Genomic DNA, 230,686 nt, shown 5'->3' on the forward strand with positions numbered 1-230,686 from the left:
CGCGCGCTCTAGCGCAAAATGGTCAGTTGGCACCAGCGGCGACGGCGGAGAGCCGGCGCCGCTTTTGCCAAGGCGATGGATGCAACATGCAGTTCGAGTTCTTGCTGGAACAGGTGGTGAATGGCCTCGTGCTCGGCGGCTATTACCTCCTCATCGCGCTCGGACTATCGCTGATCTTCTCCGTCGGCGGCATCGTCAATCTCGCGCATGGCGCTTTCTATGCGCTCGGCGCCTATGTCTTCGTCGAGCTGACGCACCATCTCGGCTTCGGCGCGTCGGTGGTGATCTCGCCGCTCGCCGTCGCGCTGCTCGGCATCGTCTTCGAGCGCTTCATCCTGCGCCGGTTCTATGCGTCCGACCCGATCCTCAGTCTTCTCGTGACCTTCGGCCTTGCGATGGTCGCCGAGCAGGCGATCCGCATGATCTGGGGCGCGGCGCCAGTGTCGGCCGAGATTCCGCAAAGCTTTCGCGGCTCGGTCATCCTCGGTGATTTCCTGTTCTCGCGCTATCGCCTGCTGATATTGGCGGTGGTGGCAGTGGTGCTCGTCGGCATCTGGCTGCTCCTGCACAAGACCTCGTTCGGACGCGTGGTGCGCGCCGGCATCCAGCGGCCGGACATGGTCGCTAGCCTCGGCATCCGCCTTCAGCCCTACATGACCGCAATCGTCATGCTCGGCGTCGGCATGGCTGCGCTCGGCGGCGCCTTCTTCGCGCCGATCACCACCGTGCATCCGGCGATGGGCGCCGAGATCATGACGGTCGCCTTCGTCGTCGTCGTGATCGGCGGCCTCGGCAGCTTTTGGGGCGTCGTCATCGCCGCCCTCCTCGTCGGCGTCGTGCGCGGCATCGCGATTCATTTCCAGCCGGCCGCGGGCGAAGCCTCGATCTACATCCTGATGTTCCTGGTGCTGCTGGTGCGCCCGCGCGGCCTGCTCGGCGAACGCATCGAGAAGTTCGAATGACATCCACCTTCGACAAGCTGAAGCCGCTGCTGGTCGCCGCCGCAGCCGTCATCGCACTGCCGTTCGTGCTCAGGGCCCTCGGCCTGTCGCTCAACACCGGCACCTGGGTGATCGCCCTTGCGATCGCCACCATGGGGCTCAACCTCTGCATCGGCTATACCGGCCTCGTCTCCTTCGGCCACAGCACCTGGTTCGGCGTCGGTGCGTACGCGGCCGGGTTGATCCAGCTTCGCTTCTTCCCCGGCGAGATCTGGCTGCCGTTGCTGCTCTCGACGCTCGTCGTCGCCGCGGCTTCAGTGGTGGTCGGCGCGTTGATCCTGCGCCGGCGCGGCGTCTATTTCTCACTTTTGACGCTGGCGCTCGCAGCGCTAGTCTATACGACCGCGTTCCGCTGGACGAGCCTCACCGGCGGCGAAGACGGCCTCGGCGGACTGAAGCGCGGCCACATCGGCCCGCTCGATCTCGACAATTCGCTCGCCTATTACGCCGTCGTCGCCGTCATCGGCCTTGTCGTGCTCTACGTCCTGTTGCGCCTGGTGCGCTCGCCCTTCGGCCATGTGCTGGTCGCGATCCGCGAGAACCAGCTGCGCGCGACGTTCCAGGGCTACCCGGTCGAACGCTACAAGCTCGCGGTCTTCGTGGTCTCGGCAGTCGTCACGGGCATTGCCGGCGCGCTGATCGCGTTCCTGAACTATCTCGTCTCGGCCGAGGCCGTCTCGGTGCCGTTCGCCGGCGAGCTGCTTGCGATGGTCGTGATCGGCGGAATGCGCAGCATGCTGGGCCCGGCGTTAGGCGCGCTGTTCTTCATCCTGTTCCGCGAGCTGTTCTCGATCTGGACGTCGGACTGGCTGTTCTGGTTCGGCATCACTTTCGTCGCCTTCGTGATGTATTCGCCTGGCGGCCTCGTCGGCATCGGCACCTTGATCATGCGTCGCGTCCACCCTCCCGGCGAAGAGTCGGCCGCGATGAGCCGGCGCAAGATCTATGACGGCCTGGAGCTGCCGGCCTTCCTGCGGCCGCAAGCGCTGACCGGGACGGTGCTAGAGGTGAGCGGCGTCTCGAAGAAGTTCGGCGGCATCCGCGCCGTGCACGATGCGAGCATCACCGTCGGGGCCGGCGAAATTCACGCACTGATCGGGCCGAACGGCGCCGGCAAGACCACGCTGTTCAACCTGGTCTCCGGCCTCTACGCGCCGGATCAGGGCAGCATCCGCCTCAACGGCCGCGACGTCGCAGGCGTGCCGTCGAACCTGATCTGCCATCAGGGGCTGGCGCGCTCGTTCCAGATTACCAACCTGTTCCGTGGCCTGACCATCTACGAGAATTTAAGGCTCTCGCTTCAGGCGCGACGGCCGATGCGCTTCAACATCTGGAACGACATCGACGCGTACGACGACATCCACGCCGAGACGGCGGAGCTGATCAAATTCCTCGGGCTCGAAGGCATCGAGGAGATCGAGGGCGGCGAGCTCTCCTATGGCGGACAGCGGCTTGTTGATTTGGGCATCGCGCTCGGCTCGAAGCCACAGGTGCTGCTGCTCGACGAGCCACTCGCGGGGCTTGCCGCCGCCGAGCGCGAGCGCGTCTCCAGCCTCGTCAAGAACATCGCCGCCAACATCCCGGTGCTGATCGTCGAGCACGACATCGATCGCGTGCTCGGCTTCTCAGCCGTCGTCACGGTGATGAACCAGGGCGAAGTCTTGATGTCGGACTGCCCCGAGGCGGTGCGCGCAGACCTCAGGGTGCAGGAGATCTACACCGGCACCGGCATTCCCGCCATCGCGCATCAGCGCAGCGACGATGCCGCAAGCGAGACGAAACCGATCCTGCGCTTCGAGCGCGTCAACACGTTCTACGGCAAGAGCCACATCCTGAGCGACGCCTCGCTCGACGTGCGCGAAGGCGAGATCGTCGCGCTCCTGGGCCGCAACGGCGCGGGCAAGTCGACGCTGCTGAAGACGCTGGCCGGCTTGGTCCCAGCGGCATCAGGCAGCATCGACTATCGTGGCGAGGACATCGCGCGCCTGGCGGCGCCCGACATCGCGCGCCGCGGCATCGGCTATGTGCCGCAGGGCCGCGGCCTGTTCGCCGGCATGACCGTGCGCGAGAACCTCGCGCTCGGCCGCCTCGCCCGCAAGACCGACGGCAGCGACGGCGTGGTGTGGGACGAGGCACAGATCCTGCACACCTTCCCGCGGCTGAAGGAGCGCATGAACGTCGCGGCCGACTATCTGTCCGGCGGCGAGCAGCAGATGGTGGCGGTGGCCCGTGCGATGTCCGGCAATGTCCGCCTGCTGCTGCTCGACGAACCCTTCGAGGGACTTGCGCCGGCGGTGACGCTCGAGCTGTTCAAAGTGTTCGACCAGCTCCGGCGGCACATGTCGATCGTGATCGTCGAGCACAATCTCGACCTCGTGCTCGCCCTCGCCGACCGCGTCTTCGCGCTGGAGCGCGGCACGGTGTTCCACCGGGGCCCGGCCAAGCCGCTGCTGACTGACCTCAGCTACCGCAAGCAGATCCTGTGGCTGTAGGCCAGCGGAGACGCGCAGGCAGCCGGTTGGACGACTTACGATTTTACGAAATAATTTGACACGTCGGGCAAATCACCGGCATAATGCCATCATTGCCAAATCCCTGAAGTGATCCACGCGGTGCGCGGCAACGGCGCGTCGCGATACCTTGCGCGCTACTCATCCTCATCGACATCAGCAACGGGTCCGGCGGGCCGCGGGCGACGATCGGCCCTGCGCGCATCCGCTCAACGCGCCTGCGCGGACCCAAAGGAAGCATCGACATGACGGCATCTTCAGACCACGACACGGCGGCAGCGCTCGCCGCGCCCGACCACCCCCAAACCGCAGCATTCCCGCGCATCAAGATCTCCAAGCGTGGCATTTCGATCGACCATCCGGATCCGGAGGCAGGCGAACGGCTGATGGCTGAAACGTTCGGGGTCGCCGACAGCGACGCCATGTACGGCATCCTCAAGCAATTGGTGAAGGCGAGCGTGAACGGCAACAAGCTCGACCACGCGAATCTCGCCTTCATGATCTCGATGATGCAGGCCATCAAGCCCAGGGACTCCATCGAGGCCATGCTGGCGGCGCAGATGGTCGCCGTGCACGTCACCGCGATGCGAAGTGCCCATCATCTCGCCCGCGCCGGCGACATCCAGAACCAGGATAGCGCCGCCCGTGCGCTCGGCAAGCTCGTGCGCATTTTTCCGGCCCAGATCGAGGCGCTCAACCGTTACCGGCACAACGGCGAGCCGGCCATCACCGTGCAAAACCTGTCGGTGCAGGACGGCGGCAAGGCCATCGTCGGCAACGTCACCCAGCACGCGCACATGATCGTGTCGCGGTCGGGCGCCGTTGCCGCGCTGGCGGAGGCGCGGACGGTCCCGATGCCAATTGTCGGCGAACGGGAGCACGTCGCCGCAAGGCAAGACGCGACTGCATGAGCGGCGGTCACGCCCGCAGTACGAGCGCGATGCTGGCGAGCCCGCGTTGCGGCGCCAGAACGCGCAGCGACCGGTCCTGCCGTGCGCCGGCGGTGCACGGCAAGCTGCGTTGCCGCATGCACGGCGGCGCGGCGGGATCGGGCGCGCCGAGGGGAAACAGGAATGCGCGGAAGCATGGGCTGTTCACGAAGAAGGGCATCGCCGAGAAAAAGCAAGTTCGGGACTTGTTGGATGAGGCGCGGAGACTGCTTAGGGAACTCACGTGATGCCGCCTCCTTCAACTCGGGCTGCCTCGCGTCAAGTCGATCACCCTTTCTTGTGTGACCTAGTTCATAGGCTGTCTCCGTTGAGCAGACTACGTTAGGTGACGGGTTGAGCGTTAGCTCGCCTTGCCGCCCGACGGGCGTTTCCTCCCTAGACTGGCCGATCGCTTCAAGCGATCGGCCCTTTCCTCGTGCATGAGGCCCTTGAGGTCGCGGCCCTACGCGGGAGCGACGGTCTTATTCATCGGCCCACCACCTTGGACGGCAGCGCGATCCCCGGGACAGGGAACGCGCGGCACATCTCGACGCTCTTCGCTCTGAGCCGTCTTACCACTGCCGCATCGCCCTTCGACCTGAGAGACTCTGCGATGAGTTCGGCGATAAGCCGCATTTCGGGCTCACCCATGCCACGCGTGGTCGCTGCCGGCGTACCGAGGCGAATGCCGCTTGGTTTGAGCGGCGGACGCGGATCATCGGGAATGATCTGTTTGTTTGCGGTCACTCCGACGGCGTCGAGAATGTCTTCGGCCGCACCGCCGTCCAACCCTGCGCTCGTCACCGTATCCACGACCATCATGTGATTGTCAGTCCCGCCTGTAATCAACTTCATACCGCGCTCCATCAGCGCTTCGGCAAGAACCTTCGCATTGCGCATGACCAGCCGTGCGTAGGCCTGATAGTCGGACGTTGTTGCCTTCTTCAGCGTTACGGCGGTTGCGGCCACGACGTTCATGTGCGGACCTCCTTGCAGTCCGGGGAACACAGACGCGTCGATCTTTCCGGCAAACTCCCGACGACAAAGAATGATTCCCCCGCGCGGCCCGCGAAGTGTCTTGTGTGAGGTCGTCGTCATGATGTCGAAACCCGCATCGAGCGGATTACGCAGAACGTTGCCGGCGATCAAGCCGCCGTAATGGCTCACGTCGGCCATGGTAAGTGCACCCACTTCATCGGCGATGCTCTTGAAGGAGGCGTAATCCAGGTCGCGCGGATAGGAGCTGTAGCCGCACAGCACCAACTTCGGGCGGGCGCGCCGGGCTGTTGCGCGGAGCTCATCGAAGTCAATGGCGCCGCCCTTTGAAGGGTGCGTCTTGTAGCGAGCGAAGTTGAACAGCCGCCCCATGTGGGACACGGGCGCGCCATGCGTGAGATGACCGCCGTGTGAGAGGTCCATTGCCAATATCGTATCTCCAGGCTTCAACAGGCCCAGATACACGGCCTGGTTCATTGGCGACCCCGACAGAGGCTGGACGTTGGCATGCTCGGCGCGGAAAAGCGCGCAGGCTCGCTGTCGAGCAAGGTTCTCTATCTGATCAGTAAATTCTTGCCCTCCATAATACCGGCGCCCCGGATATCCCTCGGAATATTTGTTGGTGAAGACTGATCCAAGCAGCTCGAGAACCTCCGGATAGGTGTAGTTCTCGGAAGGAATCAGCTCAACGCCGTCTTGTTGACGGCGCTCCTCGCCTTCGAGAGCAAGGGCAACTTCAGAATCATAGAGGTGGAGTTCGTTGCGGAATGAGGGCATGGTCCGGGCTCCTTAAGACGCTGAATGGTCAGCTGAAAGGTGCCCAGGCGAACGGCGTTAGAACCCTTCGCGCTTCACCGTGGTCAATTCCACGTAAGCTCGCCAGTCGCGCGAGGGACGAATGAGCCTTCAAGGCTCATCGCGAGCAGAAGGCTAATCAATCCTTGGAGAGCCCGCAAGGGTTCATAGCTGATATTTCGACGCTCAGACGTTGAGACCCAAATTCCGAGGACCGATGTCCGGTCCGCTGCGGACAACGGGCGTGGCAACGGCTTATGCGTCCTTCGGCTCTGAGCCAATCCCGGAAGTCGTCACGCGACCTCACAACAAGCAAAGTTCAATGCGGCTCCGGCAGCGGCGTTCCCGGAAAAGCGAACTCCGAATCGTTGGATGAGGGTGGGAATGCTGCTATGTCCATATCAAGCGCGTTGCTTGCGCAAAGCGCAACGAGCCGCTGCGGATCAGAAGCGCCGCTGAGTAGCTTCGCTCCCAGCTCGCGGAAATAATTCTCGGTCGCGTTTCGCGCCGGTCTATCCTCACTAGCCGACATGTTGAGCCGCCAGCACTTGCTGCGAGATCTGCTCGGAGTCATTTGGAGGCAACGGTCTCCTTGAACAGCTCAATCTTGCCGCGCGCGTTGTCGGTCACCGCAAAGACCTCGTATAGATCGATCTGCGGCTTCATGCCGTAGCGCTGGATGATGCCCTCGAGCCAGGGCCCGGTGTAGAATGCCTTGGCGTCCTCGATGCGCTCCCACTGGTACACGCCACCGGCCCAGCCGCTTTCGGACCAGATGAAGTGCTTGCTGATCAGCCCTGTCACTTCGCGGAAGTTTGGTGCGATCTTGTGAAAGTGCTCGTGACACGCGGCGCAGTCGATCTGCGGTGGCAGTTTGTATCGTACAACGGCGGTGATCATGCGACCTCCTTGCAAGGACGCCCCCGGCGCAACATTGATGGCATTCCCGCGATCAAGCAAGCGAAGCGGGAAGCCGACATGGGTTAAAGGCGCAAAGCCTAACCAGTCACTTCCGTTCTGCTGCGACGAGCCGACCATTCCAGAGCATGCTGGACTCGGCTTTAGATAGGCATCGCGCGCCGATCGCTATCAAATGCGACGGACGCTGCCGCGAGTAGGTCAACACGATTGACGAGAGCCTCAATCGCCGCGCAGCTATCTCCCTGCATTTTTTTGCGTTAATGTGAACCTCTTCATAGCTATGTAGCAGACGGGCTCGGATGATGCCCAACCAAAGAGAGGCGAGCTAAGGCCCCCGCAAAGCGCCACCCGGTTCCGATGGGTTTTTTCCATTCACACGCGAGTTTGGGAGCGACACATGGAAAAGCGCGAAATTGGCAACAGCTTGACGAAAGGTCTGTCCGAAACGAAGCGGGACGCTTTCTCCCGCCGCTCGGTGCTGACGTTGGTTTGTACCCTTGGCGCCGCGGCGCCATTTGGGATGTTCGGAGCGGCTCGCGCGCTGACGGTATCAGGGACTGGGTCGCTGAATTATATTCCTGGCGAGCCCTTTATTTGTCGTGCCGCCGCGAACGGTGAAGAGCTGCAGGGCCCGCCCCGCCAACTCAAGCTAGCCTGGAACGCCAACGCAGCCTGCACGGTCGCTGCGCCAGTCGCAAAGGAACGGGGTATCTTCGCCAAACACAACCTCGATGTCGATTTCGTCAATTTCGGCGGTTCGACCGACCAGTTGCTGGAGTCGATTGCAACTGGCAAGGCGGATGCCGGTTTGGGATTGGCCCTGCGCTGGCTCAAGCCGCTGGAGCAAGGCTTCGACGTTCGGATCACCGCTGGTGTGCACGGCGGCTGCATCCGGCTCCTCGGCTCCAAGGCTGCCAACATTGACAGCCTGGAGTCCCTGCGCGGCAAGGCTATCGCGATTAGCGATCAAGCGAGCCCTGCGAAGAACTTCTTTTCGATCTACCTCGCCAAGAAGGGCATCGATCCGGCCCAGGAGGTAGAGTGGCGTCAGTACCCGGCCAATCTGCTCGCGCTTGCCGTCGACAAGGGCGAAGTGCAGGCGCTGGCCGAGATCGATCCACTACCCTATCTGTGGCTCAAGGACGGCAAGCTCAACGAGATCGCAACGAACCTGACGGGTGAATTCGTCGATCGCACCTGCTGCGTTCTCGCGATACGTGGCAGCCTCACCCGAAACGAAATGCCGGTGGCGGCTGCTCTGACACGATCGATACTGGAGGCGGCAGACCGAGTTGCCAGCGATCCCGCCGATGCCGCGGCAATCTATTCAGGCTACGGCGGGAGAGGATCCGTAGAGGATCTCGCCGCGATGTATCGCAGCCATACTCACCACAATCATCCCGTCGGGGCGGAGCTCAAGAAGCAACTTCTGCTCTACACCGATGAACTCAAGGCAGTGAACGTCATCAAGCGAAGCACCGACCCGGCCAAGTTCGCCGACCGGATCTACCTTGACGTTCTAAGCTGAGCCGATTGGGAATATCCGCAGTGAGCTCGGTCATCAATGAAGTGCCGACGCCATCAGAGAAATCGGGTTTCGGCTTTTTTGAAAGTTCAACAACCCGGTCGTTGATTGGCGGACTGTCGGTGGCCGCCGCATGGTCCATGGTCGCCGCGCTCACTGCGTTCTGGCCGGACAAGCTCGAAAGCGATTGGGCCTACACGGGCGCCTTCGCCATTGCCTGCGGCGCATTCGCGCTTGCCCTTGCCTTGGCGACCCTTGCCGGCGTTCGTTTTGTTGCTTTCCAGCGTCTCCAGCGGCTTCTTCCGTGGCTGTTCGCGCTGGCGCTGTTTTTGGCGGCTTGGGAGGTCGTCACAGCAAAGCTCGGATTACTGCCGCTGCCGTTTTTTCCGCCGCCGCAGGCCATCGTCGAAGTCGCAATCGATGATTGGGGGCGGCTGGCTGAAGGTATCTTCGCTTCAGCTCGTCTGCTCGCGACCGGTTATTGTCTCGGTGCGGCAGTGGGGTTCGTGACCGGCGTGGCGATCGGCTGGTCGCGGCTCGCCGGTTATTGGATCCACCCAGTCTTGCGGTTCATCGGGCCACTCCCCGCGACGGCCTGGCTGCCGCTCGCATTTTTCGTTTTCCCGTCCAGCTTCAGCGCCAGCATTTTCCTGATTGCGCTCGCCACCGGGTTTCCGGTTACCGTGCTCACCTGGTCGGGCGTCGCCGGCGTGAAGAGCTCCTATTACGATATCGCGCGGACATTGGGAGCAACCCAGCGCTTCCTCGTGCTCAAGGTCGCCATTCCGGCGGCAATGCCGCACGTTTTCGTTGGCCTGTTCATGGGCCTTGGCAATTCGTTTGCGGTTCTTGTCGTAGCCGAAATGCTGGGCGTGAAGGCAGGGCTCGGCTGGTATCTGCAATGGGCGCAGGGTTGGGCGGCCTATGCCAATATGTACGCCGCGCTGCTGCTCATGGCGTTCTTGTGCTCCGGTCTGATTACGCTGCTGTTCCGCTTTCGGGACCGTCTGCTATCCTGGCAGAAGGGCCTGGTGCGATGGTAGCGGCGACCGCAAGCGATCATGCGGTCCGCGGATCGACGCTGACGCTCCGCGAGGTGAGCCATCGCTTCGATCTCGAGGGCCAGCCCCTGCCGGTATTGGACCGCATCAGCCTGCAGGTCGGCCGCGGCGAATTTGTCGCTCTCCTGGGACCGAGCGGGTGCGGAAAATCGACCTTGCTGCGGCTGGTCGCGGGGCTCGACACTCCTACGGCCGGCTCCCTGCTAACGGAGGGACGGGAGATCGAAGCACCCGATCCGTCGCGGGTCGTCGTTTTTCAAGACCCCACGCTTTATCCATGGCGGACGGTGTGGAGCAACGTTGCGCTCGGCCTGGAAGCCCGTGGGTTGCTGCGCACCCATCGCGGACGTGTCGAAAACGCCTTGCGCCTGGTGGGGCTCACGAACTTCGCCAATGCCTACCCGCACCAGCTTTCCGGCGGCATGGCGCAACGCGCGGCTCTGGCGCGTGCGCTTGTCAACGACCCGAAGCTGCTCATTCTCGACGAACCTTTGGGCCAGCTCGACTCGCTGACTCGCATCGCGATGCAGGCGGAACTTGTATCACTTTGGCAGCGCTCGAGCTTCACGGCGCTGCTGGTCACGCACGATGTCGAGGAGGCGCTCTTGCTCGCCGGCCGCGTCATCGTGCTGAGCGACCGACCTGCACGGATCAAAGCCGAAATAGTCAACAGCCAGCCCTATCCCCGCCACCGGGGCGATCCGCACTTCGTTGAGCTTCGTCGCGAAGTGTTCGAGCATCTCGGCCTCGATGAGGCATGGTAGCCGTCGCGTCGCGTGGGCCTGCCGTCTCGGCGGCAACACGCTTATGTCGTCTCCTCGATCGGCAACACTCGTGTTCCCAACAAGACTGACGCGAAGTTCCTTATTCCGAATTCGTTAGGAACGAAGGCGCGCGCCCGGCGTCACACGGTCGTTCATCCCTGTGAAGGACACGCGATCATGGTACGCGAAGGCCCAGCCGAACCATCCCAGCCCGACGTCGCCGAGACGACAGAGGGCAGACAGGCTCGTCCCTATGGCATGCTGTTCACGGCGCTGGTCGCAGCCGCGGCCATCGTCATAACGATCTATCTTGTCGCAACATAGGCCGAGCCCGTGGTGCCTTCAGCACACCATCACGCACCTGTCGTCACGCACTTGTCGTCACGCACTTGGCGCCCTTTCGTCATGCAGGTGCCCCTAGCGCTTCGGCCTGGGCAGCACGATCCTGCCCTGCGAAGCAATGCCACCCCATTTGGCGGTCCAACCGACTTTCGAGGCGGAAGGTCGCTCGGCGCCTTTTTGACCGCGAGCACCCTGCAGGGCAAACAGGGCGCCTTGAGGATCGGCACATCGCGCTATCCAGCAACCATCAGGCAATTCGATCGGACCCTGGAGAATCCGGCCTCCACCACTATTGACGCGCTGGGCCGCCGCGCCGATGTCGTCGACATTGAAGTAATAGAGCCAGCACGGCTGCGATACGCTCGGAAGCTTGGTGAGCATCCCGCCGATCATCTGCCCGGCCGCCGAAAACAATTCATACAGGTCTGCCGGATCGGTTTCGCCGTAGGCCTTCTGCCAGCCGAAGAGCTGGCCATAAAAGTCAAAGACCTTGTTTCGGTCTTCAGCCAGCAACTCATGCCAGCCCACGCGCCCAGGCTGGTCCAACCCGCCGGGTTGCCGCTGGCCATATGTCAGTCCGGTGACCAGCGCAAACGTCGCTCCTTGCGGATCGGCGACCACTGCAATTCGGCCGATATTGCTGTCGGTCGGCGATACCAGAATGGCGCCCCCAAGACGGCGGATCTGCGCGGCCTTCGTATCCATGTCATCGACGGAGACGTAGCCGACCCACCTCGGTGTCGCCCCCAATTGCCGTCCCTCTTCCGGCAGTTCCATGAGACCGCCGACCGGAGAGTCGCCGGCGGCAACCACGGTGTAAGCGAATCCTGCCGTCGAGGCGTCCTTCACGTCCCAGCCGACAACCTTGCCATAGAAGGCGCGGGCTGCCGCGACGTCGGTGGTCATGAGTTCGTACCAGGCGAAGTGTCCGGGTTGATCGACCAAGCCAGTTTCTCCGTTCAGGCAGGAGACAATTGCGGCACTGCATCAGTCGCGCACTGAAGCCCGCAGCGCAGGCGGGACGAGGGATCAAAGGCGACCCCGTTCATGAAGATGAATACAATCTGAACGAGCGCGCTACTGCATTTTGGTATGTTCGTGAATCTTGCCTGCCCTCTCCGCTCGGCGTAGACTTTCATCCCGTGGATATCCTTCCTGCAACATTCGGAGGATGCGACCATGCAGCGGGTGAAGCAAGCGTCGAAGAAGAAGCGCGTAGCCAAGGCCGCCGTGCCGGCGTTGGGAGCCGCCGGACTAACTTTTTCGCTCGCCGGCAGCGCATCAGCAGCGGCCGTACCAACAGGCGACATTCAGCAGAGATCGCACTTTTCACCAGGGCATGCGATCACCCTCGATGAAGAGGAAATGACTGACGTCAGCCTCGCCACCTTCCATCTCTTCGACAAGGAAGACGCTAGCAGTCGCATACAAGTCGCTTGGCGCGGATGCGGCGGTTGTCGCGGTTGCCGTGGTTGCAGAGGCTGCGGCTGCAGAGGTTGCCGATGCGGCGTCGGTTGTCGATGTGCCGGATGTGCCGTGGTAGGTTGCGCCGTAGTATCCTGCGCGGGCTGCTGTGCATCGTGGGGCCGCTGCCGCTGGTGCTAGGCGACGCGCTGTTCGATCGTGTATCGGCAAGCCTCTTGTTGGCCGGGCTCGGAAGCGACCCGGCCGCTTTCTCGTTTTGGTCGCAACGCTCGCAGTAATTGCGGTGGGCGGCTTGCCGGGGACGAGCGGGTGTGTTCCAAATCAATCGAAGATTTCCTGTGGGCGAGCAAACGGCTCGTTGCGCACTGGCGATCTGAGATGATGGACAACAAGATCCGCGTGCTGACCCGATGACAGCCAATCGCAAGAGCCGCGTTGCGAGGCAGACCCGCAAGGACATCTTGCGGTTCGCACCGAACTACACCGCCTACGCACTTCCTCCCGATGCGGTCTGCCTCTATTCCGAGGATCGCAAGTACTTCCTGCACGGCGAGCTCTATTGTGCGCTGGCCGCTGCAATCGGAAGCAACGGAAGAGCGGTTTCGGAAATCATCCGCCAGCTTTCAAGAAGCTTTCCGACGAACAAGATCGAGGAAGCGATCGGGCGGCTGGTCGAACGCCGCTATGCCACCACGGCAGCATCGCCCGCATTCACGGGCGCGGTCGCCGGCTATTGGGCGAGCCTCGGCCTGCCTCCTGAGGTCGCGGAACAGAATCTGCGCGATTGCCCCGTGCGGGTACAATCGATCGACGTCAAAGGCGCCAAGGATCTGAGCGCGGCCTTAAGCAAACTCGGCGTTCAAATGGCCAAGCGCTCGCCTGCGCTCACGATCACGCTGGTGAACGACTATCTTGACCGGCGGTTGGCTGAGATGAACCGCGAGCGCGTAGCGGGCAGGACGCCCTGGATCCTCGTGCAACCGTCCGGCGTATTTCCGCTGGTAGGCCCCTTCTTCAAACCGGGCGAGAGCGCCTGCTGGACCTGCCTGTTCGATCGCATGATACGCAATCGGGAAATCAAGGGATTTCTCGACCGCGGACTGGCGGAGCCGGTCGCCATATCGCCGCTGGTCCACGACACCGTTGGACAGACCGCTGTCCACTTTGCTGCCGTCGAGATCGCGAAAGCGATTGCCTCGGGTTTTCGCACCGACCTGCGCGATCACATTGCAAGCTTCGACCTGACTGGCGCGGTCATCGCCAAGCACTATGTCTCGCGTCGCCCGCAATGTCCAACCTGCGGCAGCAAGAGGCTGCAGAGTCCGCGCCGGGCGGCGACGTCGATCGAGATTGCCGAGGGCCGAAAGCTCATCATGACCAGCGGCGGATATCGCACCGTGACGTCTCGAGCCACCGTGGCGCGCTTCCGCAAACATGTAAGTCCGTTGACCGGCGTGGTCTCGCGGCTCGAGCGGATCGAGGCCGATCTGCCGATGAACACCAATTTTTTCGCTCACCACAATTTCTCTGCGCCGGCCTTGAGCGTCGACGAGCTGAGGTCGGGACTGAGCGGCGGCAGCTTCGGCAAGGGCTCCACAGTCGAGCAGGGCGAAGCCAGCGCGCTGATGGAGGCGATCGAGCGCTACTCAGGCATTTTCCAGGGTGACGAGATCAGGACGAAGCGCCGCTTTACCGATTTCGCTCCTGGTCAGGCCCTTCTTCCCAACGATGTTCAGCTTTTCAGCGACATGCAGTTTCAAAACAGGCATTCGCTGCAGCCGGACGATTCACACCCCGTTCCTGAGCCGCTCGATCCGTCGACCAGGACCGAGTGGTCGCCGGTCTGGTCGTTACGCGACAAGCGTTTCAAATATCTTCCGACCGGCTTGCTGTACTTCTTCTATGGCGGCTTCCACACGGATTCCAATGGATGCGCAGCCGGCAACACCCGCGAGGAAGCCATCGTGCAGGGCTTCCTCGAACTGGTCGAGCGCGATGCCTACGCTATCTGGTGGTACAACCGGCTGCAGCGTGCCGAGGTCGACCTCACTCAATTCGACGATTCCTATGTCCGGGATCTGCAAGCCCAGTTTGCCGATGCGGGACGCAGGCTTTGGGTGCTCGACATCACCAGCGATCTCGGCATTCCTTCTTACGTGGCGATCATGCACTGGATGCAGAACGGACACGAAAATATCGAGTTCGGCTCCGGCTCGCATTTCGATCGCCGCATAGCCCTGCTGCGTTCCCTGACCGAGCTGACCCAGTTCATGTCAATTGGCATGATGGGCGGCGGAAGTGGCGAGAAGCCGACGCTTGACGGTGTCACGCCGCTGCGGCTGGACGATTATCCGTTTCTTATCCCCAGCGACAATCCGATCGTCCCGCCGGCACCGAGCCTCAAGGTTCACGACAATACGAGCGACCAGGTCAATGCCTGTATCGATATCGCGACCGGCGCAGGATACGATTTCCTCGTGCTCGACCAGACGCGGCCCGACGTCGAGGTCCCCGTCGTCAGGGTGCTCGTTCCGGGCTTGCGGCATTTCTATCGCCGCTTCGCGCCCGGCCGGCTTTACGACGTTCCGGTGAAGCTTCGATTGCTGGATCGCCCGCGACTGGAAAGCGAACTTACTCCGTTCCTTCCACACACCTGAAGGTTGGCATCGTTGCGCAACTTGCGGAAAAAGCCGGCCAGGAAGATCGCACCAGTCATCACCGCCCGAGTGAACGGTCGTTTTTCCCTTCACATGCAGGCAGACGGAAGCATCGCCGCCGCCTTGAGCGGCTATTCGGTCAATCTGGGACAGTTCAGCGCGGCTGCGATCGACCGTGCGGGACACCTCGCCACCGGCCTGCCGCTGGCCTCCTTTGCCGGCAAAGGAGTCGTCGCGAGGCAGGTTCATGCCCTGGTGCAGCGACTGGCGCGGCACGGACTTCTCGAATACCGCCTATCCTCTCCGCGTGACGAGCAGGACCTCGTAATCATCGAGCCGCAGGTCCCCGAGTACTGGCCGCAACGCGCAAAGCTTGGGAACGATGATACCGTCGTGCTGTCGCGCTTTGCTTATCTGCGTCGGCACGGCAACGAGATGGTCCTGGAATCGCCGCGCGCCGGCGCGCTGTTTCGGATTTGCGATCCCGCCATTGCCGCCACCATCGCTGCCCTTTCACGGCCGCAAAAGATCAGCAAGTTTCGCCGCCATGTGGCCTTCCCAAACCTCGATCTGCTCGGATTGCTGCTCGACAGCCAGCTGCTGATCAAGCTCAGTGGGAAAGACGGCGACGGCCTTCGGGTGGGTGAAGGTGACGGCGATCTTGTTCTTTGGGATTTCCACGATCTCGTGTTTCACACGCGGAGCACGGAGGGCCGGCATGTCAATCCGGTTGGCGGCACGTTCGCCTATGCGGGCGTAGTTCCACCGCTGCCGGCAGTGCGTCCGCCTTGGCCCGGCAAGAAGATCGACCTCCGCAAATTTTCCACGCCGAAGCCGATCTCGCCCTTCGCGGAGCTGTTGCGCGAACGCCATTCGATGCGGGATTTCGATGACGAGCATCCGCTCACGCTCGCCGAGCTGGCGCAGTTTCTCGAAACCACAGCCCGCGTACTGTCGGAATGGAAGGGCGGCGCGAATTTGGACGGCGGTCCCGAAGTTACTTACAGCACAAGACCCTATCCCGCAGCGGGCAGCGCCTACGAGCTGGAATTGTACCTTGCGATTTCCAACTGTGAGGGGCTTGCACGCGGATTTTACCACTACGACGCGGGCGGCCATGCCTTGGCAGCGATCGATGCCTCCCCCCAAAAGCTCCAGGCGCTCTCTGCGGCGGCCAAGTTTGCCATGGACGCGCCCGGTCCGCCGCAGGTCCTGATCACCATTGCCGCGCGCTTTGGGCGAATCTCCTGGAAATACAGTTCAATCGCATACTCGCTGATCCTGAAGGACGTCGGCGCCCTGATTCAAACCTTCTATCTCGCCGCGACTGATATGGGCCTTGGCGGCTGCGCCATTGGCACCACCAATATCGATCTGTTTGCAAAAATGACGAAGCTTGACTTTCACGTCGAGAGTCCAGTCGGCCAATTCGCGCTCGGACGGGTGAAGAAGCCGCTGGCGGCGGCTTGAGCGTTGATAGTGTCCGCCGCCCACGATCCGCGTCCTCCGAAGCGCCTCATCAATTCCCCAACGAGTCACGGGAGAATCGTAGCAGCACCGCATTTTCACACCACCAGGGTCAGAAGCTGGCCTTAGCCTAGGCGTCGTCCATGTCCGCTTTGGGCCAGAGCAGACATGACGTTGCTTAGGCCACCCCGCTTCCGGATCTTCTTTGAAGACCCGGAAAGCCACCATCCGGAATAGCGGGGCTGTCTTTACCGCAGTTGGCACGGTCTCCCCAATCGTGTAACGCCACCGAAAACCCTTGCCGGGACGGGACGCTCATGACTGCGGTGGCCACGGAGGAAACGGGAGTTGGCACCCGCGCGCTGATCTTTGCGCTGATCGCACTCGCCTGCGGACACATGCTCTCGACCTTGCTGCGCACCATCCCGGCTGTCAGCCTCGATCTGATGGCGGCGGATTTCCGCGTCAACCCGCAGGCGCTGGCCAGTCTCACCTCGGTCTATCATTTCGCCTTTGCCGCAGCGCAAATCCCGGTCGGCGCGGCGATGGATCGCTTTGGCGTGCGCCCGGTGTCGCTCAGCCTGCTTGGTGGAACCGTGGTCGGTGCCACAGCTTCCGGCTTTGCGACAGGGCCGGAAAGTTTCGCGTTCGGGCAATTGCTGCTGGGCATTGCCACCTCCGGCATGCTGATGTGCCCGATGACGCTCGCTGCGAAGCAATTGTCGGCGGCACGGTTCGGCCTGTGGTCGGGCGCGATCCTCTCGATCGGCAATATCGGCATGCTGCTGTCGTCGAGCCCGCTCGCCTTCGTGGTCGATCATTACGGCTGGCGCGCCGGATTCTGGATCTCTGGGCTGGCCGGCATCCTGGTGGCGCTCGCCGTTTTCGCGCTGGTGCCGAACCAGCCGGCCGAGCACAAGGACGATTCCTCGCCCCTGTCGCAGATGATCGAGGTGCTGCGGCTCGGGTTCTCACGCCCCTTGCGTGGCCTGATCGCACTCGCGCTGGTGTCGCTTGCGACCTCGCTGGTGCTGCGGGGCCTGTGGGGTGGGCCGTGGCTGATGGAGATCAAGGGCTTGTCGCGGGTCGAGGCCGGAAACCAGCTCGGCGCGTTCACGATCGCCATGATCGTCGGCCCGCTTTGCATCGGCATCGTCGATCGCAGGCTCGGTCGCCGCCGCGAGCTGGTCGCCGGCGCACACCTCGTCGCGGCATTCCTGCTCGCGCTGATGGCGCTCGGCGCGCCGCACTACGCGGTCTCTCTGCTGCTCGGCGTTCGCGTCATGCCGCCGCAATACGACCTCGTACTGTTCGTGCTCATCGGCCTTGCAACCTCCGCGCAGCCGTTGCTGTTCGGCATGTCTCGGCAACTGGTCGACGCGCAAGTTGCGGGCAAGGCACTCGCCGCGGTGAACCTCGCCTTCTTCCTCGGCGCGGCCCTGATGCAGTCGACCACCGGCGCAGTGGCGGCGCTCGCGGGGCTGCCGGCGGTGCTGCTGTTCATGGCCGCGGCACTGCTGATCGGCACGCTGATTTTCCTGGCCTATACGTCGCCGAGCCCATCATCGCCGCGCATGAGTTGATGGGAACGCCGCGGCTTTCGCACCCAGATAGCATCGCGCCGGATTGCTCGCCAACCGTTTTCGAGCGTTGCGACGACCGCTGTCGGTTGAATAACTCTGGCGCACAACCCTTGCGCAGCGGGCTTGCATGTTTTGGGCGAGACGAATTGTCGCTGACGTTCGAAATTCGCTGCTGCATGTGAATTCGCTCACAATGAACCCCGCGGCAGCGAGCTAAAGTCGTTGACGGAGGTCGGCTTGCGAAATTTTCTGCGCGGGAGATTTCCATCACGAAGCTGTTCTGGATCGGAGCTATCGCGGTTGCCTTCGACGTAACCGTTGCAGCAGCTGCGCCTGCCTCCGCCAGACAGAAGTGTTGGCTGCGCGCTCTCAATTAATAGCGAAGCCAACCATGTTGCGGTCACAGCCGATTTTGAAGACTGCCCGCTAGCGATGCGGCGGCGATGATGCGCGTGCCGGCAGTTGGGTATCCGGAGATTGCGCCATGAGCACGACCTACAATACAGCACGGTTGGACAGGCGGCTCGCTTCTGCCCGGCGCGTCGTCCGCTTTCTCGAAAAATATTGGGAGGCGTTTCAAGAGCGGCGCAAACGTGCGCGACTGCAGGCCGCCTTGTCCGATCTGGGTGACAGGGAGTTGATCGACATCGGCATTTCGCGTGGGGAAATCGACTACGTCGCCTCGAACCCAAATATCGACCCGCGCGGTGTCCGGTCGATCCCGTCAACGATGGTCTGACGTCCGCAGCCTACGGGCGCGAGATCGCCCCCGTCTTGCGTAGCTGATGGAACATCGAACTCATCGCGCTGCTGCCTTTCGGGCTCCGGCGAATTCCTGCAACGACGGCATTGCCGGGCGGCGCCCGGCAGCCTAGCCTGCGAGGAAAAAGCCGGGATGGAAGCATGGCACGCATCGCAACGACCGAGACCGGACTCTACCGGATCCCCCTCCCCGTCATCCTTTCCGACAGCACGCATGGCGAGATCAGGGCGTTCGAGCTCATCACCTGCCGCGTGCGCGATGCCGATGGCGCGGAAGGAACGGGCTACACCTACACGGTCGGCCGCAATGGCGGCGCGATCACCGATATCCTGAAACGCGAAATCCCTGAGCTGATCGAAGGCTTTGAGGCCGACGATACCGAAGCGATCTGGCATCACGTCTGGTGGGGCCTGCATTATGGCGGACGCGGCGGCGCCGCGGTGCTCGCGCTTTCCGCGCTCGACATAGCGCTGTGGGACCTGAAGGCGCGCCGCGCGGACCTGCCGCTGTTCCGCCTGCTCGGCGGCTTCGATGCAAGCGTGCCCTGTTATGCCGGCGGCATCGACCTTGATCTTTCCGTCGAAGCGCTTCTCAAGCAGACCGACGATAATCTCGCCAAGGGCTATCGCGCCATCAAGATGAAGGTCGGCCGGCCCGATCTCAAATCCGACGTCGCGCGCGTCGCGGCGATGCGAGAACATCTCGGCGACGGCTTTCCCTTGATGGCAGATGCCAACATGAAATGGAGCGTCGAGGAGGCGATCCGCGCCGCCCGCGCATTGCAGCCGTTCGATCTCACCTGGCTCGAGGAGCCGATCATTCCCGACGACGTCGCCGGCCATGCCCGCATCCTTAAGTCCGGCGGCGTGCCGATCGCGGCCGGCGAAAATCTGCGCTCGCTGTGGGAGTTCAAGAACTACATCGCCGCGGGCGCGGTGTCCTATCCCGAACCCGACGTCACCAATTGCGGCGGCGTCACCGCCTTCATGAAGATCGCGCGGCTCGCCGAGGCGTTCAACCTGCCCGTCACCAGCCACGGTGCGCACGACATCACCGTGCACCTGCTCGCAGCCTGCCCGAACCGCTCCTATCTCGAGGCGCACGGTTTCGGGCTCGACCGCTATATCGAGCACCCGCTGGTGCTCGACCGCGGTATGGCGCTGGCGCCAGCGCGCCCCGGACACGGCATCGGCTTCGACTGGAAGGGGCTGGCACAGCTTTCGCCGTAGAGGAAAGCGTTTTGTTGCACGCGATGCATTCCGGCGTGCGGGGATGTGCAGATGAGAGATCCGGCTATGGTGGCGGTGCCGGCACCATCCGAAAGACACCTGCCTTGACACCTGAGCTTCACCAGAAACTGACCGCGTGGCGCCAGCATCTGCATGCCCATCCCGAGCTGTCCCTGCAGGAGAGAGCGACGTCGGCCTTCGTGCAGGACAGGCTTGCCGAGCTCGGCATTCCCTGCGAAGCCGGCATCGGCGGCCACGGCATCGTCGCGACGCTCATGCGCGGATCTGCGCGAGGCCGCGTCGGCTTGCGCGCCGACATGGATGCGCTGCCGATCCGTGAGGAGACGGGGCTTGCCTACGCCTCGCGCCATCAAGGCGTCATGCATGCCTGCGGACATGACGGCCACACCGCATCGCTACTTGGCGCGGCGGCGCTGCTCGCGGCCGATACAAGCTGGAGCGGCACGGTCGATTTCATCTTCCAGCCGGCCGAGGAGGGTTTTGGCGGCTCGCGCGCGATGGTCGCCGACGGTCTGTTCGAGCGCTTTCCGATGACGCGGATTTTCGGCTTCCACAACTGGCCGGGGCTGGACGCCGGCACCATCGCGGTCCACGACGGCGTTGTCATGGCGTCCGGCGGACGCGTCACGCTCACGATCGAGGGACACGCGGGCCACGCCGGCATGCCGCATCTGACGCGCGATCCAGTTGTTGCTGCCGGCCACCTGATCGTTGCGCTGCAATCGATCGTCGCGCGCAATGTCGACCCGCTCGACACCGCCGTGTTGTCGCTGTGCACGATCGAGGGCGGCACGGCGGCGAACCAGATCGCCGGACGCGTGGTGATCCGCGGCACGCTGCGCAATCATCGCGGCGCGGTGCGCGATGTCATCGTCAAAGGCATCGAGCGGACCTGCGCCGGCATCGCCACGAGCTTTGGCGTCAAGGTCACACCCGACATCAGCCTCGGCGTGGGCACGGTCGTCAATACGCCAGCGGAAGCTGGTCTTGCGCGGATCGCCGCGGAGAAGGCGCGGGCGCCGCTGCGCCACGACCTCGCCCCCAGCATGGCCGGCGAGGACTTCGCCTTCTACCTGCAACATTGCCCTGGCGCCTTCGTCTGGATCGGCAACGGGCCGTTGCGCGACGGCGCCGAGCTTCACGGCCCGCGATACGACTTCAACGACGCGATTTTGCCGGTGGCATCAAGCTGGATGGCCGAGGTCGCCAAGACGGCGCTGGCTTCGAATTAGCGATCGATCGCTGGCCGTATCCGCTAAATGATGCCGCCTTGCCGAAGCGCTGCAATCGCAGCCTCATCGTAGCCGAGTTCGGCCAGCACGAGATCGGTATGCTCGCCGAGCGTCGGCGGGCGCGCTGCAATTTCACCCGGCGTTTCCGACAACCGGACCGCAGCGCGTGTCACCGGTGCGGGCTTCGGCAAGCCTGGATAGTCGACATCCTGCATGAATCCGGCGGCCCGGATGTGCGGATGATCCAACGCCTGTTGCGGACTCAGGACGGGACCGGTCGGAATCATCGCACGTCCCAGCGTGTCGACGGCCTCCTGCGTGGTGCGCTCGGCGCACCAGCGCGCCATCCGCTCGCTGATGACAGGGCCGTTATTGCCGCGGCTGATATCATCGGCAAAGCGCGGATCGCCGAGCCATTGCTCCTCCTCACCCATCAGCTTGGCCCAGCGTTTGAATAGCGGATGACCCGTGACCTGGCACAGCACCCAGCCGTCCTTGGTGCGGTAGATGTCGGCTGGAGCTGCGGTCTGGCCGAGATTGCCGGTCGGAACGCGATTGACTGATATCACGGCCTGCTCGATCAGCGTCGCATTGGTGAAGGACAGCGCGGTTGCAAGCAACGCGCCCCCGACGATCTGCCCGCGTCCGGATTTGCCGCGCTCGATCAGCGCGGCAAGTGTCCCGAACGCGCAATGCAGCGCGGTTCCGAAATCAACCCAGTTCACCGCGGCCCGGTACGGCGGATCGCCGGTGCCCGTCATGTACACCGAACCCGACATGACCTGGCCGACACCGTCGAAGCCGACGCGGTCGGACCAGGGTCCCGGCCCGCCGAACGCAGTTGCTGTCGTCAGGATGATGTCGGGCTTGATCGCCTTCAACGAGTCATAGTCGAGCTTCATCGCGCGCAGAGTCTGTGGAGGCAGGTTGGCGACGACCACGTCCGCGCTCGCAACCAGGCGGCGCATCACCTCCTGCCCTTCCGGCTTCATCGGATCGAGCGTGATGCATTTCTTGTTGCGGTTGACCTGCAGAAACAGCGCGCCTTCACCGCCTTCGCCGACCGGAGCCACGAAGCGATCCTCGCTGCCGTCGCGCTTTTCCACACGGATGACCTCGGCGCCGAATTCGGCCAGCAGCGTTGCGCAATACGGCCCCGCGATATAGCGCCCGAAATCGAGAACGCGCACGCCCTCCAGAACTCTCCCCATCGATGCCTTCCCGTGTCGTTTTTTGCCCTATGTTTTTGCCAGATTACAGGGACTGGCTGCCGCGGCAAGGTGGCAACGGGCGTCGTGCTTTGCCCGCAGATGTGATCGGCTGACGGTTTCGGCTGACGGAAATTCTGTTCTAGTATGGTCAGTCCGTCATCGTACCCAGAGCCGCATCCATGCCTCAACAATTTGATCGATCCACTGAAGATCTCGGCAACGCGATCCATCTCGAGCACGTCAACGTCCAGGTCCCGGATCAGCGCCTCGCCACCTTGTTTTATGTCGCGGGGCTCGGGCTCACCCGCGATCCGTATCTGATGGTGTCCGACACCAACATGTGGATCAATGCCGGTCAGAGCCAGTTTCACCTGCCGAGCGGCAAGCCGCAGGTACTGCGCGGTCATATCGGGCTGGTCATCGCGGGCCGTGAAGCGCTGCTACAGCGCTTGTCATCGGTCGCCAAAAAGCTCGAGGGCACGGCGTTCGCGTTCACCGAGCACAATGATTATGTCGAGGCGACCTGTCCGTGGGGCAATCGCCTGCGCTGCCATGAACCGGACGCCGCGCGCTTCGGGCGCATCGCACTCGGCATTCCCTATGTCGAATTCGAGGTGCCGGCAGGATCTGGGCCTGGAATTTGCGCCTTCTATCCCGAGATCATGGGCATGCCCGCCGAGCTCAGGAACGGCGACGGCCAGGTCGCCGCCGTGAAGACGGGCCGCGGCCAGCATCTATTGTTCCGCGAGACCGATCGGCCCCAGCCGGACTATGACGGCCACCATGTGCAGATGTACATCACCGATTTCTCCGGCCCCTACCGTAGGCTATCGGCACGCAATCTGATCTCCCGCGAGGACAATCAATACCAGTATCGGTTTTGCGACATCGTCGATCTCGACAGCGGCAAGCATCTCTTCACGGTCGAGCACGAGGTGCGCAGCGCGACCCACCCGATGTTCATGCGGCCGATGGTCAATCGCAATCCGGCGCTGACCAACCGCAACTACGCGTTCGGCCACGATCAATCGCTCTGGACGATGGGACCGGACCAATACGAGGGTTAGGGCGCAACAGGCATTGCGCCTGGCAATGGCCGGCTCGTGCGCCGTTCCCTCGATTGCATCATCAGAAGGATGATGTCCGCGCGTGGAGGCTACCCGTAAATTTCCCAAGTGTTCGCCACTGGGCTCACTGGTTAACTGGTGCCGGTCGAGCGCAGCGCCATGAAAACACCGAAGCCAAAGCAATGGACCGAGCAGGAAGTCCGACGATTGGTCAGGCTCGCCCGGCAGGGAGTTGGCGCATCGAAGATTGCCGCCGAACTGGGCCGTCACGCCGGCTCGGTGAGGCGGATGGCGCGGACGGTGGGAATACTGTTGAAGAAGTAGCCGTCGTCGCCACGCGCCAAACATCTGGATGGCCGCGCCGCAACTTTGCGGTCGTCCGTCTAAGCCATTCGACACCCGAACGACATCCGATCTGTTGCAGCGCAATGCGCGGCGTCGGCCACGACTAACCCTTTATATCCATCGCTTTCTCACTCCAAAGGCTCAAAGTTCTCGACATCAAGCCAAGCCAAAATTTCCTGGCGGAGACCCCATGAGTCGCTCACCCTCTATCGTGCCGCACGCGCCGGTCAACCATGACGTCTATCTTGTGCTTGAAGACTTCGGCGGCCGGCTCGGGTGTGCCTGGTGTGAGACTGCCGAAGAGGACGCAAATCGCACCACGCTGATGCGGCACCTGGTCGAGGGCCAATACGAACATCCCGTCCGCATCGTTGCCTTCAATCCGATGGAGGGATGGTCGCGCGATGTGACTGCCGACATCGCTGATGAGATTCGCCGGCGATTCGTCGAACTCGACGACGTGGCGCCATCTCTGCTTGAGTTTCTCGACAGAGCAGCCGGCCACTGATTCCCACCTTCACGAGCTCGTCAAACAAGACTCCTGCTTGGGGACTTCCTCAAGAGCGATGGCACGCTATATTACCCCGATTGCAATATCATTTTCTTGTACGGGGACGACGATGTTGGACGATGAATTTAACAAGCAGCGTGCAAAGATATTGCGAGATCTCGCCGAGCGAGCTGATCCCTTTATCAAAAGGCGTCTTCTGCGGTTGGTGGAGCGCTACGAACCCAAGCGACGGGCCGCGCCAATTGACCAACAATTTCAAGGCAGGCTTCAGCGGGACATCGAAAATCGCGACATCACCTCTGACTGATTCTTGAGTCCATCTCTTTGAAGCCGGTCAAAAAAGAACTGGCGTTCGAGAGCGAGAGGGTAGAAACTCTCCTCAACCAGCATCACGTCAGCCGTAAATTGGAAAATCGCGATTTCGCCAACGCGGGAGCAGCGTCATGCGATACGCTTTTGGGCAGACAGTTTCTCTTCAGGATCAGCTCTCGAAAGTCGCGCAAGAGAGCCGTGAGCAGGCGAAGACGATGCCTGCCGGCAAGGAGAGAGAAGAGCTTCAGAGGAAGGCTAGCCAAGCCGACACGGCCGCCCACATCGATGAGTGGATCAATTCTCCCGGGCTCCGGCGCCCAACATAGTCAGATCAGATCGTAAATGTCTGCTCGTCGCTGTCGTCTGAGGCCCCGCCATCACCGGGCACTTTCACGCGATCAAGGACGTGAGCGGCTGTGCGCAGATCGCGCACAGTCGCCAATCCCAGGGGCGGAATCCCGCTTATGCTCTAACTATCGGATACAACAAAGAAATCTTTGCGCGATTTTTGAACTGTGCCAGCCCCCGTGCCGTCGGAACAGAGGTCCCCAAATCGCCTCCTCCATGGCGGCCAATATGGAGCTTGCCAGTTTCGCCGTCGTGCCCCTTGGCCCGGCGCTGAAGGATCCGTTCGAGCAGGCACAAATCGACGGCGCAAATCGGCTTCCCGTGTTTTGGTACGTAACGATTCCACCGCTGAAGCCGGCAATTCTCGCCACGGTCTTGATTCGGGTGATGGATGCGCTTCGCACCGGCGACGAGATGTAACGCGCCAGTAGAACCTGACCGATTTCCGTCCGTCTGCGAACCATACCTCGAGACTTCCGCAGTCATCGTCTACGCCACGGTGTGGGATGATGCGGATGGGATCGCAGCGAATCGCTACCATTTTGGCAGGCGCAACTTCCAGCCCGGCCGTAACTTTTACGAGCGAGGCACAAGCAGTCCCACGTTTTGATTCGTGTGATCCCCGAAATATCCGGGTGAACACGGAGCGAGGTCAGAAAAAAGTTATTCAATGTCAAGAAGCACTGCGCGCTACTTATCAACAACCTAAGACGTTACAGTCCTTGCAGAATTTGCGAGTCAAGGACGATGCGGCGAAAATCTGCGTCCAAAATCAGTGAGGGATAAGTCATCCGCTCATTCCGCCGCGCCCTTTTCGTCAAGGCATCCATCGGATAAGCGGGATGACGGGCAGCGCCTCCTACAGCGCCGCCCGCCGCCTGCGGGGAGTGCTAACTCTCCCGCCGTCAACGTCGAGCGTTGTCGCTTCCCACGGGCATTCTGTCAATCACCCGCGCGATGTCGTTTCGCGCCATGATGGAGCATGCCTTGAAGACTGTTTTGAAAGTCCGCCGTTTTGTCGCCCGCAACTGGAAGTTTTTGGTCCAGGTTGGCGTCAACATCCTAACTGTCATCATGCATCGTTGACGTGCTCAGAGCAGCGAGAGCTGGATGGCGGAGGCGGCGCAGCAACCGGTCGCCGTCGCGGCCGCGCGACTGCTGAATTCAAAGCCGCCTGGACCGCCTTCAAGGCCAGGCAGACGCCGGAGGCGCTGGCGCGAGCCTACCGGGCGATGAACTTGCGCGAGGATGAACAATGAGCAGAATTCTTCTTCACGTCGCGCCGCGCGGGCTTAAGGCTGGGAGCATCATTCGGCCCGGATCAAGGTCAGTTCGCCACACGCGGCTGACAATCCGTAGCATAGATGCCCTGCCCGCGTGTACTAGCATCGTTATCGATCCGGGCGGCCAAAGCCCCGGACAAGAGAAACGGCGTTGGAGAAGCGCCTATGGTGCTCGGTTTGCAGAGGCGCCCCGGGGACGACGAGAGAGTGCCTTAGAAGCCTCTCCGGGGATGAGGCGCTCAGAGCATCAATGCAACATCGAAGCACACCGATTGCCGTAACTTCAGCGGTATCCGCGACGTCCAGAGGCCGACCCAATGCGTTGGCAAGAAACTGAACGAAGTACGGATTTTTTATTAGGCCTCCATCCACGGCGATTCGGCTAACGCCGTCCAGCGCAACCGACATCGCATCCACAATTTGAGAGGCTCGAAGGGCGATACCTTCCAGCACGGCCTGATAGAGATCGGATCGTTGGGTTGCGAGATCCAAGCCGAACCACGCCCCGCGGGCGGACCTATCCCAAATCGGACTTCCGAGCCCCGCCAGAGCAGGGACGAAGACGAGCCCCCTCTCGATCGCCGGGGCGCTCGAACATTCAAATCCTTCGTCCGGGTTGGATAGCCCCACCTGGCCGAGCCATTCAACCGCCGCGCCCGCGGAGAGTACGCCGCCGTCCAAGGCATAACGAGCCCTTTCGCCCTTTTTAGCCCAGGCGCAAGTTGGCAAGAGACCTTGAGAGGCCGCCTGGAGGACGGGCCCTTCTGTCAGACCCAAAACGAAGGCGCCAGTCCCGAACGTCAGTTTGATGTCGCCGGGAGAATGGCAATCGTGCCCAAACAACGACGCTTGCTGGTCAACGATGCTGCAGACAACCGGCACTCCCTGATCGAGAACACCGAATTCCCCCGTGGTTGGCCGAATCTCGGGAAGACATTCGCGCGGCACTCCAAAAGCGTCACACAACGCCTCGTCCCACTCGAGCGATTGAATGTTCATGAGACTCGTGCGCGACGCCGTCGACGGGTCAGTGGCAAACACGCCGGTCAGCCGGTCGAGGAAGAATGCATCGGACGTTCCGAGCCTCAATCGGCCACTGCGCAGGAGATCGCGAGCCCCGTCTGCGTTGTCGAGCAGCCAGCGCAGTTTGGTTGCCGAAAAATACGCATCGAGAGGAAGGCCGGCGCGCTGGAGCGTCAATTCTTCGACGCCTGACCGCCGCAGCTCTTCTATCTGATTGGATGTCCTCTCGTCCTGCCAAACGAGCGCGTTGTAGAGGGGCCGCTTGGACAGCGCATCCCATGCGACAACGGTTTCCCCCTGGTTGGCCAGGCCTACGCCCTGGAGATCGTCTTCAGCGTCGACGAGCGCCCGAATGTTTTGCACGAGCTCTTCGGGATCATGTTCAACCCATCCTTGTTTCGGCCTGATCTGACGGTGATGCAGCCGGCGTCCTTCGCGCAGCCACTCGCCAGTCCAGGCGAAGGACTTTGTCGAGGTCGTCCCCTGGTCAATAGCGACAATGGTCAAGCTTCGATGCTCACATGCAGGTCTTCCGACGAATGGCGGACGGACGCAGGAAGATTCAGGGTCAGGCGGCGTTCGGGCAGCATTTTGATGTCCTGCCGCAGATAAACGTTGGTCCCCGACTTGACGACTAGTCGCCCTCGGCAGTTTTGGGAGACGCGGCCAAAGAGAGTGACCGGACCACCTTCAGGGGTGAGCCGTTGCGGATAGATATAGCGAAGGCCATTCCCGGCCTTGACCGCGATCTCGGGCGCCGAGAGCTTCGCCCCATCCAGCCCCTTCAGGATCGCGCGGGCGGCAAGAGCACCCTCTCCCGCTGCCCTGCCTGAATGTTCGACGGGACGGAGCACGTTTCCAGCGGCGTAGTAGGCTGGATCGGAGCATCGCCAATCCGAATTGACGCTTGGCCCTTCCGTCCCGGAATCAATTTCGATGGGCGATGCGCGCAGCATTCCCGTCTCCGGAACGAACATCCCACTGATAATAACACCATCGCACGCGATGGATTCTTGCCGCCCGGCACGGTTTATGACGACGCCCGTGACGCGTTCTCTTCCTTCGATGCTCACGATTGAGGTACGTGTGAGAACGGGAACCCCGAGGACCAGCCGCGCGATCCAGTCGCCCGGGCGGCGCGCAACGATACGTTCGCCGGCCTCTATCATAGCGGCAGGCCGGATCTTGGCGTGTCTCGCCGTGAGCAAGGCGGAAAAGGAAACCAGTTCCGTTCCAACCACAATAGGATAACGGAACGGCCTCATTCCTCCCTTATAGACCATCTCCTGGAACGCACCGGTTGTGACGACTCCCCACGGTCGTGGCCCGGATATCAGCCGTGCCGCGCGCGACGTCTCCCGAATGCCTGTCGTGATCAGGACCGCGCGGCTTTCGATCGTTTCCGTTCCGCGCGGCCCGTTGACCTGAACGACACCGCCCGGTTGAAGCCCGACGACCGAGTGATTGGTCAGGATCTCGACATCCCGGGCGGCCTGCACCAGCTTGCGCGCATAAGTCGGCCCATCCCACAGGCGGTGAAAATCCAGGATGCCCCATCCGCTGTGGCCACAAAAGCGAGGCAAGCCTCCCGGCTCTTCATTGCGCTCAACGACCAGCATATCTTTAAGGCCCGCATTGCGCAGCACACGGGCCGCCGTTAAGCCTGCAGGACCGGCCCCAATGATTGTGACCGTCCGCTTCACGTTCTACCCTCCAACGGCTCGACCAGTCCGGGAATAGCCGATCCCGTTAATTCCAGCGTTCGGCGCGTGCAATAGAAGCCCTGGCATCGCCCCATCATGACGCGCGTGCGCCGCTTGAGACCGCCGAGACTCCTGGCCGGAAATTCACCGTGCAGCGCCGCCTCGATCTCCGCCCTTGTGACCATCTCGCAATGGCAAATGATCTCGGATCGACCGGGGCACATCCAGGGACGCTCGAGCCCTTCAGTCAGGTTCGGCATCAAAACCCATTGCGGTTCCGCAATTTTCTTGAGAGGCCCGAAATGCTGCGCATAGAGCCCGGCGACGTACGCACCGATGCCCAACGCGCTGGTCAACCCCGTCGATCGGATACCGGCGACCGTGATCCAGCGCTCCGTTGGTAATGCCTCGATCTGATAGTCTTTGAATTGCGTCGCCGGGCGTAATCCGGCGTAGGAAGCCGTGATCGGTTCGGACGCGAGGGCGGGGATCATCCGGCGACCTTGATGCAGCAGGTCGGCGATGATGCGTCCATCCGTGGTCGGGAAATCACGCTCGCGTTGTTCTTCCGCTGTTGGCCCGACCAGCACATTGCCGAAGGCCGTCCGCGTCACGACAACGCCCTTGGTCCGTTCGTTCGGTACCGGGAGAAGGATCGAATTCAGCAGCCGGCTGGCGGATTTGTCGAGGACAACAAACTGCCCTTTGCGTGGACGCATCTCGAACGGCGACGGACGAGCAATCGCCTCGATCAGATCACCGAAATTGCCGGCACAGTTGACCACGATGCGCGCGCGTATTGGCTCGGCATTGGTTTGCAAGGTCCAGACATCGTTCTCGAGCCTGCCGCCCAGGACGGTTGTCGATCGCCGCATCTCGCCCCCGTTCAGCAGCCCCTGGAGGGCGTAGGATAGCGGTGCGGACCACGCATCGATGACGGACTCGCCCGGCACAATCACGCCCGCGACGAGATCTTTCGCGAGATGAGGTTCGCGACGGAGTATCTCATCGCGCGACGCCAGCCGCACATCCATGACGCCGTTGGCGTGCGCGCGATCGACGATACTCGGCAACGCAGCCGCTTCGGTTTCGGACCAGGCGACCAGGGTTGCCTCCGTCTCGAGGAGCGGAAGCCCTAGCTGTTCACGAACGCTCCGGTAGTATGCGTATCCTTCCCGGACGAGCTTGGCTTCGAGACTTCTGGGCGATGCATCAAAGCCGGTGTGAAGAAGCGCGCTGTTGGCTTTACTCGCTCCGTTGATAACGTCCGCGTCCTTCTCGATCAGGACCGTCCGAAGACCGCTCAGAACGAGTTCGCGAAAGACGGCGCAACCGACAACCCCGGCGCCAATAATGGCCACATCGAAAGGCTCATCAGCTTCCCGCATGACCGCCGCCCGCCATTGTGTATCGACAACAAAGAGCTGCTCTGGGAACTCCATGATGTGCGAGTTTACCAGCCAGCCGTCTTCTGGTGCTCAAGGTCACGTCTATCCCTGTTTCAACGATTCCCGCCGGTAAGCCATCAGCGTTGAGCTGCGCACTCCAACTTGCCTCGACAATGATCTTCCGACCGCCGGCCGTCCTCCGTTCTATGTCACCGGACCAGTTACCATTCTCATATACCGATGCTTCGGCTGCCTTCAAGTCGATGCCGGAGCCCTCGCCTCTTTTCAGTGAAATTACAGCAAGGCGTCACATATGATATGATGGCAGCAGTGGATGATTTGCCCCACAGGCGCGCATGATTTCCTGTTGGTATGACGTGATGTAAGGGGCGGACGGATTCCGAATCGAAGGCGGCTCGTGGTCGTGGCGAAGGCCGCAAGAGCCATGCTGAGCTGAATCCTGCTGCGGTGACTCTCGCGCGGTTGCTGCGGCAGTCGATGTCAGAATTTCTTTCCGACACCCCTTAGTGACATCGGCACGGTCGAAAAGTGAGGCGTCCCCCCCTGCTAGACTGTATGTCCCTTCACAAGTGAGGTCGAGCAAGCGCGCAGTGATCAGGCCCACTGTTTTTCCGTATCTCCCCTTGGGTCCACCGGCGGCTGTCGCGTGGCGGAATAGCCACCGCTGCCATCGCCCAGCCGCTTGAACAAAACACCGGGGCCCGGATGGCCCCCCGGCACAAACGCCCTTCACCGCAAACCCCTTGAGGTGTAGCCTTTCGCCACGCGCGCCAGCCGAGCCGAGAGGTCTCGGCACGGGCCGACCCTCGTTGCGTGAGCGCGGGGATCAATCATGAGGATCAAATATCTGGAGTTCATCCAGCGCTTTGCCGTGTTCGACGAGGCGGCGTTCCTGAACTACGCCCGAACGCTTGGTGGTATCGTGGACGAGGACGACCATGGTTACCGCTGTGATGTTGATTGCACCCAACGGCCCACATCCGCACAGCCGAGCCGAGAGTGAACACGGCTATTTTCTGGATGGCGCGGAAGGTTCGCTGGTTAGCCAACGGCCACCTAACTTTTAAAAACAATGCAGCCCTCAAGGCCGCCAAGGCCAAGCGCTATCCGTGGATCGTCGAGGCGGCGTTCCAGCGCGACGTACCACCCCTGTGTGTAGCGGCATAAATTTGCTATGCCCTTGGACCGAGGCGCAAGTCGCGCGCGTGCTTGAGCGGCTGTGATATCGGCGCGCCGGGATCAGGCCCGCTATTTTTCCTCCACCTCCCCTTGGGTCCACCTACCGCCGGAAAAAAATGCTGGCGCATCCCTCTGCGTAAGGTGGGTAAAAAAGAGCATGCCGACGGACTATGCGGCGATCTGCGAAGCTATCAAAAAAATTAAGGGGGTTCGCCTCCTCGAGTGCATTGATGTGCCGTGCATCACAGTCGAGGCGAGGCCGATATGTTGTCATCCGCCTGCAATGGGGAAGCGGAGAGCAACATGAAGATCTATCTGCTGGTGATGCTGACGAGCGCGCTTCTGATGGCGATTCGCTTCACCACCGCGCGGGAACAACAGTCGAATTCGCCCCAGGTGTCTCTTTCGCAAGCAAGCACCTGCGCCGGCTCTATCTTTGATGTGCCGTGCCGTCGCCCTTCTTGCTGCGCCGGTCCAATCAGCAAAGCGGGCGCGCGCAATGAGACACCCGACTCACCCCACTGACTGCCATACGACCCCAAAACGGAGAATCGGAATGCCCGTAGCAAGATCACGACGACCTGTTCTCGCTTTCGCAACATTGGCGCTCGGCACCGGCATTGTCGCCGACGGGCTTTTCATGTCCGGCCACGGGTAGGAAGGGGTAGGCTGAGGACTCCTCCCGCGCCCGCTTGAGGATGCTCCCCAATCATTGATGAACCATTGCCGAGATCCCGTTTTCGCGGCACCTGTGACGACGATTGCCGGCTCGAGCCGCGCTGGATGTATGGCCGGCGCGACCTTGGCGAGGTGCGGCGCGATCTGGCCAAATGGCGCGGCAAGTACCCCAAGCTCACCGGATCGGTCGAAGAGAACATCGAGGAGACACTGACCTACTTCCGCCTGCCGCTGCCGCACCGCAAACACATGAAGTCAACCGACATGTTGGAGCGCCTCAATGAGGAGATCAGACGGCGGACCTATGTGGTGCGCATCTTCCCCAGTGCCGAGAGCTGCTTAAGGCTCGTCCGTGCGTTGACCGTCGAGCGCCACAAGGCCTGGCTCGAGGACCACCGCTATCTCGACATGGATCTGTTGAAAGAGCACAAGGAGGCGCTAGGCCTGCGGCCTGACCGATGTTCAGGCCCACCAAAGGGATGGACGCCAGCCATCCTCTCCGCCGCCGTCGCTTGCCAACGCTTGCGCTCTGGGGTGAGCAAGCGACGGCGGCTCCGAGGGGATGGCTCGGCTGGACCCCATGATTAATTTTGCTGAACTTGACGCACATAACTCCAGTACAACCGCATGACCAGGTAGATCGGGCCGTTCGGAGCGGGCCAGTTGCCTTCATTCTCTTGGGACTAAACACCTAGTCGCTTACTCTTTCGTGTGATGCAAAGCCCCATTTCCCGATCGGTGGATCGATCGTGAGAGCATGGAACCTTAGAAATAATCGTGCGTCAAACAGATTTCGGATTTATGTAATATGTCAACACTCAATGTTGATTGTCGGCATTAGACCGCCATAGACGTCTGAAATGGAGGCATGTGCTACAATTGCCAGCTCGTAAATTCCGCCGATAGAGCACAGAGGGCGGATTAGGGACACACGTAGGCTCGGTTGGCGCGACACAAAACGAGGAGGCTGAAATGCGGAGGATGATGTTCTCACTTCTGGCGGCCACCTTGTTGGCGGGCGCACCAGTGGGCTTCGCATATGCCCAAGGCGTTGGCGGCATGGGCGGCGGAGGCACTGGCGGCTTGGGCGGAGGCTCGGACAGCATCAATCCGGGAGCCGGAGCCGGTGGCCCACCTAGGGCCGCCGAGCAACGAAGGCTTTCCATCCAGCAGAGCGGTCCAAGTCAAGTGCCAAATAGCTGGTGGAGTCATGATGCCGCACGACGCCAGCCGCCCCAGAGCTGGTGGAATAGTAACGCCTATCAACCGCCTAAGAGCGCGTGGAGCAGCAACGGCTATCAGCCGCCTAAGAGCGCGTGGAGCGGCAACGGCCATCAGCCGCCTATGAGCGCGTGGAGCGGCAACGGCTATCAGCCGCAGAAAAGCGCGTGGGGCAGCCAGTGAACTTCGAGCGCCTTGTCGCTTGCTCGCTCAGGTCACGGCGCTCCGCTCGCAACATTCGAGTATCTCCGATCAGAATTTGAAAGAACGCTGAAAAAGGTCACAGAGATTAGTGCACGGACAAAATCCGACTGGGCCACACCGGCACAGGACGTTGGCTCAGGTGCCGATGTCTCGCGTAACCGCCGCCTTCAAAGGACTAACGCTTTGAAACGGCGGTCCCGCCCAAACGCCAGCCGCTGTTCGAGCAGGTCAAGGCTTGTCTTCGGTCAGTCTTCCGCGCATGTGGTCGATAGCATCGATCGCCTGCGGGTTGAGGTTCATCAACGTTGGCGGGACGACCTAGCGAACCGGCCTGACATAGCGCCGCTGGAATGTGACGCCGTGGCCACTCGGGCGCGCTTGACTGATCTTCCCCCGAGAAAGCGGACGGGTTTAGGCGGCTCTTAGCTCCATCTTGATCGGAGGGATATATCCGATGACGGAATGGAGCCTGTCGATTGTAGAAGCCCTCGATGAAGGCGAAGATATCGCGCTGGGCCTCGGTGCGGGTCTGGTACTGACGATGATGTGCGAGCTCGGTCTTGAAGGTGTGGAAGAAGCTCTCCATCGGGGCAAGCAGTCGGCCCAGCGACTCATCGATGCGGTAAGGCCCGCAGCAGCTGCAAGGACAGCCGCTCTGACCCGCTGGACCACGTAGCGGATGGCATCGGCCAGGCCGCTGCGAGGCGGGATGTGGGCGAGTTGCGTCTCGAGTCAGGAAGCGGCAGCGATCGAATTTGGCGGGTGGTCACCGCGATGAAGGCCCACCCTTTGCCGCTTTCTGGATGATGGACGCATCGAGCTTGGTAGAGTCGACGACTCGCGCGGTGACCGTAGGTCGCGAGGCTTTACTGGTCCGGCTGCTTTCGCCAGTTGCCGGTGTCGCAGTTCGCACCATAGTTCCGTTTCCAGTTGCCGCTCGTCAAACCGGGCATGCAGATTTCCCGCACCCGGCTTTCACTTGTCTCATCAAGCCTTCGCACTCGATCGGTCGTTACGACGAGTCGGGATGCGGAAGAGTTTGAGCGTATCGTGCAGGTAATCCTGCGGATACTCTTTGAAGCCCCTGCCACGTTTTCCTGCTCGTTGTATCAACCAGTGCCGCAGACGCCGATCGACGTATTGCCTGATGAAGTCATAGGTCTTCATGACAGGACCTTGGTCGAAGTAGCCGCACCAGCCACGAAGAAAGCGACTGATGACGACGACAGTGTTCTCCGGTGTGTCCGGGTACCACTGCGGCGTCGTGCGTTCGTGGATTCGTCGGAGCAATCTCATGACCGCCTTCTTGGACGGACGCGTGCCGATGAAGGCTTGTCCATCCTTTCCGTAGAACCGCCCGATCGTGTAGCCTAGGAACGTGAATCGTTCCGTCGGCAATCGAGCGATGCGGGTCTTGGTCTCGTTCACCTCCAACCCGAGCTTGTTCATCAGTACCGTCATTCGCTTCATCGCCGCCTCGGCTTGGCCGGGGCGGCAACAGATCACGAGATCGTCGGCATAGTTGACGACGTAGGCGTCGAGTTGTTCTTGGTGTCCGTGGTCGCGCCAGGCCAGCAGAAAGCGTCGGAAGTAAATGTTCGCCAGCAATGGACTCAGAGGAGAGCCTTGCGGGGTCCCTTTCTTAAACTTGCGCGCATCTGCCGTCTGTATCGTCCGTCTTCCGCTCCGTTCAACTACCGGGACTGTCAACCAGCCTTTGATAGTCGAGAGGAGTCGTCCGTCGGCGATCCGTCGTGTCAGGCATCGCATCAGCGAACCGTGTGGAATCGACGTGAAATAGTCGCGTAAATCTGCATCGACTACCTCGCGGCGTCCCCGGTCCTTGATATGCCAAAACACGCGGCGCACGGCCATCTTGGCGTCCAGCTTCGGACGAAATCCATACTGGTTGTCCAGCAGGTCCACATCGAAGATGGGACCGATCACTAAGACCGTAGCCATCATGACGAGTCTGTCACGAATACACGGAATTCCGAGTGGTCGGCGTCCGCCATTGCTCTTTGGTATCCATACTCTCAGAAGGGGCTTGGGATGGTAGGTGCCATCCTTCAGCTCCTGTCTGATACTTTCCAGCCATCGCTCTTGTCCCTCGGTTTCAATCTGTTCGAATGTTATGCCGTCCACCCCGGGGGAGCCGTCGTTTTCACGACACCTTTGGTAAGCTTCTTCCATGACATCCGATCGGCAGATTTTGTCCCACAGGGAGTAGAAGCGGTATGCCGGTTCGGTCTTAGCTTTCGCCTGTAGCGAGCTCTGCAGCTTCTGAACGCTTAGTTCCGGTGTTGCTAGACTCATCGTCAATCGCCGTGCTCTCCGCTTCGTTCTCGCTTAATACAAGTCAGGGCCCCTTCCCTCTTCCGGCGTTACCCGGTGTCATAGGTAGTACGGACCCATCCGCCATCTGCCGCCGCCGACGCTGGCCCTCACGGGTTCGTCGTTGTCCGGACTCATCATCCTTCGTCGGCAGCAGACTTCCCTTGTTGCCCACTGTCCATGTCCCGCGCGTGCTGTCACCACTACTCCGGTGGGATCCTGGGGTGCTTTTCTCGCTCGCTTCCCCCCGGACGCCGGCCTTCCCCGTTAGTATGGCGGGTCGACTCCCACGATGACGCTTTCGGAGCCTGCTCAGTGTTCACTCGCAAGTTGCGGCCCGCGCGGACCGATGACCCCCAAAAGGGGCCTTTTTCTCAGAGTGCTTCAGGTCATTCGTCGCCTCCTGACCCGCTCCGAGTACTTCCGGCTGGAGCGAGAGTTTGCCGGCCTGGATTTTCACCAGGGAGAACAGTGCGCCTTGGCAAGGCACACATACCGACACCGTTGAGCGCGCGATCCGGCCCGTCACGCTCGGCCGCAAAACCCCTTGTTTGCCGGATCCGACCGCGGCGCCGACCGCGGGGCGACCGTCTGTTCTCTCATCACCACCGCAAAGCTCAACGACGTCGAGCCTTTCGCCTATTTCAAGGACGTGCTCGAGCGCATGTCCAACGGCCCCCCAAGAGCCGGCTCGACGAACTCCTGCCTCGTCAACTGACACCACGTGTCAGGAATGGACGCCTACGAAAATCGGAGAATCTAGGGCCTCCAATCTTCCAACTCTCACAGAACATCTCGGAGAGCCCCTCACGGCGGGCTGAGGGTCTCGACCTAGATTGGCAGCGGTGCGGGGAAGGACCGTGCTGGCCCGGACTTGCACAAGCCTCATGAGGCAAGCGATTCTGTTTGTTGCCAATCTGAAAACGTCATCCACGGTGGGGGGCCGAGCCGGTGCCTGGGCACGTCGAAGCAAAATGCGGCGGGACCGAAATGGTCCTCCTGCGCGGCTATGGACACGTGTACGATCCGAATGCCGGACCGGGCGATTGCTCCGAAGCGTGTCTGCTCAGCGACGACCAATTTACCGGTGTGATGAGCACCTTCCCTGGCCGGCTACGCGAGGGCTGCGAGGCAGAAATTCGCTCCCAACTGGAGTGGTTCCGCGAAGTCATGGTTCAGGCTGAACGACAGCGAGCGCAGCGAGCAACCCGAGCCCAGAGCCACCAGGCCTTGGGCCACGTCATCCAGCACGTTGGCCAATTCCTCAGCTGCGCAGCGCAGCTTGAGTTCGATTGGGTCGCCGAGCATGCGCCGACCGAAGCTGCGGGCGCCCTCGCCGTCTTCTACTCGTTTCCGGGACGATTACGAGCTCTTGCCAAAAGCGCCAGGCGGAAGGCCCGGCAGGGCGACGACGCGCCGCTCCGCAGGTTGGCGGATGCGGCCGATCATCTCGCGGACCAGCTGATGCGGCTGGATGAAGCTTCAGAGGACAAGATTCGTAGTCAGTTGCTCCAGAACGACGACTACGACGTGCGTCATCTGGCCGATGCGATCCGCATTGCGCAGTGGCTTGAGCTCGCGAGCCAAAACGCGCTCGCAATCAGCAAGAAACGGGGCGGCCCGCTTCGGCAGCTGACGCGGCTGCAGGTGGTGATTTGGCTGGCCGATCTGGTGGAGCGGTATGGCGGCACATTCACCCACAATCCTTACGAGCGACTACGCTATGATGGCAGCCCGCAGACGCCCGCCGGGCAGTTCGTCTTGAAATTCTTGCAAACCTGCACGTCCATCAGCCCGCAAACCGTGAGCAGCATGATGGCCGCGGCGATCAGATGCAGAAATCGCGCCGGGAAATCGGAGATGAGGACTTTCTAAGTGCGCCGGGCGGGCCTTCCACCAATATGCCGATAGGCATATTGCACATGGAGGCCCTCTTGAAGAACAACGCCAAACCAACCAATGGCGACGCACTCCGCCATGATCTAAAGCCCACTCTCGTTCCGATCGCCGAGCTCAAGACGCTCGGCCACCAAACCCGACGCCACACGCAAAGCCAGATCGGCAAGCTCGCGGAGAGCTTGCGGGACTTCGGTTTCGTTCTGCCGATCGTCGTCGATGCCATGCGCCGGGTAGTGGCGGGCTGGGCACTGGTCCTCGCGGCCCAGCTGCTTGGTCTGGATGTCGTGCCCGCCGTGACCCTTGTCGATCTCAGCGAGGTGCAGCTGCGCATGCTGAAGCTTGCGCTCAATCGCCTCGCCGAGGACGGCAGTTGGGATGTCCAGGCCTTGCGGCTTGAGCTTTCCGAACTCCTGACCATCGATCCTGAAGCCGACCTGCAACTGACCGGGTTTTCGACTGGAGAACTCGATGTCTCTATTTCGGATTCAGAGGATTTGGAGGATGAGTTGCCGCCACCTGAGGCAGGTCCGGCCGTAAGCCAACCGGGCGACATCTGGATACTACGGGAGCATCGTGCCATCTGCGCCGATGCCCGGCAGGCGGAAAGCTACGTCCGCCTGATGGCGGACGAGCGCGCCCGCATGAGCTTCGCCGATCCGCCATACAACGTGCCAATCGAGGGCCACGCGTCAGGGCTGGGCAGAACCCAGCACCCAAACTTTGCGATGGCCTCCGGGGAAATGTCTGACGCCGAGTTCGAGACGTTCTTGGCCGAAGTCTTTATGCGTGTCTGCGAGCACGCGGTCAATGGCTCAGTGCACTTCATTTGCATGGATTGGCGCGGCACCGGTCAGCTGCTCAACGCTACCCGCCCCATCTACGATCAACAGCTCAACTTATGCGTTTGGAACAAGCCACGTCCCGGCATGGGGAGTTTCTACCGGTCTAAACATGAGCTCATTTTCGTTTTCAAGAAGGGCTCGGCGCCCCATCTCAACAATGTTCAACTCGGGCGCAATGGTCGCAACCGCTGCAACGTGTGGGATTACCAAAACAGTTGGGCACGGTCTCCGAAATCCAAGCTCGCCCTGCACCCCACCGTCAAGCCGGTCGCGCTGATCGCCGACGCGATCCGCGATTGCACCAACGAGCACGACATCGTGCTCGATCCGTTCGGCGGCGCCGGAACGACGCTCATTGCTGCGGAGCGGACCCGGCGTCGGGCGCGGCTGATCGAAATCGACCCCCACTACGTGGATGTCGCCATCCGCCGCTGGCAGCACGTCACGGGCAAGGCGGCGGTCCACGCCGAGACCGGCGAACAATTTTCCCAACGGGAGCACCGCAGCCGTGGAGAGCGCTCGTGAGTCACAAATCCGATAAGGGCGGTGGCTACGGCAGACCGCCCCTGCACAGCCGCTTCAAACCGGGCCAATCCGGCAACCCCCGCGGGCGCCCGAAGGGTAGCTTGAATTTTGCAACCGACCTGAAAGACACGCTTCAAGCCCCCATCACCCTGAACGACGGCGGAAAATCACGACGCGTCACCACGCAAAAAGCAGCCTTGCTGCGCCTGCGCGAAAAAGCGCTCAGGGGCGATGTCAGAGCGCTGGATAAATTGCTCTCCTACGCGCTGGCGATGAGCGACGGTCCCCCGCAGCACGCCGACACGAGCATGTCGGTCGACGATCAGGCAATTCTCGACTCGTTCCGAGCGCAGGTTCTGGCCGACGCCGAAGCCAAGGACGGCGGAGACGACGGCTCATGAGGGATGTCTTAGATGCGCTACTCCGGCGGGATCTGCGTTCCTTCATCCACAAGGCCTTCTACACGGTCTTTCCGGGCACCGCCTATCTGCCCAACTGGCACATTGACGCAATCGTCTATCAGCTGCTCCGTTTGATGTCCGGTCGGGGCGGCCGTCTCCTCATCAACCAGCCTCCGCGTTCGCTCAAATCGCTGTCCGTGTCGGTCGCCTTCGTGGCCTGGCTTTTGGGTCACGATCCAAATCTCCGCGTCATCGTGGTCAGCTACTCCAACGACCTTGCCGCCGAGTTGCATCGACAGTTCAGAATGCTGATCGAGTCCCCGTGGTATCGGCTGCTGTTTCCTGCCTTGCGCATAGCAAAAGATACCGGCTCGGAACTGGTGACAACGGCGGGTGGCAGCCGATACGCCACATCCGTCGGCGGGACATTGACGGGCCGTGGGGCCGAGCTGATTATCGTCGATGATCCGCTGAAAGCGGAAGATGCAATGTCGGAGCTTGCACGCAAACGCGTCATCGATTGGTATAGCGGCACCCTCGTCTCTCGACTCAACGATAAAGAATCCGACCAAATCATCGTCGTGATGCAACGGTTACATGAGGATGATCTGGCCGGTCATCTTCTGCAAACGGGCGGCTGGCATCATCTCGATCTGCCCGCCATTGCGGTGGACGATGATGAAATTCCAGTTGCGGCGGGTCGGTTCGTGCGACGTCGTGTTGGCGATGTGCTGCACCCGGCGCGCGAAGACCGGGCAGTGCTTGAGCGGATCAAGGCCGAGATCGGCAGCCTCCAGTTCTCGGCGCAATACCAGCAACTCCCCGTTCCGATCGAGGGCAATCTGATCAAGCGGGAATGGTTTCGCGGCTACGAGACCTTGCCCAAGCCAGGCGCGCGCGATCGCGTCGTGCAGAGCTGGGACACTGCCATGACGACCGGCGAACACAACGACTATTCGGTGTGTACCACCTGGCGGGTCGTCAATAACAACTACTACCTGCTCGACGTTTTCAGGGGCCGACAACAATATCCTGACCTCAGAAGGACCGTGATCTCCCTCGCTGCAAAACATAAGGTGGACGCGGTTTTGATCGAGGACGCCGGCCCGGGGATGATGATGCTGCAGGACCTGCAACGTGATACGCCGAACGGCATGCCGCGCCCGATCGGCATCAAGCCCGAAGGCAGCAAGACCGATCGTATGGCGGCACAATCCTTCCGGATCGAGGCCGGGCAAGTGCATCTGCCGGCAAACGCAGCCTGGCTCGACCACTTTTTGCTGGAGCTGCTGGCGTTCCCGCACGGCAAACACGACGACCAGGTCGACAGCACATCGCAATTTCTGAAGTGGGCGAGCCACCATCCGATGTTCGATGATATCGAGCTGGACATCATTTCGGTCGGCCGCGGGGACTATGGTGAGGAGTATGGCTTTGGGTATCCATAACCACCGGTTAGCGGGGAGCTCTTTTGCACAACGAAGCCAATTGGTCGCGTTTCGAACCTTAGCCTTCCTTTGACCTGAGAGACCGAAGCGCGCGCTTCTGCAGCGCTAATGCGCTGCGCTCGTAGCGCTCAAGCCCGCTGAGCCGCTTGCCGATGGCGCCGGTCGGGCCATCGGGTAGATCGGCCAACATCGCTTGGCGGAGCATTCGGACACGGCATAGGTCGCGTTTGGCACGTGCGACGGCAGCTGCCGCTTCCGATCCGATCTCATGCCCGAGGCCGGAGCCAATAGCGTACATCAGGGGCGCTAGCTCCAGGTCATCCCGCGTGCCGCGGCCCGCGAGCCCGTGACGCAAGGCGTTTCGGCTCGACGTTGTTTTTCCAGCCGCCGTTCTCGGGCCGGTGCTGCGCTTGGCGTTGCTGCGATTGGCTTCGATTTGTCGGTGCGACGCCATCTCCGCGCGCCCTCCGTTGCGCTCATCCCAACACCCGAAAAGCTCCCTCCAAGCATCGGAAATATCAAGGCTTTTCACGCCAGAAGAACAACAATTCTGCTGCAGAAAGGACTGGATTTCCGGAGCAAAAGGAGCGTTACTGATGAGGCCGGGCGTGGACCGATAGCCCCGGTATTTCCCCCCGCGAGTGCGGGGCTTTTGGCGGTGCGGCGGCAAGCCGCGTTGCCAAACCAAGGGAGATACCGGTGACCACGATTGCAGCCAATGGCGCCGAGGGGCCCCATCCCATCATCAAGTTCAACCCGCACGACCGCCGGGCCTTCATCGGTGGCTCGGATGCACGCGTCATCATGGGCGATGACCAGGACGATCTCACTCGCCTATGGCGCGAAAAGCGCGGCGAGATCGCGCCGCAAGATTTTCGCGCAACCTGATCGTTCAGCTCGGCATCACCACCGAAGAGCTCAACCGCGGCTGGTATCAGGGCGCCACGGGTCAAGCGATCAAAGATATCCAGAAGCGCGTTCGGCATCCCGTGCACGGCTGGATGGCCGCCACCCTCGACGGCGTCGTCGCAGAGACCGGCGCGGTGTTCGAAGCCAAGTTCATGCTGCCCTGGGGCTTCACCGAGGAGGCTGCCGCCGAGAAGCACATGGCGCAGCTGCAGCACAACATGTGGGTGATTGCCGCCCGCTCGGCGGTGCTCTCAGTGATCACCGGCGGCGGCAAATGGGTGGAGATCACCGTGCATGCCGATCCACTGTACCAGCACCTGTTGCTGACCGCGGAAAAGAAGTTCTGGCGCTGCGTGCAGAGCGGCGAACCGCCGCTGCTGTTCGGCATCGAGCCGCCGCGTCCGCGGCTTGCCGCCGTCAAGGTCGTCGACATGACCGCGTCCAATCTGTGGGCCGAGTGCGCGGCAACCTACCTGCGCACCCGCGAGGCCTACGGCGACCATGAGCAGGCCAAGGCCGAGCTCAAGAAGCTGATGCCCGAGGATGCCAAGGAGGCCTTTGGCCATGGCATTCGCGCCAAACGCTCGAAAGCTGGCGCGGTCAGCTTTGATCCGGTTGAGATGGAGCGCGTCCATGCACCAGGCCAGTGAGCACATCGGTGCGATCGCGGCGGCGCTGGCCCGCGCGCAGGCCGAATTGACCAACCCGGAAAAGACCCTCACCGCTCAGATCCGCTCGCCGTTCCTGCGCGATGACGATCGAACCTTCCGCTACGCCTCGCTGGCGAGCGGCCTCGACATCGTGCGCAAGACCTTAAGCCAGCAGGAGATCGCCACCATCCAGACCACCCGGATCGAGGCGGCCACCGGACAGATCCACCTCACCACCCTGCTCGCCCACTCCTCGGGCGAGTGGATCTCCTCGGACTGGCCGGTCTGCGCCACCAGAGATGTCGAGGCGCCGCACCGGATGGGGGCGGCGCTGACCTATGCGCGGCGCTATGCTTTGTTCGCCCTGGTCGGGATCGCTGGCGAGGACGATCTGGACGCGCCTGATGCATTGGCAGCCGTGCCGGAGGCCGGGCCGCAAGGACCTCTTGGCGGCAAAGCCAAGCCCAAGGGCGTTCTCAACCGCGCGCCGGTGCTGGGGCCGCCGCAATCCGCCGAGCTGCGGGAGCAGCTCTTGAGCCAGCTCGCGGCCTTACCTTTCGGCAAGGACCTGCTCACCTGGGCCAAGGCCAGCATTCCGCTCAAAAATACCCTGCTGGAGGCCGACGCCCGGATGGTCGAAGCCGCCTATCGGACCAAGCTCGAGACCGCCGCTAGACCCCCATCCGATGTAGTCCAACAATCGCCCGTCTCTGACGGCGAGCAAACCCCGCGCCCAGAACCACTCGCGGCAGCTGCTGCGGCCGCCGAGGCGGCGCTGCAGCCGGCGGCGCCCGAGACAGGGCTCGCCCATCCCAAAGACCCGCCCCGCAAGCGCAGCAAGGCGCACCTGCTGTTCGTCCGCGACCAACCCTGCCTGGTGTGCCGGCGAACCCCGTGCGATGCGCACCACCTCAAATTCGCCCAGCCGCGCGCCCTGGGCCTGAAGGTTAGCGACGAGTTCACAGTGCCGCTGTGCCGCACCCACCACCACGAGCTGCACCGGCATGGCAATGAGCGGGGATGGTGGGCGAACCTGCAGATCGCGCCGTTGCCGGTGGCGCAGCAGCTGTGGACGGTGAGTCCCGTCCACGGCCCATCCAACGCGGCCGTCGGCGCCGCGGCGCTTGCCGCAAACCTGGAGGCCTCACCATGAACGGCCCCTGCCCAACGGCCCATCAGCTGGTCGCGACCGCGCTGCCCGCAGAGTTGGAGGTGTTGGCACCGCCGCCGCTGCTGCTCCCGGGCGAACAGCTTGAGCACTACCTGGCGCTGAAGCAGGCGATCTTCGCTGACCTCGCGCCGCGATCCGCCGTTGAGTGGCTGCTCGCGATCGATGTTGCTGAACTCTCCTGGGAGATCCAGCGCTACCGGGTGCTACGGCACAAGGTTCTGGAGACCTATCGCCAAAAGGCAATTGAAGCTGCGCTTCGCAGGATCGACATGATCGGGATCGCACCCGAATTCCAAGATGAGGCCGAGTACTACACCCTGCAAAACGCCCTGAGCTGGCGGATTGATACGGTGACCGCAACCGAGATCGACACACGTCTCGCTCGCTATGGCTTCGATCAACACGCCATCAACACGGAAGTCCACGTGCAGGCCCGCGAGATCTTCGTGCTGTTCGAGGGCCTGCTCAATGCCGCACAAACCAAGCGCATGCTGCTCCTGCGCGAGTTTCGCAACCAATGCCTCGCCGGTGTCCCGATGCGCCAGCGGCGCTGACGCACACTCAACGAAAGCATAGACCTGCGAGGCCAGTCCAGCGGACATGCTGCAACGGACGAACAATAGTCGTCTGCTTTCTAGGCGAACCGGTTGACTGCTGCTCACATCCACGATCGCGAAGAAGCCCAATCACTCACCGGGATTTCGCCCGCCGTTTGCGGCGTTGCGCGCGCGGGCGTTCGAACCCGAGAAGCTCTTCATGGCTTGGTTGAATCGATGGACCGTCTGGTTCGAATAATGTCACCAGTCGCCAAAGCTCTGCACCTCGGCCATCCAACACCTTTCGGACGCGCTCTCTGGCCGCCTCATCATCTGGACAGTCAAGGTCAACAGCGCCCACTAGATCGCCGCGTCGATCCAAAATGTGGACCCGGTAGTGCGGCATTTCACATTATCCCGTTCCAGAGCGGCGGCGGCCTTACCTGCCGTCGCCTGAAGGCCGATTAGTCACTCTCCTCGGCGCGCGCGGGCTGCGCGATCACGCACAGCCGCCATACGCGCCTTCACCAGGTTATGCGCTTCATCGCGCAGAAGCCAACGGTTGGCGGATCGGGACAGTCGGCTCGCGCCGGCAAGTCGTCGCGCATCTCCTTTCAAACGCGCAGCCACCGATTTGGCTCCCATGGGGGTCCCTGCGTTTTCCGGATTCGCTATTACAGAACCATTGGCTAGTCATTTTGTTGCACCGCAGCCGACATCCTGGCCGCGGGTTTTGGGCATGTTATGCTCGGCATCAAGGCGGTCAGCAAGGCGCAGGAGAAATTCGGCCAGAAGTCGCTGACCGGCGAGCAGGTCCGCTGGGGTCTTGAGAAACCTCAGAACTTGGCTTCGACGGGATGCTGAAGCTGATCAAGATTTCCTGCTTCGATCACGAGGGCACGCGCGACGGGCGCGTCCAGCAATGGGACGGCAAGAGCTGCCAAGGTAGAGTCGAGATGTGGCGCGGTGGCTTTAGGCTGCACATATCTGTTTCCGCCTCTTTCGTCTGGCGGTGCCTTAGTGGTGCAGCCGTGACTCCGTTTCCACATCCCGCTCGTCGAACCGGACAGGCAGATCTCCCGCATCCGGCTCTCGGACAAGACCTCACGCCTTCACCCACGGCAGGTCGCGCCCAAGCGCGGTTAGACGTACGAGCCCGAAGTGCCCGTAGAGGTGCGAGAGTGGATAGGTCCCGCCCCTGCGTCGCCTGACCTTGTGCTTGATGCGCAACCACCGGCGCAACCGCACAGCGGTGTAGTTGTCGATCGCCCGATACGCTTTGATGACGGTGCCCACATTGAAGTAGTTCGCCCATCCGCGCAGCGTGCGGTTCAACTTCGCCACCAGCTCTGTGGTGTCTTGCCCTAACCCGGTTCGAGCCGTCAGCGCATGAATGGTCTCCACCATGCGCTTGATGCTTTTCTTCGATGGCCGGTACCCCAGGCGCGCCTGGCCGGTTTTCGCTGAGTACATCCGTCCGAACGAGTATCCCAGGAAGTCAAACTCTCCTTCCGGAACCTTACAGATTCGTGTCTTCTCCTCGTTGACCGTCAGCTTCAGCTTTCCCATGATCTCGCGCAGTCGCGACAAGGCCTCTTCAGCTTTGCCCCGCCTGCACAGGATTACGAGGTCATCGGCATAGGTCACGATGCGAGAGCCGAGGCTTCGCTCCAACCCGAGCATCTTCCATCCCAGCACAAACCGGCGCATGTAGAGGTTCGCCAGCAGTGGTGAGATCGGTGAGCCTTGCGGGATGCCGCGCCGCTTGTCCCGTGCCTCGGTCGTGCGTGTCTTCCTGCCTCGATCATCGGTTTCTTCCACGGGACATTCCAGCCACATCTTGATCAGATGCAGCACGCGCCGATCAACAATCCGGCGCGCCACCGACTTGAGAAGGTCGGCATGCGGAATGCTCCCGAAGTAGTCCGCGAGGTCGGCGTCTACGACTTCCGGGTGGCCGCGAAACAGCTGCGCTTCCACCTCGACCACCGCCTGTTGGGCATTTCGCCCGGGGCGGTAGGCATATTGCTCTGGTGGAAGATCGGCCTCAAAGATCGGTTCCAGCACCAGCATTGCTGCTGTCATGCAGACTCGATCGCGCAAGGTTGAGATGCCCAATGGCCTGAGTTTGCCATTGGCCTTCGGTATGTACACTCGTCTGATAGGGTCCGGTCGATACGTCTCCTGCCTGAGCGCAAGCGCCAGTTCGCCAAGCCATCGCTGCACCCCGTACACTTCGATGTCCGCGAAGTCCTGGCCGTCCACGCCCGGTGCGCCCTTGTTGGAGCGGCATTGAGCATAGGCATGGGCCAAGATGTCTTCCCGGCTAATCTTGTCGTACAGAGCGTAAAAGCGGTAGCCGGCTTCTGCCTTCGCTTTCGCGTGCAACGCCGTCTGCAGTTTCTGAACACTCTTCGGAGTTGATAGGTTGCCCAATCCCCAGGTCCCTCACTACGTCTTGCGTTCGTCTTGAACTGAGGTCCCTTCCCTCCACCGGCGTTACCCGGCTTCACCGGTACTACGAACCCCTCCGCATCCCCACGGCGCCCGGCCTGTCCCTCGCGGGCCTCCGGTTTGTCATCCCTGACCACGTCGTGGGGCCTCCCGTGTTGCGTACGCTTTCCTTGTGTACATGCTGTCGCCACTACCCCGGCGCAGCGACTGGAGGTACTGCTTCGCTCACTTCCTCCAACCGTGTCAGCCTTCCCCGAAAGGGTCGTCGGGTCGGCCTGCGCATCGTCCTTTTCGAGGCTTGCTCGGCGTATCGCGGTAGGGACGGCCATTGCTGGCCGCCCCCCGCACAGATCCGGACTCGCCCAACTAAGGCATCCGGCTCCTACCTTGGGTGTTTGACGTCAAAGCGTGTGTCTGGCCAAGGATGAAGGATGCGTGGCGGGGGAAGCCAGTCATTGACCAACTTCGCCATGCGCTCCCATGTGAATCCGTCTCGCTGGCTGCGCCGCCGAAGCGTTCGTCGCCAGAGGTCGGTCACGCAACGTCGGAACGCCGAGAGCGCCCGGCTATTGGTTGGGACCGCATAGTAGGCGAAGTGGCCAGTCACTACCTGGCTCAACCACTTTCCCTGTTCGGGTATCGGCTGGTGCATTCGACGCTGCAATTCTACCTTGATGTCCTTCAACTTACGCCGCATGCGGTCGCGTCGGGTCTTTCGTTGAAGCACGAAAGTGCCGCGGCGCGATCGTCCACAGATGAAAGTGAAGCCCAAGAAGGTGAACGTTTCTGGCTTTCCAAGCCCGCGCCTCTTTCGATCGGTCGTTGCAAAGCGGCCGAACTCAATCAGGCGCGTTTTAGCCGGGTGAAGCGACAGCGCAAATTCCCCAAGCCTGTCACGCATCGCATCGAGGAAACGCTGTGCGTCGTCCTTATGCTCGAAACCGATCACTAGATCGTCGGCATAACGCACGACGATCATGTCGCCCCGGGCTTCTTGCCGTCTCCAGCGTTCGGCCCAGAGATCGTAGCAGTAATGCATGTAGACATTGGCGAGGAGCGGTGAAATTACCGAACCTTGACCCGTCCCCCTGTCATCGACTGTTACGACTCCGTCTTCAAGTATACCCGCCTTGAGCCACTTCTGGATGAGGCGGACGATGCGCTTGTCGCCGATCCTATGTTCTAGGAAGCGGATGAGCCATTCCTGGCTAACAGCTCCAAAGAAGTTCTGGATGTCGGCGTCAAGTATCCAGTTCACCTTCTTTATTTTTGATCGCTGCCGAAAGTGCATCCAACGCATCGTGCGGTCCCCGTCTGGGCCTGAACCCATAGGAGAAACCGACGAAGTCGACTTCGTAGATCGCGTTGAGCACCAAGACGGTTGCGCCCTGGACGATTTTGTCTTCCAAGGCGGCGATCGCTAATGGCCGCTGCTTTCCATCCGCCTTCGGGATATACGTCCGGCGAGACGGTTGCGGCCGGTAGGCTCCTCGGTGGACCCGTCCGTGCAGATCCTCGAGCCTGAGCTCAAGATCCGACTCGTAGTCCTGCCACGTGACGCCATCCACCCCGGGCGCGGCTTTGCGCTTCAGCGCGTAGAACGCCGTCTTCAGGGTATCGACATTGACGTGGTGGAGAAGCGCGGTGAACCGCTCCTTCTTTCTTTGCCTTCCTGCTTGTCGTACGCGGTCCAGCGCCTGGGTCACGCGATTCCGGCTCTGCGCCCGGTTCGTGCTTTGCTGGCCCACGTTCCCCTTGGTCCCCGGCCTTGGCTCCACCGGCTCCGCAGCCGGTTGCCCGGCCTTGTTCGTCGGCTTCGTTGCTACTATGCCGGAGTCAGACTTCTCTGGATCGTGCATCAGCGGCTACGGCTCCTCGCCTTCCCGCCACGGACCATTGGCCCGGAAAGCCTATGGCCGATCCAAAGATCTCCCGGTTCCCGTACAAGGAGCGTCCGTACATGCCAGGGTCTCAGACCACGCCGAGCTCGACGGGCACTCGCAATATCGCGCCTGCCGATTTTGCCTTCCGTCAAGTGAACAACGTCGGCACTCGGATTTATAACGGTTTCGCGGCTCAATGGCTGGCCTATACGCTCCCCCACCGACGCTTCGCCGACGTCCTCACGGACGCCTGCGCACGGATCAGGGGCGACGTGGATTGCTACTCCTTCATCGCAGTGGACTTTCACCACATACTCCTTGCCGGTTTCTCCCGGCGCACTCACTCGCGTTACGGCCTGCACACTCGCGCTGTCACCAATTCGTGACACGCTAATCGAAGGCTTCAGCCACTTCGTTACCTCCATGACTGCTCCGATTGCTTCCGGCTGGAGCGTTTGCCGGGTGGGGCTTGCACCCACCGGAAAGCGCCGCCTTGTCACGGCGCACACCCATCGCGGACGTTCCGAGGACAGTCGTAGAGCGAACGGCGACAAGGCTGCCCATCCGGGTCGAACCGCGCCTAGGAGGCCGACGGCGGAAGGCAGCATTGCCTCTATCGTTTGGACGGCCACCGCAAATGTTGGTCTTAGGCCGCCGAGGGGATCGCGACGGAGCTATTAGAGCGATCCGGCTCCTCTCATTTCTGCCGAAATGACTGATTGAATGACATCAGGAGCGGTCCAACAATGTACTCGAAGGCCGTTCGCTCGACGGTTGGAATCATCACTGTTGCGGGCATCCCGGGATAGAGCCGGATGTTGGGCATGGCCGCCAGCTCGGCCTGATCGATGCGGACGAAAGCCCGTGTAATAGGGGCTGTTGGTTTTCGGATCAGTCAGGCGATCCCGGCCTGGCCAAGGCGGCTTGCTCGGCCGGCGCAGCGCTCGCATAGCCGCGCCAAGAAGTTGGGTTCAGCCAATTCCCTGGTAACAGGGAATTCTACAGGGAGGAATGTGCCCACCGCAGGGGGGCTCTCGGCGAGGCAAGCGCGAAACACACAAGAGGTACTGCGAATCCTGCGCATCCACGGCCCGCTGCGTCAGCATCGGAACAGGGAAATTTTGCGCGCGAACAGGGAACGGGCGCGCGCCGAGCAGGGAAGCCCGTTGCGAGCGCGTCGTCGGCGTTAGACTAGACGTCCGGTTTTGGGTCGACCCACCGCTGAGCTCCGGGCCAGCCTCACCGCAAGGAATCCAATTGGTCGTTCGGTGGATCCTCCCGCTCGGAGCGGAACGACCGTCGCCATCGCAGCAGCAACGAGCGTGACGACCGTCGCCACGCCGTCGCCGCAACCGCGCGCACCTGTAAGCTCTCCAGCTCCCAATATCGCGCCTTACCTGGCAAGGCGGACTTTAGCGGACGGATCAAGCCCAACCGTAGCTGGCAAGAATTGATCGCTGTTCAACCTCGAAGTACGGAACGGCTTTCAGCCGCCACAAGGCGATCAATTCGGAAGAGCGGTGATCCGCTGATCGGCAGTAAAACATCGGCTTGGACCTCGAAATAGAGGCACGAACGAAGCTAACGGCGGCTCTCGGGGAGCTTCATCAAGAAAGCGTCCAAGGTAGAACGACCGTCCTCTTTCGGAAATTAAATGTGAACCAGTTCACATTCGTTTCGACTCAAACGTGATTAGCTGCATGGCGCTTATCGGGCTGCCTCCCCCGTCCTCGTTGGAGCTTGGGTCTTTGACTTGGGTCAAGCAGCCCCTTACCGATCAGTGACTTACTTGCAAAGATGTTAGCAGGGCGCGGCTGAAGAGGTAGCGCATTCACGCCTTCGCAGCCTGCCCCGGTTGCCGGCTTTCTTCCCGACCCATCGCGGAAGCAAATCATGCAGGGGCATTATCATCTCCTCGAAAGTTTTCTTCCGATCGGCTTGCTTGCACGACTCCACGGCACGGCTGGGGCTCGTCCCGCGGTTATCAAGTTTCCAGCGGCCGTAATATTTGTCGACGTTTCCCGATACACCGCTTTGGTCGAGCAGCTGGCGCGCCGCGGACAGGAGGGACTCGAACAGATTCCGCGGCTGCTGGGCCTTTCCTACACCCGCTGTGCGGAATGTGTCTCCAAGCATGGAGGCGAAGTGCTGTGTTTTGCGGGCGATTCACTGCTGGCCTATTGGCCGGCAGATCGTGAGAAGCTCAGCTCTGTCGTGCGAGCAGCAATCAATTGCGCAGAGATGATCTGCCGCACAGGCCATCGTGAAGGAGCCGGCATACCGAACGAACTTAGCCCAGCCCTCCACGTCGGTGTAGGTGCGGGACAGCTCTGCGCGGCCGCTTTGGGCGGCCAGCCAGTCTGGACCCTCCTCGCGATGGGCGAAGCGATCGTAGAGGCAGCTGCCGCACAAGGCATGGCCCGAGGCGGAACCTACGAGATCTCACCCGCTGCCGCTTTAGGACTGGCTGGCGAGAGTGAGCCCGAAAGCCTCCACCGTTGGGCAAGTGTCGGAGATTATCTTGCGTCTCCGCCGCTCGACTGGCTCACCGGATTTCTGCCACCGCAAGTGCGGGAGACCCTGCCAGCGCTTGTTCAGGGCCAAAGCATCACGAGCGGGTCGCTGGCAGTTGATCTCGATTCCGACCGCCATGTGGATGCTCGCCTCGCAGAGTTGACAGAGATCAGACCCGTTTCTGCACTTTTCGCGCGAATTACCGGCTTGGACCTGAATGATCCCGATGCGCTGCTTCAACATCATGAGCTCTGCGCATCGCTACAAGAGATCGTGCGGGTACACGGCGGGCCACCAGGAGATCTGTTTTGCGGCGATAAGGGTCTCATTTTTTCCACCACATTTGGCGCCCGCGGCAATTTCAACCGAGATGATCCCCGCCGCGCGGTGGATGCCGCTCGCGCGATCAATCACGCCATCGATCTGAGAGGATTATCGTCATCGATCGGCGTGGCCACGGGAGACGCACTCTTTGGAGTGGTGGGAAGCTCGCGCCGGCGACAACTAATGGTCCATGGCTCCTCCATGAACCGCGCCGCGCGTCTGATGACTGCGGCCGAAACCGGCATACTCTGCGACGCGCCCACGGAACGTGCGACCCGAACCGCCTTCAAATTCGAAGAGCGCGGCGCGTTACAGCTTGTCGGACTAGGCGACATGGCTGCGGTATTTCGTCCGGCTGAACATCACGAACTGCCCTCCTCTTCTCCGGTCCTCATTGGCAGGGAGCGTGAGCTCGAGTCCTTACGACGGACATTTGATGACGCTCGCCTCGGGGGAACGCGTCTGCTAGCCGTCATCGGGGAGTCAGGAATCGGCAAGTCGGCGCTGGTGACCGCATTTGCCGATGAGCTTCGTTCAATGGCCACAACAGTCGCCCTCGCCCGAGCCGAAAGGGACGATCGGCGAACATCGCTCCTACCTTGGCGCCGAGTACTCGCGTCTCTTCTGGGACTTTCTTCCGACTCCGAGGGAACTTCCATACTGCGTGCCATCACGTCGCGTGTCGCGATGCACCCTACGACCATGGATCGTCTCGCCCTTCTAAACGGAGTTCTGGGTGTCGAAATCCCGGAGAATGAAAGTACACGTCATTTGGAAGGCGCGCATCGTGGTGACGCAACCATGCGCCTGTTAGGTGACCTGCTTGCGATCATCGCACCGCGCCCCGTGGTGCTCGTGCTCGAGGATAGCCAATGGCTTGACTCTGCATCATGGCGTCTCCTGGAATGGATCATCGCTACCCATTCGTCAATTCTGATCTTGGCGTGTGTGCGCTTGGAAGAGATCCCCGAAGAGCTCAGAAGCCTGCAGCGTCGTGCCGAGGCGGCGCGAATGACCGCATCTGAAGTTGATTTGGATGATCCCGCACGATCTTTCCGAATCATGGAGGTGGAGGAACTTAGCGATCATTCGACGCGCGAGCTTGTCGCTCGAACAGTCGCGAGCTCTCCCCCGGAACCCGCGCTCGCTGACCGGATTTCTGCGTTAGCGTGTGGCAATCCGCTCTTTGCGGAGGAGATAGCCCTAAGTCTAAAGACGGAGGGGCTGATCGCGATCCGCGACGGCTGCTGGCGTTCGATCCGCCCACTCGATGAACTCAAGTATTTCGAAGGCGTCGAGCGAGTGATACGCGAACGGATCGATCGGGTCGAACCCAACCTGCTCGATGTATTGAAGGCATCTGCGGTAATCGGGCGATCGTTTACGGTTCGGTTGCTTGAGCAATTGCTTGAGCTAAACAGTCATCATCTTACGGCTCTTCTCGACTCCCTTGTGGCGACACATTTTCTGCGGCGAGGCCCAACTGAAGACGCTTATGAGTTTCGTCACGATCAAATTAGGGATGTCGTGTATGGATCAATAGCGGGAGATCGGCGGCAACAACTCCACGGGATCCTAGCCCAATGGCTTGAGCGCAGCGAGGCATCCACGACGGGGGCGGAATTTGCCGTCCTGGCGCGACATTTCGAGGCCGCGGGCAACAAGGAGAAGGCTGTCGAGTATGCGGAAATGGCTGCGTCGAAAGCTTTACAGGTCGGGGCGTTTCGTGAGGTCGAAGACTTTTTGAAGATCTGCTTTAGTCACGAAGTCCGACAGCAGAGATTGAGCGCGCAAGAACGACTTCGGGCCGTACATTGGAGAACTCAGCTAGCTGAGGCTCATTACAGCCGTGGCGACATTCACGCTGTAGGTGGTGCCGTCCGTCGCGCGCTCACCGTGGCAGGCGAATCGATTCCGAGTTCGCCAGCCAACGTCGCCGTTCGGCTCGCCGGAAGTGCGCTGCAGTTGCTATTTCAACAGCTACGTTCCCCATCACGCGGGTACAACAGCTCCGAAAAGGCTTGGGAGTGCGAGATAGCTCGTTGCCACAACCACGCAGCTGCGGTCGAATTCTTCGAGCTCCGGTTTTTGCCAACTATACTTCATCTCATTCAAGCTGTTGTTCATGCGGAACGTGCCGGCCTGTCGCCGGAATTGGCGGTGGCGTGCTCGCAAATGGCGTCGGGATTTGGAAATATGGGCCAAAAGCGTGCGGCCGAACACTTCGTGAGAAAGGCGGAACGCGTTGCGATCGCGCTAGCCGACCCTGCGATACATTCCCACGTCTGCTTTCTGGATGCCATGTGGCGCGTCGGACGCGGCGATTGGTCGGTGGTTGATTGTCGGACAAAGCAATCTCAAGAGCTTAGTTTGCAGGCCGGAGACCAATTGCGTTGGGGCAGCGCCCAAGTCATTCGCTTCTGGTCGCAATTCTACCGCGGTGACTGGGGGGCGCTCGAGCAAACCGCGCAGAGCCTGCTGTCGCGCGCTCAAAGTTGCGGAAACACACAACAGGAGATCTGGGCGCTGCGATGCAAGGCATTGTGCGCGCTTCATGCTGACAGACCGCGCGAAGCAGTCGAAGTGTTAAAGCTCATCACTTCCGCCATGCGCGGATCCGCCGACTTGGCGGCTCAAGTTTCCTCAAAGGGCTCCCTGGCATTAGCGCTCGCCCGCATTGGCCAGAACGATGAGAGCCTTGAGGCAGTTGACGAAACCCTCCGACTGCTCCGCCAAATGCGTCGTCCAACTTCACACAGCCCCCTCGTTGGCTTGTCCGGCCTATGTGAGGTTCTGTTGCGAGGTCGCGAGGCTTCACTGTCGCGCGAGTACGACCAGTGGAACGAGTGGGAATCGGAATCTCTGCAGGAACTCAAGCGGTATAGCCAGGTGTTTCCGATTGGTAGACCTCGATACGGCCTATGGGCGGGCGTGACGCTTTGGCTGGAGGGCCGTAAGGATCGTGCGTTCCGGACATGGAATCGGGCACTTTTGGAGTCCCAGCGACTTTCCTTGCGCCATGACGAGGCAATGATTGCAGCTGAGATCCGGCGTAGGCGAGATCGGTTTTAAAGGCCCTGCCATCGTAACTTGGCAGGCGATCGACAGGTGAGGCAGACCCACGGCCTTGGAGCCGCGGGCAATCTGGCTTGATTATTTGAGGCGATATTTGCGGACTGTGTTTGTTGCGATCATTTTCTCGCGGAAGAGAACATGCTGCTACACGAAGGCAACGGCCTCGGAGCCACCGACCAGACACCAAGGCAGGCGAATTGGCTGTCATGCGGTCTCGAGACTCTAATCGATGAGCGGTCGCGGAGCGATCGGCCCGCTGCCGCAAAAAGCGAGCATGATTTTGATGTCGTGATTGTCGGCAGCGGCTACGGGGGGGCTATTGCGGCTGCCGAACTGAGCGGTTGCACTGACGAGAGCGGCAAGTCGCTACGCATCTGTGTGCTCGAGCGCGGCAGGGAGTACCTACCCGGTGCGTTTCCCACCGGGCAGGCCGATCTTGCCGGACACGTGCGCTTCGCCACACCCAAAGTGTCACGCCAAAGCGGCGCCTACGACGGCCTCTATGACATCCGGTGGAGCGACGACGCGGTCGTCGTAGTTGCTTCCGGTCTTGGTGGTGGTTCCCTGATCAATGCGGGCGTGACAGAAATGCCGCACCCCGCCGTGTTTCAAGAGGCGCGATGGCCCAAGGCAATCCGCGAAGCCAAGGATCTGAAACGGTTGGCGGCTCGGCTCCTTCCGCTTTTAGGCGCAAATCGCCTCCCTCGCGCAAACGGGCTGAACAAGACAAAGCAGCTGAGAACGCTTGCCAATGGCCATAGGGCGGCACTAACTCGAATCACGGTTGCTGGTACCGCTCGCTCGAGCAGTGCTGCCGTCAAAATGAACCCGTGCCAAATGTGCGGTGACTGTGCGGTTGGCTGCAATCATGGCGCCAAGGAGTCTCTCGATACCAACCTGCTGGTTTCAGCTGCGCGTAAGGGAGCGCGCATTGTTACCGGTGCAACCGTCATTCGCGTTTCCGCAAATCACAGTGGCTCGAATGGATGGGTTGTGCATGTCAACCATACAGACGAGCATCTACGTGATCGCCAGCCTCATCCGTTCGCAATTCGAGCCAAGCGGGTCATACTCGCCGCCGGCACATTGGGCTCGACTGAGATCTTGTTGCGCTCGAAAGGGCCGCTCCGCTTCTCTGCCCAACTCGGTCGCAAGTTCTCCGCAAACGGCGACATGCTGGTCACCGCCTACGACGTAACCAAGCCTGTTAACGCCGTCGCAGATGAAGCGCAGCCGGTTTGTGCGCCGCCAACAGCGGATACCGAAGCGATCGGCCCGACCATCACCGGCATGATTGATCTAAGGAACGGCAATCCGCAAACCGATCTCGTGATCGAGGACCTGGCGGTGCCAGGGCCGCTTCGCCGCTTGTTTGCCGAGGCGACCACCACGTTCCAGGTCCTCAATCAACTCGCTGACCCGGACTTCAAATCCCATAAAGCGGGATGGCCACAGAAGGATACTGCCGCGGTCGATCAACGTGCGATCAAACACTCCCTTGTGCTCGCAATGATAGGCCGTGACGCTGCCGAGGGTGAACTGACCCTTGGGGACGGCCCGGTAAGCGACAATGTCGATGGGCTGCTGACGGTATGCTGGCCCGCTCTTCGATCGGATCCGCGGCTGCAGAAACATCATGAACGGCTCGCCAAGCTAATGGAGCAATCGAAGCTCGGTGGAACCGTTGTGAACAACCTGATGTGGCGGCCGTTCTCCGACGCGCTGGAACGGTTGTTCGAAGCTCAACGCGGGCCTTTGGTGACTGTTCACCCACTCGGTGGCTGCGCTATGGGCGACGACGTACGCCAAGGCGTTACGGACGATTGCGGGCGCGTGTTCGATGCCAATGGGCCTCACCGCCAGTCGGTGCACGAAGGACTAGTTGTTCTCGACGGCTCGATTGTACCGACTTCGCTTGGGATCAATCCGTCCCTGACCATCTCGGTCCTGGCGCTGCGCGCCATCATGCAGCTGAAGACGCAGTGGAAGCTGAGGGACACCCGGCCTGGCCTTCCCCCAGGCGAGCTCGAAAGGCCGATCTACGCGACCACGGATATCATCCGCAATCCCGCACCCACACGCATCGAACTTACTGAGCAGGTTCGCGGTCACGTGCGACTGCGCACTCCGACGGGAATGTCCAAGCCGCATCGCGTGCAGATTACGCTGACCACCGAGCCGACCGCGCTTAATAATCTCTTTGCCTGCGAGGGAAATGGACAGCGCAGCCTCAGCATCGCGCCTGGCAAGGGCACGCTTACAATTTTGAAAGCGGGGAGAGACTTCGATGCAGTCTCCGACCAAGCCCGACGGGAAGATGTCGCATTGGAAGCGAGCATCTCCGGGCAATTGCGCCTATTCGAATTTGCGCGGTCCAATTGGGTTCTTCGAACGGCGCGCGCGTTGTTGGCGTGGGTCGGCAACCGTGGCCTGCGCGACTTTGTGCAGGACCGGCTGCAGTGGTTCCAGGAGTTTCTGCATTTGCGGCCGCGCCCCGAACAGGTTGAACCAATGCCGTCCCGCGGTAGCCGAATATGGCAGTTTGTCAGTGGAATTGTATCGGTTTGTTCGCGCGCCGGCGCCGTCCGCCTGATCACATATGATCTGACCGTCGGCGCGGTTACCTTTAGCCCCGGGTTCGATGCCTCGCGGTTCGAGAACCAGTCCATTCGAGCAGTCAAGCGCCTTACCTACTATCGAGCCGCGAGCCCCTTTACGCAGCTCTTGGAAATGACCGTCGAGCGTTTTCCGGAGATGCGCCCGCCGGTCGTCCGCAAATTCCCCCTGCTCAAGTTGAACAAGCGCTATCTCGCGCGGCAAGAGATACCCCTCTTGCGTGTCGTGGATCAGCAGGACGGCATCGCGGCTTTAAGCGATATGCTCTCGTTCGTGCTGTATGCGTTTCGGGTCGTCTTGCAGGCTCACGCCCTAAGCTTCCGCCGGCCAGACGCGCCACTCGCTCGGATCCCGCAACGGCTGCCCGGAGCAGTGCATGGCCTGCCGGAGCCACAGATCGAGTGGCTGACGGTTGACGAGAAGGCCGAGCCGCCCGTCCAAATCCGACTGACACGCTACGATGGCTCGGCGCGGCGACCGGCTGCCGCCGCCGTTACGCGGCCTGTACTCCTGATTCACGGTTACAGCGCCAGCGGTACAACATTCGCGCACCCTGCGGTGAAGCGAAACCTGGCGCAAACGCTGTGTGAGTCCGGCCGCGACGTGTGGATCCTTGATATGCGCTGCAGTGCAGGTCTAACCACGGCAGCTAGCGACTGGCCATTCGAGAAGATGGCCAACCAGGACATTCCGATTGCAATCGAGCATGTGTCGGCGGCGCGCACCAAGGGCGGAGGCCAACCTTCAAGAGTTGACGTTGTAGCGCATTGCATGGGGGCGGCGATGTTCAGCATGGCCGTGCTGGCAGACGGGCCTCGCCATGAACGATTGCGTCAGAAGATCGGTAGAGTTGTGTTCTCGCAGGTCGGACCGGTCATGATCTTGAGCCGCACCAATGTGCTGGCCGCGTACATCATGCGTTACGCGCGGCGCTTCGTTTCCATGCGCGAGTACACCTTCAGCCCCCAAGGCGAAAGCACCCTCGCCGGCCAGTTGTACGATCGTGCCCTCGCGGCGATGTCAATGCCGCGCCACGAATTCAGGCGTGAGAATCCGTTCTTGCCTCCCAGGGCCACCCCATGGGCGGGGACTCGACACCGCATGGATGCTCTCTACGGCCGCACGTTCTCGCTGAGGAATCTCTCGACGGGAGTGCTCGATCAATTGGACGACTTCTTCGGACCGATCAGTGTCGAAACTGTATCGCAGGTTATCCACTTTGCCGGTTACAATACCGTAACAAACAAGCGCGGCGTCAACCGCTATGTAACCCCGCAACGGATCGCCGAGAGGCTGACATTTCCAATGATGTCAATTCATGGCGATAAGAACGGTCTCGTTGACGTAGCGACGCTCGCTCTCATGCGAAACACCCTCGAAACAGCCGGCGTGCCATACCTCAACGCGATACGCGGCTACGGTAAAACCGATCCTACAGCAACATCTCAGTCCCCTGATCAAATTGAGAAGCTAATCGCCGATAGCGCTGCCTCTTTGGCACCTGGGCAGGCGTCTTATCTCACCTGGCGAATAGAAGGGTATGGCCACCAGGATTGCCTGATTGGCAAACACGCAGGTCGTAACTGTCGCGTGATTGCCAAGTATCTGTGCGCTCCCGATCCACCTGCAGGTGCAGCACGCTCGGCTGCTCCTCAACCCAGCCGAAGCTGCGTCTCGACCTTCCAGGCGGTAGCTCCCGCGTATGGGGTGCGACTCCGGGTACTCAAATATCCCGGCAAGATCCGTATTCTCGCAAGCGACAGCCCCGGTCGCGGTCGCCCCCGTTGCGCGCTTGTAGTTCCGGTCGCGCAAAACGGCGACCGGCTGGTACCGCTACATCTCAGCGGTTCGAGGGCGATGCCGACGGACGTCAACGGCCTGAGGGCCGTTGGCGTTTGTATCGGTAAACCGGTCAGGATCCGCAAGCGACGACGCCGACGTCTTGGTCCTTACTTTTTCGACGTGCCGTTCAGTTCTTGGCCCCGCCACGCTCCCGAGGTTCTGGTGCTGCTGTTGTACAATCAACCCGATGGTATCGGCGGCAATCCGCGCCAGCCAGATCGAATGGTCCAGTCGAAATCGCGGCTGACCAACGCTTTGAGCGAGGCGCTTACGTATGACACAATCAGCGACTTACGTGGTGGCTTGATCCGAGGAGCTTCATCTGATCCCGCGTCTTTGGACGATGTTGCTACGCCACCGCGCGTCACTTTTGCATTGGGTAGCTGCCTGTATCCCAACGATATTCTGAACCACATGCCTGCTGCTGAGAGTGCGACTTCGGGCGTCGCTGATGCCGCGCTACTCAAGCTCGGCCAACGCCTAGGTGAGTCCGCGCCGCCGACCCTGCTGTTGCTGGCCGGAGACCAGATCTATGCGGATGCGACCGCGGGCCTTTTCGACCCAAAATTGAAGAACTCGCTGTACCGCATGTCGCAGGAGCGCCGCGGCGAAAGCCGAGGTGCAAAGGCGGTGTTGCAGCGCCTCGACCTCGACGTCCAAATGATGCTTGATGATCATGAAATCCGAGACAATTGGGCACCGAATGACCCGCATGCAGCCGAACGCCTGCGACGCGGAACGGCTGCGTACTGGCTGTACGAGCGTGCCTCTCCGGAGGCGCTCCCCGCGCTCTGGCATAAAGTAATGCACAAAGGCCTGCCGTTCTTTCTCGCGGACGCACGGACACAGCGGGAGCCGCGTGCTGCGGCAGACTGGCGCAACAGGGCGATCATGCACCCCGAGCAATTCCGCAAGCTTTGCAAATGGCTTGCGGTGCCCCGGTTCGCGAAATCGCCGAAATTTGTAATGACTGCTTCCGCGCTACTGCCGAGACGACTGACAGTTTCGCAAGAACCTGCCAGCGCACTCGCTTCTGATGCCTGGGAGGGATACCCGTACTCGTTGCATTCCCTGTTACGATTTGTTTGCGACAATCAGATCAAGGGCGTTGTGTTCCTCTCGGGCGACGAACACGTCAGCAGCGTGACAGTAGCGCACGTCAAATGCCTCGACACTGGAACCAGCTGCACCCTGCACTCCATACACAGTTCTGGGCTGTTTTCACCTTATCCATTCGCCAACGGCTCGCCCGGGGACTTTGTCGCCAAGGACACGTTTGGATTTAAGCAACTCGACGGAGCCGGCATACTCCACGAATATCGATGTGAGGTTGCAACGGAATTTTATCCCGGCGACGGTTTTGCGGTGGTCACAGCCCGCAACGCCTCACCAAGGTGGCTCTTGGATGTGGAGTTTTCCCGAAGCGACGGGCCCAAGTCGCACCCTAGCATACACCTAATCTAGACGCTCTCCGTAGGCGGAGTAGTCGAACGACATTGGATGAGTGTTTGCGATCATTACATTAGGGGCTCGAGACTTAAGGTTCGCTTTTTCCCGATCAAATGTGTACCAGTTCACATCGTCGCTTCGTTGCTCCGGCTACCCTCCTAAGTTGATCGGGGCTCGTAAGCGGAGGCAAGACGAGCGCTCCAAAGGGCCTCTTCGAACTGCGCCTTACTGAGGCGAGAGCGAAGCCAATAGCGCGAGCGTCGCTCTCTATGGAGGAGAGCGTACTATGGATATCATTCGAGAAATTGTTACGAAGAGCGAGTGGATTATTGCACTCTCGGCACTTTTTGTAGTCGCTTGGGCGCGATTCAACTCTCCGCCAACCAATCGGTCCGGCACTACCTTTGCCCTCTTCTTCTGGGGAGTTATTTTTTATTACGCGTTGATGATACCGCTTTGGCTCGTTGTCATGATCGGCCTTGTGCAGGGTAGCATCGGCTTCGACTTCATGGTCGGGAAGTTGATGCAGGTAGACCCCAAAGCGCAAGCGCAACTCGCTCAATATTCTCCGATTGTGGCCGTGCTAATAATCGTTGTCGCTTCGCTGTTCCGGGACGTAGCACGGATCGACAGGGCTGCCCGGGCATTTTGCGTCAAATTAGCCGCTATCCCGCGTGAAGCCGATCGGCTTGCAATTGAACTCGCGCAAACCGCCGGCTTTGCACCGCACGGAATGGTTCGAATGAAAGTTAGCAGGATCATTTCCGACAATATCAGTCCGCGGGCACTGAGCTTCAATAGCGATGGCACCCTCCCTGATCGGTTCACAAGAGCTATCGGGCTATACAACCTCTTTGTAGCACCAAGGAGAAGCGCTACCGCACTTGAATTCGCCGGAAATGGATATGGTCGCTCGGCCTACGCCAGGATAATGCAACTGGGTGACTCGTTGGCCACTCGCGCAGATGCTCGTTACGAAGAATTGATGCACTCCGGCCTGGCCTTTTTCGCCTCTCCGCTACCTACCCCAGAATTGAAAGAAACGCTGAACCGCAACATTGCGGAGGTCACCAATCTTACCTGCAGTCTCGTTTCGCGTTATGTGCTCTTTTGCGAAAGAACTCACAGCGCTCGGTTGCAGCGCCTTGCAAAAATGGGCTTCGCCTACAGTCCGGGGCCTACCTTCGGAATGGATCAATGGGCGACAACGATCTTCCTTGTAACAGGCTTGAGCATCGGCATGATGGTATTCATGCCAGGGACGCTCCCGCTCGAGGTGGGAAAAGTCCTGACGATTGCCATCACGTTTGGCATTTCAATCGGGTTTGCAGTCTCAGGTGCGATCATCGTGGCGCAACGTTTCATTGGACGACAAGAGGACGACACACCGGCATATCCGCCGATTGCCGAGCTGGTAGTCGCAGGTCTTATCGTTGTGGGTCTATCGATTGTGCTTCGTATCGGTATTCCGCTTGTGTCCGCCTTGATACAAGGTGACGGATATCAGCACGTTCTTAAGCAGTTTGTTGAACGGCTATATGGGGTCATTACGCCTTTTATCTGCACGGTTTCCCTCGGGCTAATTTGTTCGTACATGGGATCCTCGCGCTTAAACTGGTACCGGGTAGCCACGTTTGGGGCTTTCGCAAACGGTGTCGCATTGACGTGTGCGGGCTGGCTCGTCGCGCATCTGGTCGGCCAGCCCGTATTGGCCCAATTCTATGTGCATCCGGAGAACGCGACACATCTGGTGGCGCTCAGCAGCGGTTTAACGGGCTTTATCGTCGGCGGCATGGTTCTCGCCGTCTTCAACGAGTCCGAACGCATACGCAAGGTCACAGCCGAACAAACAATCGAGGTGCTGCACAAGGATAATAGCTGGCATGATGCGCCCCCGATCGCTGACGATCTTGAATCACCCGTGCCAACCAGATCCAATACCGCCTATGATCTCGGCTCCTACGCGCGCGCAAGCGTCGAGGCACTCGAAGGGGACTATGTATGCTTCAGGCCGGCCTTCTCGAACTCCGAGATCATTAATGCGTATGTCATGGCCGTTCATTGGGACGAAACCGAGTCCTGCCTCATGTTCGAGGAAAAAGAACGTGTCGACGCGGGCCACACGCAGAAGGGACGAGTCTACATCCCGGAGGGACGGCCGTTCGTAAACTTCGTGACATTGGAAAAGGGAGCTATTCGTCTGATCATGGTGTCGCGTCCTGAAACGAGTAACGAGCCGGCACGCGGCCTGATCACGACGTTATCAAATCCTGGTGGCGCACACTTTACCCCAGCCAGCGCTCCGATTGTTCTCAAACGAATGGTCGATCACAGCCCTCAACTTGGTTTCGTTCGGCCCGGTTCGCCCGACTACGACATGTATCGCCGAGAACTTGAGGTGGTGGCACCCGTCTTCGGCTTCTTTGCGCTGGCTCCGCAGCCGAATCCCAGCACAGAACTCCGCCCGGTCTTGGCACTGCAGGACGGCCAGCTATCCGTCGTGCCGTGATAGCCATTTCGAGCAGTTGCTGATTTATGTGCGTTCTCAGCCGCTACGGCGGCGCTCGACAAGCAAGCACCGGAACGGGTCGCCTAGGAGAACGCCTCCCAGTGGTGCGCATGATCACGCCAGCGCTCCCAATCTGTCTCGAACTCCTTCTCGACCGGCTCAGGAAGTTGTCAGATTCATTGGGGAATCGAACGCTTCCCGACATCGGAAGCCTGCAACCGAGAATTCTTGAGAGATCATCCGTGTTCCAAGCTCAGCTGATCGCGGCATCTGTAGCTATTTAGGCGATATCTGCAAGTCCTGCCAAAAAGCGAACTCGGCTCAAGCGATTAGGTTCGGTGTAGAGGAGCCTCATTCCGCCGATTATCCGTAAGCGGTTGGGATTGGTCGGCGCACGAGTCCGCCGCCGTTCCGCCAGAGTCGGCAGCGCGGAGCTTGGAGCATTCTGGCGCGCAACGCCCCGCCACATTCCGGCCCCGATAGCGGCGCCGACCGCGGGGCAACTGTCTGCGCCCTCGTCACCTTGGCCAGGCTTAACGGCGTCGAGCCCTTCGCCTATCTTGAGGACGTGCTCGAGCGCATGTCCAACGGGCACCACCCAAGCCGGCTCGACGAGCTCCTGCCCTGGAACTGTCGACCAGCGACAGCCATCAACTGACGCCACGTGTCAGGAATGGACGCTTACTGTAAGCGAGCGAGATGGTGGACGACAAAGCTAGAGCACGGCGAAGCTCAAACGCCGCCTGACCTCTGCTTGTCGGCGCTTCGCCGGCATACGACTGACGCTGGACGTCCGCTTGCGCTAAAAGCTTCCGATGCTCACCCGTTATGGGATCTTCGAACCCAATGCCCTAGTTCGTAGATTGATCGTCCCTGCAGTTGCTGGGCGATCTAGCCGCAGGGACGCTCCTACTCGATGAGGGCTTCGAGCTGGGCATTGGCTCGCTTCAGACGACGTGCGATTGCCACCTGCAAGCTAAGTGTCACCGGTTCCTCGCCGTCCGTGATGTGCCCCGTGGTCTTACGGGTACGACCAGAGCTTCTCATCGCAACGGCCTCCAGGCAGCCGCACACTTTGGCCTCCACGTTCTTGTTGGCCGTTTTGCAGCCGAGAGCCGCCGCACGGCAAAGGTCATTCGAGATGCGCGCTGGCGGAACTGCGCCTAAGTTATCCACAACCGCGCTCGGCGCGGCGACATCAGATTCATTTCCTGTAAAGCGCTTCAAGCTGAGATGTTCGCGCAATGCTTGACTCGGAGACCATCGATGCCGAGACGCGTAAAACCAGCATGCCGACTGACCAGCATGGTCCGACTGGATGGCTACGGACAAGAGGATGATCGTCCCCTCGACTTGATTTTCCGTTCTGTGGCCGGCTTGAAAGACCGCGGTCGCCAGGGTTGTTTACTCAGCGACGTTCAATACAACGATCTGATCGAGACTGCCGAACTGAAAGACCCGGACGATGAAGCGCGCCCTGACCTGAACTACTTTCGACTTCACGTCCTCAAGGACTGCTTGCACGCCGATCAGCAACCGTCGCGTCAGCAAATCCACAAGGAGGTGACCAAAACTTGCGATCTGGTCCGTGATTTCCTGCAGCGGCTCGCGTCCATCGGGCCGCTCCCGCATGAATTGACCAACATAGTCTGCATCGAACCGTTGGGCCCGGCAGACGTCTTCAGCGCATTTCCCAAGCGGCTGTATGACTTTGCCGCTCTGTCAAGATACCACGCCAAGACTAGTCCACGGCCTAGCAAGCTGGACGACGCTGCAGCATCGGCCGATCGGTTAGCCCGGCACTTGAAATATCTGGACGCTGCGGCGAGCGAGAAGATCTTGGATGCGCTGTGGCTGGAAAATGTCCGCGGTATGCGCGATTTGGCGGCTATCGCCGGTGTCGTGCTCGACGCCGCGATCTGTGCACTCAAGCGCAGCAAGAAGATCGGCGGCCCCCGACCGAAAACCATAATCAAAGAGGTCGTGATTTGGCTCGGCGATTGGTTCGAACGCTACGGCGGAGAATTCACCCACACGCCACGCGCGAAGGGCGAGTATGACGGTCGGCTGCATACCGCCGCCGCGCGGTTCGTTTTCCGCTTCCTCACGATGTGTGACTGCTCAATCACCGAGACAGCAGTCAGCCAGTTCATGGCGGAAGCCATCAAATTCAGGAGACAGCGCGGTCGGCAGGCCGGGGAGACGTCTTCCTGATTGCCAGGATACGAGTCTTGCCTCTCAATTGGCTCAGCGCAGTTAAGAGGAGACCGCCGATGCTCAATCAGCTGGGCAATAGATGTCCGCTTCGCCATGACCTCACGCCCATGCTCGTGCCGATTGCTGAGCTCAAGCAACTCGGACGTGAAACCCGGCGACACCCCAAGAGCCAGATCAAAAAACTCGCGGCCAGCCTGCAGGAATTCGGCTTCGTCCTCCCGGTCATCGCCGATCGTGACCGCCGCGTCGTGGCCGGGGCAGCGCTCGTCCGGGCGGCCGATGAACTTGATCTGCGCGAGGTCCCGGTCATCCACATCCACGATCTCACCGACGCACAGGTTCGTAGCCTCAGACTGGCGCTCAACCGCCTGACCGAGGATGCTGGCTGGGACGAGCAGGCGTTGCGGCTGGAGCTGTTGGAACTGAGCGAGCTCGATCCAGAGCACGACTTGCAGATCACCGGTTTTGCCATGGGACAAATCGACTCGCTACTGGCGGCTCCCGAGGTCGAGGAGGATGAACTGCCGCCACCCGAGGCTGGACCGCCGGTCGCCCAACCGGGCGATCTCTGGACGCTCGGTGAGCACCGGATCGTCTGCGCCGATGCAACGAATGCTGAGGGCTACCAACACCTCATGCCGGGTGAGCTGGCGCAAATGGTATTTGCTGATCCACCCTACAACGTCCCGATCGATGGCCACGTGTCGGGTCGCGGGAGAATCAGGCACGCCGAGTTTGCCATGGCCTCCGGCGAGTTGTCGGCGGCCGAATTCGAGGCGTTCTTGGCCAAAGCGCTGGCGCATCTGGCCGCCTTCACCACCGAGGGATCGCTGCACTTTCTCTGCATGGACTGGCGCGGCATGGGCTACCTGCTCGCCGCCGCCGGCCCGATCTATCCCGAGATGATCAACCTCTGCGTTTGGAACAAAGCCAACGCTGGGATGGGGTCGCTTTACCGCTCAAAGCATGAGCTGGTGTTTGTCTTTAAGAACGGTCAGGCGGCCCACGTCAACAATGTTCAACTCGGCAAGCACGGCAGAAACCGCTCGAACGTCTGGGACTATCCGAGCCAAAATACCTGGGCAAACTCTGCGAAGTCAAAACTGCGCGTTCATCCGACTCCTAAGCCGGTTGCGCTTGTCGCGGACGCGATCCGCGATTGCTCAAATGAGCACGACCTGATTCTCGATCCGTTCGGCGGCGCCGGAACGACTCTCATCGCGGCGGAGCGGACCCGGCGCCGGGCGCGGCTGATCGAAATCGAACCCCGCTACGTGGATGTCACGATCCGTCGCTGGCAGCATATGACCGGCAAGGTCGCGGTTCATGACGTCACCGGTGAGACGTTCGAGCAACGCAATTGCGCAACATGGGAGAGCACGCATGGCTAAGAAAAACGACAAGCCTGTCGGTTATGGCAGCCCCCCGGTCCACAGCCGGTTCAAGCCGGGACAGTCCGGCAATCCCAAGGGACGTCGGCCAGGCAGTTTGAATTTCGCGACTGACCTCAGACACACGCTGCAAGCGCCGGTCAGCCTGACAGAGGGCGGCAAATCGCGAAAGGTCAGTACGCAATTGGCCACGTTGCTCCGCCTCAGAGAAAAGGCGCTGAAGGGCGGCGACCGCGCGATCGACAAATACCTGTCGCTTGCGGAGGCCTTCTACGCCAAGACTGCAGAAACCGCATCCAAACCGCTATCCGCCGACGACGAGGCGATCCTCGAGAGGCATCGGCAGGAAATTCTTGCCGAGGCCGACGCTTCGCCGCGGGATAAGAACAAGGACACGGACACGGACGACACATGACCCCTGTACTCTCGGCGCTGCTTAGGCAGGATTTGCGCTACTTCATCCATAAAGCGTTTTGCACCGTCTTTCCTGGCGCCACCTATCTTCCGAACTGGCACATTGAGGCCATTGCCTTTCAGCTGCTGCGGATCGAATCCGGCGATTGCCACCGACTTTTGATCAATCAGCCGCCGCGATCGCTGAAATCCCTCTCGGTATCGGTCGCCTATGTGGCCTGGTTGCTCGGTCGCGACCCCAGCCGACGGATCATTGTGGTCAGCTATTCCAACGAGCTGGCAGCTGAGCTGCACCGGCAATTCCGCATGGTGATCGAGTCCGCCTGGTACCGCAGTCTGTTTCCAGCGATGCGCACCGCGCGGGACACCGGAAGCGAGCTGGTGACCACCGCCGGAGGCGGTCGCTATGCCACGTCGGTCGGCGGCACCTTAACCGGTCGGGGCGCCGACCTCATCATCATCGATGATCCGCTCAAGGCTGAGGAGGCGATGTCGGAGCTCGCGCGCAAGCGCGTCATCGATTGGTACGGTGGCACCCTGGTGTCCCGACTCAACGACAAAGAGAAGGGCGCCATCGTTGTCGTGATGCAGCGCCTGCACGAGGATGACCTCGCCGGCCACCTGCTCCAGGCCGGCGGCTGGCTCCATCTCAAGCTCCCGGCGATCGCAACCGAAGACAGCCAAATCCCGATCGGTCGGGGCAAGCACCACGCGCGCCGCGCCAGCGAGGTGCTGCACGCAGCGCGTGAAGACAAAACTGTTCTGGAGCAGATCAAAGCCGAAACCGGCAGCCTGCAATTTTCGGCGCAATACCAGCAACAGCCGATTCCCCTCGAAGGCAACCTGATCAAACGAGAGTGGTTTCGCCGCTACGGTCAATTGCCCAGCCCCGGCCCGCGCGACATCGTCGTGCAAAGCTGGGACACCGCGATGATGACCGGCGAGTTCAATGATTATTCGGTCTGCACCACGTGGCGCATCATCAACAAGGATTACTATCTGCTCGACGTTTACCGGGGCCGCCAGCAATATCCCGACCTCAGGCGGACCGTGATCGGGCTGGCTGCGCGATACAATGCTGCGACCATCTTGATCGAGAATGCAGGTTCGGGGATGATGATGTTGCAAGATCTGCAGCGCAATGCGCCAGATCGAATGCCGCGCCCGATCGGAGTCAAACCTGAGGGCAGCAAGGCGGACCGCATGGCCGCGCAATCCTTCAAGATCGAAGCCGGGCAGGTGCACCTGCCGGCCGACGCGCCATGGCTTGATGGCTATCTTTTGGAATTGCTCGCCTTCCCGCAAGGCAAGCATGACGACCAGCTTGACAGCACCTCCCAATTCCTGAAATGGGTAAGCACCCACGCAATGTTTGACGATTGTGTTCTTGGAGTGATTTCTGTGAAGGTGGAGCGTAACATCGACGGCTCATACACGTACTGAGCCAACACTTGTCGCTGCATCGCGGGCACACCTAGACTGATGCGCTTCGGTGTCGTTCACATCAGCCGCAACTCCAGCGGTTCGGCTCTTGAGCGCAATCATCGAGGTTCGATCAGAACAGGGACGTGCGAGCAGATCGGCTGACCAGTTCGATGAGACCAGGGGTCCAACGGAGCGGCAGGCCCTTGGCTTTGACGCACCCCGCATTCCGCAATCTCTGGCTGCATGCAGTCTGCCACGAGGCTCGATCCGCAGCGCCGACGCATCAAGGACCTAGAGGTCTTCGGGGCTCACGCTTCTGCAGAACGAAGCCAACTTGGTTCCGTGCTGCTTCAACCCGCCCCTCCCCGGAGGGATCGCAGCGCGCGCTTTTGTCGCGCGAGGGCGGCACGCTCATAGCGATCGAGGCCTTTCAGCCGCTTCAAACACCCCGATATCGGTGCATCCAGAAGATCGGCCAACATCGCATGGCGGACGGTGCGGACGCGTGACAGGTCACGTTTCGATCGCGCAACATCCAAGCTCAGCTCCAAAGTCATCTTCGGCCCCAACGCCGCGGCGAGCGCGCCCGCAAGCTCGCTCAGTTCGCGATCCTCGCCGTCGATGCAGCGCGCGAGCCCGTGGCGCAGCGCGTTATGGCTGGAGTTGGTCTTTCCGCTGGTCGTTCGTGGGCCCGTGCTGCGCGTGGCGTTACGGCGATTGGCTTCGATTTGTCGGTGTGACGCCATGTCCGCCGTCCTCGGCTGGCGCGCATCCCAGTGCTCATAAAACTCCCTCCAAGCGCCTGAAACATCAAGGTTTTTTAGGCCAAAAGAACAACGATCTTGCTGCAGAAAGGACTGGCATTTCCGCGCAAAAGGAGCGTTACTGATATGGCCGGGCGTGGACCAATAGCCCCGGTATCTCACCCCGCAGGAGCGGGGGTTTTGGCGGTGCGGCGGCAGGCCGCAAGTGCCAAACTCAAAGGAGATACCGGTGACCACGATTGCTGCCAATGGCGCCGAGGCGCCCCATCCCATCGTCAAATTCAACCCCAACGATCGCCGCGCCTTTATCGGCGGCTCGGATGCGCGCATCATCATGGGCGATGACCAGGACGATCTCATTCGCCTCTGGCGCGAAAAGCGCGGCGAGATTGCGCCGCAAGATTTTTCGCGCAACCTGATCGTTCAGCTCGGCATCACCACCGAAGAGCTCAACCGCGGCTGGTATCAGGGCGCCACGGGTCAAGCGATCAAAGATATCCAGAAGCGCGTTCGGCATCCGGTGCACGGCTGGATGGCCGCCACCCTCGACGGCGTCGTCGCAGAGACCGGCGCGGTGTTCGAAGCCAAGTTCATGCTGCCCTGGGGCTTCACCGAGGAGGCCGCCGCCGAGAAACACATGGCGCAACTGCAGCACAACATGTGGGTGATCGCCGCCCGCTCGGCGGTGCTCTCGGTGATCACCGGCGGCGGCAAATGGGTGGAGATCACCGTGCATGCCGATCCACTGTACCAGCACCTGTTGCTGACCGCGGAAAAGAAGTTCTGGCGCTGCGTGCAGAGCGGCGAGCCGCCGCTCCTGTTCGGCATCGAGCCGCCGCGTCCGCGCCTCACCGCCGTCAAGGTCGTCGACATGACCGCGTCCAATCTGTGGGCCGAGTGCGCGGCAACCTATCTCCGCACCCGGGAAGCCTATGGCGACCATGAGCAGGCGAAGGCGGAGCTCAAGAAGCTGATGCCCGAGGACGCCAAGGAGGCCTTTGGCCACGGCATTCGCGCCAAGCGCTCCAAAGCCAGCGCGATCAGCTTTGATCCGGTTGAGATGGAGAGCGTCCATGCACCAGGAGACCGCCTATAAGCATCGTGCAGATCATTCATGGCGCGGGCCTTTCAAAAAAGTCTCACTTGGAGACGGTAGCCGCTGCCCTCGGGGGCTATGCCACCCTTGGCACGCAAGCCAAGCTGCTCGAGGTCATCCCGAATCGCCGCCACTCGAAAATCTGAAGCGGTTTATTCTGACTTCTTGCCGACGACCCATCTCACGATTGGCCAGCCCACAACGAAAGATGACGCGATGGTGCCGATCATCCTTACAAAGGCGTCACCCAAATCCTGATCGAAAAAGTAGGGCCGCCTCTCATAGAAGATAAACACGAGGATGACGCTAAGCGCGCAGCAAAGGGCGACGAGCAATCGGGATACCTGTCCCTCTAGATGCGTGAGGCGATCATTGAGTTTGTCGTTATCCACGGTCCTTCCCTCCGTGCGGTTCTTCGCCAGCCTAGAGTTTCACGTTCCGCCCCGGAATTCACCTAGAGCGTGATGCCCAATGGAGCTATCGTTAAGGCACCCCATCTAACCGGGAAGGCCAAATTGATGCGCAAAGCAATCATCATGGCTGCGACGGCAATTGGCTTGGTTGCGCCATCCTACGCCCAAAAAACCAACTCATCGTTGGTAACACACAGCGCCAGACGACAGGGCAACAGAGGCTTTCCATCCAGCAGAGCCCTCCAAGTCGAGTGCCAAATAGCTGGTGGAGCAATGACGCCGCACGGCGCCAACCGCCGCAAACGGCTATCAACCGCCCAAAAGCGCGTGGAGCGACCAATGAAGCGGCAATGGACGCTAGCTTTTGATTAGATAAGGTCCATTGCGGCTTATTTGGAATACTTGCGATATGCTCGGCCTTTGTGTTCGGCTTTCGCTTTGTGGCCGGGATTTCCGTTGCTGTCCCAATTCATCCCTCAAGGAGGAAGTCAGCAGGCCCAATCAGACGAAGAGTGAGCGCGTCGCTTGTAACTCATACCGCTATTGAAGTCGACTGCTATGCACGAAGGCGGCGAGCTACTGCGAGTCGTGGGTATGCGAACAAGGGACGCCGGTTCACGCTGGCAAGCGTAGCGGCAAAGGCGTCCTCGTGACGGCCACCTTTCGTAAATTTCTATCCTATGTGAGGTCGGACTTAACATCATTTCGGTCGGCCGAGGGGAGTATGACTACGGGTTTCCATAGCCAGCCCTGATAGCACCCCGTCCGCGATCTTCTCCAGAACGAAGCCAATTGCGTTTCGCAAATCTAGCCTGCCTCTGACCTTGCAGACCGAAGCGCGCGCTTCTGCATCGCCAGCGCGCTGCGCTCGTAGCGCTCTAATCCCTGAAGCGGCCTCACGTTTTCTACGACCAGCAAATTTGATAAATCAGTCAACATCGCTTGGCGGACCATTCGTACGCACCACAGCTCGCGCTTGGCCTGTGCGACGGCAGCCGCCGCGTCCGATCCGACCTCATATTCAAGGCCGGAGCGAACAACCAACATTAGATTGGCTAGCTCCGGGTCATACCGTTTGCAGCGACTAGCGAGTCCGTGGCGTAAGGCGTTGCGGCTCGACCGGGCTTTTCCACCCGCCGTTTTCGGGCCGGTGCTGCGTGCGGCGTTACTGCGATTGGCTTCGATTTGTCGAATTGACGCCATGCCTGAAGTCCTTGGCTATCGCTCGTCGCGAGACTCGAAAAGATCACTCCAACGCCTTGTAAATTCAAGGCTTTTCTGACCAAAAAGAGCAACAAACTTGCTGCAAAAGGACTGGCATTCCCGCGCAAAAGGAGCGTTACTGAATAGACCCGGGCGCAACCGATGGCCCCGGTATCTCACCCCGCGAGTGCGGGGCTTTTGGCGGTGCGGCGGCAGGCCGCGTGTGCGAAACCGAGGAGATACCGGTGGATACGATTTCGACCAACGGCGCCGAGGCGCCCCGTTCCGTCATCAGCTTCAACCGCTACGACCGACGCGCCTTTATCGGCGGCTCGGACGCGCGCATCATCATGGGCGACGATCAGGACGAGCTCATTCGTCTGTGGCGGGAAAAGCGCGGCGAGATCGCGCCGCAAGATTTTTCTCGCAACCTGATCGTTCAACTCGGCATCGTCACCGAAGCGCTCAACCGCAGCTGGTACCAGGGCGCTACGGGGCAGGCGATCACTGACGTCCAGAAGCGCGTTCGGCATCCCGTGCACGCCTGGATGGCGGCAACCCTGGACGGCATGATCGCAAAGACCGGCGCGGTGTTCGAGGCCAAGTTCATGCTGCCCTGGGCCTTCGCCGAAGAGGCGGCAGCCGAGAAGCATATGGCGCAGCTGCAGCACAACATGTGGGTGGTCGCGGCGCGCTCGGCCGTACTCTCGATCGTCACCGGCGGCGGCAAATGGGTTGAGATCACCGTCCATGCCGACCCGCTCTACCAACACCTGCTGCTGACCGCGGAAAAGAAGTTCTGGCGCTGCGTACAGAGCGGTGAGCCGCCGCTCCTGTTCGCCATCGAGCCCCCGCGCCCGCGGCTCGCCGCCATCAAGGTGGTCGACATGACCTCGTCCAATCTGTGGGCCGAATGCGCGGCGACCTACCTGCGCACCCGGAACGCCCATGTCGAGCACGAGCTGGCCAAAGCGGAGCTCAAGAAGCTGCTGCCCGAGGACGCCAAGGAAGCGTTTGGCCACGGCATTCGCGCCAAGCGCTCCAAGGCCGGCGCGATCAGCTTTGATCCGGTTGAGATGGAGAGCGTCCATGCATCAGGCCAGTGAGCATATCGGGGCGATCGCGGCGGCGCTGGCCCGCGCCCAGGCCGACCTGACCAACCCGGAAAAGACCCTGACTGCTCAGATCCGCTCGCCGTTCCTGCGCGATGACGACCGGACCTTTCGCTACGCCTCGCTGGCGAGCGGCCTCGACATCGTGCGCAAGACCCTCAGCCAGCAGGAGATCGCCACCATCCAGACCACCCGGGTCGAGGAAAGCACCGGCCACATCCACCTTACCACCCTGCTCGCCCATTCCTCCGGCGAGTGGATCTCCTCGGACTGGCCGGTCTGCGCCACCAAGGACGTCGAGGCGCCGCATCGCATGGGCGCGGCGCTGACCTACGCCCGGCGCTATGCCCTGTTCGCTTTGGTCGGGATCGCCGGCGAAGATGATCTGGACGCGCCCGACGCGGCGGCCGGCCTGCCGGCCGCAGGGCCGCAAGCAGCTCCCAGCGCACGAGCCAGGCCCGCCAAGGGCGTTCTCAACCGTGCGCCGGTGCTGGGGCTGCCGCAGTCCACCGAACTCCGGGAGCAGCTGCTGAGCCAGCTCGCAGACCTGCACGGCAGCAACGACCTGCTCGCCTGGGCCAAGGCCAGCCTGCCGCTGAAGAACACCTTGCAGGAGGCGGATGCCCGGATCGTCGAGGCGGCCTATCAAAGCAGGCTTGAGGACGTCGCGCGTCCCGCAGCCGGCCTGGCCGACCAAGCGGCAGCCTCGGAACGAGAGCGAGGCCTGTGCGCAGCGTCGCCCCTGACGGCCGCTGCGGACGTCGAGGCCGCGTTGCAGCCGTCATTGCCGGTGGCCGAAGGAGACGGGCTCGCTTATCCCAAGGAGCCGCCCCGCAAGCGCAGCAAGGCGCACCTGCTGTTTGTCCGGGAGCAGCCCTGCCTCATCTGCCAGCAGACCCCGTGCGACGCCCATCATCTGAAATTCGCCCAACCCCGGGCGCTCGGCTGCAAGGTCAGCGACGAATTCACCGTCCCCTTGTGCCGCGCCCATCACCAGGAGCTGCACCGACACGGCAACGAACGGGCCTGGTGGGCGAACCTGCAGATCGCGCCGTTGCCGGTGGCGCAGGAGTTGTGGGCGGCGAGTCCCGTCCACGATCCGGCTAGCGCCACCTTCAGGTCCGCGGCTCTCTCCGCAAACCTTGGCTCGGAGGCCTCTCCCCAATGAACGGTCCCTTCCAAACGGAGCAGCAGCTCACCGCCGCCGTGCTGCCGGTCGAGTTTGAAGTGCTGTCACCGCCACCCTTGCTGCTGCCGGGCGAACACCTGGACCACTACCAGGCGCTGCGGCAGGCGATCTTCGCGGACCTTGCGCCGCGATCCGCCATCGAGTGGCTGCTCGCTATCGACGTCGCCGAACTGTCGTGGGAGATCCAACGCTACCGCGCGTTGCGCCACAAGCTGCTCGAGACCTATCGCCAAAAGGCGATTGAGGCATTGCTACGGCGCATCGACATGGTCGGGATCGCTCCCGAGTTCGAAGATCAGGCTGAGTACTACACGCTGCAAAATGCCCTGAGCTGGCGGATTGATCCAATGGCTGCAGGCGAAATCGACGCGCGCCTTGCGTCCTATGGCTTCGATGCGCACGCCATCACCACAGAAGTCTACGTCCAGGCGCGCGAGATCTTGGTCCTGTTCGAAAGCCTGCTCAATGGCGCACAAACCAAGCGGATGTTGCTCCTCCGCGAGATCAACAACCACCGTTTCGCTGCACCACTGCGCCGGCGTCAAGTGGAACATACCTGAACACACGTCCTCGCCGAATGGCGAACATCCTAAGCTTGACTTTGGCCAATTTTACACTTGTTCATCTTGTACGCGGAACCCTGAACATCGGATCGTTCTCGACGATTTCATGAGCGCTCGTGAGCATGAGTTTCATGCGCCCCATATTGCCAAAGGTTGTCCAGCGCCCCTTCACGTTCGACCAGTAGAAGAGCTCGAAGCGATCGGTATCTGGAATGGGGCGCAGCCGTGCGACCGGATTTGATGTCCGACGGTTGATAATTAAATAACCGCCACTGCTCTTTTCTATGTCGTGATGCGTGAACTGAGCAGCAATCTGGGCAAGCGTTGGGTCGGATTTTGCCATAGCGCTCAATGTGCTCGATGGGTGCCGCGCGGGCCAGGATGAATCGGTTTGCCGACTCAATTTGTCGCAGCTGGACGAGGTTGCTGCGATTCATCGTGCCGATTCTACCGATGGGATGCAACATGCCCGCCTTCTCCCCCGCTCTTGCGATCCGCTGCCGCCGCGTTTTGTGGCCCGGCTTGCCGTCTTCACCGATCTGTTCACACGCCCCACTTGGCTGAATGTTCTGACGCTGCTCGCCGGCGTTATCCTGGCGCCCGGCCGGCGCACTGTCACGGCGGCGCTGCGCATCTTAGGGCGGGAGCGCGATCGCGATTTCTGTACTTTCCATCGCGTCCTCAACCGAGTGGCGTGGTCGTCGCGGGCCGCGGCAGGCCACCTGCTGCTCCTGCTGATCAAGGTCTTCGTGCCGGCCGGCGAGGCGGTGGTGATCGGGCTCGATGACACCATTGAGCGGCGCTGGGGGCCCAAGATCAGCGCCCGCGGCATCTATCGCGATCCGGTGCGCTCCTCCAAGGGGCACTTCGTCAAAGCCAGCGGCCTGCGCTGGCTTTCTGCCATGTTGCTGGTGCGCGTGCCGTGGGCCGATCGCGTCATGGCGCTGCCTTTCCTCACGCTGCTCGCCCCCTCCAAACGCTTCTATGACGGCAAATCGCGCTCGCCCAAGACGCTGCTCGATTGGGCCCGCCAGGCCGCCCGGCAAATCCGCCGCTGGTTGCCCGATCGATATATCGTACTGGTCGCCGACAGCGCCTTTGCGGCCATCGAATTCCTTGCCGCAGTCCGCAAGCACGTCTGCGTCGTCACCCGCCTGCGCCTCGATGCCAACCTGTTCGAATTTCCCCGACCAAAGCGCAAAGCTCGTGGCCGCCCTCCAATTCGAGGCAAGCCCCACAAAAAACTCTCTGCCATCCTCAAGGATCGCAACGTGTCCTGGACGCGTTATCGGGTCAGTCTCTGGTACGGCCGAACCAATCGCACCGTCGAGATCGCAACCGGCACTGCGCTGTGGTATCGCGGCGGTGTTCCGCCGGTGCCGATCCGCTGGCTGCTCGTCCGCGACCCAACCGGCGAACTCGACCCACAGGCTTTCCTGGCGACCGATCTCAACGCTCATCCCCGCGACATCCTCGCTTGGTTCGTCAGTCGCTGGCAGGTCGAAGTCACCTTCGAGGAAGTTCGCGCTCACCTCGGTGTCGAGACCCAGCGCCAGTGGTCGGACAAAGCCATTCTGCGCTCCACCCCGATTTTGCTCGGCCTCTACTCCATCATCACTCTATGGACCCACGACCTCGCCAAGGCACGAAAGCTGAAGCCCAGAACCGCAGCTTGGTATCCAAAAGCCACCCTGACCTTTAGCGATGCGATCGCCGCCGTTCGACGCCAAATATGGGCTCATCAGATTTCTTTCATGTCCCGGCCGCGCCGTGACAGCATAGAAATTCCGCGCCATATCTGGCGCCGGATGGAGAACGCGCTCGCCTACGCCGCATAAATCGGCCAAAGTCGAGCTAAGTGACTTGCCTAAAATTCTGTGCAATCTGTCATCCTGTAGCTTTATGCGACCGTCAGCTGCCGGGCCCGCACCGGATTGCATTCGTCGATCTAACGACTGGCAAGGCAAAGTGAAACACCGTAATCACCCGGTGATGGATCGCAGCGATATCTTTTGAACGCGTTTCACTCACTCACCACCTCGTGTTGCCGCCGAAGTCGCAGCGGCATTCAACCAACCTCGATACATGAAGCCGGTCGGTGTCCCCTTTTTGCCGGAAGCCGTGGTATCCAAGGGGCTTAGCAGGCACGATCTGGTTGTGAACCGAGAAGTGCCTTCGGGCAACGTCAGGCAATTTTGGACCAAAGGAAATCGACCTCGCCTTGCTTGGAGACAGGCCCACCTAAACGGAAACGCTTACTTCTGCCGGAACGACTGGTTGAACGACATCACCAGCGGGCCAACGATGTATTCAAATGCGGTGCGTTGCACGGTCGGAATCATCACAGTTGCGGGCATGCCGGGATAAAGCCGGATGTTGGGCATGGCCGCCATTTCGGCCTGATCGATGCGGACGAACGCCGTGTAATAGGGGCTGTTGGTTTTCGGATCGGTCAAGCGATCTGCCGAGACCTGAATCACATCGCCATGAATGATCGGCACGATACGCTGCTTATAGGCTGTGAGATGGACCTCGGCGCGCGTGTCAGGGTGCACGTCGCTGATGTCGTCCACGGCGACCTGGGCCTCGATGGTGAGGGAATCCTCGTCGGGCACGATGTCCAGGATCTTGTCGCCGCGCTGGATCACGCCGCCGACCGAGAACACGTTCAGTCCCACAACCCGCCCGGTATAGGGCGCCCGGATCTCCATGCGGCCCAACACCGCCTTGGCGCTCACCGCCTTCGGGATAACCTCGAGCAGTTTGGCTTGCGTATCGCGCAAATCCTTGGTGACCTCGGTCATCCGGTCATTGTCGAGCTGGGCCATCTGCTGCTCCTGCTCGGCAATCGCCTGGCGGGCCTTGGCGATATTGGCGCTTGTATCAGCGATCTGGCCCTCCAGACCGTATGCGGTGCGCTCCAGTTGCAGAATTCGCGGCCGCGCGACCAGGCCGCGTTGAACGAGTGGCGCAATGTCCTTGGCTTCACTGCGAACGGATTCGATCTGATCCGTAAACGATTTGACCTGCGCCGTCCCACCGACGATTTGCGAGCCGAGCTGGTTGATTTTTTCCCGGATTACGCTGCGCTGTCCTTCAAGCGCTGCGCGACGGCTCTCGAACTGGCTGACCTGTCCATTCCAGACACTCTTCAAATATTGATCATCAGACCGCGCCTTCAGATCGTTCGGCATGGCGAGTTCGGATCGGTGATCGAGCTCGGTCAGGAGCCGCACCTCGGTCGCGCGAAGCACGACATATTGCTGCGTCAACACATCATACTCGGCCCGCGCCTGGGTCTCGTCGAGCACGATCAAGAGGTCACCGGCGAGCACCCGCTCGCCCTCCCGGACGTGCAGCTCCTTGATGATGCCGCCGTCAAGGTGCTGGACGCTCTTGCGGTTGCCGTCGACCTTGACGACCGCGTTGGCAACCACCGCGCCATTGAGCGGTGCGGTCACCGCCCAGGTGCCGATGCCGCCGAAAAAGATGGCGATGATCAGCCAGCCCGCGAAAGCTACGCGGCGGATCGAGTCGTCTGGCATGCCGTCCCTGGTCGCGCCGCTTGCCCGGTTCGGGAACGAATGCCTGGATCGATTTGCAGCATCCAACGTCGTCATCTGAGGTGTCCTAACTGGCCGCTCCCTGGACGGCATGGACCGGAACCGGCCGTGTGAGCCGCGCCAGGATCTCGCTTCGCGGTCCGAACATCTCGGCGACGCCTTCGCGCAACATCAGGATCTTATCGACCACGCTGATGGTGACGGGCCGATGAGAAATGATGATCACCGTCGTTCCGCGCTCCTTCAGCGCCATGATGCAGTCGGCGAGTGCAGCATCGCCCTCCGCATCAAGATTTGAGCTCGGCTCATCGAGCACAACCAGGCTGGGGTTGCCGTAGACCGCGCGGGCCAGGCCAATACGCTGGCGATAACCTCCAGACAGGATCGCACCGCCCTCTCCGACCTGGGTGTCATAGCCTTCCGGCAGGCGCACGATCATCTCGTGCACCTCGGCCATGCGCGCAGCCAGGATGATGTCCTTGTCCTCTCCGTCCTTGAAACGGCAGATGTTGGCGGCGACGCTGTCAGCGAACAGCTCGATGTCCTGCGGCAAATAGCCAAGATGCTGGCCGAGTGACGATCTGATCCAGGTCGACACATTGGATCCGTCGAGACGAACCGCCCCTGCCGATGGCGCGAGCACGCCAACGATATGGCGCGCCAGCGTGGATTTGCCGGCGCCGGACGGGCCGATGATACCCAGCACTTCACCCGGCTCGATCTGGAACGACACGCCGCGCAGGACTGGCCGTGAACTGCCTGGGGCGACGAAGGACAGGGCTTCAACCGAAACGCGCCCCTCCGGTCGCGGCAGCGTCAGTCCAGCCTGCCCCCGTGATTTGACCGACAACAAGTCGCGCACCCGCAAATAGGCGCCGCGCGCGGACACCAGGCTGCGCCATGATGCAACGATCTGCTCGACCGGCTGCAACGCGCGCCCCAGCAGGATGCTGGCGGCAAACATCGCGCCGGCGGTGGTCAGCCGCTCGATCACCAGATAAGCGCCAAGACCGAGGATCAAGGATTGCATCGACAGCCGCAAGAACCGGATCAGGCTCTGCATCGTGGCCGCACGGTCGCTAGCGGTGACCTGGCGCTCGAGCATCCTGCTGCGGTCCCTGCTCCAGCGTTGCAACAGACCAGAGGTCATCCCCATCGCGCGCACCACCTCGGTGTTGCGCAGGCTCATCTCGGTGAAGCTGTAGTTACGGCTGGCGGCCTCACTGGCCTCGGCAAGCGGCGGCTTGACGATCCATTCATTGAGAACGGCGGCTGCGACCAGAATGAGCGAGCAGGCCAGCGCGAATGCGCCCAGCAAGGGATGCAAGCCAAAGATCACGGCGACATAAATCGGCGCCCATGGCAGATCGAAAATGGCGTGAACGCCAGTTCCGGTGATGAACTGACGAAAGGTGTCGAAATCGCGCAACAGCTGGCTGCGCGCGCCGCCGAGCGCCGTCGCATGGGCGATGATGGCGGTCATCACCCGGGGAGCGACCTTTCGGTCGAGGGCAATGCTGGTGCGCGTCAGCACGCGCGCGCGCACAGCATCAAGCCCCGCGAGCGCGGAAAATCCGAGCAGCAGCGCGATCGTCAGCATCAGCAGTGTGATTTCGCTCGCGCTCGAGATCACACGGTCATAGACCTGCAACATATAAAGCGGGCCGGCCAGATAGAGCAGGTTGATCGCCAGGCTGAAGATGGCGGCGGTGACGAAGTGACCTTTGGTCTCGCGAAGCAGCTGCCCAAATTCGCTTGCTCTTTTGCTGACGCTATTCACTTTACGCGACCTCAGTGATGATGAAAGAAGTCCTGCCAATCAGATGGGAAGAGTGACACGCCAAGCAGATCGATCGGCTCATGGCTTATGCCAATGGGCTCACCTCCATGACCGAGCTCGGCCCCGAGCACCGCACTCAAGCGGCCTGCAACCTGGTCCATCCCAGGCACATCAACATGAGGCGGTGGCGACGACGGCGGGAACGCAAAACTGTCGTGCAGTCCGCCGAGCCCCCAAGGATCGAAGCCGCCGCGGATGGCGCCATTGGGATCCGCCGAGCTCAGCCGATCTGTGAGGGGGGATGGGATATCACAGTGCGCGTCATTCGGGTCCCTATCCTGTTCGATAAAAATTGGCATCATTGGACGCCTCCAGTGTCTGAACTCAGGTCCAGCGATCTTTGTCTGCCACGGGTCTCTTCCCCGGCCCTCAGCCGGTCATGCCGATCAGGCGATGTGATGCGGATCATAGGTGATCACCGTGCCATTCGTTGTGTCGGCCTTCTCGGCAAAGCCGGCGGGATCATATTGACCGAGCAGGACGATGCTCGCCGTGTGAGCGCCATCCGAGACTGTCACGGTGCCGCCGGTCCCCGCCTGGTTTTCCGTGAAGCTGACAACGGTGCCGGCTTCGAAACTGACACCCTTGATGTCGATCTCGTCATTCCCATCGAGGCCGCTCACCGTGCCGGAGAAGTGGAAGGCATCATCCAGGATCAGATGGCCGGCGGCGGTCGTGTCGAAGGTGACACCTGCCGCCGCGGCTGCCCCGAACTCGATGGTGCCGGCCCCGCTGATCAGGGCGCTGCCATTGCCGGTAATCTCACCCTCAGCAGTGACCGTGCCGCCATTGGCCCAGATCAGGCCGGCGTTGGCCACCGCACTGGCGAGGACGAGCCCACCCGCGCCGGTCGCCTCAAGCGTGCCAGCGTTGGCAATCACGTTGGCGCCGGTATCGATCACCAAGGCATGGGTGCCATTGGCATCGATGGTGCCCTCGTTGCTCAGCGTCAGGCTACCCTGCCCTAGCTGGCCCGCACCGGAGATCACGTTGTCGACGTTATCAAGCGTAACGTTCGAGGCCGTGCCGGCGATGACGTTGTGGTTATCGTCGGACAGGACCACATGACCGCCACCGTTGAGGGTGATCCCGGTTTGGATCAGCTGCAGCAACGTGTCGTCGCCGGAGGTCTGCAGGTCGATCTCGCCGGTGTTGTGGATGACGCCCGACAGCGGCAGCATCGCGCCGTCGCCGATCGTCATCGGCCCTGGATTTTCGGTTGTCGGCGTCACGTCGAACTCGAAATTCGCGGCGGTCAGGTCCGCGGTATGAACGCCGTCCAGCGTGATCGTCTGACCATCGGCCAGCGTGATCACGGCGTTTCCATTAGGGTCGTCGGCGGTGTGGGTCTGAACGTCGCTGAAACTCTGCCAGCCGTAGCTGATCAGGTCGATGACGTCGGCGGACACCTCGAAGCTATGTACGACATCGTTGCCGATCGGCTGCGAGAACACGAAGGTGTCGTGGCCGCTCGAGCCGGTCAGGGTGTCGTCGCCTGAAAGCGCAAAGATTGGGGAGCCCGGCGCATAGGCTTCGACGATGTTGGTGATGATTGCGCTTCCGATACTGCCGTCCGCGTTGGTCCAGTTTTCTATTGCCTGCAACGTCACCGCGCCGGCGTAGCCTAGAGGCGATGTGATCGTCAGCTTGCTAAGATCATATGTCTGTACGGTCCAGATACCATTGCCGTCATCGGTGCCCTCGCTCAAGCTCCAGCCGGCGAGAACGCCGGAGATGGTCATTGTGACGGAGCCGAGGTGATCCGCCGGATTGGTCAAGCCCAAGCTGATCGGAGAGCCGGCGACACCGGCGGGTCCGAGGGTACCGTCGTAGACAATGATATCCGAGGCGGCGATCGCTGTGACACCCGCCAACGTCGTTACGTTGTTGAGCGTTGCTACCTGCACGCGGCTGCTAGTAGTACTCCAGTCCGTATCAAACCAAATTTCGCCATGCCCCGTGGTCGAGTTGAACACGATGACATAGGTGTTGGTGGCGCTACCGCCATTATTGGTTGTAATGTTTGTGGTCGTTTGTGACGCAGAAATCACATCAACATGGTTGTCGTCCGCGGCATTAATGTTGGTGATCGCTGTACGGGAGCTAAAATCAGCGCTGTTAAGCATTGTGCCATTTGCGCTGGCGCTAGTGTTCGTGAAGCTAACGCCGCCCGAAACAGCACCGCCGAGGAAGCCGATCTTATCGGTACCCTGCGTGTAGTCAGTTATAGTGTCTGTACCCCCGTTGGTTTGCAGGCGGAACTGGTCGGCGCCGCTATTGCCGGTCAGTGAGTCATTTCCTCCCTTGCCAATGAGTACGTCGTTGCCAGAGCCGCCCGTGAAAGCGTCAGCTTGGGCGCTACCAACCATAACGAACGATCCCGACGTTACGATGCTCGCGTTGACCGTGAGACCCGCAGCGTTATTGCCAGCGAGTGTAGATCCGTCGATGGTTAGCGTGCCATTGTTGTTAAATGACGAATCGAAGGTCGCGGTTACGACCGGACCATTTCCGGTTGTGTCACTCCGGACGATTTGGAGGATCTCGAAGTTGGTGAGCCCAATATCCGTGTGCCCTCCGTCCCCGAAAGTGTAAGTTTTCGTGGTGTTCTTAGCGGTATCGATTGTCAACGTATCGGTGCCGCTACCGCCGGTGATAACGTCACCATTGGTGGCGGTCGTATTGGTCCCGTTCACCTGATTCGTCCCGGATGTATAGGAGACGGTATCGGGCCCGTTCGTAAGCGTGAACGGATTAGGACTGCTGAGATCTATGGTCGCAGTGGCCGTTCCGGTCGATACCCCGCCATCGCCGTCATTCACGCTATAGGTTACTGTGCGATCTGCAAGAGATGGGTTGCTCGACGAGTTCGAATAAAGGATATGGTCGAGGAGGGCCTGCACCGCCGTAGGCGTCGCAGCGTTATTATTGAATGTGATAACAAGATTTGTTCCATTGGTGCCGCCAGTAAACGTGCCGATCGTGGTTCCGCCAAAGGTCACATTGCTGCCGCTTACGCCGATTTGACCAACTCCTGCGCCTTGGTTTTGGATCGTCAATTGATCGGACGTGGTACCGTTTGCAGTAAATGAGACAGTTAGCGATCCGGTGTTGAAGTTGGCAGAATCGACGTCCGACACGGTCGCCGCTGGCGAGATGGCTGCTGCCGACCCACCCACTGTGTAGCTCAACGTGTTGCCTGCCGTTATCGCAGGCGCGTCGTTGCTGCCGTTGATGGTGATCGTCACCACCTGGGTGGTGCCGTCGGCCGTTGCCACCGTGATGTGGTCGGTCAGCGTACCGCCGGTGTTAAGGGCCTGCACCGCGGCGTTGTTGTTGTTGAGCGTGTAGGTCCAGACCCCGCCCGCCGTCATCGCGTAGGTGCCGTAGCCATCCGTGCTGGCCGTGCCCGCCGTCACCACCTGGAAGGTGTTGGCCGCATTGTCGACGTCGGTGTCGGCCAGCGTGCCGGTCGCGGTCGGCGTGCCCGGCGAGCCGTTGGCAACGCCGCCAGCCTCCGTGACCGCCCCGGTGATCGTGCCGGAGATCACCGCGGCGTCGTTGCTGCCGTTGATGGTGATCGTCACCACCTGGGTGGTGCCGTCGGCCGTTGCCACCGTGATGTGGTCGGTCAGCGTACCGCCGGTGTTAAGGGCCTGCACCGCGGCGTTGTTGTTGTTGAGCGTGTAGGTCCAGACCCCGCCCGCCGTCATCGCGTAGGTGCCGTAGCCATCCGTGCTGGCCGTGCCCGCCGTCACCACCTGGAAGGTGTTGGCCGCATTGTCGACGTCGGTGTCGGCCAGCGTGCCGGTCGCGGTCGGCGTGCCCGGCGAGCCGTTGGCAACGCCGCCAGCCTCCGTGACCGCCCCGGTGATCGTGCCGGAGATCACCGCGGCGTCGTTGCTGCCGTTGATGGTGATCGTCACCACCTGGGTGGTGCCGTCGGCCGTTGCCACCGTGATGTGGTCGGTCAGCGTACCGCCGGTGTTAAGGGCCTGCACCGCGGCGTTGTTGTTGTTGAGCGTGTAGGTCCAGGTGCCGGCCGCCGTCATTTCGTACGTGCCGTAGCCATGGTCGGTGGCCGAGCCGGCCGCCGCCGCCGTGAAGGTGTTGGCCGCATTGTCGACGTCGGTGTCGGTCAGCGTCCCGCTCGCCGTCGGAGTCCCGGCAATGGCGTTGGCAACGCCGCCGGCTTCCACCACGGTGCCGCTCGAGGTGCCGCTGATGATGGCGGCGTCGTTGGTGCCGTTGATGGTCACCGTGATCACCTGGGCAGTGCCGTCGATCGTCGTGACCGTGAAGGTGTCAGTCGTGCTGTCGCCGACGTTGAGCCCCTGCACCGTCGCGTTGCTGTTGTCCAGCGTGTAGGTCCAGGTGCCGGCCGCCGTCATTTCGTACGTGCCGTAGCCATGGTCGGTGGCCGAGCCGGCCGCCGCCGCCGTGAAGGTGTTGGCCGCATTGTCGACGTCGGTGTCGGTCAGCGTCCCGCTCGCCGTCGGAGTCCCGGCAATGGCGTTGGCAACGCCGCCGGCTTCCACCACGGTGCCGCTCGAGGTGCCGCTGATGATGGCGGCGTCGTTGGTGCCGTTGATGGTCACCGTGATCACCTGGGCAGTGCCGTCGATCGTCGTGACCGTGAAGGTGTCAGTCGTGCTGTCGCCGACGTTGAGCCCCTGCACCGTCGCGTTGCTGTTGTCCAGCGTGTAGGTCCAGGTGCCGGCCGCCGTCATTTCGTACGTGCCGTAGCCATGGTCGGTGGCCGAGCCGGCCGCCGCCGCCGTGAAGGTGTTGGCCGCATTGTCGACGTCGGTGTCGGTCAGCGTCCCGCTCGCCGTCGGAGTCCCGGCAATGGCGTTGGCAACGCCGCCGGCTTCCACCACGGTGCCGCTCGAGGTGCCGCTGATGATGGCGGCGTCGTTGGTGCCGTTGATGGTCACCGTGATCACCTGGGCAGTGCCGTCGATCGTCGTGACCGTGAAGGTGTCAGTCGTGCTGTCGCCGACGTTGAGCCCCTGCACCGTCGCGTTGCTGTTGTCCAGCGTGTAGGTCCAGGTGCCGGCCGCCGTCATTTCGTACGTGCCGTAGCCATGGTCGGTGGCCGAGCCGGCCGCCGCCGCCGTGAAGGTGTTGGCCGCATTGTCGACGTCGGTGTCGGTCAGCGTCCCGCTCGCCGTCGGAGTCCCGGCAATGGCGTTGGCAACGCCGCCGGCTTCCACCACGGTGCCGCTCGAGGTGCCGCTGATGATGGCGGCGTCGTTGGTGCCGTTGATGGTCACCGTGATCACCTGGGCAGTGCCGTCGATCGTCGTGACCGTGAAGGTGTCAGTCGTGCTGTCGCCGACGTTGAGCCCCTGCACCGTCGCGTTGCTGTTGTCCAGCGTGTAGGTCCAGGTGCCGGCCGCCGTCATTTCGTACGTGCCGTAGCCATGGTCGGTGGCCGAGCCGGCCGCCGCCGCCGTGAAGGTGTTGGCCGCATTGTCGACGTCGGTGTCGGTCAGCGTCCCGCTCGCCGTCGGAGTCCCGGCAATGGCGTTGGCAACGCCGCCGGCTTCCACCACGGTGCCGCTCGAGGTGCCGCTGATGATGGCGGCGTCGTTGGTGCCGTTGATGGTCACCGTGATCACCTGGGCAGTGCCGTCGATCGTCGTGACCGTGAAGGTGTCAGTCGTGCTGTCGCCGACGTTGAGCCCCTGCACCGTCGCGTTGCTGTTGTCCAGCGTGTAGGTCCAGGTGCCGGCCGCCGTCATTTCGTACGTGCCGTAGCCATGGTCGGTGGCCGAGCCGGCCGCCGCCGCCGTGAAGGTGTTGGCCGCATTGTCGACGTCGGTGTCGGTCAGCGTCCCGCTCGCCGTCGGAGTCCCGGCAATGGCGTTGGCAACGCCGCCGGCTTCCACCACGGTGCCGCTCGAGGTGCCGCTGATGATGGCGGCGTCGTTGGTGCCGTTGATGGTCACCGTGATCACCTGGGCAGTGCCGTCGATCGTCGTGACCGTGAAGGTGTCAGTCGTGCTGTCGCCGACGTTGAGCCCCTGCACCGTCGCGTTGCTGTTGTCCAGCGTGTAGGTCCAGGTGCCGGCCGCCGTCATTTCGTACGTGCCGTAGCCATGGTCGGTGGCCGAGCCGGCCGCCGCCGCCGTGAAGGTGTTGGCCGCATTGTCGACGTCGGTGTCGGTCAGCGTCCCGCTCGCCGTCGGAGTCCCGGCAATGGCGTTGGCAACGCCGCCGGCTTCCACCACGGTGCCGCTCGAGGTGCCGCTGATGATGGCGGCGTCGTTGGTGCCGTTGATGGTCACCGTGATCACCTGGGCAGTGCCGTCGATCGTCGTGACCGTGAAGGTGTCAGTCGTGCTGTCGCCGACGTTGAGCCCCTGCACCGTCGCGTTGCTGTTGTCCAGCGTGTAGGTCCAGGTGCCGGCCGCCGTCATTTCGTACGTGCCGTAGCCATGGTCGGTGGCCGAGCCGGCCGCCGCCGCCGTGAAGGTGTTGGCCGCATTGTCGACGTCGGTGTCGGTCAGCGTCCCGCTCGCCGTCGGAGTCCCGGCAATGGCGTTGGCAACGCCGCCGGCTTCCACCACGGTGCCGCTCGAGGTGCCGCTGATGATGGCGGCGTCGTTGGTGCCGTTGATGGTCACCGTGATCACCTGGGCAGTGCCGTCGATCGTCGTGACCGTGAAGGTGTCAGTCGTGCTGTCGCCGACGTTGAGCCCCTGCACCGTCGCGTTGCTGTTGTCCAGCGTGTAGGTCCAGGTGCCGGCCGCCGTCATTTCGTACGTGCCGTAGCCATGGTCGGTGGCCGAGCCGGCCGCCGCCGCCGTGAAGGTGTTGGCCGCATTGTCGACGTCGGTGTCGGTCAGCGTCCCGCTCGCCGTCGGAGTCCCGGCAATGGCGTTGGCAACGCCGCCGGCTTCCACCACGGTGCCGCTCGAGGTGCCGCTGATGATGGCGGCGTCGTTGGTGCCGTTGATGGTCACCGTGATCACCTGGGCAGTGCCGTCGATCGTCGTGACCGTGAAGGTGTCAGTCGTGCTGTCGCCGACGTTGAGCCCCTGCACCGTCGCGTTGCTGTTGTCCAGCGTGTAGGTCCAGGTGCCGGCCGCCGTCATTTCGTACGTGCCGTAGCCATGGTCGGTGGCCGAGCCGGCCGCCGCCGCCGTGAAGGTGTTGGCCGCATTGTCGACGTCGGTGTCGGTCAGCGTCCCGCTCGCCGTCGGAGTCCCGGCAATGGCGTTGGCAACGCCGCCGGCTTCCACCACGGTGCCGCTCGAGGTGCCGCTGATGATGGCGGCGTCGTTGGTGCCGTTGATGGTCACCGTGATCACCTGGGCAGTGCCGTCGATCGTCGTGACCGTGAAGGTGTCAGTCGTGCTGTCGCCGACGTTGAGCCCCTGCACCGTCGCGTTGCTGTTGTCCAGCGTGTAGGTCCAGGTGCCGGCCGCCGTCATTTCGTACGTGCCGTAGCCATGGTCGGTGGCCGAGCCGGCCGCCGCCGCCGTGAAGGTGTTGGCCGCATTGTCGACGTCGGTGTCGGTCAGCGTCCCGCTCGCCGTCGGAGTCCCGGCAATGGCGTTGGCAACGCCGCCGGCTTCCACCACGGTGCCGCTCGAGGTGCCGCTGATGATGGCGGCGTCGTTGGTGCCGTTGATGGTCACCGTGATCACCTGGGCAGTGCCGTCGATCGTCGTGACCGTGAAGGTGTCAGTCGTGCTGTCGCCGACGTTGAGCCCCTGCACCGTCGCGTTGCTGTTGTCCAGCGTGTAGGTCCAGGTGCCGGCCGCCGTCATTTCGTACGTGCCGTAGCCATGGTCGGTGGCCGAGCCGGCCGCCGCCGCCGTGAAGGTGTTGGCCGCATTGTCGACGTCGGTGTCGGTCAGCGTCCCGCTCGCCGTCGGAGTCCCGGCAATGGCGTTGGCAACGCCGCCGGCTTCCACCACGGTGCCGCTCGAGGTGCCGCTGATGATGGCGGCGTCGTTGGTGCCGTTGATGGTCACCGTGATCACCTGGGCAGTGCCGTCGATCGTCGTGACCGTGAAGGTGTCAGTCGTGCTGTCGCCGACGTTGAGCCCCTGCACCGTCGCGTTGCTGTTGTCCAGCGTGTAGGTCCAGGTGCCGGCCGCCGTCATTTCGTACGTGCCGTAGCCATGGTCGGTGGCCGAGCCGGCCGCCGCCGCCGTGAAGGTGTTGGCCGCATTGTCGACGTCGGTGTCGGTCAGCGTCCCGCTCGCCGTCGGAGTCCCGGCAATGGCGTTGGCAACGCCGCCGGCTTCCACCACGGTGCCGCTCGAGGTGCCGCTGATGATGGCGGCGTCGTTGGTGCCGTTGATGGTCACCGTGATCACCTGGGCAGTGCCGTCGATCGTCGTGACCGTGAAGGTGTCAGTCGTGCTGTCGCCGACGTTGAGCCCCTGCACCGTCGCGTTGCTGTTGTCCAGCGTGTAGGTCCAGGTGCCGGCCGCCGTCATTTCGTACGTGCCGTAGCCATGGTCGGTGGCCGAGCCGGCCGCCGCCGCCGTGAAGGTGTTGGCCGCATTGTCGACGTCGGTGTCGGTCAGCGTCCCGCTCGCCGTCGGAGTCCCGGCAATGGCGTTGGCAACGCCGCCGGCTTCCACCACGGTGCCGCTCGAGGTGCCGCTGATGATGGCGGCGTCGTTGGTGCCGTTGATGGTCACCGTGATCACCTGGGCAGTGCCGTCGATCGTCGTGACCGTGAAGGTGTCAGTCGTGCTGTCGCCGACGTTGAGCCCCTGCACCGTCGCGTTGCTGTTGTCCAGCGTGTAGGTCCAGGTGCCGGCCGCCGTCATTTCGTACGTGCCGTAGCCATGGTCGGTGGCCGAGCCGGCCGCCGCCGCCGTGAAGGTGTTGGCCGCATTGTCGACGTCGGTGTCGGTCAGCGTCCCGCTCGCCGTCGGAGTCCCGGCAATGGCGTTGGCAACGCCGCCGGCTTCCACCACGGTGCCGCTCGAGGTGCCGCTGATGATGGCGGCGTCGTTGGTGCCGTTGATGGTCACCGTGATCACCTGGGCAGTGCCGTCGATCGTCGTGACCGTGAAGGTGTCAGTCGTGCTGTCGCCGACGTTGAGCCCCTGCACCGTCGCGTTGCTGTTGTCCAGCGTGTAGGTCCAGGTGCCGGCCGCCGTCATTTCGTACGTGCCGTAGCCATGGTCGGTGGCCGAGCCGGCCGCCGCCGCCGTGAAGGTGTTGGCCGCATTGTCGACGTCGGTGTCGGTCAGCGTCCCGCTCGCCGTCGGAGTCCCGGCAATGGCGTTGGCAACGCCGCCGGCTTCCACCACGGTGCCGCTCGAGGTGCCGCTGATGATGGCGGCGTCGTTGGTGCCGTTGATGGTCACCGTGATCACCTGGGCAGTGCCGTCGATCGTCGTGACCGTGAAGGTGTCAGTCGTGCTGTCGCCGACGTTGAGCCCCTGCACCGTCGCGTTGCTGTTGTCCAGCGTGTAGGTCCAGGTGCCGGCCGCCGTCATTTCGTACGTGCCGTAGCCATGGTCGGTGGCCGAGCCGGCCGCCGCCGCCGTGAAGGTGTTGGCCGCATTGTCGACGTCGGTGTCGGTCAGCGTCCCGCTCGCCGTCGGAGTCCCGGCAATGGCGTTGGCAACGCCGCCGGCTTCCACCACGGTGCCGCTCGAGGTGCCGCTGATGATGGCGGCGTCGTTGGTGCCGTTGATGGTCACCGTGATCACCTGGGCAGTGCCGTCGATCGTCGTGACCGTGAAGGTGTCAGTCGTGCTGTCGCCGACGTTGAGCCCCTGCACCGTCGCGTTGCTGTTGTCCAGCGTGTAGGTCCAGGTGCCGGCCGCCGTCATTTCGTACGTGCCGTAGCCATGGTCGGTGGCCGAGCCGGCCGCCGCCGCCGTGAAGGTGTTGGCCGCATTGTCGACGTCGGTGTCGGTCAGCGTCCCGCTCGCCGTCGGAGTCCCGGCAATGGCGTTGGCAACGCCGCCGGCTTCCACCACGGTGCCGCTCGAGGTGCCGCTGATGATGGCGGCGTCGTTGGTGCCGTTGATGGTCACCGTGATCACCTGGGCAGTGCCGTCGATCGTCGTGACCGTGAAGGTGTCAGTCGTGCTGTCGCCGACGTTGAGCCCCTGCACCGTCGCGTTGCTGTTGTCCAGCGTGTAGGTCCAGGTGCCGGCCGCCGTCATTTCGTACGTGCCGTAGCCATGGTCGGTGGCCGAGCCGGCCGCCGCCGCCGTGAAGGTGTTGGCCGCATTGTCGACGTCGGTGTCGGTCAGCGTCCCGCTCGCCGTCGGAGTCCCGGCAATGGCGTTGGCAACGCCGCCGGCTTCCACCACGGTGCCGCTCGAGGTGCCGCTGATGATGGCGGCGTCGTTGGTGCCGTTGATGGTCACCGTGATCACCTGGGCAGTGCCGTCGATCGTCGTGACCGTGAAGGTGTCAGTCGTGCTGTCGCCGACGTTGAGCCCCTGCACCGTCGCGTTGCTGTTGTCCAGCGTGTAGGTCCAGGTGCCGGCCGCCGTCATTTCGTACGTGCCGTAGCCATGGTCGGTGGCCGAGCCGGCCGCCGCCGCCGTGAAGGTGTTGGCCGCATTGTCGACGTCGGTGTCGGTCAGCGTCCCGCTCGCCGTCGGAGTCCCGGCAATGGCGTTGGCAACGCCGCCGGCTTCCACCACGGTGCCGCTCGAGGTGCCGCTGATGATGGCGGCGTCGTTGGTGCCGTTGATGGTCACCGTGATCACCTGGGCAGTGCCGTCGATCGTCGTGACCGTGAAGGTGTCAGTCGTGCTGTCGCCGACGTTGAGCCCCTGCACCGTCGCGTTGCTGTTGTCCAGCGTGTAGGTCCAGGTGCCGGCCGCCGTCATTTCGTACGTGCCGTAGCCATGGTCGGTGGCCGAGCCGGCCGCCGCCGCCGTGAAGGTGTTGGCCGCATTGTCGACGTCGGTGTCGGTCAGCGTCCCGCTCGCCGTCGGAGTCCCGGCAATGGCGTTGGCAACGCCGCCGGCTTCCACCACGGTGCCGCTCGAGGTGCCGCTGATGATGGCGGCGTCGTTGGTGCCGTTGATGGTCACCGTGATCACCTGGGCAGTGCCGTCGATCGTCGTGACCGTGAAGGTGTCAGTCGTGCTGTCGCCGACGTTGAGCCCCTGCACCGTCGCGTTGCTGTTGTCCAGCGTGTAGGTCCAGGTGCCGGCCGCCGTCATTTCGTACGTGCCGTAGCCATGGTCGGTGGCCGAGCCGGCCGCCGCCGCCGTGAAGGTGTTGGCCGCATTGTCGACGTCGGTGTCGGTCAGCGTCCCGCTCGCCGTCGGAGTCCCGGCAATGGCGTTGGCAACGCCGCCGGCTTCCACCACGGTGCCGCTCGAGGTGCCGCTGATGATGGCGGCGTCGTTGGTGCCGTTGATGGTCACCGTGATCACCTGGGCAGTGCCGTCGATCGTCGTGACCGTGAAGGTGTCAGTCGTGCTGTCGCCGACGTTGAGCCCCTGCACCGTCGCGTTGCTGTTGTCCAGCGTGTAGGTCCAGGTGCCGGCCGCCGTCATTTCGTACGTGCCGTAGCCATGGTCGGTGGCCGAGCCGGCCGCCGCCGCCGTGAAGGTGTTGGCCGCATTGTCGACGTCGGTGTCGGTCAGCGTCCCGCTCGCCGTCGGAGTCCCGGCAATGGCGTTGGCAACGCCGCCGGCTTCCACCACGGTGCCGCTCGAGGTGCCGCTGATGATGGCGGCGTCGTTGGTGCCGTTGATGGTCACCGTGATCACCTGGGCAGTGCCGTCGATCGTCGTGACCGTGAAGGTGTCAGTCGTGCTGTCGCCGACGTTGAGCCCCTGCACCGTCGCGTTGCTGTTGTCCAGCGTGTAGGTCCAGGTGCCGGCCGCCGTCATTTCGTACGTGCCGTAGCCATGGTCGGTGGCCGAGCCGGCCGCCGCCGCCGTGAAGGTGTTGGCCGCATTGTCGACGTCGGTGTCGGTCAGCGTCCCGCTCGCCGTCGGAGTCCCGGCAATGGCGTTGGCAACGCCGCCGGCTTCCACCACGGTGCCGCTCGAGGTGCCGCTGATGATGGCGGCGTCGTTGGTGCCGTTGATGGTCACCGTGATCACCTGGGCAGTGCCGTCGATCGTCGTGACCGTGAAGGTGTCAGTCGTGCTGTCGCCGACGTTGAGCCCCTGCACCGTCGCGTTGCTGTTGTCCAGCGTGTAGGTCCAGGTGCCGGCCGCCGTCATTTCGTACGTGCCGTAGCCATGGTCGGTGGCCGAGCCGGCCGCCGCCGCCGTGAAGGTGTTGGCCGCATTGTCGACGTCGGTGTCGGTCAGCGTCCCGCTCGCCGTCGGAGTCCCGGCAATGGCGTTGGCAACGCCGCCGGCTTCCACCACGGTGCCGCTCGAGGTGCCGCTGATGATGGCGGCGTCGTTGGTGCCGTTGATGGTCACCGTGATCACCTTGTCGACCGTCGAGGTGCCGTCAAACAGATGGACCGTGAAGGTCTCGGTCTTGGTTTGGCCCTGCGCCAAATATTGGATCGAGCTGTCGGCAACCGAGTAGTTCCAGCTGATCACCCCGCCGGTGCCGGTGGCGTGCGAGTCGTCGGTGGTGACCGACGCCGTCAGCGTCCCGAGCACCCCGCCCGACGGGGTCACACTGGTGACGCTGTGGGTGTCGGAAAGGTCGATGTCGCTGAACGACAGCGTGCCGCTCGCGGTCTCGCTGGTCGTATGGGCGTCCTCGGTCACCGCGCCACTGGCGCTATTGCCGGCGCCAACCGTGATCACCGCATTGTCGTTGGTCCCGGTGACCGTAATTGTCAGGTTGGCCGAGCTCGAGCCACCATGGTTGTCGGAATTGGTGTAGCTGAACGTGTCGTAAGCTTTCTGACCTTCCGCGAGGGCCTGGACGTTGGCCTGCGCGTTGTTCAGCGTGTAGGTATAGGTACCATCGGCATTAAGGTGTAGCGTGCCGTAGGTGCCCACAACATCGGTGCCGACCTTGGTCGCGCTGCCGTTTACGGCCGTGACACTGTGGGTATCGTGGGTGTCGGCGTCAGTATCATTGCTCAGGACGTTGCCGGTGACCGGGCCCGGTGCAGTATCTTCTTTGACTGCATTGCTGTCAGCGACTGCGACTGGGCCATCATTAACGCCCGCAATCTTTACCGTGGCGGTGGCCCAGCTCAGGGTGCCGTTACCAAGGCGAATGGCGTAGATAAACGAGTCGGTGAAAAACTCGCCCGCCGAGAGGGCATTGATTTGCGCGCTCAACGCTGACGCGTCGTATCCGACTTTTCCGTCAGCCGTAATCCAGATCTTGGCGCCATTTAGACTGGTATCCGAACTGGTCGCTTCAGCCCGTGCAGTATCCTGGGTCAACAGATCAGCAGCACTGTAGCCGCTCATCGCCCCGCTATTATTGATGCCGTTGTCGATCGAAAATAGTGTCTTGGCATTGCCGCCAAGATCGTTGGCCATAACATCGAAAATGACCGGCTGAACATTATCTTCCGTCAGTGTAATCACAGCACCGGTAGTTGCCGATATCCCGGTAGTCACCAGATCGTCTTTGGCTTGTGGAGTATTGCAGAATGACGTGGTGCTGCCGCCGCCGGTTGTCTGGGTAGCCATGTCTTAGACCTCAGAATCGCAAATATGAATACTACTTGGAAGCAACCCGAGCCTGGTTGAGCAAGGTGCCGGATTCGGTCGATCTTGAAGCGAATGCCTTGCGGGCTATCCAGAATTCTGTGGTGCCGTCTTGATGATTGATGACGGTGCCGAGACCGGCCAGATCACCCCGATCTTGCTCAATCGTATCAAGCGACAGTGGGCCCGCCGAAACAGCTATCTCGCCCGGTTGTCCGTGAGAGACAATGTGGACTGCTTCGACTCCTTTCGTGCCCTCCACTACGCGTGCCATTTGGCGGAGGGCCGGCTCCTTGTTGGTAAGCAGGAAAGACTCTACATCGGGGCGAATGCCCTTGATCAGCACATCGAGGTCATCGATGCCCTGGTCGATGGCGATTTCACGCTTGTTAGTGGCGGTCATGGATTAACTCTCGACTAGAAATGAATTGCGGGAATGACCTCGCGCTCGCGTTTTGTAAATGCTGGGTCGACGGATCGAATGGCTGCGCGCGCGGGCATCTGAACGAATGAATTGCATTCGCCGGTTAGCAACCGTCGCCACCGGCTCGCGCGAAATCCGACCGATCGATTCTGGCAGGCGCGCGATTTGCGAGCTTGCTGAATGACTCGATCGAAAGATCGCACCGAGAAGCGTGAGACGAGTTCGAAACTTCCTGGAGACGCACGTTCAATATCGGACCAGTCGATTTGCAATCCGCCGCCGCGGGCAATATTAACCTTACTCAATTCACGTCCCCTCTAGCGGTGCCAACCGTTCCATGTGCGTCAAAAAACGGCGACACCGGAGCATCCTAGCAAATACGCTTGGCGCATCACTCGATCCAGCACGATCCAGAACTACCCCTTTAGGATGATCGGGAATTTGCGGGCTCCTGCGTGTTATGAGTCAGCCGGTTGACGCCGTTGGCCACAACGGCGATTTTTGTATCGTTGACCTGCAGGCACCACATTTGGTCCGATACGAAGTCCGCTAGCGTTTTCTGCGAGGGCAGAACCAACGCCAAAGCGCGTTATCCCCAAATGCGGGCAGACCGGAATGGCTCGTCTAGATGGTTTCGGACGCTGGATGACGCCGACGCCGCGCGCGATAGCGGTCATTCTTGGAGGCGACCGATCGATGATCTGATTTATTTGCCAGATTGCACCGGGTTGGGATGAAGACCTTGCGCGAGGTCGTCATCGCCGACTCTGCCAATGACGTCGATCACTTGCACGCGGTGTTCGAGGCCAAGTTCATTGCTGCCCTAGGTTTTTACGAAGCCACAGCCGAGAAGCAGTCATCTGCAACAGCGCAGCGGTTCGCAATTTGCACGGCGAATGCCTTCCCCCAAGACCTTCTGAACGGCGGGCCGCAACGCCGGGCCCGCTCATTTGGAGGCTCTTTTGGTGATTGAATCTGTGGCTATCCCCAAGTAACATCCTAGCATTGGAGCTTTATCGTAAATCGCCCCTCAGCAGAGGTAGAGCACAATGCGTATTTTGTTTCTCAGCGCGATCAGCGCTGCCCTACTCGTAGGAAGCTACAGCACTACGAACGCTCAGCCGCCGCAGGAGATTGTGGGGGCGGACACGATCCAGATTCAGACCGGGCAGACGCGGACCTTTATGTTCCAGCAGTCGGTGACCAAGTTTTCGGTCTCGGCCGACGGCGTTGTAGAAGTCAGACCTGAAACCGATCGCACCTTCACCATACGTGCGATAAGCCCCGGCCAGGTTTTGATGACGGCCTATGCCCCAAACGGCCAAGTCGTCCACCGCTCCAATGTTTCTGTGGCCGACCCGGGTCACCTGGTCAAAATCTATGGCTTTGGAGGGGATACGAAGGACTATATCGGCCTTATTTGCACGGAGGCCGGCTGCGGTCGCGCCGACCCGGATATCGCGCCGAAGCCTTCTCCGACATCGACATCGGAGGCGCAGAACAAGGGTGACAATAACAGCGTCACAACGGCGAAGGAGGACAGGTGAGGAGGACTGGCGGCGCGGGTGGGCAGTAGCCCGCGACAGTCCGCGCGGAGATGATATTCAAAACCGGCGACGGCAGCTGTTATTTAACGCCTCTGCTCCGCCTCGGCCAAAACTATTTAGCTCGGGTCAGCCCGAGCCAATCTATTAGAACTCTAATTTCCTGCCCCACGGCGCGGAAATAGAGCAGGTGCGTGACCACAAAGGACAGCACGCAAGTCCCTAAAATAGTCGCCAATACGTACAGGCCCGCACCGGATGGGACCGCGATGGGTACAAGCGATGCCTGCTTCGCGGTGGGTACGCCCGCCTGCCAGGAGAAGACCAAGAAGCCTGCATATGCCGCGCTCAAGTGGGTTGCCACCGTGAACGGGAGCCGGGACTTGGCCGCGAGCCCAAGGCAGGCAAGCAGAAAGATCGGAAGGGCAAGCCCGAACAACTGAAAGCCATCGGTCGCGACGAAGTCGCTCAACGTGGTGTGGCTTCGCTGAAAGATGCCGAAGATTCTGACATTGATGAACCAGAGAAGTTCGGAGCGGGGCGCGTATTCAAGTGCCCTTGCAGACAATTCGGCGCAAAGGGTGGTGGCAAAAAGTGCAGATGGTCCCAGGAATTGCAGCTTGAAGAGACGGTTCATGAGACGACATGCCATACGTCAGATAACGTGCAGCGTACCTTGCTTCAGCAATGTTTTGGATATGTTGAAGTTTCCCTGGCCCAAGGGGAGGCGTCCGGCCCTCGTAGGATATGAATCAAATCCGTGTCCGGGCTAGTTTGCTGATGGCTGGTTGTTCGGTGGCCTTTCGATGAACCTACGACTGCCGTTGAGAAGCTCGAGGTTGTTGGCAATGACCGGGTTACCCGGATCGAGCGAATAGGCCTTCTCAAACTTCCGTCGCGCCGCACTCAGATTGCCGCGCAGCATGTAGGAATATCCCTGATCATTCAGGATCTGAACGGTTTCGCCCCCAAGCTTGATCGCCTGGGCATACGCCTGGTCCGCAAGATCGAACCGGCGGATCCGATCATAGCTAGCGGCAAGCCCGATCCAGGCCGTCAAGTCCTTCGGCGATTTCTCGACGGCATCCCTGAAATAGCGCTGGGCGAGGCCGTAACTGCCGCGGTTGAAATGCTCCAGCCCCAGCCGCACGGGCTCGTCCGACGGATAGTATTTGACGTCGGTCGGCTCCTGTATGGGGTCGCCGCCCGGCGGATCCACGGGGGCTACGATGGCGGCTTCCCGCGTCGTGTAGTCGCAGCCCGCAAGGCCTATCCCCAGCCAGCAACAGGTCAGCATTAGAATGACACGTCGCATAATCTTTTGTCCCCCGACCGGCTCAGCGCTCTCACTGCGCCGTTCGTAACTGTCGTCGCTACAATTCACTTACAAAAAGCAGTTACCTGCCCCCTGCCCCGCCGACCGGCACCGATACTCCAGAAGACGTTCCAGGCGGCAATCCCTCGATGTTCACGTTCTGCGTCGGCGTCGTCCGCACGCCCATTTGCCTCGTCGGCTCGCTAATGTCGGGAAGCTGATCCACCGGCTGCTGCGTTTTGCTATAGCGTGTGACCGCGGCACCCACGCGCCGAGCGTCGTATGCGAGCCTGCGATCGCCGACATAACGCGGCCACGGATGGATGGTGTGGGTGACGGCGTTGACCTGCTTGGCATCGCCGGCGCTCATCGTGATGGTGTCGGAACGCTGGACGTAGCGGTCCATCTCGTCGTGACCGGCGAGCCCGTAACACCCCCCGAGCAGCAAGGGTGCGAACAGAGCCAGATACCTCATGGTCATCTCTCGCTTCCTCTAGTTGAGGGTTTTCACGACCGGCTGGTTCGCAGCGGCGGCCGGGGCCACAACGGGCGCTCTGACGTCAGGAGCGATGATGTGGCCGTAAGGCCCCTTCACGTCGCCACCCGAATTGACATAATCGTCGTAACGCTTGCGGACTTCCATCTGGCCATTGAGGAAGAAATCAACGTCGTTGGCCGGCAGGCGCGAGTCGAGCGGCGACGCCAGTTGCTGACCGGGTGCCGCCGGCGCGACCAGGCGCGGCGTGACGATGATGACGAGATCGGTTTCCTCCTGCTGGTAGGATGCGCTACGGAACAACGTCCCGAGCACAGGCACCGAGCCGATCCAAGGCAATTGCGAGACGTCCTGCCGGTTGCGGGTCTGCAGCAGGCCCGCAATGGCAAAGCTCTGGCCGTCGCGCAACTCGACCGTGGTGCGCGCGTCGCGGCGGGTCAGGGCTGGAACTGTCGTCCCCTGAATCGTCACTGCATTGGCGAAATCCAGCTCGCTAACCGACGGCTCGACGCGAAGGTTGATCACGCCCCGCGAGAGAACGGTTGGGACGAAGGCCAGCTCAACACCGAACTTCTTGTATTCGATGGTAACGGTGGGAAAACCGTTCGTCGTCGTGTTTGGTATCGGCACTGGAAATTCACCGCCGGCCAGGAAGCGAGCGGCATCGCCGGAAAGCGTGGTCAAGTTTGGCTCCGCTAATCGGCGAGCCAATCCTTTCGTTTCCAATGCAGTGATCAGCAGGTCCACTGAACTGCCGCTGGCGGTTCGAAGGATACTGGTCAACAAGCTTCCGAACGGAGTAGGTGCCACACCGCCCGCGGTGCCAATGAGCGTCCCCGCCGTCCCGAGCAATGGGATCGTGCCAGGCGGGGGACCGACGTTGGGCATGTCGACTCGGCCGCTTGCCGTGTTGATCGACGTAGGAACGAATCCCCCGCCACGCCCGGTGTTAGCGATATTCGACCCACTGGCGTTGGCTGCAAAAAGGTTCATGCCGAGGTTTCGGCCGGCCTCCCGACTGACTTCCAAGAAGCGTACCTCCAGCATCACCTGCTGCGGCGCCGCGACACTCATCGCGTTGACGACAACGCCCCCTTTCGCAACGGTGCTGGTGGCGATCGCCATGGCCCGCTCAGCCGCAACCGCGTCGGTGGCGGTTCCGCTGAGCACCACCTGCCCCTCGGAGGCCGAGACGCGAACCCCTTGCATGCCGGTGCTGGAACGTATGTTCTGCTGCAGATTACCGGTATCAATCACGACCTCGACGTCGAGGATCCCGATCTGCTTCATCGAGGAGTCGAACAGGATGACGTTGGTGGTGCCGGTCTGCTTGCCCTGGACGTAGATCAGGTGATCGCTCAGCGACTTCACGTCGACGATCTCAGGCGAGCCCGCGACAATCGTTGCAAAAGGCGTATCGACCTTGAAGGTACGTGACTTGTTGACGACCACCTTGACCCGCTGGACGTCGTTCATTTCGCTGACAAAGACGCCGCCGGACGAACCCCGCCGGTCTGCGGCCTCAGCGCGGTCAGCGGACCCGCACAAGGTGAGCGCCGCGCCAAGAGCCATCACGCTGAAGGCGAGAGACTTCCCTACCTTATTACCCGAAACGCGACTGCCACCCATTCGAGTTCCCCCCGCTGCGATCCACGGCAATCCGCGAACCACGCACTCGATGTCCCCTAGAGTTCCCCTCCGCGCAACCACGTCGGAGAGCTTACAATCTGTCTCACTACAAATCGTTACTTCGTATTTCGGACATCATCATCCCTCATGCTGCCTCATTGCAACAAGAGAAGCTTACCGCATTGCGGCAACCGCATAGAAACCTTCGCGATGTTGCCAGTGGGCACCACTTCTGAAGTGGAACCATGGGCGAGTTCCCGCCCTTGCTCGGGCCGCCTGGCAAGTTCCCTATCGATTTTCGGAAAGTCCGTTCGGACGATGGGAACCCGCTTCAACCGCTCACGACCATCCAAGCGTGTTTCAATACTGATTCCCGCTAGAACGGAATTTTGGTGGACGCACTCGGCCCATTGAGTGCTGTGCCCCAGATCGGCATCATCATGGTGAAGCCAGCTTGAGAGGCCGTCACCGTCAGTGCAGCGCCCCCCGCAGTGGTGCTGATCGTCGGCGCGGCAGCACCATTCCTGTACAGGAAAGGGGCAGCATTCTGCTTCTGCGTGGTAGAAAGGTAGTCGCCGGTGCAACCCGACGGAGACGTCTTGCTCACTGCGGCGTTCGTGTAACAGTTGATCATATTTGCCCGAGCGCCCGCATTCGCAAGATTCCGCAATGACTGCATCGTGATTGCATAGCGCCCGAGATCGAAGATGGCGAACACGAATGTGAAAAACGCCACGGAGACGAGGCAAAACTCCAGCGCCGCGACGCCGCGCTGATCGAGCTTTCTCATCAGTGCACCAGCTTCACGTAGTACGTGGGAGTAGGCTTTGCCGGGCACGAAGTGTCGTTGAAGGTGGCATTGCCGTTGAACGCGACCGACTTGGCTACCAACTCGCCACAACCGTTGCTGCCACCTAAGTTGAGCGTCGGATTGCCCTGAAACGTGACGTCTGCGGCCGGCGCGTAAATGCTTCCTGTCAGGTTGATGTTACTGTTTCCCCCGAAGGTGACCGCTGTCGCCGACGCATCGTAAATAGACATGTACTGGAACAAGGCGGAGCTAGATTGCAGCGCCGCGGGAAGTGACGAGGCACCGGGAGCGCTTGACAGCCCAGCGATGGTGAGGATCCCGCCCCCTTTTGTGTCGATTGTCGCACCTGGCAGCAGAATGAGGAGCGCTCCTCCTGCACCATTGGTGATCGAGGAGCCACCGACGAGTGTCAGAGTACCAGAGATGAAGTACACCCCCCCTCCAGTTAACGTCACTGCGGTATTGCCCTTTGTCTTTACGCTGTCATTCACGCATGGGGTGGCGGCGGTGTACGCCGTGAGCCCCGATCCCGTGCATTTTGCGAGACCGCATTTGGCAGGCAGACTTGGGTTTGCGCCACACATCGAGGTGAGCGCGCCATCCAGCGCAGAGAACGGATTGCTGACCGGCGGCATGTAAGTCAACGCGCTATCGCAGAACGATGAGCTACCCGTGCAGCCGCCGGCAGCGGCTAGCGCGCCGACATTCATCGTCATCCCGCCGCCAGTGAACTTTATTGCATCGGGGGCCCTATCGTTCGAGGCTACACTGCAACCAGGTGCATTGATATTCGGGCTGCCCTGGAACTGGAGAGAGCCTGTCAATGCCAAAACGCAGCCCGGGACGTTCGTACTCACAGCTCGGGCAACCGCATTCACGCTTATATTGACAGTGGAAAAACCAAGGACGGCTGCCAGGTATGTTCGCTGCTGCTGGCTAACGGTGGCTCGAACGTCAGTGCCGCCCGCCGAGCTAGCCCAGCTGTTGGCAGCAACGTCATACGTACCCCGGTCGATCTGGACAGTCTGCGATGTTCCCTTGCCAAGCGCAGTAGCACAGCGGGTGTCCGGGTAGGACGTGTCGCCTGCGTTGCAGAAGGTGTTCTGCGCTGCGAATTCCTTCCCGCGATAATCCAGCGATTGCGTTTCGGTGCACGTGGACGGCGCCTTAGAACACGCCACCCACAATCCGCCCGCGTAGGCTGCCGCATCAGCGGCATTCTGCGCGCGTTGCTTGGTGACGTACCACGATCCCGCCTCGCCGCCGAGCGCGACCACTCCGATCAGCGGCACCAGGGCGATGACGGTTGCGAATGCGACTGAACCTCGGCGGGAACGAAGCATGTTACGCATGGCACATCCTATTGAAACCGTTCCGTGTAAGGCAGGGTGAAGGCACAAGGATTGGCGTTTTTGCTGGTACACAACGCCGATCGCGGCACCACCATCGGCGCGAAGGTGACGGTGGTCGAGTATGAGTAGTACTTCACTGGCTCCGACACGTTGGCGGCGGAGCAGACAGCCTTCGCATCGCCGCAACGCACTTGAAGATTGCTGATGGGATAACGGGGATCGGCCTTGGCGCTTGCGGTTGACGCCCAACCCGACGCGTTCGTGACGTCAGGTGGGGGGTTGTACTGGATGTACTGTCCGAAGCCGCGCAATGCCTCCCACGCGGATATGTACTGGAATCCAATAATGGCAAGATCAGCCAGCGGCAAAAACAGGAAGAACATCAGCACGACGAACACGATGGGCATCTCGAGCGCGACGGCGCCGCGTTGATCCGCGATGAAGGATTTTCTCTGGCTCATAAGCCTACCTCGACACGCGCGAACCGTGGTCATGCCTCTTAGTGGATTTGCTTGAACGCACGAAGGAGGTGCAGAAACGGACTCGCACCCAGGATGACGAACATGGCCGGAAGCAGGAACAGCACCATCGGGACAGTCAGCTTGGCACCCAGCTTGTGCGCCCGTTCTTCCAGCTTGGTAATTCGCTCGCGCCGCAGATCGCCGGCGATCGAGCGCAGAGCCTGGCTCAGTGGCGTTCCGTATTGCAGGCTTTGGCTGATCATGGTCCCGAAGCGGCGAAGTCCCTCCGAGGTCGCGGCCAGCTTCTCGAATGCCTCGGCGCGATCCGGCAGCACCCGGAGATCGTCGAGAAGACTGAACAAGACCCGCGCCATCGCAGGATTGCTCTGGCTCATTTCCACCGTGACGCGTTCGAGCCCGCTCTCCAGACCCATTCCCGCTTCACTGCATACGACCAGCAAATCGATGGTATCGGGCGTACCGATCCGAATCGCGTTGTTGAAACGCCGTTTCATCACCGACAGAACCACGCGTGGTCCCATGATTCCGATCACTACGCCAAAAAGCGTGAAGACCAACAGATCGGTTGATACCCTCCCCGAAAGCTGCGCAAGCAGAAAGGCAGCGAGCGGGACCAAGATCATGCAGACAGTCTTGATACCGATCCAGATCGGCAAGGCTCGGTGATGATTGAAACCCGATGACTGGAGGACCGCGCGCAGCTGCTCGACATTTTCCTCGGCGTAGAAGCGCCTGTAACGCATGCCGATCGACGACAGCCAGCCGGTCACGCCTTCGGCGCGTGTTGACCGGTCCGGAATGCCCTTCACCGCGTTTGACACTCGCGTGTCCAACGTATGAAGGTGTATTTCGCGGATGATCAACACCGCGGCGATGGCCGCGGCTGCTATGGCGAGGGCCACCATACCGAGACCAGCGGTCATAGCGCTGTCTCCTTTCTGATCAGCCAGCGTATGACGAAGTGCCCAAGGATCACTGAGCTGACTGCGTAAGCCAGGAGCATGTTTCCGACCGGATCATAAAACAGCATGTCAACCGACTGCGGGCTGATCATGTACAGCAGACCACCTACGATGAGAGGCGCACATGACAGTGCACGGGAGGAGAAGATCACCTCCGCCGCGAGAGCCTTCGCGCGAGCTGCCAGCGCAACACGCTGCCTCACGGTCTCTCCCAGCGTCTGCAGGGTTTCGGCCAAACTGCCACCTGACTTCAGCTGGACTGCGAGGGTCACCGCAAACATCGCATATTCGGCGACCTGCGTTCGCCGATAGACGCCTTCGACGGCTTCCTCCGGAGCTCTGCCCAGATTCAATTCGCTGCATACGATGGCAAACTGTCCGGCTGTTGGTTGCGGCATCTCGCGGGCGATCGTGCGAAACGCTTCGTGCACGGGCAGCCCGGACCGAACCGTGCTCGTCACCAGCTGGATGGTGTCAGGCAGCTGCCGAAAAAGCTGGTCGGCGAAGCGATGTTTCTGCCATCCGAACAGACCCCGCACGACCAGGATGGCCACAATCGATGCCACAAGGGACACGGAGGTGTTGGAAAGCCCCACCAGGCGATTGGCGTAAACGATTGCTGCTGCTGCGACGACACCGGCGAGCAGCACATAGGCCGGGTGCCAGGCGTAAGGTATCTCGGCCTTGTAATTGGCCAACCGGTGGAGAAACAGCGAGCCGGATCCGGCCTCCAAACGACGGAGGGAGGGCAAGTTAGCCGCATGCGAGGGCGGCAGAGCGATCGTCAGTTGCCGATGGATGCGTAGTTCTCGTGCGTCGAGCAACAACGTCGTGACGGATGCGCACATCAAGAGCGCCAGAACAGTGCCGATCACAGAGTCCGGTATCATATTTGCCTCATGGCTTCGGCCCATGCGCGATCAAGCCCAAAATAGACAAGACGGCTCTTGAATTTCGGGACGGCGTTCGTCGACCTGTAGGTGCCCGAGATCCGCCCGTGCACATCCTCCTCCTTGTATTCGAACGCAGCGATGTCGTTGGTGGTTATCACCTCGCCTTCCAGGCCGATCACCTCACTGATCTGGACGATTCGACGCTGTCCATCCCGCATGCGCTCGACCTGCACGATGATGTCCAGCGCAGCAACGATCTGAGCTCGGATCGCCCGGGACGGCAGGTTGACCTGTCCCATTTGCACCATGTTTTCGATGCGGGTCAGGGCGTCGCGGGTGCTATTGGCATGCACCGTGGAGATCGAACCATCATGGCCGGTGTTCATGGCCTGCAGCATGTCGAACGCTTCAGCGCTACGCACCTCGCCCACAACGATCCGGTCCGGACGCATGCGCAGGGCGTTCACCAGCAGATCGCGTTGCGTCACCTGCCCCGTGCCTTCGAGGCTGGGAGGTCGGGTCTCCAGGCTGATCACGTGCGGCTGTCGCAACTGCAGCTCCGCCGCATCCTCGATGGTGACAATGCGTTCGCTGTGATCGATGAACGCGCTCATGGCGTTCAGCAGCGTCGTCTTGCCCGAGCCGGTACCGCCAGAAACCAGGACATTGAGCCGGGCCCGGGCGGCAATTTCCAGCAATTGTCCAATGGCCGGGGTCATCGAGCCGTTTTCGATCATGCCGGCGATATCCAGACGGTGGGCTGGAAATTTCCGGATCGAAATACAGGGGCTATGGATCGCGAGCGGCGGCAGGATGATGTTGACACGGCTGCCGTCCAGCAGGCGGCAATCCACCATCGGGCTCGATTCGTCGACGCGACGCCCTACCTGGGCGGCAATCTTCTGTGCAACGGCTGCGATGTGATCGTTGTCGCGGAATCGCACCGCGATCCGTTCCAGCTTGCCGTATCGCTCGATGTAGATATTACTCGGTCCGTTGACCATGATATCGTTGATCGACTGATCCAGCAGGAGCGGACGGAGCGGGCCATAGCCCGTCATGTCGTCGGCAATCTCGTCCGCCAGCAGAAGTTGCTCGCGACCCGACAGTTCGAGCCTTTCCTGGTTGGCGATTTCATGGATGATTTCCTCGATCTGCCGCCGAAGAACTTCCCGGGAAACGGTTGCGGCCACCGCGGGCTCAATCTGCTCGATGACTCGTTCACGCAGCGAAGCCGGCAGCACGGGATGATGGATTGCCGGTTCGTCGCGCCCTCGCGCAGATGCAGGTGGGGCCAATGCCGGCGCGCTTGGCGCGGATGCAGCGACAGTTGACGGACCCGTGGGCGAGCTTGTCTCAGACGAAAGCACGCCTGGCGTCAATGGAGGCAAACGAGTCGGCGTGTCGTCTTCGCGCCTACCAAACTTTTTCATAGCGCGAACATCCTCCGCCACCATGCCTTCCGCTCGGCGCCGACCCCGCTGATCTCCCGTACAATCGGCGCGAGGTGACGTCGCAAGCCCCTGACGTGCTTGAGAGCCGGAATTCCGAGATTGACCGCCTGGGTCATTCCCTTGCCGAGCTCGGGAACTACGAGGTCGGGCTCTGTGCCCAACGCCTTGACGATCGCCGCCCTGGGCAGGCCGCCGGGACGACCGGCACGGTTGAGCAAGGTAAAGACCCGGTCCTTACCTGCGATGTTGGTGACGGCGGCGCGAAGTGCATGGGCATTGCGAAGTCCCGTCACCTCTGCTTCCAGCAACACCAGCACATGACGGGAAAGGTTGATCACCGGATGCATGGACGGCGGAAACGGCACGGGCACATCGACCACGATGTAGTTGAACCGCTGGCGAAGCAGACCCAGCACGTGCCGCACACCCGCTTCCGTGATTTGGAGCTGCGCATCCAGTTCCTCATCAGCGGAAATCAGGGAGACCCGCTCGTTGACCTCGATTGCCGCGCGCTCGAGGAACAACGTGTCCGCGCGCATCGGGTTTTCCAGAGCGATACGCAGACCCGGCCCCGGCCGGACACCCAACATCACGGCGGCTTCGCCGCCCTGCAGGTGAAGGTCGAGCAGCGCAACCTTGGCCTTCGTGGTTTCGGCCAGCTGCAATGCGAGATTGATGGCGATACTCGTCGCTCCCGCGCCCCCCTGCGCACCGCAGATCGAGATCACATGTCCGCCACGATCGACCGAAGCAGGCGCGACGTCGCCAAGCAGCTTCGGGCGCAGCTGGTCCAGCACCATATCCCGCGTCAGCGGTCTCGGCAGGTATTCGGTTAAGCCGAGTTCCATGAGTTCGCGGTAAAGGGTGATCTCCCTGCTCTCACCAATCAAGGCCACCCGAACGTCCGGCGGGCAAACGCCGGCCAACCTCTCAAGCTCGGTGAAGGGATCATCAATCCCACTGATATCCGTCACCAAAGCGAACAGGTCAGTGTCGGTTTCGAGCATCTTTATCGCGCTACGGATCGTCCCACGCTTGATCGATACATTGCTCCCTTCGAGACCCTTGCGCAGCGCCGCGGCACTCAGCTCGTCGTTGACGAAGCAGACGATTCGGTTACGCGTTACGACAGACGTTGTTTCTTCAGGCTGGGTGACTACGGCCATGCTCATTAACGTTTCTCCGACTTGTCAGCGTAACCCATTGCAGTTGCTGTCTCGCGCGCGACGTGCGACGCTCCATCGCAACTCACGACAGCGTCGATGTCTTCGCCTTGTTTTCGGACTGTGAATTGCTTGACCTCGCCGCCGGAATGAACCACCACCGCCGTTCTCTGGCCGGCAAGTGCGTTCTGGCGGGCAAGTTCCGGCGACACATCGCAGCTTGACATAGCGCCAGTGTCCGCCTTGTCCCACTCATCGACCGCCGCCCGCACGGCCAGGGAGAGCGTTCCGAGCTGCTTTGCGACTGTGATCTTCTTGACCTGCTCCTGCGCAAGCTCCAACGATACAGTTTGCGCCATCTTACCCACCACCGCGGCGCCAGCGGCTCGCCCGCCCTGCGCGATCTCCTGATCAATCGCAATGACTCGCACATTGCGTAGAACCGTTTCGCTCAGGGCGCGACGGGCGGGATCTGCCTTCTCGAACACCTGGGTCAACACGATATCCACATGATCCCCTGGCCTGATCAGCCCAGAAACGCCAGACTCCTCGTCAACCTTGATGCTGATGGCACGGCTGTCCGGCGCCAGGACGCTGGCGAGGAAGCCTCGATCCCGGGGACGCAGGATGTCTTGCAATGTGACGGGACTGCCGGCCTCGACGAACTTGCGGACCAGCGAACCGGGAAGCCCGACCTTGGAGTCGGGCGTTTCAAGGATCGCTCCTGCCGGAACGCGTTCCTGCGGCACCGAGCGCACAGTGAAATCTTCTTCGCGGGCCAATGTCCCCTTCGGCAGCGGACGTGCGGCAACGAAATACCCGACTGTCGCAGGCGCCGCCGGTCCTTTCTCCGTGAACTCGAGCGGGGCGGGGGCCTGCGCTTTCGGCAGGTTCATGTTGTATGCGATCAGCCCAAGCGCCGTGGCCGCAAGCAACAGCACCGTGATGATTGAGAGACGCAATGCGGCTGACATATCAGAATCCTTTGCTGAGAATGGTCCAAATACCCGCGCACGCTATGGCCACTCCGTAAGGTAGCGGCGCGTTTCGCAAATGGCGCCAGCGCTCGACCACATAGACGCGGCGCACGAGCGACGATCCGGCGGGCGCTAGCCTGGGATATGGCAGGAGGCGCATCATCAGATGCACCAGGGCGAGAACGCCGCCGGCCAGCGCGGTGATGGCCAACAACTGAACCACGCCCGTCAGAGGAAGACCAACCGCCAGGGCAACCAGCAACTTGACATCGCCGCCGCCCATCCAACCCTGCCTGTAGATGACAAACAGCAGCAGAAAAAGGATCGCAGCCGATATCAGCGATTCGGCAAGCTGCATCGGGCTGGCCAATTGACTCGCGATCCCGAGGGCGGCCAGCGCCAGGCAAAGCTCATTTCTGATCAATCGCGTCGCAACGTCGATGGTCGCGACATATAGCAACAACAGGATTTCAAGAATCGAGACTATGGGAATAATCCAACTCATGAAACGTGCGCCTCAACTCATCAAATACAGTACTCAGAAATAAACCGCCGACAGATGCCTCACCGGTGGTCGCGAGAGTGGTGCCGATCGTGTTCAGCGCGTTCTTGATGGAATCAGCAGCACCGGTATTGAACGCCGCAGCCGCTTCGCCGATTTCATCAAATGCGCCATCCGGAAAGTGGGAGGGTACAGTCCGATCGATGCCCCCTCCCTTCCGGAGTCGGACGGCTGCGCTATGCGAGGGCAGCATTGACCTTGGCGATGATCGTGTTGATGGCGCCTTGAAGTGCCGTCCCGAGAGCCCCGCTGCCAGTCGGACCGAACGCAAAAATCACCGCGCCGACGACACAAGCGGCAACGATCACATACTCGAACGACACCACGCCCCTCGTGTCGGCGCGAAATTGCTTCAAAGCTTCCGTGCTCTTGATGTAGGTCTTCAACATAGGACAAATCCCTCTACTAAGATCAATTTTCCGATATCGTTGGCAGATAGATTTGAGCCAACTGCGCTCTTATAGTATTTTGTTCGACTCGCCGGTTCGGATTTCCAGAGGTAACCCAAATTCGCCAGCGGCCCTTCGATTTCAGGCGCGCGCCGCCCTTGGCCGCTCACCAAACGTCCTCTGCGACAGGAATGGTTACCGTACTTTTGCGGGTTTCTTCGCGAGAAGCGACTTCAATTCCTCGCCACACGCAGCACACTGCCGCCGACGAGTTGATGCTTGGCCAACTCTCGTTGTGCCAAACCGAAGACTGCGATGGCCGCTGGCACGACAGCCGCGCCCGCAATAACATCTACGAGGTAATGCCCGCCGGCCGTGAGAGTTGAAGCGATCATTAGGGCGTTGAATGCGAGCGATACGGGAAACAGGAAACGAATTCCCCGGGTCGCATAAATAAGAATGAGGCCGAGTGCAGTGTGGAAGGACGGGAATGTGACGAGCCCGTTCATACGGCCCAATGCAATCTCCGACATCTTGCCGGCCCTGAGCGCCGATAAATCCGCAAGATGGTAGGCAAATACTCGATCTGTAACTTCATAATGAACCCAGGCACTTTCGGCCGGAAATAGCCACGCAATTGGAATAGTGATCAGCAATGTCAGTATATAGAGCCAAACGAACTCCGCTGTGCGCTCCAGCATCCCGAGCACGTTCAGCAGCAGGAGAAGAACAGCGATCTGCCCTATTCCACTTCCATAGGCAAAACCGAGCACACGATTGATGCCAGGATGATCCTGGACCCAGTTAAAGAGCGCAAGCCAATCGAATCCGACGGCCGCATCTGCCGCTGAAAGATATCTGTCGGTGAGTGGAAAGTCGGATCCAACGGTGAGATAGATCAGAACGCAAGATACCGCTGTAAACGCCACGAGTTGCGCCGTGGAGCCGGCGAGAGTTGCGATCCTCGGGTTCGGCCTTACCGCGACATAGACATAGTTTGTCAGAACCAGTACAGCCAAACCCAGGGGGGTCATCAAATCGGGTTTGATCGCTATGCCGACCGACCACGCCCACAGCACGTCGATGCCCGCGAACGCGGCGATGATCCCCCAAACGAGCTTGTCGCGGGAGACCGGCTTCGCTCTTCCAGCACGATTTTCCATCAGCACATTTGCCCCGTAGGCCCGCGCTGCCGAGCAAGTCTCTACCGTGTCAAACTGCCTGCGTCCGGCATGATAGTCGATCGGCATAGCGCTTCATAGGCGCACGGCAACAAATTGGTTAACCCGCGGCCTGACGGACAAATCCGCCGCAGTTGCCGCCGTAACGCGATGCGAGAGAGGATCCGCCTAATTTAGTACACGCACTGACGGACATAGTAGCGTTCACCCGTATCCACTGGCACGGGCTCGGCAGAGGCTCCTTGATGATGAAGTAGCCGTGATAGTCGATGTCGGTCGGCGCCGTCAGGCCGCGTCAGAACACCGCAGTCGCGTTGGACGAGCCCAGAGTCATCGCTGCTGAGAAGCAGGCCAGGGCGGCACAGAGCGGAAGGAGCGCTCGCATCATCGTGTTCCGGTTTGGAATTGCCTGCAGTCGCGCGCTCGCCTGATGGGGAGAGCGGCTCGCAAGCCCCGTCGCACTGCACCATCAAGGTTAGCGGGAGCTCTCACGCCGCAAGCTTGACCCCGTGCGCGAAATCCCAATACAGCTTGCGTGCACGCGCATAAAAGCGCCCGGGCACGAGTTGCCGGTCGTCGATCCGGATCACCGGCGCGACCTTGGCGAAATTGCCGGTTGAAAAGATCTCGTCCGCAGTGACGAAATCGGCATAGCGTAGCGTTGCCTCTGTCACCGTGATCCCGTCACCGCGACCGGCGTCCTGCCACACGGCGTCCACAGGCGAAGCCTCTGCGCGTTCATGGCGCTTGCTCCGATCACTTCTCCCGCATGACGCCTCGCAGACGGTCTTTGAGCGGGCGGACCAAGTAATCAAGAACCGTTCGCTCGCCGGTGGGGAAAATCACATCCGCGGGCATTCCAGCTGACAACCGATCCTTTACGAACGAGGGTATGTCATCCACGACAACCTGAGCAAGGAAGTACGGTTGCTTGGTCTGTTCGTCGATGAGGCGATCGCGGGAGATACTCTCGACCTGCCCCACAATGATCGGAAGGATACGCGTTTGAAATGAGGTGAACCTGACTTCCGCGGGCATACCAGGCTGGAGATTTTCCGTATCCTGTGGTTGCACGTGCGCCTGCACAATGAGCGCGTCGTGCTCGGGGACCACGTCAACCATGGGCTCACCCGGTTTGACGACTCCGCCAGAGGTAAAGACCCGCAGATTTTGTGCAACGCCTGTGCTGGGAGACACGATGTCCACGCGAGACAGGACGTCCTGCGCGACTCTGACTTTCTCACGAAGATCATTGATCTTCTGTCGCGTTTCGAGCATCGAGCTAGCAACATCCTCCTGGAACTTTTGGCGAAGTTGCCGGATCTGCAGACGCGCTTCTTCGATGCCGTTGCGGGCCTTTGATTCATCCGCAGTTGAGCGCCCAAGCAAGCCTTCCAGGCGACTCCTTTCGCGCTCGAGCGCCATCAATCGACTTTTCTGGGTTAGCTGATTTTCAAACAAGTGACGGACGTCAACCAATTCTTCATTTACATACTTGAGCTGATTGGCCGTTCCGCTTCGCTCCTGCCTTAGGCCCTCGATCTCCGATCGATATTGATCGATCCTGGCGTCAAGTATTTGGACCTGACCCTTGAGAGAGCCGCACCTCTCGCGAGATTGAGCCACTTGGTCGGCAATTGCCCGCTTGACGTTTGGATCGTCGGCGCGATCAAGCAGCTCCTGGGGAAATGCTATTTCGTCCTGGCCATCCCGTTCGGCGATCAAACGCGCTTCCTGGGCGATCGCTGAATCCAGCTGGTTGCGCTGCAGCTCATATCCAGCCTTTGCCTGCGTAAGGTCCAGTTGGAATAAGACCTGCCCGGCTTGGACGTGTTGTCCCTCGCGAATGCGGATTTCGCGAACGATACCACCCTCCAGATGCTGGACGGTCTTGCGGTTGGTTTGCGCGGACACAACTCCGGTGGCGGTGATCGCACTGTCCAGCCGAGCAAAGGCAGACCATCCACCTAGAACGAGAAAAGTGCCGACGATGACGACGTAGCCGGCTATGGCTGGGACTCTCCAGTCCGGAACGAGGTTCTTCTGCATCGTCGCACCTATCGGACGGCTGTTGCAGCACCGGCGACCGCAGCGATTTTCGGACCGCCCATCAATCGAGAAAGCACCTCAACGCGACCGCCGAACGCCGACACCCGTCCGGCTGCAAGCACGAGCACTTTATCCACCGCCGCAAGCATCGCGGTCTTGTGCGATATAACGACAACGGTCGAGCGCGCTCGCTTCAGCGCCTCGATCGCCTCCATCAACGCAGCTTCGCCTTCCGAGTCCAGACTCGCATTTGGTTCATCGAGTATCACGATCGGTGGCTTTCCATAGAGCGCGCGAGCCAAGCCTATACGCTGCCGCTGCCCACCCGACAGGACAAGTCCGCCTTCGCCTACCTGGGTATTGTAACCATCGGGCAAGCCTTGCACCAACTCGTGAACTCCAGCCATTTCGGCCGCAGCAAACAGCTTCTCCTCGTCATGCTCGCCGAACCGGGAAATGTTTTCTGCAAGCGTACCGGAAAACAACTCAATGTCTTGCGGAAGATATCCGATATAGGGGCCAAGCTGATCGCGATTCCAATGAGCCAACTCAGATCCGTCAATTCTGACTTTCCCAACGGCGGGTCGCCACACCCCAACCAACGCTCGTGCCAAGCTGGACTTACCTGCTGCGCTCGGACCTATAATTCCCAGGATCTCACCAGGCTGCAGGGCGAAGGAGAGTTCCCGGATAACGGGCTCCTTTCCGCCGGGGGGGATGACGAGAATATTCTCGACAGAGATCAGGCCTTGGGGCGGACGAAGCGCGATTTTTTCGCCTTCCTCGGGGAGCATTTTCACGAGATTGCTTATCCGCTCGTATGCAGCGCGAGCTGCCAGGAATGTCTTCCATTGTCCGACGGCTATTTCGACCGGGGCAAGTGCGCGCCCCATGATGATCGAGGCTGCAACCATTGCGCCTGCCGAAGTCTCCTGGTTGACCGTCAAATACGCACCAACTCCGAGTATCGCAATCTGAAGAAACGCACGAACGAACTTGCTGAATGCTACAAGAAAACCGGCCCGATCACTGGCGCCCGCCTGCAATTGCAGGCCTTCACTATGTCGATCGGACCAACGGTCCCGCAAGCCCTTGAGCATGCCCATGGCATAGAGCACGTCTGCATTCCGGAACGTAGCTGCTGCGTACGAATGGGCCTGGACCGAATTGCGAGAGGCGTCCTTCAATTGATTACGCGTCAATAGCTCGTTGGCCAACGCTAACGCAAAAATGAGCAATGCCCCCACGCCGGCCACATAACCGAACCAGGGATGCATAATGAAACATCCAGCGACAAACACAGGAACCCAGGGCGCGTCGCAGAACGCGATGAGGCCTGTGCCAGTCAGGAACTCGCGAATAGTATCGAGGTCTCGTAAAGCCTGCGCCTGGTTTGCACCCGGCTGAACAATCGTGCCGCGCAGGACCGTATCAAACAACGGGCGCTTTGCCTTGTCGGCGAACAGAAGGCCAAGCCTGACAAGGACGGACGATCGGATTTTCTCCAGAGCCGCATACACGATCAGGAGAAAGCCCGCGATCATGGTCAGCGCAACCAGCGTGCCGATGTTTCGACTGCCCAGAACCCGATCGTACACCTGGAGCATGTAGAGGGGGCCCACAAACGCCAGCAGATTTATGAAGAAGCTAAAAACAATGGCCGTTGCGAAGCCAGGGCGAATAGCCTTGGACGCGTCGGCCAAAAAAGATGGACGTTTCGACATGGCGGGCAACTCATAACAACGACTGATAGGCTTGGTCGATTTCACGCCAGAGCAGTTGAGGCGTGGTGCACATCAATTCCGACGATGCTGACCGTCGAGCCATCCGATAGGTCGAGATCGTGTGTGTTGGCGCTCATATCATTTGCGGCGTAGTTCACCTGAGCGGTTGGGTTGCCGGTCGCCGCGACCTGGCTCACCTGGGCGTTCGGGTCGCAGGTCGCCGCGACCTGGTTCACCTGAGCAGTCGGGTCGACGGTCGCCGTGACCTGGCTCACCTGAGTGGTCGGGTCGGCGGTCGCCGCGACCTGGTTCACCTGAGCAGCCGGGTCGACGCTCGCCGCGAGCTGGTTCACCTGAGCGGTCGGGTCGACGGTCGCCGCGAGCTGGTTCAGCTGAGCAGCCGGGTCGACGCTCTCCGTGACCTGGTTCACCTGACCGGTCGGGTCGGCGGTCGCCGCGAGCTGGTTCACCTGAGCAGTCGGGTCAACGGTCGTCGCGAGCTGGTCCACCTGAGCGGTTGGATCGACGGTCGCTATGAGCTGGTTCACGTGCGCGGTTGGGTCGACGGTCGCTGTGGGCTGGTTCACCTGAGCGGACGGGCCGACGGTCGACGTGACTTCGGGCTGTAGATCCGACACCGGCGTCTGGGTCGCGTCAGCCAGACTTGTCACGTTAGGGATCAAAGGAGTGGTGGTGGTCGTATCCGCATGCGCAACCGCTGTGGTCGGCGCCGTCGAAACATGCTCAGGAGCAGGATGGTCCGGCGGCAGATTTGACGGGGCGGAGGAACTGACAGGATCGTGGGTGACGGTTCGTTCAGCCTGTTCCCCGGCGGCAATCGGGAAGCCGTCCCCCTGCTGCGGGTGAAAATCCGCCAGCTTCAAATCGAAATCATGCTCGGCACGGACTACGTCATGCGCCGAACAGGCCGCCACACTATCGTGATGAGATGGCTCGGGAAGGGGACCAAACGGCTTGGCCACCAAGCCGGCAATCGCCGGCTCATTGAAATGGTGAACGGCGTCCTGCCCGTCAAGATGAAGCGCCGCCGCAGCCAAGACGGACCGATCATCCGTGCCGTGAAACGCCTGAAAATTTTGCAGCAAGCTGTCGTCGGCGACAGCCTGTCCAATATGTGGACAGTGCTCACCGTGGGCGGGCTGTGCATGATCGAGTGACACGAGATCATCAGACGGCTTGCTAACCGAACCGCCTATCGCCAGGCTATCCCAAACTGAAGCGATTACGATTGCGGAATATGTCGCCGCAAGATCGTGACGATCGAGGAACCACCCGAACGACTTCTCCGGCCGGCTGCCGTCGTCGGCAGTCGCATTCAGTTCACTGCTCTTGACGTAGCCCGTGACCACCAGGGCGGCCAACAGTGTGGCGGGATGCAGAAAAACGGTCGATCGCGACGAATGCTGCTTCGGCAAAACGTACGGATGGGAATCCAGCAACTCCCGCACCAGCCTCTCGAAGTTTCGGCCGCGAAGTACTGCTTCGGTGAAATTCGAAGCGACAACGTATTCCCCGTCGATGCGGGCAAAGTGAACGATTACCTCTTCGTTGTCTTGCCGGAAGAAAACAAACCAGGGCTCGCCCTCGTCGGTGAGCCCACGATCTGTTGAAATCCCAACTCCGGATTTTGTCAGGGCATCTTCCACCCTGTAGAATTCCGCCAGCTCCGGCTGGCTCCAATCGCCTCGCTCGTAGGCCCGAAAAAAGGTAAGAACCTGATTACTCTGCAACATGAAAGTACTCAGCCCAATGGTGAACTCGCTGCGTAACAACCGCCCATCGTCGATGCGGCCAAGCTCCCCCAGGACCGGAAAGTACAATCGAAAGTGTTGATGCCCCTGGGGCCTACCTCTTGTCGCTCTTTCCGAACAATATCGAATGGGTGACCGGATCGTAGCACCTTAGGAGATTTCTGACGAAAACCTTCGGCTCTACGCCCAAAACCTCGGCCCACACCAAATATCGGTCGGGGGGGATCCGGCCGCGCCCTGACTCCAATTGAGAGATGAAGGTGTAATAATTCCCGCCCACCTTCTCAGCCATCTGGCGCTGCGACAACCCCCGCCTTTCCCTCAGCTCTTTGAGCCAGAGGCCCGCCTCTTTACGCAACTCAACAACCTCTGGCGATGAAATTTGCTGATGGCTTGAATACATCACTCCACCAATGACATTGCCCCAAATCACTGGCCGGCGGGGCGTGAAAAAATGGCAACCGTGTATAGTGTTTTTGCTACCAATTGTAAATATCCATGCCGCCAGGAATTTTTCTCCGTGAGAATACGGACGTGACCAAATACGGACGAGGGGCGGAAATCTACCCCGCACATTCAATACAAGGAAAAACACCAAGCGCCTCGATCAAGATCGGCGGTGGCAAAACCCGGCCCAAGGCGCAAGCCGGGCGTCCCAAGAAGGCCAACGGCTCAAGATGCGAGATCGTGCGCCGCGACTACCCGGACCGTGACCATCCGAAGCTGCTCGAGCACATCGTCGACCAGCCCGCAAACGCAGCAGCAACGGCGGTTCGTAAGTCGCACGCCGGCGGTGGCGGATGACCTTCTAGCCCAACGAATCGATACCCGGATTTGTGAGCAAGACGGAGGAGCCGCAACGCTGTCGCGCGGCTTCCACTCTCATTCGCCATTGTCGCGTCGAAGTCTGCGCACCACGGCCAACAGCGGCGTCAGAAAGTACGAGCCTGATCGCACCGGTTTCCGAGTTGAAATATAGACTACCCCCTATTTTGATTTTGTGATCGAGGGCGAAAGGGCACCGCAGATTCCGCTTGCGTCGATGGCTAAGCAGTATTAACTTTACTGTACACCAGACAGCCCGGGGTATTGCGTACCGGTCTCAGTGTCGGTCCCCGCTCCGGCTACTCCGGAGCGGGGTCTGCCTTCAAGGATGGAGGGAAAGAATGGAACGGTTGTACCTGGGCATCACTGTTACCAGCACGTTCACGCTGGTCACGATGGCGTTGATTCTAGTGTTCATGCGATAAGGCCGTCTCAAGTTGCTGGCATCTCGTCTTTATCCCTCAGGCGGCATGAGTGTTGCTCACATCAAGGCAAACAGGATGACGCGAGCAACCAGCACGATGGCGCCTTCCTTGGCGGCGTTCTACCTTAGACGACAGCATTGAACGAAAAGACTTCACCTCCGAGCCCATTTTTTTCGTGCAGTTCGCTATTTTGAATCGCCTGTCGAAGTGTCAGTCTTCGTCAGTTGGGAGAGTGATATGAGGCGTCAATCTTTTGCAACGGTTCTTATTGGGAAGAATATTTTAGTCAGGGAAGGTATTGCCCAAATCCTGCGTGCGGAACGTTTCCGGATCCTGGCTTCGGTATCAAGCGTGGATGAATTGCCGAGCACGCTTCAATCGCCCCAGCCGCTGTTTCTTATTGTCCATGCCGGAGATGATTTCGATCTCGCGGCAGAACACATCGGGCTGGTGAGGGATCAGCATCCGGGTGGACGCATAGCGATAGTGGCCAATCGCGATCGGCCCGCCGAACTGGCTTTGGCATTTCGGGCGGGCGCCAACGGCTATTTCGTGAACGTCAACTGCTGCGATGCATTCATCAAATCGATCGAACTGGTGGCGATGGGTGGGACAGTCTTCCCGCCGGCATTTCTATCGTTCGCTCTCGATACCAAAACTGACCACGGAAGCAAAGCAGCGATCCACGATGAAAACGAGGGGGCGATCTTCGTCACCACGGACGACACGGTCGCGCCGCAGCTCTCGCCGCGGGAGAAATCAATTCTGCGCTGCCTGATCGAAGGCGATTCCAACAAAACCATAGCCCGAAAGATCGATATCGCCGAGGCGACGGTGAAGGTCCACGTCAAGGCGATCTTGCGCAAGATCCGGGTCCAGAACCGGACACAAGCGGCAATTTGGGCAATGAACCATGGGGCGCTGGCACGTGCGGAAATGAGCGATGCGCCGCCCTCAGGCCGCGACATCGACCGACGAACGCCGGAGGTCATCGACGTCATCTCCAATGTCAAGCAAATTGAGGCGCCGGGCTCACGTGAATTGATCAACGGCCAGGGTAATCACGTTGGCGCACCTCGCATCGCCAGCTTCGAGGTTGACGTTCGAAGGTCAGAAGCACTGTTCCGCAAAAACCTCAGTTGAAAGACGTAACGGGCGGGGACGGTGCACCAACTGAGCCGTGCCGCCGACTTTGTCTGGCGATGGCGGCACGCGTTCATTGGGCAGGCACACCGATTTGGTGGGCCCGTCACTCTGCGCCTCCGACGCGTCGTGCTGCCACACAGGACCCAGCGCGGACTCGCCACCAGGCGGGTCCGCGTGCTGGCGGCGATACCCTCGACAAATTGATCCACTGTTTGCAGTTAAGTTGCCCGTCGCCATAACGCTGCTGACCCGGAGTAAGCGTTTAGCTGAAGCCGTTCAGGTTTTGAAGTTCCAGGGCATGAGCGCGTCGATCTGAGATCGGCCAGCCCTGAGCGACGATCCGTTCGAGAGTCTGTGTCAGCCAAGCGTGCGGATCGACGTCAGGAGCGATCATTCCCGGCACCTGCGCCTTGCGGCCAGGGCCCTGGGGTCGGAAGTGCCGGACGCATCCGTGTGGTCTCGGGCGTGACCTTTGTGCCGAGCGAATTGCGTGGGTGCGTGTTGGAGACGACAATGCTTTTCAGGAGGCCCCCATGCCGACGCTTACGTCCGGAGTACCCTTTTTTGCACACCGACGTCAGCGCCAAAGGCGATCGTGCCGCCCCATAGGGGGACGATAGGTTCGATGCGGGAGCGGATCGCATTAGTACACGCACTGTCGGACGTAGTAGCCGCCGCTCACCCGTATCCACTGGCACGGGCTCGGCGGAGGCTCCTTGATGATGAAGAATCCGTGATAGTCGATGTTGGTTGGCGCGGTCAGGCCGCGCCAGAACACCGCATTGGCGTCGGGCGGGCTCAGAGTCATCGCTGCCGAGAAACAGGCCAGGGCGGCACAGAGCGGAAAGAGTGTTCGCATCATCATTTTCCGGTTTTAAGTTGCTTGCCGTAGCGCGCTCATCCTGATTGGTCCCGAAGAGGGTCGCAAGTCCTATCTTGCCATCAAATGGCCCTGCGGGGAGCTCTCACGCCGCAAGCTTCGCCCCGTGTGCGAAATCCCAATAGAGCTTTCGCGCACGCGTAAAAAAGCGCCCGGGCATGAGTTGCCGGTCGTCGATCCGGATCACGGGCGCGACCTTGGCGAAATTGCCGGTCGAAAATATCTCGTCCGCAGTGACGAAATCGGAATAGCGTAGCGTTGCCTCGATCACCGTGATGCCGTCACCACGCAAAAGGTCGATCACGCGTTGCCGCGTGATTCCGTTCAGGAACGTGCCGTTCGGCGCCGGCGTATAGACAACGCCCGCTTTCGTCATGAACACGTTGGAATTGCCGAATTCCGCAACGTTACCGAGCATGTCCAGCATCAGGCAATTCTGGAAGCCGCGCGAGGCAGCCTCCCTGAGCGCACGGGAGCTGTTCGGGTACAGACAGGAGGCCTTGACGTCGGCCGGCGCGCATTCGGCGGTCGGTCTGCGAAACGGCGACAGCGTAATCGCGCTGCCGACGGGCGCCGGGATCGGCGATTCGTAGATGCAAAGGCACCAGTCGGTCGTTTCCGGATCGAACAGCACGCCGCCGCCGATGCCGTTCTGCGGCCAGTACATCGGGCGGATGTAGAGTTCGGCATTGGCCGCGAAACGGGCGATACCTTCACGCGCCAGTCCGAGCCATGTGCCGAGATCGACGATCGGCTTGAGCCCGAAGTTGAGAGCAGATTGATTGACGCGGGCGCAATGACGATCGAGGTCGGGCATGACGCCTTCAAAGGCGCGCGCGCCATCGAAGATGGTCGATGCGAGCCAGAGCCCATGGGTGCGTGGCCCCATGATCGGCAAATTGCCCTCGTGCCACTCGCCTCGGAAGAATGTCCATGTCCTCGAATGGCTGACGGGCTTGGCGTTGGGAACCATGACGAACCTCCATTCTGGGACGACTGAGTTATGGTCCGTAGATCACCAGCTCGGTATCCGACAGATCGGCAAGCCGGGGGCAATGCGGTCCCATGAAGTATTTGCGGCGTTCCCTATAGAGGCCGACGAGCTCCTTCATGCGACCGTTGGCGTCGAGAGCGACGGAGATTCGGCCGCGCCAGAGCAGGAAGCGGCCGATGGCACCGGCGCAGGCGACATAATCGGCCACGTCACGGCAGTAGATAAGCTGTATTACTGGAGGCGCGATCCGGCTTTTGATGCGCATCGACTGCAGGACGAAGGGATCGCAGCGGCCGTCGGCCGCGCGGCACACCAAGCTGAGGCAGCCGTAGGCTGCGTGACGTGCAAGCAGAGCGACGTCAGCTTCGGACAAGCCGTCGACCGCCTGCGCATCCTGCCGGACGACTTCGACGCGCATATCCCTGACCGGACGCGACAGCGCCGGAAAGGAGAAGAACAGGCCGCCGCAGTAGCTGCGGAATCCCTGTGCTTCGATAGCTCGCCAAGTCCATTGCGCCGGACTGATATTGACGTAGGTGACGTCCTTGTGGCGCTGCGCGACCTTGGTCAGCATCGGCGCATAGCTGCGAAAGGCAGGTTCCACATACCAGCTGGAAAGATTGCAGCGGATCGAGACACGGCCGTCATCGTTCCGTGCGGTGTGAATCAGCAGCAGGGCGCCGACGGGTGTCCGATCATGCTCCAGCATGTAGCCGAAGCGCGGGAAACTGTCGGGCGTCTCGCGCACGGACAGGCGCCGGAGTCCGTCGATCCAGTAGTCGCGCGAGCGGATCGGAAAGCCGCGTGTCAGAAGATCGGCAATGGCATCAAGATCGGCTATTTCTATCTCGCGGCACCGGATCATGGTCCGAACTCTCATTCACAATGGAGCCGCGTCTTGTTCTTGGTAAGGTTTGGCAACCGCGCCAGGCGAGCGGATCGAGCGGCAACCAACTTGCGTCCGTTGCGACGCGCCGGAACTCCGGCTGCGGAGAGAGCCGCTTCTCGCGCCCCCAACGGCTTTGAGCGTCCGGCCCGCTGCGACACCATGTACAATAGCCAGTTGCGGTAAATGCGCTTGGCCGGCAGGTGCCAGACGTTGTTCACGTCCTTCGTCACTTGATCGGCTGGAAAGTCGGCGAAATGCTCCGGGCGTCTATCTGAGAGGGCTTGCTGCCGGAAAGCGATCAGTATCTCTTCCGCGTCCGTGTTCAGATAACCCCTTGGTATCGTCGGACAGACTTCATTCTCTCCCCGGAGGAAGCGACCCATGTCCCTTCTATATTCGCCCAACAGGCTCAGGGATTCGTATTCCGGGTGGCCCTGGAAATGGACGAAAAGGCTCTTCTTCTGCTGCTTGACGAAGCAGTCGACCCCCGCCTCCGCCGACCCGGACAGAACCGAATATCCGCAGTTCAGGAGATCCACCTCCCGCACCTCGTTCCATCGAGCGTGCGGTATTCTGAAGGTCGTCGGAACATCCTGCATCAAGGAATGATGTCTCCTCTTTGTTTGAGCGAAGACACCGAAGCACTTGGCAGGCAGCTTGTGCCGCGCAACGCCGTCCAAGTGCAGGACGGCCCCATGGACGGCCAGACACGAAAACACCGACGACACGGTGTTCTCCCTCGCCCAGTCGGCGATCTCTACGAAGGTGCTCCAATATGGCTCTTCAGTCAGGCTGGCGGCTTTGGGTTCGGCGCCGGTCACGATCACCCCATCCAGCCTCCTGTTCAGGAGATCGTCGATGCCGCGGTAGTATCGACGCACGTAATCGCGCCCCCATTCCGAACGGGGGGTCGCTTCCATTGTATAGAAATGCAGCCTGACGAGAAGTCGTCCGGCCGCCGCATCGAGCAGATCGAACAGCTGACGCTCGGTCGACATCAAGGCAGCATCCGACATGTTGTTGATGAGCCCGATGTCGAGACACTCCACCCCCACCCGCTTTCCGGCTGACGCCTTTGCATAATCGCTTCCGCGCGAGCCTCTCGATAAGAGGTGGTGTTCGTACGAATCTACATCAATTAAAACAGCCATCCGAATACCTTCACGGTTGACGAAACATCAATTCGCAGCACAGAGGGCCTGATCGAGATCCGCGATGATGTCGTCGATGTGCTCGATTCCGACGCTGAGCCTGATCATCTCCGGCCGCACGCCGGCTTTGTCCTGCTCTTCGCGCGACATTTGCCGATGGGTGGTCGATGCGGGGTGGCAGGCGAGCGATTTCGCGTCGCCAATATTGACCAGCCGTTTGCAGAGCTTCAGCGCGTCGTAGAACCGCTTGCCCGCCTCGAAGCCGCCGGCCACGCCAAAAGTCAGCAGCGAACACGCCCGGCCGCCCAGATATTTCTGCGTCAGGGCGTAATAGGGGCTGTCGTGAAAGCCCGCATAATTCACCCACCCGACAGCGCGATTATTGCGCAGGAACTGCGCGACCTTCTCGCCATTATCGACGTGCCGCTCGATCCGCAGCGCGACGGTTTCGATGCCCTGGAGCAGCAGGAAAGCGTTCATCGGCGCCAGGACGGCGCCGGTGGTCCTCTGGGAGACGGCACGGCAACGCGCAATGTAGGCAGCGGCCCCGTAACGCTCGGTGAAGACCAGCCCGTGGTACGATTTCTCCGGCTCGTTCATCATCGGGAAGCGCCGGCGATGCTCCGCCCATGGGAACCTGCCGCTGTCGATGATAATTCCACCGAGCGTGGTGCCATGCCCGCCCATGAATTTCGTCAGCGACTCCACGACGATGTCTGCGCCATATTCGATCGGCCGGAGCAGGATCGGCGTCGGCACCGTGTTGTCGACGATCAGCGGGACGCCGTGCCGGTGCGCGACGTCGGCCATCACCTCGATGTCGCAGACATTTCCGGCCGGATTTCCGACGCTCTCGCAGAACACCGCCCTCGTATCGTCGTCGATCAGTCTTTCTACGCTCCCCGGCCGGTCGTCCTCTGAAAACCGGACCGTAATGCCCTGCCTCGGCAGGATGTGCGCGAACAGCGTATGCGTGGTTCCGTAGAGCTGCGGGACCGAGACGATGTTGGTGCCCATCTCCGCGATATTGACCACCGCATAGTTCACCGCGGCCTGACCACAGGCCACGCTGAGTGCCTCGATGCCTCCTTCCATGGCCGCGACGCGTCTCTCAAGCACCGCATTGGTCGGATTGCCGATTCGCGTATAGCGGAAGCCATCCACTTCAAGATTGAAGAGCGCGGCTCCATGGTCAGCGCTGTCGAATGCGTACGAGGCGGTCTGATAGATCGGCACGGCAACGGACTTGGTGACCGGATCGTCCTTGAAGCCGCCGTGGATGGCGATGGTCTCTCTCCTCATTGAGGAGGGTCCTTCGACTCTTCGATCCCGGGCGACCTCGGGATGTCCCTGGCGCATTGCACGTTCTCCAATTCCGACGCCGCCTACTGGTCGTTTCGCGGGAAACCGAGCAGGTCCCGCACTGCGGTCGGCCAGCGGGTGGTGTTTACGCCGTGCGTGTGGAACATGGCGACCGCGAGACGGTCCATTCCGAACGCCACGCAGGCGGTATGGGTCGGCTCGCCCGCCGCGTCCACGATGCCCCAGGCCGCACCGAAATGCTCGCGGTGATAGTTGAAGCTCATGCAGGCAGTCGGCTGCTCCTCGGAGCGCAGAGGCACCAGCAGTTCGAATTTCAGCGACATTTGCTTTTGGCTCAGGGCCATCATCTGGCCGACCCGGCCGAAGAACGGATCGCTGGCGTAGTCGATCCTGAAGGGCAGCCCGAGATCGCGAGCGATCTCCTGAGCCCGCTCGATCCAACGCTCCCGGAACGTGAAAGCCCGATCGGGGCTGCCGATGCAGACGAATTCGCGCATCCTGAAGGACTGCAGCCGGTCGAGATGGTGCGAGGGCTCGCGGCGGAAGCAATCGGCGGCCACGTCGAAACGCCAACCGCTTGCCGGTACGGGACCGCGGCTCGCTGCGATCGGATAGACCGGATAGCAGGCTGCCGGCGACAGCACGAGGTCGGCCGGTGAAAGCGACTGCGTCCAGTCGCCGCCGGCCTCGAAGCGGCTGACTGCGGCATGGATCTCGCTATCCGTGCCGTGCAAGCCGCAGACGCAACCCAGGAGGTTCGGAAAGCTCTTCAGATAGCCCGACCTCTCAAGCTGCGCGCGATTCATGACGGGGGGGAAGCGCATCACCTCGGTGTCCGCTTCGCGATGCCGCGAGATCAGCACCGCGAGCCGCTCTACGACGTCTTCATAGAGCGCGGTGCGACCATAGACCCCCGGAGAGCCCATCTCGTGGAACAGCAGATCGGTAAGATGGTCCAGCGGATCGGACGGACGAGAAGCGGCTTCCGGCGTTGCGGGATACATGGCCACGTTCATATCGAGACCCATTTCCTTTCGAGGACCAAATATCAATCGCGCAGGGATTCCGGGACGGCGCTCATCAGCGTAGCGGTACCCATGCTGGCGAGGATGCGATCGTTGTTGATCATGATCGGAGCTGAAAGCACGTCGCGCAAATGGCGGCCGATACTTACGTCGGTATCGTTGCGATAACCGGACAGACCGCAGGCGCGCATCGCGTGCATGACGGTCGCGACCGCGAGCTCGGAGGCCTCGACCTTGAGAAGATTGATCGAAGACTGGAAGTCGACGGACGACAGCGCGCGCTCGTCCCGTTCCCGAGCTTCATAGAACTGGAGATTCGCGGCAATGATGGCGCGCAGTTTCGTCAGCGTCATTTTGGCCGCGGTGAAATGCGCCGCGCCGGGAGGCATGTTGCCGCCCGCCCCGCGGGCGGCCTTGCGGATGAAGCGCTGCGCCCGGTCCGCCGCCGCAGCCGCGATTCCCGCCCAGACCGAGGACCAGCACAAATGGGCGACGGGCGTCATTGTCTGCGAATGGATCCTTTCGTATGGCACCGGGAATATCTGGTCCGCAGCGCCTCTGAAATTCAGCTTGAACCCGGCGCTGCAGGTCCCACGCATGCCAAGCGTCTCCCACGCGAGAGTGGGTTCCAGCGTATAGTCGTCGCGGGTGATGGCCAGTAGCACCTGATCGGATCCGGCGGCAGAGTCGGAACGCCGGGCGACAGTGACGATGCCGTCCGCTTCGGCGCCGTACGAAATCACCGTCGCGTCGCGCACCAGCGAAATCTCGGCACCAGCGCGCTCCACTGCGGCCGAACTGAACCGTATGTTGCCGCCGTTCTGGCCCTCCGTGGTCGATGATGCCAGCAGCAGCTGTTCGGCAGCCACGCGGCGCATGAGACTTTCGTGCCAGCCGCTGCTCCTGCCGTGGCGGACCAGACACGCGATCTTGGTCTGATGCATCGCGAAGATCATCCCGACCGAGGCGCAGGCGCGGCCGAGCGCGTAACACATATCGGTCACCTCGGAGATGGATGCACCGTCTCCGCCGAACTCGATCGGAATCTGGGCGCCAAGAAGTCTCTCCTTGCGCGCCGCGTCGATCGCCTTCCGGGGGAAGCGCGCCTCGCGATCGACCGCCTCGGCGTCCATCGCAGCGACCTCCGCGACATTTGCCGTCCGCTGCCGGAACGAGGAGCCGTCGGGAGAGGATGCTGCTCGGCCAATTTCCGTGGCGATGTCGCGGAACTGGACTTCCTGCACACTCATGGCCAAAGCCTCGGGTTCATGGTTGGACGACGCGCACCAAGCGAGATGATTCCGCTGAAAATCGACAACTAGCCCACTTCCCTGGTTGCGTCGTTGGCGCAAAAGTGGGTGTCAGGGAGCTTCTACCCCCGAGCGAGGTACCTCCGAAGCAGAGCTATTGACCGGAAGTGCAGTTGGGTATCGTCGGCCGATTGTGATCACGCCCCGGTCACGGCGAGGGACCGTTGAAATGCATGACATTACCGTCAACGTTCAGAACCGTGTTCTATCCGTCGTCAGGAGCGTCCTCGAGCAGAACGCGATCACCGCCGACGTCCACCCGGAGTCGCGGCTGGTGGATATCGGGCTGAGCTCGATGGGCATGGTCGAGCTGATGCTCAAGGTTGAGGCCGAGTTCGATCTCATTCTTCCTCAACTCGAGATCACGCCCGAAAATTTTCAATCGGTGAAGACGATGGAGCGGATGATCCTCAACCAGCTCGGACCCGGGTCGGGATGAAGCCGATTGAACAGAGATTCTGCTTCGACAACGAAGCAGGCCGCATCGACGATGATTGCACGGTGGCCCTGGCCGCGACCTCGCCTACTGGCGAGCAGGTGTGCGCAGATGTTGATCCAACCCAACTGCATTCAGCCGCGATCCAGCGGGCGACCGGACGCGACGCGCCGCAGCGCAGACGTTCCGCCGCCAAGACCTGGCTGCAAGCCTTCGCACTGACCGCGCGGGTCGAAGCGCAGCCGCATCGGTTGTTCGCCGACATCGTGGAAGAATGGGCACAGCGTCAGCCCAAGCGACCTGCCCTGCTCTCGGACGACCAATCCTTCACCTATGAAGAACTCACCGCCCGGATCAACCGGTATGCGCGCTGGGCGCGCAGCCTCGGCCTTCATGAAGGGCGCACCGTTTGTCTGCTGATGCCGAACCGACCGGACTACCTCGCCTGCTGGCTCGGCATCAGCAGGGTCGGCGGGACGGTGGCGCTGATCAATACCAGGCTGGTCGGCCGGTCGCTCGCCCACTGCATCGACGTCGCGCAGGCCGATCACGTCATCCTTGCGGCCGATTGCGTGGATGCGTTCGAGACCGCACGTCCGTACCTGCACCGCCTGCCGCAAAGCTGGAGCCTCGGCACCGGCGACCCAGGCCGCGATCTGGACGCGGCGCTCGCCGCCTTCGAGCCAGGCTCGCTGTCCTCCGCCGAGCGTGGCGACGTCACGATCGATGGACGCGCGCTCCTCATCTACACCTCGGGCACCACGGGGCTGCCGAAGGCCGCGAACGTCAGTCATCGCCGCATTCTCACCTGGGGCGGATGGTTTGCCGGACTGACGGACGCGTCCACCAACGATCGTCTCTACGATTGCTTGCCGCTCCACCACTCCGTGGGCGGCGTTGCTGCTCCCTGCAGCATGCTCTGCGCGGGCGGTTCGGTCGTGGTTGCGGAGAAATTCTCCGCTAGCAGCTTCTGGGACGACATCGTGCGTTTCGACTGCACCATCTTCCAGTATATTGGCGAGCTCTGCCGCTATTTGCTGAAGACGCCGGCGTCTGAACGAGAGGTGCGGCACGGGCTGCGGCTGGCTGTCGGCAACGGATTGCGCGGCGACATCTGGGAGATGTTCGCCAGCCGGTTCGCGATTCCGCAGATCCTCGAATTCTACGCCGCAACGGAAGGCAATTTCTCGCTGTTCAACGTCGAAGGAAAACCCGGCGCGATCGGCCGGATTCCGCCGGTGCTGGCGCATCGCTTTCCCGCCTCGATCATCAAGATCGATGCCGACAGCTGCAGCCCGGTGCGCAGCGACGCCGGGCTCTGCATCGCCTGCGCCCCCGGCGAGACGGGCGAGGCTGTCGGGTGCATCGGCGGCGCCGATCGCGCCGGCGTTCCTTTCGAGGGCTACACCGATCCTGCCGAGACGGAGAAGAAGATTCTGCGCGACGTCTTTACCCAGGGCGATGCCTGGTTCCGCACCGGTGACCTGATGCTGCGCGACCAGCAGGGCTACTTGCACTTCGTCGACCGCGTCGGCGACACCTTCCGATGGAAGGGCGAGAACGTCGCTACCAGCGAAGTGAACGACGCAATAAGGGACTGCCCCGGCGTTCTCGACGCCTCGACCTATGGAGTTGCCGTCGCCGGAGCCGACGGCCGCGCGGGCATGGCGGCTTTGGTGGTGGACCGAGGTTTCGATTTCGGGATGTTCACGAAATACCTTTCGCAACGGCTTCCGTCCTATGCAGTTCCAGCCTTCGTCAGGTTGTGCCGGGCGCTAGAGTCGACCGACACCTTTAAGCAGAAAAAGCAGGGGCTGATCCGCGAGGGATTCGATCCTTCGGTCGTGGACGATCCGCTGTTCCTGCGCGATCCAGCGACCGGCGACTATCGTTCGATCGACCGGGCCGTCTATGCGCGCATCGTTGAAGGCGAAATCAGGCTCTAACATCGGCCCGGAAAGCCGAAATGTGAGGTGTACCATGTCGGTCAAGTCGAAGATCTTTTCCGCGATGAAGCAGATCGCCGAGGAACAGAAGGTCACGCTTCCGCCGCTTGAGGACGATCTGCCGCTCAACGAAACCGGGTTCGATTCGCTGGCATTCGCAATCCTGGTTGCGCGACTTGAGGACGAGCTCGGTATTGATCCCTTCACTGTCGCCGAGGACGCGGCCTTCCCGTCAACGCTCGGTGAGTTCGTCAGAGCCTACGAGAATGTCCCCGCCTGACATCTTCGCACTGCGCCAATATCTTGGCCCGGAGCTGAAGGACCGCACGATTTCCGATGCCCGGCACAGCGTATCGCTGACCGACATTGTCCAGTACAGCTGCCTGACTGGCAGATCCTGCGAGCTGTCCGGCCGCTCGGTGCTGCTCGCGACGTCGGGACAGCTGCTGTCCGCGCTTGCAATGATCGAGCTCGATGGCGTCGCCCGCCGCATGCTTCTATGCCCGCCCGACCTCGATTGGAATCGCCTGCAGGTCCTGCTCGAGCAGGCCGAGATCGACACCATCGTCACCGATCGGCCGTTACAGCGATGTAGTGCCGGCAAGTACATCGTCATCGGCATCGACCTGCCCGAACTGAGGACCGTGGGATGGAAGGTCGACGGGGCGACCGAGTGGCTGATGCTGACCTCGGGGACGTCAGGGCTGCCGAAGATCGTTCGGCATACGCTCGATGGGCTCGCCGGTGCGATCATCGCCGACGGGCCTGCGCGCGACCGGAACGCAACCTGGGCGACGTTCTACGACATCCGTCGCTACGGTGGCCTGCAAATCTTCCTGCGCGCCTTGATCGGCGGCGGATCCATGGTGCTTTCGGAGCCCGGGGAAGCTATCGCAGCCCATGTGGCGCGGCTGCGCACGGGCGGCGTCACCCACATCTCCGGAACGCCGTCGCACTGGCGCAAGCTCCTGATGAGCGGCGCGGCCGCGGACTTCTCGCCGCGTTATGTCCGCCTTTCGGGCGAAATCGCTGACCAGGCAGTGCTCGACGGCCTGGCTCGGGCATTTCCGCATGCGTCGATCGGCCACGCCTATGCCTCGACCGAGGCTGGCGTCGGTTTCAGTGTGGACGACGGGCGCGAGGGTTTTCCTGCCCACCTGATCGGACCGAATCGCGGCGGCGTTGAGATGAAGGTGGTCGACGGCTCGCTGCGGATCCGTTCCAAGCGAACTGCGCGCGCTTATGTCGGCGCCGATGCGCCGCCGCTCACCGACGCCGACGGCTACGTCGATACCGGCGATATTGTTGAGCTGCGCGGCGAACGATACCATTTCGTCGGCCGGCGAGGTGGCATCATCAACATCGGCGGGCTGAAGGTGCATCCGGAGGAGGTGGAAGCGGTGATCAACCGGCACGCCTCCGTCCAGATGTCGCGCGCGCGATCGCGCAGGAGCCCGATCACCGGCGCCATTGTGGTCGCCGACGTCGTCCTCGCCGACGGCACCGATCGGGAACGCCACGAGACGATCCGCAAGGAAATTCTCAGCCAGTGCAAGGACTGCCTGATGGTATGGAAGGTGCCTGCAGTGATCCGCTTCGTCGAGCGGCTTGACGTTACGGCAGCAGGGAAACTGGCACGCACCGATGCGTAACGTCCTCGTCACCGGCGGCAGCCGCGGTATCGGTCTTGCCATTGCGCGCAGGCTCGCCGCATCGGGCGACTACAATGTGGTCGCGGTAGCGCGCCGCGAAAGCCGGGAGCTCGCGGCCGCAATCCGCCAGGCACAACGGCGCCTGCATTTCCGCGCCTGCGACCTTGCGGCGACTGATGCGATCCCAGTCTTCGCAAAATCGGTGCGCGACGAATTCGGCACGATCTACGGCCTCGTCAACAATGCCGGGATAGGCGCTGATGGGTTGCTGGCGACCATGCACAATTCCGAAATCGAGGCCTTGATTCGCATGAACGTATTGGCGCCGATCATCCTGACCAAATACGTGGCGCGCCATATGATGGCCGACGGTGCGGGGCGGATCGTCAACATTTCCTCTATCGTCGCCTCGACCGGCTACAGCGGCCTGTCCGTGTATGCCGCGTCCAAGGCCGCGGTCGCCGGCTTCACCCGTTCGCTGGCCCGAGAGGTCGGAAGGGTCGGCATCACCGTGAACGCGATCGCGCCCGGCTTCATCGACACCGAATTGACCAGATCCCTGAACGACGAAGGCCGTCGCCGCATTACTGGCCGCAGCGCATTGCGCCGCCTGCCCGAGGCCGACGACGTCGCTTCAATGGTCGAATATCTGCTCGGCGAAGGCGGCCGGAACATCACCGGGACCGTGGTGACGGTCGACGCCGGTAACACCGCCTGACCGCCGAAACTCAGGCATCGAAGTCGACGTCGCCTGACTGCAGGCCGTGCATTTCATTCCAGCGCGGCCCCTTCAGATGCTCAAGCATCGTGTTGCAGGCCTCCTCGGCTTCCGTGAAAGTTGCGAACGCCGAACCGCCGATCTTGATCGCGCTGTTACTCTGATAGAGCGGGCGACATGACGCCACATAGCCGGCACGTCCATGAAAGCCGGAACCAGCAGGGCTCTCATACGTGATCACAAAGGAAAAGCCGTCGCCGGTCGCGCTCCAAATTTCCATGTCCGCGACGGCCCGGTGAAACTGAAGGGACATCAAGATGCGCCCGCCCGCGTGCTTGCGGCTCGGCCACAGTGTTTAGTCACGTTGGCAGGTCATCTGTGGAGAAACGGCCCTGACCATAGGGGGCAGCAGGGAGGGCCAGGGCCGCCGCTCCAGATGTGCCCACGTCCGGTCGGCACATCTCTGCGATCGCATCTGGAGCCGCTCGCTATCGCCCGCGACTTCGTTTTACCAGACAACGGACAAACCGCGATGGACCAGTGCTGCAGATGACGAATAAATACACTTCCCTGCTGATACTTTGGTTGCGATTTTGGATCAGCCGCCTGCCCCGACGGACTACCTCACTAAGCTTCCCGGACATTGACCTCGCCAATCAAGCGGCGCCCGCACCAATCACCTCGGCGCACGGCGACACCTGGCGTCTCGTTCCCCGCCAGTCGAGCCCGATCGCGCAGATGATCAAGCAGACCTACCGGGTTCTTTCCGGCTGGGGCCGGCGCGCCCATAAGAGGCCGCCTGCCCATCGCTGTGGGAGCGTCGGCCCATAAAATGGTGGCGCGTGAATATCTTCTCAGCGCCCTCCACTTGCCGGACTCAATCCGGAATGCGGGCCTTCTCCCGCGGGATGGTCGCGCGCTCATGTTGCGAAATGACGAGCGCCGCGAGCACCGTCCGATTGCTGATTTCAAGCTTTTGAAAGATGTTGTGCAGGTGCACCTTGATGGTGCCGTCGGCTATGTTCAATCGCCGCCCGATCTCCTTGTTCGACAGCCCTTCGGAGACCAGACGCATGATCTGACGCTCGCGGTCCGTCAGCGCGGTCAGCGCGCTATCCGAATTCGTGCCCTGCGACACGATCGACTCGGATGGGGCGGCCGGTAGCAGGCTGTGATTATTGGCGACGTGCCGCAAGGACTGCACCAGCACTTCAGGCTCCGTGTCCTTCAGGATGATACTACAGGTCATGGGCGTCGCCGCGAGTATCAGTTCGCAATCTTCACTCGCGGCGAAAAATACCACGTGCGTTGAACGATTCTCTGAACTGACGGTCGAAAGAATTCTCAGCGCGCCGAGATCAGGCATTGCGGGATCGACAACCGCGATATCGGGCGCCAAGTTCCGGATCGCTTCGATGCAGCTCGTGGCGTCGCTACAAGATGCGACAATATTGAAATCGGCTACGGCACCGAGCACGTTGCTCAGTCCCTGCAAAACCACCGGATGCCGGTCTGCAATGACTACACTGGTACGTCGCATTGGGCGCTCCTCAGCGCGTCGCCCCCAAAAGATAAACTCTGTGTCCCCGTCACTATTTCACTGTTAGCGATAGAATCATTCGAAATTACCAATAACACAAGCAATACTTAAAGGTTAACAGGCGTACCGGTCTGCTCGCTTCCCGACTCTCACACGGCAATTCGGCGAGGCGAACGCCCCGTAAGAATCCGGTAATCAGCCCTCGCGCGCCCGCCTCCGTTGCGGACGAGCCTGGTTAACGGCGAAATCTTACGGCCGCACACCTTCGACATTTCCTCAACGTTCGATGTGCACCGCGCCGTTAACTCGCTTGGAGAATGTGTTCGCGCAGACGTGGCATCGACGAACAAAAACCCCGACAAGTTCTTCAACGTTGAATCAACATCGCGACCTTATTCGCGCAGAGACTGTGCCAGAAGGGGTTTTCACGCATCGTAATCGTACGGATATATGTAAGCCCGTTCCTATAACCAACGATATATAGGGCGATTGGAAATTCGCCTCTAACATTCATAAATACTTAAGCAATCTGGAGTGATCGCCGACAACGTTCGGCGAATGACAAAAGAGGAGGATCACGATCGAAGTAACTCGACATTTTTGAAGACTACACGCTGAGGGAGAACGACCAATTTAACAACAACGATTCGTTCGTCGAAAGACCAAATTGAGTTCAACCGTCCGTCGCTGTTGTGTCATTGCGTAGGCTGGAGGGTAAAATGAGGAGGCGGCAATCTTACGGAACGGTCCTTATTGGAAAGAACGTTCTGATTAGAGAAGGTATTGCTAAAATATTGCACGCGGCAAATTTTCGTATTGCCGCATCGGCGTCGAGCCCCGCGGAATTGCCAGGCTCACTTCAAGAAGAGCAACTGATGTTTCTCATCGTCCACACCGGCGATGATTTCGATCTCGCGAGAGAACAAATCGGATATGTGAAAAATCGATATCCGGACGCGCGCGTCGCGATCGTCTCGGACAACTATCGGCCGGCCGAACTTGCTTCTGCATTTCGTGCAGGCGCGAACGGCTACTTCGTTAACGTCATTTCGTGCGATGCTTTCATCAAGTCCGTTGAGCTCGTCACGATGGGCGAGACCGTCTTCCCGCCGGCATTTCTTTCGTTCGCTCTTGACGGCAATCGCGAATGCGAAACGGCGCCGCTCAGCGAGAACGAGCACGCGATCCTCGTCACGTCGGAGGACACGATCTCGCCGCAGCTCTCGCCGCGCGAGAAGGCAATTCTATCCTGCCTTATCGAGGGCGACTCCAACAAGTGCATTGCCCGAAAGATCGATATCGCCGAGGCTACCGTGAAGGTCCACGTCAAGGCGATCCTGCGCAAGATCCGGGTCCAGAACCGGACGCAAGCGGCGATTTGGGGAATGAACCATGGGTCGCTGGTACGAGCGGCAAGCGGTCGCGCGCTCGTCGATCCGGGCAGAGGGATCGCGAAGCCCCTCGAGGTGATCTCCGAAATGGAGCAGATCAACGAGCCGGCTCCCCTGGTCCCCCAGTCTAGTCACGTCGCGGTACCCCCTATCGACGGTCTACTCCGCAAGGGCGTGGACCGAGGGACTCGCGCGGCGGCACGGCTCTACAAGTAGGCGCAGGGCCCCGGAGACGACTTAAGTCGCGCGAACGATTCTTCGCGGAGCAATGCTGCGACACTTTCGTCGACGTCCAGGCGCTTGGCAGGACCTTACCTGCCCTTGCTGGCCGCCTGCACAACCCGTGCACGTGGAAGACCGACTTAGCGATACCCAGACCGATCGTCGAAATTGACGGCATCCGGATCGTGGGAGCCTCACACGGCGTCCTCTCCTTGGCGCTCTCGTGCCCGTGGAGGGGCCGTCCACGGCATCCAGAGTCGACATGCAAGTGGCCCCCAACTGACTGAGGCCGCTTGGGCGAGCATGACATCTCCAACTAGCAAAGCGCTGAGACATCGCAAGCGGTCTCCCGCGATTGCCTTGCGGAGTACCCACAATTCGCCGCCACTCAGCTCTCGATGAGCTCGATCGGCGATTTTTACCTCAATCCTTTCGTGTACACTTGCTCAAAGTGACGTCGGCAGTTCCAAGACTGCTGTAACAGAAGAGGAAGTCATGCGCGAAGTCATTCTTCCGGTGGCGGTCATCGGTGCGGGGCCATTTGGCGTCTCAACCGCGGCTTACTTGCGATCTCGCGGCGTGGAGTTCCGTATTTTTGGCTCGCCAATGCATCGCTGGCGGACGCAAATGCCGGCAGGCATGTTCCTCAAGTCTGAAGGATTCGCTTCGAACCTCGCGGATCCGATCGGGCGTTGCACTCTGCAGCAGTTCTGCAACGAGGAAGCGCTGCCCTATGAGGATGCACGCGTGTCACTCGAAACATTTACGCGATACGCCGTGTCATTTCAGCAGCGGCTCGTCCCCATGGTTGAAGATGTATTAGTCACCATGCTGGATCGACAAACCCACGGATTTCGATTGCGACTGGCCACGGGTGAAGAAGTAAGAGCCAAAAAGGTCGTCGTCGCAACTGGCTTGTCGCATGCCGAATATATCCCCGCTGAACTGGCGAAATTGCCTGCAGAATTGCTGTCGCACAGCAGCGACCACCACCATTTAGACAGATTCACGGGGCGCGAAGTCCTCGTCATTGGCAGCGGTCAATCCGCGCTCGAGACGGCGGCTCTCCTGAACGAGGCGCAAGCGAAGGTAACGTTGCTCGTGCGGCGCGGATCAATCGAGTGGCATGGTGTCCCAACACCCGGGCCACGATCGTTATGGCAACGGCTGCGCCGGCCAGCGTCGCCGATGGGAAATGGGCTTAAAGTATGGCTTTGCGCTGCTGCTCCGACGGCGTTCTATCATCTGCCCGAGCAAATACGCGTCGATGTGGTGCGGACCTACGGGGAACGTCGTGGGACGCGCCTAGAGGTGCTTGGCCCATCGGGTTCGTGGTGGCTTAAAGAGCGAGTCGTGGGCCGTGTACCGATACTGCTCGGTCACGGCGTGCGAGAGGCCGAAGCGAAAGGCAGCAAAGTGGGTCTCCGCGTCGATGGCCCAGATGGGGCGTCCCGCCATCTCACCGCCGACCACGTCATTGCCGCGACCGGCTATCGCTATAACGTTGGATCACTTCCATTTCTAGGTCCGAGGCTGATATCCGAGTTGCGCTGCGTGCAAGAGGCTCCGTCCCTGTCGCCCAGTTTCGAGTCCTCGATCCCGGGCCTTTATTTCGCTGGCATAGCCAGTGCGTACAATTTCGGACCCGTGATGCGGTTCTTATGCGGCACTGACTACGCAGCCCGGCGCATCTCCAGCGATATTGCTCGTCAGCAAAGCCGTTCCCGGTCGTCAGTTTCTGCCGGACTTGCTTCCGCACGCAACCGAACCGCTTGTTGAGGTAAATGGCGAGTGCCAACGAAGGGTTGTCGCCGTTCCCGGTACTCGTCCTGAAGACCGGACACTATGCCTTGCATCATGGTGGCCTCGGCATAATTCGAAGCCTGGGGATGCTTGGGGCTCCGGTATTTTCGGTTATTGAGGATCATCACGCGCCGACCGCGCATTCTAAATATCTGACAGGAACATTCGTCTGGGACGCCCGCGACTTGGCGAGATCGCGGCTGCTCGAAGAACTGGAAAAGATTGGACGACAGCTGAAATTGCCGACGGTCCTCATTCCAACGGATGACGCCGGCGCGATCTTGATCGCCGAAGAGGCTCTCACATTGCGGCAGTGGTTCTTGTTTCCAAAGCTGCGATCGGACATTCCACGGAGCTTGGTCGACAAATCACGGCTGCACACACTGTGCAAGCAGCTCGGGGTACCGTGCCCTCGAGCAATATCGCCAGGCACGATTTCAGAGGTCTACGAGTTTATTGAGACTGCAGCCTTCCCGGTTGTGGTGAAGCCATCGAAGCCATGGCTCAATTCAAAGATCAAACCGTCCATCGTTCCCTCCCCTCGGGCACTCCTAGATCTCTACCGCCGGTCGGAAGCACAGGTTCCTTCTAACCTGCTGATCCAGGAATATATTCATGATGGCGAGGATTGGCTTTTTAACGGATATTGCAACGCGAACTCGAAGTGCCTGGCCGGCTTTACTGGCAGAAAGCTGCGCTCCTATCCGTCCGGCTTCGGCTCTGCAACGTTGGGTAGATCTGTCACTAACCCCGCGCTCCTTCAACAGGCCGAGGCTCTCGTCGAAGCGGTTTCCTATGCGGGAATAATGGACATCGACTATCGTTTCGATAAACGAGATGGTCAATACAAGCTCCTCGACTTCAACCCGCGCATCGGCGCTCAGTTTCGATTGTTCGAGGATAGCGAGAGAATTGACGTCGCGAGAGCGCTTTATCGGGATCTAACAGGTCAGTCCGTGCGGAGATCTCCACAGGTCGATGGGCGAGTGTTTGTTGTCGAGCCCCTTGATTGCATAACCAGCATACACGACCTCTTGCATCGCGAACTCTCGGTCAGACATTGGTGGCGATCATTCTATGGCGTCCGGGAATTCGCCTGGTTCGACTGGTTCGACCCCCTGCCCTGCGCGATGGTATGGGCTCGCTTTGGGATCCGGGGCGTTGGAAAAATAATCCGGATAGGCCCGTTCAAGTCCATCACCGCTCGCCAGTCGGCTGGCATGAGTCAAAAAGCTAAACCGAATCTGGCAATGCCGATCCCGCGACACGACTTGTGGTCCCGCTTGATCTCGATCGCAAGTCCACTATGGCAGTTTCTGGCACGGCCGTGGTTGGACTAGTCTAACGGATGCTGCGCGCAACATAGCCTGATGAGATCAGGTTGAGTTCGGGAGCATCCACCCGCATCGCATCTTTCGACGCGATGCGACCTCCTTCGCAAGAAGGAGAATATAACGTGGTCCGCGAACGCGGCGGTTCCACACATCGTTCGTCTCTACATCGCCTGGAGGGAGACTGACCTGCCACCGAACTTTCATCCGGCGGCGGTTAGAGTCTCGGGGTTTTGTACGCCAAGTGGCGCGGGTGGAGCAACGGACGATCGGCGAAGCTGGTCGGGGTTGCGCAGCCGATCGTCCGTTGCGGTGAGGTGGGCGGCATAGGCCGCGGGGGATAGGCCACGATTTTTGGGCGAAGAGGTCCGGAAGTTAGCAACCACAGCAGCAGCCAAGGGTTGCGTGATGAAACAAAGAACGGCCGCTCTTCCATCTTGGAAGCCGGTACTCCTCACCAAGGGGGTCCACTCAAACCCACAGCCTGCTGAAATCACCAACAGACGCTTGATCCATGGCATTTCTCCCATACGCTACGGGAGCGCAAAGGTGGATATCGCAACGCCCGCTCTTTCGGGCGAGGTACCTCCGCCGCTCGGCTTTGCCGACCAGGTCGGCCGCCTGCTCCATTGCAGCCCGGCTGGGCTCGGCCCGCGCGACACCGTGAACCCGGGCGGAAAGTTGAGCGGCCTCCATCTCGAGCACGTCCCAGGGAAGCTCGACCACGACCGGACCGGGTGTGCCGCCAAGCGCCGTCGAAAACGCGCGCGCCATCATCTCGGGCGCCTTCGCGGCTGAATCGATCCGGGTCGACCATTTGATCAGGCCGCCGAATGCCCGCGTCGTGTCGATCTCCTGCACAGCGTCACGGTTCAGCTCGGCCGTGTCTCGACCTGACCAACCAGCATGACGAGGGGGATGGCTTCCTGGGAGGCGACGTGAAGGCCAAGCGCTGCATTGGATTGATCTGCGCCCCTCTCCGAGCTCGTTCTTGATACGCCACATACGCGCCTGTCCTTTGGCGAACTCAGTCCAGAGCGACCCGTATTCACTCCTCAAGTCGGCAGACTCGAGATACGGGTTGTTCATTCTGATGCGCATGATGTCGTAGCCGCCTGCCATGGCGACAAGTTGGCGCACCGTGCTGGCTGGACGATAAGGGTACTCACCCGGCTTCGACACGTCCCCATTCACGTAAACGGGCCTGTATTCCGCGATGGTTGCCGTGACCTCATCTGCGTCGATCACGATCACGACCTCGCGACCGTCCGCAGTCCTCTGTCGAAAGATCTTGCTTTTCAGTGCTGCGCCGATTTTAGCTCGGATCTCCGGCAGGGGCAGGCCCGATGCTGGCAGAGTTCCAACCAGCGGTAATGAAATGTTGCCATCCATCTGGACGGGAGCGCGATACCGCGACCTGCCACCGCGACCTCCAAGACATCTCCAACGTTTACTCGGTACTCGGCTTTCGCTTGAGCGGAAATTGCCAGGCCGGCAGGCACCAGGATCCATTTAATCCAACGAGCGCAGCTGCTGCCAAACACATCGACATGGCTCCGATTGCGCGGCATGGAGTTCGGGGCATGGCGGCAGCTCTCTCCGGACGCGGTTGTTCTCAGTGAACTTCAAGTCTGTCCGCGGAAGGTAGAGCGGAACCGCTACCGTCGGAGCCCCTTCGGATGATTGGACAATTTAGGCCCGCAGGGCCCAGGCTCAATCCTCCATCGTAGTTACTCCGTCGTATCCAATTCCACCCAGTGACTCGAATGCTACTGTTCGGCCGGAAAGCGAAATGGCTGGCTGGGAGTGACCGGTGAGTTATGCGTCCTTTACCAATTCGCCGGCCTCTACCAAGCTTCCGGCACATTCGATGGCGGGCAGGACGATTCCAGCCGGCGCCGGCACGAATCGAATGGCCGCGCTGCTGGCGTTGGCAGCAAGCGCCCAATTTGTGCTCGTCGCCTTTGCGGCTTATTCCGCAGCCGTCCTCTACCATCGGCTGGTCGGGAGCTCGCCACCGGACCGGCAACATGATGACGATGCGACTCTTCCAGTCCCCTCTCACCCCCTTCAACCAAGCATTCGACATCGTCGCCGCAGTCGCTGGACTCGTTGTCGTCAGCCCCCTGTTCATCATCGTTCCGATCGCAATCAAGCTCGATGCCCGCGGGCGGTGCTGTTTCAGCAGAAGCGGCACGGCTTCAACAACGAGCCCATTCGCCTGCTGAACTTCAGATCAATGACCGCGAGGGAGGAAGGCGACAATTTCAAGCCTGTCACCAGACACGACCCACGGGTGACCCGACTGGGACGCTTCATACGCCATACAATATCGATGAGCTTCCGCCGTTGTTCAATGTCCTGGTTCGGGTCGTCGGCATCGATGGCGGTTTCTGGCAGCGATGGTCCATTGTTGCTTGGTCCTGCTTTGCACAGCGTCACCCGGCCAAGCACCTCATGCCAAAAAGGTTAGTTGCAATGCCTATCGATGCGGCTCCAGCATCTTTCGCCAACCGAACTTCTCCGCACACGACTCGAGCATCGTCCCGGAGCCTCAACTATCAGCAGTGGCAATAAAAATGCTCCAGACCAACAGCACAGAGAATTGGGTAAGTCGAGACAGTATGCCGCCTGAATTTCGCCCGGGGCCAGCCTTCTCACTAGCAGACGTGCTAGCAGTGCTGGCCTTCATCCGACGACATCTACTGATCATGCTGCTGACGTGTTTGGCGGGGCTTGGCATTGCCATCCTGTACCTCATCATCGTGGTACCGACGTTCACCGCCAAGGCGCAACTCCTCGTAAACTCGAAACTGACCTTCGCGGACGCTGCGGCGCTGTCGACGGTCGTGGAAAGTCAGATCGCAATCATAAAGTCTGAGAGCATCGCTAACGCCGTGATCGAGAAGCTCGGCCTCGCTCAAGACCCGGAATTTGCGACGGGCCAAGGTAGCGGCATGATTTCCGGGCTGCTCGGCTGGAGTAAGCCGAAGACGGAGGCTAACGCCGCCCGCTATGCCGTTGAACCGTTCGAACGTAAGCTTTCGGTCAAGCGCGTCGGCCCTACATATCTTGTCGATATTACTTTTGATTCCAGAAATCCGGATCGGGCGGCGCAGATCCTAAACGCCGTTGTGGAAAAATACATTACTCATCAAATGGACAAGACAAGCCTGCAAGACGAGAAATGGGCTGCGGATCGACTGAACGAGTTGAGCACTCAAGCATTGGCCGCAGAAACGGCGTTGAAGGAGTACGATAGGAACAAGACGAAAGATACAGCTGATTCCGCTGATACTCGCGATAGATTGGCCGCTGCTGTTGAATCATCAAAGAACGCCTATGATAATTTTCGCCACGTGCTGCGCAAGGCAGAAGCGGCCCAACAACAAACCCCGCCGGTGTTTGAGGCGAGTCTCGTCACCGGAGCGTCGCCTCCTTTGAGGGCTAGCTGGCCAAAAGCTAGAATCGTGCTCGGAGTAGCGATCGTTGCAGGGCTGCTTCTTGGACTCGCTATAGGAATTGTGCGCGATCTGTCGGGTCGCATCCGCACCAGCGGACAGAAAATTGGTCCAAGCGCAGAGGATGGCAGGATCGAGCGACCTCTTCCGAACGGGATTCGACGAGATCATCAACTTGAAGCATCGGCAGAGGCAAAGCCAGTGCGCCTCACGAGTTCGGGGTGAAGCCTGCCATCTTCACCGACGATCGGCATCTCCGCCGCCGCGTGATCCCCCCAAAGAAGCCCTTCTTGGTGCGGGATCAAGCACCGGTGCCGTGGTCTCGTCGACCACGATCTTGCCCGCGATCAGGATGATCTCGCGGAGCCGCCGGTAAATTTAGACTGCTCCTCACATCGAACTGAAGCTGTAGATTCCATGGGGCGGTGAGCGAGCCCTATCCGGTAGGTTTGGGTTACCACACTCGAACCATCGGAGAGTCTGATGCAAGCATCGACCGAGAGCACGCCCACCGCCGGGCATAGTGGCACAATTTTTGTTGCGATCGAACTGAGTCAGAAGACCTGGTTGGTGACGCTGCACAGTCCGGATCGCGACCGGCTCTCGCGCCACAAGCTGGAGGGAGGCGATCACGCCGGGCTACTGGGCCTGATCGAGAAGGTCAGGGCTCGGGCGGCCGAGAAGCTGGGGTGGGCGCCAGGTGTGGTGAGCTGCTACGAGGCCGGTTATGACGGCTTTTGGCTGCACCGGCTGCTGCAGGCGGCCGGGATCACCAACTTCGTGTTCGATGCGGCCAGCATTGCGGTGGAGCAGCGATCGCGTCGGGCGAAGACGGACCGGATCGACGGCGAACTGATGCTGCGCACCTTGATGGCCTATTTGCGGGGCGAGCCGCGGGTGGTCCGGATCGTACGCGTCCCGAGCGTGGCGGAAGAGGATGCGCGGCGCGCGAGCCGCGAGCGCGATCGTCTGGTCAAGGAGCAGACGGCCCATAGCAACCGGATCAAGGCGTTGCTGCGCCTGTTGGGAATGGCTGTCGATACTCCGCGACGGCGGAACTGGCTCGCCTGGCTGGAGCAGCAGCGGGACTGGCAGGGGCAGCCGCTGCCGCCGCATCTTCTGGCCGAGGTCCAACGCGAGTATGCGCGCCTGATGCTGGTGCGGGAGCAAATTGCGGCGCTGGAGCAGGCACACGCTGCGCAGGCTTCTGCGGTCCCTGCTGCGATGAGCGAACGGCGCCAACTCTTGCAACGGCTCAAGGCGCTTGGCCCGGCCTTCAGTGCAACGCTGGTGAACGAGCTGTTCTACAAGGACTTCCGCAACCGACGCGAGGTCGCCGCCTATTGCGGCTTGGCGCCCAGTCCGTGGAAGAGCGGCGGCATTGATCTCGAGCAGGGCATCAGCAAAGCAGGCAATCATCGCGCTCGTCTGAAGGCGATCGAACTGGCCTGGCTCTGGCTTCGTCATCAGCCGGACAGCGCGCTCAGCCAATGGTTCCGTACCCGCACCGCCAACGCCGGCAAGCGTGCCAGGCGCATCGCCATCGTCGCGCTGGCTCGCAAGCTGATCGTGGCACTGTGGCGTTATCTCTCCACCGGGATCGTTCCGGACCAGGCGACGATGAAGGCTTAGAACCGAACCTCGCAGTCAGTGCGGCCAGCAGCTTAGCTGCGGTCCCCTGAGGATGGATGATGACCGTGCCACCCAAGGGCCAACCAAACCGTTTTGTAGATGGGTCTCATCCCCCTCGGCTTCCTCACCGCAAGCATGCGGAATGTGGGTACGGATTACACGATCCGACCGGATATGAGGTGATGCAGTGATTTGCTGCAATCGTCGGAAGCCAATCCTCGCTTGGGGCCCGTCGCCGCGCTGCGCTACGCATGGCTCCGCGCGCCGCCCTCCCAGAGCAAAACCCTGACCCATTCTCCCGCAACAGCCTTGACTCAAAACGCCCCATATGAGGGGTGGGCAGTACTCTCAGTATCGGCTCGCGCTGCGCTGCTCGCCATTGCCCTTCAGAGATGCCCCAGATTCTCTCCACAAGGTCTCTGCCACGCTTTTGTCGTCGCCCGCGAGGATCGACTGTGGCATCCCGCAGGTAGAGCCGGCCCCGGAATTCTGCACAGGGCGATAAGTGGAGTTTCTGCCTGACAGCGGGCACGCTGTGCCTGCGAATCAGGAGCGACAATGAGCAGAAGAACACGCCGGAACCACACACCGGCCTTCAAGGCGAAGGTGGCGCTCGCCGCCGTGAAGGGCGATCGAACGCTGGCTCAGCTTGCCGAGCAGTTCGACGTCCACCCCAATCAGATCACAGCGTGGAAAGGCTCCGCTTGAAAGCAAGGCCGCCGATGCGTTCGGTCCCGGCGGCGGCTCCGGAGCGGAGCAAGCAGCCATTGACGTGAAGTCGCTGCACGCCAAGATCGGCGAACTGACGCTGGAGAACGATTCCTAAGAAACGGCAGCACCGACTTTCGGCTCCAAGGGCTGGAGAACAAAGCCGAATGCTTTGGCACGCCGATGCAAATTGTTGACTACTCGCGTTCGGTAACGCGTCTCGTAGGACGAGGCCCCGGGATCGACATAGTCCATTCCGTATCGCACAGCATTGTAGAACAGAGCGATCTTGCGGGCCGTGGCGGTCACGGCCTTGGCCTTGCCGATGCGCGCTGAGAGCCGTCTATAAAAGGCGCCGAGCGCGGTGTCCGTACGACCCACGGTCACGGCAGCAAGGCGCAGAAGTGCCGCCGCCCGGCCGCCGGATCGCCGCGTTCGGGACGAGAGCATTTTGCCGCCGGAGACCTTGTTACTCGGCGCCAGCCCCAGCCAGGAGGTAAAATGCTTTGCACTTGGCCACGAGGAGAGGTCGTCGCCGCATTCAGCGATCAGCTTCAGCGAGAGGTAAGGACCGAGGCCGTCGATCGTGGTGATGTCCTTTCCGAGCAACGCGAACAGCGCCTCGCGGACGTCGAAAGCTAGAGCGTTCGCCTGATCGGTTCGGTTCCGACGCCGCGAGGCCCGCGGCGCTGATCCATGGTCATGACCGCGATGGATGCTCAGTTCCTTCAACACGGCTTCGATCCGGGCGTCGCAGGCAGATGCCTTCTCGTGGTAGGCGTCGTAAAGCGCAAGTGCCTGCTCGAGCGCAAACAGATGCTCGGCGCGATAGCTTCCGGTGACGCCTTCACGATCGTCTCGGCGCTGGCGTGGCAACTGTAATGGCGCAAGCACGCCAGCGCCTCCGGATCGCGCTCGCCGGCAAGGATCGCGCGTATGATACGCAGGCCGGTCGCGCCGGTGACGTCGGCGACAACGTGGTGCAGTTGAAGATTCATCTCCGTCAAGGCCTTCTGCATATGCTGGATGTGTGAGGCCGCGTACTCCAGCAGACGCTCGCGCTGACGCACGTAGGCTTGCAGCTCGGCAATCTTCCCTTTGGGCCGAAAGCTGGCCCGCAGCAACCCGAATGAATGGAGCCGCTGCAACCATTGCGCATCGCTGACATCGGTCTTGCGCCCCGGCACGTGCTTGGCATCGCGCGCGTTGACAAGAAACACGGTAAATCCCCTGGCATCGAGAAGCTCGAAAATCGGAATCCAGTAGACGCTGGTCGATTCCATGACGACGGTCTCGACGCCGCATTCAGTAAACCAGTCGACCAGCCGATGCAGATCGGCCGTGAAGGTACCGAAGCTGCGGACTGGCTCCAGTGCGCGATCTGCCCTCACAGCAGCCATGTGCATAGTCGCTCCGACATCGATGGCACCGGCGTTCGGGTGCACCATCGGCATCTTACCACTGTTCCTCGACTTCGATCTTTTGGGGTTCATATCCAATCCTCCTGCTGATGGCGGCGGAAGGGCTGGGCTGCGCTATTGGTCAGATTGCTAAACGGGATCGCTGGATGGCGTCACCACTCTCAAGTGCGCAACAACCAATGGACCAGGTTTTTTGACGGGGTCACGTGCCACCAAAATCGTATCGGCCTCTCCCTTCCGGCCGGCAATCTAGCGCCGGCCCGTTTCTATCCCACAGGGGGAGCGCAGCGCCGCGCATAGTTTTTTAGAAGGAGCGCTCACCAAGGCGGGATTGCTGAGCGCAAAGCGATGATCGACCGTGAGCACGAGCTGCCGATCACCAGGCAGGCGGACGCTTTGAACATCAGCCGCGGCAGCGTGTACTATCTGCCGCGGCCCGTGCCGGACGCCGACCTTGCGATCATGCAGCGCCTCGACCGGCTGCATCTGGAGAGTTCCCTTTTGCCGGCTCTCGCATGTTGCGAGGGCTGCTGGCTGCCGATGGGTGCAAGATCGGCCGTCGGCATGTGCGACGGATGGGGATAGAAGCGCTCTATCGCCGTCCACGCACGACAAAGCCCGAGCCGGGCCACAAGATCTACCCGTACCTGCTGCGCGGCATGGAGATCACGCGGCCGAATTAGGTGTGGGGTACGCATACGGCGTCCCTTTCAATTACCCACATTTCCAGCCGCTCCGATTTCGGCGCCGAGTTCGATATCGGAGAGTCTGGAGAGTCCGCGCCAGATGACAACATTTCCGGGTGGCGGATCGGCGGCCCTGGCCAGGTAGCCACCCAATCGTGCAAGTTTGGTCAAGTAGAATGCGAGGGTTCCAGGGCGACATCGTCGATTGCCGACGTCGCTGATGAGTTCATCGAGCAATGCGATCTCGGTGTCCGTCAAGGCCATCTTCGGTGACGCGTCCGGGGCCGTGCGATTGAGCATGGTGAGCCAGAGGACGCGCCAGCTGAGAATGCAGAAGACCGCCATCAGATTAGCGAGGCGCTCCGCGGTCCGCAGTTTTGAGTCTTCCGCCCTGCAGCCCGATTTCAGGATCTTGTGGAACATCTCGATTTTCCACCGCATGGCGTACCAGTTAATCTTCTCGATTGCCTCGGAGCGTCCGCGGACGGGTAGGTCCGTGATTAGCTTCCACTCAATGGATTTCCGGCCCTTTGGCGCACCGCGCTCGCTGGCGTGGATTACCGTCAGGTCGAGGGCGGGATAACGGTTTTGCTTTCCGATCGGAGGCAAGACCGCGATCCGCTTGAACTTGATCTCCAGCGCGGCTTTCGTCATCTCGCCCTCGTCGTCCCGCACGTCGATGTAATGCAGGCCCTTGACGCTGGTCTCTTCCATCTCGGTCGCAATGGTATGGCCGCCATCGCCTGCCAGCCGATCGACGCAGGCGCGGACAAGGAAATGAGCGCCAAGCTCTTGCGTCAGGCAATACAATTCGTAGATGTCGCTTTCGCGGTCGCCGATATGAATGCAACGCTCCGGCTGTCCGAGCCGTTCGATCGATTGCCTGAGATTGTCGAGCCAACGAACGCTCTCCTTCTTCTCGTTGGGAACCCGGGTCGGGTTGATCTTCTTCTTGAGTTGGGCCGTGCCTTTGAATTTTTTCCGTGTCCAGAATTTCACCGCCGCCAATCCCAGGGGAGGCCCTCGACGGTCACCGCGAGGCTGGAATGCATCAGCATTCCGCAGACCGTGTGATGGCGCCAACGGCCACCTTTGTCCCGGCCGCTATTGACGCTCTCGGTTATGCCGATCGCGCTCGTGTTCGCGCGTTGGTAGGAGAATTCCGTGGTGTCCTGGATAAGGAGAATCGGGCCTGTACAATCATCGTAACGCGTGCGCGTGGCGGCGAGGTGGCCGCTAAGAATGTCGGCTTCCTCCACGCGCTCGTTGGCGAAGAAGCGGTAGGCTGCCTTCGTGTTCGCCCAGTCTTGGCACGCGAACGGTATGCTCCCGCCCATGCCATCACCAATTTGCCTTAACAACTCGCCAAATCGTTGACCAAGACGGGCGTCCTTGAAAGCCGTCCTGTCGATCTCGCGCTCAGTCCAGTGTTCGACGGCGCTTTCATCACGATCATCCTGGTGACCATCCGGGCCCGCCGACCAACGAGATATCGCACCGCTCGAACACATGAAGGCACCTCGCCGTCGCGATTCAGGTGCTCAACAGTGAATCACAACCGATTCATCCGATTCAAGATTCTTCGATCGAGCCTCCCGCAAATGAATCGAGCCCTTGTGGGTAATTGAAAGACGACGAAGACCGCCTGATTGACGCATGCGCGCGGGTACGGCGAGCTCTATGATGGCGTTGCGCGAAGGTCAGGCGGCCTGCTTGTCGGCTTGGCGCAGGAGCTTCCATTCCCAGGGCAGCAGTTCGTGCAGACGCGATACGGGAAGATCGGCGATACGGGCGAGGACGTTGGCGAGCCAGGCCTTGGGATCGACGTCGTTGAGGCGACAGATCGTGATCATCGTCAGCATGATGGCGGCACGATCGGCGCCACGCTGGCTGCCGGCGAAGGTCCAGTTGCGCCTTCCCAAGGCGATACCTCTCAATGCGCGCTCAGCACAATTGTTGGTCAAGCAGATCCTGCCATCTTCGAGGAAGCTGGCGAAGTCGCCCCAGCGCCTGAGCATGTAATTCATAGGCTTCAGAACCTCGGCCGAACGCGAGAGCGTTTCGCGCTCGCGGAGCGACCAGGCATGCATGTCGTCGAGAAGCGGCTTGCTCTTTTCCTGGCGCACGGCACGCCGCTCGTCGGCGCTGCGACCATTGATGGCGCGTTCGATCTCGAACAGCGTGTCGAGGCGCCTGACCGCCTCCAGCGCGATCGGGGAGATGGGTTTGCCCTTCTGGCCTTCCCGGGCGTTTCTCTCGATGTCGGCCAGCTCGAAGAAGCCCCGCCGCGCATGGGCCAGGCAAAACGCCGGTGTAATCGGCATCGCTTTCTTTTGCGGATCGAACAACGGCTCGAAGCCGCTGTAGCAATCGGCTTGCAGGATGCCGGCGAAGGCGGCCAGATGCCTCTGCGGGTGCTCGCCTCGTCGGTCTCTCGAGGCGTAATAGACCGCCGCCGGCGGCGCAGGCCCGGCGAAGGGCCGGTCATCCCGCACATAAGTCCAGATCCGTCCGGTCGTGCACTTTCCCTTCGCCAGGATACGGATGGTGGTGTCGTCGCCATGAAGGCGCTCGGCAGCGAGCACATGGCGCTCGATCAGGTGGAAGAGCGGCATCACGGCGAAGGTCCCGTGGCCGACCTGGTCGGCCAGCGTCGACAACGGCAGGTCGATCCGCTCGCACTTGAAGCGCGCACTCTGGCGGATGAGCGGGATATGCATGCCGAACTTGTCGAACAGGATCGTCGCCAGCAATTGTGGGCCGATAAAGCCGCGCAGCGTGGCATGGAACGGCGCGGGCGGCTGGCTGATCTTCTCGCAATCACGGCAGGTGAACTTCTCGCGTACCGTCTCGATGACCTTGAAGCGACGCGGGATCTCCTCCAGCGTCTTGGTTACATCCTCGCTGACCTTCGCCAGCCGCGATCCTCCGCAGCAGGCGCAGGTCGTTGGAGCCTCAATGACAACGCGCTCGCGTTCGATGTCGTCCGGCCATGGCTTGCGCACCGGCCGCTTGCGCATGAAGGGGCGGACGTTCTGCGTCTTCGCCGCTGCGGCCTGCGCGGCAAGCTCATCCTCGCTCGCCGTGGTGGCGAGTTCTTCGAGCTCCAACTCCAGCTGCTCGATCAGACGCGCCGTGCGCTCGGAGCGCTGCCCGTACAGTTCGCGTTTTAGCTTCTCGATCCGCAGCTCGAGATGCGCGATCAACGCCCTCGTTGTCCGACAGCTCCGCCCGCGCATTGGCAGCTACCGCCTCGGCTCGCAGCCGCGCCTCACGCTCGGCCTGCAGCGCCGCTGGGGCACTGACAAGGTCCGAGGGAAGATCGTCCGGCTTCGATATCATGAAGCTTGAATCAGATCGAGCAGCAGATTCAAACCGTAAAACGGCTATCCGACCCGCGTGCGCTGGGTTTCTTGAGGGTTGCGCCAAACGATCCCAGACAATAGATAGCTCGACTGCGTCGACGAGATCGTTACCGATTCACCGGTAACTGATGGCCAGATGAACCTTCCTCTCTCGAGTCTTTTGGTAAACAGGCATGCTCCCTGGCCATCATCCCAGATCATCTTCACAAGATCGCTGCGGCGACCGCGGAAGACAAACAGATGACCGCTGAGTGGGTCTTTGCGCAGCACCTCCTGCACTTGGAGTGCCAACGACGGAAAGCCTCTGCGCATATCCGTGTAGCCGGTCGCGAGCCACACTCGCGCGCCTGTCGGAACCGGGATCATTGGCGCACCAGAGCATCGAGAACTCGACGCAGCGCGTCTCCATCAACGTCGCCATCGACCCGGATGCGGTGTCCGCTACCAAGATCAATCTCGATGATGCCCTGGTTCCTCCGTCGACGCGCTGGCGCCGCCGTCAATGGCGCTTCGGCCACATCCCGCGGCGGCACAGACGGCCCAATCTCGACCGGCACTAACGGCGCTATACTCGTCTCGCTGTGCTTGCAAAGCTCTTTGCGCCACCTGAACAGCTGGCTCACATGAAGGCCGGCCATGCGAGCCACCTCGGAAACAGTGGCTCCGGGCTCGAGCGATGCTGCAACGAGCCGTTCCTTCTCATCCTGCGACCACCGACGCCGCCGCTCGACCGATGTGATCACTTCCGCCCGCGAAATCGTCATAGCGCTTCTCCTAGGATTACCCCTAGGACCTGCAGCGCTCGCGTCCATCAAACAAGGCGGCCCTCAACGGAGGAATACGGTGTGGGCGATGGACATCACGTACATCCCGATGGCGCGCGGCTTCGTCTATTTGGCGGTTGTGCTCGACTGGTTCAGCCGCCGCGTGCTGTCGTGGCGCGTATCGATCACCATGGAGGCGGCGTTCTGTGTCGAGACGCTTCAGGATGCCCTGGCTCGTCACGGCAAGCCGGACGTCTTCAACACAGATCAGGGCTCGCAGTTCACCGGACAGACTTTTACCGGCGTGCTCGCCGACAACGGCATTGCGATCAGCATGGACGGCAAGGGAGCCTGGCGGGACAACGTGTTTGTCGAACGGCTATGGCGCAGTGTCAAATACGAGGAGGTGTATCTGCGGGCCTATGACAGCGTCAGCGAGGCCCTCGCGTCGATCGGCCGATACCTCGACTTCTACAACGGTCGGCGCCCGCATTCGAGCCTTGACGGCATCACCCCCGATCAAGCCTACTTCAACCTGCTGCCACTCCGCTTGGCAGCCTAACCTTGGCAGAGGCTTCACCTATCGAAGCGGAGACTCTGTTCAGACAACCGGGACCACCTCGACAGCTCGGCTGCCTACAATCGGCTCGCCAAGCCGGTGGGCGCCGATGAGGGCGTGACGCGAGAGACGTTCGACATAGCCGTATGGTCGGTCATACGCCTATGTCTTCACTCTACGCTCGCGCTCCGCAAGGCAGCCTTCGCTGGAGCGTAAGCGGTGGCGCCGCTGGGACAAATCACCAGGAGATATAATCGAACTCCATCGGCTGCGTGGGACGACGTATAGACTTACCTCGCAACGATTTCTTCAGGCTTTTGAATCGTCTTGGGTCGACTGCGATAGGCATCCAGATAGCGCAACCGCGCCACGTTGATCATCATCGCAATGATCGGAAATGCATACCTGTTTTCTATTGTTGGAAAGATGGCACGCCCGGTTGCCATACTAATCCCACAACCGAACATGCTCGTGAACAGAGCCCAATATAGGTCACTATCAGATTTAGATTATTCGCAAAAAAACTGTATTAGAACTGCACTCAATCAAGCTCGAAGGCGTCCTTGTAGTCCCGCTTGAGTCCAGGATTCTGCTCCTCCTTGCGCAGGTAGCAGTTGCCCACAACAAGCACCTCGATCTCGGTGCCCATAAAGCAGCGGAAGGCATCCTCGGGAGTACAAACAATTGGCTCGCCACGGACGTTGAAGCTTGTGTTGACCATGACTGGGCAGCCAGTCATGGCCTTGAACCGGGAAATCAACGCATGGTAGCGTGGATTGGTATCGGAATGAACGGTCTGAATGCGCGCCGAATAATCGACGTGCGTAACCGCCGGGATGTCCGAACGCGGCACATTGAGCTTGTCAATGCCAAAAAGTTGGCGCTCGGCTTCGGTCATCGGACGTTGCCTGTCTTTGCAGACGGGGGCGACCATCAGCATGTAGGGTGAATCGGCGTCCAATTCGAACCACTCGGCAACGTCCTCGCGCAGTACCGAGGGTGCAAAGGGACGAAAGCTCTCACGGTATTTGACCTTGAGATTGAGCATCTTCTGCATTACTGGCGAACGTGGATCACCAAGGATCGAGCGGGCACCGAGCGCGCGCGGGCCGAATTCCATGCGACCCTGAAACCAGCCGACCGCCTTCCCGTCGGCCACTGCTCTGGCCGTTGCGTCGAGCAAATCCTTCTCCTCGAGCACGGTAAATTTTGCGCCGGCAGCGGTGAGCACCCCTTCAATATCGGACTGCGCGAATGCTGGACCGAGATAGGCGCCGCGCATGCCGTCGTTTCCGATGAATCTTGCCCGTGGCATGCCCTTCTGATGATGGCAGGCCGCAAGTGCTGCGCCAAGCGCGCCGCCAGCATCACCCGCTGCTGGCTGGATCCAAATCTCATCGAAGCGGCCGTCCCGTTGTAGGATGCCGTTAGCAACGCAATTGAGTGCAACACCGCCCGCAAGGCATAGTTTCTTGATCTTGGTCTCCGCCGCGAGGGCACGGGTAATGCGAATCACAACCGCCTCGGTCACGGCCTGGATCGAGGCAGCGAGATCCATATGACGTTGGGTCAGCAGTTCCTCCGCCTTGCGAACGGGCCCGCCAAACAGCGCGTCGAAGCGCGCATTTGTCATGGTCAATCCGGTGCAGTAATCGAAGTAGTCGAGATTGAGCCGAAATGAGCCGTCCGCCTTTAGGTCGATGAGATGATCGAGAATTTTTTGCGCGTATTTCGGCTCGCCATAAGGGGCAAGCCCCATCACCTTGTATTCACCCGAATTCACCTTGAAACCCGTGTAATAGGTGAAGGCCGAGTAGAGAAGGCCGAGCGAATGCGGGAAGTGGATTTCCTTCTCGATCGAGAGTTCGCTGCCGCGTCCGATACCGGCTGACGTCGTTGCCCATTCGCCGACGCCATCCATAGTAAGAACGATGGCTTCCTCGAATGGAGATGGATAAAATGCGGACGCTGCATGGCTGAAGTGATGCTCTGAGAAAAGCAGCTTGTCGGCCGTGCCAAGGCTCTCGTCGATCGCCTTTAATTCCTTGAGCAGAAGATTTTTCTGGAAGAGCTTCTCACCAATCCAGACGGGCATCGCCTTTCTGAATGAATCAAAGCCGCGCGGCGAGAAGGCAAGATAGGTCTCTAGCAGCCGCTCGAATTTCAGGAACGGCTTGTCGTAGAACGCAACATAATCAATGTCACTGGCGCTCACGCGCGCGCCTTCGAAGCACCACTTGACGGCGTTAGCCGGAAAGCCGGCATCGTGCTTCTTGCGGGTGAAGCGTTCCTCCTGCGCCGCAGCCACGATCGTGCCGTCCTCGACCAGCGCGGCGGCGCTGTCGTGGTAGTAGGACGAAATCCCCAGAACAATCATCGGCGGCTCAGAAGATAGTGTAGATGAATGGAGCTACGGCAGAGCCCTTGGTCAGAACCACAAGCCCACCCATGACGAGCAGCATCAGTATCAGCGGCAGCAGCCAGAATTTCCTGCGAACGCGCGAAAATTCCCAAAGCTCGGCAAGAAAGGACACAGTCGAATCCTCCTAAAATTGTCTCGTCATGCCGCCGATCGGCGGCGCCGGAGGATCGCGCCGGATCCAGTAGCTCGCCGCCGTTCTGTCGAATTTCAGATTAAGCAGATTCTTGCCCAAGGCACGCACGACCAAGCCCATCGGAACAACGGCACCAAAAAAAAGTGCTCCCATCACGATCGGATTAACCACCTGGTGCAGCATGAGCCCGAACCTGAACCACAATTGATTTAGAGGCCTCAACAGCCGGGGCGCCACGAACGCACAAACCAGGAATGCGCCCCCTAAACTAATGGCCCACCAGCGCACTGCGCCGCCATGGTAGAGCGGCCCTAGCCCGACAACTACGAGTACGATCGTGAAAACTATACCGAAATTGCGTTCAGTCCCGATTGTTACTTTACGGTGAGATTGGATGGAGTCGTTTGCTGTCATGACCGCTGATGAACTCAATCTGCGACCTCCCCTTTTTTGCTTATAGGAAGAGCCCGTTCCGGTTCTAGCCCGATAGGCCGGGTTGCTAATTCGGTTGGTCTGAGCCGCGTTTGCGCGCTCCCGGTGGTGTCATTGAAGGGCATCGGTTTGGCGTCCTTCAACGACAGAGCGTTCGACAGCGGAACGCAGTGGATCAACCAGATGTTCGGCGACGATTTGATGGCCCCTTACGCCCCATAGATGCCCCTCTGGCGAGCCATAATCAGTTTTGCCGTCGAACCAAATCTCAGAAGCTAGGTAATCCAAGTCTCCCTGCTGATTGAGCGTGTCAACCTGCTTCAAGATCTCGGGAAAAAGGGCCAGTTGGCCCGGGACAGCGATCAGTATCAGTCGGATCCCGCGGCGCCGCAGATCGTCGGCGAACGCAACGAGCAATTCGTTGTAGAATTTTTCTTGCTCATGCGTTTCTTTGGCGGATTCAGTCACGCGCCGGTGCCAAAGATCATAAATACGATTTCGGGCCAAATTGTATGCAGCGCTTTTCTGAATAATCGACCCACTCAGCCAATTTTTGATGCTACTGAGTACAGAGTTTAAAGACCTATCCGTCCTGAAATCGAAACGACCGTCAACAAGAGTAGTCACCATCTCGTATAAATTGTCGCTGGGGTCGTTACCACAGAACTGCAAGACAACGACTTCGGGCTCAAACAGGCGTCCAAATTCATAAAAGACACGGATCTCATGGGTAAGGCCGAAGCCGGGCACGCCCAAATTAACTACATTTGCCTTCGACGCCAGTTTGTCCGCTAGAACCGCGCCAAATTCCTCACCGTCATTAACGCCCTGGCCAAAGGTGTAAGAATCGCCAAGCAATACTATATTGGGGCGATCATATCGGTTTGAAATCGGTGGCATAGAGACGCGAAAGCCATACTCGTTGGTATGATAAACGAATTTCCAGGCACCAGGTAACTGCTGTACGATTGTCGCCGATTTTGGCAGCAGGGTGCCATAGCGCGATGAATGGACAAGTCGAGGATAGAGTTCCGGCTGTGGGTTAATGAGGCGGACAGAAACCTCAAAAAACGCGAGACATGTGAGAACTGAGCCGGATGCAAGGATGGTGATGAAAACAGCTTTGCGGGTCATATTGATTGCCTTCGCTACGTCACGCGCGAGTTGTGCTAGGGAGATGTCCTTCGCCGATGCTGCCAAACGGTTTTGCAAAGGCATTTTTTGCAGCGAAAGCGCTGCCCGAGCGTCCTCTAGATAACTGTCCCAAAACTTCGCCGGCACGCCTCGCTTCGCCATACGCGGTCGATTGATCCGAAAGCCTTGATTGCTGAGACTCGTAAATGCGACGTCCAGCTTCCTCGACAATGCGGTCGCTGAGCCATTCACTCACGAAAACCTCGCCCGTTCCGTCGCTGGAGTATTTCGTACACGCAGAGGCGACAGCAAGGGGACTAAGGGGGACTCCCTGGGGACTTAGGGGTACCCCCTGAGGACAGGCGCGCCGACGGTAAATGTTTATCGCTTTTCAGCCTGGTTGCGCTTGACCAACAATAAACGATTTGTCGCGTTCGACAGGACACAATGTCGCGCGGCTGGCCGGAGACTGTTGCCCTTGCCCTCATGCGCTGCTGCAGCCTCTAAATTAGTACATCTCACGCGCTCGGGCTTGCGGGCGACCTCGATGCGCTTTTCGATGGGAGCGCGCTCGGGCGACTACTCCACCATGGTGAGCGATGAAGAATTTCGTGGAACCCACGGCGCTCGGTCAGCATCAGGAAAAGGGCTTCCCCGAGATCGGCTCGACGCGGATTGCGATCTCACAATTAGAGCTGATCGGCCAGCCGACAGGCGTCTCGGGCTATGCGGTCTCACGGCTCGATCCGAGCGGCAGTCACCAAACCGCAGGTGCCACACACTACCTATTCGACACATCTTGGCGGGTTCGGCTATCTCGGCGGACTGGAAAGGCCTGTGCCGCCCGAGCTGATGTTCCCGGACTTCTTGGCGCGGCGGCGGGCCGAGTGCAAGGCACCTCTGTCTGACGACCGCTCATTCTCGCTTTCGAATGTCCATCAGGTTGCGAACCAACAATGAGCCGATGATCGAGCGCTACGTGATCATTGAGTGCAAAGACCTCAAGGCCCGATGATTTTCGCCAGCGCGATGCCTCGATGACTGCTCGGGCCAGCTGCAAGTCAGTGATCAGCGGTACGCCCAAGTCGATTGCTTGCCGACGAATCCAATAGCCGTCTGGCCGGCCATTTTTATCGTATTCGCGCGTGACGTTGATCACCAAATCAACCATCCCCTGAGCAATGACATCAAGCCCGATAGTCCCGGTTTCGGTTCTCTTCTCCACCGTTGTGCACGGAATTCCTTCTCCGGCGAGTATTTCAGCCGTGCCGCGCGTCGCATAAACGGGCAATTGAAGCTCCTGCGCGATGATCCGCGCCTCCTCAGCAAACCAATACTTGTCGACGACTGGGCCGAGCGACAACAGCACGCCTTTGCGCGGAAAGCGAATGCCTGTTGCGAGCAGTGCGTGTTGCAGTGCTTCGTGCAAGTCGCGGCCGAGGCAGCCGACCTCACCAGTACTCATCATTTCGACGCCCAGCATCGGATCCGCTCCTGCCACTCTTGAGAACGAGAACATCGGCGCCTTGACGCCAACGTAGTCGAGATCCAGGAGATTCGGGTTTACGATCTCGCGACTGACGCCGAGCATTCGGCGCATGGCTTCTGCGGCAAAATTTTCGCCGGTTACCTTCGAAACGAACGGGAAGCTGCGCGAGGCGCGCAGATTGCATTCGATTACCTTGACCGCGTTGTGCCGGGCAAGGAACTGAATATTGAAGGCTCCGGTAATAGACAGCGCGCGCGCCAACGCCACGGCGATCTGTTTCACACGCCGCAGGGTCCCTATGTAGAGCGTCTGCGGCGGTAGCACCAGAGTTGCGTCTCCGCTATGTGTGCCGGCGTCTTCGATGTGCTCGGAGATCGCCCACAGGACTAGCTCCCCACGGTCGGCAACGCCGTCGATCTCCACCTCCCGCGCATGAGTTTCGAATTTCGATACCACCACGGGGTACTCTGGAGAAACTACCGACGCCTGCGCCAGAAAGCGGCGCAGCTCACCCGGCTCGCGCGCGACCGCCATCGCGGCACCGCTCAGCACATAACTTGGCCGGACCAATACTGGAAACCCGCCCAAGTGGTCCACAATTGTCGCAGCCCTATCAATGTCGGTGACGTGCGCCCAGCGCGGCTGATCGATACCCAGCTCATCGAGAAGCGAGCTGAATCTGCGGCGATCCTCGGCCGCATCGATCCGCTCGGCACTGGTACCAAGGATCTTTACGCCCGCGGAATCGAGGCGCATAGCCAGATTGTTCGGCGTCTGGCCACCCATGCTGACTACTACGCCCTCAGGACGTTCATGCTCGCACAGGTCGAGCACCGTCTCAAGGCTCAGCTCGTCAAAATACAAACGGTCGCAGATATCGTAGTCGGTGCTCACCGTCTCCGGATTGTGGTTAAGCATGATCGTCTCGTAACCGACCGCCTCGGCCGCTTGGGCCGCATTCACCGCGCACCAATCAAACTCGACGCTCGAACCGATCCTGTAAGTACCCGACCCTAATATTAGGACCTTTTTGCGCCGCGATGGAGCGATGTCTGAGCAATCCGCATGGTAGGTCGCGTATAGATAGTTAGTTTCCGCGGGAAATTCGCCCGCCATCGTATCGATTTGCGAAAAGTGGGGCTTGATGCCCTGGGCTTTGCGCTCGGCGCGAATACTCTCTTCCGATACGCCCACGAGCCCGCCAATGGCGGCGTCGGAAAATCCCAAACGCTTAACCGTGAGCATCATGTCCGGAGCTAGCGGAAGCGTTGCGCGAGCGAGGCGCCTGTGGGTGTCGACGATGGGCTCGATCGCACGCAGGAACCAGCGATCGATGCGAGTCAACTGATGAATCTCATCAATGGAGAAACCGTCGCGGATTGCCTCAGCGATGGCAAAGATCCGAAATGGAGTGGGGTTGCGCAATTGGTCCTGAATATCGTCAAACCGGAACAGGTCCGGATCGAGGCCTCGCGCACCGATATCGAGCATGCGAACGGCCTTCTGAATGGCCTCCGGGAAGGTGCGGCCGATCGCCATCACCTCCCCGACGCTCTTCATCTCCGTGCCGATCCGGGTCGATGCACCTTGAAATTTGCCGAGGTCCCAGCGAGGAAATTTGCACACTATGTAGTCGAGCGCGGGCTCGAAGAACGCTGTCGTGCGGCGCGTAATGCCGTTGGGGATTTCGGTGAGTGAATAGCCCAGAGCGATCTTGGCAGCGACATACGCGAGCGGGTAACCGGTCGCCTTACTCGCGAGCGCGCTTGATCGCGACAATCGAGCGTTGACCTCGATGACTCGATAGTCTTCGCTGTCAGGGTCGAGCGCATATTGGATGTTACATTCGCCGACGATACCGAAATGGCGAATGGTGCGGATCGCGACGCTGCGCAGCAGCTGATACTCCCGGTCATTCAGCGTCTGCGAGGGCGCGATGACGATAGATTCGCCCGTGTGTATTCCCATCGGGTCGAGGTTTTCCATGTTACACACGGTGATGCAATTGTCGCGGACATCCCGCACCACTTCGTACTCGATTTCTTTCCAGCCTTGTAGGGCCTCTTCCACCAATACGTGAGAGGCGTCGCCGAAAGCGCGCGTCAATGCAGCTTCGATATCCGATTCGAACTGGACGATGCTGCTTCCCTTCCCACCCAGCGTGAAGCTGCTGCGCAGCATGACGGGCAGTCCGATCCTGCGTATCGCCGCTCGCGCTTCTTCGGGCGAGCGACATGACTGGCTGCGTGCCGTTTTCACGTCGATTTCGGTCAAGCGCTCGACAAACAGATGACGATCTTCGGTGTTGCGGATGGCTTCGATTGGAGTGCCGAGCACCTGAACTCCGTGCTTCGAGAATACACCCGCATCATGCAAGGCAAGACCGCAGTTAAGCGCCGTCTGACCGCCGAAGGAGAGCAGGATCGCGTCCACGCTCTCCTTGATGATGATCTGCTCGACGAGCTCGGGCGTCACGGCCGCAAGATAGATGCGATCGGCGAGTCCAGGACTGGTTTGGACAGTCGCGACATTTGGATTTACGAGCACCGTAAAAATGCCCTCTTCGCGCATCGCCTTTAGCGCCTGTGAGCCAGAATAGTCGAATTCGCCCGCCTGGCCGATCTGCAGCGCGCCGGAGCCTAACACCATCACGCGACGCGGCTTCCTTGGGAGATAAACACCGAACATCATCGGCCCCGCGCGGTGGAAGAAACGAGGCGCATGAAATCGTCGAACAAGAACCCGGTGTCTTGCGGGCCTGGACTCGCTTCCGGATGAAATTGGACGCCGAAGTACGGGAACTGAGACGACCGAATGCCCTCGTTGGTGCCATCGTTGGTATTGATGAACCAGGGTTCCCAATCTTTGGCCAGTGACCCGTCCCGTACCGCGTAACCGTGATTCTGACTTGTAACGTAGCAACGGCGGCTCAGGAGGTCCTGGACCGGTTGATTCACGCCACGGTGGCCGTACGGGAGTTTGTACGTATCGCCCCCCGCGGCAAGCGCCAGAATCTGGTTTCCGAGACATACGCCGAATATCGGCTTGCGGTAACTTTGCAACAGCGAGCGAATCTGGCGTATCAGCGGCACCAAGTCCTTGGGATCACCGGGGCCGTTGCCGATCACGATTCCATCCGCTTGGCTGGCGAGCGCGACGAGATCCACGTGCCACGGTGCGCGGATCACGCTCGCATCGCGGGCGAGGAGCGAGCGTACGATATTGTCCTTGGCTCCAACATCGACTAGTAACACCGTGAGCTCGCCGCGCGCGTAACGAATCGGCTCGCGCGGCGCGACAGCACGAAAGACTTCCTCGCGCATGTCCACGCCAACCGCGGCCTCTTGCGCTTTCTCCGCGGTCATCGTCGCCGGATAAAGCCATCCCTTCATGGTGCCGCGCTCGCGCAACCGCCGCGTCAGCGACCGGGTGTCGACGCCAGTTAAGCCCGCGACGCGCTCTGCTATCAACCATTCATGCAACGAGCGGCTCGCCGAGTGATGGCTATGGGTGTCGACGTAATTCTGCACGACGAGCGCTTGAACCTGAATGCGGTCGGATTCGTACGGACGGCCCAAACCCTCGGATCGCATAGCCGGCACGCCGTAGTTTCCAATCAGCGGATAGGTGAGAACTAGAATTTGACCGTGGTAGGACGGATCCGTGAGAGTCTCCACGTACCCAGCCATTGCGGTATTGAAGACAACCTCGCCGCATACCGGTTGCAACGCTCCGATTCCGCGACCTTGCAGTTCGGTGCCGTCCTCGAGGCGCAACCTAACTGGCGCCGCGCGCGCAAGCTCCTTCCGAAGTTGCGGCGGTTCAACTCTTTCGACGACATTCATTCGGGTAATCTCGCCCAATGGGAAGATCATGGCGGCTGATGGCATCGATCAGCGACCTAGAGGTGGTGGCAAGTGGCGTTAGAGAGACCACGCAGACGTGGAACCCAATGTAGCCGGCGGCTCCGGTCAAGAGGATCATGTCGAACGCTTTCCGTATTCGCCCAATCGGCTTCCATGCGCTCGCCGCCGGGATGCGGGCTATGCCCCAGATACGTTCTTCGCCCGCTGGCAGCCGAAAATCAGACCTCTAGCTCACCTTCATCGAGGGGTGAGCGCAACAGCGCCGAAGGATTACTCCCAAAAGCAAGTCGTTCCATATCATCGAGGGCGAGGTCGATATCGTGGGTCTTCGGCGAGGATGGCGCGCCCCCGATCACAGCGGGCGCCGCGAGAGCGGGGGCGGCCAGGGCGGTCAGTTGTTGATTCCACTCAGAAAATTGGGTTCGTTTTGCAAATTTGGCTCGAGGCAGTTGGCACGAAGGCAATTCTCGCATTCAGAATAACCAAGCTCTTATACAATTATAGATCGAAAATGCGGTCAACCCCAACCCCGCTACGCTCGTGGTGGCCGCCGTCGGCCGGACCACGGTAGCGAGTACCTGCTCGTATCAGAACCTCAAGGCATCAGCGAGCTTGCGGAACGCACGTTGCTTTGCATTGAAGGCCCGTCTCTCGTAGCGATGGAGTTTGTGCAGCTCGGGCGAACACGCTGCGCGGCGGTTACCTGAGCAATCTCAAGCGCGACAAAGAGGGTCGCGTTCCCGAGGATGCCGGTGTGCCCTCCGACTACGCGTTTGTGCTCGGAGGTATTTACTCGGTGCGCGGCTTTGACCAATCATCGGCGAGTGAGCGCATTCCCAAAGACGGCGACGGCGGATGGAAGCTGGGAACGACCAACGACAAAATCATTAAGACCGACAGACCGACGCCAATTATTATCTGATCAAAACCGAGCTGCGCTTTCCATTTTATGGCGAGATCGGTGGTGTGGTGTTTTACGACGGCGGCTCGGTGCATGTGAGTGGTTTCCATTTCGCGCGGCCTTATCGTGATGCCGTGGGATTTGGCTTTCGTTACAACACTCCAGTGGGACCGGTGGCTCTCGATATTGCTTTCAAGATTAATCCCGCCAAAGCGGAATACGGCCATGATCCGGAGTCGCCGTTTCGCGTGCAGTTTTACATTGGAACGTTTTAAAATTTGTCGCTCTTGAGGTGGGCGCGCGCCGCTGGGGATCGCGGCGCGCGTTGGGTGGGGAAGTATCAGGGCGATATTATCATATTGCGGTATCTGGCGACTTGAGTCTCGGAAGCGGCAGCTCGATAGAGCCCGAACTCCCAGTGACTCGTTCCTCCATATCCGAGAGCACCGGAGTAATTTAAGATCCGCACTCCATCTCGGTAGACGACGGCCGTGCCTCGCGAAAAATTCACGCTGATATCCATCTTGTAATAGCGACCGCGCTGGATGGGATTTGGATCCGTCCAAATATGGTGCTCACTTTTGTCAGCGGTCCAGCGCACATCAATGGACATGTGCTCGCCTTGCATCTCCACAGCGAAAGGTGGAGAGCCGCCCGCGGACCAAAGCTGACCGATAACCATCCATGTGGCAGTATTTGCTGCTCCGGGTTCCAGCATGAACTCGTACTGCACGTGCACGTCGGCGGTGTTCGGCCACTGGTCGACAGCTTCCACTTCCGCGCGGTTGCTGTGCGGACAGTCGCTATAATTGCCCCTCGTAAAACAATCTCCGGAGCGGATTTCAAAGCGCAGCGTCTGACTGTCAGGACTCGTGACGCTGTAAGATTTGTTCGCACTATCCACAAAGTACTGGTGGCCATCCAGCGTAAGAGTTGAGCCGTTGGATCCTGAAAAACCCGCTATGTCGGGAACGGGAACGCTCCACGGTAAGGGGCTCGGAGCTGGCGCGGGTGCTGGAGCCGGAGAAGGACTCGATGCGCCAGCGACGATACTGACTAAGTCAAAATACACCGTTCCCGTCGCTTGTCCGGAAACTAACATCAGTTGCATATTGCTATCCGTCGAAGGCTGAGTAAACGTGAAACTGAATTTCTGCCATGTCGTGGTCAGTGAAAAAGTCTGAGTCGCGGATCTGGTAAATGGAGAGTAAGCTTGGCCAACGGCCGCAATGAGGTCACGGTTAGCACCGGCTTTGGCATAAAAGCTAACTGTGTACTGCTGACCCCCGGTCAAAGCAAGATTCGGCTGATAAATCGCAAGGTCCCAGATGTTAGATAGACTCTGAGTGACGGACAGTTTGCCTGAGTAGCTTCCAGAATAGCTAGTGGTGTTGTCCGTTCCGATTGTTGCGGTGCCATTGTTGCGATTGAGGTACCAAGAAGCAACGCCCGATTCAAACGAACCGTTTGCTATCAAGTTTGGCGAAGGCGCGGGAGCAGGTGCAGGCGCTGGTGCCGGGACCGGTCCTGGAGTCGGAGCTGGTGCAGGTGAACCCATATTCGGCAGTGGGATGGAAATGGAAATATTCGTGACCATCGCGGTGCCAGGGTTGCCGAACATCCCTAAGTTGCCAAGGCTGGTGACAGAAGCTTGTTCAGTACGAAAAGCATAGTCCACAGCCAACTGAATCTCGGCACTGCCCTTAGGCGTAACAAATACGCTGTATTTATGAGCTGGCACGTTGACCACCATGCGGATGTGATACGAGACGCCGGAACTGTAGGCGAGGCTCGTGAGCGCGCCATAAGCCGCACCATTTCTCACGTCGATGAAACCATCCGGATTAAAGCGCACAATGGCGGCCAGATCATTGTATGTACCGGCTGCATTTTGCGATAAACCAATCACCAAATCCTGTTTGTTCTGCCCTGGGACAATGTCGTAGTTAAGTGTGAAATTATCCAGTGCGAATGAGTTGTCGGTGAAACCAGCCACGGTGCTTAATGACATCATGGCGAAACCTGAACCGCCGTTGTCCAACACCGATGAAGATTGCGCAGCACTCTTAAATCCTGTGTCACATTCCGCGCCAACGAAGACCGCAAGCGCAAGAATGAAAGATAACAATATCGAACGTTTTTTCATAACCCCTCCCCTTTTCATAGAGTTTCAGCGTAAGGCGCGCCGGCAAATGATTGAAGTGTCAAATTTGGCAAGATATCTAAACTGCAAAAACAGTCGGGCCCCCTTTTGATTCGGGAGCCCGACAGGATTTGAGATGTATTTACGGTGAAGTGGTGAGCATCATGTTCCGGTAACGAGCTGCTTGAATGTCATTGGTCGTGGGCGCACGATAGATTCCATATTCCCATCATAGGGGAGCAGTCCTTGTGGAAAAAAGGGGGGTGCCGTTCATCCTATTGAGGTACATCCGCATGTGATCCCGACCCTTGTGCCTGAACTGGAGCAACACGGCCGCTTGCAGCTCGGCGGAGGCGAGCAAGCGACGCAATTGCTCGCAGTGAGCGCCGCGACGATCGATCGAATGCTCAGCGACGTGAAGGTTGCAGCGGCAGGCGGCCATCGGCGGCGGGCCGGGTTTTATTCCGCGATCCGTCGTGAGGTGCCGATCCGGACGTCAACGACTGGAACGACCCGGCGCCCGGCTTCTGCGAGGTTGACATGATGGCACATGGCGGCACGTCGGCGGGCTCGTTCATCCAGACGCTGAGGATGGTGGACGTGCCACCGGGTGGACCGAGTGCCTTGTCGCTGGTCAATCGCGACGGCAGCCGTCGAGGTGATCAAGCTCGCGCACGGCATCGAGACCTTAGATTGCTCGACCACCCATAATTATAGAGGGCTGGTCAGATTACCGGCATCACTCATTTTGCGAATACGCAAACTTGCCTAAGCGAGACAGGCGTCCCGTCATCGTGGTTTTCGCGCGACTGGCGGCTTCCTCGGACGAGGGCAACGGCAACAGTCTCTGGCCAGCCGCGATCTGCCGCAAGGTCTGCACCGGAATGGCGGTTAATGTAATTTGGCCTTATCTTACCATCTGGAATAGCTGGTTTTTGGACCTTGGCCTCGCTAAACCTGTCGTTGCGGCAAGATCCTCTCCCACGCAAGCGCGTGATGCACAATCGTGTCGAGATTGTCAAATTGCGGTCTCCAGCCTAGCACGGAGCGAATAAGTCCTGCGTCGGCAACAATCGCGGGCAGATCGCCAGCACGACGTCCGCCGAACGTCACGGCGAAATCGACCCCCGATACGCGCTTCACCGTATCAATCACGTCGAGCACCGAATGCCCCCGAGCGTAGCCGCAATTGAGGGTCGTTGAATGGCCTCCACTCCGCAAATATCGGAGAGCATCAAAATGGGCAGCCACCAAATCTGAAACGTGGATGTAGTCTCGAACCGCAGTGCCGTCTGCGGTGTTATAATCGGTGCCATAGACTTCGATTTTCGGACGCTTGCCAACCGCCGTCTCGACCGCCGCCTTTATGAGATGTGTTGCGTTCTTGGTCGACTGTCCAGTCCTTCCCAACGGGTCAGCTCCGGCCACGTTAAAGTAGCGCAAGATGATATGCTTCAGACCAGATACCGCCGAAGCGTCTCGCAGCATCATCTCCGACATCAGCTTCGAGGAGCGTATGGCGACATCGGTGCGGGTTGGCTGTCCTCGTGGACTACAACCCTTGGCCCACTTCCATAAATCGCACAAGTCGATGAGAAGATGAAATTGCGAACACCACCGTTGATCGCGCTTTCGATCAGCGACCTGGAATTGACGGTGTTGTTGAGATAATATTTCAGAGGAATTGAGACAGACTCGGATACGACTGTCGATGCAGCAAAATGAATGATGGTCTCGACCTCGTGTTCCGCGAGCAGTGACTGCAACAAGGCTTGATCACCGACATTGCCGCGCACGAGAGGCACGCCCTTTGCGACTGCCCATTCAAAGCCCGTTGAAAGATTGTCGACTACAATAACCTGCTCGCCGGCATCGACGAGAGCATGGACCATGTGGCTGCCGATGTAGCCTGCGCCGCCGGTTACCAAGGTGGTCATCGATACTTCCGTTTGGATTCAACTAGAGCAGAGGCAAATCCCTGACTGGATACGTGATGCTGTTGTTTTCTCTCGATCAAAAGCGATTATCGACACTACTACTGCACGCTAACATGAGCCTATACTTGGCGCTATTCAATACCCCGCACGAGGTAGCTGATCGACAACATTTTTGCAGCGGCTGGTTGGTCCCTTTTGATCTGCCGTCGAGAATATGAAGTGCTTTGCAGCTGTCGTGGTATTCGCCTGGATCGTTGCTGTCATCGTTTCCCGTTCACGAAAATCCAGTTCTCAGCAGACGGGTCGATGAGCTCAGGTTGTGAAATCGCGAGCGGGGCAAGCGACGACCGGTTGCTGATGTCGAGCTTCCGGAAGATGTGGTGAAGGTGAACTGAAATGGACCCGCGAAGCGGGACCGGTTGAACCGGCTTGTTAGTTGGAAACTGATCGCTCCTGATCCCTTTCTATCACGCAGCCAGAGATTCTGTCTGCTGCTGTTGCTGTGGGCATGTGGTCAACGCGTCAGCGTTGTCCACCATGTCCACAGCCTTCGCGGCCTGCATCCGTTCGCGCCAGACCGCCATCGGCGTGCGATAGCCGAGGGACTGATGAAGGCGACGATCGTTGTAGAAGGCGATCCAGCTCGCGATCCCTGCCTTGGCCTCGCGGCCGTCGGCATAGCCCTTGAGATAGATGTCCTCATGCTTGAGAGACCGCCACAGCCGCTCGATGAAGACGTTGTCCATCCAACGACCGCGGCCATCCATGGAGATCTTGATCTTTGCGGCCGCCAGCGCGCCGGTGAAGGCCACGCTGGTGAACTGGCTGCCCTGGTCGGTGTTGAAAATCTCCGGCGTGCCGTACTTCGCCAGCGCCTCTTCCAGAGCCGTCACGCAGAACGAGACCTCCATCGTATTCGATAACCGCCACGCCAGAACCGCACGGCTCGCCCAGTCGATGATGGCGACGAGATAGAGAAAGCCGCGGCCGATGGGCAGATACGTGATGTCGGCCGCCCATACCTGGTTCGGCCGGTCGATCGTCATGTTGCGCAGCAGATAGGGATAGATCTTGTGGCCCGGCGCCGGCTTTGTCGTGTTCGGCTTCGGTCCCAGCGCCGCGATGCCCATCTTGCGCATCAACCGCTGCACGCGCTTGCGATTGATCTGAAGCCCCTCAGTCTTCAGCATCGCGGTCATCCGCCGCGAGCCCAGGAATGGCCAGGCGGTGAACAGCTCGTCGATCCGCTGCATCAGGGCAAGGTCGTTGTCGTTGGCCGGCCGTGGCGGCCGGTAGACCCCAGAACGGGCGATGCCAAGCAACATGCATTGCCGGCGGATCGACAGCGCCTGGTCGGCGCGATCGAGCATTCCTCGACGGTCCGGCGTGCTCATCTTCCGGACCTCCGCGCTAAAAAATCGCGCTCGACTGTCAGTTGTCCAATCTTGGCGTGCAGCTTCTCGATCTCGCGTTCGCGCGTTTCCTCGCTCTCGCGCCCGACACCCGCGTCAAAAGCCCGGGCCGCCTGGTCCAGCAGCTGCTTCTTCCAGGCATAGATCTGGTTTGGGTGAACCTCATAGCGCTGGGCCAGATCGGCCACCGTCGCCTGCTCCCGCACGGCTTCCAGCGCGATCTTTGCCTTCAACGCCGCGTCGATCTTCCGTCGTGTCTTCTTCGTCATCATGCCCTCCGTCTATCAAACGGAGCGGCCCTTTTCCAACTTAGCCTCTGGTCCCAAAACCGGGGTCCATTTCAAACCTTGATCGTGCCGTCAGTCAAGTTCAGCCGGCGCCCAATTTCCTGTTCTCGTCATCGCGGATTTCTCGCGACTGCTTCTTGGGATGAGGGCTACGGCAACAATCTCTGGCCGGCCGCGATCTGCAGCAAGGTCTGCACCAGAATGTCCGGTTCCTCATCCTTCAGGATGACACTGTAGGCGCCGGCTGCGGCTATCGCAGTCAGATCGCGTTCTTCCACGGACGTTTAAGGAGCAGGCATGGATTGAAGGTGTTCGGAGTTTTACCTTGGTGAGAATATCCAACTTCGCAAGATCCGGGTTCAGAACAGGACGCAGGCGGCGATTTGGGGGATGAACAACCGATCGCTGGCGCGGCCATTAGGCAACAGGCCGCCGCAATTGGGCTCAGATGCGAACGATCGGTCGGCAGCAAACTTTGCGAGATTCCTGACCTCTGATACCGGGATGTCGCCCGGCGTGATCGGACTCGAAGCGACCCACTCTGAGGTGGCCCACCTTCCTCGTCGCAACCAAAGATGCCGACCTGAAGATTGAGAGCACGGCCCGGCCGCGGCTGAACCACCCCTATACGGAGACGTTCAGTATTGCAGAGAACCAAAATCTTAGGATGTGCGCCGCTCGCACCTCCGCTGGAGCTTGTTGACGGCGCGGACGACGAAATCGAGCCCGAACAGATTGGTTTGGCGCAAGAAGGCGACCTTCTTCACATAGTCCTCAACGTCCCATTTCGCGTGTGCACCGCCGCGGAAAAAGATCACGTCACCGACGCCATAACGTTTCGCCGGCATGCCCTCGCTTTCGAGCACGATCGATCCTTCGATGAACTGCTCCCTGTTTTGACCGGACACCGGCGTTAGCCGGAGGAGCTAGGCCTAGTCCTAGGCATACGCCTATGTCCGAGACGTTTTCAAAGGTGGAAGTCATCACCGGCGTTGCCCGCCGGCGACGGTTTACGACGGAGCAGAAGCTCCTGGTCGTTAACGAGACGCTGCAACCGGGCATGTCGATCAGCTATGTTGCCCGTCGCCATGGGCTCTCCCCGAGCCTGGTCTTCCGATGGAGGCGGCTGATGAGCGAAGGGGGCAAGGAAGCAGTGCGGGCGGATGAGGATGTGGTCGCCGCATCCGAGGTCCGGCGGCTGGAGGAACGGGTTCGAGACCTCGAACGCATGCTCGGCCGCAAGACCCTGGAGGTCGAGATCCTCAAGGAGGCTCTTGACCTTGCGCGGGTAAAAAAACCGACCTTGCTGTCGCGATCGCATGCGCCGGAGGATACCCCGTGAAACGGATCGCAGAGACCCTCGGGGTGGCCCGTTCCAACCTGGTTGAGCGAGTTGACGGCAAGCGTCCGAAGCGCGGTCCCCAGATCCGCTCCGGGGATGTGGAGCTCACGTCTGATATCCGGCGCCTGGTGGATAGTCGGCCGAGCTATGGATACCGGCGGATCGCCGCGCTCCTCAAGCGCGCGCGGCGATCCGCCGGCCACGATCCCGTCAACGCCAAGCGCGTCTACCGGCTGATGAAGAAGGGCGGCTTCCCGGCATACAGGGCGCCGCATCCCGCGGGCCGATGATGGAACGATCATGACAAACCACTCCAACGTGCGTTGGTGTTCGGACGCGCTGGAGTTCACCTGCTGGAATGGCGAGATCGTGCGGGTTGCCTTTGCCCTGGACAGCCATGACCGCGAGGTCATCAGCTGGGTGGCCACAACGGCTGGGATCTCCGGCGACATGATGGTCCACTGTGTCGAGCGTATCCATCCGGCGAGGACCGCGGGTTACCTAGGCTTGAGGTCCGGCGTTCAAGGTGGATGGAGCAATCCGTCGGATCTTAGGGTGTCGATCGCTTCGTCGAGCGTGAGGCCGCGATGCCGGCAGAACCATTCTCCAGTGTGCCGGTGCCACTGGATATCGAAGCGGTTGCGGCTGATCCAGTCGAGGCGGGCGAAGGGGGCGTCGAACTCTTCTCCGAGATTCTCCGGGAAGCCGGAGCGGTAGCGTTGAACGAAGCGGTATTTGGTGCCGTGCCATTTTCCCAGGATATCGATGGGATAGTTGAACTGCGTCGGCCGGATAGTGGGCAGGAAGCGGGGCTTCAGAAAGTCGTCGATCAGCTGCTGGCAGGCGGCCGTCACCGCCGATTTATCTGCCGCGGACAGACCGCTCGCTCTCATGTGGCCTCCTGGCTCACGCCGCTTCGATATGGCTCGGCATTGGCTTTCGCCAGTTCCAGGGCAGAAGCTCAGCGAGCCTCTGGATAGCATGATCGTTGATGCGCGCCAGCACGTCGGCGAGCCAGACCTGTGGATCGACGTCGTTGAGCTTGGCGGTGGCGATGAGGGTGTAGATGGTTGCGGCTCGTCGGCCGCCCTCATCGGACCCGGCGAAGGTCCAGTTTCGTCTTCCGACAGCGACGGCCCGTAGCTCGCGTTCTGCAGCGTTGTTCGACATGCACAAGCGCCCATCATCGAGGAAGCGAGTGAATGCATCCCAGCGGCTGAGGCAGTAATTGATCGCCTTGCTCGTGTCGTTGTTTTTGGAGAGTTTGGCGCGCTGCTCACGCAGCCAGGCCTCCAGCTCAACGATCGAGGGGCGACTACGCTCGTGGCGCACGCGCAGACGCTCTTGCGGCGCAAGACCGCTGATCTCGCGCTCGATGGCGAACAGAACATCGATGCGTTTGACCGCCTCGGCCGCGACCGGCGCTTTGGTGAGCCGCGCGAGATCAAAAAACTTGCGCCTGCCGTGCGCCCAGCACGCGGCCTCGATGATCGGGCCGCCCTTGCGATTGGCCTCGTAGAGCCTGCCAAAGCCGGCGTAGGCGTCGGCCTGCATCAGTCCGGCATAACCCGCCAGATGCTGCTCCGGATGCGCACCGCCACGATCGGGCGAGTAGAAGAACACGGCCGCCGGCGGATCTGGGCCGGCAAACGGACGGTCGTCGCGCACGTAGGTCCAGAGCCGGCCGGTCCGGGTCTTGCCCTTGGCCAAGACCGGCACCGTGGTGTCATCGGCATGGATGCGCTCGGCTGCGAAGACGTGGCTCCGGATCGCATCGACCAGAGGCATCAGGGTTGCGGCGGAGGCACCCACCCAGTCCGCGAGCGTCGATACGTCGAGGTCGATGCCTTCACGCTGGTAAACGTCGCTCTGACGATTAAGCGGCAGGTGCAGGCCGTACTTGGCAAACAGAACATGGGCCAGCAGCTTGGGCCCTGCACGCCCGCGCGCAATCGGATGCGAGGGAGCCGGCGGCTGGGTGATCGCTTCGCAGGCCCGGCAGACGAGCTTCTCGCGTACGTGCTGGATCACCTTCCACTGGCGCGGAACGAGCTCCAGCGTCTCGGTCACGTCCTCGCCAATCTTGCGCAATCGACTGTCGCCGCAGCATGGGCAGGTGGCGGGCACTGGATAGACAATGCGCTCCCGCGGCAAATGCTCCGGCAGCGGCCGGCGGGCTGGTTTGCGGCGCTCGAACGAGGGCACCGCAATCTTCTCGGCTGCCATCTGCGCCTCGGTCTCAGCTTGCGCCGCGTTCTCCTCGAGGTCGGCGAGCTGTAGCTCGAGCTGGTCCAGCAATGCGCCTCGCTCGGAGGACTGTCCGAACTGCTCGTGCCGCAGCTTCTTGATCGTGAGCTTGAGCTTCTCGATCAGCAAGGTCCCCGCCTGGGCCTCGGCTTCCGCGGCCAACCGGGCCGCTCGCTCGGCGCGCAGCATCGCCTGCAGCGTGGTCACATCGTCGGGAAGAGAATCATGAGCGCCCATCGCCGACCAGAGAATCACAAGACGCGATCTCTGTCTGAACCGCTGATCCTGCCACCGATTCAAATCCCGGCGATCAGCCCGCCGCCTGCGGTCGCCAGGTATGTTGCGGCAGCCGCCAGTCGATGCCCTCCAGCAGGTAGCCAAGCTGGGCTGGGGTGATTGTCACCACGCCATCAGCTGACGACGGCCATAGGAACCGGCCGCGCTCCAGCCGCTTGGCGTAGAGCGACATGCCTAGTCCATCGTACCAAAGGATCTTGATCAGCTTGCCGCTTTTGCCACGGAACACATAGAGGTCGCCGCCGTGCGGGTCTCGCTTGAAGGCTTCCTGCACCAGCAAGCCCAGCGAGTTCATGCCGCGACGCATATCGGTGTGGCCGGTCGCAATCCACACCCGCACGCCCGACGCAATGGGGATCACCGTAGGCGTCCATCTGCCAGCGCCGCCAGGGCGGCCTTCAGCGTCGCCGCGTCGACCGCACCCGTGATCCGCATCCGAGCCCCGGTCGCAAACTCGATCTCGATCGACCCGCCGCTGCTGGCTGACGCGACTGGACAAGGCGTCGGCTCTGATTCCGCGACCACAATCGCCGGTACGAAGCCAGGCTGATCGGCGGCATCCTTCGGCTCCGGCCGAAACGAGCGTCGCCATCGCAGCAGCAATGAGCGCGAAACGCCATACCGCCGAGCTGTTGCCGCGACTTGGCGCGGCGCCTGTAAGCTCTCCAGGACGATCTTGAGCTTCTCATCCTCGGACCAGCGCCGCCGCCGGCCCGTCTCCACCACTTCAAGCCGCTCGACTTGGGCACTGCGCCTATCACTGTCCATAAGGACAGTTCTCAACAACACGCCTCATTCGGCAAGGCGGCCTTTACCGGACGGATACTGTCGAGCAGCGGTTCGGCGATATGCGCGCTCCACGCAAGGTGCAATGGCTGACCGACAATGGCTCCATCTTCGCTGCCTATCGCACCCTTGAGATTGCCGCGGCCCTGAACCTCGAGCGTAAGCGTCGTTCTCAGGCCACGGCTTTGAGGGCTTGAGCGCGGTAGGCCCAGGGCAGTAGCTGGTCGATGTCGCGGTTTGGATGCCCGTTGACGATCCTGGTCAGGACATCGGTGAGATAGGCGAGCGGATCGACGTCGTTGATCTTGCAGGTCTCGACCAGGGACGCGACGACAGCCCAGTGCTCGGCACCACCGTCGGATCCAGCAAATAGTGCGTTTTTGCGACTGAGCTTGATGCCACGGATTGATCGTTCGACGGTATTGTTGTCGAGTTCGATGCGGCCGTCATCGATGAAGCGAGTTAAGCCTTGCCAGCGCGAGAGGGCGTAGCGGATGGCGTCGGCGAGCTTGATCTTCTGGCTGATGAGAGCCAGCTTGGCGCGCAGCCATACCTCGAAGGCATCAGCCAGTGGTCGGCTCTTCTGCTGCCGCACGAGGCGACGTTCCTCCGCGCTGCGGCCGCGGATCTCCTTCTCGATCCCATAGAATGCGGCGATGTGCTTCAGCGCGTCGCTCGCGATCGGAGCGGGGCCGGCTGTCGCGAGTTCGTAGAAGTTGCGCCGCATGTGCGCCCAGCAGAAGGCGAGCTCGACCTCGCCACGTTCGGCAAGCTTTGGGTAGGCGTTGTAGCCATCGACCTGCAGGACGCCCTTGAAGCCGGCAAGATGGCTGAACAGCCGCTCGGCTTTGCGGTCGGGTGCATAGACATAGGCGATGCCTGGCGGATCGAGACCGCCCCAGGGCCTGTCGTCGGCGGCATAGGCCCAGAGCTGGCCGGTTTTGGTGCGGCCCCGGCCTGGATCGAGCACCGGCACCGTCGTCTCGTCGGCGAACAGCTTGGACCTCGCGCGAAGCACCGTGAGAAGGCGCTCATGCAGCGGGCGCAGATGGAAGGCGGCATGCCCCACCCAGTCCGCCAGTGTCGATCGATCGAGAGCGATGCCCTGGCGGGCATAGATCTGGGCCTGCCGGTAGAGCGGCAGATGATCGGCATATTTGGACACCAGAACCTGGGCGACGGTTGCCTCCGTCGGCAGTCCGCCCTCGATCAAGCGGGCCGGAGCCTCGGCCTGCATGACGCCATCTTCGCAGGCTCGGCAGGCGTATTTGGGACGTCGGGTGACGACAACGCGGAACTGCGCCGGCACCATGTCCAGCCGCTCGCTCTTGTCTTCGCCGATCTGGTGCAGGTCGCCCTTGCAGCAGGGGCAGGTCTTGGCGTCGAGGTCGACCACGACCTCGATCCGCGGCAGATGCGCCGGTAGTGCTCCGCGATTGTTGCGGCGCTTGCGTGCGCGCTCCGCTCGCCCTTCCGGTGCTGTCTCGTCCTGGCTGGCTTCCGTATAGGCCGCAACCTGTTGGACGTCCTCGAGACCGAGCAGCATCTGCTCCTCGGGAAGCGACTCTGCCTTCCGGCCAAAGCGATGACGCTGCAGCTCTTTGATGATCTGGCGCAGCCGCTCGCTCTCGTGCCGCTCGGCCAGCAGCATCGCCTTCAGCGTCTCGGGATCATCAGGAAGGTTATCGCTCACAGGCAAATCAGAGCATATTCGCGCTCGCCTGACGACGTGCTCGATGCCCCTGATTCACTTCGCCGCAGCGCGGCCCACAACTATCCGGCTTGCGTCGGGACGACCGTCTCCCGTGCCGCGTGGACACGCCGCCAATCGAGCCCTTCGAGCAGCGCCGACAATTCCACCGCCGACAAACGCATCACGCCATCCTCGATCTTCGGCCAGCGGAAGACGCCTTCCTCGAGCCGCTTGGCGAACAGGCACAAACCCGTACCGTCCCAGAAGATCAGCTTGATCCGGTCCGCCCGCTTGGCACGGAACACATAAACAGCACCCGAGAACGGATCGGCCTTCATGTGCTCGCGTACAAGCATCGCAAGCCCCTCCATTCCCTTGCGGAAGTCGACCGGCTTGGTTGCCACCATTACCCGGACAGTTCCGGACGGGCCGATCACCGGCTTGCCTTCAGCGCATGGACGATGGCCGCAATCATCGCCACGTCCGCACCGCGGCCGACCCGGATAGTGACGCCTTCGGCTTCGATCTCGATGCCCCCGGCATCGCAAGGGCGAGCCCGGACATCCGGCTTGGCCTTGCGTCGCGCTGTCTTGCGCTCATGGCCAACAGCCACGGCCGGTACCATGGCGTCTACCACCGCCGGTACAAACGGCGGATCGTCAGCCATCGGCGTCGGCAACCGGCGTGCTTGCCGGCGCCAGGTGAACACTTGTTGTGGGGTCAGCCCGTGTCGTCGGGCAATCTCGGAAACGACCGCGCCTGGTACCAGCGTCTCCTCGACGATCCGGGCCTTGTCGTCCTTCGAGAACCAACGACGGCGTCCCGTCTCCGTGATCACTTCCAGCCGGCGCGCCGTCACGTCCGACTTAAGCGTATGGTCAAGCATAGACACAGGCCGATCCCTTTAAAGAGATCGTGAAACTCGCCTATCCCATGTGCCGCGAGAAGGTGGGAGCGGAACGACGCTTACCCTCGAGCCCTGCTTCACGCCGGTCGAAAGCCCCGAGAGCAACGGCATGGCCGAGGCGTTCGTGAAGACCTTCAAGCGCGACTATGTTCGTGTGAACCCGATCCCCGACGCTCGCACCGCGCTGCTGCGGATCGACAACTGGATGGAGGATTACAACTCAGAACACCCGCATTCCCGGCTGGGCTACCGCTCGCCGCGGGAGTACATTGCATCACTCAAACCAGCCGAGTGTCCGGTCTAACGGGGGCAACTCCAGCGTGACACGAGAGACGTTCGACATAGCCGTATGGTCCGTCATACGCCTATGTCTTCACTCTACGCTCGCACTCCGCAAGGCAGCCTTCGCTGGCGTAAGCGGTGGCGCCGCTGGGACAAATTACCAGGAGATATAATCGAACACCATCGGCTGCGTGGGACGACGTACAGACTTACCTCGCAACGATTTTTTCAGGCTTTTGAATCGTCTTGGGTCGACTGCGATAGGCATCCAGATAGCGCAACCGCGCCACGTTGATCATCATCGCAATGATCGGAAATGCATACATGTTTTCTATTGCTGGAAGGATGTCACCCCCGGTTACCATCCTAATCCCATAACCGAACATGCTCGCGAACAGAGCCCAATATAGGTCACTATTCAACCTTCGCCCAACTCGCCAGGCGGTAACTGTTCCAGCCATAAGGAACATTAGGGCCACACCGGTTAAAATCACCCCGCAATCAAGAAAGAATTCGAAAATCGCATTATGCGCTACGTTGGCCTGTACCAGGGTTCCCGTGTTCCAAAGTTGACTCGTCGCCATTCCTATGTGACCGGCGCCAAACAGGAACAGGCCGACATCGCTCGTCCACTCCTCCAGCAGCGGACGCCAAATGTAATCAACACGGCCCGTGAACAATGCATCGGCCGAAACGCCGGAATCGCTATCAACCCCGATCGAAAGAAGAGCTTGAACGGTTGGTCCGATCCACACCAACGATGTGACGCCAGCCGCCCCAGCACCGAAAACCAAAATGCCAAACCTGCGCCGCAGGATCAGGAACAGGGAACACGAAGCTGCTACTGCGACAAGCGTTGTTCGTGACTCGAGGAGAAGAACCGCCAGAAGCGATAGACACAGGGGCGCGATCCAGAGAGCGCCGCGTGTAAGGGCACGATAGAGCAACAACGGCACAGTGGAAATGAACATACTTCCAATTACGTTATAATGCCGTCCGAAATACGCTATGCACAACTGGGTCATTTCGTCCCGGTCCCTATCGGTCATTCCCCCCGCGTGACCTGAAAGCAGAACGGACGGATTCATTAGCACGAGCGCGACGAAAGAGATTGATAGCAATAGTATCGAAAGGCAGATCACCGTCGTGATCTTCTCGAGCTCCTGAAAGGAGCACATGCGCCTAAGGATAAACAGGAAGGAGAGAGTGTAGAAGGTCGGCACAATGCAAGCCGATAGTACAAAGTCAACGTAGGACCCTGGAATTTCAGGGAAGCGACTATGAAAAAGGGGCGCGTTTGGAACTGATCGAATGAGAGCGATGGCAAACGTTGCGAAGTACAGGAGAAAAATTCTGATGGATGTTCGTTCAATTTTGTCGGTCGCGTGTAGCGGCGCAGTGTCGAACACCAGATAAGCCAAGACCACTGCTGATAATAAGTTGAAGGGTTTAAACCCTTGGATGTCGAACAAATTGTCCCTTATAAATGGTGCGCCCTGGAAGGGCCACATGAACACAAACAACAGAAAGAAAAATGTTCCGGCTTGCGCGACCGAATGCGGCAACGTGAGATGATAAGGCGCTCGGCCGCTGTGCGTCAAAGATGCAGTCATTGTGGACCTACGGATCTCACCGTCCAATGAAACTCGACATCTAGTCTCGCGTATGGCGTCCACCTCGAGTAAGTCAATTCAAAGTGGTTGCCGTGGGCGTTTTGACTTGGCGAGAAGAGGCGTCAAGGCCGCAATTAACTCGCGAGCTTTTGCCGTCGGCGAGTGATTGGCCCTAACATAAGTTTGACATCGTCGAGCGACCGCGTCGTATTCATTCGCGCTCATGTCCCAGAATGTTTTCACGGATTTGGAAAGTGCCAACTCGTCCTCTGCCGATGCGCCAAGGGCATGGCGCACGATGATCGAGTCCGGGTCGACTTGCCGGCGCGTCACGACAGGTGTGCCCACGGCGAGAGCCTCCAGGAGCACGTTCGAGAAGCCCTCGAAATCCGATGTGCAGAGAAGCATCGTCGCTTCTGATAAAAATTGTTGAACGTCTGCCCGCCGGACATGGCCAACCAGTTCCACGTTTGGCAGATGGCGCAGGCCATTCACGGCGTCCAGCGTCGGCTGATCAACATCTCGCTCGAGCATCCCCGCCACGCGGAATTTAACGGCCGGAAATTCCTGGGCGATTCGAAGCAGCAATGGCAGGTTCTTTCCATAGCGGAAGACACCAAGCCAGGCGACATATCTGCGTTCTGCGCGCGGCAAAGGAGCGGGCGCGTCCTCTGCCACAACAACGGCATTATGAATGACGTATATAGGCTTTCCCGGAAAAAGCGCTGCCAACTTTTCGCGTTGATACTCATTTTGACAGAGAAACGCGGCTGTTCGATGCCGCGCCCAAGAATAGGCCAACCATTCATAAGATCGAAGACCGACTTTGCATCGTTCATCGACGTTTACGTCGTTGACAATTCGGTGGACGAACGGAATCCCTAGTTGGCCGGCGACGAAAGCCATAATGGCGGTATGGACCGCACTTGCGCCCTGGATCATGACATCCGGGTGATAGGCGCGGGCGGCTGCCAATATTTTCGGGATGTATGAGTAGAAATACTTCGCAACCCGCACCCCATGCGCGGGATCATAGGTTTCAATGAGTTTGATTTGCTGGCCCGAACCTACATGGGCCGAAGCACCCTTCCAGGTAAGGAGAGCGGCTTCGTGCCCGGCGTTTTCAAGCGCGCGAAGCCATATTGAAAGTTGGACGGCCCAGCCACCGATCGGATAGTTGTCATCCTTCAATAGATAGGGAATGGAAAAATCTATCGAGAGAATTCGCACCTGACACCCCGAGCCTTGTGGGACCGCATCGCCATATCTTCAATTCAAAAGAGTGGCCAAGGGTCTTGTTGCGGTGTCCGCCACCGACGCGTCGCTCCACCTCCGATGCCACGCCTGAAACATTAGAATATTCCAGATGAGAAAGTGCCGCTCATCATCTCCGCTCAAGAAGTTGGCCCAGAGCGCGCGAATGCCCTCAACGTCAAAAACATCATCGGCGCGCAGGCAAGCTTCGTTCATCAGGTCTTCGGCCCAATTCCGTAATGGACCGCGCAACCAATCTGCAAGCGGAACCGCGAACCCCATTTTCGGGCGCTCGACCAAATGATCGGGCACATGGCGGGCAAGAACACGCCGGAGCAAATGTTTGGGGCGCCGGGCACGCGCGTTCTGCAATGACGGCAGCTTCCAGACCCATTCAACCAGGCGATGGTCGAGCAGCGGAACGCGCACCTCAAGAGCGACAGCCATAGAGGCTCGATCAACCTTAGTCAGGATGTCATCGGGCAGATACGTACACATGTCCCGGTAGCGCATACGGTCCACCGGATCTGGCAAGATGCCCTCGAGGTTCTGACCCCAGCAGGCCGTTCGCACCTCTTGTGATCCCTTTACAAGATTGTCCGGGTTCTGGTGGCGCGAGACAACTTGATAGTAAACGGAATCAATCGATGACTCTGAGAAGATTTGCGCCAACCGATGCGCCTTTTGGCCAACACGTGACACCCGCCGAAAGTATGGTACGTAACGCGCTATGCTGTTGTAAGTGCTGGGCGGCACAGCGCGAATGCCTGAAGCAACGAGGCGGCGAAGCGCAGGCGGCATCTTCGTAGTCGGTCGCCAAACACTCTCCGTCCATTGATACCCGTCGTACCCGGAAAACAATTCGTCTCCGCCATCTCCTGACAGCGCCACCGTGACACGCCTTCGCGTCAACGCGGACAGAACATGGGTCGGGATCTGGGAGGGATCGGCGAACGGTTCGTCATACATCTCGGCCAACTTCGGCACGACATCGAGAGCGTCAGCGCCGCTAACGGGAAACGTTGTATGATCGGTCCCAAGATGTCGCGCGACAGCCTCAGCGTGCTTCGCTTCGTCGAATGCCGGATTTTCAAAGCTGATGGTAAACGTCCTGACCGGTCTCAGAGAAGCCTTCTGCATCAGTGCGACGATAGTCGATGAATCATAGCCGCCCGACAGAAACGCGCCAAGCGGAACATCCGCTATCATACGGCGCGATACCGCATCATGCAGCAACGCCTCGAGCTCATCGACCAGTCCCTCTTCGTCGGCTCGAAGCGTATTGCGTTGCCCCTGCGTAATGACACCGGCCAGATCCCAGTACGATCCCACTTCCGGGGCGCCGCCGCTCGATATTTTGATGAACCCGGCGGGTGGCAGTTTGTAGACACCTTCATAGATCGTGAATGGACCCGGCAGATAACTATGCCGAAGAAAGGCGGCGATCGCTCCACGATTGAGACTTCGCTTCCAACCGGGATGAGCGTGCAATGCCTTCAATTCTGATCCGAACAAAACTAGCCCATCGAAAATCGCCCAATAAAGCGGCTTTTCGCCCATTCGATCACGAGCCAGGAACAGTTGATGCTCTCCGGCGTCCCACGCTGCAATTGCGAACATCCCGTTCAAGCGGGTGATGGTCGATTTGACGCCCCATTGAGCGAATCCTTCGACAATCACTTCTGTATCTGAATGCCCGCGAAACCGAACTCCGCAGCGCTCCAATTCGGCCCTCAGTTCTCGGTAATTATATATTTCACCGTTGAACGTAATCGCATATTGGCCGTTGGCCGAAACCATTGGTTGATGTCCCGTTGGGGACAAGTCGATAATTGCCAGGCGACGCTGCCCGAAGGCAATGCTGGCTTGCTCGCTTAACCAAACTCCGCTGTCGTCCGGCCCGCGGTGACTGAGGGTTTGCGTCATTGCAGACGCCCACCTTTTCAGATCTTGCAGGCTGCAACCATTACGCTCCCAAATACCGGAAATTCCGCACATGCTTGAAACGAGCTCCCTAATGAGAGGACGTCAACGCATGCCATCCAAACTCACACCCTAGCAGCATAGCCTTTTGAACCGGTCTGCGGCTCAGCGCTTTCGGATTACCCACTCTCGATCACAGGAGAAGCCCAGAGCGCTAAGCCGGGAAGTCACCGCCATGAAGAGCTTTGGATGGCTGAGCGAGGGTATCTTTCTTCCGCTATATTTAACATATTAACGGTGGGCGCCAGCTGGCGTTTGGCTGATATGTCCTATTGTTCGGATGATTGACCACCGGTTCGACCGCGCTTTTCTTTCCAAGAACGGCCCCGGGTCGACGGCACACGCATTTCCTACCAGTGAAAGCAAAGGAATATCGCTGGCGCTGTCGCCAAAGGCCCAGCTCTCCTTCCACTCTATCGCGCCTATGTTAGGTAGTTCTTGGCGCACTTTCACGACCTTCCCTTCACCCAGACAATCGGTGCCCTGGATGCGACCGGTATAAGTCCCAGATGAATCCCTTTCGAGGACCGTGCATATGAGCCCCGCTCCGACCGATTGAGCGAACGGCCGGAGATATACATCGAGACCTGCACTAACCAGATATACAGAGAAGCCGGACGCCTTGAGCTTTTCGAGCAGACGGATCACGTCTTCTTTGTATCGATTGTGCAGACGCTCCGCATACGCTTCGGCGGCTGCGCCCAGATCCCTTTCTCGATACCCGGCATACAGCCTTATTAAATGCGCGCGGTACGTATCCCCGCTCAGCAATCCTATTCGGTGAAAAAGACGATAAAAGAAGTGGGCGATGAACTTTCCGCGTCCGAAACCTGGATTGTGTTTAGAGGAAAGTAAAAAGTGCCGCGTAAAATCGGTGATGGTGTAAACATCCACCAGCGTCTGGCACACGTCAAATAGTGCTACCTTAATGTGATGCGCCGGCATACTCTCAGCCATAAAGTTACGCAATAAAGGGCTTAGGTCCGCATCGGAACCAAAGGTCCGGAGCCGAGCGGGCTCTGGCGAAATGACGTCTTGATCACAGGAGGCAGAAAATTCTCGAACCTTTGAATATCATTTTATCCCGATAAGCGTCGACACGCCAGTCGCCTTTGTCGCCAAATCGATAAAGCGAAACGATTAGCGGGCCGATGAAGAAAATGTTCACGCCCTCATCGTTCAGAAGGTCGACTTTCTTCCCCGCTCCACTCGACATCGCAAGTTCCGCGATCACCGCGCATGCGGAATCTGCCTCGAACGCGTACCGTTCAGAAAGATTCGCAATGATCTCTTCGTTCGTAGCATTACGGGCGAGTTCGACGACCCCGATCTCAAATCGTGTAGAGGGTGCGATTGGCTTGGCGCGCAAAAGAACATTCTTTGAGAATTCGGTCCATGGATAGATACCGTTCGTCTTTCTGCCAAATACCTCTAAGCTGGTGCCCGGTGAAAGGAGCAGCGACACTTGCCGATGCCGGATGAGCACGAGCGTTCGGTTTACGGCCTCTTCGATCGCTGTTTCGATGTGTTGCGCGAATTCGTTGCCGCGGGCGCCGAGATTCTTCAGGACCAAGCTCGGGTCATCATATTTCGCTACTACTCTTGGAAGCGCCGTTGCAACGGCGATGGTGACGAGCGAATGGATTTTGTCCACCTGTTCGGCCGTGAAGGGTGTACCACTCATGGAAGTTATCCTCGTCGGCGCGCGTGAGAAAATCGATAACCTCGTCCCCTACCGGAACCGGAAGCTCTGAGGCGGCTTCATTGTGGTCAATCCTCAGCACCGGCGAATGGGCCTTTTTTGTACCGCGCATTATGTGAAGCAATGGGATAGTCGCGCACGTGTTTGATGGATTTGTTAGCTTCCAAGAGTCTTCCCAATCCAGTAGTTCGGCGCAATATTCCAAAAGCTACCTCCCTCAAAATCGAAAGATTCAGGGAAAAAGGGTTCTCGACCGCTTCCGTGATAATGCGTCAATTCGCCGAAAAAGATCCTGTCGTCGGGATTGAATAGATCGACTCGGACGTAATCGAACGGTGCAGCAAGTTTCTCCGAAATACGAATCATATCGGAAAGCCGGGGTGGCGGAGATATATAAGGACCTTTTGGATACTTCCAGCCAGCATCCAGCTGCCGCCAATCTGGCGTGAATAAGCTCCGTCTGCCACTTCGTTCGCCGTCCATCTTCGGCGTTGCGTGAATGAACTTACAGGTGCCGTGAAAGACATGAAATTTATAATCTTGCGCAATTCCCCCGTTTTTCTCACGAAGAAGTGCCTCGACTATTACCTTCCTGCGGATGCTCCAATATGCCCACTCGTGCTTAAAGATGCCGTACGGGATTTTTTGCCATTTCGTTAATCTTACGATCATTTTCTGTCGGTCGACGTTTTCGCCAGTTCGGACTAAAATCGTGCCGCCTGAATCGTGATTGGTTTTAACGACGTATTCCGCAGGCAACGTATCGAACGGTATTTGCCGCGGATCATCCCCGACATACAACAATGGGACGAGTATCTTATCGGCCTCCGGCCCCAAAGCCTTTTCTACATACTCGCGCACAAGATATTTGTCCGACGTCGGCGGAAGAAGCGGGTTGCGGTCGAACAACTTCTTCCAGACTATTTTTTGATTGAGGCTTTTCGGATTTGTCAGATCGAGCTCGTAGCCTACGTATTTCAGAAACATAGCCTTTTCATATTTATATCCGCTCATCGTCTCGAAGAAGTTGAATATATGACCGCAAGACGCGTACACCGGAGCCCAGTGCCAAAACGTCCCGCGCAACCGAGCGAGTAAAGACTTCATTGCAGACGCCCGCCTGGAAGGCGGGGAGTGCCTTTCCGAGACGGCATCCATCACTTCGCCCTCATTTCCGAGCAAAATTCGCTCCTCCTTTCCGCTCACGAGGGTTTCTGAGCGGCGTTAGTAGCAATTGCAGTTCTGTAGGCACTGTCGGCCGCGAGAAATTTCGTGAAGCCTTCTCCTCCGCCGATTGTGGCGCGAACGAATTCGCCATCGAAATAAGCACTGCGGTCACGCAGAAAGACCCGCCGTTCCGCCATAAAAGAAAGATAACGTTCGGCGGAATCGACTTCGTAGGAGACGAAATTCCCCGCCGAAGGGAAATAACGGATACCGCGGTCGCGGCAATAGGCGTAGAATGCTTCTTTGTTGGCGTTGACCGCCGCCACAAAGGATTGCACCTTGGCATAATGATCAAGCAAATATTCCGCCGCGGTAGCGCTCAACATGGTCACGTCCTTCACATTGTCGATCCTTTCCAGTGCAGCAATCAGAGCTGGCCGCGCCAGGACATAGCCCAAGCGCATGCCGGCAAGGCCGAAGGCCTTCGAAAAGGTGCGAACAATGACAAGATTGTCATGGTCGCGTAAAAGCGGAAGGGCAGTCTCTCCGGAAAATTCCCAATATGCCTCGTCGACAACCACGAGGCCGTGGAACCTGGACGCGCTTGACAAGAGCCGCGCAAGCCCGGCGTTGTTGATCTGGTAACCGATGGGATTGTTAGGATTGGTGACGTAGAGCAGACGCGGCTCTTGCCGCTCCATTTCCTTCAATAGGCCATCCAGAGAAGCGGCCGAGCCGTCGTGCATGGGATGACCGACGATTCTGTTGCCGAACCCCTGCGCTTGGGCGCGGAAATTGTCGTACGTGGGCATGATCACCATGCACACGCTCTTATCGGTAAATGCCTGCAAAATCAGGCGAAGGCCGTTGTCGGAGCCGTGCGTAAGAAGAATATGTCCGTCAGACTCGACAGCCACGTGCGCCGCGAGTCTCTTCAAAAGGCCGGCATGGCGTGCTTCCGGATACCATTTCAGGTAATGGTCGCTCGAAAACAGCTCGCGCATGACTGCGAGCAGCTCCCGATCAGGCGCCTCGTCGGCCTCGTTCCAATCGAGCTTATAAGACGCGATTCCCTGCCGTTGATCGGCCCAGGCATGCTGCGCTGGCAGGCTGTAGCGCTCAAATGACGAGAGCTTGTAACTGCCCATCTGTCGCGAAATGATGAGCACTTTGCCGTCAGAATTGGTGAAGAATTTCTCCCGCTCTTCGATGTAGATCGGGACGCCTTTTCCGATGTGCAGAACGAGCGCCTGTTGGAGACGCGCTTTTTCCTCTGCCGACAGAGGTTCGGAACAGCGGATGAGCGCAACAACCTCCAACGTCGAATACTGCACGAGTTGGAAGGCGCTAATTTTCGTATAGCCCCTGAACAGCGTATAGAAATTGATGGACGGCAGCCGCGCGCCGTTCAGGCCGACGATATACTCGTCCTTGCGGCCAAGCACCCTCTTCACGCTCATTTCCTTCCTCCGCGAAATGTTTTCCTCGTCGTGTCACAGCATGTCCCATTGGCGACAAGTCGATAATTGCCAGGCGACGCTGCCCGAAGGCAATGCTGGCCTGCTCGCTTAACCAAACTCCGCTGCCGTCCGGCCCGCGGTGACTGAGGGTTTGCGTCATTGCAGACGCCCACCTTTTCAGATCTTGCAGGCTGCAACCATTACGCTCCCAAATACCGGAAATTCCGCACATGCTTGAAATGAGCTCCCTAATGAGAGGACGTCAACGCATGGCATCCAAACTCACGCCCTTGCAGCATAGTATTTTGAACCGGTCCGCGGCTCGACCCTTTCGGGTTAACCCATTCAAGCCCAGACCAGCAGATCGCGGAATGGGGCAAGCGCTAAACCGGGAAGTTCAATCGGCATGGAGAGCTTTGGATCGCCGAGCGGGGGAAGTGGTTCTCCGCCGAACGGCCCCGCAGCTCGTCGCAAGCCCGCTCTCGATCAGATGAGACGGCGCTGGCGCTTGAACCACGCCGTCGCGATCGCGATAGGCGTATTTCGGGCGCCGCGTCACGATGACCCGGAACTTCGCAGGCGTCACGTCCAGGCGCTCCGACACGTCCTCGCCGATCACCGTCTGCACGTGCTTGGGCACAGCGTAAGGGTGGTACCCCCAATTACCACTACGTCAGCCAAAACATGGCGGGCGGTCTTTCTTGACGCTCAGACGCGCTGGTCGCGATACTGTGTCAGGAATTTCTGTAGTTTGTCGATGAATTGGAGGCGACAAGATGTACAGCACGCGCTCTATTGTTTTCAATGCAGCGACATTCGTGCCAGGCGTGACAGCAATCCCAGCTGTCAGGGACTATCTTGCTCGCAGGGACAAAGGAACGGGCGGCACAATCTCGGCCCGCTACTGCTACAGCGTCTGGCTAAGGCATCTCGTGAAAGCGGCAGAAAGCGGACTTGATACGAGACCTCAGGTCATCGCAGAGCTCGGACCGGGCGACTCGCTGGGGACCGGGATCGCAGCACTCCTGTCGGGAGCTTCCAAATACTATGCGCTTGACTTCGTCTCGCATGTTACAGCGGAACGAAATATCCAGGTGCTTCATGAACTAGCTGAGTTGTTTGGCCAGCGCGCCGATATTCCAGACGAAGCTGAATTTCCCGATGTGTTCCCGAAGCTGAAAAGCTATCGGTTCCCCGAGCAGCTAATTACGAACAGGGCCGTAAACATATCCGAGGCCCGGATACGCGAGATCGAGGCGGCGCTGCACGGCGCCTCGCAGGCGGGGGTTGTTCAGTTACGGGCACCTTGGCTGAACGCGACCGTGATCGAGGACGGGACGATTGACATGCTGTTTTCGCAGGCGGTGCTAGAGCATGTAGACGAATTGAGCGAAGCATACAACGCCATGAAGCGGTGGTTGAAGCCCGGAGGTTTCATGTCCCATGTGGTCGACTTCAAGTGTCATGGGTGTGCAGCGGAGTGGAACGGCCATTGGTCCTATTCCGATCTGAAATGGGCCCTCATTCGTGGAAAGCGATCGTGGTACTTAAATCGCGAGCCGCTTTCGACTCATATGCGCCTTCTCGACAAAGAAGGCTTCAGAACGCTTTGCAAAGAGACCGCAACCCGACCGTCCACTCTGGAGGTCCCGCATCTTGCAACGCGGTTTGCGAACCTCACCCCAGCGGACTTAGTTACTAGCGGCGTTTTCCTTCTAGCGGTGAAACAACGCTGAGACATTTTGTTGGGCTACGCTCAGGTCGGCTAGCTCGCGGTCGCGTTGCCTCAGCTGATCGCGAAACCAACCGGGATCGTCATGGTCGTCATAATCGTCGTGCTGTTTCACGTGCAAGCCTCGACAAAGGGCCGCCCAACCGTGTCCACACTACTGCATTTTCGACACAGCGAAAATCAATGCTAATGCGACTTCTCACGCCGCTGAATGGTGCACCAATCCGACCATCGCGACCTTGATCGCGCTTTCGACTTCGTGATCGCTGACCTCCGGCCCGGCGGAAATGTCGCGCCGATCGTCGCGGACTGCCCACCGAATCCAAACGCCCAAAGCACCAGCGAAGCCGGGTGAGCAGTTTGGCGAGTTCACTAGATAGGTTGCAGTCACGTGTCACCATCGCGATGAAGCTGAACGACGTCCTCTTCTTCGCTCATCGCAAGGTGCGATCCGAATCCCTACACACGCCAAGCATAGAGCCAGACAAGATACTTCGCGCTCGGTGCCGCCAAAAACGGCGTGGGCATGGGTGTTCCTGGCAGTTGATCACACACCCTCGCCTCTCTGACCGTGATGCGGAAGCCCGCTTGTGAAAGCGCCGTCCACAGTTCCCGCAACCTGGTCTTGCACAGCAGGAGTGCCGTGCAATTCGCACGAAAGATACTTGACCAACCCCATTTTGCCTGTGGCGCACAGGTCTTTGAGCACGCCAAATTCGCTGCCCTCAATATCGACCTTGAGATAATCCACCGGCTCGGTAATCAGGTCACTTAGACCCACCGCGTCCACCAGCACCCCTGCCCCATCGCCGACATGGCGCCCAGCGATCCCTCGGGCACAAACGATACCTTGCCAGCGGCATCGCTGACGGCAGCGCGAACCACCGTGACCGAGGTAAGGCCCAGCGCGCGCACATTCTCTTCCAGAAGGTCGGCCGTTTGCGGGTCGGCCTCAAGGACGGTGATGCGGTCACGCGGATAGCGCTGCTTGAACCAGATCACACTCATGCCAATGTTCCCACCGCAATCAAGGATCACGGGCGCGTCGCCTAATCCGGCGACCTCATAGCCGCGGTTTAGAAAAATCTCACGATAGAGCGACAGCATCACCCCGGCGTCCATATAGCGCACCGGCCCGAAGGGAAAGCGAAACGCGCCGGGGACGCGGCGAGGGTTGCGCTCGCCCAAGCAGAGGAGGCGCACGCAGGTCCACGAGCGTGTTCGTCTGATGACATGGACCATACCACGCGCCGGCCTGACCAGGTCTCCCAGGCTAAGGATTTACGCTCATCTGCGACCTATACAGGTCTTGCCGCGCTCGGCCCCAGGGTAGCCGACTGCGCAGTATGGCCCAGAGCAAGCTGACCTCTGGCACGCGCAAGACCAGCAGCAGCGCAGCATAGATCACCAGGCCCGCGGCGCTCAGCAAGAGGGCCTGTACCAGCGGCGGCAGCGCGGCCACCTGGGGCAACCTCGCCAGCAGCGCGCACGTCAGCCACAGGAACGCCGCCGCCACTGCGGTTTTGCCCAGCGAAAGGCCAAGCTGCGGCAGGCGCAGCCCTTGCAGGCGTTTGTTAAGAATGAGCAGCAGCGTCAGCGCGGCAACCAGATAGGTCAGCGTGGTAGAGAACGCAATCCCTGCCACGCCCCAGATTTGCATCAGCAGATAGTCAAAGACGGCGTTGAGCACCAGCGAAAGCACGGCAACGTTGCGGAGCGTGCGATTGTCTTGCAGTGCATTATAGATCCGCCCGTTGATAAAGCCGTAGGTGAGGATGAATATACTCGGCGCGAGAAACATCACTCCGGACGCCACCACATCGACGGCCTGCGCGTTAAAATTGCCGTGGTGATAGAAAATCTCCACCACCGGGCGCGACAACGAACTCAGCAGCGCGCCAGCGGGCAAGAGGATGATTGCGGAAAAAATGACCACCTGGCGGAAGGTGGTGGTTAAGAGCGTAAATTCGCGGCGGGCCACTTGCAGCGCGAAGATCGGCAAGAGCGCCGTGGAGAGCGCCGTATAAAAGATCCCCGAGGGCGTTTCCACCAGCTTGATCGCGTAGCTGAGCGAGGCAATGCTGCCCGGCGGCAAGAGCGAAGACATAAACTGATCGACCAGAATGTTGCCGTGGACCAGTAGCGCCCCAATCAGCGCGGGCGTGGAAAGCGCGGCAATGCGCTGAATGCCCGGATGCCGCCAGGACAAATCGAAATGAAAGCGCAGCCCCATGCGCCGATAGGTAACGACGAGCAGCAAGAAATTCAGCGAATAACCTACAATCGTGGCCCAGCCCAGGGCATAGATGCCCCAGGAACGCGCAAACAGCAGAAACGCGATGGTGCTCAGCGTGATCGTGACGGGAGCTAGCGCTGGCACAGCAAACCGCCCATAGGCATTCAGAACGGAGCCAACCAGCGTCACGAGCACTTGCAACAACAGCACGGGCATCAAGAAGCGCAGGAGGATGACCGCCAGCGTCTGCGTGGGGGCATCCATCTGGCGGGCGAAGACCGTCACCACCAGCGGTGCGACCGCGACCAGCGCCACCGTCACCACCAGCGCAATCAGCGTGCCCAGCGTCATCGCTGCCCAGAGCAGGCGCATGGACTCCGCCTCGCCTTTGTTTTCGCGGTAGTCCACAAAGACCGGAATCAATGCCGCGCCCACCGCCGTGGCCAAGATGCCAGAAATGGTTGTGGGCACGATCAGCGCCACCGTATAGGCGTCCATGGTTGGGCCAACGCCAAAGGCCGAAGCCGTCAGCACCTGGCTGACGATGCTGAGCAGCCGGGCGGCGACGGTGACGTAGAAGACCACCGAGATGGCGCGGCCAGCGTGAATCACGGTCCCCTCGCTTTTGGGCACGCCATCAGGCGGGGGAGCCGTTTCCTGAAGGTTTCTAGATGTACTCATGCCAAGATTGTCTCATGAAGTTCCTGTGCTGCAACGCCCTCGCGCGCTAGCGAGGTCACGATGAAGCGCGGATTGGCGCCTTTCTGCAGATGCTCCGCCTTGGCTACCACACGGCGTTGGCAGCAGATACGCTTCCGATATCAGCTTGCGGGCGCCGTCAACGTTGCCCTCGCCTACCAGGGAACTGATATTGGACAGAAGCGCATTACCCAGAGGCTGGCCGGTCAACGTACCGACAGCCATGACCGCTGATGCAATCGAGATGAGCTCAACGGCCGCGCTCGGAAAGTTCGCTGCTACGACCCATTGACCGGCCTGCGCGCGCAAGGCGAAAGAACCGCTGGCCATCGCAAAGGGCAGCGAATGCTTCAATTGCATGCGGGCCAACTGGCTGTCGAATCCGAGACCTCCGCGCGCGCCTCCTGCGTGCGGCCTCCTCCAGCAGGCTTTCGTACTTCCTGCATAGTGGAGCAAAGATAAAGTGCCCGCGAACGCGCCGACGATCGCATCTTCCAAGGTCATGCCTGATACCGCGGGATTCCCACATGGGCCTTGCTGCGTAATTGATCCGGTCACCGACATTGAAGAAGCGGCGATAAATCAGCCGCATAAAATATAGCTGCAGCGGTTTGCTCAACGCGCGTCATTTCTTCCCCCGGGCGAAGTCAATGGTTCGTAGCCGATCAAAAACGAGCATAGCCAAATGCATATCAGGTGTTCAGGACTCCCGAAGCCGTTTTGGCGGATAAGAAGCCGTTTTGGCGGATAATAGGGGTTACCTACGAAGTGTGGTCTGCGCCCCCGCAAACTAACTGCTCCAAGACTGGATAGAGCCCTCGCCTCGGGAGGGATAGACCCCGAAGCCGAGCCGTTTCACGGAATATCCGATCCGGACTTTGCCTGAGCAGGAGGCGAGTGCGGGAACCGCTGATATCAGCCGCACGCGCGGGATCGAGCGCGACCTTCTACGAAGGACCAAGTACGGCGGGCCGGAGGTTTCCGACGCCAAGCGGCTGAAGGCGCTCGAGGACGAGAACGCGAGGCTGAAGAAGCAGCTGGCGGAACCTATCCTCGACATGATCATGCTGAAGGATGTGGCTGCAACAATTGGTGACGCCCGCCGCAAGGCGAGAGGCCGTCGCTCATTTGCGCAGCAGTTTCGATGTGAGCGGAATGGCGGTGTGTGGGTCATGGGCGCGGATCGAAGCTCGGTTCGCCACCGTGCCAACGATCTGGCGATGACTATGCGGAAGCGGTTGCGCGAGCTTGCAGCGGCCCGCCGTCACGCACCGGCTCAATGCGCACCCCTTACCCTTGCGCTGGCTGGCAGCGTCGCGAACATCTCTGCTGGATCGACATCCCTCGATACGAGGATAGCGGACGCAGGCGGTTCGTGGAAATGATGTTAGCAATCGGGTCGTCAACGCCTGTCTCGTCACGACGACCCTAACTGGCGGTGCGTAATTCGCTGCGGGGTATCATCGAAGGCTTGCTGGGATGCGAAGAGAATAGGTCCTATCCGCATTTGTCCCTAAGTTTGAATACTTTTTCATAAGCACCCAAAAGCTTTGTCGACTCGTGGTGCCAAGCGAGTTCGTCATAGATTCTCTTCTGACCAAATGCACCCATAGCATCGCGCCGCACTGGATCATCTACAAGTTCCAGTATCCTGTCGCCGAATTCCGCAGTATCCGCATTTTGTACATACAAAGATGCCTCTCCAGCCGAAAAACGGCCCTCGGTCAGGTCAAATTGGACAATAGCCTTACCCAGCGCCATATACTCCATGATCTTGTGCATCGTTGATTTGTCGTTCATCGAGCTAGGGCGATCCGGATTTACGCAGACGTCTGCCGTGGAGAGTATTGTGAATAGTGTCGCATCATCGACACGGCCCGTGAAAGTAACCAATTCATCCAGTTCAAGGGCCATCGCAAGCTTCTTGATCTCCTCCAATTCCCGCCCACTCCCGACAATGACGAACTGGACATCATCGCGGTTTCGCGTCCAGCGGATGTGCTTGATTGATTCCAGTAACAGATCGATCCCCTCCTGCCTGGCAATAACACCTACATATCCGACAAGGAATTTCCGTCCCTTTTTCCAGGCCGGGTCTGGTGGAAGTGAGCGAACGCGCGAAAAGTTCGGAGCGGAGCGCACAACGAACACACGATCAGGCTCCATTCGCCCTCGTTCAATGGCAATGGCACGATATGAGTGGTTTGTTGCTATCGATACGTCAGACAATGCGAATGTAATGCGTTCAAGTAGAACCATAACCCGCCAGAGAAAACCACGACGTCCGAATTTTGCCTCGTAAAGCTCCGGGTTGATATCGTGGTGATCGAAAATGAACGATTTCCCGAATAGAAACTTATGAAATGCACCAACTATGAAAATGAGATCCGGCGGATTACACGCGTGAATTACATCAAACCCGCGCGTTGTGAGAATTTTCACACTCAGCACGAACTCCCAAAATAATGCCGCGCTGTATTCGGCGAGATAGCCGAGAAGCCCACGACCTTCTACCGGCACCCAGTGGCGATAGACTGCGACTCCCTCGATGATCTCAAATGAGACCGTTGCGCCCGGTCCCTTCGGACAAATTACAGACACTTCATAACCATGCCGCGACAATGTGGTGGCTTCCGACCACACTCGGCCATCGAACGGCACTGGAAGATTTTCGACGATGATAAGCACCCGGCGGCGAACCGAACCAACACTCGCTTGATCGTAGCGTGCAACGCCGTCGTCACGAAAGAGTGTTGACATCAATGATCCGCCTCGCGTGTAGCGCCATATGCCTCGCCCACCCTCTGGTATCGATGACCAGCTCGAACAGCTCTGACTCGGCGACAGATTTTGGGATTAGTAACTTGCGGAGCGCGGGCAAATTGGAGAACGCATAGCCGAGATTCTGGCCGAGCAATTTAGACGGCTCGACGTGTGGGTCATAGATCGACAAGCCGACGTGCAACCTAAGGAATTTGCGAGCCAAGTCGATGTTGGGACTCTCGCGAAGATCGTCACTGTCCTCCTTGAAGGCAAGCCCGAGCATAAGCACCCGCCCGCCCGCCGGGACTGCTTTCAGGCAATTCTCAAACAGGAAATTCTTGTGCTCATCATTCGACCTGAGAACCGAATCCACGAGCCAGGTATGCGCCCCGACGTCACTTGCGATGTGTTGGAGCGCGCGAACGTCTTTCGGCAGGCAGGAGCCGCCGAATGCGCCACCTGGCCTCAAATAGTAGGGTGAAATGTTGAGCTTGGTATCTGAGATGAAAATCTTATGAACAGTAGTCGCGCTAATACCGAGCTTATCGCAAACGCGACCGACTTCATTGGCAAAAGCAATCTTTACTGCGTGGAACGAGTTATCGACGAATTTTGTCATCTCTGCCGCGCGATAATTCGTGTAGAAGACCGGTGCCGCGATATTTGCGTTCAACTCGTCAAGAGCCGTGCACCTTTCACCGTCCTTCGTCCCAATCACGATCTTCGGTGGGTTGAAAAAGTCTTCGATCGCCACGGATTCGCGCAAGAATTCGGGGTTATAGACAACCTCGATCAGGTCCATCCTGTCTCGCAATGCGCTCTCGAAAATCGGGAGGACCAGTTCCTCGATGGTACCGGGCCGCATTGTGGAGCGAAATACGATAGTCAACGTCGTCCCGCGGACGGGGCCGACCAACTCCGCGATCTGATGGGACACTTCCGCGATAAAGCTCATATTGTGAGATCCGTCCGGCGCACTGGGCGTTCCCACACAGACTATGGCCATGGCGCAACTGTCGAGATGCCCGCTCGCATCCTTCGTCGCGTTCAGCACCTTTTTCCTGACAGCACGCTCTACAAGCTGATCGAGACCAGGCTCCGTGATCGGCGATTTACCCGCATTGACGATCGCCACTTTTTCATCGCTGATGTCGACACCGACGACTTCGTGGCCTTGCCTGGCGAGGCAAGCGGCCGTCGTCATGCCGACGTAACCAAGTCCGAACACCGCAATTTTCATCTTAATCCTTCAAGCATTACTTTCTGCTGGCAACGCTGGCGGCTACTCATGGGTTTTGCCTGCAAAGTCGACGTTCTGGTTCAGTGACAAATGTCGACCCCTAAGAAGCTTTCACGCACCAACCACCGAAACGCATCGTGTTTTTTTGAAGGTAGGGTCCGATCGTTACGACCTCGGACCCGGCACCCGAATGTATTCTTTCATACGGGCTGAGCTTCAACTCATCCGCGCAGAGCTTCCACTTTTATGGGCTACCTATTCCGGCTGTGGCGAAGCGAAGACTGGCAAAAGGGTTGCCGCGTGGCCTTGATCGTGACCCCGCCGAGAAACTTGATTGCGATCAACACTTGAGACTTGCCAAGTCATTTGCAAAGTGATCTGCGCGCGGCCGCAGGCCGGTTCAGCCCGCCGCAGCGTCTGGCTGACAGCGAACAGGACCGACGAGTCGCGCAGGATACCGAGTGACGGCCGGTTGAAACGCGACGTATCGGGTCACGTATCGAGTCCGCCGGATGCAGGAAGCAATCTGCCAGGAGCATCATGTAGGAGCTTCGCGCACGTAACCACGCTCGTTGCGGTCCCCTCTCGGCTATACGCCGAACCGAAAGAGGTGCCCGTAATTGTCACGAAGTTCAGATAGATATCGCCGAACCGCTACTCCAAGTCGGTATGAGACCGATTCTGACTTCGGGAAGGCATCCGGCTGTTCGTGATAAACGCAGCGTATATCCGCCGTTCTGCCGGGCGGGATATCTACGATCACTCTAAGACATCCATCCCTGTATTCGTGCGCGACGACCTCTTGGTTGACTGTAACGTTTTTCAAGAAGACGACGTGTGGTTCTTGCTTCACAACTCGGATCCGTCGCGCCATCGCCTCACCGTTTTCGATACGGAGTTGTTCAGCAAACATCTTAACTAGGATCGTTCCGTCGTCGGGTCGAAGGCTGTAGCTGTGGCAAACGGCGTTTCCGAGAGTCCGCCAACAGAGCTTCCACCGCAAGGATGCAAGGCGTTGGAGGAACTTCGCCAGTTCGCTGCCGTGGTCTCGGAAAATGTCGTGATGCCCGGCAACGAAGCACGGCTTGCCCAGGATTCCGTCAAATGCGAAGTTTTCAATGCCGTGGTGGATGTACCGCCGGGTATAAATCGAGAATCCGCCATACCGGACGATGGCGACACTCCACAGGTCTGCAAGTGTCGTTTCGTTCGACGCGTCACCGGCTGGTGCGACTTCCGTGTTTACTGCCGCGAAGAAGCCATTTCGCTTGAGAGCCGACGCTGCCTCGGGCGAGAATGCCCCTTGCGGGAAAACCATCACGTTTTCATGATCAAGTGCGGTCTTGTTGAAAAGGGATTGCATCCGACGCCTGGCGGTCTTCAGCCTTCTGTCGAGTAGGTCGGCTGAACGGGCTGCAAATTCACCACGGGTGTGATCGCAGCCGTGCACGCAGACGGACAGTTTTCCGCTGTTTTGCCGAAAGGCGGCAACGGTGTCGCGATTTGTTCGTCGCCAATTCCACGGAATGAAGGCGACTGTCGTCGCGAACGCCTGCTTGTCGGCCAACTGCAATAGTTCGCCAAAATCGAGAAAGCCGTACCGTGGCCACAGAGGTGGATCGTCGATGATCAGGCAGGCGTTTGTTTCGGGAGTGGTCCAGCAGACGTCGCGGAAAGACCACTTCAGATACATCACGACTGGCACCGCACCGGCAAAACGCTTCTTCACATCAAAATAGGTCGCAGAGCGTTCGCGAATGTCCACCATGGCCAATGACGCATCGGCAAAAAAGCGCATGCCGGAATAACCAAATCCGGCAAACAGGTGTCCCTCGGGCGTCCCGACGATGCTCTGCAATTCGCCACCATTCCGGATGACAAGCGCCGCATCCGCGGCGCCGGGCTCCAGTCGGATCCGCAGGGCCGACATTGGGCCGCACATCTCTGAAAAGGCATCGGTGACGGACACGGTTATTGGCCACGCGTCGATGCTGCGGACGTCCGCCTCCGGGTCTCCCGTGATCTGGCGCAGCAGAGCCCTGCAGGGATCCGCAGCCTGAAATCCATAGACGAACACGGAAGTGGCTGCCGCCAACCAGGCCGGAAACGTTCCGGCCTTACCGGCCTGCAGGGTTTCGGCGAGACAGGGCGCGGAAGTCAGGATGGAGAACTGCGGATGACTTGCGATCAGCGAGGCTATCTTGTTCCCGTTCGCTTCGCTGACTGTCAGCGCCGTCCATGGAATTCCGAAGAGATCGAGGATCTCCTCTAGGTTGCAATCGTCGAGCGATGGAGTGTCGCTGCGGAGCAAGAGCGCGATCGAAGAACCCGTGTCCATGGCGTCGGCGTTCCATCCTGGGCTGTCGCATCATCCCTCGGCAAGGCCAGCGGACATCCAGCAGATCGTCCACGACCTCGAGACTGTGCTCCTCTTTGGGGAGTCCTATACGAAAGATCACCAGGTTTCCACTGAAGGACGCCGGCGCAATGGTTCTGTTGGCAACGTATCTGCGATAGGCGATGCGACCGGCGGTCCTTCAGCGTCGAAAACCCGCGGATGCCGGTCGATCGTCGGGCCTGGGCGATGAGCCCTACCCTGAAGCAGTAGGCCGAGGAGCGTGGTTCGATCCCATCAGCCCCGGAATTAGCTCCTTGTCGCAACCGGCGCGGCCGTTGTGCTGAAAAACCACTGGAGTGACAGGGCTTTAGATATTTGCCCAGCCAGTCAATCACTTTGGGCTATGACCAGCGCTGCGAGAGCGAGGCGCGGGGGTATTCCAACCTGTGTACCCCAAAAGAGCGTAGTTCATAATCCGTGTTCTACCTCAGCGCGCGCGCCCAATCGGCTATCTTGAATGAACGCACACTGAAGGCCTTCAAACAAGGAGCCAACATGGCGAATAACGACGCGGAAAATCGGACCGCGAACGGCGGCCCGTCGCTCGCCGTCATCGGTTGTGGCTACTGGGGTTCGAAACACATCCGTGTCAGCTGCGATATACGCGACGCAAGGATGTCGATGGCCGTCGATCCACGCCCTGACAGATTGGAATATATCCGTTCGCAATACCCTTCTGTCGCCGTTTCGCGTGATATCGGTGCGGTACTGAATAACCCTTCTATAGACGGTGTCATTGTCGCCACCCCCGTGGAGACGCACTTTGAATTGGCACGAGCCGTGCTCCAGGCCGGAAAGCACGCACTCGTCGAGAAGCCGTTGGCCATGACAAGCGCGCAATGCCGAGAGTTGAATGCGATCGCCGAAGCGCGCAAGCGCGTGCTGATGGTCGGGCACACATTCGAGTACCACCCGGCGGTTGGTGTCATGCGCCAGATGATCCAGAGCGGCTCTCTCGGCGAGCTTTACTACATCGATTCGCGGCGCCTGAATCTCGGTCTCTACCGGCAGGACGCCAATGTCCTTTGGGACTTGGCGCCGCACGACCTCTCGATCATCTTCTGCTTGCTGGAGGAGGTGCCGCAAACCATCGGCGCCTGGGGTTGCGCGCACGTTCTGCCCAACGTTGAGGATGTTGTTTACGCCAAGATGGGCTTCAAAAGCGGCCCGACCGCCCATGTGCATGTTTCCTGGTTGGACCCGGTCAAGGTGCGCCAGATCACGGTCGTCGGAAGCGATGCGATGCTGGTGTTCGACGACGTGGCGCCGTCCGAGAAAGTGCGCGTATACCAGAAGCGGTTCAGGCCACGGATCGACGGCGACTCCTACGCCGACTTCCAGTCGGCCTATCATCATGGCGACGTTCATATACCTGCAATATCCAGCAGCGAACCTCTGAAACTCGAGGTACTCGACTTCGTCAATGCGATCATGACCGGGGAACGACCGCGCGCGGATGGAGCTCACGGGCTGCGGGTTGTCGAAGCACTCGAGGCGGCATCGGCGTGTCTACGGCTCAAGCACAAGCGCGGTAGCAACGGTAAGGATCAACGGATGTTTCGGCGGCGGAATATGCCGGCGGGAGGTCCCGAAATTGCCGTCGCATGAAGCCACGCGACGGAAGGCGACCCCGCGGGAATTCTGCAAGCGCGCGCTCGACGTCACGATCAGCGTTCTCGCGATCGTGCCGCTGGCCCTCGTCTTCATGGTGGTGTGGATAGCAATCCGTCTCGATAGTCCCGGACCGGCGGTCTTTCGCCAACGTCGGATCGGACGCGACGAGAAGCCGTTCAACTGCTTCAAATTCCGGACGCTCCGTCACAACGCCGACGAAAACGTCCATCGCGAGGCGATCCGGCGATTTTGGGCGAACGAAACCCTCTCGGACGACCCCAATGCCCCGTACAAGCTGACAGACGATCCTCGCGTGACGCGCGTGGGATGGTGGCTGCGGAGAACCAGTCTCGACGAACTGCCCCAATTCCTCAACGTATTGCGCGGCGAAATGAGCATCGTGGGTCCGCGGCCGGCGATTCCTTATGAACTCGAACACTTCCGCGACTGGCACCATAAGCGTCACATTGTGAAGCCCGGAATAACCGGAATTTGCCAGGTGCGCGCTCGGGGTCGGCTCAGCCCCGAGGTGATGCTCGAGATGGACGTCGACTATGCAATGAACTGGACCTTATGGACCGACCTGAAGTTGATTGCCCTGACGTTTCCCGCGGTGCTGCGGGGGCACGGTGCCCGATGACGTTCTCAAGAAACAAAGACGGATTCTCGTGAGGTTCGAAAATGCACATTCCGTTCGTCGATCTCAAGGCGCAATATGAGACGCTAAAAGACGAGGTGGCCGAAGCAATTCGCGGCGTCCTCAACTCGGCGCAGTTCATAGGCGGCGAGGCGCTTGCCTCGTTCGAAAGAGATTTCGCCGCGTATTGCCAGGTGCGCCATGCGCGCGGCGTGGCGAACGGCACGGACGCGATTCATCTGGCGCTGCGGGCCTTGGGAATTGGTCACGGCGACGAGGTGATTACAACCGCCCATACCTTCATCGCCACCGCGGCCGCCATCGTGGCGACGGGAGCCCGACCCGTGTTCGTCGATATCGATCCGGACACCTACACGATCGATCCCAAGATGATCGAGCGCGCCGTAACGGATCGTACAAAAGCGATCATCGCAGTCCACCTCTTCGGACAGCCGGCTGACATGGGTCCAATCAAGGACATCGCACGCCGGCGCGGGCTCTATGTGGTAGAAGACGCGGCCCAGGCGCACGGGGCCGAATATCAGGGGGTCCGGACCGGGGCGCTCGGCGATGTCGCATGTTTCTCGTTTTATCCGGCGAAGAACCTCGGCGCCTATGGCGACGGCGGAGCAGTCACCACCAACAGTGCCGCGATCGCCGAGCGGATCGAACGATTGCGTGACCATGGCCGAACCACCCACTACAGCCACGCCGAGATCGGATTCAACAGCCGGCTCGACGCTCTCCAGGCGGCAGTCCTGCAGATCAAGCTCCGGCGTCTGGATGAATGGAACACCAATCGGCGGCGCGCTGCGGAGTGGTACGCCGCGGAGTTGGCGCAGTCGGGGATCAAGACGCCGTTCGTTCGAAAGGGGTCGACGCACGTCTACCACTTGTATGTGATCGACACGAACGACCGTGACGCAATGCGGATCAAGCTTGAAGAGGCCGGCGTGGCGACCGGGATCCACTATCCGTTGCCGCTCCACCTGCAGCCTGCTCTCGTCCATCTCGGCTACAGGCAGGGCGACTTGCCGTGCTGCGAAGCCTTGGCCGCGCGATCATTGTCCCTGCCAATGTTCCCCGAGCTCACACGCGACCAGGTGCGCCGCATCGCCGCGATTGCACGCGCTGCGGCCGAGCGGGACGGTCACAAGAACTTGCAGCGGAAGTCGACGTATTCGCCGGCCGCGCTGCAGGCCGATGTCGGGAAGGAGTGGTGATGAATCGAATCAATGCATGGGCGGTGGTCGAGACCGAGGCGATCGGTACGGACGTGACGATCGCCGAGTTCGCCGTGGTGCGGCCTGATGTTACGATTGGCAACCGGGTGGTCATTCACCCGCATGTCGTGATTGAGAGCGGCGCAAGAATCGGGGACAACGTCGAAATCTTTCCGGGAGCCTATATCGGCAAGGCGCCCAAGGGGGCCGGCGCCTTGTCGCGCGCGCCGCATTTCGAGGCGTGGGTCGATATCGGCGCCGACTGTTCTATCGGACCGCACGCGGTAATTTTCTATGACGTCTCGGTCGGCGCGGGGACCCTCATCGGTGACGGCGCCTCGATCCGTGAACAATCGCGGATCGGCTCGAAGACAGTCGTCGGACGTTACGTCACGGTCAATTACAATACCCGAATCGGCGATCGCGTCCGGGTGCAGGATCACACCTGGCTGGCGGGCAATATGATGATCGAAGACGACGTGTTCATTTCGGGCTGCGTCGGCACTTCGAACGACAATGCGATCGGCCGCAACGGCTACGACGGTTCACCCATGCTCGGGCCCAATATCGCGCGCGGCGCGGCAATCGGCCTGGGAGCCAACCTGCTGCCAGGCGTCAGAATCGGAGCTGGCGCCGTCGTCGGCGCCGGCGCGGTGGTGACGAAGGACGTGCCCGACGGTGCGCTCGTAATGGGCGTTCCGGCGGGGATCCGACGACGGCTCAACGGGGCTAGCGACGCAGACCAGTGACTCGATGGCAGTTCATGCCAAGCGTCGAGGGAACACCAATCGTGAGAATTCTCTGTGTCACCAACATGTATCCGGGTCCGCAGAGGCCGGGCTCCGGAGCTTTCGTGTGCCAGCAGGTAGAGCAGCTGCGCCGGTTCGGCCACACGGTCGACGTCATCGATATTCTCGGATCCCAGTCCAAGATGAATTATCTGAGGTGCACTCTTGATGTCGTGCGAATGACGAGCGCGGTGGCATACGACATCGTTCATGCGCATTACGGTTATTCGGCATATCCTGCAATGTTTCGGTTGCGGGCGCCGCTCGTCATCACGCTGCACGGGACCGACGTCATTGGAAAGAGTCTCTTTGAAAGGCTGAGCACGCGGGCTGTGTCGCATTTCGCCGATGCCGTCATAGTCGTTTCGGAGGAGCTGCGGAGACGGATTCCGGGAATCGTGATTCCCTGCGGAGTCGACCTCGGCGTATTCAAGCCGTACGATCGCGACAAAGCACGAGTCCGGCTTGGGTGGCCGAAAGACAAGCATATCGTTCTGTTTCCATTTGATCCGGCACGCCCTGAGAAAAGATACGATCTGGCAAGAGCGTCAGTCGAGCGACTTGTGCAGGCAGGCGTCCACACGGAGTTGATGACGGTTGTCAATGTGCCGAACGGCGAAATGCCGTGGTGCTACAGCGCGGCCGATGCCCTGCTTCTCTGCTCGGACTATGAGGGTTCGCCGACCTCTATCAAGGAAGCTCTCGCGTGCAATCGTCCGGTGGTAGCGACGGAGGTCGGCGACGTTGGCGAGCTGTTGAATGGCATCGCGGGAACGCGGATCTGTCCGCAGGACGCCGGGACGATTGCCCGCAACCTTCGAGAGGTTTTTGACTGGTCGCGGAGCAGCGAGTTCCGGGGTCGGGCGGCAATGGCGCGATACGACCAGGTGCTCACCGTGGAAAAGATCGTCGGGGTATATGACGACGTTCTCTCCAACTTCAGGGCAAGGACGGTGGGCAGGCGTTTGCTACGGAGCGGATGACGACAATGCGACAGTTGGACCTTCACCGACCAGCGGAGCCTCGAAGCGGCATTGCAGCGCAGACCATTGGAGGGTTAGCGTGAAGCAGGCTCTCAAGGACGGCATGATCCACTTGGCTCATCGGTCTGGGCTAATGCCAACCTTCCGCAGGATTTTTGCCGGCAGGGCAGCTATCCTGATGTTCCATGAGATTCAACAAGATCATCGCTCGGAATTAACAACCGGGACCTCAGTTGCCCTTTTCGAACATTCACTCAACTGGCTGCGGCAAGAAGGGTGGGAGATCGTCAGTTTCGAAACATGTCTCGAGCGATTGGCCACGGATCCCGGACCGTGCCGCCACGCGGTGATTACCTTTGACGACGGCTATAGAGACAATCTCGCGACCGCGCTTCCAATCCTCGAGCGAAACAACGCCCCGTTCATGATGTACGTTCCCACCGGAGCCCCAACACGAACGCTGCAATCGTGGTGGCTGGGTCTGCGCGAAATGTTTCGCATTGAAGACGCGGTTACGATCGACGCGATGGGCATGCGCTTCCACTGTCCGAAGTTTCACGAAAAGGTGTCGGGCTTGAACAAGGTCATTGAGTGGATTCACCAAGATTACCACCGGGTCGAAATGCTCACCTCAACGTTCAAAAAGGCGGGTATTTCGCTATCGGCTTTGAATGAGACATATTTCCTGAATGAACGTGAGCTTCAAGAGCTGGCCCGGCATCCTCTCGCGTCAATTGGCGGGCACACCGTTTCGCATGCCGCACTGTCGGCCCTGGATGTTCTTTCAGCGCGGGCCGAAATGGCGGATAACCGCTGCTATCTGGAACAATTGTTGCAGCTTCCGGTTCGGCACTTCGCTTATCCTTACGGCGACTCCAGAGCATGTGGTCCCCGCGAAGCACATCTCGCGAAGGAAATCGGCTTTTCGACCGCAGTGACGACGCGGAGTGGGCAGGTATCCGATAGCAAATCAGATCGTTTTGCGCTTCCTCGTGTCGGCGTTGGGGGGCCATTCGATACGAGGACCAGGTTCGAGGTTCGCATGAGCGGCATTCAATCGGCGGCGGCTCACGTGCTGCAAATGAGAAGCTTCACATCGAGCGCGGCTGAACGTTGAATTTTAGTGCTGAACCGCCTCGTTGCGACTTGGACTAAATCAGTCCACGTGGGAGAGCGCTGAGATGCGTATACTACACTTCACTGAATGCATAGGCCGGGGAGGGAAAGAGCGGCAACTCGTCGAACTCTTGAGGGGGCTCTCCCCTCACCGCGACATAGAGTCATTCGTCGCGGTTACCTATGAGGAGAATAATCAATTCGAAATTGACAGTGAACATGCGCAATACGTTCCGCTCATCCGGAAAGGCAGGAGGGATTTGCGCCTTTTCAAGAGCTTGTACGATCTGACCTCTAGTTTGAAAATTGATATTGTCCACTCCTGGGGCTCGATATGCTCCGTTTATGCAGCTCCGGTTGCGAAATTGTGCGGCGCGGCTTTCGTCAATGGCTTCGTGCGAGACGCGCCATCGCATCTGACGCTGTGGAATAAAGACTACTTAATGGGCAAGCTGACTATCCCATTTTCGGACATCGTCGTCGCCAATTCGCGCGCGGGTCTAGCTGCCTACCATATTCCCGAGCGCAAAGGTCTATCGATCTACAATGGGTTTAATCCTGAAAGAGTGCTTAACTTAACGGACGGGGCAGAGCTTCGTAGCACGTTGGGCATCACGACCCCCCACATTGTCGGGATGGTTGCCAACTTCAGGCCCGGAAAAGATTACGCAACCTTTGTCGAGATGGCATGCCGCATTTGCCGTCTTAGGGACGATGTTACTTTTCTGGCTGTCGGCACCGGTGAAATGTTGCCGCGAGTGCGCGATAGCGTTCCACCAGAACATTCGTCGCGCATAAGGTTTCTGGGGCAGCGGAAAGATATAGAAAGCATCGCTAATCTCTTCACGGTGGGAGTTCTCGCCACCAACAGCCGTCTACACGGGGAAGGCATCTCCAACGCAATCACCGAATGCATGGCATTGGGTAAGCCAATCGTAGCAACTAGCGATGGGGGCACTCCTGAATTAGTCCTGGACGGACAGACGGGATTTCTTGTGCCGAGCCACGACGCTGGGGTGTTGACCGATCGTGTGCTCAGACTCCTCAATGACCGAGCGCTTGCTAATCAATTCGGTATCGAAGGGCGTCGGCGTGTTGAAACAGCATTCACGCTCGATGCGATGTGTAACGCATATCTCAGCCTTTATCGGAGGATGGCGCATCGGACGGCGCGCACGAGATGGCAAGGAGGTGTCACTAACGATGTGGTCGACAACTAATCATTCGATCGTATTCCTCACAAATTGGGGGTGTTTGGGACTGTTTTGCAGCGCGTGAGCGGTGAGCCGCCGTTGGGGATGCGGCCGCGGGTCTTCTTCTCGATGGCGTTGAAGGTGGCAATGTGCTCTCCGCGCCTCGCTCATGGTCAGAGCTCGTAAGGAGCGGGCGGCGGTCAATGCCAAGAACAGCTCGATCGTGATGGTCGCGCATCTGGAAGACCGACTCCGCGATTTTGATAGGAAGCCTCCACGACAAAGCTCAGATTGCGAGAACGGTCCGACGCGCTGGTCGCTCCCATGCGGACTATGGCGATGGCGCAACTGTCGAGATATCGACTCGCATCCTTGGCCGCGCTCAGCAGACCTTTCCTAACAGCACGCTCTACAGGCTCATCGAGACCGGGCTCCGTGATCGGCAACTTACCGACCTAGACGATCGCCACTTGCGGATTGCGCCTGGAAAGGCCGAGATCACGCGCTACGCACGCGCGCCCGTAGTAACCGCAACGTTTTCCAGGGTCCCGCTGGCGAGCTGCCAGGAGCGAGAACACGCGATCATTCGCTAGGGCGAGCAACATACGTTGGTATTATCGGTGAAAACCTATGTTGCTTTCTCAAGGCAGCGTCGCCGAAATCAGGAGCAATTGCAGGGACATGCCGGCTAGTGCCCTGGGCGCGCCGCATTTGCGGTTTCGAACTTTTGCCTTACTCGCTTATTTTTTTGGCCACACTCGCTCATTAACCAACCGTTCATCAGCAGTTGGGGGGCACCATCAATCCCACTGCTATGAAATCTGCTCGCAATGCAAACCGCTTGCGAGCACGCGGTATGTCGCGCGCTATCGCGCACGCGGCAGTGGAATTCCCTTGTCAACGTCAAAGAGAATCTCTGTAACTCGGAGGCCTGAAATTGAGCACGACTGGCACAATCACGAATTTCAAGACCACGCCTGGAACCCAGATTGGCGTCGGCGGCGACGCCTACGAGATCGAGACGGCGGGTAAGAGCTACAGTATCACCAACCCCGACCCGCAGACCCTGCGATTCCAGGTCCAGCGGGGCGACAATTGGGGCGATAGTTCGCCTGTTGATCGCTCGGAAATTCAAGATGACACGTCGGGCGTCAAGACCAACTACGGTGCAATGATCCCGGCCGGTACGCCGATTGGCATGGACTATCAGTTCATGGTCGAGGCCAATGGGCCCAACGGCTCGTTTGTTAACACTGCGCCATGGTTTGTCGTCGGACAAATGCACAATGACGATCCCGCGAATCCCGGCGGTGTCTGGACCTCGCCTCCGTTCGCGATCCAGCTGGACGGCGACCATCTGCAAGTTGTCGCCCGCTATGTTCTGCCCGGTGGGAATCCCAGCAATTCCTCCTCCGATCTCCATCTGATGACGCTGTGGACCGATCCGAATCCAATTACTCCTGGCGCCTACAACGACATCAAGGTCCAAGCCAATTTTTCCAACAGCGGCGGCGGCTATCTGAAGGTCTCGATCAACGGCAACCAGGTTGTGAACTACCAGGGTCCGCTGGGTTATGGGCAAGGCACCTATTGGGAATACGGCCTCTATCGCGAGACGGCGACCGAGACGGCCGCCGTCGATTATCGCAACATGACGCTGGTCACCGGGTCGCAGGCGGCCGGGTGGTCGGGTGTGGGCGGCACAACGTCCTCGGGCAGCACCTCCTCGCCCACCACCCCAACGGTCACGCCGGCGGTGACGCAGGCCACGGCCTCTCCGGGGACGGGCATCGAGCATGCCGGCGACACCATCACCCTGTCGCTCGGCTTCAACGAGGCCGTGACGGTGACGGGCACGCCGACGCTGTCGCTCAACGACGGCAATAAAGCCACCTATGTTGGTGGTTCGGGCACGAGCACGCTCACCTTCAAGACGACCGTCGCGGCGACCGACACCAATACGTCGGCGCTTGCCATCACCGGTGTCAATCTTCCGAGCGGTGCGAGCATCAAGGACGCTTCCGGTGTCGCGGCGAGGCTATCGGGCGCGGTGAAGACGTTCGCCGGTCTCCAGATCGATCCGATCTCGCCGGCGGTGACGCAGGCCTCGGCCTCTCCGGGCACCGGCACTGAGCACGTCGGTGACGCGATCACGCTGACACTCGGCTTCAATGAGGCGGTGACGGTAAGCGGCACGCCCACGCTTTCGCTCAATGACGGCGGAACGGCCAGCTATGTCGGCGGCTCGGGCACGGGCACGCTCACCTTCAAGACGACCGTCGCGTCGACCAACACCAGCACCTCGGCGCTTGCCATCACGGGAGTGAACCTTCCGAACGGTGCGAACATCAAGGATGCGAGCGGTGTCGCTGCGAGTCTCTCGGGCGCAGTGAAGACGTTCTCCGGCCTGGCGGTTTCGACGGCAGCGACCACGCCAACGACACCGGCGCAGCCGACGACGCCAACTACTCCGACAAACGTCGCACCGACTGTGACGCAGGCCTCCGCTTCACCGGGGACGGGAATCGAGAATGTCGGCGATACCATTACACTGACGCTCGGGTTCAGCGAAGCCGTGACGGTCAGCGGCACGCCGACGCTATCGCTCAATGACGGCGCAAAGGCCACCTATGTGGGCGGCTCGGGGACGGGTTCGCTCACCTTCAAGACGACTGTCGCGTCGACCGACACCAGTGTGTCCTCGCTTGCCATCACCGGGGTCAACCTTCCGAACGGTGCGAGCATCAAGGATTCGTCCGGCCTTGCGGCCAATCTCTCGGGCGCGGTGAAGACGTTCACGGGTCTCCAAATCGATCCGCCGACATCAACCACGCCGTCGGCTCCATCGACCCCGACGACCCCGTCATCGACCAAGCCGGTCCTGACTATCGCGGATCACTCGCTCTCGGTAGCCGGGCGAGGCGGTACCGTCGACCTGGGAACCAAGGTGACAACGACGGACTCCAACGACGTCGTGACTGTGAACATCACGGGGTTGCCGAAGTACGAGACGATCATCGACAAGCTCGATGGTCAGACGTTCAGGGGAAGCAACATCACCTTGACGGCTGCGCAGGTCGACAGCGGCCTTACGCTGCATTCGTACTACCGCGGTGGCGGTCATCCGGTCGCAACACTCACGTTGACGGCGTCCGCCAAGGACAAGGTCACCGGCTCCGTGTCGACGGCCTCGCCGCAGACCATCACCGTGACCGATCCTCGACCGGCCACGACCACAACGTCGTCGCACACGACCACAACGTCGTCGCAGGCGAGCACCGTGACGGATCATGTGCCGACGGTCACCACGCCCGCCACGACCACCACGACCATGCCTGTCACGACCACGCCCGCCACGACCACGACATCGCCGCAGAGGTTCGACTTCACCGATCTTCAGCATGCGATCGCCGCGAACGCGGGGGGCTTGGCAAGCCGGGCCTTCGCGCTGCTCCAGCAGCATGTGGACCCGGCCACCAGCACCCTGGCAACGACCGCACAGCAGCCGATCATCGTGGCGGATCATCCGGTTGCGGCCGGCACGAGCACGGCATCCCTGGCGAGCCAGAGCTTTGCGCTGCTGAACCAGTATCTGGCCGGTAACACCGGCCGGGTGGATCCCGGACAGATCGTCGCGGCTGTGTCGCAAGCGTCCGGTTCGGGTCTGGAATCGTTGCTGGCCAGACCGCAACATTGATGCCTGGCCGCACCCAGGCTCAGCGCCTGGGTGCGGCACCGTCAATATTTGTGAATGCATGAGAAGGAACACATACGCGGTCGGTAGCCGCGAAGGGTTGAGTTAAAATGGCGATCCAGAATGGAAATGCCCATACCGCAGACCTCGGGCTTCGAGCCCTTGCTCTGTTCCTGCGCCTTCATGGCGTGAACGCCGAGCCTGACCAGCTCCGCGACCGTTGCGGAAGCAACGATATCGGCATCAGCGCGATGCTTCGCTGTGCCCACGAATTCGGGGTCAAAGTCCGTTCGCGCACGACGCGTTGGAAGCGACTTGCGAGCACCACGCTGCCCGGGATCGCGTCGCTGCGTGATGGCGGATTCCTGCTTCTCGGCAAGGTCGATGACGAGATGGCACTCGTACTGCATCCGACCGCATCGCGTCCGAACATGATGTCGCGCGCCGAGTTCGAAGAAGTGTGGGATGGCCGTTTGATCCTGACAGGATCTCAAAGCCTCGCCAGTCGGGCGCTCCACGCGTTTGCCGAACTGGTTGCGCGCGGGCATGATCTGGTTGGTCGCGCCGGCGACGTGATGACGTCTGCATTTTCCGCTGACCGCCGTTCGATGCCGGCCAGGGCTCAAGTCCTCGCCAGTCGCGCGCTCCGTGCGTTTGCCGATCTGGTTGCGCGCGGGCGTGCTCTAGTTGGGTATGCGGACGAGGCCGCTGCATATTCCGCCGATCGACCCGATATGCCTGTTCAGGAGGCGGGTCTTGAGCCAGCGAGCTGCGATGAGTCAGGGCTCATTGCGGTGGCGATATTGCTGCGTTGCCATGGCATTGCGGCCGACCCGGAGCAAATTCGGCATCGCATGGGCACGGCGCGAGTCGGTGCGACCGAAATCCTCCGCTGTGCCAAGGAGTTCGGGCTCAAGGCCCGGGCCCAGAGATCGAGCTGGAGCAGGCTTGCGGTCACGCCGCTGCCGGCAATTGCCGTGCTGCGCGACGGCGGCTTCCTGATCCTGGGCAAGGTCATCGACGACAAGCTTCTCGTTCAGCGCCCATTGTCTCCCCGCCCCGAATCCATGACCCAGGCGGAGCTCGAGGCCATCTGGGACGGTAACATCATCCTGATGACCCGGCGTGCGGCTCTGACGGACCTGTCCCGGCGATTTGATATCAGCTGGTTCATTGGTGCGGTCCACAAGTATCGCCGCCTGCTCGGCGAAGTGCTGGCCGCGTCGTTCTTCCTCCAGGTCTTTGCCCTCATCGCTCCGCTGTTCTTCCAAGTTGTCATCGACAAGGTGCTCGTGCATCGAAGCCTCAGCACGCTCGACGTCCTGGTTGCGGGCCTCGTCGCGCTGACCGTGTTCGAGACCGTTCTCGGCACGCTGCGCGTCTATCTGTTCGCGCACACGACGAACCGCATCGACGTCGAGCTTGGCGCGCGGCTGTTTCGTCACCTGATGGCATTGCCGATCGCATATTTCCAGACGCGCCGCGTCGGCGATTCGGTCGCACGCGTCCGCGAGCTGGAGAACATCCGTCAGTTCCTGACGAGCTCGGCGCTCACGCTTGTTGTCGATCTCTTGTTCACGGTCGTCTTCCTTGCAGTAATGTTCTACTATTCGACGCCTTTGACGCTGATCGTCATGGCATCGTTCCCGCTCTATATCGGCATTTCTGCAGGCGCCGCGCCGCTGTTCCGCCGGCGCCTCGACGAGAAATTCAATCGCGGCTCGGAGAACCAGGCCTTCCTGGTCGAGAGCGTCACCGGCGTCGAGACGCTGAAGGCGATGGCGGTCGAGCCGCAGATGCAGCGTCGCTGGGAGGAGCAGCTCGCCGGCTATGTGAGCGCGAGCTTCCGCGTGCTCAGCCTGAACAATACGGCGAGTCAGGCGGTCCAGATGATCAACAAGCTGGTCACCGCCGCAACGCTCTACTTCGGCGCCAAGCTCGTGATCGGCGGCGACCTGAGCGTCGGCGAGCTCGTTGCGTTCAACATGCTGGCAGGGCGGGTGAGCATGCCGGTGCTTCGGCTTGCGCAGATGTGGCAGGACTTCCATCAGGCCCGCCTGTCGATCGATCGTCTCGGCGACATCCTCAACACGATTCCCGAGCCAAGCTTCAGTCCGGCCCGCGCTGCCCTGCCACCGATCCGCGGCAAGGTTACGTTCGAGCACGCGACCTTCCGCTACCGTGCCGACGGCCCCGAAGTGCTGCACAACGTGTCCTTCAACGTCGAGCCCGGCCAGGTCGTCGGTATTGTGGGCTCGTCGGGCTCGGGCAAGAGCACCATTACCAAGCTGATCCAGCGTCTGTATGTGCCGGAGAGCGGCCGTGTGCTGGTCGACGGCGTCGACCTCGCGATGGTCGATCTGACCTGGCTTCGGCGCCAGATCGGCGTGGTCTTGCAGGAGAACGTGCTCTTCAATCGCTCGATCCGAGAGAACATCGCGCTCGCCGACCCGGCCATGCCCATGGAGCGTGTCATCGAGGCAGCGTCGCTGGCTGGTGCGCACGACTTCATCCTGGAGCTGCCTGAGGGCTACGATACCATCGTCGGTGAACGCGGCAGCACTCTCTCAGGCGGCCAACGTCAACGTGTTGCGATCGCGCGCGCGCTCATCACCGATCCGCGTATCCTCATCCTCGATGAGGCGACCAGCGCGCTCGACTATGAAAGCGAGCGGGCTATCCAGCAGAACATGAAGCGGATTGCCGCGGGGCGGACTGTCTTCGTCATCGCGCATCGGCTTTCGACCGTACGCAACGCGAACCGGATCATCACACTCGAGCATGGCCGTATCGTCGAGGACGGCAGCCATGACGAGCTGATCCGCTCGAATGGGCGCTACGCCAACCTTCATTATCTGCAGGCCGGAATCCATGACATCCGCTAGCCGAAATATCGTTCCGTTTCCGAGGCGCGAACCTCGCCGCCGCGAACACGAAATCGCGTTCCTGCCGGCGGCGCTCGAGATCACTGAAACGCCGCCGTCGCCGATCGGGCGCGCGATCGGCGTGAGCATCATTGCGGTCTTTTGCATCGCGCTGTTGTGGGCATCGTTCGGCAGCGTCGATATCGTCGCGACCGCGACGGGCAAGATCGTGCCGGGCGGGCGCACCAAGCTCATCCAGCCGTTCGAGACGGGCGTCGTCCGCGCCATACACGTCCGCGACGGACAGAGCGTCAAGGCCGGCGACGTTCTGATCGAGCTCGACCCGACCATGACGGAGGCCGATCAGGAGCGCCAGAAAAGCGACCTCCTCGCGGCAGAACTCGACGTCGCGCGGCTGCGCGCAGCGCTCACCGAGGATCCGCTTGCCGCCTTCCGGTCACCGCAGGGCGCAAGTGCAGCGGAGATCGAGATGCATCGCCAGTTTCTGATCAGCCAGCGCGCCGAGCAGAGCGCCAAGCTCGCCGAGATCGAGCGCCAGCAAGGTCAGAAGGAAGCGGAACGGGCGACCACGTCGGCGAGCGTGGCGAAGCTCCAGGCGACGATACCGGTGCTCCAGGAGCGAGTCGACATCCGCAAGGGGCTCGTCGACAAGGCCTTGGCGTCGAAGGTCGTCTATCTCTCCGAATATCAGGAGCTGGTCGGCCTTCAGCAGGATCTCGTCCTCCAGCAGAGCAAGCTCCGTGAAGCCGACGCGGCCATCGCCTTGCTAAAGGAAACGAAAGAACGGACCGCTGCGGAGTATCGGCGCACCACCTATGACGCACTCGCGAAAGCCGAGCAGAAGGTGGCGAGCGCCTCGCAGGAGGTGGTCAAGGCGGAGCGGCGCACGAAGCTCCAGCAGCTGACTGCGCCGGTCGACGGCGTCGTGCAGCAGCTCGCCGTTCACACGGTGGGCGGCGTGGTGACGCCGGCCCAGGCGCTCGCAATCGTGGTTCCAAGCGAAAGCCAGCTCGAGATCGAGGCCATGCTCTCCAACCGCGACATCGGGTTCGTTCATCCGGGTCAGAAGGCGGAGATCAAGGTCGATACGTTCAACTTCACGCGCTACGGGCTCCTTCATGGGGACGTGTTAAGCGTGTCGACGGACGCCATAACGCGCGACAGGCAACAAGGCGGATCGAACGACCGGGCATCGGGCGCGGCGCAAAGCAGCAGCGAGCCGAGAGGTCAGGAGCTGGAATATGCGGCGCGCGTTTCACTCGACCGCACGCACATGCAGGTAGAGGACAAGCTCGTCAAGCTCGGCCCCGGCATGGCGGTCACAGTCGAGATCAAGACCGGCGCGCGCAGCATTATCAGCTATCTTCTCTCGCCGCTGGCGAGGTACAAGCAGGAATCGCTGCGGGAGCGGTAGACGAAGTGGGGCATCATCGAGGAGCGTTGCCCGCAACTGGAAGCAGCCCTTGCCAGTGAGCTAGAGCATGATCCGGAAAGGTGCGAAGCGGTTTTCCGAAAACGATCATGTGCAAACAATAACCTAAAGCGCGATGACGATTCATCCTGATCTCATCGCGCTTTGGTGCGCGCGGCATCCGTTGATTTCGCCACGGCCGTGCCAGTTACTGCCATAGCGTGATCAAGCGGGACCGCACCCCGTATCGCGGGATCGCTTGATCCGCTTTGCACCCTTGATCCGTGGAGCCGGTTAGCGAGGCGCGGTCATGGGGCGCTGCTTTACGGGTATTCGGGGCGCGCTCGGCGATCGCTTGCGCATAGGCACGCCGACGCACGCCCACGTCCAATACGCCCTGGATTCATCAAACCAAAAAGCCGAAACGGTCGCTTAGAAGGACTTGCAGACTGGTCGCGTCAATCCGCATTCCAATACGCTCTTCTGGAAAAGACGGTCATGGCCATGATCTTAAGATCGAGAATGAGTGACCAGTTGTCGATGTAGTACAGATCATGCTCGACACGACGCTGCATCTTCTCGAGCGTATCGACGTCGCCACGATACCCATTGACCTGAGCCCAACCTGTAATACCAGGCTTGACATTGTGGCAGCGGGAAAATGACGAAATCAGCTCAATGAACAGCTCGTTTTGCGAGGTTGCGTGCGGACGCGGCCCCACGATCGACATGTCGCCGAGCAGCACATTGAACAATTGCGGAAGCTCATCGACGTTGGTGTGGCGCAAGAGGCGTCCAAGACGGGTCACGCGCGGATCGTGTCTGGTGACGGGTTTGAAGTTGTCACCATCCTCCATCACGGTCATCGATCGGAATTTCAGCACGCGAATGGGCTCGTTGTTGTAACCGTGCCGCGTCTGCCGAAAAAACACCGGCCCACGAGAGTCGAGCTTAATTGCGATCGGAACGACGACGCCGGTCACAGCAAGGCCAGCGATTGCGACGGCGATGTCGACTCCCCGCTTGATTGCTCGGTTGAAAGGAGTGAGCGGAGACTGGAATATCCCCATCGTCACCATGTTGCCGAACTGGGTGATCCGCGACACGGCCATCAGATCGATGGATCCAACAGGGACGACGTGAACGTCTACTGGCAGGTCTGACATGGCGCTTGCGAGCGCGAGAGCAGAGGCAGCATCTGATTCCGAAATCAAGATGACAACGTCATCCGCTCAGAGGGGTCGACAGTCCGCGACCAGTTGGCGGACATCAGCGGGTCGGGCCTGGACGGCGTCGGGCTGCGCCGGAATTGAGGAATCGGCGCGAGGCCGCGGAAAGTCGGACGAGTGGATGGTCCGAATTCCGGTGCCCTTAGCTCGTGCAGAGAACTGCAAGCAGTGACCCGGGTCTCCTATCAGGATGACGCGCCTGGCATCGATCAGACCCGACGCAATAGCAGGCTGTAGCACTGAAAACCATGTTGCCCGCGTGCAGAGCACGGTGAGGAGGACACTCACAGCCTGGACAATGACAGTTGCGCGCAAGTAGCCGTCGGAGATTTTCAGAACGAATATCGTTGAGACGAAGAACGAGAATACGAGGAGGACGCTGCTGGCGCCGCTCCACAAGAAGACGTGGCGGGGCTGCGTCAGGATGCCGAAGTCCCATCGAAACCAGCAATCCCAATGTGGAAATCAGAAAGGATTCCTGAATGTACCTGGCGGGATCCGGCGACTGCAACAGGACCAATCGATGATAGAGGACAGCCGCGAAATAGGCCGCACCGGCTACCAGCAAGAACTCGGTGCCGGCTGCCAATACCACTAGATCTGCCCCTTCCAACGCCTCCAGCGATCGCTATGCCGTCATCGACCGAATGTGCCGGAATCTTGGAAGAGGCCGGCAAATTGGTGAAGGACGCATAATTCATAGCAGTCAGCCACCCAATCACTCGTCACTTTGGCTGACTCTGTACAGTCCAGGTCACTGGATGAAAATTGGCAATAACTGGATGGGACGGGCAATAAGTGGGTAACTACGATGGTCGATTGAGCCGCGACAGCCCGGGATTAGATTCGAACAGCAATCGACGCGCCCAACCCAATGGGTTCGATTGGAATGATCAATAGAGGACCGATCAGTCGAACAGAGCGGAAGAAGACACCGAGCGGTTCGGCGTCAACGAGAGAGCAGAACTTCGTTTTGCAATCGCCTGTCTGGACGGTTACTCGGACGGCAGCGATGTTGACATGCTGCCTTCCGCGAACAGATTTTGAAGGACTTCACTTTGGTGACCACGTTCGTACAGGGAATTGCCGCCATGCCGAACTCCAGACTTCGCAATAGCTTCCATATCGACCTCTCTGGCAGCGATCTCGGTCGTTGGATCAAATGGGGCTTGGTGGCTGTTGTTCTGACAATTTCCGTCACTCAGGCAAAGGCCGAATATCTGGTAAACATCGGAGATGTGCTGGAGGTTGCGGTCGCGGGCGTGCCGGAGCTACGGCATCGTGCTGCTGTTCAAATGGACGGGAACGTTTCGTTGCCACTGGTCGGAACGCTTCCAGTAGCCGGCCTGCCCTTACCGCAGATCCGAGCCAAAATCGGGGCTGCACTTGCGCGCAAGGTATTTCGACAGAGGGCGTCGGATGGCCGTGAGACGGTCGTCGTGATCGACGCAGACGAGGTCACGACGGTCATCGCGGAATACAGGCCCATATACGTAAATGGGGATGTATCGAAGCCGGGCGAGTACCCCTATCGTCCGTCAATCACCGCACGCCAGCTTGTCGCCGTGGCAGGCGGCTACGACATCATGCGTATCAGAATGAACAACCCGTATCTCGAGTCAGCAGACCTGAGAAGCGAGTATGGTTCGCTTTGGACAGAGCTGGCCAAAGAGCAAGCGCGTATGTGGCGCATCAAGACTGAACTTGGAGAGGGAGCCCAGATCAGTCCCGGCGCTCTGATGGACGCGCCCTTAGCTCGATCGGCGATTTCGGAAATCGTTAATGCAGAAACGGAATATCTGAAGGCCAAGCAGAGTGATTATCAGCAGGAAAAGACGTACCTTCAGCGCGGCATTCGACAGGGAGATGACGAGGTCCGAGTGCTGTCAGAGCAGCAGAAGAAGGATGAAGAGGGACTTCAGGCAGACCTTGAAGACCTGCAGAAAACGACGGAGCTCTTCGGCAAGGGCTCCTTGATTAGTCAACGCATTACAGATGCCCGTCGCGCGGTGCTCCTGTCATCAACACGGAAGCTGCAAACCTCTGCGCAACTGCTGCAGGTCAAAAAGCAGCAGGACGAGTTCGTCAGAAAGCTGACAAAGCTGGATGACCAGCGGAGGCTCGACCTGCTCCGTGAGTTGCAAGATACTAGCGTAAAGATGAATCAAATTCGCGAGAAGCTGCAGAGCGTCGGCGAGAAGCTTCAGTACGTTGCGATGGTTCGATCACAACTCGTGCGAGGGGCCGGCAACAAGGCGGAGATTGCCATCATCAGGAAGGGCGACAAGGGGCAGGAGCGAATTATCGCAAGCGAAGATACCGAGCTGCAGCCGGGTGATGCTGTCGAGGTCAGCCTCCAATACCAGGATGGTCCTGCCATCCCTCCCCGAAGGCTAGGCAGTTCAGATATTCCATCGGGGACAAGCCGGACCGATGCGACCGCAGGCAATTCGGTGCGCGTCGGGCAGAGGTAACAAGCGCCGTCGCAATTCCGCAACGGCTTCGCCGGAACGGATGCATTCGATCTGCGGGCGATCACTTGTTTTTCGGCACGCCGACATCCGGAGTGAAACGCCCATCTGCGACATACCCCGCTCCCCGCGGAGCGACCGCGGTCATTCACCTTGCAGGGCTGAAGGCCGTGGGATGAAGGCCGAGTATTGCATTTTTGCGTGGCGACCAAGTGCGCCGACCGCGCAGTCAGGAAGAGCCATATCCTGTTGCCGTCGCAGACAATTGATTCATTCCGCCAGCGCCGGATTCGCGGCGATATATTCGAGGCGATATAGAGCGTGGTCAAGATTCTGGTAACGGGTGGTGCCGGCTATATCGGGAGCCACACCTGCAAAGTATTGGCGCGCCATGGATTTGAGCCGGTTGTCTACGACAACCTCTCACGTGGCAACCGTTGGGCCGCGAAATTCGGCATGTTCGAATTTGGCCACATTGGCGATGCAGCCAAGGTGCGTTCGGTACTGGAAAAATACCGCCCGTCAGCTCTGATACATTTCGCCGCTTATGCCTACGTTGCGGAATCCGTCGCAGACCCCCTGCTCTACTATAGCAACAACGTCGGCGAAACCGCCTCGCTGCTACAGACCTTGATCGATTTCAAACCGGTGCCGGTGGTATTCTCGTCAAGCTGCGCGACCTATGGTGTGCCCAATCGGCTTCCGATCTCGGAGGATCATCCACAACTACCGATCAATCCCTACGGCTACTCGAAGCTCGTTGTCGAGCGGATGCTTAGAGATCTCGATGCGTCTCACAACCTTCGTTCGGTCTCGCTCCGCTACTTCAATGCGGCGGGCGCGGACCCAGAAGCAGAAGTCGGCGAAGCTCACGAACCGGAAACCCATTTGATCCCGTTGGTGCTCGCCGCCGCCCGTGACGCCACGGCGGTCAAGGTGTTCGGAAATGACTACGACACCGCCGACGGAACTTGCATCCGCGATTACGTTCACGTGCTCGATATCGCCGACGCGCATGTGAGGGCACTTGAGTATCTCGTCGGCGGTGGGGCCACCTGCGCGGTCAATTTGGCCAATGAGCGGGGCTACTCGGTCCTGGAGGTCGTGGCGACAGCCGAGCGCGTTACGGGCAGACCGATCCAAATCGAGCTGGTGCCGAGACGGCAGGGCGATCCGGCGGTCTTGATCGGCGCTCTCGAAAGAGCGCGAACCCTGCTCGGCTGGAAGCCGGAGCGGTCCAACCTGGAAATTCAGGTGCGCGACGCATGGAAATGGATGACGCGATGATCGTGAGCGCTGTGATGAGACGGCCCGCGAGTCGATTGCGACCGCCAGTGAAGCCGGAAGAAGCGCCTGGATGTCCATCAGAGGTAGTTCTTAAAGCCCAAAATCGCCACGCCCTGCGGTGCGACTTGCAAGTAAAATGGTGTCCACGGCGCACGGAGGCCGGGAAAGCGGAAGGTGTCCGAGATGATCTTGGTGACCGGAGGTGCCGGCTACATCGGGTCCCACGTCTGTATCGCATTGCTCGACGCGGGGCTTGACGTCGTCGTCGTCGACAATCTCTCCAACAGCAACAAGGCTTCGCTCGAGCGGGTGCAGTCCATCTGCGGGCGTTCGCTCGTCTTTCGACACGCAGATATCCGGAATGAAGAGGTGATCTACGACGTACTTCGTACCTGCGGAGTGACTGCAGTCATTCACCTTGCGGGGCTCAAGGCCGTCGGCGATTCGAACGTGCAGCCCATGACGTATTACGACAACAACGTTCTGGGAACGATGCGGCTCCTGTCTGCCATGAAGAGGGCGAACGTAAAGACGCTCGTCTTCAGCTCGTCCGCGACCGTTTACGGGATACCCACATACCTGCCGCTCGACGAGAAACATCCCCTCTGTCCGACCAATCCGTACGGCCGCACAAAGCTCGTTATCGAGGAGATGCTGAAGGATCTCTGCAGGTCAGACGACGAATGGCGGATCGGAAATCTGCGCTACTTCAATCCGGTTGGCGCGCACGAAAGCGGGCTCGTCGGAGAACACCCGCTGGGCGTTCCGAACAACCTGCTGCCGTTTGTGGCGCAGGTGGCGATTGGACTGCGGGAGAAGCTACAGATTTGGGGAAACGACTATGACACGCCCGATGGCACCGGAATCCGCGACTTCATTCATGTGGTCGATCTCGCATCCGGGCATTTGAGTGCCTTGCGCCATCTCAGACAGCCCGGCGTGCTCACGGTCAATCTTGGAACGGGCAACGGCACCAGCGTTCTGGACGTCGTTCGCACGTTTGAAGCAGCGAGCGGGCGATCGGTCCCCTATGAAATCAGGGAGCGCCGGCCCGGTGATGTCGCCGTCTGCTATGCCGACCCGACCTTTGCGATGGAGGCGTTGGGTTGGAAATCGACCCGATCGTTGCAGCAAATGTGTGCGGACCATTGGCGTTGGCAATTGCAGAACCCCAACGGCTATGATGATAGCGAGCTTCCGAAAGTCCGGGAGCGGTCCGGGCATTTCCGCCGTCACGGCTGAGTGTGCGCGTCTGAGATATTCGAACGAACGCCGAAGACTCTGACCGCATGAGCGGGTTCGGCGCGAGCCACGGCGGCAAGCATACCGCCCATCGGAGGTAGCTCGTAATGACCCAAAATCTCCAAGCCGCAGAGCGAGGCTGCAGGTAAGATGCATTCGCGTGGGGATTTGCGATGCCACACTATCGTGCATTCGTTCTGGACGAACACGGCCAGTTGGGGGGCGTGGTTAACCTTCACTGCCCAGATGATGCGTCCGCAACCGAGCGGGCGGGGCGGTTGGCGGACGGCCACGAGGTTCAGCTCTGGCGGCTGGTTGCGGAGCTCAAATTCGGCGATCCGCAGCACCGACCCAAGCGACGGCGGGGCACCCGCGCACCGGTGCACTGAGCTCGATTGAGGCTTGCGCGTTCGCCTCAGCTCTACTGACAATAGCATGCGGTTCGGCTGCGAACCACTCGCCGGCTCGCGCTTCCAAGGCGCCTTGGCTTCGAGAGCGACCCAGATCCGGCCGCCCCGCAGCAGCAAGCGGCCGATGGTTCCGGCGCAGGCAGGAACGGCATCGTGCTGACGGTGGACGCCGGTAACACCGCCTAACCGTCGCGGCGGCTAAGGTGCGCCGTTGCGGCTCACCCGCGTTTTGGAGAAGGTGCCGATCCGCGCGAGCACGTGACTCTCAAGACGCCTTGGGCGAGGCAGATCAGCCCGCTCATTAAGGACGTTCGCGCGTCAACGGGTCGGGTCTTCGCCAAATTGCGCCATCATGCGGTCGGCCGCGGCGGACAGAGCGAAGCCAACGCAGGCCGAGAGCGCATCGACCACAAAATCCTCAAACCTCGCGTGCCGTCCCGGCACCCATAGTTGCATAATCTCAAGCAGGCCGATCAGGGCAACGGCGACCACTGAAGCAGTCCAGCGTCGCTGCGGATAGGCGAGGCCGAACGCAATCCCGACCAGAAGGAAGGCGAGCGCGTGATCGCCTTGCTGTCCGATAACAGGGTGAGGCCGAACGTCCTGAGGTCCGAGCGTTACGAAAGTGACAGCGGCCGCGAGCAGCCACGCGACGAGCCGAAGAAGAGTGGTGTTAATCACTAAAGCGCCTCGATTGGCAGCGCCCGCCGGGGACGCGCTTGCTCTGGATCGGCACACGGCCGATTAGGTGCAAAACATCATTGGAAGTTCGATATATAATTTCAAGTGGCGGTTGGTACACCCTGACCCGCATAGGGAGTACCCATCCATGGCAGTTGTTCTAAAGCGCCGTTTCTTGGCAACAATAGCTTCAGCTTTCCTCAGGGTTGAGAGCACTGCAATGGCGATCTTGGAAGGCACTACTCGGAGGCCAGCTTGTCGATTAGTCGGACGCAGACCATTGAATGGGACGGCAAAGCCCTGAGCGGCTGGGTAGACCTCGACGGAACGCCGACGAAAGTCTCCGCAGACCGGGAAACGATCCATACTCATGCGCCTGGCTTTAGTGACGCACTCACCTGGGAAATCGACCGGCATCGTGAAGAGATTTTTGAGAAGCTGCTGCCGTTCTTCAAGCAGCAAAAGCGAGATTTCTAGCAGGGCTGATTGTGGTTGCACGTGAGATTGGCCGACCCGTTTGTTTCGGCCAAACGGAGTACCAACCTGTAGTGCTTGCCCCGCGCTCCTTTTTCGGGCGCAAGAGAAGCGCGCTTGCGTTTCATGTTCGTGGTGCGCCATGAGGGCAGGCGCGGAATGGCCGGCCCCAGGCTCCAGCCCGCTGAGGCCGTCTCATCGGCGAAGAGGGCGAGCCCGCAATCGTTCATTGGCGATCAGTTCAAATCGCGAAATACAAAGGACTTTGAGCAGTTCACGGTTTCGATGATCGGACACAATCCGTAGCCTACCCCAAAAGTGGTGGGGAGGGTCCTCCATGCGAGTTATATGATTCGCGTGAAGATGGAGGGCATAATGACGCATTTGAAAGACGTCGTATTGCCACGCGACAGGTGATTGCAGATGGGTCGCCCGCTCATGCTCAACGAGGAAGTGAGGATCTCCCTCACGCGAGGACGATGTGCCCCGCTGTGGATGGCAGCGGTCATGCTCGCTATGACATGGGCCTCGACAACGGAGGCTTCCCCGGATCAGGCGCGGCACCTCGCGAACGCGCAACAGGCGACGACTGCCCGCAATCTCGATTCTGACGAGTTCGAGACATTCGTGCCGCGCCCAGACCACAGCGAAAAATCGATACAGATTGCGCAAGCGACGACCAGCAACACAGGAGCCTCGCAGCAGCCTCCAGAACAGCAACGCGACTGGGCCGAGTCACTGTCTTCCGATCTTGCCCTTGCAAGGCGCGACATCGAGTTGCTGCAACGTCTCGAGCAGGAGCATGATCGGGCCGAGTGGCTGATGCAGGGTCTTGACGCCGCTCGGCGCGAGGTCGAAACCCAAAAGGCGTTGGCAGCGAAGGCCGTCGAGGAAGCTTCCCGACTGAAGGAAGCTTCCCGGCTGAATGAAGCGGGCGAGAGTGGCCCGGCCGAGCTGGAGGTATCGCTGCAGCAGGAGCGCGAGCGATCGGTGCGGCTGGAGCAGGATCTCGCAGCCGCGCGGCGCGATGTCGAAACCCAGACTGCGCTGGCGACGAAAGCAGGTGAGGAATCGTCCCGACTGAAACAGGCGGGCGAGAGCGGCGCCGCGGAGTCGAAGACGCTGCAGCAGGAGCGCGAGCGATCGGTGCGACTGGAGCAGGATCTCGCAGCCGCGCGGCGCGATGTCGAAACCCAGACTGCGCTGGCGACGAAAGCAGGTGAGGAAACGTCCCGGCTGAAACAGGCGGGCGAGAGCGGGGCTGCGGAGTCGAAGACGCTGCAGCAGGAGCGCGAGCGGTCGGCGCGGCTCGAGCAGGATCTCGCAGCCGCGCGGCGCGATGTCGAAACCCAGACTGCGCTGGCGACGAAAGCAGGTGAGGAGACGTCCCGGCTGAAACAGGCGGGCGAGAGCGGCGCCGCGGAATTCCAAAAGACGCTGCAGCAGGAGCGCGAGCGGTCGGCGCGGCTCGAGCAGGATCTCGCAGCCGCGAGGCGCGATGTCGAAACCCAGACTGCGCTGGCGACGAAAGCAGGTGAGGAAACGTCCCGGCTGAAACAGGCGGGCGAGAGCGGCGCCGCGGAGTCGCAGAAGACGCTGCAGCAGGAGCGCGAGCGGTCGGCGCGGCTCGAGCAGGATCTCGCAGCCGCGCGGCGCGATGTCGAAACCCAGACTGCGCTGGCGGCAAAGGCAAACGAGGAAGTTTCGCAGCGAAGTCGGGCGGCGGAGGCCAGTGCCGCGGACTTGAGGCAATCGATGCAGAAGGAGCGCGAAAGGGCCGACACGCTTGCGCAGGATCTTTCCCTGACGCGAAGCGCAATTTATGCATACGAGGCGCAAACGGCAGTGGTGGCGAAAGCCAGCAAGGACGCGTCCCCGCGGAAAGCGGCAGGAGAGGGCGGCGCGGTGGAGTTGCAGAAATCCCTGCAACAGGAGCGGGATCGGTCCGGCCAGTTGGAGCAGGCGCTGGCGGCCGCGCGTCGAGATATCGATGCGCAGACGGCACTGGCGACAAAAGCAAGCGACGAGGTCGCCAAGCTGACGCAGGCTGCACAAGCTGGCGCGGCGGAACAGAGGCGATTGATGCAGAAGGAGCGTGAGAGAGCCGATGCGCTGACGCAGGATCTCTCGATGGCGCGCAGCAAGATCTACGCATACGAGGCTCAAGCGGCCAAAGCCAGCGAGGACGCTGCGCAGCTTAAACAAGCGGAAGCGAGCGATACCGCCAACTTGCGGCAGTCGCAGCAACGAGAGCGCGAGCGGGCTGAGCAACTGGCCCGGGATCTCGCGAAAGCAAGCCGTGATCTCGACGCGCAGACCGAGCGCGCGTCCAAGGCAAGCGAGGAAGTCGTACGGATCAAGCAAGCCGGAGAACGCGAATCGGCGGCGCTGCGCGGCTTGTTGCTGCGTGAACGCGAGCGCGCCGGGGGACTGGAACGGGATCTCGCATCGGCGCGTCACGATAACGTCGCGCTTGTGGCGAAAGATCCCCCCGCTGGGCCTCAGCTGGCCACCACTGGCCAGGTCGTGCGCGAGGAGCCGCAGCCAGCGCCGGCACGGCCAATCCAGAACCGACCTGTCCAAGACAGGCCAATCCAAGACAAATCAGTCAAAGACAAGCCAGTCCAAGACCAGGCCATAGCGGCGCGCAGCCAGGGCAAAGCCCAGGTCAATCCTGACGAAGAGATGCAAGCGGCGAAATTGATCGCGCGCGCGAGCGTACTGCTTGAACAGGGAAACATCGGCGCGGCGCGGATCGTGCTGGAGCGCGCCGCTGAGATGGGCAGCGCGCAAGCAAGCTTCGTGCTCGCGGAAACCTACGATCCACGGATCCTTCCAAAGTTGGGAACGTATGGAACGCAAGGCGATCTCACTAAAGCGCAAAATCTTTATGCGCGGGCCGAAGCCGGAGGAGTCAAGGAAGCGAAGGCGCGACTAGAAGCGTTGCGTCGATAACACGGTCTTTGTGCGGCGATTTTCCAAACCGACCATGCGCAATCAAGGCTCGAAAGCGCCGATACGGATACAGCATGTGTGGAGGAGCTGGTCGATGAAAAGGTTTATGGGATTGCGTCGGCTGCTTTTACTCGCAGCGTTCGCGCCGTTGCTCTTCGCCATTCAGCCTGGGGCGGAGGCGCAGTCGCAAAATAGGCCTCACAAGGTTCGCCTGACACGGCCCGAGCCGACGCAGCCAAGGCCTGAGGTGATCTCCATGAACGCCTGGACGATCGGCCTGGCCGGAGGTCTGCTCGAGGGCGCGCCGATCCGCCTGGCGGCAGAGATCGCCCGTGTGGTCGACGATGGGGATAACCTGCATGTTCTGCCGGTTGTCACCCGCGGGGCCACGGAAAACCTGAACTCCCTGCTCTATCTGCGCGGCATCGATGCGGCAATCATCAATTCCGACGCGCTCGAGGAATACAAGAGCCAGGTGCCGGACATCCAGCGACGAATTGCGTATGTCCTGAATCTGTTCCCGTCCGAGCTGCAGATCTTCGTTCGACCGGAGATCCGGAACTTGAACGATCTCGCCGGCAAGAAGGTCAATTTCAATACGCAGGGCACTGCTGCGGCCTATTCGGGGCCGCTGATCTTCAGCCGCCTCAACATCGAGGTGGAAAAGACGTTTATTCCACACCAAATCGCGCTCGAGCAGATGCGCAAAGGCGAGATGTCAGCCGTCGTCTTCATCACATCGAAGCCGGTGGATGCTTTCGTGAAGGGCCGTTGGGAGCCAGGCTTCAAGTTCCTGCCTGTCCCGTACGAGAGCAAGTTCGAGGATTATTATCTTCCCGCCTCTCTGGACGCGGCCGACTATCCCAACCTGATCAAGCAGGGCGAACGGGTTTCGACGATAGCCGTGCCGACCACTCTGGTCGCCTTCAATTGGCCGGCCAAGTCGAATCGGTCCGAGCGCGTCGCGCGCTTCATCGACCACTTGTTCTCCCGGATCGACAGATTGCAGGCGCCCGGTTTCGATCCGAAGTGGAAATCCATCAACCTCGCTGCGACGGTTCCGGGTCTCACGCGCGTTCCCGCGGCGCAGGCATGGCTGGATCGTCAGCTCCGCACAACACGTGCATCGCAATGAAACGCGCCGTGATTCTGCTTATTGCACTCGGGGCCACCGGCGGTCTTGCGTTAGCGCAGGATCCAACAGCGCAGCTCCGTTCCTGCCTTCAGAAAGAACACGCGGATCGCCTGGGGTGTCTGGATAAATTGACGCGCACGATCTCGCCTCAGCATCGCGCGACGCCCGAAAACGACTGGATCGTCAGCCAGACCACCTCACCCGTAGATTACTCTCCAATCGCGACCGCTACGACATTGTCACGCAGCGGGACCGACGAGTCCACGATGCAGTTATCGATTCGCTGTCGCGCCGGCCGGACGGAGCTAGTGCTCGCGGGCCCCGGCATCTCCCGCGGAGGCGGTGATGATACAATTTCCTATCGCGTGAATGATCGTCCAGCGGTGCAGGTCGCAGCCGCCGTGCCGGCATTCGCTCCTGGCGTTGCGTTCGCCGGGGATGTTGTTCGCTTGCTGCAGTCGCTGCCGGATAGCGGGGACCTTATTGTCCTCCTCTCACCTCGGGGCGGGGCTGCCCATGACGGAACGTTCTCCCTCGCCGGGATAGATGCGGTGCGCGCGAAGATGGCCGCAGCCTGCAAATGGCCACTCGCCATCGCGACACCGAACCATTGATGGTGTGCAAATGATTTTCTTTGATGGAGGCGCATAATGATCAAGTTTCATGATGTTGCAAAAGCGGCCGCGATGGGAGCGATCGCCGTTCTGGTGTCCGCGTCGTTTGCGGCCGCGCAGCAGGGCGGAAAATACTGGACGCCGGCAGACGGCCAACCCGTCGTGCATAGAGCGAGCCCTGCGAGGCATCACATAGCGAAGCGAACGACGAGGACGCCGACGCGATCCGCGCTTGCCCGCATGGACGATCCGGCTGCAACGAAGAAGAAAGAACATCACCTGATCCTGCAGGTGAACACCAACGACCCCGCCGCGATGAATCTCGCACTCAACAACGCAACGAACGTGGCTCAATATTACAAGGACTCCGGCGAGAGGGTGAAGATCGAGGTGGTTACGTTTGGGCCCGGCCTGAACATGCTGCGTGAAGACACATCGCCGGTAAAGGCTCGCATCGAGGAGATGGCCCTGAGCACCCCCGAGGTTTCGTTCAAGGCCTGTGGCAACACCCAGGAGAAAATGCAGAAGGCCGAAAACAAGAACATACCGATCGTTCGGCAGGCGGAGGTCGTGAAATCGGGCGTCGTGCGCGTGATGGAGTTGCAGGAGATGGGCTGGACCTACGTCAAGCCGTAAGCCGGACTGATCGGCCATCAACGGCAATTCGATCGACGTCCAATGAATGGAGCGACCAGCGCAGCATCATCTCGAGATGGAATTGACTGGTGTCGGATCGCAAAAATGTCCTCAAGCAAGTCTCTTGCCGGAGCTAGAGGGACTTGCCTCCGAATATTATGCAGCTAGTGCCCCTTAGCTGGATCCGCCTAAAGGGCTGGCGCTCGACATCGTGGCCGCGTTCCTGACCGCCCAGTTCGAGGACGGCCGGCATGCGACGCGGGTGGAGATGATTGAGGCGCTGGAGGGGTAGCGCCGCGGCGCGCAATTCGGTTCCACCGCCTCAGGGCCAGTCGGCGAAATTAAGCGTCGGTTTGGAACGCCCGCTTCTGACGCGGGCGGCAACCCGCTTCTGCCAAGCGCCTGGCGCCTCGCCCGTGTGCTTGCTGAAGAAGCGACTGAAATAGGCAGTGTCCTTGAAGCCAAGCGCAAACGCGATTTGCTTGACTGTGGCGGTACCAGCTTCCAGTCGCGCGGCGGCTTCCTTGACGACGCGCTGCTGGATCAACGCGCTTGGCGATCGCTTCAGCTCACGAGTGCACAACGCATGCAGGCGATCCGGCGTCATGCCGAGAAAACCGGCATAATCGGCGACCCTCAAGTGCTGGTGATACCGCTCTTCGAGCAGCCTTCGGAAGCGGCTCAAAATCTCCGTGCTGCTGCCCTCCTCGTCCGGATTGTGGTCGCCTGCGAAGAGACGCCAGAATCGCAGCATGCACAACGTCAACTCTGCGGACATGATCGAGGCGGCGCCGCTGCGCGCGGGCGTTGAAATCTCGGATGCGATCGCCGCGATCGAACGCGACACGGTGGTGGTAAGATCGGGTTCAACCGGAAGCGCCAGGATTTCCCTTGCTCCTTCGAGCGCGAGATAAGCCGGCTCGGCCGAAGGTGGCAGGTAGCGATGCCATGCGCCTGATTTGAGGTGGAGCAGCCCCGCGGCAGTGCCCGCCGACACATCGAGATACGTCGCACAACCCGCAGGCAGCCAGGCAAGGACCGGACCAGCCAATACAGTTGTCTTGCCCTCGGCCGAGATCTCCGCGACGCCACCGCTGTGCACACAAAGCAGATGGATGAATGGTCGGAACGTCGTGGAGCCCAGCGCCCAACGTCGTGCCTCGTAGTGCGTTGCGATCACCTCGGCTCCGACGGCGGCAGGCCCGCCAGTTGCGACGACAGGCGCGGACCGGCTGACACCCGCGGCCCCTCGACGCAGTTCGCCTCGCGGACCAGAAATGTCCAATCTTTCGCCGGATTTGTCCATTGCGCGAGAAAAGCCCAAGGTGCTTGCTGGGTCAAGTCTTGGCCATGGCGGCTCGAACAAGCCGCCGAGAAGAAGCCGGGCGACAGGAAACGACCTGCTTTCATCGTTGCGAACAGCCGAGTGAAATCGGAGGGAGGATCGACATGTTTTCAGTGAACCGTCGAACGTTGCTGCGCCTCACCAGCTTGACCGCGATGACCGCGGCGCTGGCGACCTTTACGTCCTTCGCCGACGCGCAAGAAAAAATCCGCGTCGGCTACGCCATTTCCAAGACCGGCCCTTATGCCGGCGGGGCCAGCATCACAACGCTGCCCAATTACGAATTGTGGGTAAAGGATGTGAACGCGGCTGGCGGCATCAAGCTTGGCGATAAGCGACTGCCAGTCGAGGTCGTTGAGTATGACGACCGCAGCAGCTCGGAAGAGGCGGTGAAGGCGATCGAGCGCCTCGCCAACCAGGACAAGGTCGACTTCATTCTGCCGCCCTGGGGTACCGGTCTCAATCTCGCGGTCGGCCCGACCCTGAACCGGCTGGGCTACCCTCACCTCGCCGTCACATCCGTAACCGACAAGGCGCCGGAGCTTGCGAAGCGCTGGTCGAATGCGACGTTCTGGCTCGGCACGTCCGCGCAGATTTCCGAGGCGCTTGCCGACCTGCTGGGCAAGTTGAAGAACGAAGGCAAGATCGGCACCAACGTCGCGATGGTCAGCGTCGCCGATCAATTCGGCATAGAGCTGGCCGCCGCAGGCCGTGAGGCCTTCAAGAAGCACGGCTTCACGCTCGCCTATGACAAGACCTATCCGCTGGGGTCGCAGGATCTCCAGCCGCTGCTGAATGACGCGATTGCCGCCAAGCCCGATGCGTTCATCGCCTTCAGCTATCCGCCCGACACGATCGCCCTGACCGAGCAGGCGCAGCTCCTGAAGTTCAACCCGAAGATCTTCTATGTCGGCGTCGGCACTGCCTTTCCGCTCTACAAGGGCAAGTTTGCCGCCAACAGCGACGGCGTGATGGGGATCGGCGGCTGGAACGCAGACTCCCCGCTTCTCAAGGACTATCTCGCGCGCCACAAGACAGCGACCGGTAAGGAGCCGGATCGCTGGGCGAGCCCGATCACCTATGCGAGCCTCCAGGTGCTGCAGCAGGCGATCGAAAAGGTCGGCAAGGTGGATCGCGCTGCGGTTGCAGCCGAAATTCGCTCAGGCACGTTCGACACTATCATCGGCAAGGTCAAGTTGAAGGACGGCCTGCTTCAGGAGGTCTGGAGCGTCGGCCAGTGGCAGAACGGCGAGTTCTACGGGCTCGCGCCGACCACCCTGCCCGGTGCACGCGCGCCCGTGGTGCCGAAGTCGCAGTGGCAGTGACGGCAACCTGGCGGGCAGGTCTCGTCGTGAGGCCTGCCCCCGCCGGCCAGTAGGACACCGCTTCATGTTGCTGTTCGATATCGTCCTGCCGGGCCTCGTGCTTGGGGGCATGTACGCCCTCATCGCACTCGGGCTGACACTGCAATACGGCGTCGCGCGCGTCATGAACCTCTCCTATGGCGAGTCGCTCATTGCGGCCGCGTTCGGTGCCCTGTCCCTCTACTCCGGTCTCGGATTGAGCCCGCTGGTTGCGCTGCTGCTCGCCGTTCCCTGCGCAGCGGCGCTGAACTGGCTGCTCTACCGGTTCCTGCTCGAACGTCTCATGCGGCGCGGCAAGGACCGCGGCGCCAAGGAGATCGACAGCATCCTCGTCACCTTCGGCATGCTGTTCGTCATCCAGGGCATCATGCTGGTCGCGTTCGGTGGCCAGTATTACAGCTACAGCTATCTCTCCATCCCCGTGGTCGTGCTCGGCACGACGCTCGCGGTTAACCGGCTCGTAGCGCTGCTGTTCGCGGCCGTGATCGGTACCGCCGTCTATCTGGCGCTGACGCGCACGCGGATCGGCACGGCGGTCCGCGCCATCGCGGTCGATCCCGGTGCGGCGCGACTGGTCGGCATCGACGTGCCGTCCATGTCGGGCTTCGCCTTTGCCTGCGGCGGCGGTCTGGTCGCGATCGGCGGCGTGCTGGTCAGCATGTTCCTCACCTTCAATGCCTCGATGGGCGTTGTCTTCACCATGAAGGCGCTGGTGGTCGTGATCATGGGCGGCGTCGGCAACGTAATGGGCGCGCTGGTGGCCGGACTGATGCTCGGCGTCGTCGAGACCGCTGTCGCGCGATTGGTCGATCCCGGCCTGACGCTCGCCGCTACCTATGCACTGTTCCTGGTGGTTCTGCTCATCAAGCCCACAGGGCTGTTCGGGAGGGCTGCCGCGTGAGCGCGAAGGCCGCCAGGACACTTGGATGGTGTGCGGCGCTCGCGCTCGCCGCAGCCGTCGCCGCATTGCCGCTCTATGCCAATGGCTATTATCTCGCGCTCGGCATCAGCGTCCTCTACTTCACGATCCTGGCGACCGCCTGGGCGATGTTCTCCGGGCCGACCCGATACATCTCGCTTGCGACTGTCGCCTTCTTCGGCATCGGCGCCTATACGGCCGCCGTCCTCGGCGAGACATGGTCCTGGCCTGTCGTGCTGCTGGCCGCCGCCGTGCTCGGCGCGCTGGTCGCCGCGATCACGGGTCTGTCCACGCTGCGTCTGTCCGGCATCTACTTCGTGATCTTCTCCTTTGGACTCGCCGAGTTGATCCGCCAGCTCGTGATCTGGTACGAGGTCAACGTCCACAAATCCGTCGGCCGCTATCTCTTCAGCGCCGTGACGCAGGATGTGCTCTACTGGCAACTGCTCGGCCTCACCGCGCTCGTTTTCCTGACCGGCTTCCTGCTCGGCCGCTCGCGTTATGGTCTGGCGCTGCGCGCAATCGGCGCGGATGAGACGGCGGCCAGCCATTCCGGAATCGACGCCACCCGCATCAAGCTCGCGGTATTCATCCTGAGCGCCATCTTCATGTCGGTGACGGGCGCGGTGATGGCGCCGCGCTGGACCTATATCGATCCGTCGATCGTGTTCAATCCGATGATCTCCTTCCAGGTCGTCATCATGGCGCTGCTCGGCGGCGCCGGCTCGCTATTCGGTCCGGTGCTCGGCGTGATCCCGCTGGTGCTGCTGTTCGAGGTTCTCACCGCGACGCTGCCGAACCATTTCAGTATCGTGCTCGGCGCGATCTTCGTGCTCATCGTCATGATGCTGCCGAAAGGTGTGATCGGGCTGGTTGCGCCCTGGTCGTGGTCGATACCGGCGAACGGCGCCTCCAGCGCTGCGCCTGTCCGCGACGAAAGCGGACCGCTGCTGCGCGTGGACGACGCCAGCAAGTCGTTCGGCGGCCTGCGCGCGGTCGACAAGGTCAGTTTCGAGGTCGCGCGGGGGCAGATCGTCGGCATCATCGGTCCCAACGGCTCCGGCAAGACGACGCTGCTGAATCTCATGTCCGGCGCGCTGGTGCCGGCATCGGGCTCGATCCGGTTCGGCGGCACCATGATCGGCGGACTGAAGCCATACCGGATCGCCCGGCTCGGACTTGCCCGCACCTTCCAGCTGGTGCGGGTGATGTCGGATTTGACCGTGGCCGAGAACGTCGCGGCGGCTGCCTTGTTCAGCGCAGCGCCGGCAAAAGCGACGAGCCGGGAGGTGCTCGATCTCGTCGGGCTTGCACCGATGCACGACACGCCGGCCGGCGAGCTGACCTATATCGACCAGAAGCGGCTTGAGCTCGCGCGTGCGCTCGCGCTCTCGCCGCAGTTGGTACTGCTCGACGAATGGCTCGCAGGCCTCAACCCGAGCGAGCTCGAGACCGGCATATCTCTGATCGCGAAGCTCCGCGACCGCGGCATGACCATCATCATGGTCGAGCATGTGATGGACGCGATCCGTGCGCTGTGCGGCCATTGCATCGTGATGAACGCCGGCAGCGTAATCGCGCGCGGCGTCCCCGACGATGTCCTGTCCGACCCAACGGTCGTGACCGCCTATCTGGGAGGCGCCGATGCTTGAGATCGCCGCCCTCTCGCACTTCTACGGCAAGCATCAGGCCTTGGCGGATGTGAGGCTCGACATCGCCAGTGGCGAGATCGTGGCGATCCTCGGCGCCAACGGCGCAGGAAAATCGACGCTGCTGAAGAGCATCGCCGGCCTCGTCACGCCGACGTCCGGCGCGCGCATCCGCTTCGAGGGAGCAGATATCGCAAAGCTGCCACCCCATCAGATCGTCGAGCGCGGCATCTCGCTGGTGCCGGAGGGGCGAGCCGTCTTCGGCGAGCTGACGGTTGCGGAGAATCTGCAGCTCGGCGCCTACCCTGCCCGGGCCCACGCCGGTGAAGAGCAGCGGCTTGCCAAGGTGCTCGCGCTGTTCCCGCGCCTGACCGAACGCATGACCCAGGCCGTGCGGACGATGAGCGGCGGCGAGCAGCAGATGGTCGCGATTGGCCGCGCTCTGATGTCGAACCCTGTCCTGCTGCTGCTCGACGAGCCCTCGCTCGGTCTCTCGCCCTTGCTCAGCCGCGAGGTGTTTCGCGCGCTGGCGCAGATCCGCGAAAGTGGCGTTAGCGTGCTGCTCGTGGAGCAGAACGCGCGCGCCAGTCTCGACATCGCCGACCGGGTCTATCTGATCGAGTCCGGCCGCAACGCGGGCACGGGTTCGGCAAGCGACATGAAGAACAATCCCGACATTCAGCGCGCCTATCTCGGCAAGGCGCGCGCGCCGACCACCGCGTCACAGCCATCCCCGTAACCATGGAGCGTCCCATGAACGCAATCGACCTTCTCATCGGCGGCAAGGACCAACAGGCGACCAACCAGCGCACCTTCCAGCGGCGTAATCCTATCAGCGACGAGGTCGCGACCATCGTAGCCGCGGCCTCGATCGACGACGCCATGCGCGCCGCCGATGCCGCCGCCGCAGCCTTCCCGGCCTGGTCGCAGCTCGGCCCCTCCGAGCGCCGCAAGCACCTTAGCGCTGCGGCCGACATCCTCGCGCGCCGCGCGCCGGAATTCACGGAGCTGATGGTCGCCGAGACCGGTGCCAACGCCGGCTGGGCGGGCTTCAACGTCCATCTCGCCGAGGGCATGCTGCGCGAAGCGGCTGCGATGACGACGCAGATCTCGGGCGAGATCATCCCGACCGACAAGCCCGACAACCTCGCTATGGCGTTCCGCCAGCCGGTCGGTGTCGTGCTCGGAATCGCGCCTTGGAACGCGCCTGTCATCCTCGGCGTGCGTTCCGTCGCGATGCCGCTCGCCTGCGGCAATACGGTGGTGCTGAAGGCGTCGGAGATGGCCCCGGGCGTGCATCGGCTGATCGGCAGCTGCCTCACTGAGGCCGGCCTCGGTGACGGCGTCGTCAATGTCGTGACCAATGCGCCTGAAGACGCACAGGCGGTGGTCGAAGCGCTCATCGCGCATCCGGCGGTACGGCGAGTGAACTTCACCGGCTCGACCCGGGTCGGCCGTCTCATCGCGCTCGCTTGTGCGAAGCATCTGAAGCGCGCCTTGCTCGAGCTGGGCGGCAAGGCACCGCTCGTCATCCTTGACGACGCCGACCTCGATGCGGCCGTGAACGCGGCCGCCTTCGGCGCCTTCATGAACCAGGGCCAGATCTGCATGTCGACCGAGCGCATTGTGGTCGACGACAAGGTCGCCGACGCGTTCATCGCCAAGTTCGCCGCGAAGGCAAAGGGTCTGCCCTATGGCGATCCGCGCAAGGGCAATGTCGTGCTGGGCTCGCTGGTCAGCGCTGCCGCCTGCGACCGTGTCGGCGGCCTGATTGACGATGCCGTCGCCAAAGGCGCCGTAATCGCGGCCGGCGGCCGCGGCAAGGGCACGATCATGCCAGCTACAATCGTCGACCGCGTCACGCCGGCAATGCGCGTCTATGGCGAGGAGAGCTTCGGCCCCGTGGTCACTGTGGTCCGCGTCAGCGGCGTCGATGAGGCTGTGCGCGTCGCCAACGACACCGAATACGGCCTCTCCTCCGCCGTATTCGGCCGCGACATCCCGCGCGCGCTCGCGGTTGCCAAGCGCATCGAGGCCGGCATCTGCCATATCAACGCGCCCACCGTGCACGACGAGCCGCAGATGCCGTTCGGCGGTACCAAAGCGTCAGGCTACGGCCGCTTTGGCGGCAAGGCCGCGATCGATGAGTTTACCGAGCTGCGCTGGATTACGGTGCAGACCGGGCCGCGGCATTATCCATTTTGAAGGGCGCGACTGAATATCTGCAAAGGAGCCCAAGAGGAGATGCGCCACCACCCGGTTTCGTGAGTGATTTCAGGCCGGGCGGGCGATCTGGCTGGGGCGGGAGGGATCGAACCTCCGAATGGCGGAATCAAAACCTGCTTGATTATTCAACGATTTCAGGCCGCGTTTGGAAAAAATGGCGGGATTCGCTTCTAGTAGTATCAATTGCTTAGCAGGCATTTCCAAATAGGGAAGCGCCTCTCCGAGCGAGGATCGTACCCGACTGCACGGGACTGCTCGCGTGAGAGTGCTTCACCGCTAGGTATTTAGTCCCCGGCATTTGCTGGAGCGGATTCAGTTGAATCGTTCTGGCTGGGAAGTCCAGCATTTGCAGATGTATTCGTAAGGCGTGAGGCCCTTCAGGGTCTTCAGCCGCCGAGCGTAGTTCACTACACCCGATATTTGCTCGCGTAGTGCTTTCCGAGAATCTTGCGGGTCTGCTCCGTAAGGCGCTTGTTACCAAGCGTCGGAGGCCGGGCGCTGGGCTTTCGCACCTTCAGGCAATCCGTTCCTCGTCTCCGTTTCCTTTGTAGGCGCATCGCAGCAAATCGAGTCGTAACGGACCCGCCCTCATTCATGTCATTCGGCCTGCAATATTGACCCCCTAAGCCGGGGGATCGGCGTCCAAAATTTGGGAGCCGATTGACATGCAAGGAGCGGGAACGGAAGAGCGCCGAGAAGCGCAAGCGGGAGGAAGCCCAGCAGAAGGAGCGGCAGGCCAAGCTGGAAGAGCGCAGGCGCAACCCTAAAACACCGCTCGACGCCTACCGCAATTGGATGGAAACGTGCCCTCACCCGTCCGGTTCGAAGAAGCGCAGGGAATGGAAGCAGACCAATCCGCTGGTGTTCAACGGCATCACCTACGTCAACCATTGGTCGCCTCAACGGTCCAACAGCGGCAAGACCACCCGCTGGCGTGGATGGTTGAGAGGATCTGACAGTAGCCACCACGAAATCATGGATGAGCACGTCAACAACCGGCGCAACGATCCCAAGCGAGACTGGGGGCTTCCTGAGTAATCAGGCTGGCATCCCGAGGGCATCGAAGGCTGCCCTGCCATCGGTAGGTGATCGTCAGGACATTAGCGGATCGCGGAGGGCCTCGGCGTGCGATGACCGATACGCCGCCACAAAGCCCTGCCCGAGTTGTGGGAAACCCATGATCGTTGTGTCGTCCGAGGACAAGAAGTTCGGGTCCCGAAATGGGCGCATTGGATTGGCTACTTCTCGACCGCTCCCGTCCAGTCCTTGAAGCCGCCGACGTTATAGACCTTCTCGTATCCCATATCCTTGAGCACCTTGCCAGCCAACGCCGACCGGCCGCCCGAGGCGCAATAGAGGATCACGGTCTTCCCCTTGTCGAAGCTCTTGTCATGGTACGGCGACTCGGGATCGGCTCGAAATTCCAGCATTCCCCGGGAAACATTTAAGGCTCCCGCGACCTTGCCGCTTGTGGCCACTTCCGGTGCATCCCGAACGTCAAGGATAAGCGTATTACCCGCCTTGATCATGTCGGCAGCTTGGTCGGGCGTAATTTTGGGAACTGCGGCATTGGCAGCTTCGAGCATTTGTTTGACGTTTGTTGCCATCGGACACTCTCCGTTTCCGCCATTCGACCACAATAGCACTGCGGGCCAGGAACGTCTGCGAAGTGTTGCGGAACTTGGTAGGCTGGCGGCGGCTTGCCCTTGAAGTTAGCAGTTCGAAGCTGAGGGGGCGGGCTCGCTCGCAGGGGCTCGGTGCGCGCGGAGAGGCTCATCAAGGTCCAAGGCTTCCCCGCGTCGAGGCTTGAGCTTGCTTCTTACCCGTGCCCGTTCATGCAGGATGCCACCGCCCCCGGGTACCGCAGTCGTCACCGGCGTCT

General features: G+C 60.5%; 172 protein-coding genes, 20 pseudogenes and 1 riboswitch. Of the genes and pseudogenes, 96 read left to right on the forward strand and 96 right to left on the reverse strand.

The genetic code is table 11. The features are described from left to right. Positions 1-86: 86 nt before the first annotated feature. From NLN62_RS01740 to NLN62_RS53125, 4 genes are all read left to right on the forward strand, one after another. Positions 87-962, forward strand: coding sequence for a branched-chain amino acid ABC transporter permease (locus NLN62_RS01740; RefSeq protein ID WP_254107121.1), 876 nt, complete (start codon positions 87-89; stop codon positions 960-962). Further along, a complete protein-coding gene (locus tag NLN62_RS01745; protein WP_254107122.1) occupies positions 959-3,493 on the forward strand; it encodes a branched-chain amino acid ABC transporter ATP-binding protein/permease in 2,535 nt (844 codons plus the stop codon). Before NLN62_RS01740 ends, NLN62_RS01745 begins: the two co-directional genes overlap by 4 nt. A gap of 263 nt (positions 3,494-3,756) precedes the next feature. Beyond that, entirely contained in the window at positions 3,757-4,422 is a 666-nt protein-coding gene (locus NLN62_RS01750) for a hypothetical protein (RefSeq protein WP_063621793.1), read from the forward strand. Between the two features lie 29 nt (positions 4,423-4,451). After that, positions 4,452-4,688, forward strand: coding sequence for an HGGxSTG domain-containing protein (locus tag NLN62_RS53125; protein ID WP_305881686.1), 237 nt, complete (start codon positions 4,452-4,454; stop codon positions 4,686-4,688). 238 nt (positions 4,689-4,926) lie between these two features. On the opposite strand, the gene glyA is transcribed toward NLN62_RS53125, so the two are convergent. Together glyA and NLN62_RS01765 are read right to left on the reverse strand one after the other, a co-directional pair. After that, the gene (glyA, locus tag NLN62_RS01760) at positions 4,927-6,213 is read right to left on the reverse strand and encodes a serine hydroxymethyltransferase (RefSeq protein ID WP_254107124.1); all 1,287 of its coding nucleotides are present in this window, start codon (positions 6,211-6,213) and stop codon (positions 4,927-4,929) included. Positions 6,214-6,247: 34 nt separating this feature from the next. Next, positions 6,248-6,333: riboswitch (ZMP/ZTP riboswitch) on the reverse strand. 468 nt (positions 6,334-6,801) lie between these two features. Further along, a complete protein-coding gene (locus NLN62_RS01765; protein ID WP_254107125.1) occupies positions 6,802-7,269 on the reverse strand; it encodes a hypothetical protein in 468 nt (155 codons plus the stop codon). Between the two features lie 280 nt (positions 7,270-7,549). On the opposite strand from NLN62_RS01765, the gene NLN62_RS01770 reads away from it, so the two are divergent. From NLN62_RS01770 to NLN62_RS01785, 4 genes are all read left to right on the forward strand, one after another. Continuing rightward, positions 7,550-8,680, forward strand: coding sequence for an ABC transporter substrate-binding protein (locus tag NLN62_RS01770; protein WP_084801717.1), 1,131 nt, complete (start codon positions 7,550-7,552; stop codon positions 8,678-8,680). Positions 8,681-8,781: 101 nt separating this feature from the next. Further along, positions 8,782-9,720, forward strand: coding sequence for an ABC transporter permease (locus NLN62_RS01775; RefSeq protein WP_371260546.1), 939 nt, complete (start codon positions 8,782-8,784; stop codon positions 9,718-9,720). Beyond that, positions 9,714-10,502 carry an ABC transporter ATP-binding protein gene (locus NLN62_RS01780; RefSeq protein ID WP_254107127.1) on the forward strand — a complete coding sequence of 263 codons (789 nt, stop codon included), beginning with the start codon at positions 9,714-9,716 and terminating at the stop codon, positions 10,500-10,502. Before NLN62_RS01775 ends, NLN62_RS01780 begins: the two co-directional genes overlap by 7 nt. Before the next feature lie 177 nt (positions 10,503-10,679). Then, entirely contained in the window at positions 10,680-10,826 is a 147-nt protein-coding gene (locus NLN62_RS01785) for a hypothetical protein (RefSeq protein ID WP_254107128.1), read from the forward strand. Positions 10,827-10,919: 93 nt separating this feature from the next. On the opposite strand, the gene NLN62_RS01790 is transcribed toward NLN62_RS01785, so the two are convergent. Further along, positions 10,920-11,789 (reverse strand): VOC family protein, encoded by an 870-nt coding sequence (locus NLN62_RS01790; protein WP_254107129.1) that lies wholly within the window; start codon positions 11,787-11,789, stop codon positions 10,920-10,922. 890 nt (positions 11,790-12,679) lie between these two features. On the opposite strand from NLN62_RS01790, the gene NLN62_RS01795 reads away from it, so the two are divergent. The 6 genes from NLN62_RS01795 to NLN62_RS01820 all read left to right on the forward strand — a co-directional run bounded on the left by NLN62_RS01795 (position 12,680) and on the right by NLN62_RS01820 (position 21,221). Next, the gene (locus tag NLN62_RS01795; RefSeq protein WP_254107130.1) at positions 12,680-14,926 is read left to right on the forward strand and encodes a TOMM precursor leader peptide-binding protein; all 2,247 of its coding nucleotides are present in this window, start codon (positions 12,680-12,682) and stop codon (positions 14,924-14,926) included. A gap of 93 nt (positions 14,927-15,019) precedes the next feature. After that, positions 15,020-16,396: a SagB family peptide dehydrogenase gene (locus NLN62_RS01800; protein ID WP_254107131.1), complete on the forward strand. Its 1,377-nt coding sequence runs from the start codon at positions 15,020-15,022 to the stop codon at positions 16,394-16,396. A 314-nt stretch (positions 16,397-16,710) separates the two neighbouring features. Next, on the forward strand, positions 16,711-17,976 hold the full coding sequence (locus tag NLN62_RS01805) for an MFS transporter (RefSeq protein WP_254107132.1): 1,266 nt from the start codon (positions 16,711-16,713) through the stop codon (positions 17,974-17,976). A 484-nt stretch (positions 17,977-18,460) separates the two neighbouring features. Further along, a complete protein-coding gene (locus NLN62_RS01810) occupies positions 18,461-18,715 on the forward strand; it encodes a DUF1127 domain-containing protein (RefSeq protein ID WP_254107133.1) in 255 nt (84 codons plus the stop codon). Between the two features lie 164 nt (positions 18,716-18,879). Further along, positions 18,880-19,968 (forward strand): mandelate racemase/muconate lactonizing enzyme family protein, encoded by a 1,089-nt coding sequence (locus NLN62_RS01815; RefSeq protein ID WP_254107134.1) that lies wholly within the window; start codon positions 18,880-18,882, stop codon positions 19,966-19,968. A 104-nt stretch (positions 19,969-20,072) separates the two neighbouring features. Then, positions 20,073-21,221: an amidohydrolase gene (locus tag NLN62_RS01820; protein WP_254107135.1), complete on the forward strand. Its 1,149-nt coding sequence runs from the start codon at positions 20,073-20,075 to the stop codon at positions 21,219-21,221. A gap of 23 nt (positions 21,222-21,244) precedes the next feature. Here the strand turns inward: NLN62_RS01820 and NLN62_RS01825 are convergent, their stop codons facing one another. Beyond that, a complete protein-coding gene (locus NLN62_RS01825) occupies positions 21,245-22,432 on the reverse strand; it encodes a CaiB/BaiF CoA-transferase family protein (RefSeq protein WP_254107136.1) in 1,188 nt (395 codons plus the stop codon). 179 nt (positions 22,433-22,611) lie between these two features. Here NLN62_RS01825 and NLN62_RS01830 point away from each other — a divergent pair, with 179 nt between their 5' ends. The 5 genes and pseudogenes from NLN62_RS01830 to NLN62_RS01850 all read left to right on the forward strand — a co-directional run. Beyond that, positions 22,612-23,499, forward strand: a complete 888-nt coding sequence (locus NLN62_RS01830; protein WP_027526843.1) for a VOC family protein — start codon at positions 22,612-22,614, stop codon at positions 23,497-23,499. 159 nt (positions 23,500-23,658) lie between these two features. Further along, positions 23,659-23,823 (forward strand): helix-turn-helix domain-containing protein, encoded by a 165-nt coding sequence (locus NLN62_RS01835; RefSeq protein ID WP_198031891.1) that lies wholly within the window; start codon positions 23,659-23,661, stop codon positions 23,821-23,823. Between the two features lie 211 nt (positions 23,824-24,034). Beyond that, entirely contained in the window at positions 24,035-24,352 is a 318-nt protein-coding gene (locus NLN62_RS01840) for a hypothetical protein (RefSeq protein WP_027526845.1), read from the forward strand. Positions 24,353-24,464: 112 nt separating this feature from the next. Next, on the forward strand, positions 24,465-24,662 hold the full coding sequence (locus NLN62_RS01845) for a hypothetical protein (protein WP_254107137.1): 198 nt from the start codon (positions 24,465-24,467) through the stop codon (positions 24,660-24,662). A gap of 629 nt (positions 24,663-25,291) precedes the next feature. Further along, positions 25,292-25,432: pseudogene (locus NLN62_RS01850) on the forward strand (sugar ABC transporter permease); the annotation flags it as partial. A 974-nt stretch (positions 25,433-26,406) separates the two neighbouring features. On the opposite strand, the gene NLN62_RS01855 reads toward NLN62_RS01850, so the two are convergent. Genes NLN62_RS01855 through NLN62_RS01865 form a run of 3 tightly spaced genes read right to left on the reverse strand, consistent with a single transcriptional unit; the run spans position 26,407 to position 30,466 of the window. After that, entirely contained in the window at positions 26,407-27,828 is a 1,422-nt protein-coding gene (locus NLN62_RS01855) for an FGGY family carbohydrate kinase (protein ID WP_254107138.1), read from the reverse strand. After that, positions 27,825-29,024, reverse strand: coding sequence for an NAD(P)/FAD-dependent oxidoreductase (locus NLN62_RS01860; RefSeq protein ID WP_254107139.1), 1,200 nt, complete (start codon positions 29,022-29,024; stop codon positions 27,825-27,827). The genes NLN62_RS01855 and NLN62_RS01860 overlap by 4 nt, the downstream gene beginning before the upstream one ends. After that, the gene (locus tag NLN62_RS01865; protein ID WP_254107140.1) at positions 29,021-30,466 is read right to left on the reverse strand and encodes an NAD(P)/FAD-dependent oxidoreductase; all 1,446 of its coding nucleotides are present in this window, start codon (positions 30,464-30,466) and stop codon (positions 29,021-29,023) included. The genes NLN62_RS01860 and NLN62_RS01865 overlap by 4 nt, the downstream gene beginning before the upstream one ends. A gap of 799 nt (positions 30,467-31,265) precedes the next feature. On the opposite strand from NLN62_RS01865, the gene NLN62_RS01870 reads away from it, so the two are divergent. From NLN62_RS01870 to NLN62_RS01885, 4 genes and pseudogenes are all read left to right on the forward strand, one after another. Continuing rightward, on the forward strand, positions 31,266-31,436 hold the full coding sequence (locus tag NLN62_RS01870; RefSeq protein ID WP_254107141.1) for a hypothetical protein: 171 nt from the start codon (positions 31,266-31,268) through the stop codon (positions 31,434-31,436). Continuing rightward, complete coding sequence (locus NLN62_RS01875) at positions 31,433-31,600, forward strand: hypothetical protein (protein ID WP_254107142.1); 168 nt, start codon at positions 31,433-31,435, stop codon at positions 31,598-31,600. Before NLN62_RS01870 ends, NLN62_RS01875 begins: the two co-directional genes overlap by 4 nt. 315 nt (positions 31,601-31,915) lie before the next feature. Next, a complete protein-coding gene (locus tag NLN62_RS01880) occupies positions 31,916-32,137 on the forward strand; it encodes a hypothetical protein (RefSeq protein WP_254107143.1) in 222 nt (73 codons plus the stop codon). Positions 32,138-32,368: 231 nt separating this feature from the next. Further along, positions 32,369-32,740: pseudogene (locus NLN62_RS01885) on the forward strand (transposase); the annotation flags it as partial. A gap of 1,386 nt (positions 32,741-34,126) precedes the next feature. Here NLN62_RS01885 and NLN62_RS01890 read toward each other — a convergent pair. Both NLN62_RS01890 and ltrA (NLN62_RS01895) read right to left on the reverse strand, forming a co-directional pair. After that, positions 34,127-34,307 (reverse strand): annotated as a pseudogene (locus tag NLN62_RS01890) (IS3 family transposase); the annotation flags it as partial. A 395-nt stretch (positions 34,308-34,702) separates the two neighbouring features. After that, entirely contained in the window at positions 34,703-36,031 is a 1,329-nt protein-coding gene (gene ltrA, locus NLN62_RS01895; protein WP_254113316.1) for a group II intron reverse transcriptase/maturase, read from the reverse strand. Between the two features lie 512 nt (positions 36,032-36,543). On the opposite strand from ltrA (NLN62_RS01895), the pseudogene NLN62_RS01900 reads away from it, so the two are divergent. From NLN62_RS01900 to terL (NLN62_RS01920), 5 genes and pseudogenes are all read left to right on the forward strand, one after another. Then, positions 36,544-36,767, forward strand: a pseudogene (locus NLN62_RS01900) (transposase domain-containing protein); the annotation flags it as partial. Between the two features lie 272 nt (positions 36,768-37,039). Continuing rightward, positions 37,040-37,924, forward strand: a complete 885-nt coding sequence (locus tag NLN62_RS01905) for a hypothetical protein (RefSeq protein ID WP_254107144.1) — start codon at positions 37,040-37,042, stop codon at positions 37,922-37,924. After that, on the forward strand, positions 37,882-39,315 hold the full coding sequence (locus NLN62_RS01910; RefSeq protein WP_254107145.1) for a site-specific DNA-methyltransferase: 1,434 nt from the start codon (positions 37,882-37,884) through the stop codon (positions 39,313-39,315). The genes NLN62_RS01905 and NLN62_RS01910 overlap by 43 nt, the downstream gene beginning before the upstream one ends. Next, positions 39,312-39,716, forward strand: a complete 405-nt coding sequence (locus NLN62_RS01915) for a DUF5681 domain-containing protein (RefSeq protein WP_254107146.1) — start codon at positions 39,312-39,314, stop codon at positions 39,714-39,716. Before NLN62_RS01910 ends, NLN62_RS01915 begins: the two co-directional genes overlap by 4 nt. 134 nt (positions 39,717-39,850) lie before the next feature. After that, positions 39,851-41,164, forward strand: a complete 1,314-nt coding sequence (gene terL, locus NLN62_RS01920; protein ID WP_254107147.1) for a phage terminase large subunit — start codon at positions 39,851-39,853, stop codon at positions 41,162-41,164. A gap of 58 nt (positions 41,165-41,222) precedes the next feature. Here terL (NLN62_RS01920) and NLN62_RS01925 read toward each other — a convergent pair whose 3' ends face one another. Continuing rightward, entirely contained in the window at positions 41,223-41,852 is a 630-nt protein-coding gene (locus NLN62_RS01925) for a hypothetical protein (RefSeq protein ID WP_254107148.1), read from the reverse strand. An 11-nt stretch (positions 41,853-41,863) separates the two neighbouring features. Here NLN62_RS01925 and NLN62_RS01930 point away from each other — a divergent pair. From NLN62_RS01930 to NLN62_RS01940, 3 genes and pseudogenes are all read left to right on the forward strand, one after another. After that, positions 41,864-42,723 (forward strand): annotated as a pseudogene (locus NLN62_RS01930) (YqaJ viral recombinase family protein). After that, positions 42,707-43,876 (forward strand): ERF family protein, encoded by a 1,170-nt coding sequence (locus NLN62_RS01935; protein WP_254107149.1) that lies wholly within the window; start codon positions 42,707-42,709, stop codon positions 43,874-43,876. The pseudogene NLN62_RS01930 and the gene NLN62_RS01935 overlap by 17 nt, the downstream one beginning before the upstream one ends. A 59-nt stretch (positions 43,877-43,935) precedes the next feature. After that, entirely contained in the window at positions 43,936-44,448 is a 513-nt protein-coding gene (locus NLN62_RS01940) for a hypothetical protein (protein ID WP_254113317.1), read from the forward strand. A gap of 1,086 nt (positions 44,449-45,534) precedes the next feature. Here NLN62_RS01940 and ltrA (NLN62_RS01945) read toward each other — a convergent pair. Both ltrA (NLN62_RS01945) and ltrA (NLN62_RS01950) read right to left on the reverse strand, forming a co-directional pair. Beyond that, positions 45,535-46,866, reverse strand: a complete 1,332-nt coding sequence (ltrA, locus tag NLN62_RS01945; protein ID WP_254107150.1) for a group II intron reverse transcriptase/maturase — start codon at positions 46,864-46,866, stop codon at positions 45,535-45,537. Between the two features lie 400 nt (positions 46,867-47,266). Continuing rightward, positions 47,267-48,743 (reverse strand): annotated as a pseudogene (ltrA, locus tag NLN62_RS01950) (group II intron reverse transcriptase/maturase). Positions 48,744-48,796: 53 nt separating this feature from the next. On the opposite strand from ltrA (NLN62_RS01950), the gene NLN62_RS01955 reads away from it, so the two are divergent. The 5 genes from NLN62_RS01955 to NLN62_RS01980 all read left to right on the forward strand — a co-directional run bounded on the left by NLN62_RS01955 (position 48,797) and on the right by NLN62_RS01980 (position 63,754). Further along, positions 48,797-49,153 carry a hypothetical protein gene (locus tag NLN62_RS01955; protein WP_254107151.1) on the forward strand — a complete coding sequence of 119 codons (357 nt, stop codon included), beginning with the start codon at positions 48,797-48,799 and terminating at the stop codon, positions 49,151-49,153. A 1,507-nt stretch (positions 49,154-50,660) separates the two neighbouring features. After that, positions 50,661-54,677, forward strand: a complete 4,017-nt coding sequence (locus NLN62_RS01965; protein ID WP_254107152.1) for an AAA family ATPase — start codon at positions 50,661-50,663, stop codon at positions 54,675-54,677. A 141-nt stretch (positions 54,678-54,818) separates the two neighbouring features. Further along, positions 54,819-60,602, forward strand: coding sequence for an alpha/beta fold hydrolase (locus tag NLN62_RS01970; RefSeq protein ID WP_254107153.1), 5,784 nt, complete (start codon positions 54,819-54,821; stop codon positions 60,600-60,602). A 271-nt stretch (positions 60,603-60,873) separates the two neighbouring features. After that, on the forward strand, positions 60,874-63,096 hold the full coding sequence (locus NLN62_RS01975; RefSeq protein ID WP_254107154.1) for a hypothetical protein: 2,223 nt from the start codon (positions 60,874-60,876) through the stop codon (positions 63,094-63,096). A 523-nt stretch (positions 63,097-63,619) separates the two neighbouring features. Continuing rightward, positions 63,620-63,754, forward strand: coding sequence for a transposase domain-containing protein (locus tag NLN62_RS01980; protein ID WP_256575871.1), 135 nt, complete (start codon positions 63,620-63,622; stop codon positions 63,752-63,754). Between the two features lie 251 nt (positions 63,755-64,005). On the opposite strand, the gene NLN62_RS01985 is transcribed toward NLN62_RS01980, so the two are convergent. Further along, entirely contained in the window at positions 64,006-64,341 is a 336-nt protein-coding gene (locus tag NLN62_RS01985) for a hypothetical protein (RefSeq protein ID WP_254107155.1), read from the reverse strand. A gap of 21 nt (positions 64,342-64,362) precedes the next feature. Here NLN62_RS01985 and NLN62_RS01990 point away from each other — a divergent pair, with 21 nt between their 5' ends. From NLN62_RS01990 to terL (NLN62_RS02005), 4 genes are read left to right on the forward strand one after another with little or no spacing between them, the layout of a single operon-like run. After that, positions 64,363-65,310: a hypothetical protein gene (locus tag NLN62_RS01990; RefSeq protein ID WP_254107156.1), complete on the forward strand. Its 948-nt coding sequence runs from the start codon at positions 64,363-64,365 to the stop codon at positions 65,308-65,310. A 59-nt stretch (positions 65,311-65,369) separates the two neighbouring features. Next, the gene (locus NLN62_RS01995; protein ID WP_254107157.1) at positions 65,370-66,704 is read left to right on the forward strand and encodes a DNA methyltransferase; all 1,335 of its coding nucleotides are present in this window, start codon (positions 65,370-65,372) and stop codon (positions 66,702-66,704) included. Then, complete coding sequence (locus NLN62_RS02000; protein WP_254107158.1) at positions 66,697-67,119, forward strand: DUF5681 domain-containing protein; 423 nt, start codon at positions 66,697-66,699, stop codon at positions 67,117-67,119. Before NLN62_RS01995 ends, NLN62_RS02000 begins: the two co-directional genes overlap by 8 nt. Before the next feature lie 32 nt (positions 67,120-67,151). Beyond that, complete coding sequence (terL, locus tag NLN62_RS02005) at positions 67,152-68,561, forward strand: phage terminase large subunit (RefSeq protein ID WP_254107159.1); 1,410 nt, start codon at positions 67,152-67,154, stop codon at positions 68,559-68,561. Positions 68,562-68,893: 332 nt separating this feature from the next. On the opposite strand, the gene NLN62_RS02010 is transcribed toward terL (NLN62_RS02005), so the two are convergent. Next, positions 68,894-69,544 (reverse strand): hypothetical protein, encoded by a 651-nt coding sequence (locus NLN62_RS02010; RefSeq protein WP_254107160.1) that lies wholly within the window; start codon positions 69,542-69,544, stop codon positions 68,894-68,896. Here NLN62_RS02010 and NLN62_RS02015 point away from each other — a divergent pair. Next, positions 69,537-70,403, forward strand: coding sequence for a YqaJ viral recombinase family protein (locus tag NLN62_RS02015; RefSeq protein WP_254107161.1), 867 nt, complete (start codon positions 69,537-69,539; stop codon positions 70,401-70,403). The two genes, NLN62_RS02010 and NLN62_RS02015, sit on opposite strands and share 8 nt — an antisense overlap. 152 nt (positions 70,404-70,555) lie before the next feature. Here the strand turns inward: NLN62_RS02015 and NLN62_RS02020 are convergent, their stop codons facing one another. Further along, positions 70,556-70,795 carry a hypothetical protein gene (locus tag NLN62_RS02020; protein ID WP_254107162.1) on the reverse strand — a complete coding sequence of 80 codons (240 nt, stop codon included), beginning with the start codon at positions 70,793-70,795 and terminating at the stop codon, positions 70,556-70,558. Positions 70,796-72,273: 1,478 nt separating this feature from the next. Between NLN62_RS02020 and NLN62_RS02025 the strand changes: the two genes are divergently transcribed. Genes NLN62_RS02025 through NLN62_RS02035 form a run of 3 tightly spaced genes read left to right on the forward strand, consistent with a single transcriptional unit; the run spans position 72,274 to position 74,880 of the window. Continuing rightward, on the forward strand, positions 72,274-73,125 hold the full coding sequence (locus tag NLN62_RS02025; protein WP_371933093.1) for a YqaJ viral recombinase family protein: 852 nt from the start codon (positions 72,274-72,276) through the stop codon (positions 73,123-73,125). Beyond that, positions 73,109-74,299 carry an ERF family protein gene (locus NLN62_RS02030; protein WP_254107164.1) on the forward strand — a complete coding sequence of 397 codons (1,191 nt, stop codon included), beginning with the start codon at positions 73,109-73,111 and terminating at the stop codon, positions 74,297-74,299. The genes NLN62_RS02025 and NLN62_RS02030 overlap by 17 nt, the downstream gene beginning before the upstream one ends. After that, positions 74,296-74,880: a hypothetical protein gene (locus NLN62_RS02035; protein WP_254107165.1), complete on the forward strand. Its 585-nt coding sequence runs from the start codon at positions 74,296-74,298 to the stop codon at positions 74,878-74,880. Before NLN62_RS02030 ends, NLN62_RS02035 begins: the two co-directional genes overlap by 4 nt. 61 nt (positions 74,881-74,941) lie before the next feature. Here NLN62_RS02035 and NLN62_RS02040 read toward each other — a convergent pair whose 3' ends face one another. Then, the gene (locus tag NLN62_RS02040) at positions 74,942-75,226 is read right to left on the reverse strand and encodes a hypothetical protein (RefSeq protein ID WP_254107166.1); all 285 of its coding nucleotides are present in this window, start codon (positions 75,224-75,226) and stop codon (positions 74,942-74,944) included. A 169-nt stretch (positions 75,227-75,395) separates the two neighbouring features. Here NLN62_RS02040 and NLN62_RS02045 point away from each other — a divergent pair, with 169 nt between their 5' ends. Then, complete coding sequence (locus NLN62_RS02045) at positions 75,396-76,721, forward strand: transposase (protein ID WP_254107167.1); 1,326 nt, start codon at positions 75,396-75,398, stop codon at positions 76,719-76,721. A gap of 417 nt (positions 76,722-77,138) precedes the next feature. On the opposite strand, the gene NLN62_RS02050 is transcribed toward NLN62_RS02045, so the two are convergent. The 5 genes from NLN62_RS02050 to NLN62_RS02070 all read right to left on the reverse strand — a co-directional run bounded on the left by NLN62_RS02050 (position 77,139) and on the right by NLN62_RS02070 (position 94,287). Then, positions 77,139-78,503, reverse strand: a complete 1,365-nt coding sequence (locus NLN62_RS02050; RefSeq protein WP_254107168.1) for an HlyD family type I secretion periplasmic adaptor subunit — start codon at positions 78,501-78,503, stop codon at positions 77,139-77,141. Positions 78,504-78,513: 10 nt separating this feature from the next. Continuing rightward, the gene (locus tag NLN62_RS02055) at positions 78,514-80,226 is read right to left on the reverse strand and encodes a type I secretion system permease/ATPase (RefSeq protein ID WP_254107169.1); all 1,713 of its coding nucleotides are present in this window, start codon (positions 80,224-80,226) and stop codon (positions 78,514-78,516) included. Positions 80,227-80,237: 11 nt separating this feature from the next. Further along, positions 80,238-80,588 (reverse strand): hypothetical protein, encoded by a 351-nt coding sequence (locus tag NLN62_RS02060; RefSeq protein WP_254107170.1) that lies wholly within the window; start codon positions 80,586-80,588, stop codon positions 80,238-80,240. Between the two features lie 84 nt (positions 80,589-80,672). Continuing rightward, positions 80,673-93,866 (reverse strand): VCBS domain-containing protein, encoded by a 13,194-nt coding sequence (locus tag NLN62_RS02065; protein WP_254107171.1) that lies wholly within the window; start codon positions 93,864-93,866, stop codon positions 80,673-80,675. Positions 93,867-93,897: 31 nt separating this feature from the next. Further along, positions 93,898-94,287: a DUF4347 domain-containing protein gene (locus NLN62_RS02070; RefSeq protein WP_254107172.1), complete on the reverse strand. Its 390-nt coding sequence runs from the start codon at positions 94,285-94,287 to the stop codon at positions 93,898-93,900. Positions 94,288-95,050: 763 nt separating this feature from the next. Here NLN62_RS02070 and NLN62_RS02075 point away from each other — a divergent pair. Continuing rightward, the gene (locus NLN62_RS02075; protein ID WP_254107173.1) at positions 95,051-95,281 is read left to right on the forward strand and encodes a hypothetical protein; all 231 of its coding nucleotides are present in this window, start codon (positions 95,051-95,053) and stop codon (positions 95,279-95,281) included. 76 nt (positions 95,282-95,357) lie between these two features. Then, the gene (locus NLN62_RS02080; RefSeq protein WP_254107174.1) at positions 95,358-95,855 is read left to right on the forward strand and encodes a pilus assembly protein N-terminal domain-containing protein; all 498 of its coding nucleotides are present in this window, start codon (positions 95,358-95,360) and stop codon (positions 95,853-95,855) included. A gap of 112 nt (positions 95,856-95,967) precedes the next feature. On the opposite strand, the gene NLN62_RS02085 is transcribed toward NLN62_RS02080, so the two are convergent. The 20 genes and pseudogenes from NLN62_RS02085 to NLN62_RS02180 all read right to left on the reverse strand — a co-directional run bounded on the left by NLN62_RS02085 (position 95,968) and on the right by NLN62_RS02180 (position 115,466). Then, positions 95,968-96,489 (reverse strand): hypothetical protein, encoded by a 522-nt coding sequence (locus NLN62_RS02085; RefSeq protein WP_254107175.1) that lies wholly within the window; start codon positions 96,487-96,489, stop codon positions 95,968-95,970. Positions 96,490-96,621: 132 nt separating this feature from the next. Then, complete coding sequence (locus NLN62_RS02090; RefSeq protein ID WP_254107176.1) at positions 96,622-97,167, reverse strand: tetratricopeptide repeat protein; 546 nt, start codon at positions 97,165-97,167, stop codon at positions 96,622-96,624. Between the two features lie 82 nt (positions 97,168-97,249). Beyond that, complete coding sequence (locus NLN62_RS02095) at positions 97,250-97,648, reverse strand: hypothetical protein (RefSeq protein ID WP_254107177.1); 399 nt, start codon at positions 97,646-97,648, stop codon at positions 97,250-97,252. A gap of 12 nt (positions 97,649-97,660) precedes the next feature. Then, entirely contained in the window at positions 97,661-99,292 is a 1,632-nt protein-coding gene (locus tag NLN62_RS02100) for a type II and III secretion system protein family protein (protein WP_254107178.1), read from the reverse strand. Positions 99,293-99,668: 376 nt separating this feature from the next. Continuing rightward, positions 99,669-100,082 carry a TadE family protein gene (locus NLN62_RS02105; RefSeq protein ID WP_254107179.1) on the reverse strand — a complete coding sequence of 138 codons (414 nt, stop codon included), beginning with the start codon at positions 100,080-100,082 and terminating at the stop codon, positions 99,669-99,671. Beyond that, complete coding sequence (locus tag NLN62_RS02110; protein ID WP_254107180.1) at positions 100,082-101,455, reverse strand: pilus assembly protein TadG-related protein; 1,374 nt, start codon at positions 101,453-101,455, stop codon at positions 100,082-100,084. The genes NLN62_RS02105 and NLN62_RS02110 overlap by 1 nt, the downstream gene beginning before the upstream one ends. Positions 101,456-101,463: 8 nt before the next feature. Continuing rightward, positions 101,464-101,916 (reverse strand): hypothetical protein, encoded by a 453-nt coding sequence (locus NLN62_RS02115; protein ID WP_254107181.1) that lies wholly within the window; start codon positions 101,914-101,916, stop codon positions 101,464-101,466. Between the two features lie 38 nt (positions 101,917-101,954). Beyond that, on the reverse strand, positions 101,955-102,860 hold the full coding sequence (locus NLN62_RS02120) for a type II secretion system F family protein (RefSeq protein WP_254107182.1): 906 nt from the start codon (positions 102,858-102,860) through the stop codon (positions 101,955-101,957). Continuing rightward, positions 102,857-103,774 (reverse strand): type II secretion system F family protein, encoded by a 918-nt coding sequence (locus NLN62_RS02125; protein ID WP_254107183.1) that lies wholly within the window; start codon positions 103,772-103,774, stop codon positions 102,857-102,859. The genes NLN62_RS02120 and NLN62_RS02125 overlap by 4 nt, the downstream gene beginning before the upstream one ends. Positions 103,775-103,785: 11 nt before the next feature. Continuing rightward, a complete protein-coding gene (locus NLN62_RS02130) occupies positions 103,786-105,225 on the reverse strand; it encodes a CpaF family protein (RefSeq protein WP_254107184.1) in 1,440 nt (479 codons plus the stop codon). Then, positions 105,222-106,418, reverse strand: a complete 1,197-nt coding sequence (locus NLN62_RS02135; RefSeq protein WP_254107185.1) for an AAA family ATPase — start codon at positions 106,416-106,418, stop codon at positions 105,222-105,224. Before NLN62_RS02135 ends, NLN62_RS02130 begins: the two co-directional genes overlap by 4 nt. Further along, on the reverse strand, positions 106,418-107,383 hold the full coding sequence (gene cpaB / locus NLN62_RS02140) for a Flp pilus assembly protein CpaB (protein WP_254107186.1): 966 nt from the start codon (positions 107,381-107,383) through the stop codon (positions 106,418-106,420). The genes NLN62_RS02135 and cpaB overlap by 1 nt, the downstream gene beginning before the upstream one ends. A gap of 1 nt (position 107,384) precedes the next feature. Further along, complete coding sequence (locus NLN62_RS02145; RefSeq protein WP_254107187.1) at positions 107,385-107,891, reverse strand: prepilin peptidase; 507 nt, start codon at positions 107,889-107,891, stop codon at positions 107,385-107,387. A 233-nt stretch (positions 107,892-108,124) separates the two neighbouring features. Next, positions 108,125-108,337, reverse strand: a complete 213-nt coding sequence (locus NLN62_RS02150; protein WP_254107188.1) for a Flp family type IVb pilin — start codon at positions 108,335-108,337, stop codon at positions 108,125-108,127. Between the two features lie 233 nt (positions 108,338-108,570). Continuing rightward, positions 108,571-109,587 (reverse strand): phosphatase PAP2 family protein, encoded by a 1,017-nt coding sequence (locus tag NLN62_RS02155; RefSeq protein WP_254107189.1) that lies wholly within the window; start codon positions 109,585-109,587, stop codon positions 108,571-108,573. Positions 109,588-110,006: 419 nt separating this feature from the next. Beyond that, positions 110,007-110,210: pseudogene (locus tag NLN62_RS02160) on the reverse strand (branched chain amino acid aminotransferase); the annotation flags it as partial. 64 nt (positions 110,211-110,274) lie between these two features. Next, positions 110,275-111,567, reverse strand: coding sequence for an HlyD family type I secretion periplasmic adaptor subunit (locus NLN62_RS02165; protein ID WP_035663565.1), 1,293 nt, complete (start codon positions 111,565-111,567; stop codon positions 110,275-110,277). Between the two features lie 8 nt (positions 111,568-111,575). Further along, the gene (locus NLN62_RS02170) at positions 111,576-113,291 is read right to left on the reverse strand and encodes a type I secretion system permease/ATPase (RefSeq protein ID WP_051389932.1); all 1,716 of its coding nucleotides are present in this window, start codon (positions 113,289-113,291) and stop codon (positions 111,576-111,578) included. A gap of 41 nt (positions 113,292-113,332) precedes the next feature. After that, the gene (locus NLN62_RS02175) at positions 113,333-115,132 is read right to left on the reverse strand and encodes a hypothetical protein (RefSeq protein WP_254107190.1); all 1,800 of its coding nucleotides are present in this window, start codon (positions 115,130-115,132) and stop codon (positions 113,333-113,335) included. Between the two features lie 25 nt (positions 115,133-115,157). After that, the gene (locus NLN62_RS02180) at positions 115,158-115,466 is read right to left on the reverse strand and encodes a helix-turn-helix domain-containing protein (protein ID WP_027525439.1); all 309 of its coding nucleotides are present in this window, start codon (positions 115,464-115,466) and stop codon (positions 115,158-115,160) included. Between the two features lie 131 nt (positions 115,467-115,597). Between NLN62_RS02180 and NLN62_RS02185 the strand changes: the two genes are divergently transcribed. Together NLN62_RS02185 and NLN62_RS02190 are read left to right on the forward strand one after the other, a co-directional pair. Then, positions 115,598-115,867: a hypothetical protein gene (locus NLN62_RS02185; RefSeq protein WP_254107191.1), complete on the forward strand. Its 270-nt coding sequence runs from the start codon at positions 115,598-115,600 to the stop codon at positions 115,865-115,867. A 683-nt stretch (positions 115,868-116,550) separates the two neighbouring features. Beyond that, positions 116,551-117,456: a response regulator transcription factor gene (locus NLN62_RS02190; RefSeq protein ID WP_254107192.1), complete on the forward strand. Its 906-nt coding sequence runs from the start codon at positions 116,551-116,553 to the stop codon at positions 117,454-117,456. A 279-nt stretch (positions 117,457-117,735) separates the two neighbouring features. Here the strand turns inward: NLN62_RS02190 and NLN62_RS53195 are convergent. From NLN62_RS53195 to NLN62_RS02225, 8 genes and pseudogenes are all read right to left on the reverse strand, one after another. Beyond that, positions 117,736-117,841 (reverse strand): annotated as a pseudogene (locus tag NLN62_RS53195) (transposase domain-containing protein); the annotation flags it as partial. Between the two features lie 261 nt (positions 117,842-118,102). Then, positions 118,103-118,318 carry a hypothetical protein gene (locus NLN62_RS02195; RefSeq protein ID WP_254107193.1) on the reverse strand — a complete coding sequence of 72 codons (216 nt, stop codon included), beginning with the start codon at positions 118,316-118,318 and terminating at the stop codon, positions 118,103-118,105. Between the two features lie 106 nt (positions 118,319-118,424). Next, complete coding sequence (locus tag NLN62_RS02200; RefSeq protein WP_254107194.1) at positions 118,425-119,312, reverse strand: branched-chain amino acid aminotransferase; 888 nt, start codon at positions 119,310-119,312, stop codon at positions 118,425-118,427. A gap of 28 nt (positions 119,313-119,340) precedes the next feature. After that, the gene (locus NLN62_RS02205) at positions 119,341-120,213 is read right to left on the reverse strand and encodes an acyl-CoA acyltransferase (protein ID WP_371932895.1); all 873 of its coding nucleotides are present in this window, start codon (positions 120,211-120,213) and stop codon (positions 119,341-119,343) included. Continuing rightward, on the reverse strand, positions 120,210-121,373 hold the full coding sequence (locus tag NLN62_RS02210; RefSeq protein ID WP_254107196.1) for a homoserine O-succinyltransferase: 1,164 nt from the start codon (positions 121,371-121,373) through the stop codon (positions 120,210-120,212). Before NLN62_RS02210 ends, NLN62_RS02205 begins: the two co-directional genes overlap by 4 nt. Positions 121,374-121,400: 27 nt before the next feature. Next, positions 121,401-122,675: an O-acetylhomoserine aminocarboxypropyltransferase/cysteine synthase family protein gene (locus NLN62_RS02215; RefSeq protein ID WP_254107197.1), complete on the reverse strand. Its 1,275-nt coding sequence runs from the start codon at positions 122,673-122,675 to the stop codon at positions 121,401-121,403. An 83-nt stretch (positions 122,676-122,758) separates the two neighbouring features. Beyond that, complete coding sequence (locus NLN62_RS02220; RefSeq protein WP_254107198.1) at positions 122,759-123,712, reverse strand: amino acid--[acyl-carrier-protein] ligase; 954 nt, start codon at positions 123,710-123,712, stop codon at positions 122,759-122,761. A 32-nt stretch (positions 123,713-123,744) separates the two neighbouring features. Further along, entirely contained in the window at positions 123,745-124,971 is a 1,227-nt protein-coding gene (locus NLN62_RS02225; protein WP_256575872.1) for an acyl-CoA dehydrogenase family protein, read from the reverse strand. A gap of 229 nt (positions 124,972-125,200) precedes the next feature. Here NLN62_RS02225 and NLN62_RS02230 point away from each other — a divergent pair, with 229 nt between their 5' ends. The 5 genes from NLN62_RS02230 to NLN62_RS02250 are packed head-to-tail and all read left to right on the forward strand — an operon-like array spanning position 125,201 to position 129,783. Beyond that, positions 125,201-125,470: a phosphopantetheine-binding protein gene (locus NLN62_RS02230; protein ID WP_254107199.1), complete on the forward strand. Its 270-nt coding sequence runs from the start codon at positions 125,201-125,203 to the stop codon at positions 125,468-125,470. Then, the gene (locus NLN62_RS02235) at positions 125,467-127,413 is read left to right on the forward strand and encodes a long-chain-acyl-CoA synthetase (protein ID WP_254107200.1); all 1,947 of its coding nucleotides are present in this window, start codon (positions 125,467-125,469) and stop codon (positions 127,411-127,413) included. The genes NLN62_RS02230 and NLN62_RS02235 overlap by 4 nt, the downstream gene beginning before the upstream one ends. 34 nt (positions 127,414-127,447) lie before the next feature. After that, complete coding sequence (locus NLN62_RS02240) at positions 127,448-127,693, forward strand: acyl carrier protein (RefSeq protein WP_027525417.1); 246 nt, start codon at positions 127,448-127,450, stop codon at positions 127,691-127,693. Further along, positions 127,680-129,065, forward strand: a complete 1,386-nt coding sequence (locus NLN62_RS02245; RefSeq protein ID WP_254107201.1) for a class I adenylate-forming enzyme family protein — start codon at positions 127,680-127,682, stop codon at positions 129,063-129,065. The genes NLN62_RS02240 and NLN62_RS02245 overlap by 14 nt, the downstream gene beginning before the upstream one ends. Next, positions 129,058-129,783 (forward strand): SDR family NAD(P)-dependent oxidoreductase, encoded by a 726-nt coding sequence (locus tag NLN62_RS02250; RefSeq protein WP_254107202.1) that lies wholly within the window; start codon positions 129,058-129,060, stop codon positions 129,781-129,783. Before NLN62_RS02245 ends, NLN62_RS02250 begins: the two co-directional genes overlap by 8 nt. A gap of 10 nt (positions 129,784-129,793) precedes the next feature. Here the strand turns inward: NLN62_RS02250 and NLN62_RS02255 are convergent, their stop codons facing one another. Together NLN62_RS02255 and NLN62_RS02260 are read right to left on the reverse strand one after the other, a co-directional pair. Further along, positions 129,794-130,096: a hypothetical protein gene (locus NLN62_RS02255; RefSeq protein ID WP_254107203.1), complete on the reverse strand. Its 303-nt coding sequence runs from the start codon at positions 130,094-130,096 to the stop codon at positions 129,794-129,796. A 564-nt stretch (positions 130,097-130,660) separates the two neighbouring features. Further along, positions 130,661-131,323 (reverse strand): response regulator transcription factor, encoded by a 663-nt coding sequence (locus NLN62_RS02260; protein WP_254107204.1) that lies wholly within the window; start codon positions 131,321-131,323, stop codon positions 130,661-130,663. Positions 131,324-132,015: 692 nt separating this feature from the next. On the opposite strand from NLN62_RS02260, the gene NLN62_RS02265 reads away from it, so the two are divergent. The 3 genes from NLN62_RS02265 to NLN62_RS02275 all read left to right on the forward strand — a co-directional run bounded on the left by NLN62_RS02265 (position 132,016) and on the right by NLN62_RS02275 (position 136,079). Then, on the forward strand, positions 132,016-132,930 hold the full coding sequence (locus NLN62_RS02265) for a response regulator transcription factor (RefSeq protein WP_254107205.1): 915 nt from the start codon (positions 132,016-132,018) through the stop codon (positions 132,928-132,930). A 501-nt stretch (positions 132,931-133,431) separates the two neighbouring features. Beyond that, complete coding sequence (locus NLN62_RS02270) at positions 133,432-134,715, forward strand: NAD(P)-binding domain-containing protein (protein ID WP_254107206.1); 1,284 nt, start codon at positions 133,432-133,434, stop codon at positions 134,713-134,715. A gap of 5 nt (positions 134,716-134,720) precedes the next feature. Next, positions 134,721-136,079, forward strand: a complete 1,359-nt coding sequence (locus NLN62_RS02275; protein WP_254107207.1) for a hypothetical protein — start codon at positions 134,721-134,723, stop codon at positions 136,077-136,079. A 194-nt stretch (positions 136,080-136,273) separates the two neighbouring features. Here NLN62_RS02275 and NLN62_RS02280 read toward each other — a convergent pair. Both NLN62_RS02280 and NLN62_RS02285 read right to left on the reverse strand, forming a co-directional pair. Further along, a pseudogene (locus tag NLN62_RS02280) lies at positions 136,274-136,414 on the reverse strand (IS3 family transposase); the annotation flags it as partial. Positions 136,415-136,541: 127 nt separating this feature from the next. After that, positions 136,542-137,462, reverse strand: coding sequence for a polysaccharide biosynthesis/export family protein (locus NLN62_RS02285; RefSeq protein WP_254107208.1), 921 nt, complete (start codon positions 137,460-137,462; stop codon positions 136,542-136,544). A 520-nt stretch (positions 137,463-137,982) separates the two neighbouring features. On the opposite strand from NLN62_RS02285, the gene NLN62_RS02290 reads away from it, so the two are divergent. The 4 genes and pseudogenes from NLN62_RS02290 to NLN62_RS02305 all read left to right on the forward strand — a co-directional run. Then, a complete protein-coding gene (locus NLN62_RS02290; protein ID WP_371933094.1) occupies positions 137,983-138,543 on the forward strand; it encodes a sugar transferase in 561 nt (186 codons plus the stop codon). A gap of 205 nt (positions 138,544-138,748) precedes the next feature. Further along, the gene (locus tag NLN62_RS02295; protein WP_254107209.1) at positions 138,749-139,756 is read left to right on the forward strand and encodes a Wzz/FepE/Etk N-terminal domain-containing protein; all 1,008 of its coding nucleotides are present in this window, start codon (positions 138,749-138,751) and stop codon (positions 139,754-139,756) included. A 258-nt stretch (positions 139,757-140,014) separates the two neighbouring features. Then, entirely contained in the window at positions 140,015-141,163 is a 1,149-nt protein-coding gene (locus tag NLN62_RS02300) for an IS110 family transposase (protein ID WP_254107210.1), read from the forward strand. 558 nt (positions 141,164-141,721) lie between these two features. Beyond that, a pseudogene (locus NLN62_RS02305) lies at positions 141,722-141,983 on the forward strand (transposase); the annotation flags it as partial. Positions 141,984-141,985: 2 nt separating this feature from the next. Here the strand turns inward: NLN62_RS02305 and NLN62_RS02310 are convergent. Then, a pseudogene (locus tag NLN62_RS02310) lies at positions 141,986-143,364 on the reverse strand (IS110 family transposase). Positions 143,365-143,592: 228 nt separating this feature from the next. On the opposite strand from NLN62_RS02310, the pseudogene NLN62_RS02315 reads away from it, so the two are divergent. Continuing rightward, a pseudogene (locus NLN62_RS02315) lies at positions 143,593-143,972 on the forward strand (IS3 family transposase); the annotation flags it as partial. Positions 143,973-144,002: 30 nt separating this feature from the next. Here the strand turns inward: NLN62_RS02315 and NLN62_RS02320 are convergent. The 5 genes from NLN62_RS02320 to NLN62_RS02340 all read right to left on the reverse strand — a co-directional run bounded on the left by NLN62_RS02320 (position 144,003) and on the right by NLN62_RS02340 (position 148,107). Continuing rightward, positions 144,003-144,977 (reverse strand): IS4 family transposase, encoded by a 975-nt coding sequence (locus NLN62_RS02320; RefSeq protein WP_254107211.1) that lies wholly within the window; start codon positions 144,975-144,977, stop codon positions 144,003-144,005. Next, positions 144,974-145,489, reverse strand: coding sequence for a transposase DNA-binding-containing protein (locus NLN62_RS02325; RefSeq protein ID WP_254107212.1), 516 nt, complete (start codon positions 145,487-145,489; stop codon positions 144,974-144,976). Before NLN62_RS02325 ends, NLN62_RS02320 begins: the two co-directional genes overlap by 4 nt. Before the next feature lie 189 nt (positions 145,490-145,678). After that, positions 145,679-147,320, reverse strand: a protein-coding gene (locus tag NLN62_RS02330) for an IS66 family transposase (RefSeq protein WP_254107213.1) whose coding sequence is annotated in 2 segments (ribosomal slippage) — positions 145,679-147,187 and positions 147,189-147,320 — 1,641 coding nt in all. Because the reading frame shifts where the segments join, the coding sequence is not laid out codon by codon here. Between the two features lie 44 nt (positions 147,321-147,364). Beyond that, entirely contained in the window at positions 147,365-147,709 is a 345-nt protein-coding gene (gene tnpB, locus NLN62_RS02335; protein ID WP_254107214.1) for an IS66 family insertion sequence element accessory protein TnpB, read from the reverse strand. Continuing rightward, complete coding sequence (locus NLN62_RS02340; RefSeq protein ID WP_254107216.1) at positions 147,706-148,107, reverse strand: transposase; 402 nt, start codon at positions 148,105-148,107, stop codon at positions 147,706-147,708. Before NLN62_RS02340 ends, tnpB (NLN62_RS02335) begins: the two co-directional genes overlap by 4 nt. Before the next feature lie 67 nt (positions 148,108-148,174). On the opposite strand from NLN62_RS02340, the pseudogene NLN62_RS02345 reads away from it, so the two are divergent. Beyond that, positions 148,175-148,669, forward strand: a pseudogene (locus NLN62_RS02345) (IS3 family transposase); the annotation flags it as partial. Positions 148,670-149,207: 538 nt separating this feature from the next. On the opposite strand, the gene NLN62_RS02350 reads toward NLN62_RS02345, so the two are convergent. The 6 genes from NLN62_RS02350 to carA all read right to left on the reverse strand — a co-directional run bounded on the left by NLN62_RS02350 (position 149,208) and on the right by carA (position 158,121). Beyond that, entirely contained in the window at positions 149,208-151,043 is a 1,836-nt protein-coding gene (locus tag NLN62_RS02350; RefSeq protein ID WP_254107217.1) for a carbamoyltransferase, read from the reverse strand. 7 nt (positions 151,044-151,050) lie between these two features. Beyond that, positions 151,051-151,200: a DUF5989 family protein gene (locus tag NLN62_RS02355; RefSeq protein ID WP_254107218.1), complete on the reverse strand. Its 150-nt coding sequence runs from the start codon at positions 151,198-151,200 to the stop codon at positions 151,051-151,053. Positions 151,201-151,212: 12 nt separating this feature from the next. Further along, the gene (locus NLN62_RS02360) at positions 151,213-151,635 is read right to left on the reverse strand and encodes an SxtJ family membrane protein (RefSeq protein WP_254113320.1); all 423 of its coding nucleotides are present in this window, start codon (positions 151,633-151,635) and stop codon (positions 151,213-151,215) included. A gap of 129 nt (positions 151,636-151,764) precedes the next feature. Further along, complete coding sequence (locus tag NLN62_RS02365) at positions 151,765-152,934, reverse strand: SGNH/GDSL hydrolase family protein (RefSeq protein ID WP_254107219.1); 1,170 nt, start codon at positions 152,932-152,934, stop codon at positions 151,765-151,767. Positions 152,935-153,568: 634 nt separating this feature from the next. Then, on the reverse strand, positions 153,569-156,967 hold the full coding sequence (carB, locus tag NLN62_RS02370) for a carbamoyl-phosphate synthase (glutamine-hydrolyzing) large subunit (protein WP_254107220.1): 3,399 nt from the start codon (positions 156,965-156,967) through the stop codon (positions 153,569-153,571). After that, a complete protein-coding gene (gene carA, locus NLN62_RS02375; RefSeq protein ID WP_254107221.1) occupies positions 156,964-158,121 on the reverse strand; it encodes a glutamine-hydrolyzing carbamoyl-phosphate synthase small subunit in 1,158 nt (385 codons plus the stop codon). Before carA ends, carB begins: the two co-directional genes overlap by 4 nt. A 775-nt stretch (positions 158,122-158,896) precedes the next feature. Here carA and NLN62_RS53200 point away from each other — a divergent pair. Both NLN62_RS53200 and NLN62_RS53205 read left to right on the forward strand, forming a co-directional pair. Then, complete coding sequence (locus NLN62_RS53200) at positions 158,897-159,064, forward strand: hypothetical protein (RefSeq protein WP_371932896.1); 168 nt, start codon at positions 158,897-158,899, stop codon at positions 159,062-159,064. Between the two features lie 47 nt (positions 159,065-159,111). Beyond that, positions 159,112-159,318, forward strand: a complete 207-nt coding sequence (locus tag NLN62_RS53205) for a BamA/TamA family outer membrane protein (protein WP_371933095.1) — start codon at positions 159,112-159,114, stop codon at positions 159,316-159,318. 65 nt (positions 159,319-159,383) lie between these two features. On the opposite strand, the gene NLN62_RS02385 is transcribed toward NLN62_RS53205, so the two are convergent. From NLN62_RS02385 to NLN62_RS02400, 5 genes and pseudogenes are all read right to left on the reverse strand, one after another. After that, positions 159,384-161,189, reverse strand: a complete 1,806-nt coding sequence (locus NLN62_RS02385) for a carbohydrate binding domain-containing protein (protein WP_254107224.1) — start codon at positions 161,187-161,189, stop codon at positions 159,384-159,386. A gap of 948 nt (positions 161,190-162,137) precedes the next feature. Further along, positions 162,138-163,123 (reverse strand): annotated as a pseudogene (gene galE, locus NLN62_RS02390) (UDP-glucose 4-epimerase GalE). A gap of 467 nt (positions 163,124-163,590) precedes the next feature. Next, positions 163,591-164,804 (reverse strand): IS3 family transposase gene (locus NLN62_RS02395; protein ID WP_254107226.1). Its coding sequence is split into 2 segments (ribosomal slippage): positions 163,591-164,528 and positions 164,528-164,804, totalling 1,215 coding nucleotides; the frame shifts between segments, so codons are not numbered across the junction. Between the two features lie 167 nt (positions 164,805-164,971). After that, positions 164,972-165,100 carry a hypothetical protein gene (locus NLN62_RS52870; protein ID WP_256575873.1) on the reverse strand — a complete coding sequence of 43 codons (129 nt, stop codon included), beginning with the start codon at positions 165,098-165,100 and terminating at the stop codon, positions 164,972-164,974. A 384-nt stretch (positions 165,101-165,484) separates the two neighbouring features. Continuing rightward, positions 165,485-165,703 (reverse strand): annotated as a pseudogene (locus NLN62_RS02400) (cupin domain-containing protein); the annotation flags it as partial. A gap of 92 nt (positions 165,704-165,795) precedes the next feature. Between NLN62_RS02400 and NLN62_RS02405 the strand changes: the two are divergent. Both NLN62_RS02405 and NLN62_RS02410 read left to right on the forward strand, forming a co-directional pair. After that, positions 165,796-166,164 (forward strand): transposase, encoded by a 369-nt coding sequence (locus NLN62_RS02405; RefSeq protein WP_254107228.1) that lies wholly within the window; start codon positions 165,796-165,798, stop codon positions 166,162-166,164. Continuing rightward, positions 166,161-166,454 (forward strand): IS3 family transposase, encoded by a 294-nt coding sequence (locus NLN62_RS02410; RefSeq protein ID WP_254107229.1) that lies wholly within the window; start codon positions 166,161-166,163, stop codon positions 166,452-166,454. The genes NLN62_RS02405 and NLN62_RS02410 overlap by 4 nt, the downstream gene beginning before the upstream one ends. Positions 166,455-166,685: 231 nt before the next feature. Here the strand turns inward: NLN62_RS02410 and NLN62_RS02415 are convergent, their stop codons facing one another. The 7 genes from NLN62_RS02415 to NLN62_RS02445 all read right to left on the reverse strand — a co-directional run bounded on the left by NLN62_RS02415 (position 166,686) and on the right by NLN62_RS02445 (position 172,073). Continuing rightward, the gene (locus tag NLN62_RS02415) at positions 166,686-167,057 is read right to left on the reverse strand and encodes a hypothetical protein (protein ID WP_254107230.1); all 372 of its coding nucleotides are present in this window, start codon (positions 167,055-167,057) and stop codon (positions 166,686-166,688) included. A gap of 13 nt (positions 167,058-167,070) precedes the next feature. After that, positions 167,071-168,648 carry an IS66 family transposase gene (locus NLN62_RS02420; RefSeq protein ID WP_254113321.1) on the reverse strand — a complete coding sequence of 526 codons (1,578 nt, stop codon included), beginning with the start codon at positions 168,646-168,648 and terminating at the stop codon, positions 167,071-167,073. Between the two features lie 73 nt (positions 168,649-168,721). Further along, the gene (tnpB, locus tag NLN62_RS02425; RefSeq protein ID WP_254107231.1) at positions 168,722-169,069 is read right to left on the reverse strand and encodes an IS66 family insertion sequence element accessory protein TnpB; all 348 of its coding nucleotides are present in this window, start codon (positions 169,067-169,069) and stop codon (positions 168,722-168,724) included. Then, complete coding sequence (locus NLN62_RS02430) at positions 169,066-169,476, reverse strand: transposase (protein WP_254107232.1); 411 nt, start codon at positions 169,474-169,476, stop codon at positions 169,066-169,068. Before NLN62_RS02430 ends, tnpB (NLN62_RS02425) begins: the two co-directional genes overlap by 4 nt. Before the next feature lie 190 nt (positions 169,477-169,666). Beyond that, on the reverse strand, positions 169,667-171,145 hold the full coding sequence (locus tag NLN62_RS02435) for an IS66 family transposase (RefSeq protein ID WP_254113322.1): 1,479 nt from the start codon (positions 171,143-171,145) through the stop codon (positions 169,667-169,669). A 122-nt stretch (positions 171,146-171,267) separates the two neighbouring features. Then, complete coding sequence (gene tnpB / locus NLN62_RS02440) at positions 171,268-171,624, reverse strand: IS66 family insertion sequence element accessory protein TnpB (protein ID WP_254107233.1); 357 nt, start codon at positions 171,622-171,624, stop codon at positions 171,268-171,270. Next, positions 171,621-172,073 carry a transposase gene (locus NLN62_RS02445; RefSeq protein ID WP_254113323.1) on the reverse strand — a complete coding sequence of 151 codons (453 nt, stop codon included), beginning with the start codon at positions 172,071-172,073 and terminating at the stop codon, positions 171,621-171,623. Before NLN62_RS02445 ends, tnpB (NLN62_RS02440) begins: the two co-directional genes overlap by 4 nt. Before the next feature lie 85 nt (positions 172,074-172,158). Between NLN62_RS02445 and NLN62_RS02450 the strand changes: the two are divergent. Further along, positions 172,159-172,398, forward strand: a pseudogene (locus NLN62_RS02450) (integrase core domain-containing protein); the annotation flags it as partial. 187 nt (positions 172,399-172,585) lie between these two features. Here the strand turns inward: NLN62_RS02450 and NLN62_RS02455 are convergent. From NLN62_RS02455 to NLN62_RS02490, 8 genes and pseudogenes are all read right to left on the reverse strand, one after another. Then, positions 172,586-173,941 carry a hypothetical protein gene (locus tag NLN62_RS02455; protein WP_254107234.1) on the reverse strand — a complete coding sequence of 452 codons (1,356 nt, stop codon included), beginning with the start codon at positions 173,939-173,941 and terminating at the stop codon, positions 172,586-172,588. A 126-nt stretch (positions 173,942-174,067) separates the two neighbouring features. After that, positions 174,068-175,219 (reverse strand): glycosyltransferase family 4 protein, encoded by a 1,152-nt coding sequence (locus tag NLN62_RS02460; protein ID WP_254107235.1) that lies wholly within the window; start codon positions 175,217-175,219, stop codon positions 174,068-174,070. Between the two features lie 39 nt (positions 175,220-175,258). Next, the gene (gene asnB / locus NLN62_RS02465) at positions 175,259-177,241 is read right to left on the reverse strand and encodes an asparagine synthase (glutamine-hydrolyzing) (RefSeq protein WP_254107236.1); all 1,983 of its coding nucleotides are present in this window, start codon (positions 177,239-177,241) and stop codon (positions 175,259-175,261) included. Between the two features lie 216 nt (positions 177,242-177,457). Continuing rightward, on the reverse strand, positions 177,458-178,183 hold the full coding sequence (locus NLN62_RS02470) for an HAD family phosphatase (protein WP_254107238.1): 726 nt from the start codon (positions 178,181-178,183) through the stop codon (positions 177,458-177,460). An 82-nt stretch (positions 178,184-178,265) separates the two neighbouring features. Next, the gene (locus NLN62_RS02475) at positions 178,266-178,910 is read right to left on the reverse strand and encodes a hypothetical protein (RefSeq protein ID WP_254107239.1); all 645 of its coding nucleotides are present in this window, start codon (positions 178,908-178,910) and stop codon (positions 178,266-178,268) included. Positions 178,911-179,084: 174 nt separating this feature from the next. Next, the gene (locus tag NLN62_RS02480; protein ID WP_254107240.1) at positions 179,085-180,134 is read right to left on the reverse strand and encodes an ATP-grasp fold amidoligase family protein; all 1,050 of its coding nucleotides are present in this window, start codon (positions 180,132-180,134) and stop codon (positions 179,085-179,087) included. Next, on the reverse strand, positions 180,131-181,555 hold the full coding sequence (locus NLN62_RS02485; protein WP_254107241.1) for a histidinol-phosphate transaminase: 1,425 nt from the start codon (positions 181,553-181,555) through the stop codon (positions 180,131-180,133). Before NLN62_RS02485 ends, NLN62_RS02480 begins: the two co-directional genes overlap by 4 nt. 466 nt (positions 181,556-182,021) lie before the next feature. Next, positions 182,022-182,171, reverse strand: a pseudogene (locus NLN62_RS02490) (IS66 family transposase zinc-finger binding domain-containing protein); the annotation flags it as partial. Positions 182,172-182,331: 160 nt separating this feature from the next. Between NLN62_RS02490 and NLN62_RS02495 the strand changes: the two are divergent. Further along, a complete protein-coding gene (locus NLN62_RS02495; protein WP_254107242.1) occupies positions 182,332-183,291 on the forward strand; it encodes a methyltransferase domain-containing protein in 960 nt (319 codons plus the stop codon). A 543-nt stretch (positions 183,292-183,834) separates the two neighbouring features. Here NLN62_RS02495 and NLN62_RS02500 read toward each other — a convergent pair. Genes NLN62_RS02500 through murJ form a run of 3 tightly spaced genes read right to left on the reverse strand, consistent with a single transcriptional unit; the run spans position 183,835 to position 186,135 of the window. Beyond that, the gene (locus NLN62_RS02500; protein ID WP_254107243.1) at positions 183,835-184,083 is read right to left on the reverse strand and encodes an FkbM family methyltransferase; all 249 of its coding nucleotides are present in this window, start codon (positions 184,081-184,083) and stop codon (positions 183,835-183,837) included. Then, complete coding sequence (locus NLN62_RS02505; protein ID WP_254107245.1) at positions 184,059-184,529, reverse strand: FkbM family methyltransferase; 471 nt, start codon at positions 184,527-184,529, stop codon at positions 184,059-184,061. Before NLN62_RS02505 ends, NLN62_RS02500 begins: the two co-directional genes overlap by 25 nt. Before the next feature lie 31 nt (positions 184,530-184,560). Continuing rightward, positions 184,561-186,135: a murein biosynthesis integral membrane protein MurJ gene (gene murJ, locus NLN62_RS02510; protein ID WP_254107247.1), complete on the reverse strand. Its 1,575-nt coding sequence runs from the start codon at positions 186,133-186,135 to the stop codon at positions 184,561-184,563. A 950-nt stretch (positions 186,136-187,085) separates the two neighbouring features. On the opposite strand from murJ, the pseudogene NLN62_RS53210 reads away from it, so the two are divergent. Continuing rightward, positions 187,086-187,607, forward strand: a pseudogene (locus NLN62_RS53210) (transposase); the annotation flags it as partial. 112 nt (positions 187,608-187,719) lie between these two features. Here the strand turns inward: NLN62_RS53210 and NLN62_RS02520 are convergent. From NLN62_RS02520 to NLN62_RS02530, 3 genes are all read right to left on the reverse strand, one after another. Beyond that, on the reverse strand, positions 187,720-188,982 hold the full coding sequence (locus NLN62_RS02520) for a glycosyltransferase family 4 protein (RefSeq protein ID WP_254107249.1): 1,263 nt from the start codon (positions 188,980-188,982) through the stop codon (positions 187,720-187,722). After that, positions 188,963-190,225 (reverse strand): nucleotide sugar dehydrogenase, encoded by a 1,263-nt coding sequence (locus NLN62_RS02525; RefSeq protein ID WP_254107252.1) that lies wholly within the window; start codon positions 190,223-190,225, stop codon positions 188,963-188,965. The genes NLN62_RS02520 and NLN62_RS02525 overlap by 20 nt, the downstream gene beginning before the upstream one ends. A gap of 589 nt (positions 190,226-190,814) precedes the next feature. After that, entirely contained in the window at positions 190,815-192,563 is a 1,749-nt protein-coding gene (locus tag NLN62_RS02530; RefSeq protein WP_254107253.1) for a hypothetical protein, read from the reverse strand. A gap of 555 nt (positions 192,564-193,118) precedes the next feature. Here NLN62_RS02530 and NLN62_RS02535 point away from each other — a divergent pair. From NLN62_RS02535 to NLN62_RS02590, 11 genes and pseudogenes are all read left to right on the forward strand, one after another. After that, entirely contained in the window at positions 193,119-194,231 is a 1,113-nt protein-coding gene (locus NLN62_RS02535; protein ID WP_254107255.1) for a Gfo/Idh/MocA family protein, read from the forward strand. Further along, positions 194,218-194,877, forward strand: a complete 660-nt coding sequence (locus NLN62_RS02540; protein ID WP_256575874.1) for a sugar transferase — start codon at positions 194,218-194,220, stop codon at positions 194,875-194,877. The genes NLN62_RS02535 and NLN62_RS02540 overlap by 14 nt, the downstream gene beginning before the upstream one ends. 41 nt (positions 194,878-194,918) lie before the next feature. Next, positions 194,919-196,097 carry a DegT/DnrJ/EryC1/StrS aminotransferase family protein gene (locus tag NLN62_RS02545; protein WP_254107258.1) on the forward strand — a complete coding sequence of 393 codons (1,179 nt, stop codon included), beginning with the start codon at positions 194,919-194,921 and terminating at the stop codon, positions 196,095-196,097. Continuing rightward, a complete protein-coding gene (locus NLN62_RS53130; protein ID WP_305881661.1) occupies positions 196,097-196,846 on the forward strand; it encodes a hypothetical protein in 750 nt (249 codons plus the stop codon). Before NLN62_RS02545 ends, NLN62_RS53130 begins: the two co-directional genes overlap by 1 nt. A gap of 104 nt (positions 196,847-196,950) precedes the next feature. Beyond that, complete coding sequence (locus tag NLN62_RS02560; RefSeq protein WP_254107259.1) at positions 196,951-197,868, forward strand: glycosyltransferase; 918 nt, start codon at positions 196,951-196,953, stop codon at positions 197,866-197,868. Between the two features lie 79 nt (positions 197,869-197,947). After that, a complete protein-coding gene (locus tag NLN62_RS02565; protein ID WP_254107260.1) occupies positions 197,948-198,985 on the forward strand; it encodes a polysaccharide deacetylase family protein in 1,038 nt (345 codons plus the stop codon). 64 nt (positions 198,986-199,049) lie between these two features. Then, positions 199,050-200,204: a glycosyltransferase family 4 protein gene (locus NLN62_RS02570; protein ID WP_254107261.1), complete on the forward strand. Its 1,155-nt coding sequence runs from the start codon at positions 199,050-199,052 to the stop codon at positions 200,202-200,204. Between the two features lie 910 nt (positions 200,205-201,114). Next, positions 201,115-203,874, forward strand: a complete 2,760-nt coding sequence (locus tag NLN62_RS02575; RefSeq protein WP_254107262.1) for a heparin lyase I family protein — start codon at positions 201,115-201,117, stop codon at positions 203,872-203,874. Between the two features lie 107 nt (positions 203,875-203,981). Continuing rightward, positions 203,982-204,344 (forward strand): annotated as a pseudogene (locus tag NLN62_RS02580) (cysteine peptidase family C39 domain-containing protein); the annotation flags it as partial. A gap of 261 nt (positions 204,345-204,605) precedes the next feature. Beyond that, the gene (locus NLN62_RS02585; RefSeq protein WP_254113324.1) at positions 204,606-206,756 is read left to right on the forward strand and encodes a type I secretion system permease/ATPase; all 2,151 of its coding nucleotides are present in this window, start codon (positions 204,606-204,608) and stop codon (positions 206,754-206,756) included. Next, positions 206,743-208,170 (forward strand): HlyD family type I secretion periplasmic adaptor subunit, encoded by a 1,428-nt coding sequence (locus NLN62_RS02590; RefSeq protein WP_254107263.1) that lies wholly within the window; start codon positions 206,743-206,745, stop codon positions 208,168-208,170. The genes NLN62_RS02585 and NLN62_RS02590 overlap by 14 nt, the downstream gene beginning before the upstream one ends. A 455-nt stretch (positions 208,171-208,625) precedes the next feature. Here NLN62_RS02590 and NLN62_RS02595 read toward each other — a convergent pair whose 3' ends face one another. Then, entirely contained in the window at positions 208,626-209,381 is a 756-nt protein-coding gene (locus NLN62_RS02595; RefSeq protein ID WP_254107265.1) for an exopolysaccharide biosynthesis polyprenyl glycosylphosphotransferase, read from the reverse strand. A gap of 1,058 nt (positions 209,382-210,439) precedes the next feature. Between NLN62_RS02595 and NLN62_RS02600 the strand changes: the two genes are divergently transcribed. The 3 genes from NLN62_RS02600 (at position 210,440) to galE (NLN62_RS02610) (ending at position 214,396) form a co-directional block, all read left to right on the forward strand. Further along, entirely contained in the window at positions 210,440-211,870 is a 1,431-nt protein-coding gene (locus tag NLN62_RS02600) for a polysaccharide biosynthesis/export family protein (RefSeq protein WP_254107267.1), read from the forward strand. Between the two features lie 318 nt (positions 211,871-212,188). After that, positions 212,189-213,154 (forward strand): UDP-glucose 4-epimerase GalE, encoded by a 966-nt coding sequence (gene galE / locus NLN62_RS02605; protein ID WP_254107269.1) that lies wholly within the window; start codon positions 212,189-212,191, stop codon positions 213,152-213,154. A gap of 183 nt (positions 213,155-213,337) precedes the next feature. Next, positions 213,338-214,396 (forward strand): UDP-glucose 4-epimerase GalE, encoded by a 1,059-nt coding sequence (gene galE / locus NLN62_RS02610; protein ID WP_254113325.1) that lies wholly within the window; start codon positions 213,338-213,340, stop codon positions 214,394-214,396. Between the two features lie 728 nt (positions 214,397-215,124). Here galE (NLN62_RS02610) and NLN62_RS02615 read toward each other — a convergent pair. Then, positions 215,125-215,487, reverse strand: coding sequence for a VanZ family protein (locus NLN62_RS02615; RefSeq protein ID WP_254107271.1), 363 nt, complete (start codon positions 215,485-215,487; stop codon positions 215,125-215,127). Between the two features lie 255 nt (positions 215,488-215,742). On the opposite strand from NLN62_RS02615, the gene NLN62_RS02620 reads away from it, so the two are divergent. Continuing rightward, a complete protein-coding gene (locus tag NLN62_RS02620) occupies positions 215,743-215,964 on the forward strand; it encodes a hypothetical protein (RefSeq protein WP_254107272.1) in 222 nt (73 codons plus the stop codon). Between the two features lie 732 nt (positions 215,965-216,696). On the opposite strand, the gene NLN62_RS02625 is transcribed toward NLN62_RS02620, so the two are convergent. Continuing rightward, positions 216,697-217,713, reverse strand: a complete 1,017-nt coding sequence (locus NLN62_RS02625) for a hypothetical protein (protein ID WP_254107274.1) — start codon at positions 217,711-217,713, stop codon at positions 216,697-216,699. 3 nt (positions 217,714-217,716) lie between these two features. On the opposite strand from NLN62_RS02625, the gene NLN62_RS02630 reads away from it, so the two are divergent. The 5 genes and pseudogenes from NLN62_RS02630 to NLN62_RS53215 form a co-directional block, all read left to right on the forward strand. After that, positions 217,717-218,916: a hypothetical protein gene (locus tag NLN62_RS02630; protein ID WP_254107275.1), complete on the forward strand. Its 1,200-nt coding sequence runs from the start codon at positions 217,717-217,719 to the stop codon at positions 218,914-218,916. Between the two features lie 94 nt (positions 218,917-219,010). After that, the gene (locus tag NLN62_RS02635; protein WP_027527802.1) at positions 219,011-220,051 is read left to right on the forward strand and encodes a TAXI family TRAP transporter solute-binding subunit; all 1,041 of its coding nucleotides are present in this window, start codon (positions 219,011-219,013) and stop codon (positions 220,049-220,051) included. Next, positions 220,048-220,665, forward strand: coding sequence for a hypothetical protein (locus NLN62_RS02640; protein WP_245288302.1), 618 nt, complete (start codon positions 220,048-220,050; stop codon positions 220,663-220,665). Before NLN62_RS02635 ends, NLN62_RS02640 begins: the two co-directional genes overlap by 4 nt. A 36-nt stretch (positions 220,666-220,701) precedes the next feature. Next, entirely contained in the window at positions 220,702-221,301 is a 600-nt protein-coding gene (locus NLN62_RS02645; protein WP_027527800.1) for a DsrE family protein, read from the forward strand. 190 nt (positions 221,302-221,491) lie between these two features. Continuing rightward, positions 221,492-221,593 (forward strand): annotated as a pseudogene (locus NLN62_RS53215) (ribose-5-phosphate isomerase); the annotation flags it as partial. 30 nt (positions 221,594-221,623) lie between these two features. Here NLN62_RS53215 and NLN62_RS02650 read toward each other — a convergent pair. Next, positions 221,624-222,481 carry a helix-turn-helix domain-containing protein gene (locus NLN62_RS02650; RefSeq protein ID WP_245288301.1) on the reverse strand — a complete coding sequence of 286 codons (858 nt, stop codon included), beginning with the start codon at positions 222,479-222,481 and terminating at the stop codon, positions 221,624-221,626. 269 nt (positions 222,482-222,750) lie between these two features. Between NLN62_RS02650 and NLN62_RS02655 the strand changes: the two genes are divergently transcribed. The 6 genes from NLN62_RS02655 to NLN62_RS02685 all read left to right on the forward strand — a co-directional run bounded on the left by NLN62_RS02655 (position 222,751) and on the right by NLN62_RS02685 (position 229,842). Further along, positions 222,751-223,971 carry an amino acid ABC transporter substrate-binding protein gene (locus tag NLN62_RS02655; RefSeq protein ID WP_027527798.1) on the forward strand — a complete coding sequence of 407 codons (1,221 nt, stop codon included), beginning with the start codon at positions 222,751-222,753 and terminating at the stop codon, positions 223,969-223,971. 64 nt (positions 223,972-224,035) lie between these two features. Continuing rightward, a complete protein-coding gene (locus tag NLN62_RS02660) occupies positions 224,036-224,911 on the forward strand; it encodes a branched-chain amino acid ABC transporter permease (protein ID WP_027527797.1) in 876 nt (291 codons plus the stop codon). Further along, on the forward strand, positions 224,908-226,581 hold the full coding sequence (locus tag NLN62_RS02665; RefSeq protein WP_027527796.1) for an ATP-binding cassette domain-containing protein: 1,674 nt from the start codon (positions 224,908-224,910) through the stop codon (positions 226,579-226,581). Before NLN62_RS02660 ends, NLN62_RS02665 begins: the two co-directional genes overlap by 4 nt. Further along, positions 226,574-227,317, forward strand: a complete 744-nt coding sequence (locus tag NLN62_RS02670) for an ABC transporter ATP-binding protein (protein ID WP_254107277.1) — start codon at positions 226,574-226,576, stop codon at positions 227,315-227,317. The genes NLN62_RS02665 and NLN62_RS02670 overlap by 8 nt, the downstream gene beginning before the upstream one ends. A gap of 14 nt (positions 227,318-227,331) precedes the next feature. After that, positions 227,332-228,783: an aldehyde dehydrogenase gene (locus NLN62_RS02675; RefSeq protein WP_254107279.1), complete on the forward strand. Its 1,452-nt coding sequence runs from the start codon at positions 227,332-227,334 to the stop codon at positions 228,781-228,783. 681 nt (positions 228,784-229,464) lie between these two features. Continuing rightward, on the forward strand, positions 229,465-229,842 hold the full coding sequence (locus NLN62_RS02685) for a hypothetical protein (protein ID WP_027527793.1): 378 nt from the start codon (positions 229,465-229,467) through the stop codon (positions 229,840-229,842). Positions 229,843-230,042: 200 nt separating this feature from the next. On the opposite strand, the gene NLN62_RS02690 is transcribed toward NLN62_RS02685, so the two are convergent. After that, positions 230,043-230,411, reverse strand: a complete 369-nt coding sequence (locus NLN62_RS02690; RefSeq protein ID WP_027527792.1) for a rhodanese-like domain-containing protein — start codon at positions 230,409-230,411, stop codon at positions 230,043-230,045. Between the last annotated feature and the right edge of the window lie 275 nt (positions 230,412-230,686).

Origin of the sequence: Bradyrhizobium sp. CCGUVB23, from assembly GCF_024199885.1 — a bacterium.
Classification (GTDB): Bacteria; Pseudomonadota; Alphaproteobacteria; order Rhizobiales; family Xanthobacteraceae; genus Bradyrhizobium.

Coding starts and splice junctions, on each gene's coding strand:
- NLN62_RS01740 (WP_254107121.1), top strand. CDS start 87: ATGCAGTTCGAGTTCTTGCTGGAACAGGTGGTGAATGGCCTCGTGCTC.
- NLN62_RS01745 (WP_254107122.1), top strand. CDS start 959: ATGACATCCACCTTCGACAAGCTGAAGCCGCTGCTGGTCGCCGCCGCA.
- NLN62_RS01750 (WP_063621793.1), top strand. CDS start 3,757: ATGACGGCATCTTCAGACCACGACACGGCGGCAGCGCTCGCCGCGCCC.
- NLN62_RS53125 (WP_305881686.1), top strand. CDS start 4,452: ATGCTGGCGAGCCCGCGTTGCGGCGCCAGAACGCGCAGCGACCGGTCC.
- glyA (WP_254107124.1), bottom strand. CDS start 6,213: ATGCCCTCATTCCGCAACGAACTCCACCTCTATGATTCTGAAGTTGCC.
- NLN62_RS01765 (WP_254107125.1), bottom strand. CDS start 7,269: ATGGTCGGCTCGTCGCAGCAGAACGGAAGTGACTGGTTAGGCTTTGCG.
- NLN62_RS01770 (WP_084801717.1), top strand. CDS start 7,550: ATGGAAAAGCGCGAAATTGGCAACAGCTTGACGAAAGGTCTGTCCGAA.
- NLN62_RS01780 (WP_254107127.1), top strand. CDS start 9,714: ATGGTAGCGGCGACCGCAAGCGATCATGCGGTCCGCGGATCGACGCTG.
- NLN62_RS01785 (WP_254107128.1), top strand. CDS start 10,680: ATGGTACGCGAAGGCCCAGCCGAACCATCCCAGCCCGACGTCGCCGAG.
- NLN62_RS01795 (WP_254107130.1), top strand. CDS start 12,680: ATGACAGCCAATCGCAAGAGCCGCGTTGCGAGGCAGACCCGCAAGGAC.
- NLN62_RS01800 (WP_254107131.1), top strand. CDS start 15,020: ATGCAGGCAGACGGAAGCATCGCCGCCGCCTTGAGCGGCTATTCGGTC.
- NLN62_RS01805 (WP_254107132.1), top strand. CDS start 16,711: ATGACTGCGGTGGCCACGGAGGAAACGGGAGTTGGCACCCGCGCGCTG.
- NLN62_RS01810 (WP_254107133.1), top strand. CDS start 18,461: ATGAGCACGACCTACAATACAGCACGGTTGGACAGGCGGCTCGCTTCT.
- NLN62_RS01815 (WP_254107134.1), top strand. CDS start 18,880: ATGGCACGCATCGCAACGACCGAGACCGGACTCTACCGGATCCCCCTC.
- NLN62_RS01825 (WP_254107136.1), bottom strand. CDS start 22,432: ATGGGGAGAGTTCTGGAGGGCGTGCGCGTTCTCGATTTCGGGCGCTAT.
- NLN62_RS01830 (WP_027526843.1), top strand. CDS start 22,612: ATGCCTCAACAATTTGATCGATCCACTGAAGATCTCGGCAACGCGATC.
- NLN62_RS01835 (WP_198031891.1), top strand. CDS start 23,659: ATGAAAACACCGAAGCCAAAGCAATGGACCGAGCAGGAAGTCCGACGA.
- NLN62_RS01840 (WP_027526845.1), top strand. CDS start 24,035: ATGAGTCGCTCACCCTCTATCGTGCCGCACGCGCCGGTCAACCATGAC.
- NLN62_RS01845 (WP_254107137.1), top strand. CDS start 24,465: ATGTTGGACGATGAATTTAACAAGCAGCGTGCAAAGATATTGCGAGAT.
- NLN62_RS01865 (WP_254107140.1), bottom strand. CDS start 30,466: ATGGAGTTCCCAGAGCAGCTCTTTGTTGTCGATACACAATGGCGGGCG.
- NLN62_RS01870 (WP_254107141.1), top strand. CDS start 31,266: ATGAGGATCAAATATCTGGAGTTCATCCAGCGCTTTGCCGTGTTCGAC.
- NLN62_RS01880 (WP_254107143.1), top strand. CDS start 31,916: ATGAAGATCTATCTGCTGGTGATGCTGACGAGCGCGCTTCTGATGGCG.
- ltrA (WP_254113316.1), bottom strand. CDS start 36,031: ATGAGTCTAGCAACACCGGAACTAAGCGTTCAGAAGCTGCAGAGCTCG.
- NLN62_RS01905 (WP_254107144.1), top strand. CDS start 37,040: ATGGTCCTCCTGCGCGGCTATGGACACGTGTACGATCCGAATGCCGGA.
- NLN62_RS01910 (WP_254107145.1), top strand. CDS start 37,882: ATGCAGAAATCGCGCCGGGAAATCGGAGATGAGGACTTTCTAAGTGCG.
- terL (WP_254107147.1), top strand. CDS start 39,851: ATGTCCGGTCGGGGCGGCCGTCTCCTCATCAACCAGCCTCCGCGTTCG.
- NLN62_RS01935 (WP_254107149.1), top strand. CDS start 42,707: ATGCACCAGGCCAGTGAGCACATCGGTGCGATCGCGGCGGCGCTGGCC.
- NLN62_RS01955 (WP_254107151.1), top strand. CDS start 48,797: ATGGCCGATCCAAAGATCTCCCGGTTCCCGTACAAGGAGCGTCCGTAC.
- NLN62_RS01965 (WP_254107152.1), top strand. CDS start 50,661: ATGCAGGGGCATTATCATCTCCTCGAAAGTTTTCTTCCGATCGGCTTG.
- NLN62_RS01970 (WP_254107153.1), top strand. CDS start 54,819: ATGCTGCTACACGAAGGCAACGGCCTCGGAGCCACCGACCAGACACCA.
- NLN62_RS01975 (WP_254107154.1), top strand. CDS start 60,874: ATGGATATCATTCGAGAAATTGTTACGAAGAGCGAGTGGATTATTGCA.
- NLN62_RS01990 (WP_254107156.1), top strand. CDS start 64,363: ATGCCGAGACGCGTAAAACCAGCATGCCGACTGACCAGCATGGTCCGA.
- NLN62_RS01995 (WP_254107157.1), top strand. CDS start 65,370: ATGCTCAATCAGCTGGGCAATAGATGTCCGCTTCGCCATGACCTCACG.
- NLN62_RS02000 (WP_254107158.1), top strand. CDS start 66,697: ATGGCTAAGAAAAACGACAAGCCTGTCGGTTATGGCAGCCCCCCGGTC.
- NLN62_RS02030 (WP_254107164.1), top strand. CDS start 73,109: ATGCATCAGGCCAGTGAGCATATCGGGGCGATCGCGGCGGCGCTGGCC.
- NLN62_RS02035 (WP_254107165.1), top strand. CDS start 74,296: ATGAACGGTCCCTTCCAAACGGAGCAGCAGCTCACCGCCGCCGTGCTG.
- NLN62_RS02040 (WP_254107166.1), bottom strand. CDS start 75,226: ATGGCAAAATCCGACCCAACGCTTGCCCAGATTGCTGCTCAGTTCACG.
- NLN62_RS02050 (WP_254107168.1), bottom strand. CDS start 78,503: ATGACGACGTTGGATGCTGCAAATCGATCCAGGCATTCGTTCCCGAAC.
- NLN62_RS02060 (WP_254107170.1), bottom strand. CDS start 80,588: ATGATGCCAATTTTTATCGAACAGGATAGGGACCCGAATGACGCGCAC.
- NLN62_RS02065 (WP_254107171.1), bottom strand. CDS start 93,866: ATGGCTACCCAGACAACCGGCGGCGGCAGCACCACGTCATTCTGCAAT.
- NLN62_RS02070 (WP_254107172.1), bottom strand. CDS start 94,287: ATGACCGCCACTAACAAGCGTGAAATCGCCATCGACCAGGGCATCGAT.
- NLN62_RS02080 (WP_254107174.1), top strand. CDS start 95,358: ATGCGTATTTTGTTTCTCAGCGCGATCAGCGCTGCCCTACTCGTAGGA.
- NLN62_RS02085 (WP_254107175.1), bottom strand. CDS start 96,489: ATGAACCGTCTCTTCAAGCTGCAATTCCTGGGACCATCTGCACTTTTT.
- NLN62_RS02090 (WP_254107176.1), bottom strand. CDS start 97,167: ATGCGACGTGTCATTCTAATGCTGACCTGTTGCTGGCTGGGGATAGGC.
- NLN62_RS02095 (WP_254107177.1), bottom strand. CDS start 97,648: ATGACCATGAGGTATCTGGCTCTGTTCGCACCCTTGCTGCTCGGGGGG.
- NLN62_RS02100 (WP_254107178.1), bottom strand. CDS start 99,292: ATGGGTGGCAGTCGCGTTTCGGGTAATAAGGTAGGGAAGTCTCTCGCC.
- NLN62_RS02105 (WP_254107179.1), bottom strand. CDS start 100,082: ATGAGAAAGCTCGATCAGCGCGGCGTCGCGGCGCTGGAGTTTTGCCTC.
- NLN62_RS02110 (WP_254107180.1), bottom strand. CDS start 101,455: ATGCGTAACATGCTTCGTTCCCGCCGAGGTTCAGTCGCATTCGCAACC.
- NLN62_RS02115 (WP_254107181.1), bottom strand. CDS start 101,916: ATGAGCCAGAGAAAATCCTTCATCGCGGATCAACGCGGCGCCGTCGCG.
- NLN62_RS02120 (WP_254107182.1), bottom strand. CDS start 102,860: ATGACCGCTGGTCTCGGTATGGTGGCCCTCGCCATAGCAGCCGCGGCC.
- NLN62_RS02130 (WP_254107184.1), bottom strand. CDS start 105,225: ATGAAAAAGTTTGGTAGGCGCGAAGACGACACGCCGACTCGTTTGCCT.
- NLN62_RS02135 (WP_254107185.1), bottom strand. CDS start 106,418: ATGAGCATGGCCGTAGTCACCCAGCCTGAAGAAACAACGTCTGTCGTA.
- cpaB (WP_254107186.1), bottom strand. CDS start 107,383: ATGTCAGCCGCATTGCGTCTCTCAATCATCACGGTGCTGTTGCTTGCG.
- NLN62_RS02145 (WP_254107187.1), bottom strand. CDS start 107,891: ATGAGTTGGATTATTCCCATAGTCTCGATTCTTGAAATCCTGTTGTTG.
- NLN62_RS02150 (WP_254107188.1), bottom strand. CDS start 108,337: ATGTTGAAGACCTACATCAAGAGCACGGAAGCTTTGAAGCAATTTCGC.
- NLN62_RS02155 (WP_254107189.1), bottom strand. CDS start 109,587: ATGCCGATCGACTATCATGCCGGACGCAGGCAGTTTGACACGGTAGAG.
- NLN62_RS02165 (WP_035663565.1), bottom strand. CDS start 111,567: ATGCAGAAGAACCTCGTTCCGGACTGGAGAGTCCCAGCCATAGCCGGC.
- NLN62_RS02170 (WP_051389932.1), bottom strand. CDS start 113,291: ATGTCGAAACGTCCATCTTTTTTGGCCGACGCGTCCAAGGCTATTCGC.
- NLN62_RS02180 (WP_027525439.1), bottom strand. CDS start 115,466: ATGTATTCAAGCCATCAGCAAATTTCATCGCCAGAGGTTGTTGAGTTG.
- NLN62_RS02190 (WP_254107192.1), top strand. CDS start 116,551: ATGAGGCGTCAATCTTTTGCAACGGTTCTTATTGGGAAGAATATTTTA.
- NLN62_RS02195 (WP_254107193.1), bottom strand. CDS start 118,318: ATGCGAACACTCTTTCCGCTCTGTGCCGCCCTGGCCTGTTTCTCGGCA.
- NLN62_RS02200 (WP_254107194.1), bottom strand. CDS start 119,312: ATGGTTCCCAACGCCAAGCCCGTCAGCCATTCGAGGACATGGACATTC.
- NLN62_RS02205 (WP_371932895.1), bottom strand. CDS start 120,213: ATGAGAGTTCGGACCATGATCCGGTGCCGCGAGATAGAAATAGCCGAT.
- NLN62_RS02210 (WP_254107196.1), bottom strand. CDS start 121,373: ATGGCTGTTTTAATTGATGTAGATTCGTACGAACACCACCTCTTATCG.
- NLN62_RS02215 (WP_254107197.1), bottom strand. CDS start 122,675: ATGAGGAGAGAGACCATCGCCATCCACGGCGGCTTCAAGGACGATCCG.
- NLN62_RS02220 (WP_254107198.1), bottom strand. CDS start 123,712: ATGAACGTGGCCATGTATCCCGCAACGCCGGAAGCCGCTTCTCGTCCG.
- NLN62_RS02225 (WP_256575872.1), bottom strand. CDS start 124,971: ATGAGTGTGCAGGAAGTCCAGTTCCGCGACATCGCCACGGAAATTGGC.
- NLN62_RS02230 (WP_254107199.1), top strand. CDS start 125,201: ATGCATGACATTACCGTCAACGTTCAGAACCGTGTTCTATCCGTCGTC.
- NLN62_RS02235 (WP_254107200.1), top strand. CDS start 125,467: ATGAAGCCGATTGAACAGAGATTCTGCTTCGACAACGAAGCAGGCCGC.
- NLN62_RS02240 (WP_027525417.1), top strand. CDS start 127,448: ATGTCGGTCAAGTCGAAGATCTTTTCCGCGATGAAGCAGATCGCCGAG.
- NLN62_RS02245 (WP_254107201.1), top strand. CDS start 127,680: ATGTCCCCGCCTGACATCTTCGCACTGCGCCAATATCTTGGCCCGGAG.
- NLN62_RS02250 (WP_254107202.1), top strand. CDS start 129,058: ATGCGTAACGTCCTCGTCACCGGCGGCAGCCGCGGTATCGGTCTTGCC.
- NLN62_RS02255 (WP_254107203.1), bottom strand. CDS start 130,096: ATGTCCCTTCAGTTTCACCGGGCCGTCGCGGACATGGAAATTTGGAGC.
- NLN62_RS02260 (WP_254107204.1), bottom strand. CDS start 131,323: ATGCGACGTACCAGTGTAGTCATTGCAGACCGGCATCCGGTGGTTTTG.
- NLN62_RS02270 (WP_254107206.1), top strand. CDS start 133,432: ATGCGCGAAGTCATTCTTCCGGTGGCGGTCATCGGTGCGGGGCCATTT.
- NLN62_RS02275 (WP_254107207.1), top strand. CDS start 134,721: ATGGCGAGTGCCAACGAAGGGTTGTCGCCGTTCCCGGTACTCGTCCTG.
- NLN62_RS02285 (WP_254107208.1), bottom strand. CDS start 137,462: ATGGATGGCAACATTTCATTACCGCTGGTTGGAACTCTGCCAGCATCG.
- NLN62_RS02290 (WP_371933094.1), top strand. CDS start 137,983: ATGGCCGCGCTGCTGGCGTTGGCAGCAAGCGCCCAATTTGTGCTCGTC.
- NLN62_RS02300 (WP_254107210.1), top strand. CDS start 140,015: ATGCAAGCATCGACCGAGAGCACGCCCACCGCCGGGCATAGTGGCACA.
- NLN62_RS02325 (WP_254107212.1), bottom strand. CDS start 145,489: ATGTGTTCGAGCGGTGCGATATCTCGTTGGTCGGCGGGCCCGGATGGT.
- tnpB (WP_254107214.1), bottom strand. CDS start 147,709: ATGATCCCGGTTCCGACAGGCGCGCGAGTGTGGCTCGCGACCGGCTAC.
- NLN62_RS02340 (WP_254107216.1), bottom strand. CDS start 148,107: ATGACGATTTCGCGGGCGGAAGTGATCACATCGGTCGAGCGGCGGCGT.
- NLN62_RS02350 (WP_254107217.1), bottom strand. CDS start 151,043: ATGATTGTTCTGGGGATTTCGTCCTACTACCACGACAGCGCCGCCGCG.
- NLN62_RS02360 (WP_254113320.1), bottom strand. CDS start 151,635: ATGACAGCAAACGACTCCATCCAATCTCACCGTAAAGTAACAATCGGG.
- carB (WP_254107220.1), bottom strand. CDS start 156,967: ATGATGTTCGGTGTTTATCTCCCAAGGAAGCCGCGTCGCGTGATGGTG.
- carA (WP_254107221.1), bottom strand. CDS start 158,121: ATGAATGTCGTCGAAAGAGTTGAACCGCCGCAACTTCGGAAGGAGCTT.
- NLN62_RS02385 (WP_254107224.1), bottom strand. CDS start 161,189: ATGAAAAAACGTTCGATATTGTTATCTTTCATTCTTGCGCTTGCGGTC.
- NLN62_RS02415 (WP_254107230.1), bottom strand. CDS start 167,057: ATGAGAGCGAGCGGTCTGTCCGCGGCAGATAAATCGGCGGTGACGGCC.
- NLN62_RS02420 (WP_254113321.1), bottom strand. CDS start 168,648: ATGGGCGCTCATGATTCTCTTCCCGACGATGTGACCACGCTGCAGGCG.
- NLN62_RS02430 (WP_254107232.1), bottom strand. CDS start 169,476: ATGGACAGTGATAGGCGCAGTGCCCAAGTCGAGCGGCTTGAAGTGGTG.
- NLN62_RS02435 (WP_254113322.1), bottom strand. CDS start 171,145: ATGCTGCTGGCCGAGCGGCACGAGAGCGAGCGGCTGCGCCAGATCATC.
- NLN62_RS02445 (WP_254113323.1), bottom strand. CDS start 172,073: ATGCTTGACCATACGCTTAAGTCGGACGTGACGGCGCGCCGGCTGGAA.
- asnB (WP_254107236.1), bottom strand. CDS start 177,241: ATGTGCGGAATTTCCGGTATTTGGGAGCGTAATGGTTGCAGCCTGCAA.
- NLN62_RS02470 (WP_254107238.1), bottom strand. CDS start 178,183: ATGGCTGAGAGTATGCCGGCGCATCACATTAAGGTAGCACTATTTGAC.
- NLN62_RS02475 (WP_254107239.1), bottom strand. CDS start 178,910: ATGAGTGGTACACCCTTCACGGCCGAACAGGTGGACAAAATCCATTCG.
- NLN62_RS02485 (WP_254107241.1), bottom strand. CDS start 181,555: ATGAGCGTGAAGAGGGTGCTTGGCCGCAAGGACGAGTATATCGTCGGC.
- NLN62_RS02495 (WP_254107242.1), top strand. CDS start 182,332: ATGTACAGCACGCGCTCTATTGTTTTCAATGCAGCGACATTCGTGCCA.
- NLN62_RS02505 (WP_254107245.1), bottom strand. CDS start 184,529: ATGGTCCATGTCATCAGACGAACACGCTCGTGGACCTGCGTGCGCCTC.
- NLN62_RS02520 (WP_254107249.1), bottom strand. CDS start 188,982: ATGTCAACACTCTTTCGTGACGACGGCGTTGCACGCTACGATCAAGCG.
- NLN62_RS02525 (WP_254107252.1), bottom strand. CDS start 190,225: ATGAAAATTGCGGTGTTCGGACTTGGTTACGTCGGCATGACGACGGCC.
- NLN62_RS02530 (WP_254107253.1), bottom strand. CDS start 192,563: ATGGACACGGGTTCTTCGATCGCGCTCTTGCTCCGCAGCGACACTCCA.
- NLN62_RS02535 (WP_254107255.1), top strand. CDS start 193,119: ATGGCGAATAACGACGCGGAAAATCGGACCGCGAACGGCGGCCCGTCG.
- NLN62_RS02545 (WP_254107258.1), top strand. CDS start 194,919: ATGCACATTCCGTTCGTCGATCTCAAGGCGCAATATGAGACGCTAAAA.
- NLN62_RS53130 (WP_305881661.1), top strand. CDS start 196,097: ATGAATCGAATCAATGCATGGGCGGTGGTCGAGACCGAGGCGATCGGT.
- NLN62_RS02570 (WP_254107261.1), top strand. CDS start 199,050: ATGCGTATACTACACTTCACTGAATGCATAGGCCGGGGAGGGAAAGAG.
- NLN62_RS02585 (WP_254113324.1), top strand. CDS start 204,606: ATGCCTGTTCAGGAGGCGGGTCTTGAGCCAGCGAGCTGCGATGAGTCA.
- NLN62_RS02590 (WP_254107263.1), top strand. CDS start 206,743: ATGACATCCGCTAGCCGAAATATCGTTCCGTTTCCGAGGCGCGAACCT.
- galE (WP_254113325.1), top strand. CDS start 213,338: ATGATCTTGGTGACCGGAGGTGCCGGCTACATCGGGTCCCACGTCTGT.
- NLN62_RS02630 (WP_254107275.1), top strand. CDS start 217,717: ATGCAGAAGGAGCGCGAAAGGGCCGACACGCTTGCGCAGGATCTTTCC.
- NLN62_RS02635 (WP_027527802.1), top strand. CDS start 219,011: ATGAAAAGGTTTATGGGATTGCGTCGGCTGCTTTTACTCGCAGCGTTC.
- NLN62_RS02640 (WP_245288302.1), top strand. CDS start 220,048: ATGAAACGCGCCGTGATTCTGCTTATTGCACTCGGGGCCACCGGCGGT.
- NLN62_RS02645 (WP_027527800.1), top strand. CDS start 220,702: ATGATCAAGTTTCATGATGTTGCAAAAGCGGCCGCGATGGGAGCGATC.
- NLN62_RS02655 (WP_027527798.1), top strand. CDS start 222,751: ATGTTTTCAGTGAACCGTCGAACGTTGCTGCGCCTCACCAGCTTGACC.
- NLN62_RS02660 (WP_027527797.1), top strand. CDS start 224,036: ATGTTGCTGTTCGATATCGTCCTGCCGGGCCTCGTGCTTGGGGGCATG.
- NLN62_RS02670 (WP_254107277.1), top strand. CDS start 226,574: ATGCTTGAGATCGCCGCCCTCTCGCACTTCTACGGCAAGCATCAGGCC.
- NLN62_RS02675 (WP_254107279.1), top strand. CDS start 227,332: ATGAACGCAATCGACCTTCTCATCGGCGGCAAGGACCAACAGGCGACC.
- NLN62_RS02690 (WP_027527792.1), bottom strand. CDS start 230,411: ATGGCAACAAACGTCAAACAAATGCTCGAAGCTGCCAATGCCGCAGTT.